This window comes from Actinacidiphila bryophytorum (genome assembly GCF_016916835.1).
In the GTDB taxonomy this organism is placed as follows: Bacteria; Actinomycetota; Actinomycetes; order Streptomycetales; family Streptomycetaceae; genus Actinacidiphila; species Actinacidiphila bryophytorum.
The window spans coordinates 115,343-299,167 of the sequence record NZ_JAFFIX010000010.1 but is presented as its reverse complement, the minus strand read 5'-3'; the positions used below and the strand labels follow the sequence as shown (position 1 = coordinate 299,167).

Genomic DNA, 183,825 nt, shown 5'->3' with positions numbered 1-183,825 from the left:
TCGGGGGCACCCCCACCCTGACTCCGTCGGGGGCACCCCCACCCTGACTCCGTCGGGGGCACCCTCCCCCTGACTCCGTCGGGGGCACCCCCACCCTGACTCCGTCGGGGGACCCTCCCTGACCTCGCCGGGGGGCCGCACGGACTCCCACTTGCGCCTCGGCGGAGGGCCGCGGCTTTGGGTGGGGCGGCCGGAGATGGGAAGCTTTGCTCATCCGCGGCTCACCCTTGCGTCATCACGAGGTACGGTCGCCTTCACCACCCTCCACCTGCAGGAAGGCCGCGACCGTGCGCCTGCGCCCCGAAGCCGCCCCCGAAGCGCCCCCGGCGGACCCCGGCGTGCCGGAGACGGCGGACGGAAAGCCGCCGGCCGAACCGGCCGGCGGACCCGACGGGCAGGCGCCGCCGCGGGCCTCGCGCCGCCGGCGGTTCGTCGCGCTCGCCCGCAGGTCGGCCCGCAGCAGCGCGGTCGCCGCGGCGAGCGGCCTGGCCCTGGCCGCCGCCTTCCCGCCCTACGACCTGTGGCCGCTGTCGCTCGTCGCGGTCGCCGCGCTGTCGCTGCTGACCCGCGGCAGGACGGTGCGGCAGGGCGCCTGGCTCGGCTTCGCCTTCGGCTTCCCCTTCTTCGTCTGGCTGCTGCAGTGGCTGCACACCGTCGGCTGGGACGCCGTGGTGGGCCTCGCGGCCATCGAGGCGGTCTTCCTGGCCGCGCTGGGCGCCTGCCTGGTGCTGGGCCAGCGGCTGCCCTGGTGGCCGCTGTGGGCGGCCTGCCTTTGGGTCACCGAGGAGCTGACCCGGGACCGGCTGCCTTTCGGCGGCTTCCCGTGGGGGCGGCTGGCCTTCGCCAACGCCGGCTCCCCGTTCACCCCGCTGGCCGCGCTCGGCGGCGCCCCGCTGGTGACCTTCGCGGTCGCGCTCAGCGGCACGCTGCTGGCCGCGGCGGCGCTCACCGGCCTGCGGCTGTACCGCAGCCGCGCCTGGAGCCCCGGCTCGGTGCTGCCCGCGGCCGGCGCCCTGGTGCTGTCCGCGGCGGTGCTGCTGGCGGGCCTGCTCGTACCGGTGCCGACGGACGCCGCCGACCACGTGAAGATCGCCGTCGTGCAGGGCAACGTCCAGCAGCCGGGCATGCACTTCCTCGGCCGCCCGATGATGATCCTGGACAACCACGTCAAGGCCACGCTCAAGCTCGCCGCCGACATCAAGGCGGGCCGGGTGCCCAAGCCCGACCTGGTGCTGTGGCCGGAGAACTCCTCCGACCTCGACCCGTTCTCCAACCCCGCCGCGTACGACAAGATCACCGAGGCGGTGCAGGCGGTCGGCGTCCCGGTGCTGGTGGGCGTCCTGGTGGACGGCCCGGACGCCGACCACGTGCAGAACGAGGGCATCGTCTGGGACCCGGTCAAGGGCCCGGGCGCGCACTACACCAAGCAGCACCCGGTGCCCTTCGGCGAGTACGTGCCCTTCCGCAAGGAGCTGACCAAGGTCATCAGCCGGCTGGACGAGATCCCGCGGGACTTCTACCCCGGCAAGACCACCGGTGTGCTGCAGATCGGCCCGGCCCGGCTGGGCGACGTGATCTGCTTCGAGGTCGCCTACGACGGCATCGTGCGCGACACCGTCAACGCCGGGGCGCGGGCCATCGTCGTACAGACCAACAACGCCACCTACGGCAGAACCGGGCAGCCCGAGCAGCAGCTCGCGATGTCCCGGCTGCGCGCGATCGAGCACGGGCGGGCCGTCGTCACCGCCGCGACCAGCGGGATCAGTGCGATCGTCGGTCCCGATGGCAAGATCGAACAGCGCAGCGAGGAGTTCACCCAGCAGGTGCTGAACGCCGACATCCCGCTGCGCGACGGCAAGACGGTCGCCGATCGCGTCGGTGCGGCACCCGAGTGGGCACTCGCTATGGTGGGGCTTCTGTCCTGTGCGGTCGCCATCGCGCTCGACAGGCGGGGCCGTACCCGCACCACGAAAGGACAGGAACAGCAGTGAACGACGGCGAGCAGCGGAGCTTCGGGCCGCTCGGCAGGGTCCTGGTCATCATCCCGACCTACAACGAGGCCGAGAACGTGGTGCCGATCGTGCGGCGGGTGCGGGCCGCGGTGGCGGACGCCCACGTCCTGATCGCCGATGACAACAGCCCTGACGGCACCGGCAAGCTGGCCGACGACCTGGCCGCCGACGACACCTGCGTGCACGTGCTGCACCGCAAGGGCAAGGAGGGGCTCGGCGCCGCCTACCTGGCGGGCTTCCGCTGGGGCATCGACAACGGCTACGACGTTCTGGTCGAGATGGACGCCGACGGCTCCCACCAGCCCGAGGAGCTGCCGCGGCTGCTGACCGCGCTCAAGAGCGCCGACCTGGTGCTCGGCTCGCGCTGGATCCCCGGCGGCCGGGTGGTGAACTGGCCCAGGAGCCGCGAGTTCATCTCCCGCGGCGGCAGCACGTACTCCCGGCTGATGCTCGGCGTGACCATCCGCGACGTCACCGGCGGCTACCGGGCCTTCCGCAAGGAGACCCTGCTCGGCCTCGGCATGGACGACGTCGCCTCCGCCGGCTACTGCTTCCAGGTGGACCTGGCCTGGCGTGCGGTCAAGGCCGGCTTCCACGTGGTCGAGGTGCCGATCACCTTCGTGGAGCGCGAGCGCGGCGACAGCAAGATGAGCCGCAACATCGTCGCCGAGGCCCTGCTGCGGGTCACCGCGTGGGGCATCAGCTCCCGGGTCGGCAAGATCACCGGCGGAAAGCCGTCCGCCGCTGCCGACGCCAGGAGCGCGGTCGACGGCACCGATGCCAATGCCAATGCCGACGCCGAGGCCGACCCGGAGGCGGACGTACGCCCGCACGTCGGCCCCCAGGCGGACGGCGGCGCCGACGACGCGATCACCGCCGAGGCGGGCCGCCCGACGCCCTCCTAGGCCGTCCCAGGCCCCGCACGGCGGCCCCGCGGCCCTAGGGCCTGTCGTTTGGATCTCCGCGGCGTCGCGGCGCCCGGCACGCACATCTGCCGCGTTGTCGTCGGTCGACGACGCTCCGCGTCGCCTCCCTCCTCCGCCTTGCAGCTGCACGCACCGAACACCGCTCCTTCTCCACGGAGATCCAAACGACAGGCCCTAGCCCAGGATGTTCACCGCACGCGCCACCACCAGCACCACGGTCAGCAGGGACACCGCGGACTGCGCGAGCATCAGGGCCTTCGCCCAGCGCGTCACCGGCATCACGTCGGTCGGGCTGAAAGCCGTGGAGTTAGTGAAGGACAGGTAGAAGTAGTCGAAGAAGGCCGGCTCCCAGTGCGGTGGGGCCAGCTCCGGCGACTGCATCTGGACGAAGAGGAAGTCCGGTACGTCCCGCTCGCCCTGGGAGCGGGCCGCCGGGCCGCCGCGGTCCAGCTCCCAGTACAGCAGCGCGAAGATCACCACGTTGGTCAGCCAGATCGCACCGCCGGTCAGCAGCAGCGTCCCCGCTGCCGCGGTCTCGGTACCGCGGATCAGCCCGGCCACCAGGCGGATCGCCGAATAGGCGTTGGCGCCGCCGATCACCAGGGCCAGGCCGATCTCCAGCGCCCGGACCGTACGCGAGCCGCGCTCGATGCGGTGCGGGTTGCTCGCGATCAGCGCGACCAGCAGCACCAGCTCCACGGTCGGCATCAGCCACCGCGGGTGCACCGCCAGCCGGGAGGGCAGCGCCAGCTGGATCACCACCACGGCCACCACCGCGGCGGTGGAGGCCCAGCGCGGCTCCCCGCGGGTGACCCGGCGCCAGGCCGGCAGCAGCACGTGTTCTGTTTCCCGCAGGTCGTCCGTCACGTCGCACATCGTGTCGGCAGGGCACCGCGGGAGTCCACCGCGGGCGGTCCCTGCCGACCCGGCCTTTACCCGCTCTTTGGCACACTTGAGCTATGACGACGAGTACCCCGCCCCCCGTCCGCCCGCGCTCCGCGCAGCAGCCGCGGCGGCGCTCCCGCGCCAGGACCGTGGTGCCGCTGGTGATCGCGGCCTGGGCGGTGCTGGAGATCTGGCTGCTGACGGTGGTGGCCTCCGCCACCAGCGGCCTGGTGGTGCTGCTCTGCATCGTCGCCGGCTTCGTCCTGGGCGCCGCCGCCGTCAAGCGGGCCGGGCGCAGCGCCTGGCGCAACCTGACCGCCGCGGTCCAGCAGCAGCAGGCCGGTGCCGCGGCACCGGCCGAGGTGCCGGCCGGCGGCGGGCGTACGGGACTGCACATGCTGGGCGGGATGCTGCTGATCATCCCCGGCTTCATCTCCGACGCCGTGGGCCTGGTGCTGCTCTTCCCGCCGACCCGCAAGCTGGTCGGCTCGCTGGCCGAGCGCGCCGCTGCCCGCTCGATGCGCCGCCACCCGGGTGCCGCCGACCCCGGTTCGCTGGGCGACCTCTTCCAGCAGGCCCAGCAGGCCGGTGAGCAGAGCCGTATCCACCGCCCCGACGGCAAGGTCATCCAGGGTGAGGTCGTCGACCGCGAGGGTCCGCGGCAGAACTGAGCAGCGCTGACGCAGCGCTGGCGGGGGTGTCCGGGCACGGGAAAGGTGTCCGGACACGACAAAGCCGCCCGGCGGAAAACGCAACGCTGCGTTCCGCGCCGGGCGGGATGGTCGGTGCCGCCCCCGGACGTCACCCGGGGAGCGGGTCTCAAGCGGTCTTGCGGTTGTCACGCGGATGCACCGCGATGTTCATCGCCCCGGAGCGCAGGACGGCCAGCCGTTCGGCCAGCACCTCCTCCAGCTCCTCCAGCGTGCGCCGCTCCATGAGCATGTCCCAGTGCGTGCGCGCGGGCTTGGTGGTCTTCTCCTCGGGACCTTCTCCGTCCACCAGAAGTGCGGTCTGGCCGCAGGCGCGGCACTCCCACTCCGGCGGAATCTCGGCCTCGACCGAGAACGGCATCTCAAAGCGATGTCCGTTCCGGCATGCGTACTCAACGGTCTGGCGCGGGGCCAGATCGATACCGCGGTCGGTCTCGTAGCTGGTGGCCCCGAGTCGCGTGCCGCGGAGAGCTCGCTCACTCATGAATCGTGCCTCCCGGGCTTGGTCGCCCACAGGACAGGTGTCGCTGTCGTCGTCATCCGGTCAACGTCCGGTCGGCGGTGAAGATTCCCGATGAGGGATATGCGTCGCCCGTCGTGTCGCCCCTGTTTGTACCCACCGGCGCCCGGTTTGTCACATCTGAGGGGGGATGTCACCCGGTGTTGTCATATCTTTTGCGTGCAGTAACGGTCAAGCTACCGGGCCAACCGCGTACACTACCGGTCCGCACCGCCCGAGGCTAAATCGTGTCCGCAACCGCCGCGTGCTCCCGCGGACCTGCCCCCGCCGGTGCCCCGGCCCGGATTCGGCTACCCGCCTGCGGGCCGCCGAAAACCCGGAGGAAGAACTGGGCGAGCGGGCCGATCGCCAGCGCGTACAGGACGGTGCCCGCGCCGACCCCGCCGCCGAGCAGGAAACCGGCCGCCAGCACGGTCAGCTCGATGCCCGTGCGGATCAGCCGCAGCGAGCGGCCCGTCCTGCGGTGCAGGCCCGTCATCAGCCCGTCCCGCGGTCCGGGGCCGAAGCGGGCCGCGATGTACAGGCCGGTCGCCACCCCGTTGAAGAGCACCCCGGCCAGCAGCAGCGGGATACGGGCGCCCAGCGCCTCCACGTGCGGGACCAGCGCGCAGGTCGCGTCGATCGAGGCGCCCACCAGGACGACGTTGGACACCGTGCCCAGGCCCGGACGCTGCCGGATCGGCCACCACAGCAGCAGTACCACCGCACCGACGAGAATGGAGACGGTGCCGATGCTGATCCCGGTGTGCTTCGACAGGCCCTGGTGGAAGACATCCCACGGGTCCAGGCCGAGGTCGGCGCGGATCACCAGCGCGTCGGTCACGCCGTAGAGGACCAGGCCGGCGTACAGCCGTACGAGACGGCCCACCGGCAGCGGGCCACGCAGGAGAAGAGGCGGACGGGACGGAAACGGACGAAACGGCGACAACGGAACCCCCCTGGCGGTCGTACGGACGCGCATGCCACTGTGTGGCCTGGAAGGGGAAGCAATCCATGGCCAATCCGCGGAAGGTGGACTGAATTCATGTCGCAGTGGACTGCGTCGGTCAGCGCGGCACATCTGGCCCGGCTGCTGCAGCCGGGACCCGCGCCCAGCACAGGCGGCCGCAAACTGCCCGCCTACCGCGGACTCGCCGACGGCGTCAGGCTGCTGGTGCTCGAAGGCCGCGTCCAGGTCGCCGCACGGCTGCCCGCCGAACGCGAACTCGCGCTCGCGCTCGGCGTCAGCAGGACCACCGTGGCCGCCGCCTACGAGGCGCTGCGGGCCGAGGGATTCGCCCGCTCCCGGCGCGGCGCCGGCAGCTGGACCGCGATCCCCGAAGGCCATGTGCTGCCCTCCCGCAGCCTCGAACCCCTGCCGCCCGACGCGGCCGGCACCGTCATCGACCTCGGCTGCGCCGCACTGCCCGCGCCCGAGCCGTGGCTGACCAACGCCATGCAGGGCGCCCTCGCGGAACTCCCCGCCTACGCCGCCACCCACGGCGACTTCCCCGCGGGCCTGCCCGTGCTGCGCGAGGCCATCGCCGACCGCTACACCGCGCGGGGCGTGCCCACCATGCCCGAGCAGATCATGGTGACCACCGGGGCGATGGGCGCCATCGGGGCCGCCGCCCGGCGGGTGGCGGGCTTCGGCGAACGCGTCGCCGTCGAGTCGCCCAGCTACGCCAACGTCCTCGAACTCTTCCGGGAGACCGGGGCGCGGCTGGTAGCCGTCGCGCTGCGCGAAGGCCTGGGCGGCTGGGACATGGGCGCATGGCGCCGCGTCCTGCGGGACGCGGCGCCCCGGATGGTGTACGTCATGCCCGACTACCACAACCCCACCGGCACGCTCGTCGGCGACGAGGAGCGGCGCGAGCTGGTGGAGGCGGCCAGGGCCGCGGGCACGGTCGTCGTGGCCGACGAGACCATGGCGGAACTCACCCTCGACGGTGACGAGTCGGGCGTGCGCCCGATGGCCGCGTTCGACCGCGGCGGGACCGTCATGACCGTCGGCTCCGCCAGCAAGGCCGTCTGGGCCGGGCTGCGCATCGGCTGGGTCAGGTCCACGCCCGACGTCGTGCGGCGCCTGGTCTCCGCGCGCGCCTACCTCGACCTGGGCTCGCCGGTCGTGGACCAGCTCGCCGTCGCCTGGCTGCTGCGGGGCGGCGGCTGGGACCAGGCGCTCGCCGCGCGGCGCGCACGAGCCCGCGAGTGCCGGGACGACCTCGCGGCGGCGCTGCGCGAGCACACTCCCGGGTGGGACTTCGCGGTGCCCCGCGGCGGCATGACCATGTGGGTACGCACCGGGGACGTCTCCGGCTCGCGGCTCGCCGTGGCCGGCGAACGCCTCGGGGTCCGCGTTCCTTCAGGCCCCCGCTTCGGCGTCGACGGCGCCTTCGAGTCCTACGTCCGGGTCCCCTTCACGGTCAGCGGCCCCACCGCCACCGAGGCGGCCACCCGCCTCGCGGCCGCCGCCGCCCTCATCCACTCCGGCGCCGCCCCCGACGCCGACCCCTCCAGCCTCTTCGTCGCCTAGCCCCGACGAGGGGGTCCTTTGCCCGGGAGGGCGCCCACCTAGGGGCGCGGGGAACTGCGCGCGCAACCACCCATCGGCGGGTGGTCCGTCTTCGAAAGGAATTGCCTCTTCGGGTCGGTGCCGACCCGCGCGTGGGTGGTGGGTTGGTCGCGCAGTTCCCCGCGCCCCTGGGGGGCGCCGCCGGCCGCTGCGGTGCCGCCTCACCCCGGCGGGGGTGCCCTTGCGGCTGGGCCGAGCTGCCAGGGGCGCGGGGAACTGCGCGACCAGCCCACCACCGGGGGGTGGTCCGGCGGGGACGGTGCAGCCCCCTTGGGGCGGCGGCCTCTGGGGGAGAGGGTGCCCACCCTCGAAGGGGAGGCCGGTTGGGCTCAGGTCAAGTCGGCCACCGTGCGGATGACCGCTTCCTTGCGCAAGGTGGACGGTTCCGGCTCGGGGGCCGGGTCCTGGGCCGGGGCGGGGGGCGGGGTGGCGCCCGGGAGGAGGGCGAGGACGGCCTCGCGCTGGGGGGAGGTCGCCTCGTCGTCGTAGGGGTCGGGGGTCGCCGGGACCTGGAGCCGCAGCACCGGCCCGGTGCCGAGCCGGGCGTACCCCCGGCCCGGGGGCACCTCCGCGGCCGGGGTGGTGCGCTGCGCCGCCCCCAGCACCGCCTCGACGTGCTCGGGCGCGAGCCGCCCGAGCACGACCCGCGCCCGGGTGTGGGCGATGACGACCGGCGCCAGCGCTTCCGTGGCGTCGAGCTGGTCGGCGACGGCCACGGCCACGTTCGCGGCCCGCCCGTGCCGCAGCGGCACGTCGAGCAGCAGCTGCGGGTCGGGCCGCCCTTCGGCCAGCGCCAGCTGGCTGAGCGCGGTGGGCCGGTCCACCAGGATCCACAGCGGGCGCCGCGCGTCCTCGTCGAGGGGCCGGCCTTCCTGCCGGGCGCGGTTGACGGCGACGAGCCGCCGCTCGGTCTCGTGCGCGGCCCATTCGAGCGTGGCGGCGGCGCCGAGCAGCCCGTCCTCGACGGCGAGCACCCCCGGCCGCCCGGTCAGGCACGCGTATTCGCCGGTGCCGCTGCCGTCCACGATGACGACGTCGCCGTGCACGAGCGACTGCAGTGCGATGGACCGCAGCAGGCTGGTCGTGCCGGTGCCCGGCTGGCCGAGTGCCAGCAGGTGCGGCTCGGTGGAGCGGGCGCCGGTGCGCCAGACGACGGGCGGCGCGTCGCGGGTCTCCGCACCGCTGCCGGCGACCGGCACCGTCCGCGGTACGGCGTCGGCGTCGGTGAAGCCGAGCACCGTCTCGCCGGGCGCGGTGACGAAGCGCTGGGCGACGATGTCGGTGGGCAGCGGTGGCAGCGCGGTGAGGGTGAGGTGGTTGTCCTCCTCGTTCCAGTCGAAGCGGTACTCCCGGCCCCGCCCGGCCTTGGCGTGCAGCAACTGCTCGACCCTGGCGCGGGACTCGGCCTCGCCGTCGGTGAAGTAGGCGGGGTAGCGCAGGTGCAGCCGGGCCAGCCGGCCGTCCTCGAAGTCGTAGGAGCTGAAGGCCTTGTCCCAGCTGCCGTCGTAGGCGTAGAGGGGCGCGGGGTCGGCCGGGTCCGACAGGTACGGGACCAGCGCCTCGTACAGTGACTGGAGCCGCCCGGTCTCCGCCTCGCCGGGTCCCGCGGGGGCGGCGGGGGTGCGGTCGCGGCCCATCCAGGCCGCGGAGGCCAGCAGCGCGGCGACGGCGAGCAGCGGCCCGTACGGCATCATCACCACGACGACAAGACCGGCGGCGGCCAGCAGGAGTGCGGGGCCGCGCCGGTCCTTGGGGGTGCGGCCCCACCAGCTGGTGGTCCAGGCGGCCTGCCGGCGCATGCCGCGGGCGATGGTGATGACGGGGTGGAGGACGTCGGAGGCGCCGTCGGCGGCGCTGCGCGCCAGGTCGCGACCGCGGACGAGCGCCGGTCGGCTGCTCAGGATGCTGGGAAGGGGACGCCTGGCCACGGTTGCTCCATGGGGTGGTTCGGGTGCGGGGGCCGCGGGGGACGCGCGGCGGTGCAGCGGGGGAGGGTGTGGGACCGAAAGCGACCCGGGAGCGGGGCGACCGCTCCCGGGTCTGCGGGTGGCATACGCATACGTCGTGCCGTCTGCCGTTACGCCGGCTAGATCTTGATCCCGCCCAGCAGGCTGGCCAGGCTCGCGCCGCCCGCGGTGATGCTGGGGGCGATGGCGGTGCTCGCGAGGTAGAAGCCGAACAGCGCGCTGACGATGCCGTGGGACACCTTCAGCCCGTCCTTGCGGAAGAACAGGAAGACGATGACGCCGAGCAGGACGACGCCGGAGATGGACAGGATCATGGGCTTTCTCCTGGGTGATGGGGACGGTCACCATGAGTTCTTCCAGGGTCACAAAAAGTCATGATTCCCGCGCGCTGGCAAACGGGTGATTTGTAGAGAATTTCCCCCATATGAGTGGACGCACGGCCGCCTCGTACCCGGCGGAGCGCCCGCCCGGCGGTCCGGCAGGATGGCCGTGTGCAGCTCACCCCGATCACCTGGCCCCGGCTCGCGGAGGCCCTCGCCGACCGGATCGCGGCGAAGGCGCCGCCCGCGGGGCCGTGGTGGCGGGTCGCGGTGGACGGCGCCCCCGCCGCCGGCACCGCGGACCTGGCGGACGCCGTGGCCGCGGCGCTGCCTGCGCTGGGCCACCCGGTGCTGCGGGTGCGGGCGCAGTCCTTCTGGCGGCCCGCCTCGCAGCGGCTGGAATACGGGCACGAGGACGTCGACGCGTACTACCAGCTGTGGCTGGACACCGGCGCCCTGCGCCGCGAGGTGCTCGACCCGCTCGGCCCCGGCGGCAGCGGGCGTGCCCTGCCCTCGCTGCGCGACCCGGGCACGGACCGCTCCACCCGTGCGGAGTACGTGGCGCTGCCGCCGGGCGGCGTCCTGGTGCTGGACGGCCCGCTGCTGCTCGGCCAGGGCCTGCCGCTGGACCTGACGGTGCATCTGCGGCTGTCGGAGGGCGCGCTGCGGCGGCGTACGGAGCCGGACCAGCAGTGGACGCTGCCCGCCTACCGGCGCTATGCGAGCGAGGCGCTGCCGGAAGAGAGCGCCGATGTCCTGGTACGCGCCGACGACCCGCGGCACCCGGCCTGGAGCGGCTGAGGCGGGCCGCGGCCGCCGGCGTACCACCCGCCTTGCCGTGGGGGTATGCGCCCCGCTAGCGTCCTCGAACACCATGACTGTCGCCACCGCGCCGCTGACGGCCGAGCACATACCCCTGGCCGTGCAGCGTTACGACCGCTGGTTCTCCCGTGCCCGGCGCCCCCCGTCCCAGCGCTCCTGGCTGGCCGACGGACCGGTGCGCGGCGACGAACTGGTGGGCAGGCTGCACGCCGTGCCCGGCCTGGAAGCATGCCGCGCCCTGGACGGCGACGGCAACCTGATCGGCTACCTCGCCGCCCAGCCGGTCACTCTGGCCGCCGACGACCCGGCGGCGCTGCGCACCCACCCGCGCTCCGCGCTCGTCCCCTACGGCGGCCACGCGCTGCCCGGCGGGCGGGAGACCGAGGTGCTGCGCTCGATGTACGCGAAGGTCGCCGAGCGGCTGGTCGCGGACCGCCGGCTGGTCCACTACGTGCAGGTGCCGGCCGGCGACGTCGCGACCGCCCCCTGGGCCGACCTCGGCTTCGGCCGCGAGGTGGTGCACGGCCTGATGGCGGTCAAGGCCAGGGGCCGCCAGCCGCGCGGCGTCGAGGGCCTGGGCATCCGCCGCGCGGGACCGGGCGACCTGCCGCAGATCGGCCGGATGGCCGCGGAGTCCTCCCGGCGGCAGCGCGAGTCGGCGATGTTCCAGCCGCAGCCCGAGGGTCCGCTGGCCGCCCTGCGGCTGCACTACGCCGACGCGCTCGCCGACCCGCGCTGCGGTGCCTGGATCGCGTCCCGCAGGGGCGAGGAGATCGCCATGGTGGTGGTCGTCCCCGCCACCCCCGACCCGGTGATACCCGAGTCGTGCGTGGAGTTGGCCGAGGCGTACGTGGAGCCCGCCGCGCGCGGCGAGGGCATCAGCCGGGTGCTGCTGGCCACCGCGCTGGCGTGGGCGTACGACAACGGGCACCGCTACATGTCGGCCCGCTGGCACTCGGCGTCCCCGCTGGCGGCCGGGCACTGGCCCGCGGTCGGTTTCCGGCCGGTCGGCTACCGGCTCAGCAGGACCCTGGACGCACGTATCGGCGGGGCACCCGGAAGCTACTGAAACGCGGCCTGACGGGCCGTCGGCCGCAAAACGTGACCGATCCGAAATTCCTGGGCAATTCCGGCATTTCGCAGTGACCGGGATCACCCGCGAACCGCCGCGTGACCGGCGTCACCGGGGGAACACGGTCCGGTTTCCCCGGAACACCCGCTGTTCCCGGCGCGGGCGGTTTGTCACCCTGCGCACCCCGCCCCTCGACCCGCGGCGACCGGCGCGCACACGCACCGGTATGCCCGGACGGCGGGGAGTAACCACCGGTACGGGCGGAATGGTGGGGCATGCCGCCTTTGGTTGCCCGCCGCTCCCGGCGTCGTCTAGCTTCGCCCTACCGCGGGCCGGACGCCCGCGAATCCGCCGGGCGGGACGCCGAATCCTGCCGCCGCCCGGTGATCGGAACAGCCGAGCATTCAGCGCAGGAGCGGGGGACCCAGGTAAGCCGCCGTCCGGGGACACCGGACGGCTCGGGGTGAAGTCGCGCCGCCGCACGCACACCGCACAGCGCGGGCACGGCAGGCGCGGCCGGGCATCTCCTGCCCGAACCCGACAGCTCACCTCGCAGGCGTAGGAGAGGAATTCCCCCATGCCCGCAAAGGGACAGCACCGCAAGCCCCGCTCGCTCAACCGCCTCACCCGGGTGTGCATCGCCGCCGGCACCGGGGGCGCCGCCCTCGCCCTGCCGCTGGTCTCCGTCGCCCACGCGTCGGCCGCCGAGCCCGCCAAGGCCCCCGCCGCCTCCGCCAAGGCCCACCAGTACACCGTGGTACGCGGCGACACCCTCGCGAAGATCGCCACCGCCCACCACGTCAAGGGCGGCTGGAAGGCCCTCTACAACGCCAACAAGAAGGTCATCGGCACCAACCCGAGCCTGATCCGCCCCGGCCAGCACCTCACGCTGAACACGGCCGTGGCCAAGGCCGCCCCGGCCCCCGCCAAGAAGGCCGCGCCCGCCGCCGCCAAGAAGACCGTCAGCGCCAGCGGGTACAGCAAGCCGGTCGGCGACGCCGCCATCGGCACGCCTTACCACGCCGAGGGCTCCAACTGGTCCTCCGGCTACCACACCGGCGTCGACTTCCTGGTCTGGAGCGGCACCCCGGTCCACTCCGTCGCCGCGGGCACCGTCGTCCACGCCGGCGCCGACGGCTCCTACGGCAACGACGTGATCATCCGGCACGCCGACGGCAAGTACACGCTGTACGGCCACCTGACCAACCCGGTCGTCTCGGCCGGCCAGACCGTCGCCTCCGGCCAGGAGATCGGCATATCCGGCGCCACCGGCAACGTCACCGGGCCGCACCTGCACTTCGAGGTCCGCACCACCCCGGACTACGGCTCCGACATCGACCCGGTCGCCTACCTCGCCGCGCACGGCGTCACCGTCTGACCCGACCCGACCCGACACGATGCGGCCCAGCCGCCGCGCCGTCCGTGCCCGCCCGGTCTTCACCACCGGGCGGGCACGGCCCAGGTCAGAACAGCCCCGCCAGCTCGCCGCGGGAGACCACACCGAGCTTCGGATACGCCTTGTAGAGGTGGTAGCCGACCGTCCGCGGGCTCAGGAACAGCCGGGCGGCGATGTCCTTGTTCGACAGGCCCTCCGCCGCCAGCCGCACGATCTGCGACTCCTGCGGTGTCAGCCCCGCCTCCGCGTCCACCGGGCCGCTCTCCCGGCCGGCCTCCGGCACCGCGCCGCCCGCCGCGCCCAGTTCGCCGCGCGCCCGTTCCGCCCAGGGACGCGCCCCCAGCCGCTCGAAGGCGTCAAGCGCCCCGCGCAGCACGGTCCTGGCCTCGTTCTTGCGCCGCGCCCGCCGCAGCCACTCGCCGTACAGCAGCCCCGTACGCGCCGACTCCATGGCCCGCCGGTGCGGGTCGTGCCCCGCGAGCGCCGCACGGAAGTACGCCTCCGCGCCGTCGTCCGGCGCCCGCAGCGCCCGGCAGCGGTCCACCAGCGCCGCCGCCCAGCCCTGCCCCGAGCGGGCCGCCCACGCCTCGAAGCGGGCGAAGGGCGCGTCCGCGCGCTCCGGCACCCCGAGCCGCACCGCGGCCTCCACCAGGTCGGGGACGCTGCGGGTCGCGCAGATGTGGTGGCGCACCGACTCCTCGCCGAGCAGCGCCAGGCGGTCGAGCGCGGCCTGCGCCCGGCCGAGACCCAGCTCCAGCAGCCCCTGCGACCAGTAGGCCCACGGTGCGCCCGGCGCCATGGCCGTACCAGAACCGCCCGCGAGGGCCGCGTCGACCAGGCCGCGGCACTCCTGCTCCTCGCCGCGCACCGCGGCGACGTGCGCGAGCGCGCTGCTCAACTGGCTCACCCACTGCCGCTGGCCGGTGTCCGCGGCGATCCGCAGCGCCTCGGCCGCGGTGGCCGCGGCGTCCTCGTAGCGGCTGTCGAAGATCTCCGCCTCCGCGCGGAAGAACATGATCGTGGTGAGCCGGCCCACCCCGCCGCTCTCCCGGCTCTCCGCGGCCAGCGCGGTCGTCAGCTCGTGCGACTGGGCGTCCTGGCCCAGCGTCAGCCCCACCCCGCACAGCATCACCAGGTCCCGCGGGTCGACCCGCCCGCCGTGCGCGGCCCGTGCCGCGTCCGCGGCGGCGCCCACCCCGGGCGGTGCCTGCCCAGCCGGGTGCCGGCCCAGCGCCCCGGTCAGGAAGCGGGCCACCGGGAGGATCGGGGCGTCCGCGGGCAGGTCGAGGGCCGCCAGCCTCTCCACGGTGTCGGCGACCTCGTCCGCGCCGAGATACCACGCGGTGTGCGTGGCCTGCACCAGCATCCGCGCCGCCCGCGCCGGATCGCTCACCGCGACCAGCCCGGCCCCCTCGACCAGCCCCCGGTGGGCACCGGAGAAGTCCCCCTCCCAGAAGTCGGCCAGCCCGCGTACGTACATCGCCCGCGCCCGCGCCTGCCCCGCGGCCTCCTCCCCAGCCCCGTAGACCGCGCCTGCCCCCGCCTGCCCGGCGACCTCCCCGCCACTGGCTGCGCTGGCCCCCTGGGGGGAGCCGGGCGGTCCTGCGGTGGGCGGTGCGGGTGTGCCTGGGGCTTGCGGGGGTGCGGGCGGGTGGGGGCGGAGGGAGCGGGTGGCCTGGTCGGCCAGGGTGCGGGCCTGGGGGAGTTCGCCGGCCTCGGAGGCGGACTCCGCGGCCAGCAGCAGGCGGCGCAGCCGGGACGCGGGGTCGGTGCTCAGCCGGGCGGCACGGGCGTAGGCGGCGGCAGCCGCGGTGTGCCCGCTGCGTTCCCTGGCGCGGCCCGCGGTCTGTTCGAGCGCCGTCGCCACCTCCTCGTCAGGGCCGGTCGCCGCCGCGGCCAGGTGCCAGGCCCGGTGGTCGGGCTCGCGCTCGGGGTCGGCGGCGCGGGCCAGGGCGCGGTGTGCGGCCAGCCGCTCCGGGAGCGCGGCCCGCTGGTGGATCGCGGCCCGCACCAGCGGGTGGCGGAAGCGCAGTGCGGTGCCGCCCACCGTGACCAGCCCGGCGTCCTGCGCGGGCGGCAGGTCCGCGACGCCCGCGTCCAGGTCGGCCGCGGCCCGCAGGATCGTGCCCAGCTCGCCCGTGTGGTCGGCGGCGGCCACCAGCAGCAGCGTCTGGGTGGCCCGCGGCAGATGGCTGACCCGGCCGTGGAAGGCCAGTTGCAGCCGGCTGGTCAGCGGCAGCGGATGGGCCACGTCGGCGGTGGCTTCCGGGCCGCGCAGGCCGACGGGCAGTTCGAGCAGTGCCAGCGGATTGCCCTGCGCCTCGGCGAGCACCTGCCGGCGTACCGGCTCGGCGAGCGGCCCGGCACGGTCGGCGAGCAGTGCTCCTGCCGCCGCCTCGTCCAGCGGCGCGGGCCGCAGCTCGGGCAGCCCCGGCGCCGGGAAGGCGCCCTCGCCGTCCCGTGCGGCGAAGACCAGGGCGATACCCTCCGCGTCCAGCCTGCGGGCCGCGAAGGCCAGCGCGTCGGCGGACGCCCGGTCCAGCCACTGGGCGTCGTCCACGACGCACAGCAGCGGGCCGTCCGCCGCGTGCTCGGACAGCAGCGACAGCACCGCGAGCCCGACGAACATCGGCTCGCCCGCGCCCTCGCCCGCACCCTCCGCCGCCAGGCCGAACGCCGCCCGCAGCGCCCGCCGTTGCGGCTCGGGCAGCGCGTCCAGCGACCCCAGTGCCGGACGCAGCAGCAACTGCAGCCCGGCGTAGGGCAGTTCCGCCTCGAACTCCACGCCCGAGCCGCGCACCACGCTCATGCCCTCGGCCGCGCCGACCGCGTACTCCAGCAGCGCTGTCTTGCCGATCCCGGCCTCGCCGCGCAGCACCAGCACACCGCTGCGCCCGGCCCGCGCGCCGTCCAGCAGTGCCCGCAGCTCCGCCGCTTCCCCGTCCCGTCCGTGCAGCATGCCCCGCACGCTAGCCGACCGGCCCGCCGCCGCCCGCGGCGCCGAGCCCCTGCCGTATCGCCGACTCCACCGGCGAGTACGCCCCGTCCGCCCGCTCCAACTCCAGCGGCACCGCGGGGTGCAGCGGCGGCTGCGCCATGAAGCGCGGCCGGCTGCCGTGGTGCGGCTGCGCCGCGTGCACCAGGAAGGGGTGGCACAGGAAGACATCGCCGGCCCGGCCCGTCGCCAGTGCGACGGGCCGGTGCTCGCTCGCCGAGACCAGCGCGGGGGCCAGCGCCAGGCCCGACACACCCGCCTCGCCGTACGGGGCGAGCAGCGGCGGGATGTCCAGGTGGGAGCCGACCCTGATACGGGTCGGCGCATTGTGCTCGTCGACGTCCGTGAAGAGGAACAGCATCAGCAGCGCCCGGTCGCGTGAGCGCAGGTTGGTGAAGTACCAGGTGGCGCCGTCGGGGAGATAGCTGCCCTCGATGTGCCAGCCGGCGTCGTCGGGCTCCTCCTCGTGGGGGAAGCGCAGCGGGAAGGAGCCCAGCGAGTCGCGCGGCACCCACCGGCCCGCGCCGACCAGCAGGTCGAACGCGGCATGCAGCACGGGGGTGTTGGCAGCGGCGGCGAAGGGTGGCTGCGCCATCCCGCCCACCCAGTGCACCGGCTGTGTCCACGTCGCCGGGTCGTCGGGGTCGCACCCGGTCTCCTGCCACAGCAGCGCCGCGCACTCCCGCGCGACCTCCGCGGAGAAGGCCCCCTCGATCTTCACGAAGCCGTCCCGCAGGAAGGCCTCGGCCATGCCCGTACCGTCCGCCTGACCGGCCTGCGCACCCGCCGTCGCGTCCATGCGCCCGATCATCACGCGGCCCGCTCCCCGCGGGCCACCGGATTTCCGCCCGGCCGTCCCCGCTCAGCCGGCTCCGGGGAGGGTGCCCTGCACCAGGCGCAGGAAGGACGCGTTGTCCGGGGTCCTGCGCAGCTTGTCCAGCAGCACGTCGAGGCCGGACTGCGCGTCCCTGCCGTGCAGCACCTGCCGCAGGCCCCGCACCACGGGCAGTTCCGCCGCCGTCAGCAGCATCTCCTCGCGCCGGGTGCCGGACGCGGTCACGTCGACGGCGGGGAAGACCCGCCGCTCGGCGAGCGCCCGGTCCAGGTGCAGCTCCATGTTGCCGGTGCTCTTCAGCTCCTCGTAGAAGAAGTTGTCCGCCCGGGAGCCGGTGTCGATCAGCGCGGTCGCCAGGATGGTGAGCGAACCGCCCTCCTCGGCCAGCCGCGCCGCCCCGAAGAAGCGCTTCGGGCCGAGCAGCGCGGCCGCGTCCACACCGCCGGACAGCGTACGGCCGCTGGCCGCGCCCGCGGTGTTGTGCGCCCGGCACAGCCGGGTCAGCGAGTCCAGCAGGATCACCACGTCCTGCCCCAGCTCCACCAGCCGCTTGGCCCGCTCGACGGCCAGCTCGGCGAGTGCGATGTGCTCGCGCGCGGGCCGGTCGAAGGTCGAGGCCAGCACCTCGCCGCGCACACTGCGCCGCATGTCGGTGACCTCCTCGGGGCGTTCGTCCAGCAGCACCACCATCAGGTGGCACTCGGGGTGGTTGGCGGCGACGGCCGCCGCGATGCTCTGCAGCAGCACCGTCTTGCCGGCCTTCGGCGGGGCCACGACCAGCCCGCGCTGGCCCTTGCCGACGGGGGTGAGCAGGTCCATCAGCCGCCCGGACAGCGCGCCCGAGCCCTTGAGCAGCCCGCTCTCCAGGCGCAGCCGCTCGCGCGGGTGAAGCGGTGTCAGGTCGGCGAAGTGCGGCCTGCGCTGCTGTACGGGCAGGCCGTTGACCAGCAGGACGTCGCCGAGGGTGCCGGGTTTGGCGGCGGTGCCCTCGACCAGGTCGCCCCTGCGCAGGCCCGCCTTGCGGATCTGCGCCGCGGGGACGTGGACGTCGCCGGGGGAGGCGTGCAGTCCTGCCGTACGAAGGCGGCCCTGGCCGCCGGAGCCCTGGATGTCGAGGACACCCGCCACCCGGCTCGTCGTCTGCGGCCGTACGTCCGGCCGTTCGAGAATGTCGGTCATCAGGTTGTCGTCCTTTCGCGGACGGAAAGAAGGGGTGTGCGGCGCGAGCGGACACAACACGCTCCGCGGACCGCGGACATCGCCAGGTGGCCCGGGCCGCGGCGAAGAACCGCGGCGCTGGGGGCGAACCGGCGCACATCGCTGAGCCTGGGGCCGTGGGAGACCTGCACGCTCACGACTGCGGAGAAGAACCACCGGGCCGTACGGGACTGCCGTCGGGCGGTGGGAACTCAGAACCAGCACCGGCGCCGCTGAGAAGAGGGCGCAGACATGTGCTGCCTGTACTGTAGCACGCCGCCTTGCCGCCGCCGGGTCACCGGTTGCGGCCGCCGCCCGTCCTGCGCCGCAGCAGCAGGACCGACGCGGCCGCCACCACGGCCAGGCCGCCGCCCACGTACCAGGCCCGCGCCGAGGTGTTCGAGGAGTGCGCCGCCGGTGCGGGCGCGGGCTTCTGCTCCTCCTTCAGCCGGGCCTGTGGCGGCTGGTGCTGCTCCTGCTTGGCCGACGCCGGGGCCTGCGCCGGGATGCCCTTGAGGTGGTAGGCGGTCGGCGCGGCGTTCAGGGTGCCCACCGAGGCGGTGTGGCCCGCGGCGGCGAAACCCCAGTCCAGCAGCTTGGCCGCCTCCGTGTAGACCGCCTGCGGCAGCCCCGACTGCGGGTTCATCACGGTGACGATGAGGGTCCTGCCCTGCCGGGTCGCGGCGGCGATCAGGGTGTTGCCCGCGTTGGTGGTGTAGCCGTTCTTCACCCCGACCAGCCCCGGGTAGGGGTGCACACCGCCCGCGCCGGTCAGCAGCCGGTTGGTGTTCTGGATGCCGAACGACTTCACGTACGTGCCGTGCGCGTCGAAGCCGCCCGGGAACTGCGCCGTCGCCGTCGAGGCGTAGCCGGCGAAGTCGCGGTTCGCCAGGCCCGCGCGGGCGAACAGCGCCAGGTCGTACGCGGACGAGACCTGGCCCGGGTAGTCGTAGCCGTCGGGCGAGACGACATGGGTGTCGTCGGCACCCAGCATCTCGGCCTTGGCCTGCATCTGGGACACCGTCAGCGGCACCGAGCCGTTCATGTGCGCCAGTACGTGCACGGCGTCGTTGCCCGACGCGAGGAAGACCCCGCGCCACAGGTCCGCCACGGTGTACGTCTGCCCGGCCTGCACGCCGACCAGGCTGCTGCCCGCGCCGATGCCGGCCAGGTCGTCGTCGACGACCTTGTGCGTCTCGTCCGCGGGGAAGCGCGGCAGGACGGTCACCGCGAAGAGCGTCTTGAGGGTGGACGCGGGCGGCAGCTCGCGGTGCGCGTTCTTCGCGGCCAGGACCTTCCCCGACCTGGCGTCGGAGACGGTCCACGACAGGGCGCTGATGCCCGAGGGCAGCCGGGGCGCGCCGTCCTCGCGCTGCACGTGCACACCGGGTTCGCCGAGCAGTTCGCCGCCGACCTGCGAGTCCCCGGCCGCGTGTGCCGGGGCGGCGATTACGGCCAGACAGCATCCCGCGCCGAACACGGCGGCGACGCGGCGGCGGACACGGGTGGCTGCGCGGCGGTTGCTCATACGTTCACCGTATGAACGCCAACGCCCTCCGGGCAGGTTGACGAGGCCCATCCGAGCCCCCCCGACCACCCCCTCGGGTGACCCCCTACTCCGACCAGCCCCCTCGACGGGGTCCCTTCGGCGGGGCCGAGCCATCCGCTGGCCGCGGGGGCTGAGGGGGCGCCTCTGCCTAGGGCGGTGCTTGTCAGGGGCGCGGGGAACTGCGCGCCCAGCCACCGACTGGCGGGTGGTCCGGCTCCGACAGGAATTGCCCCTTTGGGGCGGTGACGACCCGCGCGCGGTGGTGGGTTGGCCGCGCCGTTCCCCGCGCCCCTGAAGTGCGCCGCCGGCCGCAGCGGTACCGCCTCACCCCGGCGGGCTATGGGGTGCCGCTGCCGCAGAGGGCACCCCATAGGGGCGCGGGGAACTGCGCGCCAAGCCCACCACCGGCCGGTGGTCCGTCTCCGACAGGAATTGCCCCTTTGGGTCGGTGGCGACCCGCGCGCCCGGTGGGGCGGGGTCAGGTCAGGAGGAGGGCGAGGTGGCGGTAGGAGTCCAGGAGCCGACGGCGGTCGTATGTGCTGGTGGTCAGGAGGAATTCGTCGGCCCCGCTCCGCAGGAGCAAGGAGGAGAGAGCCGACGCCACCTGCGTCGGATCACCGTGGAGCTGGCCCTGGAGCGCCGCGTCGAAGCGGCTTCGCTCGGCCGAGGTCATCGCGACGGCCTCGACCTCCTCGGGCGGCAGCAGCGGCGGGAAGACCCCGTGCGTACGGGAGTACGCGGTCGCCCACGCCTCGGGCAGCAGCATGCGGTACGCCTCGCGGGCGGTGTCCGCGACGGCGACCGTGCCGGACAGGACGACGTAGGGCGCCGCGGCCCACGCGGAGGGCCGGAAGGCGGCACGGTAGCGGTCGACCGCCCGTAGCATCGCGTCCTCGCCGCGTATCCCGCCGATGACGAGCGGCAGCCCCAGCTCGGCCGCCAGGTCGGCACCGCTGCCGGTGGCGAGCAGGAAGGGCGCGGGCCGCAGGCCTTCCGCGGGCCGGGCGTGGACGCCGGGGTGGGCGGTCTGCTCGCCGGTGAACCAGCCGAGCAGTTCGGTGACCTGCGAGCCGAAGGTGCCGGCGGCCTCCTTGCCGTGGCCGAGCGCCCGGCGTACGGCGTCGGTGAAGCCGACGGAGCGCCCGAGGCCCATGTCGACGCGGCCGGGGAAGAGCGACTCCAGGACGCCGAACTGCTCGGCCACCACCAGCGGCCGGTGGTTGGGCAGCATCACCCCGCCGGTGCCGACCCGGATCGTGCCGGTGGCCGCGGCGACCGCCGCGGCCAGCACCGTGGGGGCGGAACCCGCGACGCCGGGCACGCTGTGGTGCTCGGAGACCCAGAAGCGGCGGTAGCCGAGTGCCTCGGCCTCCCGGGCGAGTGCCACCGTCTCGCGCACCGCCGCGGGTCCGTCCGTGCCCTCCCTGGTCCTGGAGCGGTCCAGGATCGAGAAGGGCGTGTCGCGCAGTACGGAGCTCACCTTCCTTGCAACGCTCACGCCCGCCGGTGATTCCCACCCGCCTGCGCAGTCCCGCCTGCACCGTGCGGCGTACGGGGGGCGTAACCGCACGGGTGCGCCCTTGTGGGCCGCCCGGGGCGGGCCTACTCTGTGGCCGCCCGGCAATTCGGGCGTATGGCTGCCCGGGTCGCGGAGCGCGGCGCCGGGCCGGTCCCGGGGAGGACTCGCGCTATGCCCTTACGCGGACGCCACCGCCGTTACCGCCCGAGCAGGGTCTCCCAGGCCTCGCTGACCGTCACGGCGGGCGGGGCGGGCCTCGCGCTCCCGCTGATCGGGCTGAGCAGCGCGCACGCCGAGTCGGCCGGGGTGTGGGACAAGGTCGCGAACTGCGAGTCCTCCGGCAACTGGCACATCAACACCGGCAACGGCTACTACGGCGGCCTGCAGTTCTCGGCCTCCACCTGGAAGTCCTTCGGCGGCGGCGCCTATGCGGGCCGCGCGGACCTGGCCTCGAAGAACCAGCAGATCGCGGTGGCCGAGCGGGTGCTGCGCAGCCAGGGGCCGGGCGCCTGGCCGGTCTGCTCGGTACGTGCCGGGCTCACCCGCGAGGCGGCCACCGCCTCGCACAACGTGCCGGTGCCCGAGGGCAAGATCAGGCCTGTGACGGCGAGCAAGGCCCCCGTGAAGACCACCCCGAGGACTGCGGCGAAGGCCGCCGCGCCCAAGGCGCACGCCCAGGCCCCGGCGGCGCAGGCGCACGACCGCTACACGGTGGTCCCGGGCGACACGCTGTCCGGGATCGCGGAGGACCAGCACGTCAGGGGCGGCTGGCCGCAGCTGTACGCCGACAACCGCTCGGTCGTCGGCGGCGACCCCGACCTGATCTTCCCCGGCCAGCGTCTCGCGCTGACCGCACCGCACGCGGCCCCGGCGAAGGCCTCGCCCACCACGGCCCTGCAGAAGGCGGCACCGCACCGCAAGCCCGCCGCCAAGCCGAAGCCCGCGGCCAAGCCGGCGGCCGAGCCGGCGCAGAAGAAGACCGCCACCGCGGTGTCGGCGCACACCAAGCCGGCCGCGGCCCCGCACACCGGCGGCTACACCCTCCCGGTGCACGCCCCGCTCGGTACGCCCTACCACGCCTCGGGCAGCCACTGGGCCAGCGGCTACCACACCGGCATGGACTTCCTGGTGCCGACCGGCACCGCCGTACACTCGGTCGCCGCGGGCAAGGTCGTCACGGCCGGCTGGGGCGGCTCGTACGGCTACCAGGTGGTGATCCGGCACGCGGACGGCCACTACAGCCAGTACGGCCACCTGTCGCAGATCTCCGTCAAGGTCGGGCAGCAGGTCAACGAGGGCCAGCGGATCGCCCGCTCCGGGTCCACCGGCAACGTCACCGGGCCGCATCTGCACTTCGAGATCAGGACCGGGCCGGTCTACGGCGACGACATCGACCCGCGGCGCTATCTGCGCGCCCACGGCGTGTCGGTCTGACGGGCACTTCCCCCGGCACTACGGCGTACGGCCGCGGTCCGCGTACGCGCTCAGCGGCGGCAGCAGCGCGGTGAGCCAGCAGCCGGCGAAGAGCCAGCCGCCGACCACGTCGGACGGCCAGTGCACCCCCAGGTAGACCCGGGTGCAGCCGACCGCGACCGCCGCCAGGCCGCACAGCGCTGCCAGGATCCGGCCCGCGGTGCCGGGCCAGGCGCGCAGCAGGCCCCAGGCGAGCAGCGTCGCGGCCATCGCGCTGGTCGCGGTGTGCCCCGAGGGGAAGGAGTGGCCCGAGGCGTGCGCCGCCCAGTCCGCGGCGGGCGGCCTGGCCCGGTCCAGCAGCGTCACCAGCAGGGTGCGCAGCCCCTGGCCCGCCAGCAGGACCAGCAGGGCGAGCAGCGCCACCCGCAGCCCGTGCCGTGCGGTGCGCCCGCCCGCCAGCCAGCCGCCGAGTGCGGCGGCCAGATAGGGATACGGGCCCGTGCCCGCGTCGGTGACGGCCCGGGCGGCGGTGGCCGCGGCGTGCGGCCGGTGCGCGACCGACCAGTGGTGCGGCCCGGTGTCGAAGCCGTAGGGCGTGCCGTGCCGGGCCAGCACCAGCCAGGCCAGCAGGGCGAAGGCCGCGGCGAGCAGGGCGGGCGGCAGCAGCCGGGAGGGGCGCAGGCGTACGGTCATCGCGCGGTGGGCCCCTTCCCGGCGGCGGGCGCGCGTCCTGCGGGCCGGCCGCGGCGGTGAATCTGACTACAGGTATGTAGTCAGATTACCGCCCAAGCCCCCGCCTGCCGCCTGCCCTTGCGTGTCTGTGCGCGCCGGGCGCGGATGCCCTGTCGTCGTACGGCTCACGGCAGGGGGTCCGCCTGTCCGCCACCCGCGCGCTCCGGCGGAGTAGGCGGCGTACCGGTCACGGCCGGGCGGTCGGGATGTTGTCGTGCACCTTGTGCGGGTCGGTCGTCGCGACGGGCGCGAGCACCCGCTCGATCTCCGCCATGACGTCGGCGCCCAGCCGGACACCGGACGCCTTGGCGTTCTCGGCCACCTGCTCGGGCCGGGACGCCCCGACGATCGCGGCGGAGACGTTGGGGTTCTGCAGCACCCAGGCGACCGCGAGCTGGGCCATCGACAGTCCGGCGTCGGCCGCCAGCGGCTTCAGCTCCTGGACCCGGGCCAGCAGGTCGTCCCGCATCCAGCGGCCGATCATGTTCGCGCCGCCCTTGTCGTCGGTGGCCCGCGAGCCGGCCGGCGGCTGCTCGCCCGGCAGGTACTTGCCGGTGAGCACGCCCTGGGCGACGGGCGAGAAGACGATCTGGCCCAGCCCCAGCTCCTCGGAGGCGGGGATGACCTCGCCCTCGATGACCCGCCACAGGGCCGAGTACTGCGGCTGGTTGGACACCAGCGGGATGCGCAGCTCGCGCGCCAGGGCGTGGCCGCGGCGGATCTGGTCGGCCGACCACTCCGAGACGCCGATGTAGTGCGCCTTGCCCGAGTGCACGACGTCGGCGAAGGCCTCCATCGTCTCCTCCAGCGGCGTGAACCGGTCGTAGCGGTGCGCCTGGTAGACGTCGACGTGGTCCGTCTGCAGCCGGCGCAGCGAGTTGTCGATCGACTCCATGATGTGCTTGCGGGACAGGCCGCGGTCGTTGCGGCCGGGCCCGGTGGGCCAGAAGACCTTGGTGAGGATCTCCAGGTTCTCCCGCCGCTCGCCCTTCAGCGCCCGGCCGAGCACCGACTCGGCGCGGGTCTGCGCGTAGACGTCGGCGGTGTCGAAGGTGGTGATGCCGACGTCCAGGGCGGCGCGGACGCAGGCGGTCGCGGCGTCCTCCTCGACCTGGGAGCCGTGGGTGAGCCAGTTTCCGTATGCGATCTCGCTGACGATCAGGCCGCTGCGGCCGAGGTGACGGTATTCCATGGTGTTCGACCATAGACGCCGCCCCGGCCTGCGGTGAAGGCGGCCGGGAGTCGGCGGCCCCCAGGTCGCAGAGCCGGGCCGCGACCCGGACCGGGTGGCGCCTGCCGCAACGGCGGAGCCGGGGGAGTGGAGGTCAGCGGGTCCTGCGGGGCGAGGCCAGCAGGAAGGGGGCGCCGTCGCGGGCGCGGTGCTCGGTGCACTGCCATCCGCAGCGGTCGAGCAGCTCGGCGCAGCGGGCCAGCGCCCGTACCGCGGTGTCCTGGTCGGGGGCGCCGCGCCAGCCGACCCGGGGCAACCCGTCCGCACCGTCCGCCGTCACCGCGTATCCGGCGCCCCCCGCGGGCGGGGCGGGCGGGCAGCCGCCCGCCTCAAGGGCCAGCGCGACCGCGTGCACGGGCCGGTCCCGCTCCCACGGCGCCGGAGCGTCCGTCGCGCCGTCCAGCAGCAGCGCCCTGATCCGCAGCAGGCCCTCCCACGCGGTGGCCACCTCGGCGGCCCGCCGCGGCCCGCGCGGCGGCCCCGTCCCGGTGCCGTCGTCCGCGGTGAAGGTGTCGGCGGCGGGCGCCGGGCGGCCGGGGGCCGGGACGTCCGGCCGAGCCGCCGTCAGGTCGGCGCGCAGCGCCAGCCCCTGCGGCGACAGGTAGTAGCTGTGGTGGCCCGCCCTGCCGTGCGGGACCGCGAGTCCGCGCGCGACGAGGGCGGCGCACACGTCGCCGCGCGCGGCCAGCCGCCCGGTCGCCGGGTCGGAGCCGGTGACCGCCCGCCGCTGGGCCGCGGTCAGCGCGCCGCTGATGGCCATGGGTGGTCCCTCCCGCTGCTGTGCCGCATGCCGGACAGGCCCCGGCGGCGTCGTCCCGTGCCGTCCCGTGCCGCCGCCCGGAACCGGCGCACGGATCCGCCGTCCGGAGCCGTGCCGTGCCTGCACCGTACCGCGGGGCGCCGACAAGGCCCCTTCCTGCGGCAACTGTGCGAATTCGCTACGGAATTCGTAAGGGCGCCGCCCGGTGAATACGTCCGGAAGTCCAGGGTGTAAGGTCCCGGACCCACAGCAATTCGGCGGGCGGGGCCGTACGGGCGAAGTCCGGTCTGCAAAGGGAGGGTTCATGAGACTGACGGTTCAGGGCCGCAGGAGATCCGCGGCCGTGGCGACAGCGGGAATGGCCGCGTTGATCGGTTCCGTGGTGATGGCGGGGCCGGCTTCCGCGCACACCCCGACCTGGTCGGTGACCTGCGATTCGGTGAAGGTCGACCTGACCGCGTACAACAGCCGTGCGCACAACACGGTGACGCTGACCGTCGTCGGCGGCGAAGGCGCGCTGGTCGACCAGGACTTCGGCGCCACCTTCCACTTCAAGGACAAGCTGCCGCCGCACGACAAGCCGCTCGACCTGCACCTGGTGGTCACGGCGAGCGACGGGGCGCAGTTCGGCAGGGACGAGACCAAGACCGCGCCGGTGTGCGACACCCCGACCACCCCGGCGACCACCCCGGCGACCACCCCGGCGACGACGCCTGCGACCACTCCGCCCACCACCGCGACCACGCCGCCCACCACATCGCCGGCGCCGGTCGCCGCGGTGACCACGCCCGCCCAGGGCGGCGGCGACCTGGCTGAGACCGGCAGCTCCAACGCCACGCCGATGATCGCGGGAATCGCCGTCGCCGTCGTCGTGGTGGGCGGCGGCCTGGTCTTCTGGACCCGCAGGCGCGGATCGGCGTCCCACCGCTGACCTGCCGCGAGGCAATGCCGGCTGGCAGCGCCCGGCAATTGCGATCACCGCGGCTCCGGGGAATGCGCCACCGTACCGTGGCGTATTCCCCGGAGAATTCGATCACGCCGCTCCCGGGCCTTCCGCTACCCCGCGGAATTTCTTGATCGCCATCGGGGAGTATGCCGTCGGGCAGCCGCCGGAGCGTCGGGGGAGATCAACTCGCCCGGCAATCAAGGGGCTTGGGGAATTCCACCGCGGCGCCCCCCTTCCGCCGGCCGAGATCACCGCGGCGCCGGCACCCCCGCAGGCGCCCGCTGTGAAAAGCCGGGGAAAACCCGCCCCTGTCCCGGAGCGCTGTCCGCGCCCGCCTAGGATCGGGGGATGGATCTTCGATGGCCGCGGCGCAGGCGGTGGTTGGCCGGGGCGGGCGCGCTGGCGCTTCTGGCGGCGGGCGGCGCGGCCGCCGGGACCGCCGCGGCGGGCGGCGGCGGGACCGCGGTGCACCGTACCGACGCGATGCTCAGCGGCGCCGGCGGTGTCCGCCTCGACACCTCCTACTTCACCGCGGGCGGCACGGGCCGCAGGCCCGCGGTGCTGCTCGGCCACGGCTTCGGTGGCAGCAAGGCCGACGTGCGCGGGCAGGCGGAGTCGCTGGCCAGGCACGGATACGCGGTGCTGACCTGGTCGGCCCGCGGCTTCGGGGCCTCGACCGGCACCATCGGGCTCAACGCGCCGGACGGCGAGGTCGCCGACGTCAGCCGGCTCGTCGACTGGCTCGCGGCCCGCCCCGAGGTGCGGCTGGATGCGCCCGGCGACCCGCGGGTCGGCGTCTCGGGCGTGTCCTACGGCGGTGCGATCTCGCTGCTGGCCGCCGGGTACGACCACCGGGTCGACGCCATCGCGCCGCGCGAGACGTACTGGAACCTGGCCGACGCGCTCTTCCCCAACGACGTCTACAAGAAGCTCTGGTCGGGCATCTTCTTCTCCTCGGGCTCCGCGGCGCTCCCGGGCGCGGCTGCCGGCACGTCTCCCGGCACGTCTCCCCGTGCGGCTTCCGGAGCCGCCCCCGACCCGCTGTGCGGCCGCTTCGCCCCCACCATCTGCGCCCTCTACCAGCGCGTCGCCACCTCGGGCAGCCCGGACGCCGCCGCCCGCGAGCAGCTCGAAGCGCTCAGCCCGTCCGCGGTCGCGTCCAGGATCAAGGTCCCGGCGCTGATCGTGCAGGGCCAGACCGACTCGCTGTTCACGCTGGCCCAGTCCGACGCCATGGCCAAGGCGATCAGGGCGAACGGCGCACCGGTCGCGGTCGACTGGATCGCCGGCGGCCACGACGGCGGCGACACCGAGGACGGCAGGATCGACCGCCGGGTCACCGCGTGGTTCGACCACTACCTCAAGGGCGCCACCGGCACCGGCACGGGACCCGCCTTCCGGGTCACCCGCACCGGCGGCCTGAACTCCACCGACGGCAGCGTGGTGCTGCGCGGCGCCGAGGGCGACAGCTACCCGGGGCTCGAAGGCACCACCGCCCGGCGGATCACCCTGACCGGCCGCGAGCAGCGGATCACCAACCCGGCGGGCGGCGCGCCCCCGGCGATCTCGGCGCTGCCGGGCGCGGGGTCGCTGTCCGCCCTGTCCTCGCTCGGCGCGAGCCTGTCGCTCGACGTCCCGGGGCAGTACGCGCAGTTCGACTCGGCGCCGCTGACCGCGGGCACCCATCTGACCGGTGCGCCGACGGTGACCCTGCGGGTCGCCACCGACGCGCCCGACGCGGTGCTCTTCGGCAAGCTCTACGACGTCTCGCCCGGCGGCAAGTCCACCCTGCCCGCGGCCCTGGCCGCGCCCGTCCGGGTCCAGGGCTCCCCGTCGGGCACCGCCGTGACGCTGCAACTGCCCGCCGTGGACCACGACTTCGCCGCGGGCCACCGGATGCGGCTGGTGCTGGCGACCACCGACCTGGGCTACGCGTCACCTGCCGCGCCCTCCGCCATGACCGTCTCGCTGCTGTCGCCGGAGCTGACCGTGCCGCTGGACAGCGCGCTCGGCGACGACGCCGCGGCGCTGCCGTGGTGGGCGTGGGCGCTGCCGCCGCTGGCGCTGCTGGCCGCGGCGGCGCTGCTGCTGACCGGCCGGCGGCGGGTGCGCCCGCGGCCCGCGGACCCGGCGCTGGCCGCGGTGCCTCTGCAGATCACCGGGCTGAGCAAGCGCTATGCGAAGTCGGCCGACCGGTACGCCGTACGCGACCTGTCCTTCCGGGTCGAGCCGGGCCAGGTGCTCGGGCTGCTCGGTCCGAACGGGGCGGGCAAGACCACGACGCTGCGGATGCTGATGGGTCTGATCCGCCCCGACGACGGCGAGATCCGGGTGTTCGGCGAGGCGGTGCGCCCCGGCGCGCCGGTGCTGTCCCGGCTCGGCGCCTTCGTGGAGGGCGCGGGCTTCCTGCCGCACCTGACGGGCCGGGCCAACCTGGAGCTGTACTGGCAGGCGACCGGCCGCCCCCCGCAGGACGCCCGGATGGCCGAGGCCCTGGAGATCGCGGGGCTCGGCGAGGCGCTGGAGCGCGCGGTGCGCACGTACTCGCAGGGCATGCGGCAGCGGCTGGCCATCGCCCAGGCCATGCTGGGCCTGCCCGACCTGCTGATCCTCGACGAGCCGACCAACGGCCTCGACCCGCCGCAGATCCGCGAGATGCGCGAGGTGCTGATCCGCTACGCCGCCGCCGGGCGCACGGTCATCGTCTCCAGCCATCTGCTGGCCGAGGTCGAGCAGAGCTGTACGCACCTGGTGGTGATGGACCGCGGGCGGCTGGTCACCGCGGGTCCCGTCGCCGACATCGTCGGCTCGGCGGACACCGTGCTGGTCGGCGTGGACGGCGAGGTGCCGCAGAGCGTGGTCGACAAGGTCGGCGAGCTGCCGGGGGTGTCCACCGCGGTCCGCGAGGAGGACGGCCTGCTCGCGGTGCTCGACGGGCTGACCTCGGCGCAGTTCGTGGCCGAACTCGTCCGGCTCGGGGTGCCGGTGGCCCGGGTCGGGCCGCACCGCCGCCTGGAGGACGCCTTCCTGACCCTGATCGGAGGCTCGGCATGAGCACCGCACCCCCCGCCGCCGTCCCGTCGCCGCCGTCGTCACCGGCCGCCGCGGCCGGCTACCGCCCGGGCCGTACGCTGCGGCTGCGGGTCGAGGCCCGCCGGCAGCTGCGCAGGCGCCGCACGATGATCGTGGCCGCGCTGCTCGCCGCGCTGCCCTTCATCCTGATCATCGCCTTCGCCATCGGCGGCACTCCGAAGGAGGGGCGCAACGGCCCCACCCTGATCGACACCGCCACCGCCTCGGGCGCCAACTTCGCCGCGACCTGCCTGTTCGTCTCTGCGGGCTTCGTGCTGGTGGTGCCGGTCGCGCTGTTCTGCGGTGACACGGTCGCCTCGGAGGCCGGCTGGTCGAGCCTGCGCTACCTGCTGGCCGCGCCGGTGCCCAGGACCCGGCTGCTGGGCGTGAAGCTCGCGGTGGCGCTGGGCTTCAGCGCGGTGGCGCTGGTGCTGCTGCCTGCGGTCGCGCTGGTCGCGGGGACGGTCGCGTACGGCTGGGGCGACCTGGAGCTGCCGACCGGTGGGGCGCTGGCGTCGGGGGACGCGCTGCCGCGGCTGGCCGTGGCGGTGGTGTACATCTTCGTCAGCCAACTGGTCACCGCGGCCCTGGCGTTCTGGCTGTCGACGAAGACGGACGCGCCGCTGGGCGCGGTAGGGGGCGCCGTCGGGCTGACCATCGTCGGCAATGTGCTGGACGCGGTGACCGCGCTCGGCTCGTGGCGCGACGTGCTGCCCGCGCACTGGCAGTTCTCCTGGGCCGACGCTCTGCAGCCCAGTCTGGAGTGGTCGGGGATGCTGCAGGGCGCGTCGGTGTCGGTGTCGTACGCGATCGTGCTGACGGCGCTGGCCTTCCGCGGCTTCCGCACCAAGGACGTGGTGTCCTGACGGACACCGATGACGCGGTGTCATGACGGGCCGTGAAACGACGGCCCGTCATGGCATGGTCATGGAACTTCCACGGGAGGGCCATCCGGGTAGAACGGCGGCCGGAGAACAGCGGATCCTCTTGTCCTGGGCATGATCTGTGGGTGTGATCACGTCAGCCGTCCCGTGCGGTCGTCCTCCATGCAAGGAGTGTCCATGCGCAGAGTCCGTCCGCGGTCCACCACCTCCGCAGTCGCAGCGGCCGCGGCCACCGCCCTCGTCGCCGCCGCGTTGACAGCTGCTCCGCTCGGCGGCGCCGCGGCCGCCGCGCCCCCCGCCGGCCACGCGCCGGCCGTCAAGCCGGTGCCCGCGGTCGCCGGCCACCGGCTCATCCACGGGGTGAGCAGCCCGCTCACCATCGCGCAGTGCCAGGCGACCTGGGGCGTCAACTGCTACAGCCCGCTGCAGTACCGGCAGGCCTACGACCTCAACCCGCTCTACCGCGCGGGCGTCACCGGCAAGGGCCGCACCATCGTGATCGTGGACTCGTTCGGCTCGCCGACGATCCAGCACGATCTGGACGTCTACAGCGCCCAGTGGGGCATCAAGAGCTCCACGGTGCAGGTGGTCAAGTGGGGCGACGTGCCGCCCTTCGACCCGGCGAACCCCGACCACACCGGGTGGGCGGGCGAGAGCACGCTCGACGTGGAGATGGCGCACGCGGTCGCGCCGGACGCGCACATCGTGCTGGTGGAGACCGGGGTCGCCGAGACCGAGGGCGTCACCGGGCTGCCGGAGATGATGGACGCGGAGAAGTACCTGATCGACCACGGTGTGGGCGATGTGATCACCCAGAGCTTCGGGGCGACGGAGAACACCTTCCCCGGCTTCGGCAAGGGCGACTTCTCCAGCATCCAGAAGCTGCGCTACGCCTTCCAGGACGCGGTCCGGCACGGCGTGACGGTACTGGCCTCCTCCGGCGACGGCGGCGCCACCGACGCGATGGCCGACGGCGAGACCGACTACCCGTACCCGGTGAACTCCTGGCCCTCCGCCGACCCGCTGGTCACCTCGATCGGCGGCACCCAGCTGCACCTGGACGACGCGGGGGACCGTACCGCGCCCGACAGCGTCTACAACGACTACGGGGCGGGCGGCGGCGGCCAGTCGCACGTCTTCCCCCGCCCCTCCTACCAGGCCGGGGTCAGGAACGTGGTCGGCGCCCGCCGCGGCACCCCGGACATCTCGATGGCCGCGGCGGTCGACGGCGGCGCGTGGGTGTACTCCAGCTACGACCCGACGGCCACCGGCTGGGACGTCTACGGCGGCACCAGCGAGGCCAGCCCGCTGTTCTCCGGCATCGTCGCGCTGGCCGACCAGCTCGGCGGGCACCGGGTGGGCGACATCCACCAGGCGCTGTACGCGCTGGCGAAGGGCAGTGCCAAGTTCAGCGGCATCGTGGACGTCAAGGACGGCACGAACAACACCTATGACGGCGTCACCGGTTACACCGCGGTGAAGGGCTACGACATGGCGACCGGCGTCGGCACGCTGGACGCCGCGCGGTTCGTTCCCGCGCTCGCGCTGACCGCGTGGGGGCGCTGACCGCGGAGCGCGCCATAGGAACTGGTCACTGCCGCACCCTCCCCGGTGCGGCGGTGGCCTTGGTGCGGGCGGGTGCCGGAAAGGCCGGAATCCGGGGGCGGATTGGTCCAAGTCCATTATCTGTTAGGACTCTTGACAGTTGGGTGGTCCAGACCAGCAATATTGGTCCAGACCAGCAGACCGCCGTCTGCCGATCCCCCCACCGGAAGGAGCGCGGTCCATGACCGGACCCGTTCGCAGACCTCTTTTCCGCGCACTGCTCACCGGCGTCGCCACCGCCGCCACCGCGGCAGGGCTCGCCCTGACCGGCGGCGCCGGCACCGCACACGCGGCCACCGCGCTGCCGAGCCACGTATCCGCCCCGTACTTCGAGACCTGGACAGGCGACAGCATGTCCGGGCTCGCCTCCGCGTCCGGCAACAAGTACCTGACGATGGCCTTCCTGCAGGCCGCGACCAAGGGCTCCTGCACGCCGTACTGGAGCGGCGACAGCAGCATGCCGGTCGCCGCCTCCAGCTTCGGCAGCGACATCAGCGCCATGCAGGCGGCCGGCGGCAACGCCATCCCGTCCTTCGGCGGCTACACCGCGGACAACACCGGCACCGAGATCGCCGACTCCTGCACCAACGTCGGCTCGATCGCCGCCGCCTTCGAGAAGGTCGTCACGACCTACGACGTCAGCCGCATCGACCTGGACATCGAGGACAACTCGCTGACCAACAGCGCCGGCATCGACCGCCGCAACAAGGCTGTCAAGCAGGTGCAGGACTGGGCGGCGAGCAACGGCCGCACGGTCCAGTTCTCCTACACCCTGCCGACCACCACCCACGGCCTGGCGAGCAGCGGGCTCAACGTCCTGCAGAACGCGGTGAGCAACGGCGTCAAGCTCGACGTCGTCAACCTCATGACGTTCGACTACTACGACAACGCCAGCCACGACATGGCAGCGGACACCCAGACCGCCGCCCAGGGCCTGCACGACCAGCTGGCCCAGCTCGTCCCCGGCAAGACCGACGCGCAGCTGTGGGGCATGGTGGGCGTCACCGAGATGCCCGGCATCGACGACTTCGGCGCCGCCGAGACCTTCACCACCGCCAACGCGACCTCGGTCTACAACTGGGCGGTCGCCAAGGGCATCAACACGCTGTCCTTCTGGGCGCTGCAGCGCGACAACGGCGGCTGCCCCGGCCAGGGCGGCTCCGACTCCTGCTCGGGCACCACGCAGAGCACCTGGCAGTTCAGCCACACCTTCGAGCCGTTCAACGGGGCGAGCACCCCGCCGCCGGCCAACGACTTCTCGGTGTCGCTGAGCCCGGCGTCCGCCACCGTCACCGCCGGCGGGTCTGCGACCTCCAGCGTGCACACCGCGGTCACCGCCGGCTCCGCCCAGGCGGTCACCCTGTCGGTCAGCGGCGCGCCGGCCGGCGTCACCGCGTCGGTCAGCCCCGGCTCGGTCACCGCGGGCGGCAACGCCACCTTGTCGGTGTCCACGACCGCCTCGGCCGTCTCTGGCACCTACGCGCTGACCGTCACCGGCTCCGCGGCCGGCACCAGCCACTCGGCGACCTACACCCTGACGGTCACCGGCGGCACCACGGCCTGCACCGCGGCCCCGTGGAGCAGCTCGGCGATCTACGTCGGCGGCAACACCGTCTCGTACGGCGGCCACACCTGGAAGGCCAAGTGGTGGACGACGGGCGAGACCCCCGGCACCACCGGTGAATGGGGAGTCTGGCAGGACCTCGGCGCCTGCTAGGACGCCCCGGGTCCCGTGGTACGGCGGCCGGACCGCCCCGGATTCGGGGTCCGGCCGCCGATCCTCTAAAGTCGCACCGACGTCTACGGGAATGTAGTCGCAGCTGTAGTCGGAGCGGGCCGGGCCAGTACCGGCAGACCAGGGGACAGGACCACCCATGAGTGCCATCGGCGTCGGCCAGGCCGTCATCCTCGGAGTCGTGGAAGGGGTCACCGAATTCCTCCCGGTGTCCTCCACCGGGCACCTGAAACTGGCCGAGGGCCTGATGAACATCAAGGTGGACGACGACGCGGTCGTCGGCTTCACCGCGGTGATCCAGGTCGGCGCCATCGCCGCGGTGTTCGTCTACTTCTTCAGGGACATCATGCGGTTCGTCAGCGCGTGGCTGCGCGGGCTGACGGACAAGCGGGAACGCGACAACCACGACTACAAGTTCACCTGGTGGGTGATCTACTCCACGATCCCGATCGTGATCGTCGGCCTCGCGGCCAAACCGCTGATCGACGGTCCGCTCGGCTCGCTGTGGGTGGTCGCCGTGTCGCTGATCGGCGGCAGCATAGTGATGTGGGCCGCTGAGCAGATGGCCAGGTTCAAGCGCAGCGAGCAGGAGGTGACGCTCAAGGACGCGATGTACGTCGGCTCCTCGCAGATCCTGGCGCTGCTCTTCCCCGGCTTCTCCCGCTCCGGCGCCACCATCTCCACCGCGCTGATCCGCGACCTCGACCGGATGGCGGCCACCCGGCTGTCGTTCTTCCTCGGCCTGCCCGCGCTCACCGGCGCGGGGCTGTACGAGCTCAAGGACGCCACCGGCGGCGGGGTGAGCACCACCGCGCTCGCCGTCGGCACCCTGGTGTCCTTCGTGGTCGCCTACGCGTCCATCGCATGGCTGCTGCGCTTCGTCGCGCGGCACTCCTTCAACGCCTTCGTGATCTACCGGATCGTGGTCGGCTTCATCCTGATCGGGCTGCTGGCGACCAACGTCCTGGACGCCTGACCAGCGGCTCAACGCCGTACCGAAGGCCGGGCCTTGAGGCCCGGCCTTTGCTGCGACCGCATAGTTCACGACTTATTTTTTGATGTGTATTGACTCCCCGACAGGCGGCCCCTAGCGTCCACAGCGCATCGCGACCCCACAACGCGACGAGGAGACTCGTGTGACCCAGGTACCCGCAGGGACCGGTTCGCCGTCCCGCACCCCCCGCCACCGCAGAAGGACCGCCGCCCTCGCGGCGGCTTTCCTGATACCGGTCGGCGCCGGCATCGCCCTGGTCTCCGCCCCCTCCGCCGGGGCCGCGACCATCCCGACCGCCCCGGCCACCGTGACCGGCCTCGGCAGCGGCAAGTGCGTGGACGCCCGCGCCGCTGCCACTGCCAACGGCACCGCCGTGCAGCAGTACACCTGCAACGGCAGCAGCGCCCAGCAGTGGCAGTTCACCGCGACCGACAGCGGCTACTACCGCATCGGCGTCGCCCCGGCGCCCGACCAGGTCTGGGACGTCACGGACGTGTCCACCGCCGACAGCGCCAAGACCCAGCTGTGGCTGTACGGCGGCGGCGCCAACCAGCAGTGGCTGCCGGTCGCCGAGTCCGGCGGCAGCTTCCACTTCGTCAACCGCAACAGCGGCAAGTGCCTGGACGTGCCCGGCGCTTCCACCGCCGACAGCGTCCAGCTGCAGCAGTACACCTGCAACGGCACCGCCGCGCAGTCCTTCACCGTCAGCGGCTCGGGCGGCAGCACCACCCCGCCGCCCGGCACGCCGGACTTCGGTCCCAACGTCACCGTGTTCGACCCGTCGATGTCGACTTCCGCCATCCAGTCGAAGATCAACTCGGTCTACAGCACGCAGGTCAACAACGAGTTCGGGACGCAGCGCAACGCCCTGCTCTTCACCCCAGGGACCTACAACGTCGATGTCCCGGTCGGCTACTACACCCAGGTCGCAGGCCTCGGCCTGTCGCCCGACCAGGTGTCGATCACCGGCGGCGGGGTGCACGTGGCCGGGCACACCAACGACGGAAACGCCACCCAGATCTTCTGGCGCGACGCCGAGAACATGTCGCTCAGCCCCAGTTCCGGCAGCACCATGTGGGCCGCCTCCCAGGCCGACCCCTTCCGCCGGATGGACGTGCACGGCGGCATGCTGCTGTACGACAACACGCACGGCACCTCGACCAACTGGTCCAGCGGCGGCTATGTCGGCAACTCCCGCATCTCCGGCACGATCAGCTCCGGCACCCAGCAGCAGTACCTGACCAAGAACACCTCTATGGGCGGCTGGTCCGGCAGCAACTGGAACATGGTCTTCGTCGGCGACACCGGTGCACCGGGCAACTCCTTCCCCAACCCGCCCGACACCACGGTCGCGCAGAGCCCCACCAGCAAGGAGAAGCCGTTCCTGTACGTGGACTCGGCAGGCAACTGGCAGGTGTTCAACCCGGCGCTGCGAACCAACGCCCAGGGCCCGGACTGGACCAACGGCACCCCGGCCGGCACCTCCATCCCGATCGGCGACTTCTACATCGTCAAGCCCGGTGACACCGCGACGACGATGAACAACGCGCTGGCCGCGGGCAAGAACCTGCTCGTCACCCCCGGCGTCTACCACCTGTCCGCGCCGCTGAACATCACCCGCCCCGACACCGTGGTGCTCGGTATGGGCATAGCCACGCTGGTACCGGACAACGGGGTCACCGCGGTCACCACCGCCGACGTCGGCGGCATCGACATCGCGGGCCTGCTGATCAGCGCCAACACCACCAACTCCGCGACGCTGATGCAGATCGGCCCGGCCGGCTCCTCGGCCGGCCACGCTGCGGACCCGACCGTGCTGCAGGACGTGTTCTTCCGCGTCGGCGGCGACATCGCGGGCAAGGCCACCACCACCCTGGTGATCAACAGCGCGAACGTCATCGGCGACGACCTGTGGCTGTGGCGTGGCGACCACTCCAACGGCGTCGGCTGGAACACCAACCCGGCCGCGCAGGGACTGGTCGTCAACGGCTCGGACGTGACGATGTACGGCCTGGCCGTCGAGCACTACGAGAAGTACCAGACGACCTGGAACGGCAACGGCGGGCGCACGTACTTCTACCAGAGCGAGACCCCCTACGACGTGCCCGACCAGGGCAGCTGGACCACCAGCGGCGGCGATCTCGGCTACGCCTCCTACAAGGTCGCCAACTCGGTGACCTCGCACGAGGCCTGGGGTGTCGGCGTCTACGCCTATCTGCGCGACAACCCGTCCCTGGTCCTCGGCCACGCCATCGAGGTGCCCACCGTGGCCGGGGTGAAATTCCACAACATGGTCACGACCGTCCTCGGCGGTGCCGGCACGATCAACCACATCATCGACACCACCGGCGCCCAGGTCACGGCCAGCCACAGTCACGAGACCTGGACGAACTACCCCTAGGAGCACCGCCGACGGCGGCCCCGCGGCGATAGGAACCCGGCCGACCCATCCCCCCACGGGTGGGCCGGCCGGGCGTCTGTGGCCGGCGGACCCCGCGGTCCGCCGGCGGCAGCAAGCCGGTCAGGTCAGCGTTGCTGCCGCCGGGTCCCAGCCGTCCGGCAGCACCGGCACCACGGGGGCGCCGGACTCCAGCGGCAGTACGGTGCCGCGCTCGGCGGCCTCGGTGATCGTGGACATCAACTCCAGGACGTGCTGCGCCAGTTCACCCGAAGCGCGGTGTCCGGTGCCGCCGCGTATCGCCCGCGCCATGTCCAGTACGCCCATGCCGCGGCCCGCCGTGGAACCGGTCACCGGCAGCTCCCGCCAGGTCTCCTCGCCGAACCCCTGGACCCGCAGCGGCCCGTCGAAGGTGTTCGGGTCGGGCAGCGACAGGGTGCCCTCGGTACCGGTGATCTCGATCGTCCGGCGCGACACGGAGGAGTCGAAGCTGAACGTCGCCGACGCGCTCGGGCCGCTGGTGAAGTCCAGCAGCGCCTGCACATGTGTCGGCACCTCCACCGCGAAGGACGTGCCCGCCTTCGGCCCGGAACCGATCACCCGCTCGGCGCGTGCCTGCCTGGCCGCCGCCGAGACCCGGCGGACCGGGCCGAACAGCGCCACCAGCGCCGTCAGGTAGTACGGGCCGATGTCGAACAGCGGCCCGGCGCCGTACTGGAAGAGGAACTCCGGGCTCGGGTGCCAGCTCTCGGGACCCGGCCCCTGCGTCACCGCGGTCACCGCGACCGGCTCGCCGATCGCCCCGGCGGCCACCGCCCGCGCGGCCGACTGGAGTCCCGCGCCCAGGAAGGTGTCGGGCGCGCTGCCCACCCGCAGGCCCGCGGCCTGCGCCTCGGCCAGGATCTTCGCCCCGTCGGCCGGTGCCAGCGCCAGCGGCTTCTCGCCGTAGACGTGCTTGCCGGCCTGCAGCGCGGCGCCGGCGACCTCGGCGTGGGCCGCCGGGATGGTCAGGTTGACGACGATCTCGACCTCGGGGATCGCCAGCACCGAGGCCACGTCGCCGGCCGCCGGCACCTCGTAGGTGTCGGCCGCGGCCCTGGCCCGCTCGACGTCCAGGTCGGCCACCGCGAGCACCCGCACGTCGGGGAAGGTCGACAGCGCCGTCAGGTACTGCGTACTGATCACCCCGGCGCCGACCAGGGCGACGCCGACAGGACCGCTGCTCATGAACGCCCCTCGAGGTCCGTCAGGTACATGTGGCTCTCGGCGACGGCCTCGAAGACGTCGCCCGCGCAGCTGTCCAGCTCCACGATCCGCACCGCGTCCGGCGCCGCCGCCAGGATCGGCGGCACGTCGATGGTGCCCTTGCCGACCGCGGTGTGCGGCTGCTCCTTGACACCGGGACCGTCCTTGACGTGCAGCGCGTAGACCCGCTCGCCCAGGGTGCGCAGCAGCGCCGGCACCTCGGCGCCGCCGACGGCCGCCCAGTAGGTGTCCACCTCGAGGAAGACCTCGGGCGCCAGCAGATCGGCCAGCACCTCAAGGGCGGTACGGCCCTCGAAGCGCGGCTCGATCTCCCACCAGTGGTTGTGGTAGCCGATCAGCACGTCGTGCTCCGCGGCCTTCGCGGCGAAGCCGTTGAGCTGGTCCGCGACCTGCTGCAGGCCCTCGCGGGTGGTGAACAGCTCGTGCTCGATCCCGCCGGGGATGATCGCCCGGTCGGTGCCGACGGTGCGCACCGCGTCGAAGACCTCGCCCGCGTCCTGGCTGAACAGCGCGTACGCATGGGTGCTGGGCACGGTCAGGCCCAGCTCGTCGGCGAGCTTGCGGAAGCCGGCCGGGTCGCCGGTCGGGTCGTAGGGCTCCACCGAGCGGTAGCCGATCTCGGCGAGCCGGGTCAGCGTGCCGTCGCGGTCGGCGGCGATCTGGTCCCGGAGGGTGTAGAGCTGGATGCTCAGGGGCTTGGCCATCGAAACGATGCCTCCTGGAATGCGGCAGGTGCGGTACGGGCGGTACGGGTGCGGCCCGGCGGAGCCGCGTGTCGGTCGGCGTGCGGTGGGAGCTTGCGGAGCTGTGCGGGCGGGCGGGGCGTCAGCCCACGATGAGCGGGCGCAGCGTGCGGTGTGCGATCTCGAGACCCTGGGTGATCCTGGTGGTGTCCCCGCTCCATACGGGGTCCTCGTGCTCCACGGACAGCACCCCGGTGAAGCCGCCCTCGTAGAGGGTGTCCACGATCCGGCGCCAGTCCACATCGCCGAGCCCCGGCACCCGGTAGCGCCACCAGCCGCTGTCCCACCCGTCGGCGCGCCCGACGGTGCGGCCGAAGACGCCGTAGCGGTCCCTGGCCCGCGGGTCCAGCTGGGCGTCCTTGGCCTGGGCGTGCGGGATGCGGTCGACGTAGGGGCGCAGCGCGGCCACCGGGTCGATGCCCAGCCACAGCAGGTGCGAGGGGTCGTAGTTGAGGTAGAGGCCCAGGCCGAACATCCACTCCCACAGCTCGGGGGAGTAGGCGAGGTTGCCCGGGTAGCCGTCCGGGTGCCAGCCCTCCATCACGCAGTTCTCGATGATGATCCGCACCCCGCGCTCGCCCGCGTACTCGACCAGGGCGGGCAGTTCGCGTTCGGCCTGCGCGATGTTCTCCCGGACCGACAGGCCCGGGTGGCGGCCGACGAAGGTGCCGACGTACGGGACGCCGAGCAGTGCGGCCGCGTCGACGTTCGCCCGGACGTGGGCGGCGATCTCCGCCCTGCGGGTGCGGTCGGGGTGCAGGTTGTTCTCGTAGTACGCCAGCGCCGACAGGGTCAGGCCGTGCCGCGCGAACAGCGCGTTCACCTCGTCGGCCTGCCGCTTGCCGAAGCCGGTGACGTCGATGTGGCTGGCCTCGAAGTCCCGTGACCCGGCGGACGGCCAGGTGGCCACCTCCAGCGCCTGGTAGTCGTGCGAGGCCGCCCACGCGGCGATCTCGTCCAGCGGCAGCTGCGGAAGGCAGGCGGTCAGGAAGCCCAGCTTCATCTCAGGAGACCTCTTTCCAGGACCGGTCGGCCGCCGACGCCAGTACGGCCTCGGTGAGGCGCACCATGCGGGCGGCGTCGTCGAAGGTGGGGAAGGCCCCACCGGTGCCGCCCTCGCGGACGGCGCTGTGCACATCGCGCACGAAGGCGGCGAAGCAGTCGAGATAGCCCATCGGGTGCCCGCCGGGCACCACCGACAGGCGCGCGGCGGCGGGCGAGAGGACCGCGGGGTCGCGCTGCACCGCCGCGTTCTCACCGCGGCTGCCGACGAAGAGCGTCTCGGGGCTCTCCTGGTCGAAGGCCAGCGACGTGGTGCTGCCGTCCACCTCGAACCACAGCCGGTTCTTCCGGCCTGGCGAGATCTGCGAGACCGTCACCGTACCGGTGGCACCGCGGTCGGTGCGGAAGAGCAGCTGCACCGCGTCCTCGGTGGCCGGCAGCCCGCCGGACCTGGCCAGCGTCTGGCTGGCCGCGGTCAGCTCGCTGATCCGGTGCCCGGTCACCCACTCGACCAGGTCGCACCAGTGCGAGCCGATGTCGGCGAAGGCCCTGGAGGGACCGCCGGCCACCGCGTCGACCCGCCAGTTGGTGTCCTCCGGCTGCGAGAGCCAGTCCTGCAGGTAGTGCCCGTGCAGCAGGCGTACGTCGCCGGCCCGGCCGTCCAGCACCCTGGCCCGAGCCTCGGCCGCCATCGGGTGGTAGCGGTAGACGAACGGCACCGCGGCCACCCGCCCGGACTCCGCGGCCAGCGCCGCCAGGGCGTCCGCGGTCGCCGCCGACGTGGTCAGCGGCTTCTCGCACACCACGTGCTTGCCGGCCCGCAGGGCCAGCTCCGCCAGGCCCGCGTGCGCGTCGTTGGGCGTGCAGATGTGCACCACGTCCACGTCGTCGCTGGTGACCAGCTCCTCGGAGGTGTCGAAGGCCCGCTCCACGCCCAGCGCGGCGGCGGCCTCCTTGGCGCGTGCCGGGGTCGAGGCGCTCACGCCGACCACCGGTGCCCCGGTGCGGCGCACCGCGTCCAGGTGCACGCGCCCGATCATCCCCACGCCGGCGACAGCCGTGCGCAGGGCCGGCAGGGACGGCGGTGACGGTGATGACACCGCCGTTGTCATACTGCCCACAAATGGCCTCCCATTCCGCTTGCTCGAAACGCTAGCCATCACTCTTTCGGTTGACAATGGCAAGATTTCCGCTAACTTCTGTCATAAATCCGCCGGACGACAGCCCGACGAAAGGCAGCCCCCACGGTGACCGCAGCAAGCGACCGGCAGTTGACCGCGCTCAGCGAACTGGCAGGACTCGTCGCGGGCGGCGTCACCCGGCGCAGCCAACTCGCCACCGCCACCGGCCTGTCACGCGCCGCGGTCGCCCAGCGCGTCGACCTGCTCATCGCCAAGGGCCTGCTGGTCGAGACCGGCACCGTCGCCACCGAGCGCGGCCGGCCCCCGCTCACCCTGCAACTCGCCTCCGCCACCGCCGTGGTGTGCGCGGTCGACCTCGGCGCCACCCACAGCGCCGTCGCCGTCGCCGGCCTCGGCGGCACGGTCCTGGCCGAGGCCACCGAGGACCTCGACATCAACGACGGACCCGAAGCCGTCCTCACCGGCCTGCACAAGCAGCTCGGCCGGCTCCTCGACACCGCGGGGCACCCCGCAGAGCACGTGCGGGCGATCAGCATCGGCCTGCCGGGACCCGTCGAAGCCAGCACCGGTACGGTCATCCGCCCGCCGATCATGCGCGGCTGGGACGGCTACCGCGTCCCGTCCTTCTTCGCCGACCGCTACCGCGCCCCCGTCCTGGTGGACAACGACGTCAACATGATGGCGCTCGGCGAATACGGTCACCGGCCCGCCACCGCGCACCTGCTCTACGTCAAGGTCGGCACCGGCATCGGCTGCGGCATCGTCTCCGGCGGCCTCGTCCACCGCGGCGCCACCGGCGCGGCAGGCGACATCGGGCACATCCGGGTCCCCGGGCACGACGAGGTCCTCTGCCACTGCGGCAACACCGGCTGCGTCGAAGCCGTCGCCTCCGGCGCCGCCATCGCCGCGACCCTGCGCGAAGCCGGCCTGCCCGCCGAACACGCCGCCGACGTCGTACGGCTGGTCGCCGCGGGCGACCCGCTGGCCCGCCGCCAGGTCAGGCTCGCCGCCCAGCGGCTCGGCGACGTCGTCGCCTCCCTGGTCAGCTTCTACAACCCCGACACCATCGTGCTCGGCGGCAGCATCGCCAGCCTCCACGACGACCTGCTCGCCGACATCCGCGCCGCCGTCTACCGCCGCGCCCTGCCGCTGGCCACCCGCACCGTCGCCATCGAGACCACCCTGCTCGGGCGCAGGGCCGGCATCGAGGGCGCCCGGCGGCTCGCCGTACAGCACCTGCTCTCCCCCGAGGGGATCGGACACATGCTCGGCTGACCCGCCGGCAGCGCAGGATACGACAAACAGACCCGCTGGTTGCGCCTTTCACAGAACCACCGCCGATCGCCGCGACGGATGGGCATGCTGGTGCCATGGAGTACTCCGGCGACGAAGCCACCGCCTACCAGACCATCCGGGTCACCGCCCCGGAGTCCCCGGTCGCGGCGCTCGCCGATGTGGAGGCGTGGAAGGCCCGCAAGACCTACCCTTCCATGCTCTTCGCCGGCGGCCCGGTCTTCGGAGTCGCCCGCGAAAGACCAGCCGGCGGCTGGGCGCTCCAGCCCTACTTCAGCGGGCTCGCACCGCAGGACGCCAGGGACAGCCTCGGCGCGTACTTCCGCCGCGTCGCCAAGGAGGCAGGACCCCCGCGGCAGGCCGCCGAATACCAGGCGGCAGGCGAACTGCTCGACTGGGAGGCGCTCAACGACCTCACGGTGTGCGGGCGCCGCTACCGCATCGTCCGCGCCGAGCGCTTCATCCGCATGGGACCCGACGGACCCGAACCGCCCCGGGTCACCGACCCCGACCCCAGCGAGCCCGGCGAGTCCCACGACGGCCACGACCCGGCCGCGGGCCTGGTCATCGACCCCTACGACGCCACCGGGGTCTCCGACGGGATCCTCAAGGCCGAACTCCTCGCGGCCCTGCGCAAACACGGCACGGTCCCGGGCGACGTCCGCGACGACGCGCGCGCCGCCGCGGCCGCGTACCCCGCCGGGGTGCTGCTGCCCGCCACCTTCCTGACCGCGGAACGCGACGGCGGCCAGTGGCGGCCCGCGTCCAGCGGCACCGCCACCACACCGCAGGCCGCACGGGACGGGCTGGCCATGCAGCTTCGGGTCATGGTGCCGTGGCAGCGCGACCTCACCGCCGAGCAGCGGTCCGTCCACAACGCGGCGGCGGACCGGCTCGACGCGGAGCGCTGCGACGAACTCGACGTCGCCGGGCGCCACTTCCGCATCGTGCGGGTCGAACGCCTCGTCCGCGTCGGCCCCGACGGCCCGGAGGGGCCGCGCCCCTCCGACCCCGACCCCGTGCCGCCCGTCATGGTCCAGGACCGCGAGCTGCGTGCGCAGGGCGTCATCCGGGAGGACGAGGACGGGTCCGAGGAGCCGGACGAAAGCACCCAGCGTTTCCTCCGTCTCTTCGACGAGGAACGCCGGCGGCGCGCTTCCTTGCGGCGCCCCCGCTAGGTGGGTGCCACTTGCTGTGAGCTTGCACCTTGCGGTGCGTGGGGGCTGGGCGCGCAGTTCCCCGCGCCCCTGATGGTTGCCCTCTCTCGCAGAGTCGGCGCTTTCGGGCGGCGCCCTCTGCGCAGGAGGGTGAGCGTTTTTCTGAGGGGTGCCGTCTGCCTGGGAGGGTGAGCGTTTTTCAGGGGCGCGGGGAACTGCGCGCCCAGCCTGGGCGGGCGGAAAGAAAGCAACGCCACAGCAAGGGGCAATCACCTGTGCACCACCCGCCGGGGGAAAGGCGGGAAGCCCACCGCAAGGGGCAGGGGTCGGGACCTGCCACCCCACCCGGGGAGAGGGTCAGTGCGGGTCATCGGGGGGCGCGGCCCACAGGTGGTGGGTGGCGTAGGTGCGCCAGGGGCGCCAGTGGGGGGAAGGGGGGGTGGCCGGGGGGAGGAGGACGTCGGGGTCGCCCAGGGCTCGCATGCGGATGGCCGAGGCCGTCCGCAAGGCCACCCCGGGCAGCGCGAGGAGCATCCGCTCGGCCTCGTCCCGGTCGGCCCCGGGATCGACCCGCAGCGCGCCGGAGGCGAGGGCCACGGCCACCCCGCGAAGCACCGGCCGAACCGAGGTGCCCACCTCGGTGAGAGCGGCCTCGGCGAGGTCCGCGGCCCGCGGGAAGAGCCGGGTGAGCCCACCGCTGGGCGCGTCCAGCGGCGTACCGTACGCGGCGGCCACCGCGCAGGAGACCGCAGCGTCGCCGATGACCGCTCGCAGCGCGTACTCCTCGGGGTCCGCGGTGCCCGGCGCCCGCAGCCCGGGGTGCAGGGCGACGGAGCCGGCCAGCAGGGGGTCGGCGCCGAGGCGTTCAGCCACGGCGTAGGGATCGGCGTCGAGGTCGAAGAGCCGCCGCACCCGCTGCGTGGCCGTCGTGAGGTCGCGCAGGTCGCCGAGGTGGAGCCGGCAGTCGAGCCAGCCGCCGCGGCCGGGGCGTTCGGCGACCTCGGCGACGCCTGAGCCGTGCGGGAGCCGCAGGGTGCGGCGGTAGGTGCGGGAGCCGCGGGCGCCGGTGACCTCCTCGACGCCGGCGACGGTGCGGGCGGCGAGGTGGTCGAAGACCTGCCGGGAGTCGTAGGGGCCGCGGTAGGCGAGCCGCAGCGGGACACCGGTCGCGGTGCCGTGGTCGCCGCGGGGTCCCGGGGTGCGGGAGGTCCTGCCGGGGCGGGCGGCGCGCAGCTCGGTGGGGGTGGCCGCGTAGATCTCCCTGATCGTCTCGTTGAACTGCCGCACGCTGGCGAACCCGGCGGCGAAGGCGATCTCGGCGGCCTGCATGGAGGTGGTCTGCAGCAGGACCCGGGCGGTGTGGCCGCGCTGGGCGCGGGCCAGCGCGATGGGTCCTGCGCCCAGTTCGGCGTTGAGCTGCCGCTGGACCTGCCGGGCGCTGTAGCCGAGCCGGGTGGCCAGGCCCGCGACGCCCTCGCGGTCGACGATGCCGTCGCCGATCAGCCGGACGGCCCGGCCGACGACGTCGGCCCGCGCGTTCCAGTCGGCGGAGCCGGGCACCGCGTCGGGCCGGCACCGCCGGCAGGCGCGGAAGCCGGCGCCCTGTGCGGCGGCGGCGGTGGCGTAGAAGGACACGTTCGCCCGCTTGGGGGTGATCGCCGGGCAGCTGGGCCGGCAGTAGATTCCGGTGCTGGACACGCCGAAGAAGAAGACCCCGTCGAAGCGCGCGTCACGGCTCCGCACCGCCTCGTACCTGCTGTCCTCGGTCGTCATGCGTCCAGTATGACCAGCCCCCACCCCGCGGGCTAGCGGATATCGGACGCCACGCTCCCGCGCGGCCCGACAGGGGCGGGGCGCTCAGCGCGGGCGGACCGTGCGGGGGCCGGCGCAGGTCGCGCCGGCCGCCTCGGCGCGGGCGCGCAGGCCGCGGTCGGCGGTCACCACCAGGCAGTGGCGGCCGGCCGCGGCGGCGGCCAGTTCCGCGATGAGGTCGTCGCCGCTGCCGGGCGCCTCCTCGATCCGCACCCCGGGGACGGGCGGCACACCGCGGGCCGCGCCCTCGGTCACCAGGACCACGTCGAGCGGGACGCCGACCGCCCAGGGCGGGGCGCCGCAGCCTGGGGGGAGGCCCGCGGCCGCCAGTGGGGCCAGCAGGTCGCGGAGCCGGGCGGCGGCGCCCCGCCGGTCCTTCCACCAGCCGTCGGGCACCGAGCCGACGACGTTCGCACCGTCGACGACGACCAGCGGTGCCGGGCCGCTCACGACCGGCCGCCTGTCAGGTGCGGGAAGCGGAATTCGGTGCGGCTGCGCAGCACCTCGCCGGGCCGCAGCACCGCCGAGGGGTATTCGCGGCGGTTCGGCGAGTCGGGCAGGTGCTGGGTCTCCAGGCACACCGCGTCGTGCGGCCCGTAGCGGTGCCCGCCGGGTGCTGCGAGGGTGCCGTCGAGCTGGTTGGCGGTGTAGACCTGGATGCCGGGCTCGGTGGTGCGCACCTCAAGCGTCCGCCCGCTGTCCGGGTCGTGGAGCACCGCGGCGGTGCGCGGCACGGCGGGGTCGGCCGCCTTGCGCAGCACCCAGCAGTGGTCGTAGCCGTCGGCGGACTTGACCTGCGGGTCGGGCGCCCGCAGGCCGTCGCCGAGCGCGCGCGGCCTGGTGAAGTCGAACGGGGTGCCCGCCACCCGCTGTTCGGGACCCCAGGGGATGGACTCGGTGGAGACCGGCAGGAAGCCGTCGGCGTCGATACGCAGCATGTGCCGCAGTATCGCGCCCGACGCGTCCGCCCCGCCGCCCGCGGCGGGAGTGCCCGCCAGGTTGAAGTACGCGTGGTTGGTGAGGTTGACGACCGTCGTGCGGTCGGTGCGCGCCTCGAAGTCCAGCGCCAGCGTCCCGTCCTCGCCGAGCGCGTAGGTGGCGCTGACGTCCAGCGCGCCGGGGAAGCCCATGTCGCCGTCCGGGCTGTGCAGGGTCAGCCGCAGCGCGCCCGGCAGCGGCTGCGCCTCCCACAGCCGGTGGTGGAAGCCGTCGGGGCCGCCGTGCAGGGTGTGCCCGCGGTCGTTGGCGGGCAGCCGGTGCAGGCTGCCGTCGAGCAGGAAGCGGGCGCCGCCGATGCGGTTGGCGTAGCGGCCGACGAGCGCACCGAAGTAGGGGCTGACGGCGTAGGAGAGCACGTCGGGCAGCGACAGGACGACCGAGTCGCTGCGCCCTGCGGTGTCGGGCACGTGCAGTGCGTGCAGGGTGCCGCCGTAGGTGAGGATCTCGGCGGCGACCCCAGTTGCGGACTCCAGCCGCCAGCACTCCACCGGCCGTCCGTCGGGTGCGTGGCCGAAGGGGGAGCTGTGCGGTGGTGACGCGGGCATCGGCGGTCCTCGGCGGTCGGCGGGCGTGGAGGGAAGGACGGGTCGGGAGGGGAGGGCGCTCACCCGGTGCGCGGGGCGGTGGACTCCCGCGCGACCAGCGTGTATCCGGGGCGTATCCGCTCGGGCTGCAGTTGCGGGGCGCCGGCGAGCCTGGCCACCACCCGTTCGACGGCGAGCCGGGCGATGGCCTGCTTGTCGGGGGAGACGGTGGTCAGCGCGACCGTCGAGAAGCGGCCCTCCTCGACGTCGTCGAAGCCGACCACCGACACGTCCTGCGGCACCCGCAGCCCCCGCTCGACCAGTGCACGCATCGCGCCGAGCGCCATCAGGTCGTTGTACGCGAAGACCGCGTCCGGCTGCGCGCCCCGGTCGAGCAGCGCGTTCATCGCGGCGGCGCCGTCCCACCGGCCGTAGCCGTCGGTCGCGGCCACCAGCGAGTCGTCGTGCGGCAGCCCGGCCGCGGTCAGCTCCTCGCGCCAGCCGCGCAGCCGCAGGTGGGCGGGCTGCCTGGCCATCTCCCTGCGCGCGCCGAGGAAGGCGATCCGCTGCCGGCCGAGCCCGGCCAGGTGGCGTACCGCGGTGCGGGCGGCGGCCACGTTGTCGATGGCGATGTGGTCGTAGGGCGCGTCGTACTCGCGCTCGCCGACCAGCACCAGCGGCGCGTCGCCGGGGCGGCCCAGCAGGTCCTCCGCCTCCAGCTCGATGGGGCTGAGGATCAGGCCGTCGATGACGTGGGCGCGGAATCCCTGCGAGACCAGCACCTCCTTCTCGCGCAGGCCCGCGGTGTGGTCGAGCAGCACCGTGTAGTCGTGCCGGGCGGCGGCGTCGATGACGGCGCCCGCCAGCTCCGCGAAGTACGGGTTGCCCAGCTCCGGCACCGCCAGCGCGATGATCCCGGTCCTGCCCTTGCGCAGATGGCGGGCTGTCAGGTTCGGGCGGTAGCCCAGCTCGTCGATGGCCCGCTGTACGCGCTCCCGCATCGCGGGGGTGACGTGGGGGTAGTTGTTCACCACGTTCGACACGGTCTTGACGGACACGCCTGCCAGCTGCGCGACGTCCTTGAGGCTGGCGCCCACGGAGTTCCTTCCCTCGGCCGTCCTGCGGAGGCACGGCGGTTCCGGCCTCAGTGTGCCGGTCCCGTCTGTGGTACGGGCCGGGCTTAATCCCTCAGGTGCCGCGTCTGGACGCCGACAGGTACCGCTGGGCGACGACGACCACGATCAGGAAGCCGCCGCTGACCACCGACTGGTAGGAGGAGTTGAGCGAGCCGATCTGGTTGATCAGGTTCTGGATGACGCCGAGCAGCAGGACGCCCCACAGCGTGCCGGACACCGACCCGGCGCCGCCGACCAGCAGGGTGCCGCCGATCACCACCGCGGAGATCGCGTCCAGCTCCATGCCGACGCCGATGATGGTGACCCCGGAGGACAGCCGGGCCGCGTTGAGCGCCCCGGCGAAACCGGCGAGCAGCCCGCTGAGCGTGTAGACCAGCACCTTCGTCCTGGCCACCGGCAGGCCCATCAGCAGTGCCGCGTCCCCGCTGCCGCCGACCGCGAACAGCCCCTGGCCGAAGGAGGTGCGCTGCAGCAGCAGGCCGCCGAGGCAGAACAGCGCCAGCGCGATCAGCACCGGGTAGCCGAACCCCCACACCGCACCGCCGCCGAGCTTCTGGAAGGCGGAGCCGCGCGGCACCAGGTAGGTCTTGGCGCCCTCGTGGGTCAGCGCGAGCAGCAGCCCGCGGGCGCCCAGCAGCGAGGCGAGCGTGACGATGAAGGGCGCCATCCCGGCCTTGGCGACCAGCAGCCCGTTGACGGCGCCGATCGCCCCGCACACCGCGAGCGGCACCAGCAGCGCCGGCAGGAAGCCGTACTGCGAGGCCCAGGCGGCGACGACACCGCCGAGCGCGAAGACCGAGCCGACCGACAGGTCGATGCCGCCGGTGACGATGACCAGGGTCATGCCGAGCGCGACGATCGACAGGAAGGACGCCTGGATGGTGATGCCCCGGGCGTTGTCCAGGGTGGCGAAGGAGTCGAAGACGAAGGAGGAGACGACGCAGAGCAGGGCCAGCACGGCCAGCACGCCCTGGCGCTGGAGGAGTTCGGCGGCGCGCTGCCGCCCGCCGGGGCGCGGCTGCTCGGTCACGGCGAGCGGGGGCGGCGGCCCTGCGAGGGCGGGCGGCGCGGTTTCGGCGAGGGACTTCATCGGGCTCTGCGCTCCCGGGCGACGTAGACGGCGACGAGGATGATGCCCGCCTGGACCATCTGGGCGGTGGAGTCGTGCAGGTCGTGGGTGACCAGGGTGGCGTGCAGCAGCTGCATCAGCAGCGCGCCGAAGACGGTGCCGAGCACCCGGACCGAGCCGCCGGTCAGCGGGGTGCCGCCGACGACGACCGCGGTGATCGCGGACAGCTCCATCAGGTTGCCGAGCGAGGACGGGTCGCTCGCGGTCAGCCGTGCGGTGGCGAGCACGCCGGCGAGCGCGGCCAGCACACCGCAGATGACGTAGACCCCGATGAGCACCCGTCTGACCGGCAGGCCGGCCAGTGCCGCGGCCTTGCGGTTGCCGCCGACGGCGACCAGCTGGCGGCCGAAGGTGGTGCGCTGGACGAGCCCGGCGACCATGGCGGCCAGCACACCGGCGATCAGGACGACGACGGGGATGCCGAGGACGCTGTCGGTGCCCAGGCTCAGCAGGTCGGTGTTCTCGATCTGCTTGAGCTGCCCGTCGGCGATGACAAGGGCCAGGCCGCGGCCGCCGACGAAGAGCGCGAGGGTGGCGACGATCGGCTGCAGGCCGACGAGCGACACCAGCGAGCCGTTGACCAGCCCGACGACCACCCCGGCGAGCAGCGCGACCAGCAGCGCGGGCAGCAGCCCGTAGCCGAGGTAGAGCGGCAGCAGCGCGCCGGACAGCGCCATGGTGGAGCCCACCGACAGGTCGACGCCCTCGGTGCCGATGACCAGCGCCATACCGAGCGCGACGATCACCACGGGGGCGACCTGGACGAGCTGGGTGCGCAGGTTGTCGGTGGTCAGGAAGTGGTCGGTGAAGACGCCGTTGAAGACCAGCAGCGCGAGCACCGCGGCGTAGACGCCGTAGCGCTGGAGGGCGTCGGCGATCCGCGGCCGGTCCAGGCCGCGGGGGAGCGCGAACGACGTCATCGGGGGTCCTCCTCCTTGCGCAGCTCCGGTGCCGCGGCGGCGTCCGGTGGCTCGGGTACGTCTCCGGCGCCGGGCGCGGCTGCCTCGTCGGGTACGTCTGCGGCGCCGGGTTCCGGCGCTGCGTCCGCTTCAGGCCCGCCCTGCGGCGGCACGGCGTCGGGTGCCGTCTCCGCCAGGACCGTCAGCAGCGCGCCCTCGGTGACGTCGCCGCCGGTCAGCTCGCCCGCGACGGTGCCGGCCCGCAGCACCACGATCCGGTCGGCGCCCTCCACCAGCTCCTCCAGCTCGGAGGAGATCAGCAGCACCGCGAGGCCTTCTGCGGCCAGCTCCTCGATCAGCGTCTGGACCTCCGCCTTGGCGCCGACGTCGATGCCCCGGGTCGGCTCGTCCAGCAGCAGCACCCGCGGTTCCAGGCACAGCCAGCGGGCCAGCAGCACCTTCTGCTGGTTCCCGCCGGACAGCTCGCCGACCTTCTGCTCGGGGCTCGCCGCCTTGATCCGCAGCCGCTTCACGAAGATGTCCACCACCCGGTCCTGCCTGCGCCGGGAGACGAATCCGAAGCGGGACAGCCGCGGCAGCGCGGCCAGCACGATGTTTTCTCGCACCGACAGGCCCGGGATGATGCCCTCGGCCTTGCGGTCCTCGGGCAGCAGGCTGATGCCGGCCCTGATCGCGGCGGCCGAGCTGATCCGGCGCAGCCGCCGCCCGCCGACCTCGATGTCGCCGCCGTCCAGCGGCAGCGCGCCGGCCAGCGCCTTCGCGGTCTCGGTGCGGCCCGACCCCAGCAGCCCGCCCAGGCCCAGCACCTCGCCGGGCCGCAGGTCGAGGGCGACACCGTCGAGCAGGTGCCGGCGGCTGAGCCCGGTCGCGGTCAGCACCGGTTCGGCCGCGGGTGTCCTGCCGTCGTCGTGGCCTTCCGCGGCCTCCTTGCGCACCCGGGCCAGCTCCCGGCCGAGCATCATCGAGACCAGCCGCACCCGGTCGGTGTCGCGCAGGTCGCCGGTGTGCACCAGGCGCCCGTCGCGCAGCACGGTGACGCGGTCGCAGATCCGGTACAGCTCGTCCATCCGGTGGCTGACGTAGACCAGCGAGATGCCGCGGCCGTGCAGTTCGCCGATCACCCGGAAGAGCGTCTCGACCTCGCGCGGTTCCAGTGAGGAGGTCGGCTCGTCCATCACCACGACCCTGGCCCTGACCGAGACCGCCCGGGCCAGTGCGACCATCTGCTGGGTGCCGATGCCCAGGGTGTGCAGCGGGCGGCGCGGGTCGGTGGTGATGCCGAAGCCGCCCAGCAGCTCGGCGGTCTCCCGGTGCATCCGGCGGAAGTCCACCAGGCCCAGCCGGGTCTTCGGCTCGCGCCCCAGGAAGATGTTGCGGGCCACGCTCATCAGCGGGACCAGGTTCACCTCCTGGTAGATGGTGGAGATGCCGGCCTGCTGCGCCTCGTGCGGGCGGTGGAAGGACACCGCTTCGCCGCCGAGGCGCAACTCGCCCTCGTCGGGCCGGTGGACGCCGGTGAGGATCTTGATCAGCGTCGACTTGCCCGCCCCGTTCTCCCCGACGAGGGCGTGGATCTCACCCGCACGCAGGGTGAACGAGACGTCGTCGAGCGCCACCACACCGGGGAAGCGTTTGCTGACGCCGACCGCCTCCAGGACGGGTGCCGGCGGGGCCGCGGGGTCCTGCGGGCCGTCGGGACCCGGCGGGGCGGACTGCGCCGCTGAGGCTTGCGGTGGTGCCATGTCGATGGCCTTGCCTTCCGGGTGTCGGGGTGCGGGCGGCTCAGAAGGCCCCGGCCACCGAGTCCTTGGCGTTGCTCTCGTCGTAGGCGCGGTCGGAGATGATCACGTTCTCGGGAATCGGCTCGCCCGCGTAGAACTTCTGGGCGGTGGCGAAGGCCAGCGGGCCGAACCGCGGGTTGGACTCGATGACCGCGTTGTACTGGCCGGCCACGATGGCCTGGACCGCGTTGCGGGTGCCGTCCACCGAGACGATCTTGACGTCCTTGCCGGGGTTCTTGCCCGCGCTCTTGAGTGCGGTGACCGCGCCGAGGCCCATCTCGTCGTTCTCCGCGTAGACCGCGGTGATGCCCGGCTTGGACTGGATGAGCTGCTCCATGACCTGCTGGCCCTTGTCGCGGGTGAAGTCGCCGGTCTGCTGGGCGACCACCTTCAGGCCGGGGGCCTTGGCGGCGACCTCGTCCAGGAAGCCCTTGGTGCGGTCGGTGGTCACGTTGTTGCCGGAGGAGCCGAGCAGGATCGCGACCTGGCCCTTGCCGCCGGTCGCCTTGATCATGGCGTCGGCCGCGCGCTGGCCCTGCTTGACGAAGTCCGAGCCGAGGAAGGTGACGTAGTCCTTGCAGGAGGTGGCGTTGATCTTGCGGTCGATGGTGATGACCGGCACGTGCTTGGCGGCGGCGGCCTGCAGCGCGGGCTCCAGGCCGTCGGAGTTGAGCGGCGCCACGATCAGCAGCTGCGCGCCCTGGTTGAGCATGTCCTGGATGTCGCTGATCTGCTTGGGCAGTTGGGACTGAGCGTCGGTGGTGAGCAGCTTCTTGACCCCGAGCTTGGCCGCCTCGTCCTTGATGGACCGGGTCTCGGCGATCCGGAAGGGGTTGTCCTCCTTCTCGGACTGCGAGAAGCCGACGACCGCGTTCTTCAGGTCCAGCTTCTGGGCGCCGTAGGAGGTCAGCGTGCAGCCGTCGGCCGCGGCCGTGGCGGACTCGGTGACCTGCTGCTGCGCGGCGTCCGACGAACTGCTGGGCGCGGCGGCCTTGTCGTCGCCTTCGGACTTGGAGCAGCCGGTGGCGGCGAGGCCCGCAGTGGCGAGCAGCAGGCAGGCGACGGCCAGCGTGCGGGTTCTGTGCTTGGTCATGCTCACGACACTCCTTGGTCTCGACGGGGGTGGTCCGTCGGTCGTACGAGTGGTCCTGGGGCGGCGCGGGGAGGCGGGATCCGGTCATCCCTGGGGCGCGGCTTTACAACGTTATATACGCGGCTCCCCGCGGCGACAAGAAGTCCGTCGGGAGTTTCGAAAACCGGCCGACGGCCGCTGCCCGCCGCGGTGTTCGGATACGGGTGGGACTTGTGACGACTTCTGTGTGAGCTATGGACATGACAGTCAGCGCGTGCTGTCATGCCGGGTGGCATCGGTCTTTCCAACGTTGAAAGAACGCGAACCGCAGGAGGCCACCCCCCATGCCCCTGAACCGCCGACAGTTCGTCACCACCGCACTCACCGCGGGCGCCGCTCTCCCACTGCTGCCGGCCGCGCCCGCCGGTGCCGCCGCCGGGGGCGGGCACCCGGGTCGTGCCTCGGCCCGGGTCGCCCCCGCCCCCGGCGGCCTCTACACCCCCAACGCCGCCCCGCTGGCCCCCACCGCCTTCCTGCGGCTGCCGCCCGGCGCGGTCACCGCCCGCGGCTGGCTCGACGGCCGGCTGCGGCAGCAACTCGCGGGCCTGTGCGGCCAGTACGCCTCGACCTCGCACTTCCTGGCCATGGGCAGCAGCGGCTGGGTCCACCCGGCCGACACCGGCTGGGAGGAGGTGCCGTACTGGCTGCGCGGCTACACCGACCTGGCGATCCTCACCGGCGACGGCACCGCGCTGGCCGCCGTACGCCGCTGGGTCGACGCGATCCTCGCCACCGCGCAGCCCGACGGCTTCTTCGGCCCGACCTCGCTGCGCACCTCGCTCGGCGGCGGCCCCGACTTCTGGCCGTACCTGCCGCTGACCTGGGCGCTGCGCAACTGGCAGGAGTACAGCGGAGACAGCAGGATCGTGCCGCTGCTGACCGCCTTCTTCCGCTACATGAACGCCCAGGGTCCCGGCGCCTTCAACCAGAGCTGGGTGTCGGTGCGCTGGGGCGACGGCCTGGACAGCGTCTTCTGGCTCTACAACCGCACCGGCGACGCCTTCCTGCTCGACCTCGCCGACAAGATCCACGCCGGCGGCGCCAACTGGGTGAACAACCTGCCGTCCCTGCACAACGTCAACATCGCCCAGGGCTTCCGCGAACCCGCGCAGTACGCGCTGCGCTCGCCGTCGGCCGCGCTGACCCAGGCCGCGTACCAGAACTACACCGCGGTGATGACCGCCTACGGGCAGTTCCCCGGCGGCGGGTTCGCCGGCGACGAGAACGCCAGGCCCGGCTTCGGCGACCCCCGGCAGGGCTTCGAGACCTGCGGCATCGTGGAGTTCATGGCCAGCCACCAGCTGCTGACCCGGATCACCGGCGACCCGGTGTGGGCCGACCGCTGCGAGGACCTGGCCTTCAACTCGCTGCCCGCCGCCCTCGACCCGTCCGGCAAGGCCGTGCACTACATCACCAGCGCCAACAGCGTCGACCTGGACGACAGCGCCAAGACGCAGGGGCAGTTCCAGAACAACTGGGCCATGCAGGCCTATCTGCCCGGCGTCGACCAGTACCGCTGCTGCCCGCACAACTACGGCATGGGCTGGCCCTACTTCACCGAGGAGCTGTGGCTCGCCACCCCCGACCACGGGCTGGCGGCGGCGATGTACGCGCCCAGTTCCGTCACCGCGAAGGTCGCCGGCGGCACCCAGGTGACCTTCACCGAGACCACCGACTACCCCTTCGCCGACACCGTCACGCTCACCCTGAGCGCCCCGGGACCGCTGGCCTTCCCGCTGTATCTGCGCATCCCCGGCTGGTGCTCCGCGCCCCGCCTCAGCGTCAACGGCGCCGCCGTCGGCGCCCCCGCGGGACCGGCCTTCACCGTCGTCGACCGCACCTGGAAGAACGGCGACACCGTCGTCCTCACCCTGCCGCAGACCACGACCACCAGGACCTGGCCGGGCAACCACGGCGCCACCGGCATCGACCACGGCCCGCTCAGCTACTCCCTCGACATCGCCGAGACCTACGTGCAGACCGGCGGCAGCACCCAGTTCCCCGAGTACGCCGTGCACACCGCCGCCGCCTGGAACTACGGGCTCGCCCTCGACGCGGGCGGCACCGCCTTCAGCCGCACCGGCGGCCCGCTGCCGGCCGACCCCTTCACCCACGCCGGCACCCCCGTGCGCATCACCGCGCCTGCCCGCCGCATCGCCGAGTGGCAGGCCGACAGCCAGCACGTGGTCAGCCCGCTCCAGGACTCACCCGCCCGCAGCACCGCACCCGTCGAGACCGTCACCCTCATCCCGATGGGCGCAGCCAGGCTGCGGATCTCCGCCTTCCCCACCACCTCGCCCACCGGCCACCAGTGGTCGGCGCCCGCGCCCTACCGCAGGATCAGGAACAAGAACTCCGGCAAGGTCATCGGTGTCGACCTGATGTCGACTGCCAACAGCGCGCATGTGGTGCAGTACGACGACAACGGGACCGCCGACCACCTGTGGCAGCTGGTCGACAACGGTGACGGCTGGTTCCGTATCCGCAACCAGAACTCCGGCAAGGTGATGGGTGTCGACCTGATGTCGACGGCCAACAGCGCGCATGTGGTGCAGTACGACGACAACGGGACCGCCGACCACCTGTGGCAGTTCGTGGACAACGGTGACGGCTGGTTCCGTATCCGCAACCAGAACTCCGGCAAGGTGATGGGTGTCGACCTGATGTCGACGGCCAACAGCGCGCATGTGGTGCAGTACGACGACAACGGCACCGCCGACCACCTGTGGCAGTTCCTCTGAGCCACCCCGTTCCGCAGTTCCCCAGGGCCGCCCGGCCCCCTCGCGCCCCCCACCCCTCCCCGAGGACGGAACCCCGTGACAACCGACGACACCCGCACGCCCAGGCCCGGGCGCCGCGACCTGCTTAAGTGGAGCGGCGCGCTCACCGCAGCGGCAGCCACCGGCGGCTTCTTCACCCTCACCGCCGCACCGGCCGGCGCGCAGCCCGCCGCCCCCGGCCCCGCTGCCGCCGCCGCGGGCACCTTCGCCCCGATCAGGCCGCCCGCCGTGCCGCTCGCGGTCCGCTCGATGTACCTGTCGACCTGGCTGGCCGCGGACGGCCTGGCCGGCACCTGGCCCACCTTCTGGAACGGCCACATCACCGCGCTGTGCGGCCTGGCCAGGATCGACGGGGCCTGCTACGTCTTCGCCGGCGCCCCCGCACTGCCCGCGGGACCCGCGCTGACCGCCATGCAGCAGGTCTCGCTGCAGCTGACCGCGACCCGCTCCGTCTACACCCTCACCGGCGGCGGCGTCACCTTGACCGTCACCTTCTTCTCACCGGTGGACCTCGGCAACCTGCAGCGCCAGTCGGTGCCGCTCAGCTACGTCACCGTGCAGGCCACGAGCGCCGACGGCCGCGCCCACAGCGTGGACGTCCACATCGACGTGTCGGGGGAGTGGGTGCACGGCGACAATGCCACGCCCATCACCTGGGACCTCCAGCAGACCGGCCGCATGACCGTGCTCAGCGCGCAACCCGCCAGCCCCGGCGTCCTGCAGGAGCACGGCGACCAGGCGTCCTGGGGCCGGGTGGTGCTGGCCGCGCCGAGCGGGGAAGGGGTCACCGCGCAGATCGGCCAGGACACCGTGGTGCGCGCCGCCTCCGCCGCCACCGGCCGCCTCGACGGGTCCGTGGACAGCGCCAAACCCCGTGCCATCAGCGACCGCTGGCCGGTGCTCGGCCTGAACCGCGACTTCGGCACCGTCAACCCCGGTACGCCGTCGGCGGAGTTCACCGTCACCGTCGGCCATGTCCGCACCCCCGCGGTCAGTTACCTCGGCGCCCAGCTGCAGCCCTGGTGGACGCACTACTGGGGCTCCTGGACCGGCATGGTCGACTGGTTCGACGCCGACCACGGTGCCGCGCTGGCCGCCGCCACCGCCCTGGACCAGCGCATTCGCAACGACGCCGCCGCCGCGGTGGGCGGCGGTGCGACCGGCGACCACTACGCCGCCGTGTGCGCGCTCGCGCTGCGCCAGGCGGTGGCCGGCACCGAACTGGCCGACCGGGGCGGCTCGCCGTGGGCGTTCCTGAAGGAGATCTCCTCCGACGGCAACATGTCCACCGTCGACGTCACCTACCCGGCCTTCCCCGCCTACCTCTACCTCTCGCCCGGCTACCTGCGGCTGCTGCTGGAACCGCTGCTGGACTACGCGGAACACGGCGGCTGGCCCAAGGAGTTCGCCGAGCACGACCTCGGCTCGGGCTACCCCAACGCGACCGGGCACAACGACGGCAACGAGGAGGACATGCCGGTCGAGGAGTCCGCGAACATGCTCATCATGGCCGCCGCCCTGCTCCAGCGGCTGCCCGCAGCCGACGCCGCCTCCTTCGCCGCCGCGCACTACCCGATCCTGCGCCAGTGGGCCGAGTACCTCGCCGCCAGCGCCCTCGACCCCGGATTCCAGAACCAGACCGACGACTTCACCGGCTTCATCGCGCACAGCGCCAACCTCGCGCTCAAGGGCATCGTCGGCATCGGCGCCATGAGCGTCGTCGCCGCCTTGCACGGCAGCACCGCGGACGCCGGCCGCTACCGCACCCTGGCCCGCTCCTACGTCAGCCGGTGGACCTCGCTCGCCGAGGACTCCTCGGGCGCCCACCTCAAACTCGCCTACGACCAGGACGGCACCTGGAGCCTGAAGTACAACGGCTTCCCCGACCGGCTGCTCGGCCTCGACCTGGTGCCCACCGGCACCGCGGCCCGCGAGGCCGGCTGGTACGCGGCCCAGTCCGGCGGCTACGGCGTCGTCCTCGACCCGCGCAACGACTACACCAAGGGCGACTGGGAGCTGTGGACCGCCGCCTGGCTCGCCGACCACCCCGCCACCCGCGACCAACTCGTCAACGGCGTCTACAACTTCGCGAACACCTCACCGCAGCGGGTGCCCTTCAGCGACTGGTACGTGGTGGCCGGCGGCGCCCAACGCGGCTTCCAGGACCGGCCGGTGGTCGGCGGGATGTTCGCGCTGCTGCTGCCGCCCGCCCCCTCCACCGTCAGCTGGCACCGCATCCAGAACCGCAACTCGGGCAAGGTGCTCGCCGTCTCCGGCATGTCGCTCGCCGACAGCGCCGAGGTCACGCAGTACGCGGACAACGGCACCGCCGACCACGTCTGGACGCTGCTGGACAACGGCGACGGGACCGTGCGGATCGTCAACCGCAACAGCGGCAAGGTCCTCGCCGTCCACGACCAGAGCACCGACGACGGCGCCCACGTCCAGCAGTACCAGGACAACGGCACACCCGACCACGTCTGGCGCATCACCGACAACGGCGACGGCTGGTCGAAGATCGTCAACGTCCGGTCGGGCAAGGTGCTCGCCGTCGACGGCATGTCGCAGGCCGACGGCGCCCAGGTCACCCAGTGGACGGACAACGGCACCGCCGACCACCTGTGGCGGCTGATCTGACCCGGCTACGGGACCGCGCGCTCAGCAGGGCTCCCGCCAGGCGTCCAGCGACAGGTGCTTGCGCATGGAGCTGAAGCCCAGCTTGCGCACCGCGGGGCAGAACTGCGCGGGCGCCAGCTCGTACTCGACGTGGAAGACCGGCTTGCCCGCGGCGACGAAGGGCGACAACTGCCCGCACTCGTCGTACTGGGCGCACTGCTCGTCCACCGAGAAGTCGAAGTCGCCCAGCAGCTGCGGCACCTGGTCCAGGTCGTTCTTCAACCCCACGGCCAGGCCCCGGTCGTGGGCGAGGCCGGCGATCATGCGGTTGTACGCCAACTGGTCGGCCGCCGTCAGCGGGAAGCCGGTGGAGTTGGCGTACCCGTCGAGCAGGTCCGGCTCGACGGCGTCGAAGCCCTTGGCTCTGCACATGTCGAACCGGGCCGCCATCAGCGGGCGCAGCCGGTCCAGGGCGCGGACGTCCAGCCAGCGTTCGCCGTCCCAGCCGTCGCCGCGGCCCAGCAGTGCGGCGGGAAAGTCCTTCGCGTCCGGCCGGAAGGACTCCCACGCACCGGCGTTGACGTAGCAGACCACCCGGCGGCCGTCGTCGTGCAGGCGCGCGACGACGGCCGCCGGGTTCTCGAAGCCGTCGATGTCGTACACCGGCACGTCCACGGAGGTGTCGACGGTGCCGCTGAGCTGCCACTGCCAGGCGACCCCCACCTGCGGCTGCCAGCGGCCCGCCACGGGCGGCCCGGCGGATCGCGGACGCCCGCCGTCGCCGCCCCCGCCGTCGCCGCCCGAAGAGGTGCAGCCCGCGAGTGCGAGCAGCAGCGCGGCGGCCGGCGCGAGCCGGCGGCCCGTGAAGCGGCCCCTCACGCGGCGCTCGCCGGGACGTGCTGCCAGGGGTTGGGCGGCCCGCCGGGGACCGCGCAGTGGACGCCCGCGCCGCGGACCGCGGCCGTACGGGCCACCGCCCGCGCGGCGGCCGGACCGGGCACCCCGTAGACCAGGTGGCAGAAGCGGCCCGGGGGATGGGCGGCCGTCCACCGGGGCACGGCCGCGGCGGCGTAGTCCGCCCACGTGCCCTCGTAGGTCACCAGCAGGTCGGCCGCCGCCGCATAGCCGGGGTCGGGGTGCACCCCCGGGTTGAGGACCGCGGTGCGGGCGCCGTCGAGCCGGCCGGCCGCCACCAGCCGCCGGTAGTACGGCAGTTGCTCGCGCCCTGCTGCGACCCGGTCGAAGAAGACCCCGCCCACCCCGTACCACTCCCGGTGCCTGCGCACATCGCGCTCCACGTCCCGGGCGGGCCTGGCCGCGTAGTCGGTGTCCACGTAGCCGAACAGCCGCACCCCCGCAGACCGCAGGCGCTCCGCCGCCGTCGCGACCGCACTGTCCGGCCGCCCGGCCCCCGGCCCGTCCGCCACGTTCACCACCACCCCGTAGAGCCGCCCTGCCATCTTCTCCAGCGCCCGCCAGGCCCCCGGGTCGACGGCGGGATGGACGTACATCGGCACCAGCAGTGCCCGCGCGCTCGCCGCCGGCACACCGGCCGGACCGCCGTACGGGTGCGCGGTCGCATCCTGTGCCCCGCGGCGCGGGACCCCGTACGCCGGGGTCGCGGGCGGGCGCCGGCCGGGCGTCATGCGGGGGCGCCCGCGGTCGGGGCGGTCGCATGGCAGAGCGCCGCCAGCGCGTCGTGCAGGGTGCGGAGCGGCTGCCAGCCGAGCGCGTCGGCGGCCAGCGCGATGTCCGCGCGCACCCATGACACGCCAGCGGAACGCTCGGAGCCCGCACCCGACTCCGTGATCCGCCCGCCGAAGCCGCACAGCCCCGCCAGCTCGACCGCCAGGTCGCGCACCAGGGTGGCCTGCCCCGAGCCCACGTTCACGACCGGCGGCAGCGGCCCCGTCGCGGTCGCGGCCAGCGCGACCGCCTCCGCCACGTCCCGCACGTCCACGAAGTCACGGTACGCGCCGAGGTCGCCGGTCATGACCGACCCGCCGGGCGGCGCGCCACGGAAGGCGGTGGCCAGCCGGCCCGGCAGCCCGGAGGCGGGGGCGCCCGCGCCGACCGGGTTGAAGACCCGCAGCACCACCGCGTCCAGCCCGGACCCCGCCACCGCCAGGGTGCCCGCCAGCTTGGTGGCGCCGTAGACCTCGGCAGGCCGGGCCGCCGCCGACTCGGCGAGCGCCGTCCCCGGCACCCCGGGGCCGTACTCGGCCGCCGAGCCCAGCTGCACCAGCCGCGCCGCGGGCACCGCCGCCGCCAGCGCCTCGCACAGGGCCGCAGCGCCCCGCGTGTTGACCGCCGCGAGCGCACTGGCGGGGCCGGCGGCGAGCCCGGCGCAGTTGACCACGACGTCGGGGGCCAGCGCGGTCAGCCCGCCGGCCAGCACGTCCACCGGCACCTTGCCGAGGTCGACCGCCAGGTCCGGCGCGCCCCGCCCGCCGGCCGCCGCCCGCCCGCCGTACAGCACCGTCGCGCCCGGCAGTTCGCGCAGCCGGGCGCTCACCGGTCCGCCGAGGAAGCCCGTGCCGCCGAGCACCAGAATCCTGCTCATCGCCCGCTCACGCCCCCTTGAGCAGCAGCCCGCGCAGGCTGCTGAACTCGGCGTTCGCCCGGTCGTAGTCGTCGGGCCTGCCGATGTCGAGCCAGTAGCCGTCGAAGTCGTGGGCGCGCGGCGGCCGGTCCGCGGCCAGCAGGTCGAGCACGACCTCGTCGAAGCCCAGCGGCAGCCCCGCGGTGTAGCCGTCCAGCGTCGCCCGGGAGACCCCGTAGACGCCCATCGACACCCGGTAGTCCATGCTCGGCTTCTCGGTGAAGGCCACCACCTGCCCCTCGTCGGTGGTGAGCACCCCGAAGTCGATGCTGACGGTGCGCCGGTAGGTGGCGATCGTCAGCGGCGCCCCGGAGCCGCGGTGCCCGCGCAGCAGGTCGCCGAAGTCCAGGTCGGTGAGCACGTCGCCGTTCATCACCAGGAAGTGCTCGGGCAGTTGCTTCCGCATGGTCAGCAACGGCCCCATGGTGCCGAGTGGGTTGTCCTCGGTGACGTAGTCGACGTCGAGCCCCCACTGCGAACCGTCGCCCACGTAGGCGCGGATGATGTTGCCGAGGTGCCCGATGGCGATGGTGCAGCGGCGGAAGCCCGCGGTGGCCAGCTGTCTGAGCACGATCTCCAGGATCGCGTGGCTGTCGCCGATCGGCACCAGCGGTTTGGGCAGTGCGGTGGTGTACGGCCGCAGCCGTACGCCTTTGCCGCCCGCGAGGATGACAGCGTGCATGGTGGGTCCCCCCAGAGGTCGTGCGGTCATGGTGATGGTGTGCCGTGGGTATGGATGTGACGGCTCGTCAGACGTTGTAGGCGGCCGTCTTGTAGCGCGCGAGGTGCGCGGGGTCGCGGAAGAAGTCGATGGTGCGGGCCAGGCCCTCCTCCAGCCGGTGGGCCGGCGCCCAGCCGGTCGCCTCGCGCAGCCGGCCCGCGTCGCACACCAGCCGCATCACCTCGGAGCCGGACGGGCGCAGCCGCTGCGGGTCCTCCAGCACGGCCAGTTCGGTGTCCATCAGGGTGCCGATCAGCCGCACCAGGTCGCCGACCGAGATCTCGCCGCCCGTACCGGCGTTGAAGGTCCGGCCCACGACCTGCTGGGCCGGGGCCGTCCCCACCGCGAGGAAGGCGGCGGCGGTGTCCTTGACGTAGGTGAAGTCCCTGGTCGGCCGCAGGTCGCCGAGCGTCACCTTGGTCTCGCCCGCCGCGACCTGCCCGATCACCGTCGGGATCACCGCCCGCATCGACTGCCGCGGCCCGAAGGTGTTGAAGGGCCGCAGCGTCACCACGGGGGTGCCGAAACTGGCGTGGTAGCTGTCGGCGAGCCGGTCCCCGCCCGCCTTGGACGCCGCATAGGGCGACTGCGTGACGATCGGGTGGTCCTCGCTGATCGGTACGGTCTGCGCGGTGCCGTACGTCTCGCTGGTCGAGGTGTGCACCAGGCGCGGGATGCCCGACTCGCGTACCGCTTCGAGGACGTTGAGGGTGCCGGTCACGTTGGTGTCGACGTACGAGCGCGGGGCGCGGTAGGAGTACGGGATCGCGATCAGCGCGGCCAGGTGGTAGACGGTGTCGCAGTCCGCGACCAGGTCGCGCACCGAGCCGGGGTCCCGGACGTCGCCCAGCACGACGTCCACGCAGTCCGCCACGTCCGGCGGCAGGACCTCCAGCCAGCCGTTCGACGAGAAGGAGTTGTACTGCACCATGGCGCGCACCCGGCGGCCCGAGGCCACCAGCGCCTCGACCAGGTGCGAGCCGATGAAGCCCTCGGCGCCCGTGACGGCGACCGGAGTTGGGGAGGACATGCGGGAATCTCCTTGCGGTGAGGGTGGGTTGGATGCGGTGCGGTGTCGAGGGGCCTTGGGCGGCCCTCAGCGGTGGGTGGTCACCCGGGCGGTGACGGTGGTGGCCGCCGCGAGCAGGACGGCGGCGGCGCAGCCGCCGGTCACGCCGATGACGGTGCCCGGCGTCGCGGTGTGCAGGGCCAGCAGCGGCACGGCGGTGGCCGTCGCCGCCGACAGGACGGCGGCGGCCGTCCACGGCCGACCGCAGGACTGGAGCAGCAGCGCGAGCCACAGGGTGCAGCCCAGCGCGAGCAGCACCCCCAGGTGCGGCGCGTCCCAGGCCGCCGCACCGGGCAGCACCGCGGACTCGACGCCGGCCAGCGTGACCAGCGCGGCGGCGTAGCCGCCGAGGCAGCGGGCCAGCACCCGCCACGACCTGCCGAGCAGCCGCTGCGCGACCCCCGTCCTGCGCACCGCCGTCAGGCAGCGGCTGCGCAGCCGGAAGAGCAGCCACTCGGCCACACCCATGCTCACCGTGAGCGCGCCGACGAACTCCCCGGCGAGCGCCGCCGCGACCACCAGCCCTCCGGCGGCCAGCCCGGCCAGTCCCAGCGGCACCGACTGCCGCAGGGCCGGGCGGGGGCCGTTGTCCGGGCTGCTTCCCGGCCGGGATGCGGCGGCGCGGGGGCGCCGGAGCCGTGCGGCGAGCCTGGCCAGGTTCAGTGGCACGGACTGGGGCGGGGCCGGGCGGGGGCCGTTCTCCGACTGGGACGCGCCGGCGCGGCGGCGCCGGAGCCGTGCCGCGAGGCCGCGGCGGGCGTCCTGCCCTGTCCCGCCCGGGAGTTCGCCGGCCGGCGCGCGCAGGGCCGTGGCAGCCGCCGCTGCCGTGGCCGCGGTGACCGTCGCTGCGAGGAGGGCGGCGGCCGCGGGGGAGGGGAGGGCTGCGGCGCCGCATGCCGCGGCCAGCGTCAGCGGGGCCAGCACGTACAGGAGGGTGCGTTCGCGGTGCAGGACCAGCAAGGCGGTGGCCGCGGCCATGTAGAGGGCCTGGCCTGCCGCGAAGGCCAGCGCCGGCAGGTGCGCCGGTCCTATGACGGCCGCGGCTGCCGCGGTGGCCAGTCCCGTGCCCGCGGCGCCGCCGGTGAGCAGGCAGCGGGCGGCGGCCCTGGGTCGGCTCGCGAGCAGCAGCAGCCCCGCCCGGTGCGCCAGGGCCTGGTTCCAGCCCCAGCTGCACAGCGCCGCCGCGGCCCAGCCCGCGACCGCCGCGCTCACCCCGAAGTGACCGTCGGGGCCGGCCGCCCAGCGTCCGCCGACGACGTAGGCCACGCCCGGCAGCGCGAAGGTGAGGCCGCGCAGGACGCACCGCCCGACGTCCGTCCGCCACGGGTCCGCGGCCGGCTCCGGCTCCGGGTACGTCCGCGGCACCAGGGCGAAGAGCGTCTCGGCCAGCGCGAACAGGTCCGGGTGCCGGTAGCGTTCGGTGATCTGCTCGTCGGTCAGGCCGTCAGACTCCAGCAGTGCCGCGATCTCGTCGGCGTGCACCGCGCTCCCGCACGCGTCCCCCAGCCGCTGCGCCAGCTCCGCCACCGGGTCCCCGTCGGCCCAGGCCGGCGCCCGCCGGAGCCGCGGCAGCCGCACCACGGACCCGCCGTCCGCACCGGCCGCAGACAACGCCCCGCTCATGCCGTCCCCTTCACTTGCAACAGTTCCGTTCGGCCGTACGGTCCGCCCGTGGCGGCCGGCCCGGGCACCGGGCGCGCACCGCGCGCTCCTGGCATGCGTCCGCTGGTGGCGGTGCAGGTGCGGGGTGTGGCGTATGCGTCTATCTGATGTGCGGCTGGCGCCGCGTGGGCGCGCTCAGCCCCCACCGGGGCGCGGGTCGTCTCCGTCGGAATGGGGCTGTTCCCGTCCGTACCCCACCACCGGCCGGTGGGGGGCTGGGCGCGCAGTTCCCCGCGCCCCTGGTGGGCACCCCCTGCCGCAGGGGAACTGCCCGAGCCACCGCGGCCGGCGGAAGCGCACCGCCCGCCGGGTGGGGCGTGTGTGGCTGCTCGTGGTGGCGGGACGCTCATGCCGTGCCCTCCGACGCCTGTGCGGCAAGGGCCGGGTCCTGCGCCTGCTCAGGGCGCCACACGCGGGACATCCACGTCACACCGGCGTACTGCTGCGCCGTACGCGGCTCGGACGGCGACAGGCCGGTGTAGATGCCGCGGAAGGCGTCGATGGTCTGGCGCAGGGTGAACTGGTCGATCACCCGCAGCCTGGCCGCCTCGCCGAGCGCGGCCCGCCGCGCCGGGTCGCGCAGCAGCGCGATCGCCGCCAGCGCCATGGCCGCCGGGTCCCGCGGCGGTACGACCAGGCCGGTGTCGCCGACCGCCTCGCGCACCCCGCCGACGTCAGTCGAGACGGTGCAGCGCCCGCAGGACATCGCCTCGATCAGGGTGAAGGGGAAGCCCTCGCTGATGCTGGAGAGCATCACGACCTGGCCCGCCGCGTAGGCGGTGCGGATGTCCTCGACCCGGCCCTCGAAGCGGACCGCGTCCGCTGCCCCGACCGCCGCGGCCAGCGCCTCGCACCGCGCCCGGTACTCCTCGCCGCCGCGCGGGGTGCCGCCGAAGATCCGCAGCCTGGCCGCCGGTATCTCCTCCCGGACCAGCGCGAAGGCCCGGATCAGCGTTTCCAGGTCCTTGATCGGGTCGATGCGTCCCGCCCAGGTCAGCGTCGGCACCTCGGGTTCAGGACCGGCGGGCGGGAAGGCGCCGGGGTCCACCCCGTTGTAGACGGTGCGGATACGGTCCGCGTCGGCGCCGCCGTGCTCCTCCCAGCGGCGGTTGTAGCGGTTGCCCGGGGTGATGAGCGCGCTGTGCCGGTAGGCCTCGCGGGCCAGCAGCCGGAAGAAGTGCAGCATCAGGGACTTGACCGGCCACCGGTAGGGTCCTGTGCGGTGTCCTAGGTAGCGCTCCCGCTGGTAGACGCCGTGCTCGGTGAGCAGCAGCGGCACGTCGTCGCGGTGGTGCGCGACCAGCCCCGGCAGGGTGGCGAGGCCGCCGCTGACCGCGTGCGCCACCCCGGTGGGCGGGGCCGCGGCCAGCGGGCGCAGCGCGTGCTCCAGCAGGTCGGTGCCGGTCAGCGCGTCGTGCTGGGTCGGCAGCGCGGCCGCCACGTCCGTACCCGGGCGCCGCCACAGCCCGGCCAGGGTGCGTACCGCCGCCTCAGAGCGCAGCCCCGCCGACAGCGTGCCGGACCCTGCCCACCCGGCGAGTTCGTAGAGCGCGGGGCCGAACAGCTCGTCGGCGCCGTCCTCCTGGGCCAGCAGCGCGGTCAGCAGCCGCTCCCAGGCGGCGAGCAGCGCACGCCGCTCCCGGCCGCGCGGCTCCCGGCCCCCGGGGGTGGGACCCCACATGGGTATCGACTCCAACGCCGTGACGTGCGGGGGCAGTTCCCACACCGGCTGCTCATGTCCCGTCGCGGTGACGGCCGTCACCCGGAAGTCGACGTCGGGCATCGCGCGGACCAGCTGGTCGCACCAGACGCTCACCCCGCCGGGGCTGTGCGGATACGTCCCCTCGGTCAGCAGCGTCACCTGCGCGATGCGCGACGGCTCGCCGAAGACTGCGTGCATGAAGCGGTGTCCCCCTGGACGGGTCGGGTGCGGTGGGTCGGTGCTGTGCGGTGCTTTGCCATGTCGGGCCGGTCCGTGCGGGCGGGGCGTCGGCGCCCCGCCCGCACCTGCGGTGTCGCTTCCCGCGCTAGGCCGTGTTGTGGAAGTCCCGCCTGCCCCGCGACGCCTGGCACGCACGCTCGCTGCGTTGTCGGAGTCGTCCGAGTAGGCCCACTACGAGGACGGCCCTCCGCCTTGCGATCGCACGCACCAGACGCCGCGGGGCCCGCCCTGTGGGCGGACGGCGCTACTTCCAAAACACGGCCTAGCCGCGCGCGCTGTCGCCGGGACCTGCGGGTACGGCGTCGGCGACGCCGCGGGGCACGGGCAGCCGGCCGACCGGCGCGGCGAGCGTCGCCGGGCTCTTCGCCTTGGCCGCAGTCGCCGCCGGGACGGCCGCGGGGACCGCGGAGGCGGGCAGCGTGAGGGTGACCGCGCCTTGGAGCAGGCCCGGCTGCGCCCAGCCGGACAGGCGTCCCGCGTAGGCGGTGCCGAAGGCCGTCGAGCCCAGCAGCTGGGCCTGCCGCGTACCGGCCGGCGCGGTGACGTCCACCGCCACACCGCTCGGCGCGCTGACGGTCACCGTGCTGCCGATGCGGTAGGCGGTCACCTTGCCGCCCTTCCATGCCGCGCTCCACGCGGCCCTGCGCTGCAGCTCGGTGGCGATGTCCGCGGTCCGCAGGTTCTCCGCCGGGGTGTTCGCGGCGAAGAGGGCCGCATAGTCGCCGAGCACCCGCTCCAGCACCGGGTAGGCGATCCGGCCCTCGGCCAGGTTCGACTGGTGGATGAAGTGCGGGCGCGGGTTGTTGCCGAGCACATGGCCGAGGTCGATCCTGGCCTCCAGCGGCACGATGTACGACGCGTAGCCGGTGGCCGGGTCCAACGGGGCGACCAGGCACGTGGAGTTGCCCGAGATCGCGCACGCGCCGCTGCCGCCCTGCGCGAGGTTGGTGTAGATCCAGTTGTACTCGTCGGTCTCCTCCTGCGCGGTGCCCGCGTTGTAGAAGACGTTCATCGGGAAGCGCGGCACGGTCAGCGCGGGGCCGACCTTGCGCTGGTCGGGCTCACGGGAGTTGTCGCTCGCCAGGTAGGCGACGCCGAGCCCGGTCAGCGCGGGCGCCAGGTTGGGGTTGTCGGCGGGCTGCTGCGGCAGCACCTTGAGCCCGGAGTGCTCGCCGGTCACCAACTCCTGGTTGTTCAGCGGGATCCCGTGCTGCGCCGCCCAGCTGCGGTTGTCCTTGACCGCCGCGGTGATGTCGGCCTTGCTGACCCACTGCGTGGCACCCGTCGAGGTCGTCTCGCACCGCCAGGGCACCACGCTGACGTCCTGCACACAGCCCAGGAAGGGGTGCAGATACGTGTGGTTGACCCAGCGGTAGCTGTTCTTGTCGGCCACCAGCTGGTTCGCCAGCGGGTCGGAGGAGGTGTCGTGGTCGGACTTCCAGTCCTCGCTGCCGCCGCCGTTGAAGACGAAGTCCAGGGTGAAGCCGTGCGCCTTCGACCACTGCGTGGCATAGGCCGCGTCCGCGGCGGTCATCCGGATCGGGTCGGTGTCCTCACCCGTGCCGATCGGGCAGTCCACGTCGCCCGGCGTGCAGTTGAGCGAGGAGTTCCACCGGTCGTCGGCCAGGAAGACGTCGTCGACCTGCACCTCGAAGTAGTTGCGGTCGGCGCCCAGGTGGACGCCCTGGGTCATCCACTCCACGATGCCGCGGGCCAGCAGCCGGAACTGCTGCTGGTACTGGTTGTAGACGAAGGGGATCACCAGCTCGGTGCGCCCGTCGTGCGCGTACTGCCCGACCAGCACACCGCGCTGCGCGCTGCCCGGGATGGGCGCGTCCACCAGCGGGGTGAAGACCGCCCCCGCCGCCTGGGCGGCCAGCGGTGTTGCGAGGTAGCCGTAACTCTCCGACTGGTAGGGGTCGTTGTCCTCGAAGGGAACGGCACCCTTCAGATAGCCGAAGTCACCGGCCGCGCCCTGAGCGGTCACCTGCCCCTGCACGCCGTCCAGCCGGCCGATGTAGCCGCCGGTCTGCGCGTAGTTCAGCCCCACCGCGGGCTGCGCATAGGTGTACGCGTCCACCTGCCGGATGCCGAAGGCCGTCTCGTACGCCGCCAGGGCCGCCATCTCCGCGGAGTCCGCGCCGAACGGGTTGTCGTTCGGCAGCACCACCGCCTGGAACTTGGCGCGCGGCCGGCCCGACACGGTGTCGCTCAGGAAGCCCGGCGTGATCACCGGCCGGCTCGCGGCGGCCAGGTCCACCGTCGTGTACGGGGTGCCGGCGCCGTCCAGCTCCGAGGTGATCGCGGCGGTCGCGGGACCGCCGTCGTCCACCACCAGCACCCTCAGGTCGACCCGCGGCGGCACGGCGGACCGCGCCGCCGTCGGCGCGATCGCCAGTGCCACCAGTGCCGCCGCGGACGCGACGGATGCGGCACGCAAAGCCCTGCCCATGAATTACCTCCCCCGGGAGCCGCCGATTCCCTTTCGGCGCACTCCCATGCGCAACGGCCGCTCCGGCCGTATTTCCGGGGACCATGGTGGGGCACCTCGCGGAGGACTTGTGACCATTCTGCGGAGGTGATCGAAAAGGCTGCGCCATACACCGGGGGGTGTTCGAAGGGAGGGGGCTCTCACCTGCGGTGTTGCGGGTGTCATGTTCGCGGCGCGTGTGGATTATCGACCTTGATGATGAATGCCCGGGCATATTTTCGATGGATACACCGACGGGTGAACAAATCGAAACCGCGTGCGGAATTCACCGGCTCCGGCCAGTTCTGTGCCTATGGTCAGGCCTGTCATGTCAGCGCTTCCGGTGACCTCGGTTGTCCCGGCGGGCCGCCTGGGGGGTGCCACTTCCTGTTGCGTTCACGGTGCACCGGAAGGTGCAAGCTCACCGCAAGGGGCAGGACCGGACTACGGCCGGCGGTCGATCGGGGGTGGGGACGGGGCCGGGGTGGGCTCGGGGGAAGGGGGGACGGGGGACGGCGGGGTCGGGACGGGGTCCGGGGCCGGCCCAGGAACAGGGTGCGGCTCCGGTGCGGGCACCGGATGAGGCCCCGGCACCGGCTCGTCCGGTGGCGGGACCGGCGGAAACGGGTCAGGGTACGGACTGGTCATCGCACACTCCGTAGGAGATTGCGTACCGTTCGCCCTCTCGGCTACCCCGCCGGCCCCGCCCCATGCCGCGCACGCCCCTTCGGGGTGAACCCCGCACGGTTCCGCAACTGCGTCCCCGCCCCCCGCGGTCCCTGCGGGCAACAGATCCGCAGCGGAAGGAGCCGGCCGTGCCGGACGACTGGGAACGCCTGCAGGAACCTGGCCTGGTGCACGTGGTGGTCACCGCACGTGACGCGACCAGCGCCTACCGTGTCTTCGACGCCCTGGTCGAGCGCTTCGCCGCCGTCGACCCGCCGGCGTGGCTGACCGCGCCGCCGGGCCTGGTGGCCTTCGCCGTGCTCACTCCGACCCGGGGCGCCGACCACCGGTGAGGGCGGCCCCACCCGAACGGTCCCACCGGCGCGGGTCCGTAGCGCCGCGGCCAACGCGGCCTGCCCGTGCGGCAGTTCAGCGCACCGGCGGTGGGGTGCGGCGGCCGGGCGGGCGGTCGCCGGCGCGCGGCGGGGGCGGCTCCGTCGGATACCGGAAGGGTGCCGGCCGCGACGTTGGAGCGGTCATGGGACCGCCCCCGGCACGGGGAGAGACGTATGCGCGCCGGGCTCATATCCGCAGCCGCCCTGGCCGTGGCCGCGCTCGCCGCCGCCGCACCCGCGGCGGCCGCCGCCGACGGCCCGCGTTTCACCGCGACCCCGGCCACGGCCGCCCCCGGCGACACCGTCACTCTGCGTGCCTTCGGGTGTGCGGGTCCCGCGACGGCCTCGGCCCCCGGCCTGTTCGGCACCGTGGCGCTCGGCCCGGGCGAAGGGCAGGGGCAGGAGCTGGAGCAGGTCGCCACGGTCACCGTCGGCCGGTACGCGGCGCCCGGCGTACGCCATGACGTCGCCTTCGGGTGCGACGGGGGGCAGGGGACGATACCCGTGGCCGTCGAGGAGCGGGGCGCCCCGGCGCCCGGCACCGTGCGGACCGGGCTGGGCGGGGGCGTGACCGGCCCCGGCTCGGTGAAGGCGGTGGCCGTGGCGGCGCTCGTCGGGGCGACGGGCCTGGTCGTGGTGCGCCGCCGGCGTACCGCCGTGCGCTGAGCGCGAAGACGCACCGGCGCGAACCCGCACCACCGCAGCCGGGACCGGACACCGCCGCCGGGGCATAATGGCTCTAATGGCCCCAAATCATGCCGAAGCCTTCCCGATGGTCCGCCTCGCGGAAGCGGCCCGATGACCGCAGGTCCGACCCCCCGGAGCCAGTGCATGACAGTGCGTAAGCGACCGGTCCGCAGTGGTTACGACCCCAGGATCGGCCCCGTCCTCGGATTGGACCGGCCTCCGGAGTCGGAGATCGGCCCGGGGGAGCGGCTTGCCCTGAACGGCATGGGCAGCTTCGACTGGAACCTCGACCGGGGCACCCTCGAGCTGGACGCCGCGGGTCTGAAGGTCTTCGACCTGCGGCCGGAGGAGTTCGACTCGCGTCCGGAGTCGCTGGTGCTGCGGGTCTCGCCCGAGGAGGGCGTGCGGCTGGACTACGCGCTCAGGGCCGCGATCCAGGCGGGTCACCGCAGCTACGGAGGGTACTTCCGGATCACCCGCAGGGACGGCGCCAAGCAGTGGACGCACACCCAGGGCACGATCCTGCGCGACCAGCGGGGCAACCCGTACCGCATCGTCGGCATCGTCAGGGACGCCACCGACGAGCTGACCCAGGCGCCCGAGGTGCAGCCCGCCCCGCCGGCGGAGGAGCGGCAGAGCCTCGCCCCGATCGTCCGGCTGACCACCGAGGCGCTGTCCCGTGCGGTGACCGTCGAGGACATCACCGCGGTGCTGACCGGCGCGGGCGGCATGGAGCGCTTCGGCGCCGACGGGCTGGCGCTGGCGCTGATCGAGGGCGGCAAGCTGCGCTACATCGGGGTCAGCGGTGTCGCGGCCCCCCTGGGCGGGCTGCCGCCCACCCGCTTCGACGGGACGCTGCCGCTGGGCGAGGCGGTCATGACCCAGCAGCCCAAGTTCGTGCACTCCCTGACCGAGCTGGCGGAGCAGTACCCGGCCTGTGTGGCCTTCGTGACGGGTCTGACGGGCCTCGGCCTTGAGGCGGCGGCCTTCCTGCCGCTGGTCGCCCAGGGCCGCTCCATCGGCGGCTTCTCGCTCTTCTACCGCTCGGGTGACGTCTTCACCCACGACCACCGCGAGCTGTGTGCGGCGCTCGCGGCGATCGTGGCGCAGTCCCTGCAGCGGGCCATGCTCTTCGACCGGGAGCGGGAGTTCGCCACCGGGCTGCAGTCGGCGATGCTGCCGCGGGACATACCGCGGGTCGAGGGCGCCGGTGTCGCGGTGCGCTACCACGCGGCCTCCAGCGGCCGTGAGGTCGGCGGCGACTGGTACGACGTGGTGGCGCTGCCGCAGAACCGGGTGGGCCTGGTCGTCGGCGACGTGCAGGGGCACGACACGCATGCGGCGGCCGTCATGGGGCAGCTGCGGATCGCGCTGCGCGCCTACGCGGCCGAGGGCCACCCGCCGTCGACGGTGCTGGCCAGGGCCTCCCGCTTCCTCGCCGAGCTGGACACCGAGCGCTTCGCGACCTGCGCCTACGCCGAGGTGGACCTGGCCGGCGGCTCGGTCAGGGCGGCCAGGGCCGGCCACCTCGGGCCGCTGGTGCGGCACACCGACGGGCGTACCGGCTGGCCCAACGTGCGCGGCGGGCTGCCGCTGGGCCTGGCCACCGCGGTCGACCTGCACGAATTCCCCGAGACCCGGCTTGACCTGGTGCCCGGTGAGACCCTGGTGTTCTGCACCGACGGGCTCGTCGAGGAGCGCGGTCTGGACATCACCGTCGGCATGGAGGCGCTGGCCGAGGCGGTGCGGGACGGCCCCGAGCACCACGAGGACCTGGCCGACCACCTCGCGGACAACCTGTGGGAGCGCTGGGGCTCGCAGGACGACGTGGCGCTGCTGATCCTGCGCCGCGACCCCGACCCGGGCACCTCGGGGGCGCCGCGCATGCACTCCTACGTCCACCAGGCCGACCCCGAGGGGCTGGCCGACGCGCGGCTCGCGCTGCGCCAGACGCTGGAGGCCTGGGAGCTGCCGGAGCTGGCCGACGACGTCGAGGTCGCCGCGGGCGAGCTGCTGGTCAACGTGCTGCTGCACACCGAGGGCGGTGCGGTGCTGACCCTCGAGGTGCTGCCGGAGCCGGTGCGCCGGGTGCGGCTGACCGTGCAGGACCGCTCCAGCGTGTGGCCGCGCCGGCGCTCGCCGGGCGAGGCCGCCACTTCGGGGCGCGGGCTGCTGATGATCGACGCGCTGGCCACCCACTGGGGTGTCGAGCCGCGCGGCGACGGCAAGGCGGTCTGGTGCGAGTTCGGCCCGGAGACCCAGCGCAGCCTGCTCGGCTGACCCGTCCCCGCCGCCGGCCCCGGGCGGGCCGGCGGCGGGGACGGGGCGGGGTCAGCTGACGTCCAGCGCCACGTCGTCGATGACGAAGGACGTCTGCAGCTTCGAGCCCTCGGTCCCGGTGAACTTCACCGTGACCGTCTGGCCCGCGTAGGCGCTCAGCGAGAAGGACCGCTGGGCGAAGCCGGACGCCGCGTTGACGTTGCTGTACGTCGCGAGCGTGCCCAGCACCGTGCCGGAGGAGTTCAGCACCTGCGCCTTGAGCGTGTCGTACACCGTCGAGCCGGTCTCCGCGGTGTCGATGTGCAGCCAGAAGCTCAACTGGGCCGCGCAGCCCGCCGGGATGGTGACCGACTGGGCGAGGGTGTCGGTGGTCGCGGTGCCGTAGCCGTCGAGCCACGCCTTGTACGAGCCGCTGTGCGCGGCCTCGCCGCTGTCGTTGTTGATGACGCCGCTGGTCGCCGACCAGGAGGAGGTGCCCGACTCGAAGCCGGGGTTGGCGATCAGCTGGCGGGCGGTGCAGGTGGTGCCGCCCGTGGTGCCGCCGGTGGTGGGCGGCGGGGTGGTGGTGCTGCCGGAACCCGCCAGCCAGGCTGTCGCGTTGAGCGCCAGCGCCGCGTCGGTGCCGGCCGGGTCGTTCCAGCCGTCGTAGAGTGTGTTGCCGGACTGGCCGGTGCCGTCGTCGACCGGTGAGCTGTCGCCCCAGATGGCGACCCGGCCGCTGCCGAAGGTGCTGGTGGCGAAGAAGGCGCCGCTGTTGCCTGACGAACCGGTGCGGTAGAGCAGGCCCTTGACGTTGGGGTTGTCGGTCGGCTTGAGGGTGAAGGTGGTGCCGTCCCGCAGGATGCTGCCGGTGACGGTGCCGAAGGGGCCGTGCAGCACCGGGTCGGAACTGCTGCTGATCGCCCGGGGGTTGTCGGTGCTGATGTCCAGCAGGTCGACGGAGAAGCCGAACGGGTCGGTGTTGTCGACGCCGTTGTTGGTGAGCAGGTCGTTGATCACGCAGGGCGAGTCGCAGCCGTCGTTGTTGCGGTCGCTGTTGTTGTGGTCGGAGATCAGGAACAGGCCGCCGCCGTTCTTGACGAAGGTCATCACCGCGGTCTTCTCCGCGGCGCTGAGCTTCACGTTGGGCTCGGTCAGGACGAAGGTGTCGAAGTTGCTCAGGTCCTGGGCGTTGGAGCTGTTGCCGTAGGTGATGGTCCGCCCGGACGGCAGGGTGTTCAGGCTGTAGCCGCCGGCCTTCTGCAGGGCGACGCCCCAGGAGGAAATGGCGCCGGTCCAGTCGGTCTCGGCGTTCGGTGTGGCGTCCTGGCCCAGCGGGTCGGGCTGGCTGGTGCTGATGATCCAGTCGGCGTTGCCGGCCGTCTCCGCCTTGGTGTTGTCGAACAGCACCCGGTGGGTGCCGGCCGCGGCGGGTACGGCGGCGGCCGACGGTGCGGCCTGTGCGCTGCCGGTGGCGACACCGGCCGCGGCCAGGGCGATCACGCCCAGTGCCGCGGTCGCGCCGAGCGCGATCCTGCTGCGGGACGTACGGGGACCAGGCATCCGTCAACCTCCATGTGGGGGGCGGTGAATTGGGGTGCGGGAAACGATTCTGCGCGCGTAGAACCTGCGGCTGATGTGGCCGGCGTTACCGGCGGGTGAACGCTGCAGGTCAGCTCCTTCCCGGCGGCGGAACACCGGGTACGGGACCACCCGGACGGCGGAACCCTTCCGGGGGCGGGTTGCGCCGGGCGGGTGCCGTGCGCACTCCGGCGGGCGCAGCGCCGGCGCCCGGCGCTGCCGTCCGGGGCAGGATGGCGGCGCAGCCGCATGGACACGGCACGCGCGGGTATCCGCGCCTCGTGGGCGCCCGGCCCGCGAGCCCGCCCGGCCGGCCCGCGGCACGAGGAGGAGCAGCATGCCGATCGCCACCGTGAACCCCGCGACAGGGGAGACGGTCCGTACCTTCGAACCGCTCGACGCAGCCGGCGTCGAGGCGCGGATCGCCGCCGCGCACAGCGCGTTCCGCAGCTGGCGGGAGACCGACTTCGGCACCAGGGCGCGGCTGATGGAGGCCGCGGCCGCCCTGCTCGACAAGGAGCAGGACGACATCGCCCGCACCATGACCACCGAGATGGGCAAGACGCTGGCCGCCGCCCGCGCGGAGGCCGCCAAGTGCGCCAAGGCGATGCGCTGGTACGCCGAGCGCGCCGAGGGCCTGCTCGCCGACGAGCAGCCGCAGGCCGCCGACGTCGAGGACAGCGGCGCCGCCCGGGCGTATGTGCGCTACCGCCCGCTGGGTGTGGTGCTCGCGGTGATGCCCTGGAACTTCCCGCTCTGGCAGGTCGTCAGGTTCGCCGCGCCCGCGCTGATGGCCGGCAACACCGGGCTGCTCAAGCACGCCTCCAACGTCCCGCAGACCGCGCTCTACCTCGGCGAGCTGTTCCACCGGGCGGGCTTCCCCGAGGGCTGTTTCCAGACGCTGCTGGTCGGCTCCGGCGCCATCGAGGGGGTGCTGCGCGACCCGCGGGTGGCCGCGGCGACCCTGACCGGCAGCGAGGGCGCGGGCCGCGCGGTCGCCTCGGTCGCGGGCGACGAGGTCAAGAAGACGGTGCTGGAACTCGGCGGCAGCGACCCCTTCGTGGTGATGCCGTCGGCGGCGGCCGACCTGGACCGGGCGGTCCAGGTCGCGGTCACCGCCCGGGTGCAGAACAACGGCCAGTCCTGCATCGCCGCCAAGCGCTTCATCGTCCACGCGGACGTCTACGACGACTTCGCCGAGCGATTCACCCGGGCGATGAGCGCCCTGCGGGTCGGCGATCCGACGACCCCGTCCACCGACGTCGGCCCGCTGGCCACCGAGCAGGGCAGGGCGGACCTGGAGGAGCTGGTCGAGGACGCGCTCTCCCAGGGGGCGGAGGCGCTGTGCGGCGCCCGCCGCCCCAAGGCGCTGCCGCCGGGCTGGTACTACGAGCCGACCGTGCTCGGCCAGGTCACCGAGGCGATGCGCATCCACCGCGAGGAGGCGTTCGGCCCGGTCGCGACCCTCTACCGGGTGCGGGACCTGGACGAGGCGGTGGCGCTGGCCAACGACACGCCGTTCGGGCTGAGTTCCAACGTGTGGACCACCGACGAGGAGGAGCAGCGGCGCTTCGCTGCCGAACTGCAGGCCGGCGGGGTGTTCTTCAACGGCATGACGGCCTCGCACCCGGCGCTGCCCTTCGGCGGCGTCAAGCGCTCCGGCTACGGCCGCGAGCTGTCCGGCCACGGCATCCGCGAGTTCTGCAACGTCACCACCGTCTGGTACGGACGCTGACCCGGGACGCCATCGCATTGTCATGTACATCTGCCTCCCCACGGGGAGTCGTCTTCACCCATGGGGAGGCAGAATCGGTGGGCGGGCCCGCGGCTCACCGAGCCGCGGGCCCGCGTCTCAGGTGACCGTCCAGACGAAGGTCGCGGTGTCGGCCGCGCCCTTGCCGTCCGAGGCCGTCACGCTGACCGTGCTGGTCCCCTTCGCCTTCGGGGTGCCCGAGACCACCCCGTCGCCGCTGATGGAAAGACCGGCCGGCAGCCCGGTCGCGGTGAAGACCGGGGCGGCGCCGCCCGTCGCCTCGGCCGCGACCGCGAGCCGCACCGCGGTGCCCGCGGGGCTGCTCATGCCGTGCGGGTTGTGCACGGTGACCGAGGCCGCCGCGGTGGCCGCGGCCCCGACGGTCTTCGCGGTCATCGCCGTCGGCACGGTCAGCGTCCCGCTCAGCGGCAGGTTCCGCGACGAGTCGCCGACCATGATCTGGTAACCGCCCGCCGCCGTGGTCCAGTTGTTCCCCGCGGTGTTCCAGTACGCCAGGTCGTGCGCGGTCACCGTGAAGGTCACCTTCGCACTGGCGCCCGGCTGCAGGTCCACCCGTTGGAAGCCCTTGAGCTGCTTGGCGGGCTCACCGGTGGACGCCGGGTCGCCGACGTACAGCTGGGCGATCTCTGCGCCGGCCCTGCTGCCGGTGTTGGTGACCGTCGCGCTCACCGTGGCATTGCCGCTGCCGTCGAGCGCGCCCACCTGCAGCCCGGAGAAGCCGAAGGTGGTGTACGACAGGCCGAACCCGAACGGGAACAGCGGCGCGATGTTCTGCGCGTCGTACCACCGGTAGCCGACCTTGAGGCCCTCGCTGTACTGCACGTTGCCGTTGCCCGGCCACTGTGCCGTGGTGTGCGCCGGCACGTCGCCCAGCGAGGCGGGGAAGGTCACCGGCAGCTTGCCCGACGGGTTGACGTCGCCGAACAGCAGCGCGGCAAGGGAGTTGCCGACCTCCTGGCCCGCGTACCACTCCTCGACGACGCCCTTGACCTGCCCGAGCCACGGCATGGTCACCGCGGAACCGGTGTTGAGCACCACGACGGTGTTCGGGTTGGCCGCCGCGACCTGCTGGACCAGCTGGTTCTGCGTACCCGGCAGGTCGATGCTGCTCAGGTCGGCGCCCTCGTTCTCGCCGTAGCCGACGCAGACCACCGCCACGCTCGCAGAACGCGCGGCGTTCACCGCCGCGTTGACGTCGGTGCCGTCGTTGTACGTCACCGTGGCCCCGGCGCCCGCCCTGGCCTTGATCGCGTCGATCGGCGCCTTCGTACCCGAACTCGTCGCGGTGGCGCTTCCGCCGCCGACGCTGCGCACCCCGGCGCCGCCGTCCGGGCCGATCACCGCGATCGAGGTCGCGTTCGCGCCCGACAGCGGCAGCACACCGCTGTTCTTGAGCAGCACCGAGCCCTGCTCGGCGACCTGGCGGGCCGTCGCCTGGTGCGCGACGCTGGTCACCACCGAGTCGCGGTTGCCGGTCTTGACCTTCTCGAAGATCCCGAACGCGAACATCTGCGTCAGCACCCGGCTGACCATCGTGTTCAGCGTCGCCTGGCTGACCGTGCCGTTGGCGAGCGCCTGCGCGAGGAAGTCGGCGTAGAAGTAGCCGCCCGGCATCTCCATGGTCATGCCGTTGTTGGCCGCGTCCACCGTGGAGTGCGCGCCGCCCCAGTCGCTGGTGACGAAGCCGCCGAAACCGGCCTGCTGGTAGAGGGCGTTGTTGAGCAGGTTCGCGTTCTGGCAGGCGTAGACGCCGTTGACGGTGGAGTAGGCGCACATCACCGAGGCCGAGGCGCCCTTGCTCACTGCCGCCTGGAAGGCCGGGAAGTAGATCTCCTGCAGGGTGCGCTGGTCGACGATGGCGTTGTCCTGCGGCCCGTTGCGGTTGGTCTCCTGGTTGTAGACCGCCACGTGCTTGGCCTGCGCCATCACGCCCTGGCTCTGGATGCCCTGGATGCTCGCGGTGGCCATCTGGGCGCTCAGGTACGGGTCCTCGCTGTAGGTCTCGAAGGCCCGGCCCCAGCGCGGGTCGCGGACGATGTTCATCGTCGGGCCGAGCGCCACGTCCGCGCCCTTGCCGGCGAACTCGGCGCCGGCGACCGTGCCGTAGCTCTTCTGCAGTGCGGTGTCCCACGTCGCGGCCGAGGAGACCGCCGAGGGCAGCTGGGTCACCCCGCCGAAGCCGTCGCCGACGCCGCTGGGGCCGTCGTGGAAGCCCATGGCCGGGATGCACAGCGACGGGATGGCCGCGGTGTCGCCGATGTAGGGCGAGCTGGCGCCGGTGCCGTGCAGCATCTGGATCTTCTGCGCCTGCGTCATCTGCGCCAGCAGCTGCGCGACCCGGGTGGCCACCGGGGCGGTCGAACCCACCCACGGGCAGTCGCCGTTGCCGCCGCCGGGCGGCGTCGTGGCGTCACCGGGAGTCAGCACGGTGAAGTCCCATAGCGAGTAGCCCCACTGCGTGGCCCTTGCGGTGCCGTACATCCGCACATAGCGGCCGTTGGCGGTGAAGGAGTGCTTCTCGGTGCCGCCGGTGCCCGCCGTCGTGGAGTACACGGTCGTCCAGCTGCTGCCGTTGTCCGACACCTGGATCTGGAAGGCGGTCGCGTAGGCCGCCTCCCACGTCAGGCTGACCCCGCAGATGTCCTGCGCGGAGCCCAGGTCGACCTGGACCCACTGCGGGTCGGACGCGGCGCTGGACCAGCGGGTGCCCGGGTCGCCGTCGAAGGCCGCGGACGCCGGGGTGCCCGCGTTCTCCGTCGAGGACGCGGTCGCCGGCTTGCCGACGGCCGCCGTGGTGTTGCCGCACGCGGCGGGCTGGGTGCCGGAGCCGCCCCAGACCTGGAACTCCCACAGCGAGTAGCCGTACTGCGTGGCGCGGGCGGTGCCGTACATCCGCACATAGCGCCCGGTGCCGCTGACGGTGAGGGTCTGGGTGCCGCCCGAGCCGGTCGTGGTGGTGTAGACGTCGGTCCAGGAACTGGCGTTGTCCGAGACCTGGATGCGGAAGCCGGACGCGTACGCCGTCTCCCAGTTCAGCACGACCTTGCTGATCGGCTGCGAGGAGCCGAGGTCGACCTGCAGCCACTGCGGGTCGCCGAAGGCGCTGGACCAGCGGGTGCCGGTGTTGCCGTCGACGGCGGCGGATGCGGGGGTGCCGGCGTTCTCGGTGGAGGAGGCGGTGGCCGTCTTGCCCTGCGAGAGCAGCACCGGGTCGGCGGCCCGGGCGATCCGCGGTGTGGCCACCAGGGCCAGCGCGACGACCAGGACGAAGCCGATGACGGCGGCCAGCCGGGACTGGGCGGCGGTCAGCCGCCGCCGCCTCAGGGGTGGGGGAGGTGGGGAGGTGCCGAACGAGGCTTGCAGCATGGGAGTTCGCCTCTCTCGCCCGGCGCCCGCGGGCGGCCCGGCGGTGTGGGGGGGCGGTGGAGGAGCGAGGGCGGATGCCCGGGTCCCGAGCTGCGGGGACCCGGGCATCCGGGAGGTGCTGCCTTACTGCGAGACGCGCACGTAGTCGACCAGCATGCGCTGCGGGAAGACCGTGCTGGCGTCCGGTGCGCCGGGCCAGTCACCGCCCACCGCGTTGTTGAGGATGATGTAGAACGGGTGGTCGTACACCCACGGACCCCGGGTGGACTCCACCGTCGCCTTGTCCGCGGTGAAGAAGGCGTGGCCGTCCACCGAGAAGGTCATGTGGCTGGAGTCCCAGTCCACGGCGTAGGTGTGGAAGTCGTTCGCGAAGTCCGAGCCCGCCAGGGTGTAGGGCGAGCCGTAGCCGTTGCCGCCGTTGTAGGCCGGCGCGTGCAGGGTGGAGTAGACCGAGTCCGGGACCTTGCCGACGTGCTCCATGATGTCGATCTCACCGGAGTTGGGCCACGGCGTGCCGGTCTTGAAGTTGGAGCCCAGCATCCAGAACGCGGGCCACAGGCCCTGGGTGCCGGACACCTTGATCCGCGCCTCGACGTGGCCGTAGGTGAAGTTGAAGTGGTCGGAGGTGTTGATCCGGCCCGAGGTGTACTGGTGGCCCTCGACGTTCTCCTTCCTGGCCTCGATCACCAGGTTGCCGTTGCCGTCCATCGTGGTGTTGTCGCCGTTGGTGTAGTACTCCAGCTCGCCGTTCTGGCCGCCGCCGATGTCCTGGGTCCACTTGCCGGTGTCCGGCTTGGTGCCCGCGGCCCCGTTGAACTCGTCGCTCCACACCAGGTGTTCGGGGTTGCCCGGGTTCGGCGGGGTGGCCGGCGGCGCGGTGGGGTTGCCGCCGGTGCCGTACACGTCGAAGGTCCACAGCGAGTAGCCGTAGCCGTTGCTGCGCGCGGTGCCGTACATCCGCACGTAGCGCCCGTTGCCGTCCACGGTCAGGGTCTCCTTGAAGCCCTTGCCCGTGGTGGTGGAGTAGATGCTGGTCCAGTTGGTGCCGTCCGCGGACGTCTGGATCTGGTACGCCGTCGCGTAGGCCGGGTCCCACTGCAGGACGACCTTGGTGATGTGGGCGGTCGCGCCGAGGTCGACCGCGATCCAGCCCGGGTCCACCCAGCCGTTGACGTCGCTGGTCGCCCAGCGGGTCGCCGGGTCCTCGTCGAAGGCCTTGGACGGGGTGCAGCCGACGCAGCTGTTGGCGTTCTGGTAGGTCGAGGAGGTGGCCGGTTTGTTGTACGACAGCAGGGTCTCGCCGCCGGTGGGGGGAGTGGTGGTCCCGCCGGTCGTCCCGCCGGTCGTGGTCCCGGTGGTGCTGCCGCTGCCGCCGGTGAAGACCTGGAACTCCCACAGCGAGTAGCCGTACTGGGTGGCGCGCTGGGTGCCGTACATCCGCACGTAGCGCCCGGTGCCGGTCAGCGTGATCAGCTCGGTGGCGCCGGGACCGGTGGTGGTGGAGTACGCGTTGGTCCAGCTGGTGCCGTTGTCCGAGACCTGGATCTGGTAGGCCTTGGCGTAGGCGGTTTCCCAACTGAGCTGCACACCGCAGATGTTCTGCGACGAGCCCAGGTCGACCTGCAGCCACTGCGGGTCGGCCGCGGCGCTCGACCAGCGGGTGCCGTTGTTGCCGTCCACCGCGGAGGAGGCCGGGGTGCCGGCGTTCTCGGTGGAGGAGGCGGTCGCGGTCTTGTTCAGTGCCGCGTTCGTGGTGCTGCAGGCGGCGTTGCCGGTGCCGGTGCTGCCGTAGACCTGGAACTCCCAGAGCGAGACTCCCCATTGGGTGGCCCGCTGGGTCGTGTAGATCCGGACATAGCGCCCGGAACCGTTTACGGAAAGTGTCTCGTTGCCACCGGTCGCGGTGGTGGTGGAGTACACGTTCGTCCAGCTGGTGCCGTTCGCCGAGACCTGGATCTGGTAGGCCTTGGCGTAGGCGGTCTCCCAGTTCAGCGTGACCTGGGTGACGTCGGAGGTCGCGCCGAGGTCGACCTGCAGCCACTGCGGGTCGGCGGCCGCGCTGGACCAGCGGGTGCCGGTGTTGCCGTCCACCGCGGAGGAGGCTGGGGTGCCGGCGTTCTCGGTGGAGGAGGCGGTCGCGGTCTTGCCCTGCGAGAGCAGGCTGCCCGCGGCCTTGGCCTGGCTCTGGGTGACCGCCAGCGCGAACGCCGCGAGCGCGGCCGCGACGAAGGCGAAGACGAGGGAACGCGGTATGCGTCTGGACAGAGGTGGGGGGTTGCCGGTCACGGCGTCTCCTGGGTGCGTGTGAGAGCGCTCTCTGGTTGCTGCGATGATTACGGCGCTGTTGCTGACACGTCAAGAAAGTGAACGAGATTGGTACTGCTGTTTCAGGGCGTTCCGGCATGCCGTCGATCTCCGAACGATCAGTGAACTCCTTGCCCGCAAAGGCGAGTTATGCCGCAATCGGCTGAGTGCAAGATCTTGACGCGCCGTCCGGTGGCGCCGGGCGGCCCGCCGCAGGGCCGCGGACGGCCCTTCACCCCGATGGCTCCGGGGGTGTGAAAGCGCCGTCCCGCGACGTGCCGCACGGCCCTGATCGGCGCTTTCGTGCCTAGGCTGTGCCGGGCAAGCGAGATCGCGCGGAGCGGGAAAGGTCATGGGATGCCCGACGTTCCAGAACCCGTGGTCAAGCTCGTCCGGTGGAGCGCGGAGCCGGTGTCCGCGCAGATCCTGCGGTCCACCGCGGCCTCCGTCATCTCCTATGTCGTGGCCGTGTGGCTGCTGCCCAACCCGGCGCCGCTGACCGCGCCGCTGACCGCCCTGCTGGTGGTCCAGGTGACGCTGTACTCCACCCTCAAGACCGGTATCAACCGGGTCAACGCGGTGGTCGCCGGTGTCCTGATCGCGATCGGCTTCAGCTCGCTGGTCGGGCTGAGCTGGTGGAGCCTGGGCCTGATCATCCTGACCTCGCTGCTGATCGGCCGGTTCGTGCGGGCCGGCGAGTTCGAGATCGAGGTGGCGATCAGCGCGATGCTGGTGCTCGGGGTGACCCGGGTGGCCAACACCGCGTGGGACCGGGTCTTCGAGACGCTCATCGGGGCGGTGGTCGGACTGCTGTTCAACCTGCTCGCGCCACCGGTGTGGGTGCAGCCCGCGGGGGAGTCCATCGAGTCGCTGGCCAACCGGATGGGCGGACTGTTCCGGGACATGGGCGGCGAGGTCGCCGGGCACCTGCCGGTCGCCCGCGCCGCCTCCCGGCTGCACGAGGCGCGCCGGGTCGACCACGACATCGTCGAGGTGGACGCCTCGCTGCGGCAGGCCGAGGACAGCCTGCGGTGGAATCCCCGGGTGCGTGAGGGAGCGCTCTCCCGGATCGTGCTGCGCACCGGCCTCGACACCCTGGAGATCTGTGCGGTGGTGCTCAGGGTGATGTCCCGCACCCTCACCGACCTGGCCAAGCACCGCACCGAGGAGGCGCTCTTCCCCGACGACGTGGCCGACGAGCTGGAGAAGCTGTTCGACCATGTCGCGTATGCGATCGAGAGCTTCGCGGTGCTGATCACCAGTCAGGTCTCGGCCAGTGCGGAGACCGCGGAGGACCGGCTCATCCAGGCGCTCGCCGACAGCGAGCGGAGCCGGGACCAGATCGCCGACCTGCTGCTGCACAACGTGCAGCGGCACCCCCGGCAGTGGCAGCTGCACGGCGCCCTGCTGGCCGAGGTGGACCGGATCCTGGACGAGCTTGCGGTGGAGAAGCGGTCCGAGCGGCTGGTCGAGGAGCTGGACAGGATCGGCAGCGAGCTGGGCGAGCGGCACCCGCGGCTGGCGATGATCAGGCGCCGGCTGAAGGGCAGCGAGGTCTACCGGCGTTCGTCCGCCGCGGTGCGCGAGGCCTTCAAGTAGCCCGCGGGCGGTCCGCCGCCACCCGCCCGGGAGAACGCTCTCCCGCAGCTGTGCGCCAACTTCCCTTCCCCGCACCTGAATCGTTGCTGTCCCAGGCGTAGACGCCGCCGTAGCGCGTCTGTAACACTCTGCCAACACGTGCGCAAATAATGAGCAGAACGACGATGGATCTGCATGGGATGAGCGCAACTTCACATGCTCATCCCGCACGTTTCGGATAGCCCGTCTCGCCCTTCCCCTGATCTTCCCCACACGACACAGAGGGACGTTATGAGAACGAAGCGCTCGATCCCACGGCTGACGGCGGGGGTGGTCGCCACCAGCCTGGTGCTGCTCGGCGGCTCCGCCCTGCCGGCCGTGGCCGCGGGAGTGCCGGACCTTGCCGCGGGCAAGGCCGCCTCGGCCAGCAGCACCAGCGGCGGCAACACCGCAGACCGGCTCAACGACGGCGACCAGAACACCTACTGGCAGAGTGCGGCCGGCGCCCAGCCCCAGTGGGCGCAGGTCAACCTGGGCAGCAGCACCCTGATCGACAAGGTGCAGCTGAAGGTGCCGGCCTCCTGGACCGCGCGCACCGAGACCCTGTCACTGCAGGCCAGCGACGACGGCGCGCTGTTCTCCACGGTGGTCGGCTCGAAGGCGTACACCTTCACACCGGCCAAGGACAACACGGTCACCATCAGCTTCCCCGCCACCAAGGCCCGCTACGTGCGCGCCGACGTGTCGGCGAACTCCGCGGGAACCTCCGCCCAGCTGTCCGAGATGACCGTGCAGGCCGCGGCGGCCTCGACGGACAACCTCGCCGCGGGCAAGCCCACCGCCGAGTCCGGCCACGCCGACGTCTACGGCTCGGGCAACGCCGTCGACGGCAATGCCAACTCCTACTGGGAGAGCACCAACAACGCCTTCCCGCAGTGGCTGCGGGTCGACCTGGGCTCTGCGGTGCCGGTCAACAAGGTGGTGCTCAAGCTGCCGCCCGCCACCGCGTGGGCGACCCGCACCCAGACGCTCGCCGTCCAGGGCAGCACCAACGGCTCGACCTTCAGCGACCTGGTCGCCTCGGCGGGCTACACGTTCAACCCGTCCACCGGCAACACGGTCACCATCACCTTCAACACCGCCACCACCCGCTACGTCCGGCTGAACATCACCGGCAACACGGGCTGGCCGGCCGGCCAGATATCCGAGTTCGAGGTGTACGGCCCGGCCACCGGTGACGTCACCGCCCCCTCGGCGCCTGCCAACCTGGCGTACACCCAGCCCGCCTCGGGCCAGATCAAGCTGACCTGGAGCGCGGCCAGCGACGACACCGGTGTCACCGGCTACGACGTCTACGCCAACGGCCAGCTGCGCACCTCGGTCGCCGGCAACGTGCTGACCTACACCGACAGCCAGCCGGACACCGCGACCGTGTCGTACTACGTACGGGCCAAGGACGCCGCGGGCAACCAGTCGGCGAACAGCAACACCGTGACCCGCACCGGCACATCCGGCGACACCCAGGCGCCCACCGCGCCTGCCAACCTCGCCTACACCCAGCCCGCCTCCGGCCAGATCCGGCTGACCTGGAGCGCGGCCAGCGACAACACCGCCGTCACCGGCTACGAGGTCTTCGCCAACGGCAGCAAGATCGCCACCACCGGCGGCAGCACGCTGACCTACACCGACAGCCAGCCGGACACCGCCACCGTCGCCTACTTCGTGCGGGCGATCGACGCGGCGGGCAACGAGTCGGGCAACAGCAACACGGTGACCCGCAACGGCACCACCCCGCCCACCGGCGGCACCAACCAGGCGGTCGGCAAGCCCATCACCGCCTCCTCCACGGTGCAGAACTTCGTCGCCGCGAACGCCAACGACGACGACGTCAACACCTACTGGGAGGGCACCGGCACCAGCTCGCTGACCGTCTCGCTGGGCGCCAACGTCGACACCGGCTCGGTCGTGGTCAAGCTCAACCCCAGCTCCGCGTGGGGCCCGCGCACCCAGACCATCGAGGTCCAGGGCCGCGAGCAGAGCGCGAGCGGCTTCACCCAGCTGGTCGCGCCCAAGAGCTACTCCTTCGACCCGGCCTCGGGCAACACCGTCACCATCCCGGTGACCGCCCGGGTCGCCGACGTCCGGCTGATCTTCAGCAGCAACTCCGGCGCAGGCGGCGGCCAGGCGGCCGAACTGCAGGTCATCGGGGTGCCGGGGCCGAACCCCGACCTCACGGTGACCGGTCTGACCGCCTCGCCCTCGGCTCCGGTGGAGACCGACCCGATCACGCTCAGTGCGACGGTGAAGAACATCGGCACCAACGCCTCGCCGGCCAGCAACGTCAACCTCTACCTGGGCACCGCCAAGGTCGGCACCGCGAGCGTCAGCGCCCTGGCCGCCGGCGCGAGCAGCGTGGTGACGGCGAACATCGGCGCCAAGGACGCGGGCAGTTACCAGCTGACCGCGAAGGTGGACGAGGCGAACACGGTCGTCGAGCAGAACGAGACCAACAACTCCTACACCAACCCCTCGGCCCTGGTGGTCAAGCCGGTCGACACCTCCGACCTGGTCGCCTCCCCGGTGGCCTGGTCGCCGGGCAACCCGTCGGCGGGCAACAACGTCAACTTCTCGGTGGCCATCAAGAACCAGGGCACCGTCGCCGCCGCGTCCGGGTCGCACAACGTCACCCTGACCGTGGCGGACGCCACCACCGGCAGCGTCGTCAAGACGCTCACCGGCTCCTACAGCGGCGCCATCGCGGCCGGGGCGACCACCAGCCCGGTCAGCCTGGGCGCCTGGACCGCGGCCAACGGCAAGTACACCGTCAAGACGGTCATCGCCGCCGACGCCAACGAGCTGGCCATCAAGCAGGCCAACAACACCAGCACCCAGTCGCTGTTCGTCGGCCGCGGCGCGAACATGCCGTACGACACCTACGAGGCCGAGTCCGGTGTGCTGGCCGGCGGCGCCACGGTGCTCGGGCCGAACCGCACCATCGGCGACCCGGCAGGTGAGGCCTCGGGCCGCAAGGCGGTGCACCTGGCCGCCAACGGAGCCTCGGTCGAGTTCACCACCCTGAACAGCACCAACACCCTGGTGACCCGCTTCAACATCCCGGACGGCACCGACTCGACGACCCTTGACATCTACGTCGACGGCACCTTCCTCAAGACGATCAGCCTCACCTCGAAGTACGAGTGGCTGTACGGCGACGAGGCCAGCCCCGGCAACTCGCCCGGCGCCGGCGCCCCGCGGCACATCTACGACGAGGCCAACGTGCTGCTCGGGACCACCGTCCCGGCCGGCCACAAGATCCGGCTGCAGAAGGACGCGGCCAACTCGGCGGCCTACTACAACATCGACTCGGTCGACCTGGAGCAGGCCACCGCGATCGCCAACCCGGACCCGTCCAAGTACGTCGTGCCGGCCGGCTTCACGCAGCAGGACGTGCAGAACGCGCTGGACACCGCACGGCAGGACACCAGCAAGCTCGGCGTCTACCTGCCCGCGGGCGACTACCAGACCTCCAGCAAGTTCAACGTCTACGGCCGCGCCATCAACGTGCTCGGCGCCGGTCCCTGGTTCACCCGCTTCTACACCCCGACCGGGCAGGAGAACACCGACGCCGGCTTCCTGGCCTCCGCCAGCGGCACGAAGTTCAGCGGCTTCGGGATCTTCGGCAACTACACCAGCCGGATCGACGGCCCCGGCAAGCCCTGGGACCTGACCGGCGTGTCCAACATGACCATCGACAACGTGTGGATCGAGCACACCATCGTCGGTGTCTGGGGCACCAACGTCGACAACTCGACCATCACCAACCTGCGCATCCGCGACACCTTCGCCGACGGTGTGAACCTGACCAACGGCAGCAGCGGCAACACGGTCAGCAACATCGAGGCCAGGTCCACCGGTGACGACAGCTTCGCGCTCTTCCCGGCGATCGACCACACCAACGAGCAGGAGACCGGCAACACCTTCCAGAACCTGACGGTGAGGAACGTCTGGCGTGCGGCGGGCCTCGCGGTCTACGGCGGCGGCGGCAACACCTTCAGCAACCTCTACATCGCCGACAGCCTGACCTACCCGGGCATCACCATCGGGTCGCTGCAGTTCGGCGGCATCCCGGCGCTCGGCTTCGAGTCCTCGCCGCAGACCACCTTCTCCAACATCTCGCTGGCCAGGGACGGCGGTCACTTCTGGGGACAGCAGGCCTTCCCGGCGCTGTGGATCTACTCGGCGGAGTTCAAGCTGCAGGGGCTGCGGATCAACGACGTCGACATCACCGACCCGACGTACTCGGGCGTGATGTTCCAGACCAAGTGGAACGGCAGCACCTCGCTGAACCCGATCGCCGACACGGTCTTCACCGACCTGTCGGTGACCGGCGCCCACAAGAGCGGTGACGCCTTCGACGCCAAGTCGGGCTTCGGACTGTGGGCCAACCCGCAGCCCGAGTCGGGACAGGGCCCGGCGGTCGGCTCCGTGACGATCAACGGGCTGCACGAGAGTGACAACGCGGTGGACATCCAGAACAGCACCTCCACCTTCACCATCAACGTCACCAACTAGGGCCGCAGGCCAGAGGCAGTGCCCGCGTTCGAAACCTGAACGCGGGCACTGCCCGCTCACCGTGACGGACCGTGAGGTCCGAAAATTTGTCTTCAGCTGATGAACGTGGGGGCTTGACGGGGCATTGGTCTAGTCCTACGGTCACCGATGCGTCGATATTCAGGTCGGCGTCCACCGTTCATTCACGTGAATGACGGACCGGTCTGTCCGCTACCGGAAGGCCTTCCCCCCATGCAAAGACCGCGCATCGAGCTGAAGAGGCTCGGCGCCCTCACCGCAGTCCCCGCACTGGCCGCCGGACTGCTGCTGGCGGCCGGCGCCCCCGCGCACGCCGCCGCCAACCCGGGACCCGGCTTCCCCGCGCAGTACGCGGCCCCCTACGCCGAGGTGTGGAACTCGCCCGCGGCGATGACCAACGCCAAGAACGCCACGGGCCTGAAGTACTTCACCCTCGCCTTCGTCATCGACGGGGGCGGCTGCAACGCCACCTTCAACGGCGACACCTCGATCACCGACGCGACCTGGACCTCGGCCATCAACAGCCTGCGGGCCGGCGGCGGCGACGTCATCGCGTCCTTCGGCGGCGCCTCGGGCACCGAGGAGGCGCTCGCCTGTACGTCGGTCTCCACGCTGGAGACGCAGTACCGGCGGGTGATCGACGGGCTCAACCTGACCCGGGTCGACTTCGACATCGAGGGCAGCGCGCTCAACAACACCGCGGCCAACGACCGCCGCAACGCCGCCCTGGCCGACCTCCAGCAGAGCTACGCGGCCCAGGGCAAGCGGCTGGACGTGCAGTACACCCTCCCGGTCAGCCCCAGCGGCCTGGAGTCCAACTCCATCAGCCTGCTGAACAACGCAAAGAGCCACAACCTGAACGTCAACCTCGTCAACATCATGACGATGGACTACGGCTCGGCCATGGACATGGGCAACGCCGCCATCAGCGCCGCCCAGGGCCTGCACAGCCAGCTCGGCCAGATCTGGACCGGCAAGTCCTCCGCCCAGCTGTGGGCGATGGAGGGCAACACCCCGATGATCGGGGTCAACGACACCCAGAGCGAGGTCTTCTCCACCTCCGACGCCCAGGACGTGGAGAACTTCGCCAAGGCCAACGGCATCCAGGAGCTGGCCTTCTGGTCCCTGGGCCGCGACAAGGCGTGCTCGAGCAACGGCCAGCTGTCGGACTCCTGCAGCGGCACCTCGCAGTCCGCCTGGCAGTTCTCCGGCATCTTCAACTCCGTCACCGGCGGCTCCACCACCCCGCCGCCGGCCGGCGGCAGCGGGCCGATCACCTCCGGATACGCCGGCAAGTGCGTCGACGTCGCCGGGGCCAACAGCGCCAACGGCACGGCGGTGCAGCTCTACGACTGCAACGGCACCAGCGCGCAGAACTGGACGGTCGGCTCCGGCGGCACCCTGCAGGCCCTCGGCAAGTGCATGGACGTCACCGCGGCCGGCACCGCCAACGGCACCCAGGTGCAGCTCTACGACTGCAACGGCACCGGCTCCCAGGTGTGGCAGCAGTCCGGCAAGACGCTGGTCAACCCGCAGTCCGGCAAGTGCCTGGACGCGACAGGCCCCAGCTCGGCCAACGGCACCCGGCTGCAGATCTGGACCTGCGCCGGCGGCACCAACCAGCAGTGGACGCTGCCGTCCTGACGGCACGGCAGCAGCAGGACGCCCGGCGCCGGGCGGGTCGGCGGACCCGCCCGGCGCCGCGGTATATCCGCACCCCGGCGGCGGTCATCGGCGAAGATCGGATCATCAGGCCGCCCGCTGGTGCTCCGCGCCCCGCGGGCGGCACCGCCCCGCCTGCCGCGAGGAGCCCCATGAACACCGCAGAACTGCTGGAGGACGGCTACGGCCGGATCAAGGAGGCCGTCCACGGCGCCGTCGCCGGTCTGACGCCCGCCGAGCTGGCCCACCGCATCGACCCGGCGGCGAACTCCGTCGGCTGGCTGGTCTGGCACCTCACCCGGGTCCAGGACGACCATGTCGCCGACGTCGCGGGCCGCCCGCAGACCTGGACGCAGGACGGCTGGCAGGAGCGCTTCGGCCTGCCGCTGGACCCCGCCGACATCGGCTACGGCCACACCCCCGACCAGGTCGCCGAGCTGTCCGCGGCCTCCGCGGACCTGCTCACCGGCTACTACGACGCGGTCCACGAGCAGACCCTGTCCTTCGTGCGCGGCCTGGGCGACGCGGACCTGGACGAGATCGTGGACCGCCGCTGGGACCCGCCGGTGACGCTGGGCGTGCGGCTGCTGAGCGTCGTCAACGACGACCTCCAGCACGCCGGGCAGGCCGCGCTGCTGCGCGGGCACCTGCTGCGCCGCCGCGGGTGACCGGGGGCCGCGGACACCGTCCGATGCTAGGATTACTTAACCTAAGTTAAGTAACTGATCCGGGCGGGGTGTGAACGGCCTGATGGCGACGGAAGACGCGACCAAGCGAATACAGCGGCGGCCACCGCGTATCGCAGCCGACCATCCGCACTACAAGTGGGTGGCGCTGTCCAACACCACCCTCGGCATGCTCATCGCCACGATCAACTCCTCGATCGTGCTGATCTCGCTGCCCGCGATCTTCAACGGCATCAGGCTGGACCCGCTCCAGCCCGGCAACGTCAGCTACCTGCTGTGGATGCTGATGGGCTACATGCTGGTCACCGCGGTCCTGGTGGTCACCCTCGGCCGGCTCGGGGACATCCTGGGCCGGGTCAAGATCTACAACGCCGGCTTCCTGATCTTCACCGTCACCTCGGTGATCCTGTCCGTCGACCCGCTGCACGGCGGCGGGGGAGCGCTGTGGCTGATCGGCTGGCGGGTCGCACAGGCCGTCGGCGGGTCGATGCTGATGGCCAACTCGGCGGCGATCATCACCGACGCCTTCCCGGCCCGCCAGCGCGGCATGGCCCTCGGCGTCAACATGGTCGCCGGCATCGCCGGCTCCTTCATCGGCCTGGTGCTCGGCGGCCTGCTCGCCGAGTGGAACTGGCGCTCCATCTTCTGGGTGAACGTGCCGATCGGCCTGGTCGGCACCGTGTGGGCCTACCGCTCGCTGCACGAGACCGGCATCCGCCGCCCCGCCAAGATGGACTGGTGGGGCAACATCACCTTCGCGGTCGGCCTGACCGCGCTGCTGGCCGGCATCACCTACGGCATCCAGCCCTACGGCGGCCACACCATGGGCTGGACCAACCCGTGGGTGCTCGCCGGCCTGCTCGGCGGCGTCGCGATGCTGGTCGCCTTCTGCCTGGTCGAGAACAAGGTCGCGGAGCCGATGTTCCCGCTCAGGCTCTTCCGCAACGCCGCCTTCGCCGGCGGCAACGCGGCCACACTGCTCGGCTCCATCGCCCGCGGCGGCCTGCAGTTCATGCTCATCATCTGGCTGCAGGGCATCTGGCTGCCGCTGCACGGCTACAACTACGCCGACACCCCGCTGTGGGCCGGCATCTACCTGCTGCCGCTGACCGTCGGCTTCCTGGCCGCGGGACCCGTCGCGGGCGCCCTGTCCGACCGCTACGGCGCCCGGCTCTTCGCCGCTTCCGGCTTCGTGGTGATGGCCGGGTCCTTCGCCGGGCTGCTGCTGATCCCCACCGACTTCAGCTACTGGGTCTTCGCGCTGGTGGTCTTCCTCAACGGCCTCGGCGGCGGGCTCTTCGCCGCGCCCAACACCTCGATCATCATGGCCAGCGTGCCCGCCGAGTCCCGCGGCGCCGCCTCCGGCATGCGCGCCACCTTCCAGAACGCGGGCATGGTGCTGTCCATCGGCGTCTTCTTCTCGCTGATGGTCGCGGGTCTCGCCCGCTCGCTGCCGCACACCCTCAGCTCCGGCCTGACGGCCCAGGGCGTGCCCGCATCCAACGCCCACGAGGTGGCGAACCTGCCCCCGGTCGGCACCCTCTTCGCCGCCTTCCTCGGCTACAACCCGATCCAGCAGCTGCTCGGCCCCGACCTGCTCGGCAAGCTGCCCGCGGCCAATGCGCACACCCTGACCGGCCGGGAGTTCTTCCCGCACCTGATCTCGGGACCCTTCCACGACGGCCTGGTCGTGGTGTTCGCACTGGCGATCGTGATGTCCTTGGTCGCAGCAGGCGCGTCGCTGGTCCGCAGCCGCCGCACCGGCACGGACAGCTGACCACGGCACACCCAGGAGGCGCCCCCGCCATGACCGACACCGACGGACGCGGGGCGCCCTCCGCCGCCGCCTCGGCCGCCGTGCCCCGGCTCCGGCTGGTCATCGCCCGGCTCTACCGGCAGCTCGCCCAGGCCTCGGGCGACGACCTCAACCTCACCTACGCGCAGCTGTCCGCACTGGCCAGGACACAGGAGCACGGCCCGCTGCGGATCGGCGAACTGGCCGCCCACGAGCAGGTCGCGGCGCCCTCGCTGACCCGTACGGTGGCGCCGCTGGCCGCCGCGGGACTGGTCAGCAAGGAGCCCGACCCCTCCGACCGGCGCTCCTGGCTGGTCACCATCACCCCCGAGGGCGCCGAGCTGCTCGGCCGTATCCGCCGCGAGCGCTCCGAGCTGCTGGCCCGCCGTATCGGCAGGCTCGACCCCGGCCAGGTCGACACGCTGCTCGCGGCGCTGCCCGTGCTGGAGCAGCTGCTGACCGAACCAGAACCAGAACCCGAATCCGAGCCGGACCCCCGGCCGCAGGCGCCGGGGGAGGGGGCCTGAGCCGTCAGCGCCGGGTCGCGCCACCGGTGCCGGGCTCCAGCGGCGGCGCGGAGAAGCCACAGTTCGCCCGGCACTCCGGCTGGACCGCAGGACCCTCGCCCTCCTCGGCCAGCGCGCCCGACGGCACCAGCGCCAGCGCCAGCAGCGCCGCCACCACGCACAGCCCCGCGCAGATCAGCATCGAGGAGCCGAAGGCCGCGTCCACCTTGTGCGGCGAGCGGTAGGCCTGGTCGGACAGCCCGACCAGCAGCGGCAGCGCGGCCACGATCAGCAGCTGCGCCACCCGGGCCGCCGCGTTGTTGACCCCACTGGCGATGCCTGCGTGGTCCACGTCCACCGACGCCAGCACCGTCGCCGTCAGCGGCGCCACGAACAGGCTCATGCCGAGTCCCTGCACCACCACGGCGGGCAGCACGTCCAGCCAGTACGACGACGAGTCAGGGCCGAGCCGTATCAGCAGCAGCAGGCCCGCCGCGGTCACCAGCGGCCCCACCGTCAGCGGCAGCCGCGGCCCGATCCGCTGGGCCATCGCCCCGGCCGGCGCCGACAGCAGCAGCATCAGCACCGTCACCGGCAGCGTCGCCAGGCCCGCCCGCAGCGCGCTGTAGCCGGCGGCGATCTGCAGCTGCACCGGCAGGACGAAGAACACCCCGCCGATCGCCCCGTACAGACACAGCGTCACCACGTTCATCGAGGTGAAAAGGCGCGAGGAGAACACCGAGAGCGGCAGCATCGGGTGCTCGCGGGTGCGCTCGGTCTGCACGAAGGCCGCCCCGCAGGCCACACCGGCCGCCGCGGGCAGCACCACCGACGTCCACGACGGGTGCCCGGACGCGGCGATCAGCGCGTAGGTGATGCCGGCCAGGCACAGCGCGGCCAGCGCGGCGCCCCGCACGTCGAAACTGCCCGACGCCGTACGGTCCCGGCTCTCCGGCACATGGCGCACGGCGATCGCCACCACCACGGCCGCGATCGGCAGGTTGACCAGGAAGATCCAGCGCCAGCCAGGGCCGTCCACCAGATAGCCGCCCAGGAAGGGGCCGACCGCCCCGGCCACCCCGCCGAGCCCCGACCAGGCGCCGACCGCCTTGGCCCGGTCCTCGGGGCGGAAGGACGACTGCACCAGGGCCAGCGAACCCGGTGTCAGCAGTGCACCGCCCACGCCCTGCAGCGCCCGCGCGGCGATCAGCACCCCGCTGCCCGGCGCGGCCCCGCACGCGGCCGAGGCCAGCGCGAACCACACCACGCCGACCACGAACACCTTGCGGCGCCCGTAGCGGTCGCCGAGCCCGCCGCCCAGCAGGATCAGGCCCGCCAGCGTCAGCAGATAGCCGTTCACCGTCCACTGGAGGTCGGCAAGTGTGGCGCCCAGGTCCTCGCCGATCCGCGGTAGTGCGATGTTCACGATGGTGCCGTCCAGCAGCGCCATCCCGGACCCCAGCACCGAACAGGCCAGGACCCAGCGGCCGGTTGCGGACGCCAGGGGGACACCGGCGGCGGGCTCGGAAGGCATAGCCGCACTCTATGGTGTCCGGCCCCGCGGCCGGGGGTAGGCCAATGCGCGCGGGAGCGTCGTGGCTCGCGCGAGCGGTGCGGTGCCGCACCGCGGGGACGGCAGGCACGACAATGGACCTGGCAGGACGAGGCAAGCCGCAGCGAAGGAGACGAGGATGCCGCACCAGCGTGCCGGGACACCGGCCCGGCCGGAGGACCTGGTCGACGTACCCCGCCTGATCACCGCCTACTACGCGCTGCACCCGGACCCGGCGGACCCGGGCCAGCAGGTGGCCTTCGGGACGTCGGGCCACCGCGGCTCGTCCCTCGACACGGCCTTCAACGAGGACCACATCGCCGCCACCAGCCAGGCGATCTGCGACTACCGCACCGCGCAGGGCACCACAGGCCCGCTCTTCCTCGGCGCCGACACCCACGCGCTGTCGGAACCGGCCCGGGTCACCGCCCTGGAGGTCTTCGCCGCCAACGGCGTCACGGTGCTGCTCGACGAGAACGACGGCTGGACCCCGACCCCGGCGGTCTCGCACGCCATCCTGACCTTCAACAACGGCCGCACCGGCAACCTGGCGGACGGCGTCGTCGTCACCCCGTCGCACAACCCGCCCGCCGACGGCGGCTTCAAGTACAACCCGCCCACCGGCGGCCCCGCAGGCTCCGACGCCACCGGCTGGATCCAGGACCGGGCCAACCGGCTGATCGCCGACGGCCTCAAGGGCGTCCACCGGATCGGCTACACGCGGGCACTGGCCGCGCCCACCACCTCCCGCTACGACTTCCTCGGCCGCTACGTGGACGACCTGCCCGCCGTGCTCGACCTGGTGGCGGTGCGCAGGGCCGGTGTGACGATCGGCGCGGACCCGCTCGGCGGCGCCTCCGTCGAGTACTGGGGCCGGATCGCCGAATGGCACGGCCTGGACCTGACGGTGGTCAACCCGCAGGCCGACCCGACCTGGCGTTTCATGACGCTGGACTGGGACGGCAAGATCCGGATGGACTGCTCGTCGCCGTACGCGATGGCCTCGCTGATCGCCCGCAAGGACGACTACGCCATCGCCACCGGCAACGACGCCGACGCCGACCGGCACGGCATCGTCACCCCGGACGGCGGGCTGATGAACCCCAACCACTATCTGGCGGTCGCGATCGGCTACCTGTCGGCGCACCGCGAGCAGTGGCGGCCGGAGTTGGCCATCGGCAAGACGCTGGTGTCGTCCTCGATGATCGACAAGGTCGTCGCGGACCTCGGCCGGCCGCTCACCGAAGTGCCCGTCGGCTTCAAGTGGTTCGTCGACGGGCTGCGCGGCGGCACCCTGGCCTTCGGCGGCGAGGAGTCGGCCGGTGCGTCCTTCCTGCGCCGCGACGGCAGCGCCTGGACCACCGACAAGGACGGCATCCTGCTGGCGCTGCTGGGCGCCGAGATCACCGCGGTCACCGGCCGCACACCCTCCGAGCACTACAAGGACCTGACCGAGCGCTTCGGCTCGCCGGCCTACGCCCGGATCGACGCCCCCGCCGACCGCCGGCAGAAGGCCGTACTGGCCAAGCTGTCGGCCGGTCAGGTCCCGGCCAAGGAGCTGGCGGGCGAGCCGGTCACCGCCGTCCTCACCGAGGCGCCCGGCAACGGGGCCGCGCTCGGCGGCATCAAGGTGTGCACCGACAACGCCTGGTTCGCCGCCCGCCCGTCGGGCACCGAGGACGTCTACAAGATCTACGCCGAGTCCTTCCTCGGCGCCGACCACCTCGCCGAGGTGCAGCAGGAGGCGCAGGCCATCGTCGGCGCGGCCCTCGCGGACTGACCGCTGCCGCCCGGGCTGTTCCGGGGTCCCGCGCGGGACCCCGGAACCGCGCTCAGGCCAGCTGGGCGGCCTGCAGACCGGCGTAGGCGCCGCCGCTGCGCAGCAGCTCCGCGTGCGAGCCGACCTCCGCGATCCGCCCCTCGTCCAGCACCACGATCCGGTCGGCGTTCTTGATGGTGGACAGCCGGTGCGCCACCACGAAGACCGTACGGCCGCGCACCAGCCGGGTCAGCGCCTGCTGCACCAGCGCCTCCGAGCGCGAGTCGAGCGCCGAGGTGGCCTCGTCCAGGACCAGCACCCGCGGATCGCGGATCAGCGCGCGGGCGATGGCCAGCCGCTGCTTCTGACCGCCCGACAGCCGGGCGCCGCGCTCACCGACGACGGTGTCGAGGCCGTGCGGCAGCCGGTCGATGAACTCCAGCGCGTTGGCGTCCCGCAGCGCGGCCCGCACCCGCTCCTCCGGCACCTCGTCCATGCCGTAGGTGACGTTCTCGCGGATGCTGCCCTCGAAGAGGATCGACTCCTGCGGCACCACGGAGAGCCAGCTGCGGTAGTCGCGCAGGTCCAGGGTCTCCATGTCGGCTCCGTCCAGCAGGATGCTGCCCCGGGTCGGCCGCAGGAAGCCGATCACCAGGTTCAGCACCGTGGACTTGCCCGCCCCCGAGCCGCCGACCAGCGCGATCGTCTCGCCGGGCCGCACATCGAGGTCGAAGCCGGTGACCGAGGGCCGGTCGGCCTCGGGGTAGGTGTGGCCGACACCGCGGAACTCGAACCGCCCCACCACCGCGGTGACCGGCGCCTTGCCGTCGTTCTGCTCCAGGTCGGGCGCCTGCAGCACCTCGCCGATCGAGCGGACCGACTCCAGGCCCTTGCCGATCTGCGGGGTCAGCGTCAGCAGCGTGGTCACGGAGGCGGTGAGGCTGGAGAAGTACGCGCTGAGCATCACCACGGTGCCCGGCGTCACGCTCAGCCAGCCGTAGTACGCCACCAGCGCCGAGCCCGCCAGGCACGCCACGCCGATCGCGTTGAGCAGGATCCAGGCCAGCGAGCCGAACCAGCCGTTGAGCCGGTCCAGCCGCAGGCCCGCGTGCAGCACCTCGCCGAGCGTGCGGTCCACCCGGGTCAGTGCGGTGTTCTCCAGGCCGTGCGCCCGGGTGATGGGAATCAGCGCGGTCATCTCGTTGACCCGCGACGACAGTTGCTCGACCTGCTGGCGGAAGGACTCGTTGCGGTCCCGCAGCCGGCGCCGCAGCTTGACCACCAGCACGGCGGAGGCGGGCACCACGACCAGGTAGACGGGCAGGAAGGCCGGTGCCCTGAGCCCGATCACGACCAGGCCGCCGGTCAGCGTCGCCGTCGCGGCAAGGCCGTTGTCCGCGGTCTGCTGCGCCGCGGTCTCGATCGCCTCGACATCCCTGATCACCTTCGCCTGCAGCACACCGGCGCTGACCCGGGAGTGGTAGCCGATCGACAGCTGCTGCATCCGGTGGCACAGCGCGGTCCGCAGCCGGGTACCTGTGCGGCGGATGGAGCCCTGCATGCAGCGCACGTACGTCAGGTGCAGCGGCAGGTTGAGCACCAGGATCACCAGCAGGACCGCCGAGTTCCACCACAGCACGGATATCGGCCGGTGCTGGACGACGACGTCCACGACGTTGGCGGTGATCAGCGGCAGCAGCCACACCGGGGTGTGCTTGCCGAAGAAGGCGGCGACGGCCAGGGCGACCCTTCGCCGGTCGGGGTGGAAGAGGTAGAGGAGGGTTCGTACGGGGTGCTCGCCACGGTAGCGGTGGCTGAGCGTGCCTTGCGGCAACGCCATTGCAGGCTCCTCGAATCACGTCTTCGCGGTGATGCGGTTCAGGGCACGCCTACCGGCACCTCGGCGTCGAGGTGCGGGAGGTGTTCATGCGCGCGCATCCACCTTATGGCCCCGGTGGTCTGCGGCGCCCTGACGTTTTCCGCGGATCCGCTGGTCGACCGCCCGCCCGGGGTCCCGGGGTCCCGGGGTCACATCACCACGACGGAGCGCAGCACGTCCCCGGCCTGCATGCGCGTGAAGGCGTCCTCGATCTCGTCCAGCGCGATGGTCTCGCTGACGAAGGCCCCCAGGTCCAGGCGCCCCTGCAGGTGCAGGTCGACCAGCATCGGGAAGTCGCGGGAGGGCAGGCAGTCGCCGTACCAGGACGACTTGAGGGCGCCGCCCCGGCCGAAGACGTCCAGCAGCGGGATCTCCAGCTGCATCTCCGGGGTGGGCACCCCCACCAGGACGACGGTGCCTGCCAGGTCCCTGGCGTAGAAGGCCTGCCGGTAGGTCTCCGGGCGGCCGACCGCCTCGATCACCACGTCGGCGCCGTGGCCGCCGGTCAGCTCGCGGATCGCCTCGACCGGGTCCTGGCTGCGGGAGTTGACGGTGTGGGTGGCGCCCAGCGCGGAGGCGGTGGCGAGCTTGCGGTCGTCCAGGTCCACCGCGATGATCCGGGCCGCCCCCGCCAGCCGCGCACCGGCGACCGCGGCATTGCCCACCCCGCCGCAGCCGATCACCGCGACCGAGTCGCCGCGGCCCACCGCACCGGTGTTGACCGCGGCGCCGATCCCGGCCATCACCCCGCAGCCGAGCAGCCCGGCCACCGACGGCGGCACCGAGGGGTCCACCTTGGTGCACTGGCCCGCCGCCACCAGGGTCTTCTCGGCGAAGGCGCCGATGCCCAGCGCCGGGGTCAGCACCGTGCCGCCCGCGGTGGTCATCTTCTGCCGCGCATTGTGGGTGTCGAAGCAGTACCAGGGCCTGCCGCGCCGGCAGGCCCGGCACCTGCCGCACACCGCACGCCAGTTGAGGATCACGAAGTCGCCCGGCGCCACATCGGTGACGCCCTCGCCGACCTCCTCGACCAGGCCGGCGGCCTCGTGCCCGAGCAGATACGGGAAGTCCTCGCCGATGCCGCCCTGCCGGTAGTGCAGGTCGGTGTGGCAGACCCCGCACGCCTGGACCCGCACCACCGCCTCGCCGGGACCGGGGTCCGGCACCGTGACGGTCTCGATCCGCACCCGCTCGCCCTTGCCGGGTGCGATCACCCCGCGGACTTCCTGTGCCATGGCTGAGCCCTCCTTCGCGACGTCCCACCGCCGACCATAGGCGCCGGGGAGAGGACTTCGGCAGTACGCGGCGGCGGCCGACCGGGTGGTGCCGCGCCGTCGCGTGACCGGTGCCGGACAGGTCAGCGGCGGGCGGCCGCCCTGGACCTGCGGTAGAGGACCGTGCCGCCCAGCAGCAGCGCGAGGCTGCCGGCCGCCGCGGTGCCGACGCCGTCGGCGCCGGTGTGGGCGAGCGCCGGGGCGGTCTCGGCGGGGGAGACCTGGTCGGGAAGGTTCGCGGGCGGCGCGGGGATGGGCAGGTGCGCGGGCGGGGCGGGCGGCGCGTCGTCGTTGACCGCGGTGTTGCCGAAGGACGGGTTGCCGACACCGACCACGTTCACACCGTTGCCCGACACGTTCAGCGGCAGGTCCACCGGCAGCTTCAGCCCGTTGCCGGACAGCACACCCGCCGAGCCGCGCGAGTCGCCCGCCGCGTGCGCGCCGCCGCCCGAGCGGCTGCCCGTCGCCGCCGACTCGTCCGCGGCCCTGCCCGCGTGGCGGCCGGTGCGGGCCGAGCCCGCGTCGGACCCGGCGGCGTCCCGCGTACCGGAGACCGAGGACGCCTGGGAGGAGGAGCGGTTGGCGCACGCGTTGCCCGACACCGAGTTCAGCAGACCGACCACGCTGATCGTGTTCCCGCACACGTTCACCGGCACATGCACCGGCACCTGGACCGAATTGCCGGACAGGACTCCCGGCGAACCCGCGGTGCCCCCTTCGGCTGCCGCATCGGCCTGCGCATATCCCGCGGATGCCAGCACGCCGCCGGCGACCATCGCGGAGACAAGTCCCTTTCGGGCGAGCCTGTTCATACGCTTCCTGCCTTCCGGACATCATCACGGGCCGTATGCCCGCACCGTGACAACGCCGCGGAGGGCCAATCGGGTCATGTTCCGGGGGAATTTCATCCCAACGGGTTTACTTCGCCGATCAGTTGTGACAGCCGGATATTCACACCGGAAAGGGTCAGGCGGCTGCCTCGTCCTCGTCCTCGATACGCGCCCGGGCCGCCGCGAGCGCCGCGCCGACCTCACGGGTGCCGGTCGACACGCACAACGTGTAGGCGGTGTCCTGCAGTTGCTGCTCGATGCGTGGGTCCGTGCCGTCGGGGCCTGCGGCGCCCGCGGACAGCGACTCGTAGCGTGCCACCAGTTTCCGCAGGACGGTCGGGTGGGCCTTCAGCATCGCGGTACTCCTCGAAGATCGGTGAAGTCGCCCCCCGTATGCCCGCTCCCCACGGTGCGCATGCGGATTGCCGCCGCAATGTCGCGCAGGTCTCATTTCCCGCCCGCGTCGCCGCAGGGCCGGCAACGGCCGCGGGCCGGGCGGGGGACCTGGGTGGATGTCCCCCGCCCGGCCCGCGGAAGAGCCTGGCGCCGTTCGCCGGTCCTACGCCGGTGAGGCGATCAGTCGACGAGTCGACTAATCGATACTTCGCAGGATGTGCGTCTCGGACAGGTCGTCCTCGTATCCCGCCAGACGGATCGGCGCGCACCTGGACCAGGTGTCCAGCGGGCCTTCCTCGTCCAGGAGCGTCACGGCCTCGCCGCTGTGCTCCGCCGTCGTCTCCTCGCGCTTGAGCTGATCTCGTGACACCGCGCACTCCTTAGCGTCGCGTCGACCGGTTGCGCCCTACGCGGCCATGGCCCTGCGTCGGACGCCCGGGCTGGATTCCAAACTTCGGGCGGTGCGGACGCGGTGGCGCCTGTTGCGGTAGCCGGAGTCGTGGCCGAGGTGGCGACTCGCTCCGGGACGGGGGCGCCCGAGGGGCCGGTACTTCCCCTGGGGCCTGCTCGTCCCGCACAGCGTATTCCCGGCCGCCCCGCCGCCACCAGCCGGTTTTGCCTCAGGTTCAACCGCAGGGCGCCCCGCGTACAGCAGCGCGCAAGCGACCCGGCCGCCGCGGCACCGGGCACGGTTGCTACCGTTTCCCGTGCTCAAGAGCGAGAAGGACCGCGAGAACCGGACTGGGCCATCCGGGTCTGCCGTACCCGCCCCCGCCGCCGCGCCCGCGGCCCGCAGCAACCGGCTGCTCGCCGACATCGGCCCGCTGCGCGAGCACCCCGACTTCCGGCGGCTGTGGTTCGGCAACACCGTGTCGTACATCGGCCAGCAGATGACCGCGATGGCCGTGGCACTCCAGGTCTACGCGATCACCGGCTCCAGCTTCTATGTCGGCCTCGTCGGCCTGTGCTCCCTGGTCCCGCTGATCGTCTTCGGGCTCTACGGCGGTGCCGTCGCCGACGCCGTGGACCGCCGCAGGCTCGGCCTGGTGACGGCCACCGGCGCCACCGTGCTGTCCGCCGCACTCGCCGCCGCCGCCATCGCCCACGTCCGCTCCGTCGGTGTGCTCTACGCGATCGTCGCCCTGCAGGCCGTCTGCTTCGCCATGAACTCCCCGGCCCGCTCCTCCATGATCCCCCGGCTGCTGTCGCCCGATCAGCTGCCCGCCGCCAACGCGCTGGCGTCGCTGGCCGGCGGCGTCGGGCAGATGGCAGGCCCCATGCTCGGCGGCGTCTTCGTCGGCTTGTGGGGCTACCAGGCCGCGTATCTCATCGACGCCGCCGCCTTCACCGCCTCCCTCTACGCGATGTGGCGGCTGCCGTCCATGCTGCCCGGCGAGGGCGAAGGGAGCGCCAAGAAGCGGCCCTCCGTCGTCGAGGGCCTGCGCTACCTGGCCGCCCGGCCCAACCTGCGCACCACCTTCGTCTCCGACCTCGCGGCCATGGTGCTGGCCCAGCCCCGGGTGCTCTTCCCCGCCGTCGCCGGCCTGTGGTTCGGCGGCGACACCCGCACCGTCGGCCTGCTCGCCGCCGCGCCCGCCGTGGGCGCCCTGCTCGGCAGCGTCTTCTCCGGCTGGTACGGGCGGGTACGCCGCCAGGGCCTCGCCGTGCTGGTCGCGGTCGCCTCCTGGGGCGCCGCGGTCGCCGTCTTCGGCCTGACCCGCAACCTCTGGCTCGGGCTGGTCTTCCTCGGCCTCGCGGGCTGCGCCGACACCGTCAGCATGGTCTTCCGCAACACCATGCTGCAGACTGCCGCACCCGATGACATGCGCGGCCGCCTCCAGGGTGTCTTCCTCGTGGTCGTCGTCGGCGGCCCCCGCCTCGGCGACTTCCTCGCCGGCTCCACCGCCGACCTCTTCTCACCGGCCACCGCCGTCGTCGGCGGCGGCCTCGCCTGCATCGGGGCGATCGCCCTGATCGCCCTCTTCCAGCGCAGCTTCGTCTCCTACGACTCCCGCCGCCCCGTGGCCTGATCCGCCTCCCCGACATAGACCCAGGCGCCGCCCTCGCGCACGAAGCTGCTGTCCTCGTGCTGCGTGCCCGCCGCCCGGCCGCTGCGGTAGTGCGCCCGGAACTCCACCGTGCCCTCGGTGTGGAAGGCGCTGCCGCCCGTGCCCCCCAGGACCTCAAGACCCGTCCAGCGCACGTCCCGGTCCAGGGACAGCCCGTCGGGCCTGGTCGAGGAGTGCCAGCTGCGCAGCAGATAGCCGGCGTCGCCCACGGCGAAGGCGCTGTAGCGCGAGCGCATCAGCTGCTCGGCGGTCACCGCCGCGGCCCGGCCGGAGTGCAGGGCGCCGCAGCAGTCGGCGTACGCGGCGGGCAGGCCGCAGGGGCAGGGGGCGGGCTTGCGTGCAGACATGCACCGATTGTCGCGGACGGTTGCTGCGCCATTCGCAGCAACCGGTGTTTCGTCCGCTGCTGAACGGAAATGCGCTGTGCGGGGCGGCGGTGTCGCGCTGTCCCGCACGACGGAAGGACACCCCGTGAGTACGGCACCCCAGCAGCCCGCAGAACCTGCGGCCCAGGTCACCGTCACCCTCGACAGCTGCGCCAAGGAGGACGCCGGGACCGTGCTCGACGCGCTGCACACCAGCTTCGCCGGCGACCGGGCCGATACCGGGGCGCCCTCGGACGCGCCAGGTGCCGGTCCGACGGTCTGGACCGCCACCTTCGACGTGTCCCGCACGCTCGCCCTGCCGGGCGGGCCGGCGCCCCTCGGGTCCCCGGTCACCCTCACCGCCCAGGGCGGCTACCACGCGGTCGACCGCATCCGTGAGGCGCTCTCCGAGTCCTTCAAGGTCACGGTCACCGGCACGGCGTCCGGCGACCAGGAGCAGGAAGCCACCTTCCGCCTCACCCCCCGCTGACCCCCGGCCCGTACCTCGGCCCCTGCGTCCGCCCCCGCCAACGGCAGGTGATTGCCCCTTGCGGTGCGTTGCCTGCCTGCGGCTGCGTGGGGGCTGGGCGCGCAGTTCCCCGCGCCCCTGAAAAACGCTCACGCTCGCAGGCAGGCGGTGCCGCCTGAAAGCGCCGCCTCTGCGGGCAGAGGGCACCCCTCAGGGGCGCGGGGAACTGCGCGCCCGATCACGATGCACCGGAAGGTGCGAGCCCACCGCAAGGGGCAATCAGCTAGGGGCGCGGGGAACTGCGCGACCGGCCACGACGGCGGGAACGTCGATCGCCCACAGCAAGTGGGAAATCACCCCCGAGGAGACCGGCCCGGGAGGGCCGGGGGGTTAAGGCAGGGCGTGGACTGAGCGCACGGACTGGATCGTGTCGGCCTCGGAGGCCGACTTGTCGGCCCGATACCGCACCACCCGTGCAAACCTCAGCGTGATCCCCGCGGGATACCGCGGCGACGTCTGGACCCCGTCGTAGGCGATCTCGACGACCAGCTCGGGCCTGACGGTCACCACATGACCGTCATCCCGCTCGGCCAGCTCGAGCAACCGCTCCGTCTGCCACGCGAGCACCGCGTCGGTGAGCCCCTTGAACGTCTTGCCGAGCATGACGAAGGACCCGTCCTCCCCGAGAGCCCCGAGGTGCAGGTTGGACAGCCTGCCCGTCCTGCGCCCGTGCCCCCACTCGGCGGCCAGGACCACGAGGTCCAGCGTGTGCACGGGCTTGACCTTGATCCACGAGGCCCCGCGGCGCCCCGCCGCATAGGGGCCGTCGGCACCCTTGACGACGACCCCTTCGTGGCCCCGCCGCAGCGTCTCGGCCATGAAGTCCTCCGCGGCCCGCAGCCCGGCGGGGTCATCCGGGCCGGCGACGACGGCCCGCCGCACCCGGGCCTCCTGCTCGGGTACGAGCGCCTCCAGCGCCGCGTGGCGCTCGGCGTACGGCAGGTCGAGCAGGTCCCGGTCCTCCGCGGAGAGCACGTCGAAGAAGACCGCCCGGACGGGCATGGTGCGGGCCGCGGCGGCGACGTCGACCCGGGAGCCGACGCGGCCCGCGGTCTCCTGGAAGGGCCGCGGGCGCCCGTCGGCGTCGAAGGCCAGCACCTCGCCGTCGAGGACGAAGCGCCGACCGGGGAAGGCGCGTACCGTCGCGACGATCTCCGGCAGCCGGTCGGTGACGTCGTCGAGCGTGCGGGTGAAGAGCCGTACGCCGTCGCCGTCGCGGTGCGCCTGGATGCGGATGCCGTCGAGTTTCTCCTCGACCGCGCACGGCCCGCCGACCTTGGCCACGGCTTCCTGCACGGACTTGGCGGAGGCCGCGAGCATGGGCAGCAGCGGGCGGCCCACGGCGAGCCGGAAGTCGCCGAGCGCGTCGGGTCCGCGGGCGAGCAGCGCCTCGGCGACCGGTTCGAGCGCCCCGGCGAGCATGACCGCCCGCCGCACCAGCGCGGGCTCGGCGCCGGTGGCCGCGGCCAGGCCCTCCGCTGCGGCCGCGTCGAGCGCGCCCTGCCGGACCTCGCCGGTGATCAGGCCGATCAGATACTCCTGCTCCTGCGCGGTGGCGGCGGCCAGCAGGTCCTGGAGCAGGCCGCGCCGCCCGGCCTGCGCACCCTGGCCGCTGACCGCGGCGACCGCGGTGAGCGCGGCGTCCACGTCGGCGACGGTCAGCGCCGGCGCGTCGGCGGGCGCCGCCCGGTCGCGCAGCGCGGCCCAGCCGACGCCGAGCCGGCCCTGCGGGAGGCGCCCGGCGAGGTAGGCGATGGCGATGGGGGCGTCCTGCGGCCCGACGTCGCGGAAGAAGCCGGCGAGCAGCGCGGTCTTGCGGGACCGCGACGACGTGTCCGCGACCTCCCGCGAGACCCGGGCGACCTCGGCGAAGAGCATGTGTCCATCCTGCGACGCCCCGGGGCGGGGCGCGAGGGTTCACTCGAACAGGTAATCGAAATGATGTGCGAACGGGGGTTATGGTGGTGCCATGGCCCATCAGCAGACTTCCCTCTTCGCCACCGGCGCCCCGGTCCTCGGCAGCCTGGACCGGGTGCGGCGCACCGTGCTCGGCAGCGGCGCGTGGATCGACGTGCTGCCCGGCTGGCTGAGCGGCGCGGACGACCTCTTCGCGGAGCTGGCCGCCGGGGTTCCGTGGCGCGAGGAGCGCCGCGCCATGTACGACAACGTGGTGGCCGTGCCGCGGCTGCTCGCCCACTACGGCGCGGGCGAGCCGCTGCCCGACCCGGTGCTCGCCGACGCCCGCGACCGGCTGAGCAGGCACTATGCGGACGAGCTCGGCGAGCCCTTCGTCAGTGCGGGCCTGTGCTTCTACCGCGACGGCCGGGACAGCGTCGCCTGGCACGGCGACCGCTTCGGGCGCGGCGCCACGCACGACACGATGGTCGCGATCCTCTCGCTCGGCGAGCCCCGCCCGCTGCTGCTGCGCCCGCGCGGCGGCGGCCGGCCCGCCTCCAGGGTGCCGCTGGGGCACGGCGACCTGATCGTGATGGGCGGCAGCTGCCAGCGGACGTGGGACCACGCCATACCCAAGACCCGGGCGGCGGTCGGCGGCCGGATCAGCGTCCAGTTCCGCCCCCGCGGGGTGGCCTGAGCGCCGGGGCCGCCCGCCCGGGGAGGCGCCCGCAGGCGCGCGGTGCGCTTTCGCGCGCATGATGGAGGGGGGCCGTCCGGAGGAATGGCCGGGCGGTGGCCCCGGCCGGTTTCCCCCGTGGACGGGCGGGCAGGCGGGCGGGTGGACGAAGCCGCCGCGGCGGCGCGCGGCCCGGTCACCCCGAGCAGGAAGGACGTGGTGTTCCGTGCGAACCGCATCCCCCGCAGCACACCCGGCCGTCGTCCTGTGGGCGGTGGCGGCCGGCGTACACCTTCGGCCGCCGGGTGAGGCAGGTGCGGCGACATGAGCGAGCGGATCGACGGCACCATGGGCGACGACGTGTACCAGCCGGACGGCAGCGAGATCCAGGAGGACACCGGGCCGCTGGAGCCCGAGGACACCCTGGACGACCGCGGGATCGCCGAAGTGCTCGACGAGGGCTACTCGCCCCCGGAGCGGCCCTTCGGCGTGGACGAGATCGGCACCACGGCGGCCGAGCAGCAGGCGGGGGAGACGCTGGACGAGCGGCTGCCGCGCGAGCGCCCCGACGTGGGGGCGAGCACCGGTGACGGCCTGGGTGACGCGAGCGACACCGACGGCGAGCTGGTGGACATCGAGGCGGGCGAGCTGCGCTCCGGCCGGCTGGTCGCCCCCGACGAGGGGGTGCGCGGCCGGCTGGACGGCATGGTCGGCGAGGACGTCGGCATAGACGGCGGAGCGGCGTCCGCCGAGGAGGCGGCGGTGCACGTCGTGCAGGACGCGGACTGGCCGGTGGAGGAGGACGAGGAGCCCGAGGACAGCGCAGAGGACGAGTGACCGCACGGCCCGTGAGCGGCCCGGCGCAGTCGGCCGGGGCAGGGCGGGGCATGCGGCACGGGGAGCCGCAGGAGAGGCAAGGAGTCGGTGCCATGAGCGAACTGATGAAGCCCCAGGACACGGCCGGTGTTCCCGCCGGTCACGAGCGGATCAGCGGGCCGGCGAACGTACGGGCGCAGGCGGAGTTCTTCGACGCGCGCGCCAGTGCGGACGCGCACGCCGTCGTGGCGGCCCGCACCCACCACGAGGGCCTGGCGGCCCGGGTGGTGGCCTCCGGCGAGCACGTGCACGAGATGCTGCAGGCGCTGCGGCACCGCGGCACCCCGTCCCGCAGCGAACTGCGGCCGCTGGCCGACGCGCTGGCCAGGCACTGCGAGGCCACCGAGGTCACCGCGCGCCAGGCGCTCGAAGGCAAGCCCGCGGCGGCCGGCCCCGTCCGCGACGACCGGGCCGAGGGCGAGCGGCTGCAGCGGGAGCTGGCCTATCTGATCGCCGGCCGGGCACCCGAGGGCACCTACCCACTCACGGTGGGCGGCACCCTGGGCGACATCGACCAGTTCGTGGGCCACGAGCAGCGGGAGCTGGTCCCGGCGATCGACCGGGAGCTGTCACCCCTGGAGAGCGCCCGCCTGGCCAGGGCCTTCCCCGGCTGACGGGCGGCCGGCAGGTGGGCCGCCGGTCACCTCGGCCACCTCACAGGCCGATGAACTGGTAGTCGGTGGCGATCCGCCCGTCGGGGGCGAGGGCCAGCACCTGCAGCCCGCCGCCCTGCGGCTCGTCGCCGGCCAGCGGCATCCACACCCAGCTGAACCTGACGATGTCGTGCAGCCGCTGCACGTCCCCGCGGACCCGGAAGTCGGCGGCGCCGGGGGCGACGAACTCCTCGTAGGCCGTGCGCACCCGGAATTCCAGTGCGTCATGGCCGCGTGCCTCCAGTACCACGTTGCGCATGCCCACCTTCTGCGCCGCCTCCCGCATCGCCTCGGGCGCCTGGAGCACCTGGAGCGCGTCCTCGGTCCACAGCTCCTCCACGGCCTTGCGGCGCGTGTCCGCGTCCGGTTCGTTCCACACCTCGATGTAGCGGTGCGCGAAAGCGTCGAGATCGATGTCGGCCATGGGTGCCACCTCGCGGGAAGTCGTCCTGCGCCGGACCTCGGCGCACTGACGACTGTGCTGCGACGGCACGCACCGGACAATTCCCGCCGGGGAATGACCCCGCGGAGTGCCCCGCGCACGCACGTCCGGCGCCGCGGCCCGCGCGGAAATCCGCTGGCCCCCGCCGCCGGGCCGCGACCATGATGTGATCATGACGCGCTCATTCGACGACCTGGTGGCCGAGGCCGACGCGGTGTCCGTGGACGGCTGGGACTTCTCCTGGCTCGACGGCCGGGCGGTCGAAGAGCGCCCCTCCTGGGGCTACCAGCGGGCGATGGGGGAGCGGCTGGCGTCCGCCACCGCGGCACTGGACATCCAGACCGGCGGCGGCGAGGTGCTCGCCGGTGTGCCGCGGCTGCCGCCGCTGATGGCCGCGACCGAGTCGTGGCCGCCGAACCTGGCCAAGGCCACCGCCTTGCTGCACCCGCGCGGCGCCGTCGTCGTCGCCGACGCGGACGAGCCGCCGCTGCCCTTCGCCGAGGCGGCCTTCGACCTGGTGGTCAGCCGGCACCCGGTGACGGTGTGGTGGGACGAGATCGCCCGGGTGCTGCGGCCCGGCGGCACGTACTTCTCCCAGCAGGTCGGCCCGGGGAGCGCGCTGGAGCTTGTCGAGTTCTTCCTCGGCCCGCAGCCCGGCGCCCTGGGCGGCGCGCGCCACCCGGACCGGGCCAGGGACGGGATGCGGGCGGCCGGGCTCGACATCGTCCAACTGCGCTCCGAGACCCTGCACATGGAATTCCGCGACATCGGCGCGGTCGTCTACTACCTGCGCAAGGTGATCTGGATGGTGCCCGGTTTCACCGTGGAGGCCTACCGGGACCGGCTGCGCGCGATGCACGAACGCATCACCGCCGAGGGGCCGTTCACCACCCGCTCGGCCCGCATGCTGGTCGAGGCCCGCAAGCCCGCGGCCTGAGCGCACACGGCCTGAGCGCACGCAAAGGGCCGCCGTCCTGTCGCAGGACGGCGGCCCCCCGGGTCACCGTGTCCCGTCGGCCGTCAGTGGCCCGGCCCGCCGGTTACGGGTACGACGTCACCGTCGAGGGCGTCGTGCCGGTGCCGGACGTCCCCGGACCGGTGTTGTTGATGACATGGGCGTATTGGCCCATGCCGCCGAGCGAGACCACCAGGAGGTCGTGGAACTTGACCCCCGCCGTGGTCGGCGCCTCGAACCCGTGGTCCTGGATGATCGACGGGTCCGCGGTGTAGTTGCAGTAGCTGCCCAGGCCCCAGCCCTCGTGGGTGGTGACGTTGTCGTCCACCTTGTACGCGGCGTAGCCCCGGATGCTGCCGTTCTGCACCGCCGCCTGGTTCGGGGCGTCGTAGGCCTTCTCGTTCTGGAAGAAGATCGTCCTGCCGCCCTGGCCGTGCCACTCCACGTCGTACTTCTTGAAGTGCTCCACGAACAGGCCGGTGGCCAGCACGTTGTTGCCGTTGACCTTCAGGCCGATGTCGGCCGGGTTGACCGTCCAGCCGGTCGGTGCGCTGCCGTGGTCGGCCCGCCAGATCCAGGTGTGGTCGATGATCACGTCGTTGCTGTTGATCTCGAACGCGGTCTGCGCCTGCGCGGCACGTGCACCGCCGACACGGGCGAAGACGTCCTGGACGGTGGTCGGGTTGGCCGCGTGGCTCGCGGTCGAACCCTGGGCGCCCACCTGCAGCAGCTGCGGGGAGTTGCCCGCACCCGCGTCGATCAGGAAGCCGGCCAGCCGGACGCCGTCGACGTCCGAGACCTTCATCGCGTCGACGCCGTTGTCCGGCACGATCGTGGCGTAACCCAGGCCCAGCACCACGGTGTTGGCGCGGGTCACGTTGATCGGCTCGTCCACGTGGTAGATGCCGGGGGTGAAGACCAGGTTGAGGCCCTGGGCCAGCGCCGCGTTGATGGTCGCCGCGCTCACGCCCGGCTTCGCCACGTAGAACTGGCTCAGCGGGATGGACGTGCCCGGGGTGTTGGGCCAGGACACACCACTGGCGTTGGTGCGCAGGTTCGGCACGAACACCGCGTAGTTGCCGCTGCTGTCCAGGTACATGTACGGCTTCTCGCGCGACTCCGGCGTGGTGTTCAGCGTCGTGTAGACCGGGTTCGGGAAGCCCTGCGCCGGAGCGCCCTGGACACCCGAGAACACCATGTTCCACACGCCGTTGGTCCAGCCCTGGATCGAGCTGTCCCGCGTGTACCACTGCTGCTGCGAGTACGGGCCGACGGTGCCGTCGATCTTGCTGTCGGCGATGTAGCCGCCGGAGGCCCAGCCGTAGCCGTTGGGCGCCAGGTTCAGGCCGCCCTCGACGTGGATGCGGCGGAAGGGGGCCGCCTGCGCGACCGCCCAGCGGTCGTCGCCGCTGACCGGCTTGATGGCCAGGTTCTCCACCGAGCGCCAGAAGTTCTGCGTGGCGTTGCCGTTGAACCAGCCGGCGTCCACGGTGATGTCACCGTTGATCTGGACGTCGTCGGGGTTCCTGCCCAGGCCCGAGACCGAGGTGTAGAAGCCGACCTGGTCGTTGAGCCCGTTGTAGGTGCCCGGCTTGAAGAACACCTGGTAGCGGGCGTCGCCGAACTGGTTGCTCTCCTGCTGCTGGAAGATCTGGTCCAGCTGCCCCTGGATGTCGGGGGTGGAGGGGTCGAACACCTTGACGTTGGGGCCGAGGTCGCCGCCGCCCTGGATCGGGCCGCCCGGGTCGGTGGTGGGCGGGGTGGTCGGGCCGCCGCCGTCGCCCGCGGTGCCGAACACCTGGAACTCCCACAGCGAGTAGCCGTAGCCGGTCGCGCGGGTGGTCCCGTACATCCGGACGTAGCGGCCGGAGCCGGAGACGGTCAGCGTCTGGTTGCCGCCGGTGCCGGTCGTGGTGGAGTAGATGTCGGTCCAGGTCGACCCGTCGGTCGAGGTCTGGATCTTGAAGGCCTTGCCGTACGCGGTCTCCCAGTTCAGCGCCACCGAGCTGATGGTGTCCGTGGCGCCGAGGTCGACCTGCAGCCACTGCGGGTCGGCGGCCGCGCTGGACCAGCGGGTGCCGGTGTTGCCGTCGACGGCCGCGGACGCCGGGGTGCCGGCGTTCTCGGTCGAGGAGGCGGTGGCGGTCTTGCCCTGCGACAGCAGGGTGCCCGCGGCCGGCGGGGTGCCGCCGCCCGTGGAGCCGTAGACCTGGAACTCCCACAGCGAGTAGCCGTACTGGGTGCCGCGGGCGGTCCCGTACATCCGGACAAAGCGCCCGGAACCGTTTACGGAAACCGTCTGCACGCCGCCGGTGCCGGTCGTGGTGGAGTAGACGTCGGTCCAGGTGGAGCCGTCCGCCGAGGTCTGGATCTTGAAGGCCTTGCCGTACGCCGTCTCCCAGTTGAGGGTGACGGACGAGATCGTGTCCGTGGCGCCGAGGTCGACCTGCAGCCACTGCGGGTCGGCCGCCGCGCTGGACCAGCGGGTGCCGGTGTTGCCGTCCACCGCCGCGGACGCCGGGGTGCCGGCGTTCTCGGTCGAGGAGGCGGTGACGGTCTTGCCCTGCGACAGCAGGGTGTCGGCGGCATGCGCGGAGCGCATGGGCACGAAGAGCAGCAGCGAGGCGATCAGCGCCGTGATGACCGCCGCGGCCGTCTTGCGCCGGTTCGACAACACCGAGGTTCTCAGTGCGGCCGTACCGGTGGGGGGAGCGAGCATGGGCAACTCTCCTGGTTCCACAGGTGGGGGAGCAGTGGGGTGCGTGTCCGGACCACGTGCGGCCGGACGGGGAAAACAGGGCAGTTCACGTCCCGGCGGGCGCTCTTCCGGTGGAAACCGGGTAGAAATGAGAGCGCTCTCCCGACGCACACGGCGATGTTTCTCCCTGTGTTTCATCCATGTCAAGAGTTGTGCACAAAGCCGAGGCGGCGAAAGGGGGAAGCATCCACAACTCCGGCAAATACCATGTAACTTGCGACAGAGCTTGAACTTGACGCGGTGACCAGCACGTATCGCGGAGGGTGTTCGGCGGACGCCCCGGCCGTCACTCTTGCCGCACCTCGGTCGGGCAAGTGGCCGCCGCGGGCCGGGTCGTGAGCTGCCTTCAGTTCGTGAACGTGGAAGCGGTGCCTCCCGTTCTGCCTGCCCGGCTCAGGCCACCAGCGGCCCGCGCAGTGCCGTGCGCGCCGCGTCCCGGTCGCCCTTCCACTCCAGGCCGCCGTCGCCGGCCGGCAGCCGGCCCCAGAGCATCAGCAGCAGGTCACCCGCGGTGCCGGTGACCGCGGCTGCCGGTGTGCCGGGGCCGTACGTCCACGAGCTGCCGGTGTCGGTCGCCTCGAAGCGCACCGCGCAGGCCGGCGCGCAGGCCCTGCCGACCGCGATCTGCCGGGGCGCGAAGGTGTCGAAGACCTCGGCGATGCCGTCGGCCGCCAGCTCCGGCTCCAGCGGCCCGGGAAGGACCCCCAGCGCGTGCTGGGCGTCCCAGCGGTGCACCAGGGTCTCCAGGCAGCGCCGCCGCTGCCAGAAGCCCACCGTGTGCGGCGGGTGGAAGGTCCAGGCGGGCGCGGCGGGATCGGTGTCCAGCACGTCCAGCAGCGCCGCGGTGCGCCGGTCGAACCAGCGCAGCAGCGCGGCCGCCTCGCGCGGCGCCGCGGGGGAGCGGTGCCCGGGGTGGCGGGCGGTGACCGCGGTGACCGCCCGGTGGTGGCCGGCGCCCAGATGGCCCGCCAGGTCGTACAGCGTCCAGCTGCCGCAGTGCTCGACCCGCGCTGTCAGGTCGCCGAGCAGCGCGCCGCGGAAGGCGTCGCTCTCGCGGCGCAGCGCGGGAAGATATCCGGCGGTTTCCATGCAGCCGACCATAAACCCGGCGTGTCGCGACGGGCGGCTGCGACGCGGCCGTATGGCGTACGGCGTACGGCCCGCGGGCGCCGGTCACGCAAGGGCACGGGCGCGAGGCACGCGGGCGGCAGCGCGGAGGCCGCCCCGGCGGGTGCCGGGGCGGCCTCGGTGACCGGCGTCAGGGTGCCGGTCGTGCGTCGTGCGGAGGTGCCGCGCCGCGCCGGGTGGCGTCAGACAGCGGGCGTCGCCGTCTGGCGGCGGTGCCTGCGGGCGTAGTAGAGCGCGCCGCCGCCGACCAGCAGGACGCCGGCCGTGATGCCCAGCGGCATGACCGGCGAGGAGCCGCCGGTCTCGGCCAGGGTCTGGGTGGAGGCGTTGTTGCCCGAACCGCCGTTGCCGTTGCCGCCGTCGGCCCCGCCGTTCCCGTTGCCGTTGCCGCCGCCGTTGGCGTTCGAGCCGCCGTTGCCGTTGCCGCCGCCGTTGCCGTGAGTGCTGATCGGCTTGACCGACTTCACCGAGCCGTCGGCGTTGAGCAGCACCTGCTTGTTGTTCGGGTGCTTGAAGTCGAAGGCGCCGTAGAGGGAGTTGGCGCGGCTGTCGAAGGCCGCGTCACCGATCCGGCCGGTGTTCCAGTTGTCCTCGATGAACTTGGTGATCGAGGTCTGCTCGGTGCGGGTGTGGTCCACCGAGTTGACCTTGCTGTAGGGCGAGATCACCAGCAGCGGCTGCCGGGTGCCCGGGCCGCAGCGGTCGGCGTAGCCGCCGGCCGACGCCGGACCGGCCTGGCAGGCCGGGCTGTCGACGGTCTTGCCGTTGGACGCGACCGTCGTGTTCTTCGAGCCGTTCTGCGGCTTGGCGTAGGCATGGTCGTACCAGCCGTCGGAGTCGTCGTAGGAGATGACGACCGCGGTGTCCTTCCACTCCGGCGACTGCTGGAGCTGGTTGATCTCCTTGATCAGGAAGTTCTGCTCGTCGATCGGGTCCGAGTAGGCGCCGTGGCCGTCCTGGAACTCGGCCGCCTTCAGGAAGCTGACGGCCGGCAGGTTGCCCGCCTTGAGCGCCGCGTCGAAGTCGGTCAGGTCGTAGTTGTGGTTCGCCTGGCCGTTGTGGCCGATCTCGGCGGTGTTCCTCGGCGCCAGGTGGTGCGGGTTCGACGTCGACTTGTAGTACTGGAACGGCGAGTGGTGCGGGCTGTAGTCCACCGAGGAGGCGCCGCCCACGTTGGCGTGGGTGCTGCCGGCGCAGCTGGCGTAGTCACCCGACTTGCCGTCCCAGGGGGTGGAGGGGCGGAAGCCGCCCTGGAACCAGCCCCACGTCACGCCCTGCTTGTTGAGCAGGTCGCCGATGTTCCTGCCCTGCATCGCGGCCAGCGCGTTGCTGCTGGCGCGGCTGTTGTTCGAGCAGTCGTCGTAGGCCGGGTCGGGGTCGTTGATGACCGTGCCGACACCCTTGGCGTCCGGGGAGAGGACCGTGTACGGGTCGGGCGTCGCGGTCTGCTTGGGGTTCTCGGTGCCCGACTTGGGGTCGACCGAGATCACACCGTGCGTCTGGCCGGAGACCAGGTTGAGCGCGCCGGGGGTGGAGGGGCCGTACGTGGTGCTGTACGAGTTGTCGCCGAGCGAGTAGTGCTGGGCGTAGTTCCACAGACCCGTGACGGTGTTGCCGTCGTAGTAGTCCATCACCAGGCCGGGCTCGCCGAACAGGCCGCCCGAGCAGGTGCTGGTCTCGGTGTTCTGCACGTACAGGTCGGCCTTGCCGCCGTTGGCGGCGTACTGCTCGGCGCCGTAGTTGTGGTTCTGGTCGCAGGTCACGGCCTTGTCCGGGCCGAGCCGCTTGGGCAGGTACTGGTTCGGGTTCTTGGTCAGCAGGCCCGCGTGGCTGAGGGTGTCGATGTCCTTCGGCGTGTTCTTGGCCGCCGTGAACTTCGTGCCGTCGGTGTTGGCCGCGACCGGGTAGCTGCCGAAGTAGTGGTCGAACGAGATGTTCTCGTCGAAGATCACGACCAGGTGCTTGATCGGCGTGGCGGTCTTGCCGCTGCCACCGCCGTGGTTGTTCGAGTCGGCGTAGGCGGGGGCCGCGCCGCCCGCCAGTACGAGTGCCGCAGCCCCGGCGAACGCCCCCAGGCGCGCCGCGCGCCTGCGCGAGCCCGCCCCTCTTCTCCTGCTCGTACCGCCTGTGGTGCTCATGCTCTCTCAGCCTCCGCTAAGTGGCGCTTTACGCGTGCCGCTGTGGATTCGTGCACGTTGTCGAACGCGATCGTCCGGGCGGTCCGCGACATGACAACGGCCCGGTGGTGGCGCCCGGGTGAACAGCGGGTCAGTAAATCCAGGACAAGTCTTGACCTGCTCTTTGCACTCAGGGTGACGGCCTCAGGCCAGCATCGTCCGCCCCAGCCAGTCGGAGCGGTCGCGCACCCCCGGCAGGGCGTAGAAGTAACCGCCACCGAACGGTGAGATGTAGTCCACCAGCGGTTCACCCGCCAGCCGCTGCTGCACCGCCGCGAACTGCCGCTCCAGGTCCTGCTGGTAGCAGACGAAGACCAGGCCCATGTCGAGGTTGCCGTTGCTGTCCATGCCCCGGTCGTAGTTGTAACCCCGGCGCAGCAGACGGGAGTCGTCGGTCTTGGCGGTCCGCGGGTTGGCCAGCCGTATGTGGCTGTCCAGCGGGATGATGTCGCCCGTCGGGTCCTCGGCGAACTTCGGCGCGTCGAACTCGTGCGAGCCGTCCAGCGGCGCGCCGGTGTCCCGGCTGCGGCCGAACATCCGCTCCTGCTCGGTGATCGAGACCCGGTCCCAGAACTCGACCAGCATCCTGATCAGCCGCACCACCTGGTAGGAGCCGCCCGCCGTCCAGGCCGGCTCCGCCCCCGCGCCCACCCACACCAGGCGGTCGGCGACCGCGGGGTCGGCGACGTCCGGGTTGGCGGTGCCGTCCTTGAAGCCCAGGTGGTTGCGCGGGGTGCCGCTCGGGCGCGGCGGACTGGTGAAGCCGTCCATCCGCCAGCGCACCTGCATACCGCCCCTGGTGTTGCGGGCGATGTCACGCAGCGCGTGCAGCACGGTGTCCGCGTGCGGTGCGCTCAGCTGCAGGCTCAGGTCTCCGTGGCACCAGGCCTCGTCGAGGTCGTCGTCCTCGAACGCCGGCATCTGCGACAGCCGCAGCGGCTTGCGGTCCGCGAGCCCGAACCGCCCGTCGAACAGCGACGCGCCCACCCCCGCGGTCACCGTCAGCCCGTCGCCGGGCACCTGCGGACCCAGAGTGCCGCTGTCCGACGGCGAGTCGGTGATGCCCAGCGCCGCCGGTGTACCGCCAGAGGTGAGGAAGCGCGCCCGCTCGGTGACGGTGTGCAGCAGGTCGGTGAGCTCCCGCCGGTCGGCCGCCGTGACGTCGAAGGACAGGAAGGCGGTGGACAGCTGGACGCCCTCCACGATGCCCGCCTGGTGCACCCCGTGGAAGCCCGCCCTGCGCCTGGCGGGGGCCGCGGTCGGGGCGGCGGCCGAGGCGGCCGAGCCGGCCAGTGCGGTGGCGCCGCCGGCGACCGCGCCGACCGCCCCCACGCCCAGCGCCGCACCCCGCAGGAAACCCCGCCGGTGCAGGTCGCCGCCGTTGCGGGTGTCGGTCATGCCGTCCTCCGTACTTCGAAGATCGCCGCCACCGGGGCGAGCTGTTCGAGCAGATCGCCGAAGTCGGCGTTGATCTGCTGCCGCTGGGCGTGGGTGAGCTTGTCCACCGGCGTCCAAGCGGCGCCGTGGTGCTGCGCGTCGAGCGCGGCCTGCGTACGGTCCAGCGCCGCGTCCAGCTTCGCCAGCCCGGTGTCGCGCGGCTCCAGCAGGCCGCGCAGCCGGCCGAGGATCGCCCGGGTCCCGTCCAGGTTGGCCCGCGCCGTCGCCAGGTTCGTCCCGCTGCCGTAGTCGGTGCGGGCCGTCAGCTCGAACTGCTCGGCGTTCTCGACGATCTCGTGCGCCCGCAGGCCCATCGCCGCCGGGTCCATCCGCGCTTGCGGCCACTCCTTCTGCAGGGTGCGCACCGCGCCGTCCAAGGCGGCGGCCGGCGCCCGCAGCGAGGCCGCGGACTCGCCGTGCCACAGCCCGTACTCGATCCGGTGGAAGCCGGCGAAGTCCTTGTCGGCGGTCGCGCCGGGAGTACGGGCCACCGTCCCGTTGATGGCCGCGTCCGCGTCGCCGAAGGTGTCGTAGGCCGCGCCCATCCGCTCGTAGACCAGATGTGCGGGCAGCCAGTCGCGGCGGGCCGCGGCCAGGTCGCCGCCGTCGATGTCCGCCTTCAGCTTCCCCGTGCCGGCCGCGAGTTCGTCGATCCGCTGCCCCACCCACTTCTGGTACGCCAGCGTCGGCGGGATCAGGTCGTGCTGGTTGACCGGCGCCGCGGCCGGCCCCTGCGGCTGCTTCCCCGCCACCACCACGGTCGGCCCGGTCACCGCGTCGGCGTCGTTCTCCAGGCACTTGAACGCGTAGCTGCCGCTGCCCAGGTCCACGGTCATCGCCCGGGTCGTCCCCGGCGCCAGACCCTCCACCTCGCCGTAGATCAGCCCGGTCCGCGGGTCGGTGAGATCGACCTCGGAAGCCGTGCTCGACGTGTTGTGCAGGTCGAAGACCTGCGTACCGGCCTGCGGCCGGATCCAGCCCCGGCCGCAGGTGCCGGTCGACACCTCGATCACGGTGTGCCGCAGGCCGTCGGCCGGCGCGGTCGCCTTCGCGTCGGGCGACGACGAGCCGCCACCGGCGCCGGCGGCCAGCACGGTCGCGGTCACCGCGGCGGCGACCACGACGACCGCGGCGGCGGCCTGCCACCGCCGGAAGCGGTTCGGCCGCGCGGGCTCGGGGGGGTGTGGCGGAACTATGCCGTCAGGTGCGGCGGACACGCCGGACCTCCAGTTCGGTGCGGTGGATCGGTGCGGCTCATGCTAAGCACCGCATGGCGCAGCCATGCGGTCGCCGATGCGCGGGAATCCACAATTCCGCGGCAGTTCACCGACCAGCCACCTAAGGGCACCCTTTCCGGGGTTTTCAACCCCGCGATCCCCACCGGCCCCAGGCCGCGCCCCTCCCCGTACATCCCGTGCCCGCGCCTGCGTGGTGGCTTGTCGCGCAGTTCCCCGCGCCCCTAAAAACGCTCACCCTTGCAGGCGAGGGCGCCGCCTCTGCGGGAGAGGGCAACCATCAGGGGCGCGGGGCGCGCCCAGCCCACCACTCACCGGAAGGTGTAGGCCCGCCGCAAGGGGCAATCACGCGAAAGGGGGCGCGGGGAACTGCGTGGGCGTACCCGGGGTGGGGTCAGCAGGTCAGGAGGCCTGCGTTCTGTTTGGCGGTCAGCACCCGCCGAACACTGTCGGACACCGCGCTCCGCAGCGCGGAGTCCGTAGGCATACGGCTGAGTACGGCTGACGTCATGGGGACGATGTCGCTCGGCTTGACCGTGAGGACGACATTGCCGCCGGCCTTGAGGAAGTCGACCGCCCGCTGGGCGGGCGTGTGGTCGCTGACCGCCACGGCCGCTCCGAGGTCGTCGGAGATGATCGCGCCCTTGAAGCCCAGCGACCCGCGCAGCAGGTTGCGCATGACCGCCGAGGAGAAGGCCGCCTGCGTGTTCGGGTCGATCTTGGAGTAGATCGCCGAGGACACCATCACGAAGGGCGTACCCGCCTTGACCGCGCTGCGGAAGGGCTGCAGGTAGGGGTCGTTGGCCGCGGTGGTCGCGTCGGTGACTCCGGCGCTGAAGTCGGTGTTGCCGGTCACCCGGCCGAGCCCGGGGAAGTGCTTGGCGCTGGTGATGACGCCGGCCTGGAGCATGCCCTTGAGGAAGGCGGTGCTGTGGGTGGCGACCGCGGCAGGGTCCGTGCCGTACTCGCGCTGGAGCTTGCCGATGGGCGCGTTGACGTTGACCAGGTTGGGCGGCACGGTGTCGGCGACGGGCGCCAGGTTCATCGTCACCCCGGCGGCCTTCAACTGCTGCCCCCAGGTCTTGGCGTCCTTCTGGAGCGTGCTCGGTGAGAGCTTGCCCTGCTGTACGGCGGTCGGGATGCTGCTGAAGCCCGGGCCGCTGAGCACCTGGACCTCGCCGCCCTCCTGGTCGGTGGAGATGATCATCTTGACGGTGACGCCCTTCACCGACGGCGCCAGCTTCTTGACCTGGTCGGTGACCCGTTTGACGGCCGCGGTGCCGGCACTCGAGTGGCCCATCAGGAAGACCGAGCCGACCCGGCCGCCGGTGATCGCTGCGGCCTGCGCGCCGGTCATGCCCGAGGTGCTCACCGCGCTCATGAACAGCTGGCCGACCTGCTGCGACTGGCTCATGCCGGAGATCGCCCGGCTGATGCAGCCGGCGGGTTTGGCGGTGCCGGTGTTGGGGGGCGGCGGTACGGCCGTGGTGTGCGTGGCCGTGGGGGAAGCCGACGTGGCGGTGGGGCTGGGGGTGCCGGTGGTGGTCGTGGGCGAGGAGCCGGGGGCGGTCGCCGAGGCGGTGTTCTCCGAGGAGTTCGAGCCGCCGTTGCCGCACGCGGTCAGGCCCGCGGTCGCGGTGGCCAGCAGGCCGAGGACGAGAGCTGCCCCGCGGACCCCGGCGGGCAGACCGCCGTGCGATGCCGCGCGGATCGGCGCGCGGCGCTGTCGCGGGTCAGCGGGGGAACGTGTCGGCTTGCGCACGGTGGGACCTCACACCTCATCGGTCGTCCGGCAAGGGCCGGAGACGGCGGTCGCGTCTCCCCTTCTTCCTGCCACTCGAGACGTCAGTCATCTCATGTGAAGAAAAGAAACCCTCGTGAGTGGATCAGGATGCCCCCTGACGGCCCTGTCGCGCATCTCCGCAGCTGCCGTACGCACGGTGCTTGACGGTGTGCAAGACCCGGGGCGAGCATGTGGGAGCGCTCCCACGGATGAGCGGGCGGACGGCGGCTGCCGGCCGCCCGCCCGCCCGCGGGTGTGCTCCCCCCACCACAACCATCGCGCTCCCAGGAGGACGCGTGCCCATATCAGGACAACCGCCCGTACGCGCCATGCGCCGCGTCCGGGCCGCAGCCGTGACCGCCGTCGCCGCCCTGCTGCCGCTGGCGATGGCGGCCACCGCGGGCGCCCCCGCGGCCCGCGCCGCCACCCCGGCCGCCGCCCCCGCCGCGGCCGGCAGCTACAACTACGCCGAGGCCCTGCAGGACTCGATGCTCTTCTACGAGTCCCAGCGCTCCGGCAAACTCCCCGCCGACAACCGGGTGACCTGGCGCGGCGACTCCGACCTCACCGACGGCGCCGACGCCGGCATCGACCTGACCGGCGGCTACCACGACGCCGGCGACGAGGTGAAGTTCGGCTTCCCGATGGCCTTCTCGATGACGATGCTCGGCTGGGGCGGCATCGACGAGGCGTCCGGCTACAGCAAGAGCGGGCAGAACACGTATCTGCTGCGCAACCTGCGCTGGGGCGACGACTGGCTGCTCAAGGCGCACCCGTCGGCCAACGTGCTCTACGGCCAGGTGGGTGACGGCGGCAGCGACCACTCGTTCTGGGGACCGCCCGAGGTCAACCCCTCACCGCGGCCGTCCTTCAAGATCGACGCCTCCTGCCCCGGCTCCGACCTCGCCGGCGAGGCCGCCGCGGCCCTCGCGTCCTCCTCCATGGTCTTCAAGTCGAGCGACCCGTCCTACGCGGCCACCCTGCTGACCAACGCCAAGCAGCTCTACACCTTCGCCGACACCTACCGCGGCACCTACGACAAGTGCATCACCGCGGCCCAGGGCTACTACAACTCCTGGAGCGGCTACTGGGACGAGCTGGTGTGGGGCGCCCTGTGGCTCTACCGCGCCACCGGCGACGGCACGTACCTGTCCAAGGCCGAGACGTACTACGCCCAGCTGCCCAAGATGAACCAGACCACCACGCCCGAGTACAACTGGACGCTGGCCTGGGACGACAAGTCCTACGGCGACTATGTGCTGCTCGCCGAACTCACCGGCAAGCAGACGTACGTCGACGACGCCGAGCGCTGGCTCGACTGGTGGACGACCGGGGTCAACGGGCAGAAGGTCACCTACTCGCCCGGCGGCGAGGCCTTCCTCGACACCTGGGGCTCGCTGCGCTACTCCTCCAACACCGCATACGCGGCACTGCAGTTCTCCGACTGGCTGACCGCGCAGGGCAAGGACGCCAGCAAGGCGCAGACCTACCACGACTTCGGTGTGCGGCAGATCGACTACGCCCTCGGCGACAACCCGGCCAAGGAGAGCTACGAGATCGGCTTCACCAACTCCGGCAAGAACACCAAGTGGCCGCAGAACCCGCACAGCAGGGCCGCGCACGGGTCCTGGTCGCAGTCGATGACCGAGCCCACCGCGACCCGGCACCTCGACTACGGCCTGCTGGTCGGCGGCCCCGGCTCCGCGGACGACGGCTTCTCCGACGAGCGGTCCAACTACGGTGAGACCGAAGGGGCGCTGGACTACAACGCCGGCTTCTCCAGCGCGCTCGCCGCACTCGCCGACGAATACGGCGGCACCCCGCTGGCGAACTTCCCGCCCAAGGAAACCCCCGACGGCCCCGAGGAGTTCCTGCAGGCCGCGGTCAACGCGGCGGGCACGAACTTCTACGAGATCAAGGCGCAGGTGGTCAACAAGTCCGGCTGGCCGGCCCGCCACCTCACGCACGGCAGCTTCCGCTACTACTTCACCCTCGACGCGGGCACCAGCCCCTCGCAGGTCACCGTGACCTCGGCGTACAACCAGTGCCTGGCGCCCAGCGGTCCCACGCAGTTCTCCGGCAGCATCTACTACGTCACCATCAGTTGCGAGGGCCAGGACATCGCGCCCGCCGGGCAGTCCGCCTTCCACCGCGAGGTGCAGTTCCGGCTCGCCTTCCCCGGGGCGCACAACCCCGCCGGCGACTGGTCCTACCAGGGCGTCTCCACGGTGCCCGGCTCCACGCCCGTCACCGTGAACGACATGGTGCTCTACGACGGCTCCACCGCCGTCTGGGGCAACGCGCCCAGCGGCTCCGGCACCACCGACCCGCCCGCCACCCCGCCGGGCGCTCCCGGCACGCCCACCGCGTCCGCCGTCACCGGCACCTCGGTCACCCTCACCTGGCCGGCCGCCACACCCGGCACCCTGCCGCTGGCCCGCTACCAGGTCTACGCCGGCTCCACGCTGGTCGGCACGACGACCACGACGAGTCTGACCGTCACCGGGCTGACGGCCGGAACGGCGTACACCTTCACGGTGAAGGCCGCCGACACCGCGGGGAACCTCTCCGCGGCGTCCCCCGCGGTCACCGTGACCACCACCGGTACGACGACACCGCCGCCGACCGGTGCGTCCTGCACCGCCGTCTACAAGGTGACCAACTCCTGGTCGGGCGGCTTCCAGGCGGACGTCCTGGTCACCAACACCGGGTCCACCGCCCTCAACGGCTGGACGCTGACCTTCACCTTCGGCGGCGACCAGAAGATCGGCAACGGCTGGAACGGCACGTTCGCCCAGTCCGGGCAGAAGGTCACGGTGACCAACCCCTCCTACTCGCCCTCCCTCCCCCCGTCCGGCACGATCGACCCGGCCTTCACGGCCACGTACTCGGCGAGCAACGCGGCGCCCACGGGCTTCGCGTTGAACGGCACGACCTGCACATAGCCCCTCCGGGTTCCCTTGGCGACTGCCCCTCGCGCTGGGGCGGTCGCCCTTCCCCGGGCGGTGGGCTTGTCGCACAGTTCCGCCCCCAGAGCTTCGCCTGGGGGCACCCCCAGCGCCTCCTGGGCGGTTGCCACTTGCTGTGAGCTTGCACCTTCCTGTGCGTGGGTGATTGAGCACGCAGTTCCCCGCCCCTGAGAGGTGCCCCCTGGCGCCGACTCGGCATCGGCAGACAACGGACGCAGCTCGGGCTTGTCCGCCTTGGCGTCGTGCACCTCGATGCGCAGATCCCCGCCCGGCGGGCGCTCGAATCGCGTCTCGACCAGGGCGTCCCCCGGTCCGTGGGCATGCTCACGGCATTGGTGACCAGCTCGGAGACCAGCACTTCGGCCACGTCCGCCAGCTCCCGCAGGTCCCACGCGGCCGGATACCACACCAGCAGCCGCCGCACCCCGCCCACGATGCACGGATCACGGCGCCACCGGCCACTGGGAACTGATCTTCCAGGACGCCTCCACCAACAAGGCCAGCATGGATGCCTACAACCACCCCCCCGAGCTGACCGTCCTCGATGCCGGGCGGGTCACCGTCAGGGCTGCGACCGTCAAGGCCGGGCGGGCTGGTTGCCCCAGTCGGAGGGCAGCGTGTAGGACCAGCCTGGCTGCCAGGTGAACGGGGAGGTGAGCAGGCCGTGGAGGGAGGTTCCGGTGAGCAGGCAGTCCAGTGCCCATTGGTTGGCCGTGTGGGCGATCACCACGATTCGCCTGCCGTTCCAGTGCCGGGCCAGGTCCTGGAGGAGGTCGTTGGTGGCGGCCAGAACCTGTCGGTAGCTCTGGCCGCCGGGAAAGGGCTCATCGATGTGTCGGGCGCGCCGGGCCGCGACGAGTTCGGATGGCAGGCCGTTGAGTTCGCCGTAGTTGCACTCCCGCAGCCGGGTGTCCTGGTGGATCGGCGGTCGGCCCTCGGGAAAGGCGATCAGGGCGGTCTCGACGGAGCGGTACAGGTCGGAGGTGAACACGGCTGCGATGTCCTGGCCGCGGCGGCGTTCGCCGAGTTCACGGGCTTCGCGGCGGCCCTGTTCCGAGAGGTGGCCCGGAAGCCAGCCGGTGGAGATGCCGGCCTCGTTGTCCGTGGTGGTGGCGTGGGTTTCGTAGACGATCTCCACTGCCATGCCAGAGCTCCCTGGGGTGCGGGGTTGCAGAAGGACGGGATCGGGCGTCACCGGACATCCAACCGCCACAACCACCGACTCGGCCAACTTTGCCGGTCACAGCACTTGCAGCGGGTGACCTGGCGGCAAGGCCGATGACCCCCCGCCCCCCGGACGGCACGCCGGGTTCCCTGTCCGGGGGAAGGCTGCGCAAGGGGCAGGGTCAGCCCTTGGGCAGGGAGGTGAGGCGGGTGGTGAGGTAGGTGCGTTCGGAGGTGGTGGGGGCCAGGGCGATGGCCTGGCGGTAGGCCGCCGCGGCCTCGCGGTGGCGGCCCAGGCGCCGCAGAAGGTCCGCGCGGGTCGCCGGAAGCAGGTGGTAGTGGGCCAGCTCACCGCCGGAGGCAATGGCGTCGACCAGGGCGAGCCCGGCCGCGGGGCCTTCCGACATGGCGACGGCGACGGCCCGGTTCAGCTCGACCACCGGCCCGGGGGCCATCCGGGCCAGCTCCCCGTAGAGGAGCGCGATCTGCGGCCAGTCCGTGTCCGCCGCGTCCTCCGCCTCCGCGTGGCACGCGGCGATGGCGGCCTGCACCTGGTAGGGGCCGGGCCGCCGGGCGGCGAGCGCGGCGTCGAGCACCGCCGTGCCCTCGGCGATACGGCGCCGGTCCCACCGGGACCGGTCCTGCTCGTCGAGCGGCACGAGCCCGCCGTCCGCATCCGTTCTGGCCGCCTGCCGCGCGTCGTGCAGCAGCATGAGGGCGAGCAGGCCCGCGGCCTCCGGCTCACCGGGCAGCAGCGCCGTGAGCAGCCGGGCGAGCCGGATAGCCTCCGCGGTGACGCGCCGCTGGTCGAGACCGGCGGCGCCTGGTGCGTAACCGGCGTTGAAGAGCAGGTAGAGCACCGCGAGCACCGCCGCGGTGCGCTCGGGCAGCAGTTCGGGGGGCGGCACCCGGAAGGGGATGCCGGCGTTCTTGATCTTGTTCTTGGCGCGGGTGAGCCGCTGCGCCATCGTGCCCTCGGGCACCAGGAAGGCGCGGGCGATCTCGGCGGTGCCGAGCCCGGTCAGGGTGCGCAGGGTCAGGGCGACCTGCGCGGGCAGCTGCAGCGCGGGGTGGCAGCAGGTGAAGATGAGCCGCAGCCGGTCGTCGGGGAGGGCGTCGTCGGGCAGTTCGTCGGGCGGGGCCGGGTGCGGCGCGTCCGGGGTGAGCCGGGCGGCCTCGCGCAGCTTGACGCTCTCGTTGGCCGCCCGGCGCAGCCGGTCGAGCGCACGGTTGCGCGCGGTGGTGGTCAGCCAGGCGCCGGGGCGGCGCGGCACCCCGTCGCGCGGCCAGCGTTCGAGCGCCCGCTCGAAGGCGTCCTGCGCGCACTCCTCCGCCAGGTCCCAGTCCCCGGTCTGCCGGATCACCGCCGCCACGACCCGGCCCCACTCCTGGGACCAGGCCGTGGCGACGGCCTCCTTCACCGCGTCACGCACGTCCGCTTCCGCCTCAGTCCGTCCAGAACGGCCGTACTTCGACCATGCCGAACTTCGCGACCGGATGCTTGGCCGCGATCTCGACGGCCTCGTCGAGGTCGGCGCAGTCGATGATGTCGAAGCCGCACATCTGCTCCTTGGTCTCGGCGTACGGCCCGTCGGTGAGCAGCTGGGCGCCGTTCCTGACCCGTACGGTCGTGGCGTCCTCGGCGGGTCGCGTCCTGTTGCCGTCGAGGCGCACCCGCCTGCGGGTCATCTCCTCGACCCACGGCTCGGCGTCCATGTCCTCGGCTGTGGCGCCGGGGAAACCCTCGGCGGTCTCACTGCAGATCAGCAGCAGGTACTTCATGGCACATCTCCTCGTGCGTTCCGTCACCGGGAGGATTCCCGGTCTCATCCCTACGACGATCGGGATCCGCCCGGATGTACACCCCGCCGGGGATCGCCCGGATTTTTCTGTCCGCGGCCTTGTCAGCCCGCCCACCGCCTGGTCGAGCGGCGCTGTGCGAACAGCGCGGCGGCGACCGCGGCCAGCACCGCGGCCGCCACGGGCAGCGGCAGCTCGCGGCCGGCGTGGCCGATCAGGGCGGCCCCGGCGAGGGCGCCGAGGAACATCGCGGCGGCCGACAGCAGCCTGCTGCCCACCTTGGCGCCGGAGCCGCCCGCGAGGCGGCCGTCGGAGGCCATCCCGGTGATGGTCATGGTCAGCACGGTGGTGGTCAGGTCGGGTACGGCCAGCCGCCGTACCACCGCGTTCTGCCCGCCCATGGCCAGGCCCAGCAGCACGATCAGCGCCGACCGCGTACCGCCGTGCGCGGGCAGGTCCGATGCCGCGGCCAGCGCCCAGGCGGCGGTGACCAGGGCGGTCTGCGCGGCGGTGACCGCCAGCAGCAGCCGCCCGCGGTGCCCTGGCATGGTGTGGGCGAGCCGCCCGCCGAGCAGGGCGCCGACGGCGAAGGCGGCCAGCGACACCACGGACGCGGTCACCGAGAAGCCGCTGGCTCCGGCCAGCGAGAAGCCCAGGAAGACGACGTTGCCGGTCATGTTCGCCACGAAGACGTGGCCCAGTACGAGGTAGCTGAAGGCGTCGACCAGGCCGGTGACCAGGGTGAGGGCGAGCAGCAGCGGCGGCAGCGGACCGTGCGGTCCCGCGGGGTCGGGGACCAGGGTGTCGCGGGCTTCGCGGAGTACGGGATGCACGGCGGTCGGCCTCCTCCAGGCGTGTTCGCGGGCGTACGGGCAAGACGTACCGGTCGGCGGGCGGGTCCGACGCACCATCGTGCCCCGTCGGCCGGGCCGGGCGTGGCAGCCGCGCGAAGGTGCAGCCCGGTGTGAGACTGCGACGACGGAGGTGATCTTGATGGACGGATCCGCCGCGGGTACTCCCGCGGGCGGCGGTGACACCGTCACCACGGACGTGCCCGCACGGCTGGACCGGCTGCCGTGGTCGCGGTGGCACTGGATGATCGTCGTCGGGCTCGGCACGGTGTGGATCCTCGACGGCCTGGAAGTGACGACCGTCGGCAACATCGCCGGGCGGATCGCCGAGGACGGCAGCGGCCTGTCGGTGACGGCCGCGCAGATCACCGGCATCGCCGCGGCGCTCTACGTGGCGGGCGCCTGCTCCGGCGCGCTGTTCTTCGGCTGGCTGACCGACCGGCACGGCCGCAAGAAGCTCTTCATGATCACGCTGGCGGTGTACCTGGGCGCCACCGCGATGACCGCGCTGTCCTTCCAGCCCTGGTGGTTCTTCACCTTCCGCTTCCTGACCGGCTTCGGCATCGGCGGCGAGTACGCGGCCATCAACTCCGCCATCGACGAACTGATCCCCTCCCGCTTCCGCGGCCGGGTCGACCTGATCATCAACGGCAGCTACTGGCTGGGCGCGATCGGCGGCTCGCTGCTGTCGATCGTGATGCTCAACACCAACATCTTCCCCAAAAACGTCGGTTGGCGGCTCACCTTCGCCCTCGGTGTGGTGCTCGGCCTGGTGATCATGCTGGTGCGCCGCCATGTGCCGGAGAGCCCGCGATGGCAGTTCATCCACGGCCACGGCGACGAGGCGGAGGAGCTGGTCGGCTCGGTGGAGGAGGAGATCGAGCGGGAGAAGCACCGCACGCTCCCGCCGCCGAAGACGAAGATCACCATCCACCAGCGGGCGGGCATCGGCTTCGGGATCATCGCGAGGACGGTCTTCACCCGCTACCCGCGGCGGGCGGTGCTCAGCCTGGCGCTCTTCGTCGGCCAGGCCTTCCTCTACAACGCCATCACCTTCGGCTTCGGCAACATCCTCACCACCTTCTTCGACGTGTCGACCGGCAAGACCGGCTACTACTTCGCGGTGATCGCGGCCGGCAACTTCCTCGGCCCGCTGCTGCTCGGCAAGCTCTTCGACACCGTGGGCCGGCGGATCATGATCTCCTCGACGTATCTGCTCTCCGGCCTGCTGCTGTTCGGCACCGCCTGGCTGTTCGACCGCGGTTCGCTGGACGCCACGACGATGACCGCGTGCTGGTGCGCGGTGCTCTTCTTCGCGTCGGCCGGCGCCAGCAGCGCGTACCTGACGGTCTCGGAGATCTTCCCGATGGAGACCAGGGCGATGGCCATCGCCTTCTTCTACGCGGTCGGCACCGCCGCGGGCGGCATCAGCGGCCCGCTGGTCTTCGCCGACCTGACCAAGTCCGGTGTCGTGGGCGACACCGTGACCGCCTTCGTGATCGGTGCCTCGCTGATGTGCGCGGGCGGGCTGGTCGCGGCCTTCCTCGCGGTCAGGGCCGAGGGCAGGTCGCTGGAAGACATCGCCACACCGCTGTCCCAGGCCGCGCCGCCCGACGAGCCCGTGTCGGCCACCACCCGCGCTTGACGGCTCCGGCTCCTGGACGCGCCCGTCCCCCGGCCCGTGCGGGCCGGGGGACGGCGTGTGTCTGCACTGTCAGTCCTGGGTCAGCAGCCCCGAGCGCAGCCGGGCCACGACCCGGCTCAGCAGCCGCGACACATGCATCTGCGAACACCCCAGCCGCTCGCCGATCTGCGCCTGCGTCAGCTCCTCGCCGAACCGCAGCCGCAGCAGCAGGCGGTCGCGCTCCGGCAGCTTCTCGATCAGCGGCGCCAGGGTGTGGAAGTCCTCGAAGAGGTCCAGGGCCGGGTCGCACTCGCCGAACGTCTCGCCCAGCGTGCGGCCCTCGCCGTCCGAGGTGCTGTCGGCGTCGGTGTACGGGGTGTCGATGGAACCCGCGGTGTAGCCGTTGGCGGCCACCAGGCCCTCGACGACCTCCTCCTCCGACAGGTCCATGTGCGCGGCCAGTTCGGCGACCGTCGGGTCGCGGTCCAGCTCCAGCGACAGCGTCTCCTTGGCCTTGCTCAGCTCCACCCGCAGCTCCTGCAGCCGCCGCGGCACATGCACCGCCCAGGTGGTGTCACGGAAGAAGCGCTTCATCTCCCCGACGATGTAGGGCACCGCGAAGGTGGTGAACTCCGTCTCGCGGGACAGGTCGAAGCGGTCGATCGCCTTGATCAGGCCGATGGTGCCCACCTGCACGATCTCCTCGTGGTCGGTGGCGGGCCGGTTGCGGTAGCGCCCGGCCGCGAAGTGCACCAGCGACAGGTTCATCTCGATCAGCGTGTTGCGTGCGTAACTGTAGGCTGCAGAGCCCTCCTCCAGTTCCTGCAGGCGGTCGAAGAACAGTTTCGACAGCGTCCTCGCGTCCCGCGGCGCCACGGCCGTCGCATCGTCGATCAACGGCAGTCCGCCGGTAGCCTGCTCAACCTTTGCGGTCACGTCATCGCCTCGCACTCGTACGACTGGTGGCGTACCGCCTTCCCCGCCGGCGCGGGTCTATGCCTTCCCGTTACCTTTCAATCGGCCGGGCAGCCACCGCAGCTGGGCCGCCTGCTGGTGCGGGCCGCCGCCCTCGTGGCCGTTGAAGTCGTAGACCTCGATCTGCTTGTCCTGTCCCGCATAGGCGTTGAAGGCGGAGAAGACCGTGGACGGCGGGCAGACGTCGTCCTCCAGGGCGGTGGAGAACAGCGCGGGCGCCCGGCCGCGGGCCGCGAAGTGCACGCCGTCGAAGTAGGCGAGGGTGTCCAGCACCCGCGCCTTGCGGTCGCGGTGGACCGACAGGTAGATGCCGACCTCGCGGTAGGGGTGCGAGTCGGTGAGGGTGACCGCCCGCGGGAAGTCGCACAGGAAGGGCACGTCGGGGGCGACCGCGGCCAGGTCGGGCACCAGGCCGCCGACCGCCAGCGTGATGCCGCCGCCCTGGCTTCCGCCGACCGCGACCGTGCGCGAGGCGTCGGCCAGCGGGTGCGAGCGGGCGGCCTCGACCGCGCGCACCGCGTCGGTGAAGACCCGGCGGTAGTAGAAGTCGTAGGGGTCCTCGATACCGCGGGTCAGGAAGCCGGGCACGGCGGGGCTGCTGCCGACCGGGTCGTCGGTGTCGCCCGCCGACCAGCCGCTGCCCTGGCCGCGGGTGTCCATCACGAAGTGCGCGTAGCCGGCCGACGCCCACAGCAGATGGGTGTGGGCCAGGCCCCGGCCGCCGCCGTAGCCGATGAACTCCACCACCAGCGGCAGCGGTTCCGTGGTGCCCGCGGGCACCGTGAACCAGCCCTTGACGGGGTGCCCGCCGAAGCCGGCGAAGGTCACGTCGTAGGTGTCCAGGGTCGTCAGGCCGGTCGTGACCCGCTCGAAGCGGGCGTCGAGGTCGTGCTGCCTGGCCTGGCCGAGGGTGTCGGTCCAGAACTGGTCGAAGTCCGCGGGCTCCACCGAGCTGCTGCGACGGTCGCGCAGCTCGTCGAGCGGCAGTTCGAAGAGGGCCATGCGGAGTCCTTCACAGCTGGGCGTCGGTCGTTCAGGGACACCGTACGTCCTGGTGGTGCCTGTGCAGAAGCCCCCGCTTAACCGGTTGAGGCCCCCGGTTCCGGCAACGGCCCGACCGGACGGTCCCGCGTGGTGCGCGCGGGAGCCGCCCGGCCGTCCGGGTCGTGCGGATTCGCGAAGAACGCGGGTCGGCGACCGGTGGTCAGCGTGAACGCTTGGTGTCGCCTTCGCCGGCGGGCCGGCCTCGGCCCGGGTCGGTCGTGCAGCCGCCCTTGCGGCAGTTCACGTCGGGGCAGGACATGGGTGGTCACCTCTTCTCTGCGAGGTCGTCGGGTACGCAGTCGAACAGCAGTTTGTCGACCCGCTCGCCGTGCCACAGGGCGGCACTGCGCAACCGCCCGGCAGGCCGCAGGCCGGCCTTGAGATAGGCGTTGACCGCGGGGGTGTGGGGTGCGGGCACCTCAAGCCACACCGAGTCCAGCGAGGCGATCGTGAACGCCCACTCCAGGGTGAGCGCGGTGGCTTCCGCCGCGTAGCCCCGGCCGCGCTGCTCCGGGGCGATCACCAGGGTGAACTCGGCGCTGTTGACGGACTGGTCGACACTGAGTGCGGTGGTCCCCACCGGGGTGCCGCCCGGTGCGGTGATCACCTCGAAGAGCTGGTAGTGGTCCGACGTATGACTGGAGCGGAAGCGCGCGCTGAAGACCTCCCAGGATACCGGCCAGCGGGCGCCGAAGCCGACGACGGTCGCCGGATCGGTCTCCCACCGGTGGTACTCCTGCATCATCTCTTCCCTCGCCAGTGCCAACGCCAACCGTGCTCCGGCGCGCAGCGGGACGGGTGCGGTCGGTGGGGTGGTGGTCATCACGGTCTGTCTTCTCCTACGTGTGCCCGGGCTCCGGCCCTCGCAGCCGTCCATAAATCGTCAATCCGCCGAACGCCCGAACGGGCCGGATCCGCGGTATTGCCGCTGTGCGCACCCGACTTGTGCTTGCGTCCGCGCCGCTCCCGGTTGCGGTGCGCGACCGCCCGTCGCCGCCGGTGCACGCCCGGGATCCCAGCCGTCGCATCCATGGGCTGACACCTCATCAGTTGTGCCGGGCGCGGACCTGCCGCGCCGTGGCGCCCGCAGGTCGCGGCGGCAGGCTCCCGGGGCGGATCTGGCCGGAATCCATGCCAACCGTTCCTGTCGTAGTACCTCCCGCCGTACGCCCTGTGCGGTAGGCCCGCGCCCGATCGGGGAAGGGAAGGGGCACACGATTGTCGAGGGCGGGAGAGTACCGGTGAAGGTCGGGCTGCTGACTCGGGAGTATCCGCCGGACGTCTACGGCGGCGCCGGAGTCCATGTGGAGTTCCTGGCACGGGAGTTGCGCGAGCTGATCGACGTCGAGGTGCACGCCTGGGGTGACGCGCCGCCCGAGGGCGGTGTCACGAGGCACCGGGCGCCCGCGTCGCTCGACGGCGCCAACGACGCGCTGCGCACCTTCGCCGTCGACCTGGGGATGGCCAACGCGGTCCAGGGCTGCGACCTGCTGCACTCCCACACCTGGTACGCCAACATGGCAGGTCACGTCGGCAAGCTGCTGCACGGCGTCCCGCACGTCCTCACCGCCCACTCCCTGGAGCCGCTGCGGCCCTGGAAGGCCGAACAGCTCGGCGGCGGCTACGCCCTGTCCAGCTGGGCCGAGCGCACCGCGATGGAGTCGGCCGACGCGGTCGTCGCGGTCTCCGAGGGGATGCGCCGCGACATCCTGTCCTGCTACCCGGCGCTCGACCCGGGCGACGTGCACGTCATACGCAACGGCATCGACACCGCCGCCTACCGCGCCGACGAGCGCACCGACGTGCTGCGCAGGATCGGCGTCGACCCCGACCGCCCCTATGTGCTCTTCGTCGGCCGCATCACCCGGCAGAAGGGCGTCCCGCACCTGCTGCGGGCGGCCAGGGACCTCGACCCGGCGGCCCAGCTGGTGCTGTGCGCGGGCGCGCCCGACACCCCCGCGCTCGACCGGGAGTTCCGGGCGCTGTTCGACGAGCTGAGCGCGGTCCGCGACGGGGTGCACTGGATCCCGGCGATGCTGCCGCGCCCCGCCGTCGTCCAACTGCTCACCCACGCCACCGCCTTCGCCTGCCCCTCGGTCTACGAGCCGCTGGGCATCGTCAACCTGGAGGCGATGGCCTGCGGCACCGCCGTGGTCGCCTCGGCGGTCGGCGGCATCCCCGAGGTCGTCGCCGACGGCAGTACGGGGCTGCTGGTGCGCTACGACGAGCAGCGCACCGCCGACTTCGAGGCCGGGATCGCCGAGGCGCTCAACCGGCTGGTCCGCGACCCCGCCCAGGCCGCCGCGTTGGGCGCCGCGGGCCGCGAGCGGGCGGTGCGGGAGTTCGGTTGGGACACCGTCGCCCGCCGTACCGTCGAGCTTTACGAGAAGGTGCTCGCCGCCGGGTAGGAAGCCGGGCGGTGAGTTGGGTAGGAAGAGGGCAGGCGGCACCGGCAACACGCAGGGCGGCAGGGCGGCAGGCGGGACCACGACCCAAGGGGGACGTCGATGCGCGGTGGACCATCGGTGCTCGGCATAGTGCTGGCGGGCGGCGCGGGCAAGCGGCTGATGCCGCTCACCGCCGACCGGGCGAAACCGGCGGTGACCTTCGGCGGCACCTACCGCCTGGTGGACTTCGTGCTGTCCAACCTGGTCAACGGCGGCATGATGCGGATCTGCGTGCTGACGCAGTACAAGTCGCACTCGCTGGACCGCCATGTGACCACGACCTGGCGGATGTCCAGCCTGCTGGGCAACTACGTCACACCGGTGCCCGCGCAGCAGCGGCTCGGCCCGCGCTGGTATCTGGGCAGCGCCGACGCGATCCTGCAGTCGCTCAACCTGGTGCACGACGAACAGCCCGACTACATCGCGGTGTTCGGCGCCGACCACGTCTACCGCATGGACCCGCGGCAGATGCTCGCCCAGCACGTCGAGCACGGCGCTGGGGTGACGGTGGCCGGCATCAAGGTGCCGCGGGCCGACGCGGCGGGCTTCGGGGTGATCTCGCCGGCCGCCGACGGCGTGTCGGTGGAGCGCTTCCTGGAGAAGCCCGCCGACCCGCCGGGGCTGCCCGGCGACCCCGGGCACGTCTTCGCCTCGATGGGCAACTACCTCTTCACCACCAAGACCCTCATCGACGCCCTCCAGGAGGACGCCGAGGACACCCAGTCGGTGCACGACATGGGCGGCAGCATCCTGCCGCGGCTCACCGCCGCCGGTGTCGCCCAGGTGTACGACTTCGACACCAACCACGTGCCCGGCGAGACCGCCCGCGACCACGGCTACTGGCGGGACGTGGGCACCCTGGACGCCTACTACGACGCGCACATGGACCTGATCTCCGACCAGCCCGCCTTCAGCCTGTACAACCGGCGCTGGCCGATCTACACCCACCCCGGCCAGCTGCCGCCCGCCAAGATCGCGGCCGGCGGTATCGTGGGGGAGTCCGTGGTCAGCCCCGGCTGCGTCATCCGCGGCCAGGTCACCCGCTCGGTCCTGTCGCCCGGCGTCGTCGTGGACGCCGGCGCCGTCGTGCAGGGTTCCGTGCTGCACGACGGCGTACGGGTCGGGCGCGGTGCGATCGTGCGCGGGGCGGTGCTGGACAAGAACGTGGACGTGCCGCCCGGTGCCACCATCGGCGTGAACCCCGACCGCGACCGTGAGCTGTACACGGTGTCCGAGGCCGGGGTCATCGCGCTGGGCAAGGCCCAGCAGGTCGGCTGACCCCCCGCCGCACCCGGCGGGGGGTCAGTACCCGGTGGGGGTCAGCTCACCGTCCACTGCTGGTTGGCGCCGCCGTTGCAGGTCCACACGTCCAGCTGGGTGCCGTTGGCGGTGTTGGAGCCGGGCACGTCGAGGCACTTGTTGGCCGCGGCGTTCACCAGCTGCTTGCCGCTGACCGTCCACTTCTGGGCGTTGGTGTTGTTGCACTCCCACAGCTGCACCACCGTGCCGTCAGCAGTACCGGAGTTTGCGTCGTCCAGGCACTTGCCCAGCGCCTGAACCGTACCGTCGCTGCCGACCGTCCACTGCTGGGCGCCGGTGCCGTTGCAGTCGTAGAGCTGCACATGGGTGCCGTCGGCGGTGCCGGAGTTGGCGACGTCCACGCACTTGCCGGCCAGTCCTGTGATGGCGTGCGGGCTCGCGCCGGTGGACTGCCCGTAGACCTCCAGTTCGTAGATGCGGGCCGCGGTGTCGCCGCCGGTGTTGCTGGGCGCCGAGATGGCCAGCCGCACATAGCGGGCCTGCCGCGGGGTGACGGTGTGGTAGGTGCGGCTCGACCGGTTGCCCGTGACGTTGACCGCGGTGGACCAGGTGCTGTTGTCGGTGCTGGTCTGGATCTGGAAGGCACCGGTGTTCCAGCTGGTGTTCTCACCGCCGAGCCCGGCGTGCTTGACCACGAAGGAGCCCACGGTCTGGGTGGAGCCGAGGTCGACCGTCAGCGTCGGGTTGGCGGCCTTGGAGCACCACTTGCTGTTGTTCTTCAGTGAGTTGTCCACCGCCTTGTCGGCGGACTCCGCCGTCGCGCACGCCGCCGACGCGGTGACCGGCTTGCCCTGCGCCAGGTTGGTGCCCAGCGCCGGCGCGGTCGGCACCGGGGTGGCACCGTCCTGGAAGGACGGCGGTACGTCGCCGGCGCCGGTGCCCCAGCTGCCGCTCGGGGAGCCGCCCATGGTGTAGTCCAGGGTGCCGCCGCCGGCGATGTCGGGGTAGCGCAGGTAGTTGTGGCTGGTGGCCGTGCCGTTGACCTTCAGGCCCTGCACATAGCCGCCGCTGCCTGAGGAGTTGACGGTGATGTTGCCGCCCGGGCGCTGGATCAGCACCGAGGGGAACTGCGGACCGTTGACGGCGAGGGTGTCGGCGCCGGGGGTCGCCGGGTACATCCCCAGCGCCGCCCACACGTACCACGCCGAGGTCGCCCCGAGGTCGTCGTTGCCGGGCAGGCCGCCCGCGCCGGTGGTGAAGGACTCGGTCATCACCTTGTGCACCGCGTCCGCGGTGCCCGCGGGGTGGCGGGCGAAGTTGTACGCCCACGGCACGCCGTGCTCGGGCTCGTTGCCGATGTAGTAGTAGGGCAGGCTCTGGCCCGCGTTGACCTGCGTGAAGTGGTGGTCGAGCCGCTGCTGCGCGGTGGCCGGGCCGCCCATGTCGTTGATCAGGTCGGCGAAGTCGTAGGGCACCATCCAGGTGTACTGCGCCGCGTTGCCCTCGGTGAAGTTGCTCTGGCTGGCCGGGTCCAGCGGCCACGACCAGCTGCCGTCGGAGTTGCGCGGCTGCACATAGCCCGACTCGGTGCTGAAGGTGTTGCGCCACCACTGGGCGCGGGTCATGTGGGTGGTGTAGCTGGCGGTGTCGCCCAGCGCCTTGGCGAACTGCGCCACCGCGAAGTCCGAGGCGCTGTACTCCAGGGAGTCGGACGGCGCGCTCAGGTAGTGCTGGCTGGTGTACGGACCCTGGTTGCCGCGGATCGGCGAGCCCTGCGCCGTACCGCCGTTGGAGGCCTTCTCCATCAGCGACAGCGCGGCCGCGGTGTCGAAGTCGCGCACCCCGAAGGCGTACATGCTGCTGACGATGATCGGCCCCGGGTCGCCGGTCATCACGAAGTCCTCGTTGGTCTGCTGCGACCACTTGGGCAGCAGCCCGCCCTGCTGGCCGTCCAGCACCATGGACTTGGCGATGTCGGCGGCCTCGGTCGGCGCGATCAGCGCGACCAGTGCCGCCCACGAGCGGTAGATGTCCCAGCCCGAGTAGTTCTGGTAGACCGGCCGGGAGGAGTTGTGCACCGCCCCGTCGAAGCCGCGGTAGTCGCCGTTGACGTCGCTGGAGATGTTGGGGCTCTGGAAGACGTGGTAGAGCGCCGTGTAGAACTTCTTCAGGTCGGCCGTCGCGCCGCCGGTGACCTGGGCGCGGTTGAGCATCGTGTTCCAGGCGGTGTCGGCCGCGGTGCGGGTGGCGTCGAAGTCCCAGCCGTTGTTCTCCGACGTCAGGTTGGCCTGCGCCCCCGCGACGCTGACGTAGGACAGGCCGACCTTGGTCTGCACGGTCTGGTTGCCGGTGGTGTCGAAGGTGACGTACGCGCCGGTGTTGGTGCCCGAGGTGCTGGTCGAACCCGCCGAGACCGTACCGCCGTTCCAGGTGCCGAAACCGGAGGGGGCGCGGTCGAAGCGGATGTCGAAGTAGATCTGGTAGGTCTTCGACGAGCCGCAGAAGCCGCCCGCGGTGACGCTGCCGGTGACCTCAGAGCCGCTGATCTTCACCGAGCCGCTGCGGTTGCCGGTCGCGCTGCGCCCGGTGTTGATCAGCAGGCCCGCGCTGGTGGTCGAGGGATAGGTCAGCCGGGCCATGCCGGTGCGGGTGGTGGCGGTCAGCTCGACGCCGGTGCCGTACTTGTCCAGCCGGTTCTTGTAGTAGCCGGGTGCGGCCGACTCGTTGGACTTGGTGTACGCCGACGCGTAGCTCGTCCAGTTGCTGCCGGGGGAGGTGCCGACGCCGCCGGTGATCGGCATCAGCGGCAGGTCCTCGTTGTTGGGGCAGCCCGCACCGTCGAAGTGCGTGAGGCTGAAGTCCTCGATCGAGCCGTCGGAGTAGCGGTAGCCGGACGGCGAGGCGGTCGGGGTGTCGGGGCTGAACTGCACGCCGCCGAATGGTGCCACCGCCCCCGGGTAGGTGCTGCCGCCGGCGCCGCCGCCGACCGGGTTGGGGGCGTTGCTGTCGTCGGAGCCGACGAAGGTGTCGACGTACTGCGTGAGGTTGGCGGTGGCGGCGTGCGCCGGTGCCGAGGTGAGGCCGCCGACGCCGAGGGCGGCCAGTAACAGGGCGCTGACGGCGCCCGCGGTTCTGCTGCGGAGCACGGGAGGGAGCACGGATGACCACCTTCTCGCGGAGGCGGCAGGCCATGAGATGACGCACGGCGAGCGGCCTCGGGGCACGGGGGGGATGCGCGACGTGGATGCGCACGGTGCACAGCGCATGTGAACGTTACCAAGCGAATCAGCAGTTTGATGTGTACACGCTGTGGTGTCAAGGGTCCCCGCGGCCACCGGAGTTCCGCTCAAGGCGCGCTCCGGGACGGCGTACGCCCCCCTGCTGCGCGACGTATTGACACGCCGTCAGCACGCCAGCACAATCCCCCAACGCTTGCGAACGTTACCAACGGACCAACGGGCACCACCAAGGCACCGCGTTCCCCGACGCTGGGAGACAGCCGATGGCACAACCACTCCTGGAAGCCCGCCGCCTGACCAAGCGCTTCGGTCACGTCAGGGCACTCCAGGACGCCGACTTCACCGCCTACCCGGGCGAGGTCGTCGCCCTCGTCGGCGACAACGGCGCCGGCAAGAGCAGCCTCGTCAAGACCCTGTCAGGCACCATCCGGCCCGACGGGGGCCAGATCCTCGTGGACGGCAGCCCCGTGGAGCTGCACAGCCCGCTCGACGCCAGGCGCCACGGCATCGAGACCGTCTACCAGGACCTCGCCCTCGCCCCCGACCTCGACGCCGCCGCCAACCTGCACCTGGGCCGCGAGCTCTACCGCGGCGGCCTGCTCGGCCGGCTCGGCGTCCTCGACCACGCGGCCATGCGCCGCTCGGCGGTCACCGCCTTCGCCGAACTCGGCGTCGACCTGCAGGACGTCGGCGCCCCGGTGGCCACCCTGTCCGGCGGCCAGCGGCAGTCCGTCGCCGTCGCCCGGGCGGTGGCCTTCGCCAACCGCATCATCTTCATGGACGAGCCCACCGCGGCCCTCGGCGTGGTCCAGCGCGGCCGGGTGCTCGACACCGTGCGCCGGGTCCGGGACCGCGGTATCTGCGTCGTCCTGATCAGCCACAACATGCCCGAGGTGCTGTCGGTCGCCGACCGCGTCGAAGTGCTGCGGCTCGGCCGCAGGGTCGCCCGCTTCACCGCCGCCGACACCACCGTCGAGGAACTCGTCGGCGCGATGACCGGCGCCCTGGACGCGGAGTCCGCCGGAGGAGCAGCCGGTTCCGCCGGGCAAGCAGCCGCCGACGCCCCACGAAAGGACGGCGCGCCATGACCGCCCAGGCCCCCGCCCCCGTCAAGGACCGGCAGGAGACCGCCCGCAGGCCCCCCGTACCGTCCTGGCTGCGGCGGGTCGCCGCCGCCAACGAGACCTGGACCTTCGGCGTGCTCGCGCTGCTCGTCGCCTTCTTCACCGCCGCCCGGCCCAGTACCTTCCTGACCCGCTACGACATCACCCAGATCGCCACCAACGCGGCCATCTACCTGGTGCTCGGCGTCGGCATGACCTACGTGATCATCGTCGCCGGCATCGACCTGTCCGTCGGCTCCGTGCTGGTGCTGTCCGCCGTGCTGTCCGCCGAGTACACCATCCACCACGGCGGGGCCGGGTCCGGCTGGGGCACCATCGCGGTGAGCACCCTGATCGCACTGGCAACGGGCCTGCTGTGGGGCGCCCTGCAGGGCTGGCTGGTCGCCAAGGCCAAGGTCCCCCCGCTGATCGTCACCCTCGGCGGCTTCGGTGCGGCACTCGGCGCCGCGCAGATCATCACCGGCGGCCAGGACCCCGCAGGCGCCGTCTCCGGCAAGCTGCAGAAGACCATCGGCTTCGGCAAGCTCTTCGGCCAGATCCCCTGGCTGGTCGTCATCGCCTTCGCGGCCACCCTGGTCTTCGGCCTGGTCCTGGCCTTCACCCGCTTCGGCCGCTACACCTACGCCATCGGCTCCAACCCGGAGGCCGCCCGCCGTGTCGGCATCAACGTCGACGCCCACCTGGTCAAGGTCTACGCGCTGGTGGGCCTGCTGTCCGGGCTCGGCAGCGTCATGTGGCTGGCCTACTTCGGCACCACCTCCATCGCCGGCCACTCCACCGACAACCTCAAGGTCATCACCGCCGTCGTGCTCGGCGGCGCCAGCCTCTTCGGCGGGCGCGGATCGGTACTCGGCACGGTCATCGGCGTCTTCATCCCCGCGGTGCTCAGCACCGGCCTGATCATCATGGGCGTCCAGCAGTACTGGCAGGACGTCGCCATCGGCGTCGTCCTGGTCGCCGCCGTCTACCTGGACCAGTTCCGCAGACGCGGCAGGGACCACGGCTGAGCCGTCGTCGCGCCCACCCACGTGCCCTCACCGAAAGGCTCCCGCCATGCGCCCGACCCACCCGACCAGAAGAACCCCGGCCCTCGCCGCGCTCTGCGCCGTCCTCGCGCTCACCGCGGCGACCACCGCAGGCTGCGGCGGCGACTCCGGCGGCTCGGGGTCGACGTCCCTGGACCTGATCACCGGCGTCAAGAGCGACCCCTTCTACATCACCATGACCTGCGCGGCCCAGCAGGAGGCCAAGAAGCGCGGCGTCAAGCTCACCGTCAACGGCTCCGCCCAGTGGGACGTCGCCGTGCAGCGCCCGATCATCGACTCGGTCGCCGCCACCCACCCCGGCGGCCTGCTGATCTCCCCGGTCGACACCGCGGCCCTGACCCCCTCGCTGCAGCAGATCCAGAACGCGGGCACCAAGGTCGTCCTGGTCGACACCGAGGTCAGCGACGCCTCGATCGGGGTGTCGCGGATATCGTCCGACAACGAGGCGGGCGGCAGGACCGCGGCCACCTCGCTCGCCCAGCTCATGGGCGACAAGGGCTCGGCGATCGTGATCAGCGTCAAGCCCGGCGTGTCCACCACCGACGCGCGTATCAAGGGCTTCACCGAGGAGATGAAGGCTCACCACCCCGGCATCACGCTGCTCCCGGTCCTCTACGACAACGACCTGCCCGCCACCGCCGCTTCGCAGATCCAGTCCACCCTGGCCGCCCACCCCGACCTCGGCGGGGTCTTCGCCGGCAACACCAACACCGCCCAGGGCATCGCCACCGGGCTGCAGGCCGCGGGCAAGCAGGGCAAGGTCAAGGTCGCCGCCTTCGACGCGGAGCCCGACGAGATCACCGCGCTCGGCAACGGCACCCTGGACGTGCTGGTCGCCCAGGACCCCGGCGCCATCGGCCGGCAGGGCGTCGACCAGGCGCTCGCCGCGATCGACAAGAAGCAGGTCACCGCGCACATCGGCACCGACATGGTGGCCATCACCAAGGCCAACATGGACCAACCCGACATCAAGAAGTATTTCTACCAGGCCGCCTGCTGATCGGGGGAGCCCGGTCACGCGTCCGCAGCCCGCCTGCCATCATCGACGCAGGCCCCCGGCCGGCCGCCGCTCACCGGTGGTCCGCCGGCGGCCGGCGCCGGCTGCCGGCACAGCGACGAGGAGGCCCGTGAAACGCCCGACGATGAAGGACGTGGCCCGCGCAGCCGGGGTCAGTCCCATGACGGTCTCCCGGGTCGTCGCGGGCGAAGCGGGCGTCGCCCCCGAGACCGCGGCCCGGGTCGGCCAGGCGGTGCGCAAACTGGGCTACCAGCGCAACGACAACGCCCGCAGCCTGCGGCAGAAGAACCTCGGCACCTCCACCATCGGCCTGGTCGTCGACGACCTGGCCAACCCCTTCTACGCCCTGATGGCCCGTTCGGTCGAGGACGAGGCCCACCGCCGCGGCCATGTCGTGCTGGTCGGCAGCACCAACGACGAACCGCAGCGCGAACGCGAGGTCATCGCCGCCTTCACCGCCCGCCAGGTGGACGGCCTGATCATCGTGCCCACCATCGGCAGCCACGCCTTCCTCAAACGCCCCATGGCCGGCGGCACCCAGGTGGTCTGTGTCGACCGCCCCGCCAAGGGCCTGGCCGTCGACACCGTCACCGTCGACAACCGGGCCGCCGCCATGCGGGCCGTCACCCATCTGCTCGGCCACGGCCACACCCGCATCGCCTACCTCGGCGACCGCTTCGACATCTGGACCCAGGCCGAGCGCTACGCCGGTTACCTCGACGCGCTCGCCGCCCACGGCATCCCCGAGGACCCGGCCCTGGTGCGGCACGAACTGCGCTCGCACCCGCAGGCCCGCGACGCCCTCGCGGTGCTGCGCACCCTGCACGACCCGCCCACCGCGCTGTTCACCAGCAACGACCTGATCACGCTGGGAGTGCTGGACGGCCTCGACCACCCGGCGCCGCTCGCGCTGGTCGGCTTCGACGACCTGCCGCTCGGGGAGCGGCTCACCCCGCCGCTGACGGTGGTCAGCCAGGACCCCGTCGCCCTCGGCGGCACCGCGGCCAACCTGCTCTTCTCCCGGATCGCCGGCGACCGCTCCGCGCCGCGTTCCGTGGTGCTGCTCACCCGTTTCGTGGTGCGCGGCTCCGGCGAGTTCCGCGGCCCGCGGGTCAGTCCGGGATCCAGTTGAAGGTGTCCGGGTCGGGTCCCGTGCGCTCGTCGCGGTTGAGCGCGGTGATCGCGGCCACGTCGTCGGCGGTCAGCTCGAAGTCGAAGAGCCGGAAGTTCTCCTCGACCCGCGCGGGCGTCACCGACTTGGGGAAGACGATGTCGCCGCGCTGCAGGTGCCAGCGCAGCGTGACCTGCGCGGGGGAGCGCCCCACCCGCTCGGCGATCGCGGTGATCACCGGGTCGTCCAGCACCTTGCCCTGCGCGATGGGCGACCACGCCTCGGTCGCGATGCCCCGGTCGGTGCCGAAGGCGCGTACGTCGTCCTGGGTCAGATACGGGTGGACCTCGATCTGGTTGACCGCCGGGACGGTCTCGGTCGCCGCCAGCAGCCGCTCCAGGTGCGCCGGCTGGAAGTTGGACACGCCGATCGCCCTGACCCGGCCGGAGCGCAGGATCTCCTCCATCGCCTTCCAGGTCTCGACGTAGTCGCCGACCGCGGGCAGCGGCCAGTGGACCAGGAAGAGGTCGACGTACTCCAGGTCCAGGTCCTCCAGGGTGCGGCCGAACGCGGCCAGCGCGTCCCCGTAGGCGTGGTGGCCGTTGTTGAGCTTGCTGGTCACGAAGACTTCGCCGCGCGGCAGCCCCGAGTCCCTGACGGCCTGGCCGACCTCCTTCTCGTTGCCGTACATCTGCGCGGTGTCGATGTGCCGGTAGCCGGTGTCCAGCGCGAAGCGGACCGCCTCGCGGGTGTCCTGCGGCTCGATCTGGAAGGTCCCGAAGCCCAGTTGGGGAATCGAGACGCCGTTGTTGAGGGTGAGATCGGGAATGCTGGTCATCGGTGTCTTCCCTCGCTCTCCGTCCGTGGTGCCCTTCACCCACCGTAACGGCGCACGGCGGAGCCGTCCTGCGGGCGGCGACCCGCCCCGGCCGCGGCGGGTCTCGGATGTCTCCAGAGAGCGCTCTCACGGCAGGCGGGAAACCGCTACGCTGTCGCCCGCCAGGCCGTCGGCCGCCTTCCGCCGCCCCGCGTCCCCCAGCCAAGGAGACATCCCGTTGCCCGTGCCGCCCTCCGCCCCACGCCCCACGCTGGAAGCCGTCGCGGCCCGCGCCGGGGTGTCGCGCGCCACCGTGTCGCGGGTGGTCAACGGGGGAGCGGGGGTGCGCGGGCCGCTCGTGGCCCGCGTGCGCGCGGCGGTCGAGGAACTCGGCTACGTCCCCAACCAGGCCGCCCGCACCCTGGTCACCCGGCGCAACGGCGCCATCGCGGTGGTCGTCGCGGAGCCGGAGTCCCGGTTCTTCACCGACCCCTTCTTCGCCCAGCAGGTGCGCGGCATCAGCCGGGAGCTGGCCGCCCACGACAACCAGCTGGTGCTGCTGCTCACCGGCGGCGGCGCCGACCACGAGCGGGTCGGCCGCTACCTGACCGGCGGGCACGTGGACGGCGCGCTGATCTTCTCGCTGCACGCCGACGACTCACTGCCGGTGATCGCCCGCAAGGCCGGCGTGCCGACCGTCATCGGCGGGCGCCCCACCTGGCCCGACCCGGACGCCCGCCGCCGCACCCTCTACGTCGACTGCGACAACCGGGGCGGCGCAAGGGACGCCGTGCGCCGGCTGCTGGCGCTCGGGCGGCAGCGGATCGTGCACATCGCGGGGCCGCTGGACCAGCCGGCCTCGGTGGACCGCCTCGACGGCTTCCGCGACGTCCTGCCCGGCGTGGGGGCGCCGATGATCGCCGAGGGCGACTTCACGCCCGAGGGCGGCGCCCGGGCGATGGAGCGGCTGCTGGAGCGCTCGCCCGACCTCGACGGGGTCTTCGCCGCCTCCGACGTCATGGCCTCGGGCGCGCTGCGGGTGCTGCGCAGCCGCGGCCGGCGGGTGCCCGACGATGTCGCGGTGGTCGGCTTCGACGACATGGTGTCGGTGGCCGAGTGGACCGACCCGCCGCTGACCACCGTCAGGCAGGACATCGAGGAGATGGGCCGGCTGATGGCGCAGCTGCTGCTGCACGCCCTCGAATCGGAGTCCGACCCGGACGGCCTGCCCGCGCTGTCCTCGATCATCACCCCCACCCGGCTGGTGGTCCGCGACTCCGCGTGAGCGGAGCAGGCCCTGCCGCGCCGGCCGCGGTGCGCCTCGTGCGGCGGGACCGGGCGCCGCGCGCGATGATCGGAGGATGAGGCGTAGCGGCCACGAGACGGGTGTGCCCGAACTCGAACCCGAGGTGTTCGACAGCGCCATCGTGCCCATCGCGATGACGGCGGGCAGTGACCACGTGCTCGTCTACTGCAACGAGGCCTTCCGCACCCTCTTCGGCCCCCGCCCGCTCGGCGTCCCGGCCCGGGAGGCCTTCGCCGAGCCGCGTGCGGCGCCCTTCCTGGCCATGCTCGACGAGGTCTACCAGGACCGCACCGCCCGCCAGGTCACGTCGCCGCGCACCACGGAGGGCGCCGCACGTGGCGACTCCGGGGTGCGGCACTTCGTCTACAGCTGCTCGCCCATGGTCTCCCGGCACGGCCCCGGCGTGCTGACGGTGGCCATCGACACCACCGCGCAGGTGGAGGCGGTGCAGCGCGCAGAGCTGCTGTCGGAGCAGCGGCACCAGGCGCTGCAGCGCTACGAGGCGCTGATGTCCGCGGTCAGCCAGATCGTCTGGCTGATGCAGCCCACCGGTGAGATCGAGGAGCTGGTCGGCGGCTTCCAGGAGTACACCGGGATCCCGTGGCGCCCGATGATCGACCAGCACTGGCTGTCCGCGGTGCACCCGCACGACCGCAGCCGGCTGGTGAGCAGCTGGCGGGAGGCGGCGGACGGCACTCCCTCGATGTTCGTGTGCACCTTCCGGATGCGCACCGCCTCGGGGGTCTACCGCCATGTGCAGTCCCGTGCGGTCCCCATCGTGCGCGACGGGGTCCCCGTCGAGTGGATCGGCACCACGGCCGACGTCGAGGACCAGTGGCGCAACCGGCTGCGCGAACGGCTCCGGGCCAAGGTCGCGCAGGTCATCTCGGCCAACGACGTGCCGCAGGCCTTCGCCGCCGTCACCGACGCGGTGGTGCCCGACCTGACCGACGTGTGCGCGGTCTTCCTGCTGCCGCCCGGCGGCCAGCACGGCACGGCCGGCACCCTGTCCGCCACCCGGATCGCCTCCACCGCCCGCGAGGGGCTCCCCTCGCTGCCGCCCATGAGCCACGAGCTGCGGCGGCTCGGCCCGGTCGCCCAGCAGGTCGTCGACAGCCGCAGACCGCGGCTCTTCACCTTCGCCGCGGGCGACCCGCCGGCCGGGGTGCTGCCCGATCTGTCCATGAGCTGGCTGCGGGAGGCCCGCGCCACCAGCATCACCATGGTGCCGATCGTGATCGACACCGCCGTCGTCGCCTTCGCGGTCGCCGCCGGCTGCGCCGACAGCCCGCCGCCGGGACCCGCCGACCTGCAGATGCTCGGCGAGGTGCTGCACGAGGTGCGCGACCCGCTGCGGCAGGCACTGGAGCTGCAGCGCACCCGGCACACCGCGCTCACCCTGCAGCGCGCCCTGCTCGCCCCCACTCCCCGGGTGCCGGGCGCCGAGCTCGCGGCGCAGTACCAGCCTGCCAGCAGGACCGCCGAGATCGGCGGCGACTGGTACGACTCGCTGCTGCTGCCCGACGGCTCGCTCACCCTGACCATCGGCGACATCGCGGGCCACGACCTGGAGGCGGCCACCTCGATGAGCCAGCTGCGCAGCATGCTGCGGGTCATCGCCTACGACCGCTCGCACCTGAACACCCCGGCGGAAAGCCTCACCCGGCTCGACACGGTCGCGGAAGGCCTGGACATCGCGCCGCTGGTCACCGCCGTGCACGCCCGACTGGAGCGGCGACCGGGCGGCGGCTGGCACGCGGCCTGGTCCAACGCGGGCCACCCGCCGCCGCTGCTGCTGCCCGCGTCGGGCCGGCCGCGCTTCCTGGAGGGCGACGGACCCGACCTGCCGCTGTGCGTGGCCCCGTGGATGAGCCGCACCACCTGGCACTACGAGCTGCGCCCCGGCGACACGCTGCTGCTCTACACCGACGGCCTGATCGAGGTGCCGGGCACCGACCTGACCGAGGGCATGGCGGCGCTGGCCGAGCACGCCGAGCAGGCCCGCCTGCGCGGACTGCCGCTGGAGACGCTGTGCGAGCGGCTGCTGGCCGCGGCGGCCGACCGCCGCGACGACGCGGCCGTGATCGGCTTCCGGCCGATCGCCCCCGGCCGGGTGCTGTCCGCCCGGCTGACCTGACCCCGGCGCCGGTGCGTGTCAGTACCGGGTACGTGCCCGGTGCCGGTCAGGCCCTGGCCGCCATCAGGACGCCGAGGGTGATCATCGTGCAGGCGATCACGACGTCCAGCGCCCGCCAGGAGCCCGGCCGGGAGAAGGGCCGCTGCAGCAGCCGGGCGCCGAAGCCGAGGCCGCTGAACCACAGGACGCTGCCGGTCGCGGCCCCGGCGCCGAAGGGCCAGCGGGAGGTGCCGTAGCCGTTGGCGACCGAGCCGAGCAGCAGCACCGTGTCCAGGTAGACGTGCGGGTTGAGCCAGGTCATCGCCAGGCAGGTGAGCACCGCGGCCTTCAGCGACCCGCCCGCGTCGCCCGCCGCGTCCAGCCGCTCGGGCCGCAGCGCGCGGCGGGCGGCCAGCACCCCGTACGTCACCAGGAAGGCGCCGCCGATCCAGCCGGTCGCGGTGACCGCTGACGGCCAGGCCCGCAGCACCGAGCCGACCCCGGAGATGCCCACCGAGATCAGCACCGCGTCGGACACCGCGCAGATCGCGACCACCGCCAGGACGTGCTCGCGGCGGATGCCCTGGCGCAGGACGAAGGCGTTCTGCGCGCCGATCGCGACGATCAGCGACATGCCGGTGCCGAGACCGGCCAGAGCCGCGAGGAGAGCGGTGTTCATGGGTCGAGGCTAGGAAGCGCCACCGTCATCAGTCCAGCTCATCTTTCTTAGCTAAGATTAGACATCGTGATGACGACCGCGGGGCTGCCGCTGGACCAGGTGCGTACGCTGCTCGCCGCCGTCGACGAGGGCACCTTCGAGGCGGCCGCCGCCCGGCTGCACGTGACGCCGTCCGCGGTCAGCCAGCGGATCAAGGCGCTGGAGCAGCGCACTGGGCGGGTGCTGCTGCTGCGGTCCAAGCCGGTGCGGCTGACCCCGTCCGGCGAGGTCGTGGTGCGCTTCGGGCGGCAGCTCGCCCGCCTGGAGCAGGACGCGGCCGCGGAGATCGGCATGAGCGGCGCCCCCGGGCCGACGACGCTGCCGGTCGCGGTCAACTCCGACTCGCTCGCCACCTGGTTCCTGCCCGCCCTCGCGGAGACCGCCCGCACCCTCGACGTGTGCTTCGACCTGCACCGCGACGACCAGGACCACACCGCGCTGCTGCTGCGGCAGGGCCGGGTGATGGCCGCGGTCACCTCCTCGCACGAGCCGGTGCAGGGCTGCTCGGTACGCCCGCTGGGCCGCATGACCTACCGGGCGTACGCCGCACCCGCCTTCGCCGAGCGGTACCTGGCCGGCGGGCCGCTCGCGGAGCTGCTGCCGGCCGCGCCCATGGTGGTCTTCGACCGCAAGGACGACATCCAGGACGGCTTCCTGCGCCGCCTCGCCCCCGGCCGCCCCACCGGCGGTCAGCCCAGGACGTACGTGCCCGCCTCCGAGTCCTTCGTGGCAGCCGTCGCCGCGGGCCTTGGCTGGGGCATGGTCCCCGAGGCGCAGGCCGAGCCGCACTGCTCGGCCGGCGCCCTGGCCGACCTGGCCGAGGACCGGGCCATGGACGTACCGCTCTACTGGCAGCAGTGGAAGCTCGACTCGCCGCCCCTGGCCGCGCTGGCCGCCGCCGTCACCCGCGCGGCGGCCGCATCCCTGGCCCCGCCGCTGGGCGGGCACGCGGGGCGCGCTCGCAGGTCATGACCAGACCATGGTGAGGGTGCGTTCGAAGTCCGCGTAGCCGGCGCGCGCGAAGGCGCGGGCCATGGGGATGTTGCCCACGTCGGTGGATGCGCGGATGCGCGGCACGTCCTGGGCGGCCAGGATGCGGGTGCCCTCGGCGAGCAGGTCGTCGATGTAGCCGTGCCCGCGGTGGGCGGGGAGCACCCCGATGTAGGCGATGATCGCGTTGTAGTCGTTGCGGGCCGGCAGCACGAAGCCCACCGGCTCACCGCCGGGCAGCGCCGCGACCTGCCACCACTGGCGCGGGCTGGTGTAGCGGGCCAGCTCGCCCTCGTAGTGCTCGGCCGCCGCCTCGCGGGGCGTCATCGTGGCGAGGTCGGCGAGGCTGTGGGCGTCCAGCGTGCCGTCGAGCACCTCGGCCATCAGCGAGGTGATCTCGTCGGCGTCCCGCACCGGCCGGAAGGCGAGCCGCCCGCTGCCCGCGGGGACCGGTGCGCCGGGCCGCCACTCCAGCCGCAGCCGCTCCACGAGCAGCCGCGCCCCGGTCCGCGCGAGCACCGCCATGCGGTCCTCCGCCGCCTGCCGGGCCGCCGGGTCCTCCTGCCAGGTGGGCGGCACGAAGCGGCTGTACTCGGCGGGCTCGGCCCCGGCGGGAAGGACCGCCGCCCGTGCGCTACGCAGCAGGTGCTCGGCGACGTCCAGCAGGTCGGGGTCGGTCGCGCCGTCGGCGATGTCGAAGACGTCCAGGTGGGCGGGGACCTGTGCGCCGGCCCGGCTCCACCAGGCGACCCTGGCCAGCAGACGGTCGCCGCGCAGCGCGACCCACATCCACTCGGGGCGCCGCCGCCCGCCCGCGAGATCGCCGGCCAGCTCGCCGTCCAGCACGTAGGGCAGCCGCGTGAAGAGGTCCAGCTCCTGCGCGCCGGTGATCGGGCGCACATCCAGGCCCGGCGGAGGTTCCCCCGCCGCGGCGGGTGCTTCGGTCTTCCGGCCGTTCATGTCATCAGGATTCGTCATCGGCGGCAGTCAACACCGCCGGTCACCGCCCCGCGACGGGTTTTCCGCAGGCGTGCCCCGCCCCCTCACCGGGGCACGCCGTCCACGGAGGTGCCCTACCGCGCCGGCCCGTCCTGCGCGGGCGGGCCGCTGTCCTCGGCGGCGGGCGGCGTCGCGGGCGTCGCGGGTGTCGCCGCGGGCGGCTGCGGGCCGGGACGGGCCGGGCGGCCGTGCCGCATCGAGCCCGGCGTCGTGAAGTGCGGGCTGGTGAAGTGCGGGTGGTACAGGTGGTGGCCCTCGGGAAGCGCCTCGTCCTGCACCGGCTCGTCGTCCACCTCGATCCCGAGGTCGATGCCCGGCTCGGAGTCGGGGCCGTGGAAGGGCGGCACGACGTAGTCGGGCGGGGTGTAGTCGTGGATCGTGGACTCCGGGCTGGTGAAGTGCGGGCTGGCGAAATGCGGGCTGGAGTAGCCGGGGTGGAATTCCGGCGCTTCCTCCTCCTCCGCCGCGGGCTGCACCTCGTCGCTCATGCCGTCTCCTCCGCGGGGGCCGCGCCCCGCGGAATGAATACCGGGGTGCTGCGGTTGTGGTCCGTGCGTGACGAGTATGACCAGATCACCAGGAGAAGGGCGCGACCTGTGAAAGTACGCAACTCACTGCGTTCAATGAAAAACCGCCCGGGCGCTCAGATCGTGCGCCGCCGCGGCAAGGTGTACGTGATCAACCGCAAGGACCCGCGGTACAAGGCCCGCCAGCGCTGAAGAGGGCCGTCCGCCGGCGGGGGGTGCCGGGACGCCGCGGCATCGCACCGGCATGTGGCGCCGGTGCGATGCCGGAAGGCCCCCTGACCGCCGCGGCCGCGCGCCGGGTGTTCGGCGCGCGACATCGCAGACGGGGGTCGGTGCGGGCCGCCGCGGTGCCCAGGGCTGCCGCGGACCGGCCCTGTGGTGCAGGCCGTTGATCTTGCACGGCCCACTATGCCGTGTCGGGGCGGTTGGGGTCTAGACCACCTGAAGTGAATATTGGGATGTGGGACGACCGTGCGTCGCCGCAGGTCGTCCCACGCCCAGACTCCCGTACCGGAAGCCGGACTTGCTTTCGCCGGAAGCGGAGTGAGCCGGCCGGTGTCACTGACCGGCCTCGGCCTCCCGGCGCCCCGTGCCGATCAGCCGCAGCTGCGCCCGCGTCACCGCCGGCGGGATGCCGTCCGGCACCGCGGCGGCCCGCAGCCCCGCCAGCTGGAGGTCCAACTGCCGCTTCCAGGCGTCGGGTACGACCGCCCCGCTGGTCTCCACGATGCCGCGCAGGCCCCAGACCAGCGCCATGATGTCGCCCAGCTCGACGCCGGCCGCGACCCGCCCTGACTCCTGCGCCTGGACCAGCAGTTCGGCGATCCGGTCGCGCAGCAGCTCGACGTCGGCCGCCTTGGAGTGGCCGACCAGCTTGTCGGCGTAACCGCGGTGCTCGGCCAGCGAGCGGCCGATGACGTACAGGAAGCGCTCAAGGCCGGTGCCGTCCGGGAGTGCGAGCGAACGGCGGGCCACCTCGGTGAGTTCGCGCAGCATCAGCCCGGCGATCTCGTCGACCAGCGCCTCCTTGTTGGGGAAGCGCCGGTAGACCGTGCCGACGCCGACGCCGGCCCGTGAGGCGATCAGTTCCATGCTGGCGTCGGTGCCGAACTCGGCGAACACCTCGCGGGCCGCCTCGACCACCAGCTGGTGGTTGCGCACCGCGTCCCGCCGCAAGGGCCTGGCGGGCGGGTCCTGTTCTGACGCCACCGCCGGGCCTGACGGGGTGGCCGGCGCCTTCGGGCGCGCGTGTCCTGTCATCGTCGCTCGCTCACTCCCGGCAGGCCCGGTGCCCGCCGCTCCCGCGCCTCATTCCGGCTTGTCACCCACGACGGTACCTCCGGGGACCATGGCCAGCTCACCGTGCTGCGGTTCGTCGGCGAAGTCGACCCGGGTGGTACGCCGGGCGACCGGGATGAGGACCGCCGCGAAGGCCGCGACGACCATGGCGGCGCCCAGCATCGCGAAGCCGTGGGTGTAGCCGGCCTCCCGCGGCAGGCCGTCGGCCGCCGGGCTCGCGGTGACGACACTGGCCATCAGGGCGGCGCCGATGGAGCCGCCGATGGTGCGGATGTTGGCGTTCATACCGCTGGCCACACCGGTCTGCGCGGGCGGGACCGCGCTGACGATCAGGCTGGACATCGCGGCGAAGGTCAGTCCGAAGCCGGCGCCCATGACGGCGGTGGCCACGTACAGCTCCCACTTGGAGGTGTGCGCGAAGGCCAGCAGCGCCATGGACAGCGCACCGATCAGCGAGCCCATCACGACGACCTTCTTGCCGCCGATGCGGTTGGCCAGGCCGTTGGCGCCCAGACCGACCAGGAACATCATCACCGACATCGGCAGCAGGATCAGCCCGGACTGGGTGATGCTCGCGCCGAAGCCGTAGCCGGTGGACTTCGGGGTCTGCACGAACTCCGGCAGGAAGGCGAAGACCGCGTACATCCCGACGCCGACCAGCAGCGCCACCAGGTTGTTGGTCCACACCGCGGGGCGGGCCATCATCTTCATGTCGATCAGCGGTGTGGCGGCGCGCAGTTCGACCAGCACCCAGGCCACGGCGAGCACGACGGCCGCCGCGATCAGGCCGAGCACCTTGCCCGAGCCCCAGCCCCACACCGGCGCCTGGCTGAGCGCGACCAGCAGCGCCACCAGCCACGCGGACAGCAGCACCGCGGGCGCCCAGCTGATCCGGCCCGCCGTGCGCACCGGCGACTCGGGGACGAAGAAGTGGGCGGCGACCGCGGAGACCAGGGTCAGGATCATCGGCAGCCAGAACAGCCAGTGGTAGTCGAGGGCGTTGACGATCGGACCGGCCAGCACGATGCCCAGCCCGCCGCCGACCGCGAGGATCGAGGCGATCAGGCCGACCGCGCCGCTGAGCTTCTCGCGCGGGAACTCGTCGCGGATGATGCCGAAGGCCAGCGGCAGCACACCGCCGCCGATGCCCTGGATCGCCCGGGCGACGATCATCGTCGACACGTTGGTCGCCAGCGCCGCGAGCAGCGAGCCGGCCGCGAGCGCGCCCAGCGTCGCGACGAAGACCCTTTCCTTGCCGATCATGTCGCCTATCCGGCCCATGATCGGCGTGAATATCGAGGCCGACAGCAGATAGGCGGTCAGTACCCAGGTGACGGTGTTCTGGTTGGTGTGCAGGTCTTCCTGGATCGTCGGCAGCACCGGGGTGACCAGGGACTGGAGCAGCGCATAGGCGGTCACACCCGCCGCAAGGACCGCGAACGTGACCTGGTGGTGCGTGCGCCGGGTCTCGGACGCCATGGAACTCCTTAGAAGATGAAACGGAACGATCATTCCGGAACTACAGGATAAGGGATCAGGAATGATCGTTCCGTTTCGCGGCGATGAGGGAAAGCGCACACCCGGCCGGGGAATTTTCCGGCCGCCCCGCGCACACCGGCGGTGACCTGAGCCTTTGTGCCGACCCGTGCCGAGCGGTGGCGTCAGGAGCTGTGGAAGCGCTTCCACACTGTCGCACACCCCGCGACTCGTCCCCATGTCCCGCCCGGCGGGCGGGCCGTGGTGTCCTACGCTCGGCGGACGGGAAAGGACACCACCATGCGGATCGTCTCTCCGGCCTACACGCTGTACGCCCGCCGGCTGCGCCGGCAGCTGCGGGGCGGTGCGCTGCCCCGGCACGTCGGGCTGATCATGGACGGCAACCGCCGCTGGGCGAAGCAGGCGGGCCTGGTCAGCCCCAGTCTGGGCCACAAGGCGGGCGCCGAGCACGTGGACGACGTGCTGGCCTGGTGCGAGGCGCTCGGCATCCGGCATGTCACCGTCTTCGTCTGCTCCACCGAGAACCTCAGCCGCCGCAGCGACAGCGAGGTCGCCTTCCTGATGGGCCTGATCGAGCAGGTCGTCACCGACAAGCTCGCCAGGCCCGGCGCCCGCTGGCAACTGCACATCGCCGGCAGCCTCGACGCGCTGCCCGACCGCACCGCCCGCGCCCTCAAGGAGGCGGTCGCCGCCACCGAGGACTGCACCACCGGCGCCCACGTCACCCTCGCCATCGGCTACGGCGGCCGGCAGGAGGTCGTCGAGGCGCTGCGCGAACTGCTCACCGAACGCGCCGAGTCGGGCCAGTCACTGGCCGAACTCGCCGCCGAGGTCGCCCCCGAGGACATCGCCAGGCACCTGTGGACGGCCGGCCGCCCCGACCCCGACCTGGTGATCAGGACCAGCGGCGAGCAGCGGATGTCCAACTTCCTTCTGTGGCAGAGCGCCTACTCCGAGCTGTACTTCTGCGACGCGCACTGGCCGGCCTTCCGCGAGGTCGACTTCCTGCGGGCGCTGCGCAGTTACGCCGCCCGGCAGCGCCGCCAGAGCGCCTGACCTGCCGGGCAGGCCGCACCCGCCTATCCTGGCGGGGTGTTCTCACCCGAAGGTCCCACGGTGCGCGAACTGGCCGTCCAGGCAATGTCGTCGGTCGACCGCGGCTACGACCTGCTCGCCCCGGCCTTCGACCACACGCCCTTCCGCACCCCCGACCGCTTCCTCGACGCCACCGCCGCGGCCCTCGCCCCGCTCGGCCCCTTCGACGCCGGGCTCGACCTGTGCTGCGGCACCGGAGCGGGCCTGCGGGTCCTGGCCCCGCTGTGCCGCAAGCGCGTGACCGGTGTGGACTTCAGCGCCGGGATGCTGGCACAGGCCGCCGCGGCGCCGCCGCACGCGGAAGGCCCGCGGCCGGAGTTCGTACGGGCCGACGCCCGTGCGCTGCCCTTCGGGCAGGCCTTCGACCTCGTGGTCAGCTTCGGCGCCTTCGGGCACTTCCTGCCCGCGGAACGCCCCGGCCTGTTCCGCCAGGTGTACCGGGCGCTGCGCCCCCGCGGCCTGTTCGCCTTCCCCGTGGGGGCGCCGCCGCCGGTCACCTCGCCCTGGTACTGGGCGATGGCCGGCTTCGACGGCGCCATGCGGGTGCGCAACGCCCTGTGGCGCCCGCCGTTCGTGATGTACTACCGCACCTTCCCCTACTCCGGGGTGCGCGCCGACCTCGCGGCGGCCGGTTTCGACGTGGCGCTGGACGCGCTCGACGAGGTCGGCCGCCGCTCGGACGGCAGCCCGCGGGCGGGGCTGGTGCTGGCCCGCAGGATCTGAGTCGCCGCAGGACCTGCGGTCATCGCGGGGTCCGAGTCACCGCCGGGCGGTCAGCAGGTGCCGTCCGCGATGACGTAGTAGTCCGCGCCGGTCTCCTTCAGGGTGTGGGTGGTGAACAGATTCCACAGGCCCATGTTCTGGTCGGAGCCGTCCGCGTACGTGTAGCCGCCGCTCTGGTGGGCGCGGCCCGCCGCGACCTGGTTGTAGTTGTTGTCGGTGAAGCACTGGCCCGAGCCTGATCCGCCACCGCCGGTGGTGGTCGCGGCCACCGCGGACGAGGCCGCGCCGACCGCGCCGGAGGAGTCCACCGCCGCGACCGTGTAGCTGTACGCCGTGCCCGCCGTCAGCCCGGTGTCGGTGAAGGAGGTCCCGGTCGGCGAACCGGCCAGGGTGCCGCCGCGGTAGACCCGGTAGGAGGCCGCGCCGGTGACCGCGCCCCAGCTCAGCGAGACGGTGCTGTCGGTGGTGCCGGCGACGGTCACGGCGGTGGGCGCCGGGAGCGTACCGCCACCGCCGCCGGGCGGGGTCGAGCCGTCGAGGCCCCAGAAGCGGGCGGTGTAGTAGCTGGAGCAGATGGTGTCCAGGTAGTACGAGCCGGTCGTGCCGCACTGCTCGGTGCCGGACCCCGGGTCGACGGCCAGGCCGTGGCCCATGCCGGAGATCTGGTAGAGCTGCACCGCCGGCCTGCCCGACGGGTCGTCGTAGACGCTGAGCGTGGTGCCGCCCGGCAGCGTCTGGGTGGACGACGCGGTCTGCCCGATGCCCCACACGTTCGTCCACTGGTCGCGCAGCTCGGTGCCGTTGACCGGGTAGACGGTGTAGTCGGAGGCGCCCTGCCAGATCGCCACCCGCGGCCACGGCCCCGAGTAGCCCGGGTCGGAGGCCCGTACTTTGTCGCCCAGCTGGGCGGGCGTCAGGTTGACGCTGCCGTACTGGCAGGTGGACGCGGCGGTCTGCGAGGTCGCGCACTGCGCGGGCAGGCCCGAGTCGACCGCGCCGCCCGCGAAGACGTCCGGATAGTCGGCCAGCAGGTCGGCGGTCATGCCGCCGCCCGCGGAAAGACCCGTGACGAAGACCCGGCCGCTGTCCGAGCCGTACTGCGTGACCGCGTGCGACACCATCGAGACGACCGAGGCCGCCTCGCCCTTGCCGCGGGTGTCCTTGGCCGGGTCGAACCAGCTGAAGCAGGACAGCGAGTTGTTCGACGCGCTGGTCTGCGGCAGCACCAGGGCGAAGCCCCACAGGTCGGCGTACTTCTGCCAGCCGGAGTGGGCGAAGTAGTCGCTCGCCGACTGCGTGCAGCCGTGCAGCGCGACCACCACGGGGGCGCCGGCCGGCAGCCCGGCGGGCGCGTACTCGTACATCGCGAGGTTGCCCGGGTTCGAGCCGAAGGACGTCACCTGGGTCAGGCCCGCAGCCGCGGCGGGCTCCGCGCCCGCGACGGCGCCCAGACAGGCCGCGACCAGCGCGAGCACCCCGGTCACCGCGCCGGCGACGCGGCGGCGGAGAGGGGTGGGGCGGTGCGCTTTTCCTCGGGGGCGGGGGAGTGGTGTGCTGTTCATGGCGCACTCCTATGGGGGGATCCGTTGGCGTTGGACGCTAGGACCGCGCTGTGGCCGCAGACACGTGAAGGACCGCCATGCCCCCGCCCCGGAAGTGGCGGACACGGCCATTGCGGTACGCGGCCCCCGCGGGTGGCCGCCGGCCGGGGGCCGCGGGCCCGCTCACCGTGCCGCCGCGGCGGCCCCCGCGACATGGGTGCGGACGCCACCACAGGCGGGGGAAGTATGGGCGCAGGACACGTGTGCGCCCTGCCGCAACCTTCCTAGCGTGGCCGCCATGGAGAGCACTCAGCGCCCCGGCCGGGACCAGGTCCCCGCCGCGCCACCGGACGACGCCACCGCCGCGGTACCGGCCGGCGGGCCGTTCCTCGCCGGCCGCACCGCCCTGGTCACCGGCGCCGCCGCAGGCATCGGGCGGGCCTGCGCGGTGGCCTTCGCCGCGGCCGGCGCGCACGTCTACGTCGTCGACCGGGACGCGGCGGGCGCCAAGGACGCCGCCGCCGAGACCGGCGGCACCTGCGTGGTCGCCGACCTCTCGGAGCCCGGCGCGGTCGACACGCTGCCCGCCGACGCCGACATCGTCGTCAACAACGCGGGCCTGCAGCACATCGCCCCCGTCCACGAGTTCCCGCCGGAGCGCTTCACGCTGATCCAGCGCGTCATGGTCGAGGCGCCCTTCCGCATCCTGCGCAGGAACCTGCCGCACATGTACGCCCGCGGCTGGGGACGGGTCGTCAACATCTCCTCGGTGCACGGCCTGCGCGCCAGCCCCTACAAGTCCGCGTACGTCGTCGCCAAGCACGGCCTCGAAGGGCTCAGCAAGACCGTCGCCCTGGAAGGCGCCGAGTTCGGCGTCACCAGCAACTGCATCAGCCCCGGCTACGTCCGCACCCGGCTCGTCGAGGACCAGATCGCCACGCAGGCGCTCGCCCACGGCATCCCCGAGGCCGATGTCGTCGCCCAGGTGATGCTGGACCGCACCGCGATCAAGCGGCTCATCGAACCCGTCGAGGTCGCCGCCGCCGCCCTGTGGCTGTGCTCCCCGCACACCGGCTACATCACCGGCACCTCGCTCCCGCTCGACGGCGGCTGGACGGCGCACTGACCCCCTGCGGGGCCGGGACGTGCGGTTTTTCGTGCGGTACGAGGTCTGGGACGCCGCACCGCAAGGTGATTGGATGACGCCCCATGGCAGACAGCCCCGCCCCCGCCCCCGCCCCGGTCGCCCGCCCGCTGCGGCGGCTGCTCGAACTCATCGCCGAGGACGCACCGGCCGAGGCGTACGGAGCGCTGGCCGCACAGGCGCGGGCGGGCGGGGCCGGTCCCGCCGACCTCGCGGAGCTGGAACAGGCCACCGCCACCGCCCTGCGGGTCCGCGGCACCCTGCGCCAGCACCGCCGCCGGGAGTCGGAACTGGCCGCGCTCTTCGACACCGCGGGCGACCTCGCGGCGCTCCGCGACCTGGACGCGGTGCTCCAGTCCATCGTCCGCCGGGTACGGATGCTGCTCGGCACCGACACCGCCTACCTCACCCTGCGCGACGACGAGGCGGGCGACACCTACATGCGGGTCACCGACGGGTCGGTCTCACCGCTCTTCCAGAACCTGCGGCTCAGCTACGGCGACGGGCTCGGCGGCCTCGTCGCCCAGACCGCCCGCCCCTACGCCACCCCCGACTACCGCACCGACGAGCGCTTCCGGCACACCGGCTCCATCGACGAAGGCGTCCTGGACGAAGGCCTGGTCGGCATCCTCGGGGTGCCGCTGCTGCTCGGCGCCAGGGGCGGCGCCGGGGGCGCCGGGGGCGCCGCCTCCGGCGGCGACGTCATCGGGGTGCTCTTCGCCGCCGACCGCACCCCGCGCCCCTTCTCGCCCGACGAGGTCGCGCTGCTGTGCTCGCTGGCCGCACACGCCGCCATCGCCATCGACACCGCCCGGGCCATCACCGACCTCGCACAGGCCGGCGCCGTCATCCGCGAGCACGCCGCCGCCATGCAGCGCGCCGAGGAGGCCCACGACCGGCTCACCGACCTGGTGCTGCGCGGCGGCGACCTGTCGGAGGTCGCCGCCGCCGTCGCCGAACTCCTCGACGGCGCCATCACCATCCACGACCCCGAGGGCCGCACACTGGCCGCCGTCGGCCGCGCCGGCGCCCCCTTCGACGCCGAGCCGCGCGCCCACGCCCCCGCCCCCGCAGGCAGGGCCGCACCCACCGCCAGGGCAGAACACCGCGACGGGCGCTGGACCTGCGCGGTCCTCGCCGGCCAGGAACTGCTCGGCAGCATGGTGCTGCACGGCCGCGACCGGCTCGACGACTCCGACCGGCGGCTCTTCGAACGCGCCGGCGTCGTCACCGCACTCCTGCTGCTGCTCAGCCGCTCCGTCGCCGAGACCGAGAACCGGGTACGCGGCGAACTCGTCACCGACCTGCTCACCGCGCCGGGGCGCGACCCCGTCGGCCTCGTCGTCCGCGGCCGGCGGCTCGGCGTCGACCTCAGCCGCCCCTGCCTGGTGCTCGTCGCCCAGGCCGCGGCCGGCTCCCAGGACCGGCTGCCCGCCGCCGCGGGCCGCTACCTCTTCGGCAGCGACGGCATCAGCGCGGAACGTACCGGCACGGTGGTGCTGCTGCTGCCCCACGACGGCGCCGCACCCGGTGCCGTCGCCCGCGCCGCCGCCGGCCAGCTCACCCAGCTGGTCGGCGCCCCCGTCACCGTCGCCGCCGCAGGCCCCGCGTCCGGGCCGCAGGCCCTCGCCGACGGGCACGCGGAAGCCGTGCGGTGTCTGCGCGCCCTGTGCGCGCTCGGCCGCGTCGGGGACGGGGCCGGGGCCGCGGAACTCGGCTTCCTCGGGGTGCTGCTCGGCAACGAGCGGGACGTCGGGTCCTTCGTCACCGCGACGCTCGGGCCGCTCCTCGAATACGACGCCAGGCGCGGGACGGAGCTGGTCCGTACGCTCGGGGCGTATTTCGCGTGCGGGGGCACGCTGACCCGTACGAAGGATGAGCTGCACCTTCATGTCAATACGGTGGTTCAGCGGTTGGACCGCATCCAGGCGCTGCTCGGCTCGGGCTGGAATGAGCCCGAGCGAGCGCTCGAACTCCAGCTGGCGCTGCGCCTCCACATGCTGGCGCCCCCTCCTTGAGGGTGCCCCTCCCCCTGCCCGCTGCCGCCTCCCCCGGGATCTTCCCCCGGGTGGGGGCGGAACTGCGCGACAAGCCGCGACGGCGCCGCAGGCAAGCAGCGCACCGCAAGGGGGAGTCAGCCCGGGGGCGGGGCGAAGGTCGTGGTCAGGTGGGTGGTCAGGGGGGAAGGGGCGGGGTGGGGGAAGCGGGCGGAGATGTGGGCGTCGGGGCGGACGAGGACAGCCTCGGGAGCCCGCGCAGCGTACGTGCGGGAGAAGGAACCGTCGCGGTCGTGGACGCGCGGCACCCCGATCCCGTCCCCGGGAGCCCCTGGCGCGAGGACCGCGAAAACGTTGAGGCGGCCGTGGGCGGCAGCCCGCGCCGCCGTGGCACAGGCCCGCAGCTCCTCCGGCGCCGCCGCCGCGTCGGCGTACAGCAGCATCGTGTGGTGCGAGCTGCGCAGCAGGTCGAAGAGCCGCACGGGGTACGCGGCGATGTCCCCGGTGAGCCCGCGGCAGTCCGGCGCCCGGTCACCCGGCCGGGGTTCCGGCGAACCGGGTCCCGGGTCGGCGGTGACGACGGGGCTGTCCCGGTAGCGGACCAGGAGCTGCGCTTCGCGCATCACCTGGAGGTCGAGGCCCTCGCGGGCGTGCCGCACGGTCCGTGCGACGACCTCCTCGCCGACGGGGTGCCGTTCGGCGTGGTAGCTGTCGAGGAGGCCGTCGGCGGCGACGCCCTGTGTCGCGAGCGCCAGTTTCCAGGCGAGGTTGTACGCGTCCTGGATGCCGGTGTTCATGCCCTGCGCGCCGGTGGGCGGGTGGATGTGTGCGGCGTCGCCGGCGAGGAAGACGCGGCCGGCGGCGTAGCGTTCGACGAGCCGGTGGCTGATGCGGAAGACGGAGGACCAGCGCAGGTCGCGGGCGGTGGTGGGGCGGGGCGCGAGGCGGTCGAGGACGGCCTGGACGTGCCGCAGTTCTGGTGCGCGTCCGGCCTCCAGGCCGTGCGCGGCCTCGGCGTCCGGCGCCGTCACGGACAGTTCGGGCGGGACGAGCATGGACATGCGGTAGCGCCCGCGCCCGGGCAGCGGGACGCACACCAGCAGGTCGTCGGTGGCGCCGCCGGCGTCCTGGTGGGCCGAGCGGACGGTGTAGCCGGACGGCAGGTCCCAGTCCACCTCGACGTCGGCGAGCATGTACTCCTCGGGGAAGGCGTCGCCTTCGAAGGCCAGACCGAGCACCTTGCGGGTACGGCTGTGCGCGCCGTCGCAGCCGACCAGGTAACGGGCCTGGACCGTCTCGGTGCCGTCGGGTGTGCGGAGCCTGGCGCGTACCCCGTCGGAGTCCTGCTCCAGATCGACCAGTTCCGTGCCGCGCTCGACATGTCCGCCGTACGCCTCCAGGTGCGCGGTCAGCAGCGCCTCGGTCGTGTACTGGGGCAGCGCGGCGAATCCGTACGGCACCTCGGGCGGCAGCCGCAGGTCCACACGCGGCTGCGGCTCGCCGTTGACGTAGCCGAGCTGGCCGTAGAGCGGCACCGCCGCGTCGAGAGCGTCGCGGACCAGGCCCATCGCGTCCCACACCTCAAGGGTGCGCGGCTGGATGCCGACGGCCTTGGCGTACGGCTGCGGCTCGCCGAGCCGGTCCACGATGCGGCAGCCGACGCCCCGGCGGCGCAGCTCCACCGCCGCGGTCAGCCCCACGGGACCCGCCCCCACCACCAGTACCTCGGTGTCGCCCATGATCACTCCCCGGCGTCGGGAGGGTGCGGCCCCGCACCACTCGTTCTCCCCCTCACCCAGCTTGCTCCCGGCCCCGCGGCCCCGCATCTCCGTCCCCGGCGGACGCAACCGGCACGCCCTGTCGTGCATCAGATATAAATGGGCCTTCGCGCGCGGACGGCAGGGCCGGTTCGTGCGCTCAACCGTGGGTGGGGACCGAATTCTCGGGGGGTTTGCCATGAGCTGGGACCAGCAGGGCGGGAACAGCGGACACGCAGGCGGCGGCGGTTTCGGACCGCCGCCACCGCCCGCGGGGGGCGCATACCCGCCGCCGCCGGGCGGCTTCCCGCCCCCGCCGCCCTTCGGACCGCCCCCGATGCCCGCCGCACCGCCGGCCCCGCGCGAGCCGGCCGACCCGCTGCGCGCGGTCGCGGTGGGCCTGCTCAACCTCAGCGGCCTGGGCCTGGGCTACCTGCTGACCCGGCGCTGGATCGGACTCGCGGTGGCGCTGATCGGCACCGGCGCCTTCCTGGTCAGCGCGCTGCCCGCCGACCCCGACGGCGTCTCCGGCGGGGTGCTGGTCACCTACCTGGTGTTCCTGGTGCTGACCGCCCTGCACGGCGGGCTGCGCGGCCTGCGCACCCGGCTGTCCTTCCCGCCGCAGGCGCCGCTGGCGCTGCTGCTCGGCCTGGTGATGCTCGCGGTTCCGGCCGGCGCGGTCGTCTACTACGACGGCGCCAAGGACGACGCCACGCAGGCGATGCTGCTCGACCGGCTCGACAAGGCCGACCAGCTGGTGCAGGCCGCCAAGGCCAAGCCCTTCGAGAGCGCCAAGTCCGACTACAGCTCCGCGCTCGGCTCCTACCAGGACCTGGACAGCAAGCACTCGGGCTCCAAGGCCGCCAAGCAGGTGCCCGCCAGGATGCAGACCTTCTACACGGCCGTCGGAACCCCCTACGACCAGAAGAAGTACTGCGACGCGATAGAGCCGCTCAAATACCTGCGGACGGTGCCGCAGCACATCGACGGCAAGACGCTCGGCTCGCTCGCCGGCTGGCCCGACGACCGGCTCGCGACCTCGCTGTACGAGTGCGGCATGACCGAGATGACCGCGCCCGCCGCGGACGCCGCCACCGACACGAGCAAGCTCGGCGAGCTGCTCACCACCTTCCCCAAGTCGCCGCAGGCCGCCAAGGTCGAACCGGCGATCAGGGCGGACATCGACAGCACCGCCAAGGGTCTGGGCGGCAAGGACCCGTGCGGGACCACCCTGAAGCTGCGCACCCTCGGCTCGAACGCCGCCGACCTGCCCGGCGACAAGGCGGGCGTCGCCGACGCGCTCAAGGCCGACTCCAAGCGGGTCGACGGGTACGTCGAGACCGGCACGTACAACTGCGGCCTGTCGCAGTACAAGAGCGGCAGCTTCGACGAGGCGCTCACCACCATGAACGACTTCACCTCGAAGTACCCGCACAACAAGAACCGGCCCTTCGCCCTCAAGGTCGCCATCGCCGCCGAGATCGCCACCAAGGTGCCGGCGGCCGGCAAGAAGCTGCCCACGAACAGCTCCGGCGGCTCCATCAGCATCACCTTCACCAACGACAGCCCCGACGCCGTCCAGATCCTCTACACAGGCCCGGTCACCGGCAGCTTCACCCTCAAGGGCTGCAGCGCCTGCTCGCGCTACTCCAGCGACTCGCTCGCCCAGAGCCTGGCGTGCAAGGACACCGGCAAGCACTACGCCAAGCGGACCCTGCACCTGCCGACCGGGACGTCGTACATCATGCAGAAGCCGCTCGACGACGACGACTCCGCGACGCCCATCGCCGACACCCACCAGTTCAGGAGCGGGTACATCTACACCGAATGCGCGTACGTACTGGAGTCGCCGTTCAGCTTCTGACCCGACTGTCCGACACCCCTCGCGGAGCGCGCGCCGCCCGCCGAAGCGCAGCCGTTGGCGTGAAAACGTCCCCCGGCCGGACGCTGCGGCGGGCGGCGCGCGCATGCCGGGCGGAAAGTGGCGGTGAGGCGGCCACCGGGCGGCCACGACCGGTGAGGTGGCCATGGCGGGTAGCGCGATGCGGGGCCTGGCCCCGCGGACGCTGGGCGTGCTGGGTGCGGTGAGCCTGCTGCTGGCGCTGAGCGGCTGCTCCGACTCCGGCTCGGGCGGCTCCGGCTCGACCGCGACCGCGTCCCCGTCCTCGCCCGCCGCGGGCGGCGGCGACACGATCGACATCAAGAACTTCGCCTTCAACCCGGCCTCGCTCACCGTCAAGGCGGGAGCCGTCGTCACCGTCACCAACAGCGACTCGACGACCCACACCGTCACCGCGACCGGCGCCAAGGCCTTCGACACCGGCGACATCGCCCCGGGTAAGACGGCGACCTTCACCGCGCCCCCCGAGGCCGGGTCGTACCCGTTCATCTGCACGATCCACCCGTTCATGAAGGGCACCCTGACGGTCGTCTGACACCCTGCCGGATGCGAGGACGACGGGAAGGAGCCGGGATGCAGATGCGTACGGCGGTGTGGGCGGCCAGGGTGCTCGCCGCTGCGGGGCTCGCGGTCGACGCGTATGTGCACGCCGACCTCGCCCCGCAGTACGACGCGGTCAAGGCCACCTTCAGCCAGGGCGACCTGTTCCGCATCGAGGCGGCGATCTCCGCGCTCGCCGCCCTGCTGGTGCTGGCCTGGCGGCGGCTGCCCGGCGACGCCTTCGGCTGGCTCGTGGCCGCCGGCGGCTTCGCGCTGCTGGTCGTCTACCGCTACGTCGACGTCGGCAAGCTGGGGCCGCTGCCCAACATGTACGAACCGGTGTGGTTCACCGAGAAGCGGGTCGTCGCCGTGGCCCAGCTCGTCACGGTCGTCACCGCCGCCTTCCTGGTCGCGGTGGACGTACGCGACCGGCGCCATCAGCGCCATCTGCGCTGACCCGGTCACCCGCCCGTCAGGGAACCGCCGTGCAGCACCAGCAGGGCGACGGCGGTCAGCGCCATCGCCAGCGTGGCCAGGAAGGGCAGCCGGCTCGCGGGGTTCGCGCCGGGGCCGGCGCCCGGCGACGCGGCCGCCGTGGTCGCCGCCGCCAGGGCCGCGGTCACCACCAGCGCCGCCCAGCCCGCCCCGCCCACCGGCCCCGGCGGACCCAGCACCAGCACCGCGGACGCCGCCAGCAGCGGCAGCGGCGCCAGCACCCTCGTACGCCGGCGCCCCAGCCGCTGCGGCAGGCCCCGCACACCCGCGGCCAGATCCGCGTCGATGTCCGGCAGCACGTTCGTGAAGTGGGCGCCCACGCCGAGCAGGGCGCCCGCCGCCATCGCCCACGCCGGCGGCCACGGCCGCCCCGGCAGACCCAGCGTCACGAACGCCGGCAGCAGCCCGAAGGCCAGGGCGTACGGCGCCCACGAGACCGCCGTGCGCTTCACCCCGAGGTTGTACGCCCAGGCCGCCGCCACGCCCGTCAGGTGCGCCGCCCCCGCCAGGCGGCCTGCGGCCAGCGACAGCACGACGCACGCGGCCAGTGCCGTGGCCGCGGCAGCGGCCACCGCCCCCGGGGACGCCGTGCCCGCGGCCAGCGGCTTGTCCGTGCGGCCCGCCGCGGTGTCGCGGGCCGCGTCCACGAAGTCGTTGCTCCAGCCCACCGACAACTGCCCGCACAACACGGCTGCGCCGAGCAGAGCGCACGCGCCAGGCGTGCGGCCGGAGGCCGCGGCCAGCACGGTCACCACGGCGGTCACCGCCGCGGTGGCCTCCACATGCGCCGCCCTGACCACACCCACCACCCCCCTTACGCTAGGCCCCCTTCCCCCCGGCCGGCCGTCGCCACGCCCGGGTGCCCCCTGCGGTGGGCGGTCGCCTTTCCCCCGGCCGGGCGTGCAAGGTGATTGCCACTTGCTGTGGCCACGCACCTTCCGGCGAGTGGGTGAATTGGGCGCGCAGTTCCCCGCGCCCCTAAAAACGCTCGCCCTCCCAGCCAGACGGCACCCCCTGAAAAACGCCCACCCTGCGGGAAGGAGGCAACAACCGGGGGCGCGGGGAACGGCGCGCGCAACCCACCACCGGGGGAATGGCGACATGGCACCGCAAGGGGCAGGACCTCAGGGGCGCGGGGAACTGCGCGCCCAGCCCGAACGGGCGAAAAGAATGCAACGCCACAGTAAGTGGCACCCACCCAGGGGCTCGGGGAACTGCGAGACCAGCCCACCGTCGGGGGAAAGGCGACCGCCCACAGCAAGTGGCACTCACCCAGGGGCGCGGGGAACTGCGCGCCCAGCCACTGCCGGGGGAAGGGCGGGGGACTGCTCGGAGGGGCAGAGGGGGGCGGGGCGACACACCGGGCGTTACCTGGGGGGAAACGGACGGACCGTGCGTAAGGTGGGTCAATGACCCGAATCGCCGGCGTGCAGACGGCGCTTCCGCCGTACCGGTACGAGCAGTACGAGATCACGGAAGCCCTGGCCGGCCTGGCCGCCGCCCCGCCGGCGGCAAGGGCCGTGCTGGACCGGGTGCACGCCGCCTCGGCGGTGCGGTCGCGCCGCCTCGCGCTCCCCCTGGAGCGCTACGCGTCACTGCACGGCTTCAAGGAAGCCAACGACGTCTTCATCGAAACCGCCCAGGAACTGGGCGAGGAAGCGGTCACCGGCGCTCTGCAGGCCGCCGGCATCCGCCCCGACGAGGTGGACCTCGTCATCTCCACCTCCGTCACCGGCATCGCCGCCCCCTCCGTCGAGGCGAGGATCGCCGGCCGGATCGGGTTGCGGCCGGACGTGAAGCGGCTGCCGGTGTTCGGGCTGGGATGCGTGGCCGGGGCCGCGGGCCTGGCGCGGCTGCACGACTACCTGGAAGCCCGCCCGCAGGGCGTCGCGGTGCTGCTGTCGGTGGAGCTGTGCTCGCTGACGCTGCAGCGCGACGACGCCTCGGCGGCGAACGTCGTGGCCGGCTCGCTGTTCGGCGACGGCGCCGCGGCGGTCGTGGCGGTGGGCCGGGACCGGGACGCGTCCGGCCCGGAGGTGGTGGCGACCCGTTCGCGGCTGTACCCGGACACGGAGCACCTGCTCGGCTGGGACGTCGGCGACGGCGGCTTCCGCATCGTGCTGGGCAGCGACCTGCCCGACCTGGTGGGGCGCCATCTCGGCCCGGAGGTCAGGGACTTCCTCGCCGACCACGACCTCAAGCCGCGGGACGTGGCGGGCTGGGTGTGCCACCCGGGCGGCCCGAAGGTGCTGGAGGCGGTCAGGCAGACGCTGGACCTGCCGGCCAGGGCGCTGGAGGCGACGTGGCGTTCGCTGGCCGAGGTCGGCAACCTCTCGTCGGCGTCGGTACTGCACATCCTGCGGGACGTCCTGGCCGGCGACCGGCCGCTGCCGGGCAGTCCGGGGGTGCTGCTGGCGATGGGCCCCGGCTTCTGCTCGGAAATCGTCCTCCTTCGCTGGTAGGTGCCGTTGATGCCGCCTTACACCTTGCTGGTCCTGCTGGTCGCCGCCGAGCGGCTGGTCGAGCTGAACGTCGCACGCCGCAACGCGGCCTGGAGCTTCGCGCGGGGCGGGCGGGAGCACGGTGGCGGGCACTACCCGGTGATGGTGCTGCTGCACACCGGGCTGCTGGCCGGCTGCCTGGCCGAAGTGCACTTCGGGGAACGGCCGTTCGCCGCGGCCCTGGGCTGGCCGATGCTGGCGCTGGTGCTGGCCGCGCAGGTGCTGCGCTGGTGGTGCGTGGCCGCGCTGGGGCCGCGTTGGAACACCCGGGTGATCGTGGTGCCCGGGCTGCCGCTGGTGGACCGCGGCCCTTACCGGCTGCTGCGGCACCCCAACTACGTGGCGGTGGTGGTGGAAGGCGCCGCGCTGCCGCTGGTGCACGGGGGGTGGATCACCGCGCTGTGCTTCACGGCGGCGAACGCGCGGCTGCTGGCGGTCCGGCTGCGCTGCGAGAACGCGGCGCTCGGCCTGGCGCCGGCGTGATCGACCTGCTGGTCGCGGGCGGCGGTCCCGCGGGGCTCGCCACCGCGATCCACGCGGCCAGGGCGGGACTCGATGTGGTGGTGGCCGAGCCGCGCCAGGGTCCTGTCGACAAGGCGTGCGGCGAGGGCCTGATGCCTTCCGCGGTGCGCTCGCTCGCCGACCTCGGGGTGGGCGTGGCCGGCCGGCCGCTGCACGGCATCGCTTACGTCGACGAGCGGCACCGCGCCGAGGCCCGCTTCCGCGCGGGACCGGGCCGGGGGGTGCGGCGCACCGAGCTGCACGCGGCGCTCGCGGCGACCGCGGCGGAACTGGGCGTGCCCGTCGTGCCGTTGCGCGTCGACGGGGTGCGGCAGGACGCGGGCAGCGTGACCGCGGCCGGTATCACCGCCCGCTACCTGGCCGCCGCCGACGGTCTGCACTCGCCGATCAGGCGCGGGCTGCGGCTGGGTGCGGGTCCCGACCCGCGCCCCGCCCGCTACGGGCTGCGCCGGCACTTCGCGGTCCGCCCGTGGTCGGACTGCGTCGAGGTGCACTGGTCGGCCCGCGCGGAGGCGTATGTCACCCCGCTGGGGCCGCAGTTGGTCGGGGTCGCGGTGCTGACCTGGGACCGTGCGCCCTTCGCCGGGCACCTGGCTGCCTTCCCGCGGCTGCTGGAGCGGCTGCCCGCGCAGGCGGTGACGCCCGCCAGGGGTGCGGGCCCGCTGCGGCAGCGGGTGCGCACGCCTGTGGCGGGGCGGGTGCTGCTGGTCGGCGACGCGGCCGGCTATGTGGACGCGCTGACCGGCGAGGGCATCGCGGTCGCGCTGGCGTCCGCCCGGCAGTTGGTTGACTGCGTGCTGGCCGGCCGGCCGCAGGACTACGACCGGGCATGGCGGCGGGCCTCGCGGGACTACCGGCTGCTCACCTCGTCGCTGCTGTGGCTGCGCGGCCGCCCGTGGTCCGCGCGCCGTATCGTCCCGGCCGCGGCCCGCTGCCCCGCGCTGTTCTCGGCCGCGGTCAACGTGCTGTCGTGACCGGCCGGTTCAGTGCGCGGCAGGGCCGTAGCGGAACCAGTCGTAGTCGGCGTGCCCCGTGCCGCCCGCCGGGCCTGTGGCGTACGGGCCGAGGTAGACGCCGGTGAAGCCGCCGGCGACCTGGCTGCTGAGGAAGCGGCCGTCGACCGTGCCGACGTCGCGCGAGCCGTCGGGGGACTGGGTGCAGGAGAAGGTGTAGTCCTGGCCCCTGGCCCGTACCCCGAGCCGCAACGGACCCGGGCGGACCGGGAGTTCGCCGCGTACGGTGTCGGTGCCCGCATTCCGCTCGGTCAGCCGGACGACGGTGCCGCCGTCCGCGCGGGCCGTCACCGTCAAGGTCACGTGGTGGCCGGGCGACTGCACCACCGCAAGGCCCGCGCACTCGCCGGGGCCGGCCGGGCGGAAGTCGAGGGCGGTCTCGGCGGCGAAGTCGATGTGCTGCTGGCGGCGCCCGGCGAAGGCCGGGGTGCTCTGCTCGGCCAGGGTCTGCGGGAGCAGCCGCAGCCGCAGGTGCCCGGGACGCTCGGTCAGGCTGTACGCGTCGGCCGCGGCACCCCGCAGCAGGTTCCAGCCGGCGCCGAGCACCGGGGCGTCGAAGTCGTCCACTGCTTCCGCCGCCGGCCACGGGTGCGCGGGCAGTGCGACCCCGGTGTGCTCGGTGAGCAGCCCCACGCCGGGGTTGAACACCGGCCAGCCCTGCTCCCACACCACCCGGGCCAGATGTGTCTCGCGCCCCAGGTTGGCGTACCTGCCGCCGTACATCCGGGAGGCCAGCACGGTCGCGTACCAGTCGCCGCCGGGCGTCCGGACCAGGTCGGCGTGGCCGACCCCGGACAGCGGGTAGGACAGGCCCAGGTGGCGGTGGGTGAGCACGGGGTTGCCCGGGTGGTTCTCGTACGGCCCCTCGACCTGCCGGCTGCGGGCCACGGTGACCGCGTGCTCGTACTCGGTGCCGCCCTCGGCGAGCAGCAGCACGTACCAGCCGTCGTGCCGGTACAGGTGCGGCCCCTCGGCCCAGCGGGCGTCGACCAGGGCGCCGCGGAAGAGCACCCGGTCGGGGCCGCTGAGCGCGCCGGTGGCCACGTCGAAGCCGCGCATCCACACCTCGGTGCGGCCGTCGGTGCCCGGCAGCAGCCGGGTGCCGAGCAGGTAGGCCGAGCCGTCGTCGTCGAAGAAGAGCGACGGGTCGAAGCCGGGGGCGTCGGGCAGCCACACCGGGTCCGACCAGTCGCCTGCCGGGTCGTCGGCGGAGACCAGGAAGTTGCCCGCGGCGCCGGGACCGCCGATCAGGGTGCACACCAGGTGGAAGCGGCCCGCGGCATGGCGCAGCGTCGGCGCGTACAGGCCGCCGCTCGCCCGCACCCCGCGCAGGTCCAACTGGCCCTCGCGGTCGATGGCGTGGCCGATCGGCCGCCAGTGGGCCAGGTCCCTGCTGTGGTGCAGCGGGATGCCGGGGAAGTAGGCGAAGGAGGAGCTGGCGAGGTAGTAGTCCTGTCCGACCCGGCACACCGAGGGGTCGGGGAAGCAGCCGGGCAGGACGGGGTTGTGGGCGGTGACGGTCATCAGCGGCGCGGGTCCCCGGGTGAGCCGGCGCGGTGGCTCTCGGGCGGCCCGAGGTAGCTGGGCCGCAGCCCGCCGGTGTCCACCACGAGTTTCTGCAGGACGACGGTGGGGTCGACGGCCCAGAACTTCAGGACGTGCCGGCCGGGCCTGCCGATGCGGTGGGTGGTCGTGGTGAGGTTGACGTTGTTCGAGGTGTTGCGCTCCCACTGCCGGTTCATGGTGCCGTCGTTGGCGCCGCTGGCCGCGGTGATGTTGACGGTCTGCGGTGCGTCGCCGTCGAAGGAGACCGCGTAGGCCAGGCCGCCGCGTGCGAAGACGTCGTTGCGCGGCGAGACGTACGCCGACACGGTCACCTCGCCCGCGGAGAACAGCGTCAGCTCGTACTCCAGGCGCGCGCTGCCGCCGCCGGGGGTCTGCCGGGGCGCGGTGACGGGGGAGGGGCGCATGCCGGAGCCGGTGCGGCCGATGTCGGTCAGGCAGACCCAGGACACCCCGCCGGCGGCGACCGCCCGCGAGGCGTGCGCCGCCTCGATCGAGACGCAGCCGCCCGCCTCGACGAAGCCGACGGGCCGGGCCGCGACCGGGTTGTCGATCACCGCCTGCACCTGGACGGCCACCCCGCCGGGGCCTGCCACCTCGACGGGCACCGTGGTCCTGCCCTTGGGCGCCCGCGACCAGTCGACCCGCAGGGTGACCCGCACCTGCTCCCGCACCCGGCCGCGGGGGCGGTCCGCCGTCAGCCAGTGCTCCGCGGGGGTGACCCGGTAGTCGAAGGGGGCCGCACCGCGGTTGAACACCTCGATGTACTGCGCCGGCTGGGTCTGGTAAGGGCTGAACGGCGGCAGTACCGCCGGTCCCGGCTCCCGCGGCCACCAGCGGTCCGAGCCGTCGATCGCGACGCCCATGGACGCCTGCGCCGGCAGGTCGACCCGCTGCAGGGCGGGGAAGATCACGTCGGGCAGCGCCTGGTTGTTCAACTCGGGCTGCTGCCAGGGAGCGTTGGGGCCGTAGCGGGCGACGTCGCCGTAGTCGATGTGCGGCTGGGTCTGGAAGCCCTTCCACTTGCCGCCCGCGACCTCGTCGTTGAAGCGGGCGGCCAGCGCCAGGTCGTCGGCGAAGCGCGCCTGCGCCACGTCCGCCAGCGAGTTGGCGGCAGCCCTGCCCTGCCCCGCGTAGTGCAGGCTGGTGAACTGCGCCTCGCGCAGGGCGTAGAGGTTCGCGGTGGCCTGCACCTCGTACTGCACCAGCTCGAAGTAGGCGTCCCGGGCGGACGCCGGCAGGGCGCGGGCGATCTGCCCGGCCGCGGCGCCCAGCGCCGCCCAGTCGGCGGTGACCGACTCCAGTTCGCGGTAGGAGGTCAGCGAGAAGGGCGTCGCCTGGTCGTCGTAGACCACCGCCGACGCGTCGTGCGCGACGTCCTTGGCCGGGTCCAGGGTGATGGCGCGGTTGAGCAGTTCGGGCTTGCGGCGGCTCTGCAGGTGGGCGTAGGTGTGCAGCACCTGCGCGATCGCCGCCGCGTGGGCGGGGCCGAAGTTCTCCGTGGCGTAGCGCCGCTCCCACTCCGGGATGTCGGCAAGCTGCCAGCGGTCGGGGTTCCAGGCGTAGTCCAGGAAGAACTGTGTCGGCAGCTCGTTGCCCTTGAGGTCGCCGGCGTTGGCGACCCACAGGGTGCGGACCCCGTAGGCGTACGTCTGGTGCAGCTGGTCCCACATGTTCGGCAGCGACGTGGTGTCGACCCACTTGTAGTCGCGCCCGCCGCCGACGTAGTCGAAGTGGTAGTAGAGCCCGTAGCCGGCGCTGCGCGGCGGCAGCGCGGGATCGGGGACCTTGCGGATGTTGCCCCAGTTGTCGTCGGTGAAGACCACGGTGACGTCGTCGGGGGCGCGCAGCCCGCTGTCCCAGTAGCGCTGCACCTCCTTGTACATCGTCCACACCTGCGGGACCTCGCCCGGACCAGCACCGGTGACGTCGGCGAGGATGGCGCGCTGGGCGGTGATGATCTGGTCCATCAGCTCGATGCCGTCGCCGTCGGCGAGGCTGGTGTCGCCGTTGCCGCGCATCCCGAGGGTGACCACGCCCTCGTAGCCCTCGTCGGCCATCCGCCGGATGCCGTCGGTCCAGTACGCCTTCAGCGCCTCCGCGTTGTGCCGGAAGCTCCACTCGCCGGTGCCGCCGTAGGGGTCGTGGCCCGGGGTGGTGATGGTGCCCGCGGCGTCGCGGACCGCGGCGACCGCGTGCCGGTTCCACTCCTCAATGCCGCGCATCATCGGCGCCTCGTGCGAGGTGCCCATGACGACGCCGTAGGCCGCGGCTGTGGCGTGGTTGAGCGGGTCGTCCTCGGCGAAGGCCCGCCCCCACACCGCGGGCCACAGGTAGTTGGCCTTCAGGCGCAGCATGACCTCGAAGACCTTCTCGTAAAAGGCGTGGTTGAAGCCGCCCGGGTAGCCGGGCGCAAGGCCGGGGCCGAAGACGGCCGGCGCCCAGGTGCCAAGCGACGGGTTCTCGTCGTTGATGAAGAAGCCGCGGTATTTCACCGCCGGTGTGCCCTGGGTGTGTGCGCCGGGCAGGGCGTACAGCGCGTGCCGCCGCTCGGGCTGCACGTCGTCCCAGTAGACCCACGGCGAGACGCCGATGCCGCGGGAGACGTCGTAGGCCCCGTAGATGGTGCCGCGCTGGTCGCTGCCGGCGATCACGAAAGCCCGGTCCACCCCGGGCATCGGGTGCTCGACGACCTGTTCGAGCGAGGTCTCCCAGCGGCCCGCGACACCGGCGACGTCCAGCCGGCCGGCGGCGACCAGGGCGTCGACCAGCGGGCTGCGGCCGATGGTGCCGACCAGCACGATCTGCCGGTGGGCGGGCTGCTCGCCGGCCGCGAGCACCGAGACCTGCGGGCGCACCCCGGTGACGCGTTCGAGGTCGGCGGCTAGGTCGCCGGTCACCCTGACGACGCCCTGGTGGTCATCGGCGCTGACCACCAGGGGCGTCGCCGCACCCGCCGCGACGAGCGGAAAGCTCCCCGGGCGGGGGTCCGTGGCGATGTACGCACCCGGGTCGGTGGGCTGCGGCCCGGAAGGCCGGCCGGCGGCGGGGGCGTCGGCGGCACTGGCCTGGCCGGCCAGGCCGAGGGTGCCCGCGACCGCGGGGAGTGCCGCGAGGGCCAGGCCCGCTCCGACGACCGACCTGCGCCGCGGGCCGCCGCCCTCCGCCCGCCCGGCGCCGCTGTCCTGCGCCGCGTGCCGGCTGTCCCCGCCGTCGCCCACTGCCGCCCCCACTGGTTCGCCGCACCGCGGTCCCGGCCAGGGGTCCGGCGTCCCGCGGCTCGGGTTTCGAAACTTGCGTGATCCTTCCGGAAGTTCCGAGTGACGTTAGAAGCGCCGGCCTGCCGCGTCAACCCTTCCGGTGCCGAGCCGGGGCGTGCGAGGGCGCGCGGCGGGCGCGGGACGGCCCGAAAGGTGCGCCGCCTTCTCAGCGGGGCGGGGGCGCTGCATATCCTGGGAGCCCACTGCGACAGGAGGCACCGGTGGCGTCAGACAGCGCGGGCCGGGTCACGATCGCCGACATCGCCCGCGAAGCGGGGGTGTCGCTGCCCACCGTCTCCCGGGTGCTCAACGGGCGAAGCGACGTGGCCGCGGCGACCCGCCGCCGGATCGAGGACCTGCTGGCCGAGCACGGCTACCGGCGCAGGGCCTCCGGCGCCGCGAACCGGGCCAACCTCATCGACCTGGTCTTCAACGACCTCGACAGCCCCTGGGCGGTGGAGATCCTGCGCGGCGTGGAGAAGGTCGCGCACGCCGCAGGGGTCGGCGCGGTGGTCTCCGCGGTGCACCACCAGGCCGCGTCCGCCCAGCAGTGGCTGGTCGGGGTGCGGTCGCGCAACTCCGACGGCGCGATCCTGGTCACCTCGGAACCCGCACCGCAGCTGAACGCCGAGCTGCGCAGGCTCGGCATGCCGCTGGTGGTCATCGACCCGGCGGGGGTGCCCACCTTCGACATACCCACGATCGGCGCGACCAACTGGGCCGGCGGCCGCAGCGCGGTGCTGCACCTGCTCGGGCTCGGGCACCGCAGGATCGGCATGATCGCCGGGCCGCCCGAGCTGCTGTGCAGCAGGGCGCGGCTGGACGGCTACCGCTCGGCCCTGGAGTCGGCCGGCGTCGAGGTGGACGACGACCTGGTCCGGGTGGGCGACTTCTCGCACGAGTCCGGCTTCACCCTGGGCTCCGCGCTGCTGGCCGGCCCCCGCCCGCCCACCGCGGTCTTCGCCTCCAGCGACCAGATGGCGCTGGGCGTCTACGAGGCCGCCCGGCAGGCGGGCCTGCGGGTGCCCGACGACCTGAGCGTCGTCGGCTTCGACGACCTGCCGCAGGCCCGCTGGTCGCCGCCGCCGCTGACCACCGTGCGCCAGCCGCTGGCCGAGATGGGCGCAGCCGCCGCCGACATGCTGCTCCAGCTCGTCCAGGGCCAGACCCCCGACGTGCTGCGGGTGGAGCTGTCCACCAGCCTGGTCGTGCGCGACAGTTCCGCCGCGCCGCCCCAGCCCTCCGCGGCGGGCGCTCGATAACACATCGGGGGCCGGTTTCCACCGACCGGCCGACAAGACCACTCCGATGGATCTCCTTATGCCGACATCTCCCGGGACGGGCGATATGCCTGTGCTATGCCGACAAGGGAGAGTTCCGATGGCGATGGCTGAACGCACCGCGCGCCGACGCGGCTATCGAGAAGGTATCGGCGGCGAGATGCTTGCCGAGTTCCTGGGAACGTTCGTGCTGATTCTGCTGGGCGTGGGGTCGGTGGCTGTCGCAGTCGTCGGCCTGCCCGGCTCGGGCCGACAGGCCGTGCCCTTCGGTGCCGCCAACTGGCTCATCATCTCGTGGGGCTGGGGCCTCGCGGTGGTGTTCGGTGTGTACGTGGCCGGCGGGATCAGCGGCGCCCACCTCAACCCCGCGGTGACCCTCGGCTTCGCGGTCAGGAAGGACTTCCCCTGGCGGAAGGTCCTGCCGTACTGGCTCGCCCAGGTCTTCGGCGCCTTCGTGGCCGCCGCCCTGGTCTACGCCTGCTACCGGTGGGCGATCGAGGCCTTCGACGGGAAGGCGGGGCTGGCCAGGGACAAGTCGCTGTCCACCTACTCGATCTTCGCCACCTTCCCCGCCGAGTACTTCGGCAACTCCTGGTGGGGTCCGCTGCTGGACCAGATCGTGGGTACGGGCATCCTGCTGCTGCTGATCTGCGCGCTGATCGACCTGCGCAACACGGCACCGCTGGCCAACCTGCACCCGTTCATCATCGGCCTGGTGGTCGTCGCGATCGGCCTGACCTTCGGCACCAACGCCGGGTACGCGATCAACCCCGCCCGCGACTTCGGCCCCCGGCTGTTCACGTACTTCGAAGGCTGGGGCTCCATCGCCCTGCCGGGGAAGTTCCAGTGGTTCGACCACTACTGGTGGATCCCCATCGTCGGCCCGCTCATCGGCGGTGTCGTCGGCGTGGCCGTCTACGACCTGATCATCAAGCCGGTGATCAGGGCGCGCAAGGGCGAGGAGGCCGAGGAGGGTCCCGCCGTCGAGGAGCTGTAGCCCCGACCGCACCCGGCGCCCGCACAGGCCCGGCCCCGGCGCACGACCGCGCCGGGGCCGGCCGGTGCGGGCGCCCCCTCGTCGAGGTCGCGACGGCGACGGGATATCTTGATATCAAGCAATGTCTGTCGTGGTGGAAAACGAAGCGGAGTAACCGGTGGCTGACTCGACCATCATCTATACGCACACCGACGAGGCGCCGGCGCTGGCGACGTATTCGTTCCTGCCGGTGATCGAGGCCTACGCCTCGACGGCCGGCGTCGCGGTCGAGAGCCGCGACATCTCGCTGGCCGGCCGGATCATCGCGGCCTTCCCCGAGTACCTGCAGCAGGAGCAGCGCATCGACGACGCGCTGGCCGAGCTGGGCCGGCTGGCCGGCACGCCGGAGGCGAACATCATCAAGCTGCCCAACGTCTCGGCGTCGATCCCGCAGCTCAAGGCCGCCGTCGCGGAGCTGCAGCAGCAGGGCTACGCGCTGCCCGACTACCCGGACGACCCGAAGACCGACCAGGAGCGCGACGTCCGCGTCCGCTACGACAAGATCAAGGGCAGCGCCGTCAACCCGGTGCTCCGCGAGGGCAACTCCGACCGCCGCGCCCCCGCCTCGGTGAAGAACTACGCCAAGGCCCACCCGCACCGCATGGGCGCCTGGACCCCCGAGTCGAAGACCAACGTCGCCACCATGGGCGCCGACGACTTCGCCACCACCGAGAAGTCCGCGGTCATCGCCGCGGACGGCTCCCTGCGCATCGAGCTGACCGGCGACGACGGCAGCACCACGGTGCTGCGCGAGTCGGTGCCGGTGCTGGCCGGCGAGGTCGTGGACGCCTCGGTCATGCGGGTCGCCGCGCTGCGCGAGTTCCTCACCGCCCAGGTCGCCAGGGCCAAGGCCGAGGGCGTGCTGTTCTCGGTGCACCTGAAGGCCACCATGATGAAGGTCTCCGACCCGATCATCTTCGGCCATGTCGTGCGGGCGTTCTTCCCCGAGACCTTCGCCGCCTACGGCGCCGTCCTCGCGGCGGCCGGCCTGACCCCCAACGACGGCCTCGGCGGCATCCTCAAGGGCCTGGAGTCGCTGCCCGACGGCGAGGCGATCAAGGCGTCCTTCGAGGCCGAGCTGGCCGCGGGCCCCGAGCTCGCGATGGTCGACTCCGACCGCGGCATCACCAACCTGCACGTGCCAAGCGACGTCATCGTGGACGCCTCGATGCCGGCCATGATCCGCACCTCGGGCCACATGTGGGGACCCGACGGCCAGGAGGCCGACACCCTCGCGGTGATCCCGGACAGCAGCTACGCCGGCGTCTACCAGGTCGTCATCGACGACTGCCGCGCGCACGGCGCCTTCGACCCGGCCACCATGGGCTCGGTGCCCAACGTCGGCCTGATGGCGCAGGCGGCAGAGGAGTACGGCAGCCACGACAAGACCTTCGAGATCCCGGTCACCGGCACCGTCCGGGTCGTCGACGGCACCGGCCGGGCGGTCCTGGAGCAGGTCGTCAGCGCGGGCGACGTCTTCCGCATGTGCCAGACCAAGGACATCCCGATCCGCGACTGGGTCAAGCTCGCCGTCACCCGCGCCCGCGCCACCGGCAGCCCCGCGGTCTTCTGGCTGGACGAGGCCCGCGCGCACGACGCCAACCTGATCGCCAAGGTCACGCAGTACCTGCCCGAGCACGACACCGAGGGCCTGCAGATCGAGATCATGGACCCGCAGTCCGCGACCGCGTTCTCGCTGGAGCGGATCCGCCGCGGCGAGGACACCGTCTCGGTGACCGGCAACGTGCTGCGCGACTACCTGACCGACCTCTTCCCGATCCTGGAGCTGGGCACCAGCGCCAAGATGCTCTCGGTGGTCCCGCTGATCAGCGGTGGCGGCCTGTTCGAGACCGGGGCCGGCGGCTCGGCGCCCAAGCACGTGCAGCAGCTGGTCAAGGAGAACTACCTGCGCTGGGACAGCCTGGGCGAGTTCTTCGCGCTGGCCGCCAGCTTCGAGCACCTGGCCGCCTCCACGGGCAACGCGCGGGCGCAGATCCTCGCCGACACCCTGGACCGCGCCACCGGCACCTTCCTCAACGAGGACCGCTCGCCCAGCCGCCGCCTCGGCGGCATCGACAACCGCGGCAGCCACTTCTACCTCGCGATGTACTGGGCGCAGGAGCTGGCCGCGCAGACCGCGGACGCGGCGCTCGCGGCGGCGTTCGAGGGGCTCGCGAAGACCCTCACCGAGCAGCAGGACGCCATCGTTACCGAATTGATCGCTGTCCAGGGATCGCCCGTCGACATCGGCGGTTACTACCAGCCCGACCCCGCCAAGGCGGCCGCCGTGATGCGCCCCTCGGCGACGTTCAACCAGGCCATCGCCTCGCTGGCCTGATCGACGCCCGCGGCGCGGGCGCCGCAAAACCCCCGCCGCCCCGGCCGGTTCGTCACCGTGCCGGGGCGGCGGCGTCTCAGCCAGTGACCGGTCCGACGATTTACTTCTTGACGTGCGGGCCAGGTGCCGAGTTGACTCACCCGCACTTGGGCCGCGTCGTGGCGGCCCTCTCAGGGGAGGCACCGCCGCAATGAACGCGATAGCGCGCCGTCTCGTCGTGGGAAGCGCAGTGATCACTCTTGCGCTCACCATGGCCGCGTGTGGCAAGGCCGGCGACGACAAGTCGTCCGACTCCAAGGACAAGACCATCGGGCTCCTGCTGCCCGACACGGTGACGGCACGGTACGAGCGGGCAGACAGGCCGCTGATCACCAACAAGATCAAGGAACTGTGCCCGGACTGCACCGTCGAGTACGACAACGCCGCCGGTGACGCCGCCAAGCAGGCGCAGCAGGTCAGCAGCATGATCGCCAAGGGCGTCAAGGTGCTGATCCTCGACGCGCAGGACGCGGTCGGCATCAAGTCCTCGGTCCAGGCCGCGGTCGACAAGGGTATCAAGGTCGTCGCCTACGACCGGCTGGCGCAGGGCCCGGTCTCGGCCTACGTCAGCTACGACAACGAGAAGGTCGGCGAGCTGCAGGGCCAGGCCCTGCTGGACGCCATGGGCCCGGCTGCCACCCCGCAGAGCAAGATCGTCATGATCAACGGCGACGACGCCGACCCCAACGCGGCGGAGTTCAAGGCCGGCGCGCACAAGATCCTCGACGGCAAGGTCAGCGTCGCCTACGAGGCGTCCGGCCTGTGGAAGGACACCGTCGCCAACCAGAAGGTCCAGGCGGCCATCACCTCGGTCGGCAAGGCCAACATCAAGGGCGTCTACTCCGCCAACGACACGATGGCCGGCGGTATCGCCACCGCCCTGAAGTCCAACAACATCAGCGTCCCGCTGACCGGGCAGGACGCCGACCTCGCCGCGATCCAGCGGATCCTGCTGGGCACCCAGACCTCGACGGTCTACAAGGCGCCCAAGCCCGAGGCCGAGAACACCGCGCAGATCGCGGTCGACCTGCTGGAGGGCAAGGACTTCAAGTCCATCGCCGACGCCACCAAGAAGAGCGGCTCGGGCAACGACGTGCCGTCCAAGCTGCTCGAGGCGGTCTCGGTGACCAAGGCCAACATCATGGACACGGTGGTCGCCGACGGCACCTACACCGTGGCCCAGATCTGCACCGCGGACTTCGCCGCGGCCTGCACCGCGGCCGGCGTCAAGTAGCACACAGCACCACAGGGGTCGCACCGACCCGAGGACCGGGCCGGCCGCTGCGAGCGGCCGGCCCGGTCCCTGCTGTTCCGGGGCTCCGCGAGAGTGCCGTGGCGGGCCGATCCCGCCCATCTTCTTGACGGTTCGCCAGGTCCCCCTGACACTGCCTTACGGATCGGGGGATTCCCCTATCCGCGGATTGAGAGCGCTTTCAATCGGCTGAATCCAAGGGCCATGGCCCAGCCGTGACCCGACATGTGCAGTGCTGAGCGCGATTCCACCCCCACATCCGCGCTGACCTGGCGTTCACTGCGTGAACCCAGGGAAAGGACTCCACTCATGCGCAGGACCTTCCCCCCACGCCGGTCGGTGCACCGGCCGGGCAACCGCCGGCGGCCGGTCGCCCTCCTCGCCGCCTTCGTCCTGGCACTCGCCGGGATGCTGGGCCTGATCGGCACCATCGGCAGCGCGTCGGCGGCCACCGACTACACCCAGAGCGTCAGTGAGCCGAGCAGCACGCAGGCGAAGCTGACCTTCACCCCGACGACGCCCGCGAGCTATGTGATCGTCCACTACACGGTGGGCAGCGGCGGCCAGTTGAACGTCCAGATGGCCGCGTCCGGCAGCAGCTGGACCTACACCGTCTCGCCGATCTCCGCCGGGACCGTGCTGACGTACTCCTTCACCTACACCAAGAACGGCCCGCAGTACGACACGCCGCAGTTCACGTACATCCAGGGCAGCGGCGGCACCTCAAGTGCCGGTACGAGCACGGGCACCAGCACCGGGACCAGCACCGGCACGTCGAGCGGCAGCACCGGCGGCTCCACCACCCCGCCGGCCGGCAACTGCACGGGGCAGTCCGACACCCCGGACTTCGGCTCCAACGTCCACATCTTCGACCCGTCCATGGGCAACGCGGCCATCCAGGCGCAGCTCGACGCCCAGTTCAACCAGATGAAGGACACCAACTCCGCCCAGTTCAGCGAGAACCGGGTCGCCGACCTGTACAAGCCCGGCACCTACAACGTCGAGGACAACGTCGGCTTCTACACCTCGGTCGCAGGGCTCGGCCAGAACCCCGACGACGTCACCATCAACGGCGACGTCACGGTGGACGCCTTCAACGCCTCCGACGCGGGCAACGCCACCCAGAACTTCTGGCGCAGCGCGGAGAACCTGGCGATCAACCCCTCCAGCGGGACCGACCGCTGGGCCGTCGCCCAGGCCGCGCCCTTCCGCAGGATCGACGTGCACGGCGGTCTCGCGCTCTACCCGGCCAGCTACGGCTGGGCCAGCGGCGGCTACGTCGCCGACACCAAGGTCAGCGGCCAGGCCGCCTCGGTCTCCCAGCAGCAGTGGTACACCAGGGACAGCCAGCTGGGCAGCTGGGCCGGCGGCGTGTGGAACATGGTCTTCTCCGGCGTCAACGGCGCCCCCGGGACCACCTTCCCCAACCCGCCGGAGACCACGCTGTCCACCACCCCGGTCTCCCGTGACGTGCCCTACCTCTACATCGACGGCAGCGGCAAATACCGGGTCTTCCTGCCGAGCCTGCGCACCAACGCCTCCGGCCCGAGCTGGGCGAGCGGCAGCACCCCCGGCAGCTCGCTGCCGATGAGCCAGTTCTACGTCGTCAAGGCGGGCGACACCGCCGCGACCATCAACAGCGCGCTGGCCGCCGGCTGCAACCTGTTCGTCACCCCCGGGGTCTACCACCTCAGCCAGACGCTGAACGTCAGCAGGGCCGACACCGTGGTGCTCGGCATCGGCTACCCGACCTTCGTACCCGACAACGGCGTCACCGCGATGCAGGTCGCCGACGTCGACGGAGTGCGGCTCAAGGGCCTGCTGTTCGACGCGGGCACCACCAACTCGCCGTCCCTGCTGACCGTCGGCGCCACCGGCTCGTCGGCGAACCACGCGGCCGACCCGACGACCATCCAGGACGTCTTCTTCCGCATCGGCGGCGAATGCGCGGGCAAGGCCACCAACAGCCTGATCGTCAACAGCAACAACACCATCATCGACCACATCTGGGCCTGGCGGGCCGACCACGGCACCGCGGGCACCGTCGGCTGGAACACCAACACCGCCGACACCGGCCTGACCGTCAACGGCAACAACGTGCTGGCCACCGGGCTGTTCGTCGAGCACTACCAGAAGTACGAGGTGGTCTGGAACGGCCAGGGCGGCCGGACGATCTTCTTCCAGAACGAGAACCCCTACGACCCGCCGGACCAGGCGTCCTGGAAGAACCCCGCGGGCCAGAACGGCTACGCGGCCTACAAGGTCGGCACGGGCGTGACCACCCACGAGGCCTGGGGACTCGGCAGCTACTGCTACTTCAACGCCAACCCCTCGGTGAACAACTACCACGCCTTCGAGGTGCCCAACACCTCCGGAGTGCGCTTCCACTCCGTCCTGACCGTCTCGCTCGGCGGCGTGGGAACCATCACCCACGTCATCAACGACACCGGCGCGGTCACCGCCTCCAACACCACACCCACCAACGTCGTCAGCTACCCCTGACGGCGTGCTGACGGCACACGGGTTGCCCGCCCGGCCGTACGGCCGGGCGGGCAACCCGTGCACGACCCGCGCCAGTTGTGCGCGGCCGGGCCATAATGCCGACCATGACGTCCGTGATCACCGTGGTGTCCGTCACGCTGGTGATCGCGGGCGCCGCGGCCGCCCTGTTCTGGCTGGTCCGCGGGCGCCGCGGCTTCGGCACCCCGGTGGAGCGGGCCGCCTTCGCGGCGCTCCACGAGGCGTCGCTCGCCGCCCCGCTGCTGCGCGACGGGCTCAACCCCGACTCGGCGCGCAAGGCCGCCCGCCACCTGCGGGCGCTGCTCGCCGCCCCGGCGCTCGCCGTCGTCGGCGACGGCGAACTGCTCGCCTGGGACGGCGTAGGACGGCACCACACCGCGCAGGCCGTCGCCCACACCCGGGACGCCATCGACGCGGGACGCCCCTGGCTGGTGCCGGGCGACACCATCGACTGCGGCGACCTGGAGTGCCCGGTGCGCACCGCCGTCGTGGTGCCGCTGGTGGTCGACGGCTTGGTCGTCGGCGCGCTGACGGTCTACGCCCGGCAGGTGTCCGCGGGGCTGGTGCGGGCCGCGGGCGAGGTCGCCCACTGGGTGATCGCACAGCTCGAACTCGCCGAACTCGACCGCTCCCGCACCCGGATGATGGAGGCGGAGCTGCGCGCCCTGCGCGCCCAGATCTCCCCGCACTTCGTCTACAACTCCCTCACCGCCATCGCCTCGTTCGTGCGCACCGACCCGGCGCAGGCCCGCGAACTGCTGCTGGAGTTCGCCGAGCTGACCCGCTACAGCCTGCGCAAGCACGGCGAGTTCAGTACCCTCGCGGAGGAGCTGCGGTCGGTGGACCGGTACTTGCGGCTGGAACGCGCCCGTTTCGGCGCCCGGCTGCAGGTCGACCTGCTGATCGCCCCCGAGGTCCTGCCGGTCGCGGTGCCCTTCCTGTGCCTGCAGCCGCTGGTGGAGAACGCGGTGCGGCACGGCCTGGGACCCAAGGCGGCACCCGGCCTGATCACCATCAGGGCCGAGGACGCCGGCGCCGAGTGCCGGATCAGTGTGGAGGACGACGGGGTGGGCATGGACCCTGAGGAGGTACGGCTGCAGCTGGCAGGGGAGGCGAAGGGCGACTCGCTGGGCCTGGGCAACGTCGACGAGCGGCTGCGGGCGGTGTTCGGCGACGAGTACGGCCTGGTCGTGGAGACCGCACCGGGCGCCGGGACCAGGATCAGCGTCCGGGTGCCGAAGTACCGGAACGGAGTGCACGCTTCATGAGACCGCTGCGGATCCTGGCCGTGGACGACGAGCCGCCCGCACTGGACGACCTGGCCTACCTGCTCCGCGGCGACCACCGGGTCGGCCGGGTGGTGACCGCCGACAGCAGCGACGCGGCCCTGCGGCTGCTGGAGTCCGAGCAGATCGACGCGGTCTTCCTCGACATCAGGATGCCGGGCCTGGACGGTCTCGACCTGGTCCGGGTGCTCCGCCGCTTCGCCCACCCACCCGCCGTCGTCTTCGTCACCGCCTACGAGGACTTCGCCGTCGACGCCTTCGCCCTCAAGGCCAGCGACTACCTGCTCAAACCGCTCGGCGCCGAACGCCTGGCCGAGGCGGTGCGCCGGGTCGCGGCTCTGCTGGACGGCGGGGCGCAGCAGCAGCCGGCCGCCGCCGACCCCGCCCCCGAGCGCATCCCGGTGGACCTCGGCGGCATCACCCGCTTCGTCTCCCGCGACGAGGTCGCCTACGCCGAGGCCCAGGGCGACTACGTGCGGCTGCACACCGCAGGACACGCCCCGCTGGTGCGGGTGCCGCTCGCGGTGCTCGCAGAACGCTGGGAGCCGCACGGCTTCCTGCGCATCCACCGCAGCTACCTGGTCTCGCTGCGGCACGTCGAGGAGCTGCGCTCCGAGGCCGGGCACTGGACGGTCAAGGTCGCGGGCAGCGAACTGCCGGTCAGCCGCCGCCACACCCGCGAGCTGCGCGACGTCCTGGTGCGCTGGGCGCCGGAGCCGGGGGCGGGGCCGGCATGACCGGCCAGAGCGGGCCGCGCCGCCCCGGCAGACCGCAGCCCAGGTCGCAGCAGCGCCCCAAGCAGCCGCCCAAACCGCCCAAGCCCCCGCGGCTGCCGCACCCGGCGGAACCGCAGCCGGCGCCGCCCGCGCCCCGCAGGGTCGCCGTCACGGCGCCGCGCCGCCACCGCGCCGGCGGCTACTCCGCCCGGGCCGGAGCCGCCGACCTGCACGCGCAGCCGCGGCTCGGCCAGCTCTACGTGCGCTCCCTGGTCCGCAACCAGCTGCGGCTCTCCCTGGGGGTGCTGGCGGTGCTCGCGGCGGTGCTCGGCGGGCTGCCCGCCGCCTTCGCGCTGCTGCCGGGGCTGCGCACCTCCGAGGTGGCCGGGATACGGCTGCCCTGGGTGCTGCTCGGCGTCGTCGCCTACCCGCTGCTGGTGGGCGCCGCCTACTTCCACGTCAGGCACGCGGAACGCGTGGAGCGCGACTTCACCGACCTGCTCGGCGGCCCCGACGCCGCACCGCCCGCACCCCCGCGCGACGCCCGGTGAACCCGGGCCTGGGCCTGGCCGCGCTGGCCGTGGTGCTGGTCGCCACCGTGGCCTTCGGCATATACGGCCTGCGGCTGTCCCGCGCCACCTCCGACTTCTACGTCGCCTCCCGCGAGGTCTCACCGCTGTGGAACGCCTCCGCGATCGGCGGCGAGTACCTGTCGGCGGCCTCCTTCCTCGGCGTCGCGGGCCTGGTCATGGCCTACGGCGTGGACATGCTGGCCTACCCGGTCGGCTACACCGCCGGCTACCTGGTGCTGCTCCTGCTGGTCGCCGCCCCGCTGCGGCGCTCCGGCGCCTACACGCTGCCCGACTTCGCCGAGGAGCGGCTGGGCTCGCTCGCGGTGCGCCGGGTGGCGGGCGTCCTGGTCGCCGTCATCGCCTGGCTGTACCTGGTGCCGCAGCTGCAGGGCGCGGGCCTGACCCTGCAGACGGTGACCGGCGCCCCGCGCTGGGCCGGTGCGGTCGTGGTCGCCGTCGTGGTCGTCGGGGTGGCCGCGGCCGGCGGCATGCGCAGCGTCACCCTGGTGCAGGGCTTCCAGTTCTGGCTGAAACTGACCGCCATCGCGGTGCCCGCGCTTTTCCTGGTGATGGCCTGGCACTCCGCCGGTGCGCCCGCGCTGACCGGCCCCGACATCCCGCGCTTCCAGCGCACCACCGCGGTGTCCCTCCAGGACCCGGTGCGCTTCGAGGTGACGCAGCCGGTCACCGTGACGGTCAGCGGACAGCTCGACGGGAGGGCGTACACCGGCGGCCGGGTGCTGCTGGGCGACGGCGGGCACACCGCGGCGGCCGGCAGCGAACTGACCTTCCCGCGCGGCGCGGCCGTACCGCACAAGCACGGCCTGACGCCCTCCTCCGGCGCCCGCTGGGCCTCCCCGCTGTCCGGCGCGGGCGGCAGGTCCCACCCGCTCTACGCCCTCTACTCGATCCTGCTCGCCACGCTGCTGGGCACCATGGGGCTGCCGCACGTCCTGGTCCGCTTCTACACCAACCCCGACGGCATGGCCGCCCGCCGCACCACCTTGCTGGTGCTGGTGCTGCTCAGCGGTTTCTACCTGCTGCCCACCGTCTACGGGGCGCTGGGCCGGGTCATGGCGCCGCAGCTGCTGCTCACCGGGCAGACCGACACGGCCGTCCTGGTGCTGCCGCAGCTGACCCAGGCGGGCGAGGCAGGGCGGCTGCTGGCCGCACTGGCCACCGCGGGCGCCTTCGCAGCGTTCGTGTCCACCGCATCGGGCCTGACCGTGTCGGTGGCCGGCGTGGTCTCGCAGGACCTGCTGCGCGGCTCGACCCGGGGATTCCGCTGGGCGTCGCTGGTCGCCGGCATTCCGCCGCTGGCGATGGCCA

137 protein-coding genes and 1 riboswitch (1 of these 138 running past the window's edge) are annotated in these 183,825 nt (G+C 72.9%); of the genes, 67 read left to right on the top strand and 70 right to left on the bottom strand.

What is annotated here, in order from left to right; translation table 11 throughout:
* Positions 1–287: 287 nt before the first annotated feature.
* Positions 288–1,991, top strand: coding sequence for an apolipoprotein N-acyltransferase (gene lnt, locus JT723_RS17705; protein WP_205045608.1), 1,704 nt, complete (start codon positions 288–290; stop codon positions 1,989–1,991).
* Positions 1,988–2,917 (top strand): polyprenol monophosphomannose synthase, encoded by a 930-nt coding sequence (locus JT723_RS17700; protein WP_205045607.1) that lies wholly within the window; start codon positions 1,988–1,990, stop codon positions 2,915–2,917. The genes lnt and JT723_RS17700 overlap by 4 nt, the downstream gene beginning before the upstream one ends.
* 195 nt (positions 2,918–3,112) lie before the next feature.
* Here JT723_RS17700 and JT723_RS17695 read toward each other — a convergent pair whose 3' ends face one another.
* The gene (locus JT723_RS17695; RefSeq protein WP_205045606.1) at positions 3,113–3,814 is read right to left on the bottom strand and encodes a DUF1345 domain-containing protein; all 702 of its coding nucleotides are present in this window, start codon (positions 3,812–3,814) and stop codon (positions 3,113–3,115) included.
* Positions 3,815–3,897: 83 nt separating this feature from the next.
* On the opposite strand from JT723_RS17695, the gene fxsA reads away from it, so the two are divergent.
* Entirely contained in the window at positions 3,898–4,494 is a 597-nt protein-coding gene (fxsA, locus tag JT723_RS17690) for an FxsA family membrane protein (protein WP_205045605.1), read from the top strand.
* Between the two features lie 148 nt (positions 4,495–4,642).
* On the opposite strand, the gene JT723_RS17685 is transcribed toward fxsA, so the two are convergent.
* Positions 4,643–5,017, bottom strand: coding sequence for an RNA polymerase-binding protein RbpA (locus JT723_RS17685; RefSeq protein WP_031517570.1), 375 nt, complete (start codon positions 5,015–5,017; stop codon positions 4,643–4,645).
* A 256-nt stretch (positions 5,018–5,273) separates the two neighbouring features.
* Positions 5,274–5,921, bottom strand: coding sequence for a membrane protein YczE (gene yczE, locus JT723_RS17680; protein ID WP_251513626.1), 648 nt, complete (start codon positions 5,919–5,921; stop codon positions 5,274–5,276).
* 156 nt (positions 5,922–6,077) lie between these two features.
* Here yczE and yczR point away from each other — a divergent pair, with 156 nt between their 5' ends.
* Positions 6,078–7,568 carry a MocR-like transcription factor YczR gene (yczR, locus tag JT723_RS17675; RefSeq protein WP_205045604.1) on the top strand — a complete coding sequence of 497 codons (1,491 nt, stop codon included), beginning with the start codon at positions 6,078–6,080 and terminating at the stop codon, positions 7,566–7,568.
* A gap of 368 nt (positions 7,569–7,936) precedes the next feature.
* Here the strand turns inward: yczR and JT723_RS17670 are convergent, their stop codons facing one another.
* Together JT723_RS17670 and JT723_RS17665 are read right to left on the bottom strand one after the other, a co-directional pair.
* Positions 7,937–9,535 carry a hypothetical protein gene (locus tag JT723_RS17670; protein WP_205045603.1) on the bottom strand — a complete coding sequence of 533 codons (1,599 nt, stop codon included), beginning with the start codon at positions 9,533–9,535 and terminating at the stop codon, positions 7,937–7,939.
* Positions 9,536–9,693: 158 nt separating this feature from the next.
* A complete protein-coding gene (locus JT723_RS17665) occupies positions 9,694–9,888 on the bottom strand; it encodes a hypothetical protein (RefSeq protein WP_033172702.1) in 195 nt (64 codons plus the stop codon).
* 177 nt (positions 9,889–10,065) lie between these two features.
* Here JT723_RS17665 and JT723_RS17660 point away from each other — a divergent pair, with 177 nt between their 5' ends.
* The 3 genes from JT723_RS17660 to JT723_RS17650 all read left to right on the top strand — a co-directional run bounded on the left by JT723_RS17660 (position 10,066) and on the right by JT723_RS17650 (position 13,166).
* A complete protein-coding gene (locus JT723_RS17660) occupies positions 10,066–10,695 on the top strand; it encodes a nucleoside/nucleotide kinase family protein (RefSeq protein WP_205045602.1) in 630 nt (209 codons plus the stop codon).
* Positions 10,696–10,768: 73 nt separating this feature from the next.
* Entirely contained in the window at positions 10,769–11,785 is a 1,017-nt protein-coding gene (locus tag JT723_RS17655) for a GNAT family N-acetyltransferase (RefSeq protein WP_205045601.1), read from the top strand.
* Positions 11,786–12,172: 387 nt separating this feature from the next.
* Positions 12,173–12,360: riboswitch (cyclic di-AMP (ydaO/yuaA leader) on the top strand.
* Between the two features lie 5 nt (positions 12,361–12,365).
* Positions 12,366–13,166 carry a M23 family metallopeptidase gene (locus tag JT723_RS17650; protein ID WP_205045600.1) on the top strand — a complete coding sequence of 267 codons (801 nt, stop codon included), beginning with the start codon at positions 12,366–12,368 and terminating at the stop codon, positions 13,164–13,166.
* An 85-nt stretch (positions 13,167–13,251) separates the two neighbouring features.
* Here the strand turns inward: JT723_RS17650 and JT723_RS17645 are convergent, their stop codons facing one another.
* From JT723_RS17645 to JT723_RS17625, 5 genes are all read right to left on the bottom strand, one after another.
* A complete protein-coding gene (locus JT723_RS17645; RefSeq protein ID WP_205045599.1) occupies positions 13,252–16,143 on the bottom strand; it encodes a helix-turn-helix transcriptional regulator in 2,892 nt (963 codons plus the stop codon).
* A gap of 10 nt (positions 16,144–16,153) precedes the next feature.
* Complete coding sequence (locus tag JT723_RS17640) at positions 16,154–16,978, bottom strand: phytanoyl-CoA dioxygenase family protein (protein ID WP_240165748.1); 825 nt, start codon at positions 16,976–16,978, stop codon at positions 16,154–16,156.
* A 63-nt stretch (positions 16,979–17,041) separates the two neighbouring features.
* On the bottom strand, positions 17,042–18,253 hold the full coding sequence (gene rho, locus JT723_RS17635) for a transcription termination factor Rho (protein WP_372441332.1): 1,212 nt from the start codon (positions 18,251–18,253) through the stop codon (positions 17,042–17,044).
* 253 nt (positions 18,254–18,506) lie between these two features.
* On the bottom strand, positions 18,507–19,739 hold the full coding sequence (locus JT723_RS17630; RefSeq protein ID WP_205045597.1) for a D-alanyl-D-alanine carboxypeptidase family protein: 1,233 nt from the start codon (positions 19,737–19,739) through the stop codon (positions 18,507–18,509).
* Positions 19,740–20,238: 499 nt separating this feature from the next.
* A complete protein-coding gene (locus JT723_RS17625) occupies positions 20,239–21,240 on the bottom strand; it encodes an MsnO8 family LLM class oxidoreductase (RefSeq protein WP_205045596.1) in 1,002 nt (333 codons plus the stop codon).
* Positions 21,241–21,450: 210 nt separating this feature from the next.
* Here JT723_RS17625 and JT723_RS17620 point away from each other — a divergent pair, with 210 nt between their 5' ends.
* Positions 21,451–22,713 carry a transglycosylase family protein gene (locus JT723_RS17620; protein WP_205045595.1) on the top strand — a complete coding sequence of 421 codons (1,263 nt, stop codon included), beginning with the start codon at positions 21,451–21,453 and terminating at the stop codon, positions 22,711–22,713.
* Positions 22,714–22,731: 18 nt separating this feature from the next.
* Here JT723_RS17620 and JT723_RS17615 read toward each other — a convergent pair whose 3' ends face one another.
* The 3 genes from JT723_RS17615 to JT723_RS17605 form a co-directional block, all read right to left on the bottom strand.
* The gene (locus JT723_RS17615; RefSeq protein ID WP_205045594.1) at positions 22,732–23,385 is read right to left on the bottom strand and encodes a phosphatase PAP2 family protein; all 654 of its coding nucleotides are present in this window, start codon (positions 23,383–23,385) and stop codon (positions 22,732–22,734) included.
* A gap of 226 nt (positions 23,386–23,611) precedes the next feature.
* A complete protein-coding gene (locus JT723_RS17610) occupies positions 23,612–24,616 on the bottom strand; it encodes an aldo/keto reductase family protein (RefSeq protein WP_205045593.1) in 1,005 nt (334 codons plus the stop codon).
* A 133-nt stretch (positions 24,617–24,749) separates the two neighbouring features.
* Entirely contained in the window at positions 24,750–25,415 is a 666-nt protein-coding gene (locus JT723_RS17605) for a hypothetical protein (protein ID WP_205045592.1), read from the bottom strand.
* A 304-nt stretch (positions 25,416–25,719) separates the two neighbouring features.
* Here JT723_RS17605 and JT723_RS17600 point away from each other — a divergent pair, with 304 nt between their 5' ends.
* The 7 genes from JT723_RS17600 to JT723_RS17570 all read left to right on the top strand — a co-directional run bounded on the left by JT723_RS17600 (position 25,720) and on the right by JT723_RS17570 (position 37,052).
* Complete coding sequence (locus JT723_RS17600) at positions 25,720–26,346, top strand: LAETG motif-containing sortase-dependent surface protein (RefSeq protein ID WP_205045591.1); 627 nt, start codon at positions 25,720–25,722, stop codon at positions 26,344–26,346.
* Between the two features lie 363 nt (positions 26,347–26,709).
* Positions 26,710–29,415 carry an alpha/beta fold hydrolase gene (locus JT723_RS17595; protein ID WP_205045590.1) on the top strand — a complete coding sequence of 902 codons (2,706 nt, stop codon included), beginning with the start codon at positions 26,710–26,712 and terminating at the stop codon, positions 29,413–29,415.
* Positions 29,412–30,299 carry an ABC transporter permease gene (locus tag JT723_RS17590; protein ID WP_205045589.1) on the top strand — a complete coding sequence of 296 codons (888 nt, stop codon included), beginning with the start codon at positions 29,412–29,414 and terminating at the stop codon, positions 30,297–30,299. The genes JT723_RS17595 and JT723_RS17590 overlap by 4 nt, the downstream gene beginning before the upstream one ends.
* Before the next feature lie 195 nt (positions 30,300–30,494).
* Entirely contained in the window at positions 30,495–31,883 is a 1,389-nt protein-coding gene (locus JT723_RS17585) for a S53 family peptidase (protein ID WP_205045588.1), read from the top strand.
* Positions 31,884–32,103: 220 nt separating this feature from the next.
* The gene (locus JT723_RS17580) at positions 32,104–33,639 is read left to right on the top strand and encodes a glycosyl hydrolase family 18 protein (RefSeq protein WP_205045587.1); all 1,536 of its coding nucleotides are present in this window, start codon (positions 32,104–32,106) and stop codon (positions 33,637–33,639) included.
* 157 nt (positions 33,640–33,796) lie between these two features.
* Entirely contained in the window at positions 33,797–34,633 is an 837-nt protein-coding gene (locus tag JT723_RS17575) for an undecaprenyl-diphosphate phosphatase (RefSeq protein ID WP_205045586.1), read from the top strand.
* A 160-nt stretch (positions 34,634–34,793) separates the two neighbouring features.
* Positions 34,794–37,052 (top strand): pectate lyase-like domain-containing protein, encoded by a 2,259-nt coding sequence (locus tag JT723_RS17570; protein WP_251513628.1) that lies wholly within the window; start codon positions 34,794–34,796, stop codon positions 37,050–37,052.
* 120 nt (positions 37,053–37,172) lie between these two features.
* On the opposite strand, the gene JT723_RS17565 is transcribed toward JT723_RS17570, so the two are convergent.
* From JT723_RS17565 to JT723_RS17550, 4 genes are all read right to left on the bottom strand, one after another.
* A complete protein-coding gene (locus JT723_RS17565) occupies positions 37,173–38,276 on the bottom strand; it encodes a Gfo/Idh/MocA family protein (RefSeq protein ID WP_205045585.1) in 1,104 nt (367 codons plus the stop codon).
* Positions 38,273–39,019, bottom strand: a complete 747-nt coding sequence (locus tag JT723_RS17560; RefSeq protein WP_205045584.1) for a sugar phosphate isomerase/epimerase family protein — start codon at positions 39,017–39,019, stop codon at positions 38,273–38,275. The genes JT723_RS17565 and JT723_RS17560 overlap by 4 nt, the downstream gene beginning before the upstream one ends.
* A 121-nt stretch (positions 39,020–39,140) precedes the next feature.
* Positions 39,141–40,061, bottom strand: a complete 921-nt coding sequence (locus JT723_RS17555; RefSeq protein ID WP_205045583.1) for a sugar phosphate isomerase/epimerase family protein — start codon at positions 40,059–40,061, stop codon at positions 39,141–39,143.
* A gap of 1 nt (position 40,062) precedes the next feature.
* Positions 40,063–41,160: a Gfo/Idh/MocA family protein gene (locus JT723_RS17550; protein WP_251513631.1), complete on the bottom strand. Its 1,098-nt coding sequence runs from the start codon at positions 41,158–41,160 to the stop codon at positions 40,063–40,065.
* Between the two features lie 147 nt (positions 41,161–41,307).
* Here JT723_RS17550 and JT723_RS17545 point away from each other — a divergent pair, with 147 nt between their 5' ends.
* Both JT723_RS17545 and JT723_RS17540 read left to right on the top strand, forming a co-directional pair.
* Positions 41,308–42,477 carry an ROK family transcriptional regulator gene (locus JT723_RS17545; protein WP_205045582.1) on the top strand — a complete coding sequence of 390 codons (1,170 nt, stop codon included), beginning with the start codon at positions 41,308–41,310 and terminating at the stop codon, positions 42,475–42,477.
* Positions 42,478–42,572: 95 nt separating this feature from the next.
* Positions 42,573–43,673 (top strand): DUF5954 family protein, encoded by a 1,101-nt coding sequence (locus JT723_RS17540; protein WP_205045581.1) that lies wholly within the window; start codon positions 42,573–42,575, stop codon positions 43,671–43,673.
* 336 nt (positions 43,674–44,009) lie between these two features.
* On the opposite strand, the gene JT723_RS17535 is transcribed toward JT723_RS17540, so the two are convergent.
* From JT723_RS17535 to JT723_RS17500, 8 genes are all read right to left on the bottom strand, one after another.
* Positions 44,010–45,425, bottom strand: coding sequence for a DNA-3-methyladenine glycosylase 2 family protein (locus JT723_RS17535; protein WP_205045580.1), 1,416 nt, complete (start codon positions 45,423–45,425; stop codon positions 44,010–44,012).
* Between the two features lie 84 nt (positions 45,426–45,509).
* Positions 45,510–45,914: an NTP pyrophosphohydrolase gene (locus JT723_RS17530; protein WP_205045579.1), complete on the bottom strand. Its 405-nt coding sequence runs from the start codon at positions 45,912–45,914 to the stop codon at positions 45,510–45,512.
* Positions 45,911–47,008 carry an aldose epimerase family protein gene (locus tag JT723_RS17525; protein WP_205045578.1) on the bottom strand — a complete coding sequence of 366 codons (1,098 nt, stop codon included), beginning with the start codon at positions 47,006–47,008 and terminating at the stop codon, positions 45,911–45,913. The genes JT723_RS17530 and JT723_RS17525 overlap by 4 nt, the downstream gene beginning before the upstream one ends.
* A 59-nt stretch (positions 47,009–47,067) precedes the next feature.
* Positions 47,068–48,084 (bottom strand): LacI family DNA-binding transcriptional regulator, encoded by a 1,017-nt coding sequence (locus JT723_RS17520; RefSeq protein WP_205045577.1) that lies wholly within the window; start codon positions 48,082–48,084, stop codon positions 47,068–47,070.
* A 91-nt stretch (positions 48,085–48,175) separates the two neighbouring features.
* Positions 48,176–49,213 carry an ABC transporter permease gene (locus JT723_RS17515; RefSeq protein ID WP_205045576.1) on the bottom strand — a complete coding sequence of 346 codons (1,038 nt, stop codon included), beginning with the start codon at positions 49,211–49,213 and terminating at the stop codon, positions 48,176–48,178.
* The gene (locus JT723_RS17510) at positions 49,210–50,172 is read right to left on the bottom strand and encodes an ABC transporter permease (protein WP_205045575.1); all 963 of its coding nucleotides are present in this window, start codon (positions 50,170–50,172) and stop codon (positions 49,210–49,212) included. The genes JT723_RS17515 and JT723_RS17510 overlap by 4 nt, the downstream gene beginning before the upstream one ends.
* On the bottom strand, positions 50,169–51,914 hold the full coding sequence (locus tag JT723_RS17505; protein ID WP_205045574.1) for a sugar ABC transporter ATP-binding protein: 1,746 nt from the start codon (positions 51,912–51,914) through the stop codon (positions 50,169–50,171). The genes JT723_RS17510 and JT723_RS17505 overlap by 4 nt, the downstream gene beginning before the upstream one ends.
* Before the next feature lie 40 nt (positions 51,915–51,954).
* Positions 51,955–53,046: an ABC transporter substrate-binding protein gene (locus JT723_RS17500; protein ID WP_205045573.1), complete on the bottom strand. Its 1,092-nt coding sequence runs from the start codon at positions 53,044–53,046 to the stop codon at positions 51,955–51,957.
* 323 nt (positions 53,047–53,369) lie between these two features.
* Between JT723_RS17500 and JT723_RS17495 the strand changes: the two genes are divergently transcribed.
* Together JT723_RS17495 and JT723_RS17490 are read left to right on the top strand one after the other, a co-directional pair.
* Positions 53,370–55,826 (top strand): RICIN domain-containing protein, encoded by a 2,457-nt coding sequence (locus JT723_RS17495; RefSeq protein WP_205045572.1) that lies wholly within the window; start codon positions 53,370–53,372, stop codon positions 55,824–55,826.
* Positions 55,827–55,901: 75 nt separating this feature from the next.
* Positions 55,902–58,502 carry a glutaminase domain-containing protein gene (locus JT723_RS17490; RefSeq protein WP_251513633.1) on the top strand — a complete coding sequence of 867 codons (2,601 nt, stop codon included), beginning with the start codon at positions 55,902–55,904 and terminating at the stop codon, positions 58,500–58,502.
* A 21-nt stretch (positions 58,503–58,523) separates the two neighbouring features.
* Here the strand turns inward: JT723_RS17490 and JT723_RS35175 are convergent, their stop codons facing one another.
* The 8 genes from JT723_RS35175 to JT723_RS17450 form a co-directional block, all read right to left on the bottom strand.
* Positions 58,524–59,360, bottom strand: coding sequence for an endo alpha-1,4 polygalactosaminidase (locus JT723_RS35175; protein ID WP_251513636.1), 837 nt, complete (start codon positions 59,358–59,360; stop codon positions 58,524–58,526).
* The gene (locus tag JT723_RS35170) at positions 59,357–60,127 is read right to left on the bottom strand and encodes a spherulation-specific family 4 protein (protein ID WP_206248439.1); all 771 of its coding nucleotides are present in this window, start codon (positions 60,125–60,127) and stop codon (positions 59,357–59,359) included. The genes JT723_RS35175 and JT723_RS35170 overlap by 4 nt, the downstream gene beginning before the upstream one ends.
* Positions 60,124–61,044 (bottom strand): NAD-dependent epimerase/dehydratase family protein, encoded by a 921-nt coding sequence (locus JT723_RS17475; RefSeq protein WP_205045570.1) that lies wholly within the window; start codon positions 61,042–61,044, stop codon positions 60,124–60,126. Before JT723_RS17475 ends, JT723_RS35170 begins: the two co-directional genes overlap by 4 nt.
* Positions 61,045–61,051: 7 nt before the next feature.
* Positions 61,052–61,765, bottom strand: coding sequence for a nucleotidyltransferase family protein (locus tag JT723_RS17470; protein ID WP_205045569.1), 714 nt, complete (start codon positions 61,763–61,765; stop codon positions 61,052–61,054).
* Between the two features lie 67 nt (positions 61,766–61,832).
* Positions 61,833–62,834 (bottom strand): SDR family NAD(P)-dependent oxidoreductase, encoded by a 1,002-nt coding sequence (locus tag JT723_RS17465; RefSeq protein WP_205045568.1) that lies wholly within the window; start codon positions 62,832–62,834, stop codon positions 61,833–61,835.
* 66 nt (positions 62,835–62,900) lie between these two features.
* Positions 62,901–64,496 carry a hypothetical protein gene (locus tag JT723_RS17460; protein WP_205045567.1) on the bottom strand — a complete coding sequence of 532 codons (1,596 nt, stop codon included), beginning with the start codon at positions 64,494–64,496 and terminating at the stop codon, positions 62,901–62,903.
* A gap of 385 nt (positions 64,497–64,881) precedes the next feature.
* On the bottom strand, positions 64,882–66,435 hold the full coding sequence (gene pelF / locus JT723_RS17455) for a GT4 family glycosyltransferase PelF (RefSeq protein WP_205045566.1): 1,554 nt from the start codon (positions 66,433–66,435) through the stop codon (positions 64,882–64,884).
* 304 nt (positions 66,436–66,739) lie between these two features.
* The gene (locus JT723_RS17450; protein WP_205045565.1) at positions 66,740–68,929 is read right to left on the bottom strand and encodes a hypothetical protein; all 2,190 of its coding nucleotides are present in this window, start codon (positions 68,927–68,929) and stop codon (positions 66,740–66,742) included.
* An 833-nt stretch (positions 68,930–69,762) separates the two neighbouring features.
* Here JT723_RS17450 and JT723_RS17445 point away from each other — a divergent pair.
* From JT723_RS17445 to JT723_RS17435, 3 genes are all read left to right on the top strand, one after another.
* A complete protein-coding gene (locus tag JT723_RS17445; protein ID WP_205045564.1) occupies positions 69,763–69,966 on the top strand; it encodes a hypothetical protein in 204 nt (67 codons plus the stop codon).
* A gap of 216 nt (positions 69,967–70,182) precedes the next feature.
* Positions 70,183–70,674: a hypothetical protein gene (locus tag JT723_RS17440; RefSeq protein WP_205045563.1), complete on the top strand. Its 492-nt coding sequence runs from the start codon at positions 70,183–70,185 to the stop codon at positions 70,672–70,674.
* A gap of 165 nt (positions 70,675–70,839) precedes the next feature.
* Entirely contained in the window at positions 70,840–72,975 is a 2,136-nt protein-coding gene (locus tag JT723_RS17435) for a SpoIIE family protein phosphatase (RefSeq protein WP_205045562.1), read from the top strand.
* A gap of 51 nt (positions 72,976–73,026) precedes the next feature.
* Here the strand turns inward: JT723_RS17435 and JT723_RS17430 are convergent, their stop codons facing one another.
* Positions 73,027–74,517: a M6 family metallopeptidase gene (locus tag JT723_RS17430; RefSeq protein WP_205045561.1), complete on the bottom strand. Its 1,491-nt coding sequence runs from the start codon at positions 74,515–74,517 to the stop codon at positions 73,027–73,029.
* 355 nt (positions 74,518–74,872) lie between these two features.
* Here JT723_RS17430 and JT723_RS17425 point away from each other — a divergent pair, with 355 nt between their 5' ends.
* Complete coding sequence (locus tag JT723_RS17425) at positions 74,873–76,270, top strand: NADP-dependent succinic semialdehyde dehydrogenase (protein ID WP_205045560.1); 1,398 nt, start codon at positions 74,873–74,875, stop codon at positions 76,268–76,270.
* 117 nt (positions 76,271–76,387) lie between these two features.
* On the opposite strand, the gene JT723_RS17420 is transcribed toward JT723_RS17425, so the two are convergent.
* A complete protein-coding gene (locus JT723_RS17420) occupies positions 76,388–79,675 on the bottom strand; it encodes a discoidin domain-containing protein (RefSeq protein ID WP_205045559.1) in 3,288 nt (1,095 codons plus the stop codon).
* A 123-nt stretch (positions 79,676–79,798) separates the two neighbouring features.
* Positions 79,799–81,940, bottom strand: coding sequence for a discoidin domain-containing protein (locus tag JT723_RS17415; RefSeq protein WP_205045636.1), 2,142 nt, complete (start codon positions 81,938–81,940; stop codon positions 79,799–79,801).
* Positions 81,941–82,336: 396 nt separating this feature from the next.
* On the opposite strand from JT723_RS17415, the gene JT723_RS17410 reads away from it, so the two are divergent.
* The 6 genes from JT723_RS17410 (at position 82,337) to JT723_RS17385 (ending at position 92,817) form a co-directional block, all read left to right on the top strand.
* Positions 82,337–83,578, top strand: a complete 1,242-nt coding sequence (locus JT723_RS17410; RefSeq protein WP_205045558.1) for an FUSC family protein — start codon at positions 82,337–82,339, stop codon at positions 83,576–83,578.
* 270 nt (positions 83,579–83,848) lie between these two features.
* Positions 83,849–88,129 (top strand): discoidin domain-containing protein, encoded by a 4,281-nt coding sequence (locus JT723_RS17405; protein WP_205045557.1) that lies wholly within the window; start codon positions 83,849–83,851, stop codon positions 88,127–88,129.
* A 231-nt stretch (positions 88,130–88,360) separates the two neighbouring features.
* A complete protein-coding gene (locus JT723_RS17400; RefSeq protein WP_205045556.1) occupies positions 88,361–89,791 on the top strand; it encodes a chitinase in 1,431 nt (476 codons plus the stop codon).
* A gap of 170 nt (positions 89,792–89,961) precedes the next feature.
* Positions 89,962–90,477, top strand: coding sequence for a mycothiol transferase (locus JT723_RS17395; RefSeq protein WP_205045555.1), 516 nt, complete (start codon positions 89,962–89,964; stop codon positions 90,475–90,477).
* An 82-nt stretch (positions 90,478–90,559) separates the two neighbouring features.
* Positions 90,560–92,272 carry an MFS transporter gene (locus JT723_RS17390; protein ID WP_205045554.1) on the top strand — a complete coding sequence of 571 codons (1,713 nt, stop codon included), beginning with the start codon at positions 90,560–90,562 and terminating at the stop codon, positions 92,270–92,272.
* A 29-nt stretch (positions 92,273–92,301) separates the two neighbouring features.
* On the top strand, positions 92,302–92,817 hold the full coding sequence (locus tag JT723_RS17385) for a MarR family winged helix-turn-helix transcriptional regulator (RefSeq protein ID WP_205045553.1): 516 nt from the start codon (positions 92,302–92,304) through the stop codon (positions 92,815–92,817).
* Positions 92,818–92,821: 4 nt separating this feature from the next.
* On the opposite strand, the gene JT723_RS17380 is transcribed toward JT723_RS17385, so the two are convergent.
* Complete coding sequence (locus JT723_RS17380) at positions 92,822–94,330, bottom strand: MFS transporter (protein ID WP_205045552.1); 1,509 nt, start codon at positions 94,328–94,330, stop codon at positions 92,822–92,824.
* Positions 94,331–94,487: 157 nt separating this feature from the next.
* Here JT723_RS17380 and pgm point away from each other — a divergent pair, with 157 nt between their 5' ends.
* Positions 94,488–96,128 carry a phosphoglucomutase (alpha-D-glucose-1,6-bisphosphate-dependent) gene (pgm, locus tag JT723_RS17375; protein WP_205045551.1) on the top strand — a complete coding sequence of 547 codons (1,641 nt, stop codon included), beginning with the start codon at positions 94,488–94,490 and terminating at the stop codon, positions 96,126–96,128.
* A 52-nt stretch (positions 96,129–96,180) separates the two neighbouring features.
* Here the strand turns inward: pgm and JT723_RS17370 are convergent, their stop codons facing one another.
* The 5 genes from JT723_RS17370 to JT723_RS17350 form a co-directional block, all read right to left on the bottom strand.
* Positions 96,181–97,947, bottom strand: coding sequence for an ABC transporter ATP-binding protein (locus JT723_RS17370; RefSeq protein ID WP_205045550.1), 1,767 nt, complete (start codon positions 97,945–97,947; stop codon positions 96,181–96,183).
* A gap of 188 nt (positions 97,948–98,135) precedes the next feature.
* Positions 98,136–99,221, bottom strand: coding sequence for an S-(hydroxymethyl)mycothiol dehydrogenase (locus tag JT723_RS17365; RefSeq protein ID WP_205045549.1), 1,086 nt, complete (start codon positions 99,219–99,221; stop codon positions 98,136–98,138).
* Between the two features lie 122 nt (positions 99,222–99,343).
* Positions 99,344–100,072, bottom strand: a complete 729-nt coding sequence (locus JT723_RS36150; RefSeq protein ID WP_205045548.1) for a chaplin family protein — start codon at positions 100,070–100,072, stop codon at positions 99,344–99,346.
* A 154-nt stretch (positions 100,073–100,226) separates the two neighbouring features.
* Positions 100,227–100,445: a DUF5133 domain-containing protein gene (locus JT723_RS17355; RefSeq protein ID WP_205045547.1), complete on the bottom strand. Its 219-nt coding sequence runs from the start codon at positions 100,443–100,445 to the stop codon at positions 100,227–100,229.
* Between the two features lie 237 nt (positions 100,446–100,682).
* Positions 100,683–100,856 carry a hypothetical protein gene (locus tag JT723_RS17350; RefSeq protein WP_205045546.1) on the bottom strand — a complete coding sequence of 58 codons (174 nt, stop codon included), beginning with the start codon at positions 100,854–100,856 and terminating at the stop codon, positions 100,683–100,685.
* Between the two features lie 433 nt (positions 100,857–101,289).
* On the opposite strand from JT723_RS17350, the gene JT723_RS17345 reads away from it, so the two are divergent.
* Positions 101,290–102,516 (top strand): MFS transporter, encoded by a 1,227-nt coding sequence (locus tag JT723_RS17345; RefSeq protein WP_240165773.1) that lies wholly within the window; start codon positions 101,290–101,292, stop codon positions 102,514–102,516.
* On the opposite strand, the gene JT723_RS17340 is transcribed toward JT723_RS17345, so the two are convergent.
* Positions 102,489–102,902: a YchJ family protein gene (locus tag JT723_RS17340; RefSeq protein ID WP_205045544.1), complete on the bottom strand. Its 414-nt coding sequence runs from the start codon at positions 102,900–102,902 to the stop codon at positions 102,489–102,491. The genes JT723_RS17345 and JT723_RS17340 overlap by 28 nt on opposite strands.
* A gap of 124 nt (positions 102,903–103,026) precedes the next feature.
* Between JT723_RS17340 and JT723_RS17335 the strand changes: the two genes are divergently transcribed.
* Positions 103,027–103,410, top strand: a complete 384-nt coding sequence (locus tag JT723_RS17335) for a hypothetical protein (protein ID WP_205045543.1) — start codon at positions 103,027–103,029, stop codon at positions 103,408–103,410.
* A gap of 369 nt (positions 103,411–103,779) precedes the next feature.
* Here JT723_RS17335 and JT723_RS17330 read toward each other — a convergent pair whose 3' ends face one another.
* Positions 103,780–105,327: an ATP-dependent DNA ligase gene (locus JT723_RS17330; protein WP_205045542.1), complete on the bottom strand. Its 1,548-nt coding sequence runs from the start codon at positions 105,325–105,327 to the stop codon at positions 103,780–103,782.
* Positions 105,328–105,418: 91 nt separating this feature from the next.
* Between JT723_RS17330 and JT723_RS17325 the strand changes: the two genes are divergently transcribed.
* The 3 genes from JT723_RS17325 (at position 105,419) to JT723_RS17315 (ending at position 107,511) form a co-directional block, all read left to right on the top strand.
* Positions 105,419–106,042 (top strand): alpha-ketoglutarate-dependent dioxygenase AlkB, encoded by a 624-nt coding sequence (locus tag JT723_RS17325; RefSeq protein ID WP_205045541.1) that lies wholly within the window; start codon positions 105,419–105,421, stop codon positions 106,040–106,042.
* A 303-nt stretch (positions 106,043–106,345) separates the two neighbouring features.
* Positions 106,346–106,858, top strand: coding sequence for a DUF5709 domain-containing protein (locus JT723_RS17320; RefSeq protein ID WP_205045540.1), 513 nt, complete (start codon positions 106,346–106,348; stop codon positions 106,856–106,858).
* 92 nt (positions 106,859–106,950) lie between these two features.
* Positions 106,951–107,511, top strand: coding sequence for a hypothetical protein (locus tag JT723_RS17315; RefSeq protein WP_205045539.1), 561 nt, complete (start codon positions 106,951–106,953; stop codon positions 107,509–107,511).
* A 40-nt stretch (positions 107,512–107,551) separates the two neighbouring features.
* Here the strand turns inward: JT723_RS17315 and JT723_RS17310 are convergent, their stop codons facing one another.
* Positions 107,552–107,974, bottom strand: coding sequence for a hypothetical protein (locus JT723_RS17310; protein ID WP_205045538.1), 423 nt, complete (start codon positions 107,972–107,974; stop codon positions 107,552–107,554).
* A gap of 190 nt (positions 107,975–108,164) precedes the next feature.
* Here JT723_RS17310 and JT723_RS17305 point away from each other — a divergent pair, with 190 nt between their 5' ends.
* Positions 108,165–108,929 (top strand): class I SAM-dependent methyltransferase, encoded by a 765-nt coding sequence (locus tag JT723_RS17305; protein WP_205045537.1) that lies wholly within the window; start codon positions 108,165–108,167, stop codon positions 108,927–108,929.
* A 103-nt stretch (positions 108,930–109,032) separates the two neighbouring features.
* On the opposite strand, the gene JT723_RS17300 is transcribed toward JT723_RS17305, so the two are convergent.
* The 6 genes from JT723_RS17300 to JT723_RS17275 all read right to left on the bottom strand — a co-directional run bounded on the left by JT723_RS17300 (position 109,033) and on the right by JT723_RS17275 (position 119,444).
* On the bottom strand, positions 109,033–111,666 hold the full coding sequence (locus JT723_RS17300; RefSeq protein ID WP_372441329.1) for a discoidin domain-containing protein: 2,634 nt from the start codon (positions 111,664–111,666) through the stop codon (positions 109,033–109,035).
* A 432-nt stretch (positions 111,667–112,098) separates the two neighbouring features.
* Positions 112,099–112,794, bottom strand: a complete 696-nt coding sequence (locus tag JT723_RS17295) for a maleylpyruvate isomerase family mycothiol-dependent enzyme (protein ID WP_205045536.1) — start codon at positions 112,792–112,794, stop codon at positions 112,099–112,101.
* 221 nt (positions 112,795–113,015) lie between these two features.
* Complete coding sequence (locus JT723_RS17290; RefSeq protein WP_205045535.1) at positions 113,016–114,971, bottom strand: alkaline phosphatase family protein; 1,956 nt, start codon at positions 114,969–114,971, stop codon at positions 113,016–113,018.
* A 183-nt stretch (positions 114,972–115,154) separates the two neighbouring features.
* A complete protein-coding gene (gene efeB / locus JT723_RS17285; protein WP_205045534.1) occupies positions 115,155–116,408 on the bottom strand; it encodes an iron uptake transporter deferrochelatase/peroxidase subunit in 1,254 nt (417 codons plus the stop codon).
* The gene (locus tag JT723_RS17280; protein WP_205045634.1) at positions 116,405–117,643 is read right to left on the bottom strand and encodes an EfeM/EfeO family lipoprotein; all 1,239 of its coding nucleotides are present in this window, start codon (positions 117,641–117,643) and stop codon (positions 116,405–116,407) included. Before JT723_RS17280 ends, efeB begins: the two co-directional genes overlap by 4 nt.
* 433 nt (positions 117,644–118,076) lie before the next feature.
* A complete protein-coding gene (locus tag JT723_RS17275) occupies positions 118,077–119,444 on the bottom strand; it encodes a glycoside hydrolase family 3 N-terminal domain-containing protein (protein ID WP_251513642.1) in 1,368 nt (455 codons plus the stop codon).
* A 317-nt stretch (positions 119,445–119,761) separates the two neighbouring features.
* On the opposite strand from JT723_RS17275, the gene JT723_RS17270 reads away from it, so the two are divergent.
* A complete protein-coding gene (locus JT723_RS17270; protein WP_251513645.1) occupies positions 119,762–122,410 on the top strand; it encodes a glycoside hydrolase family 9 protein in 2,649 nt (882 codons plus the stop codon).
* A 601-nt stretch (positions 122,411–123,011) separates the two neighbouring features.
* Here the strand turns inward: JT723_RS17270 and JT723_RS17265 are convergent.
* The 4 genes from JT723_RS17265 to JT723_RS17250 form a co-directional block, all read right to left on the bottom strand.
* Positions 123,012–123,578: a histidine phosphatase family protein gene (locus JT723_RS17265; protein ID WP_205045533.1), complete on the bottom strand. Its 567-nt coding sequence runs from the start codon at positions 123,576–123,578 to the stop codon at positions 123,012–123,014.
* Between the two features lie 202 nt (positions 123,579–123,780).
* Positions 123,781–125,031, bottom strand: a complete 1,251-nt coding sequence (locus tag JT723_RS17260) for an RNA polymerase sigma factor (protein ID WP_205045532.1) — start codon at positions 125,029–125,031, stop codon at positions 123,781–123,783.
* A gap of 13 nt (positions 125,032–125,044) precedes the next feature.
* The gene (locus tag JT723_RS17255; RefSeq protein WP_205045531.1) at positions 125,045–125,380 is read right to left on the bottom strand and encodes a YciI family protein; all 336 of its coding nucleotides are present in this window, start codon (positions 125,378–125,380) and stop codon (positions 125,045–125,047) included.
* Between the two features lie 122 nt (positions 125,381–125,502).
* The gene (locus tag JT723_RS17250) at positions 125,503–126,231 is read right to left on the bottom strand and encodes a YoaK family protein (protein WP_251513648.1); all 729 of its coding nucleotides are present in this window, start codon (positions 126,229–126,231) and stop codon (positions 125,503–125,505) included.
* A gap of 160 nt (positions 126,232–126,391) precedes the next feature.
* On the opposite strand from JT723_RS17250, the gene JT723_RS17245 reads away from it, so the two are divergent.
* Positions 126,392–127,894 (top strand): MFS transporter, encoded by a 1,503-nt coding sequence (locus JT723_RS17245; RefSeq protein ID WP_205045529.1) that lies wholly within the window; start codon positions 126,392–126,394, stop codon positions 127,892–127,894.
* Positions 127,895–127,963: 69 nt separating this feature from the next.
* On the opposite strand, the gene JT723_RS17240 is transcribed toward JT723_RS17245, so the two are convergent.
* The 3 genes from JT723_RS17240 to JT723_RS17230 form a co-directional block, all read right to left on the bottom strand.
* The gene (locus JT723_RS17240; RefSeq protein ID WP_251513650.1) at positions 127,964–128,809 is read right to left on the bottom strand and encodes a SigB/SigF/SigG family RNA polymerase sigma factor; all 846 of its coding nucleotides are present in this window, start codon (positions 128,807–128,809) and stop codon (positions 127,964–127,966) included.
* Positions 128,810–128,866: 57 nt separating this feature from the next.
* Positions 128,867–129,850, bottom strand: a complete 984-nt coding sequence (locus tag JT723_RS17235) for an acetylxylan esterase (RefSeq protein WP_205045527.1) — start codon at positions 129,848–129,850, stop codon at positions 128,867–128,869.
* Positions 129,851–130,157: 307 nt separating this feature from the next.
* The gene (locus JT723_RS17230) at positions 130,158–130,715 is read right to left on the bottom strand and encodes a GNAT family N-acetyltransferase (RefSeq protein ID WP_205045526.1); all 558 of its coding nucleotides are present in this window, start codon (positions 130,713–130,715) and stop codon (positions 130,158–130,160) included.
* A gap of 418 nt (positions 130,716–131,133) precedes the next feature.
* On the opposite strand from JT723_RS17230, the gene glgA reads away from it, so the two are divergent.
* Complete coding sequence (gene glgA / locus JT723_RS17225) at positions 131,134–132,300, top strand: glycogen synthase (protein ID WP_205045525.1); 1,167 nt, start codon at positions 131,134–131,136, stop codon at positions 132,298–132,300.
* Between the two features lie 99 nt (positions 132,301–132,399).
* Positions 132,400–133,617 (top strand): glucose-1-phosphate adenylyltransferase, encoded by a 1,218-nt coding sequence (gene glgC, locus JT723_RS17220; RefSeq protein WP_205045524.1) that lies wholly within the window; start codon positions 132,400–132,402, stop codon positions 133,615–133,617.
* A 41-nt stretch (positions 133,618–133,658) separates the two neighbouring features.
* Here the strand turns inward: glgC and JT723_RS17215 are convergent, their stop codons facing one another.
* Entirely contained in the window at positions 133,659–136,757 is a 3,099-nt protein-coding gene (locus JT723_RS17215; protein ID WP_205045523.1) for a GH92 family glycosyl hydrolase, read from the bottom strand.
* A gap of 344 nt (positions 136,758–137,101) precedes the next feature.
* Between JT723_RS17215 and JT723_RS17210 the strand changes: the two genes are divergently transcribed.
* From JT723_RS17210 to JT723_RS17195, 4 genes are all read left to right on the top strand, one after another.
* Positions 137,102–137,926, top strand: coding sequence for an ATP-binding cassette domain-containing protein (locus JT723_RS17210; RefSeq protein ID WP_205045522.1), 825 nt, complete (start codon positions 137,102–137,104; stop codon positions 137,924–137,926).
* Entirely contained in the window at positions 137,923–138,969 is a 1,047-nt protein-coding gene (locus JT723_RS17205; RefSeq protein ID WP_205045521.1) for an ABC transporter permease, read from the top strand. Before JT723_RS17210 ends, JT723_RS17205 begins: the two co-directional genes overlap by 4 nt.
* Positions 138,970–139,015: 46 nt before the next feature.
* Complete coding sequence (locus tag JT723_RS17200; RefSeq protein WP_205045520.1) at positions 139,016–140,008, top strand: ABC transporter substrate-binding protein; 993 nt, start codon at positions 139,016–139,018, stop codon at positions 140,006–140,008.
* A gap of 127 nt (positions 140,009–140,135) precedes the next feature.
* Positions 140,136–141,158: a LacI family DNA-binding transcriptional regulator gene (locus tag JT723_RS17195; RefSeq protein WP_251513653.1), complete on the top strand. Its 1,023-nt coding sequence runs from the start codon at positions 140,136–140,138 to the stop codon at positions 141,156–141,158.
* Here the strand turns inward: JT723_RS17195 and JT723_RS17190 are convergent.
* The gene (locus JT723_RS17190) at positions 141,139–141,975 is read right to left on the bottom strand and encodes an aldo/keto reductase (protein WP_205045519.1); all 837 of its coding nucleotides are present in this window, start codon (positions 141,973–141,975) and stop codon (positions 141,139–141,141) included. The genes JT723_RS17195 and JT723_RS17190 overlap by 20 nt on opposite strands.
* A gap of 223 nt (positions 141,976–142,198) precedes the next feature.
* Between JT723_RS17190 and JT723_RS17185 the strand changes: the two genes are divergently transcribed.
* Together JT723_RS17185 and JT723_RS17180 are read left to right on the top strand one after the other, a co-directional pair.
* Positions 142,199–143,239: a LacI family DNA-binding transcriptional regulator gene (locus JT723_RS17185; RefSeq protein WP_205045630.1), complete on the top strand. Its 1,041-nt coding sequence runs from the start codon at positions 142,199–142,201 to the stop codon at positions 143,237–143,239.
* 76 nt (positions 143,240–143,315) lie between these two features.
* A complete protein-coding gene (locus tag JT723_RS17180; RefSeq protein ID WP_205045518.1) occupies positions 143,316–145,397 on the top strand; it encodes a SpoIIE family protein phosphatase in 2,082 nt (693 codons plus the stop codon).
* A 46-nt stretch (positions 145,398–145,443) separates the two neighbouring features.
* Here JT723_RS17180 and JT723_RS17175 read toward each other — a convergent pair whose 3' ends face one another.
* On the bottom strand, positions 145,444–146,055 hold the full coding sequence (locus JT723_RS17175) for a LysE/ArgO family amino acid transporter (RefSeq protein ID WP_205045517.1): 612 nt from the start codon (positions 146,053–146,055) through the stop codon (positions 145,444–145,446).
* A 69-nt stretch (positions 146,056–146,124) separates the two neighbouring features.
* On the opposite strand from JT723_RS17175, the gene JT723_RS17170 reads away from it, so the two are divergent.
* The gene (locus JT723_RS17170) at positions 146,125–147,066 is read left to right on the top strand and encodes a LysR family transcriptional regulator ArgP (RefSeq protein ID WP_205045629.1); all 942 of its coding nucleotides are present in this window, start codon (positions 146,125–146,127) and stop codon (positions 147,064–147,066) included.
* On the opposite strand, the gene JT723_RS17165 is transcribed toward JT723_RS17170, so the two are convergent.
* Both JT723_RS17165 and JT723_RS17160 read right to left on the bottom strand, forming a co-directional pair.
* Positions 147,061–148,044 carry a GNAT family N-acetyltransferase gene (locus JT723_RS17165; RefSeq protein WP_205045628.1) on the bottom strand — a complete coding sequence of 328 codons (984 nt, stop codon included), beginning with the start codon at positions 148,042–148,044 and terminating at the stop codon, positions 147,061–147,063. The two genes, JT723_RS17170 and JT723_RS17165, sit on opposite strands and share 6 nt — an antisense overlap.
* Before the next feature lie 113 nt (positions 148,045–148,157).
* Positions 148,158–148,571: a hypothetical protein gene (locus tag JT723_RS17160; protein ID WP_205045516.1), complete on the bottom strand. Its 414-nt coding sequence runs from the start codon at positions 148,569–148,571 to the stop codon at positions 148,158–148,160.
* A 108-nt stretch (positions 148,572–148,679) separates the two neighbouring features.
* Here JT723_RS17160 and ykgO point away from each other — a divergent pair, with 108 nt between their 5' ends.
* The gene (gene ykgO, locus JT723_RS17155; RefSeq protein ID WP_205045515.1) at positions 148,680–148,802 is read left to right on the top strand and encodes a type B 50S ribosomal protein L36; all 123 of its coding nucleotides are present in this window, start codon (positions 148,680–148,682) and stop codon (positions 148,800–148,802) included.
* A 366-nt stretch (positions 148,803–149,168) separates the two neighbouring features.
* Here ykgO and JT723_RS17150 read toward each other — a convergent pair whose 3' ends face one another.
* Positions 149,169–149,870 carry a TetR/AcrR family transcriptional regulator gene (locus tag JT723_RS17150; protein WP_205045514.1) on the bottom strand — a complete coding sequence of 234 codons (702 nt, stop codon included), beginning with the start codon at positions 149,868–149,870 and terminating at the stop codon, positions 149,169–149,171.
* Between the two features lie 48 nt (positions 149,871–149,918).
* Positions 149,919–151,388, bottom strand: coding sequence for an MFS transporter (locus tag JT723_RS17145; protein WP_205045513.1), 1,470 nt, complete (start codon positions 151,386–151,388; stop codon positions 149,919–149,921).
* A gap of 297 nt (positions 151,389–151,685) precedes the next feature.
* Here JT723_RS17145 and uppS point away from each other — a divergent pair, with 297 nt between their 5' ends.
* The gene (gene uppS / locus JT723_RS17140; RefSeq protein WP_205045512.1) at positions 151,686–152,462 is read left to right on the top strand and encodes a polyprenyl diphosphate synthase; all 777 of its coding nucleotides are present in this window, start codon (positions 151,686–151,688) and stop codon (positions 152,460–152,462) included.
* Between the two features lie 36 nt (positions 152,463–152,498).
* Positions 152,499–153,224, top strand: coding sequence for a class I SAM-dependent methyltransferase (locus JT723_RS17135; protein ID WP_205045511.1), 726 nt, complete (start codon positions 152,499–152,501; stop codon positions 153,222–153,224).
* A 50-nt stretch (positions 153,225–153,274) separates the two neighbouring features.
* Here JT723_RS17135 and JT723_RS17130 read toward each other — a convergent pair whose 3' ends face one another.
* Positions 153,275–154,786, bottom strand: a complete 1,512-nt coding sequence (locus JT723_RS17130) for an extracellular catalytic domain type 1 short-chain-length polyhydroxyalkanoate depolymerase (RefSeq protein ID WP_205045510.1) — start codon at positions 154,784–154,786, stop codon at positions 153,275–153,277.
* Between the two features lie 277 nt (positions 154,787–155,063).
* Here JT723_RS17130 and JT723_RS17125 point away from each other — a divergent pair, with 277 nt between their 5' ends.
* Both JT723_RS17125 and JT723_RS17120 read left to right on the top strand, forming a co-directional pair.
* Positions 155,064–155,891 (top strand): 3-hydroxybutyrate dehydrogenase, encoded by an 828-nt coding sequence (locus JT723_RS17125; protein ID WP_205045509.1) that lies wholly within the window; start codon positions 155,064–155,066, stop codon positions 155,889–155,891.
* A gap of 83 nt (positions 155,892–155,974) precedes the next feature.
* Positions 155,975–157,927: a helix-turn-helix domain-containing protein gene (locus JT723_RS17120; RefSeq protein ID WP_205045508.1), complete on the top strand. Its 1,953-nt coding sequence runs from the start codon at positions 155,975–155,977 to the stop codon at positions 157,925–157,927.
* A 116-nt stretch (positions 157,928–158,043) separates the two neighbouring features.
* On the opposite strand, the gene JT723_RS17115 is transcribed toward JT723_RS17120, so the two are convergent.
* Positions 158,044–159,645, bottom strand: a complete 1,602-nt coding sequence (locus JT723_RS17115) for an FAD-dependent monooxygenase (RefSeq protein WP_205045507.1) — start codon at positions 159,643–159,645, stop codon at positions 158,044–158,046.
* Positions 159,646–160,000: 355 nt separating this feature from the next.
* On the opposite strand from JT723_RS17115, the gene JT723_RS17110 reads away from it, so the two are divergent.
* The 3 genes from JT723_RS17110 (at position 160,001) to JT723_RS17100 (ending at position 162,559) form a co-directional block, all read left to right on the top strand.
* Positions 160,001–161,527 carry a hypothetical protein gene (locus JT723_RS17110; RefSeq protein WP_205045506.1) on the top strand — a complete coding sequence of 509 codons (1,527 nt, stop codon included), beginning with the start codon at positions 160,001–160,003 and terminating at the stop codon, positions 161,525–161,527.
* A gap of 163 nt (positions 161,528–161,690) precedes the next feature.
* Positions 161,691–162,098 carry a cupredoxin domain-containing protein gene (locus JT723_RS17105; protein ID WP_240165745.1) on the top strand — a complete coding sequence of 136 codons (408 nt, stop codon included), beginning with the start codon at positions 161,691–161,693 and terminating at the stop codon, positions 162,096–162,098.
* Positions 162,099–162,136: 38 nt separating this feature from the next.
* Positions 162,137–162,559 carry a hypothetical protein gene (locus JT723_RS17100; RefSeq protein WP_240165744.1) on the top strand — a complete coding sequence of 141 codons (423 nt, stop codon included), beginning with the start codon at positions 162,137–162,139 and terminating at the stop codon, positions 162,557–162,559.
* Between the two features lie 5 nt (positions 162,560–162,564).
* Here the strand turns inward: JT723_RS17100 and JT723_RS17095 are convergent, their stop codons facing one another.
* Positions 162,565–163,407, bottom strand: a complete 843-nt coding sequence (locus JT723_RS17095) for a UbiA family prenyltransferase (RefSeq protein WP_251513656.1) — start codon at positions 163,405–163,407, stop codon at positions 162,565–162,567.
* Between the two features lie 600 nt (positions 163,408–164,007).
* Between JT723_RS17095 and JT723_RS17090 the strand changes: the two genes are divergently transcribed.
* Genes JT723_RS17090 through JT723_RS17080 form a run of 3 tightly spaced genes read left to right on the top strand, consistent with a single transcriptional unit; the run spans position 164,008 to position 166,595 of the window.
* Positions 164,008–165,060: a type III polyketide synthase gene (locus JT723_RS17090; RefSeq protein ID WP_205045503.1), complete on the top strand. Its 1,053-nt coding sequence runs from the start codon at positions 164,008–164,010 to the stop codon at positions 165,058–165,060.
* Positions 165,061–165,069: 9 nt separating this feature from the next.
* Positions 165,070–165,582 (top strand): isoprenylcysteine carboxyl methyltransferase family protein, encoded by a 513-nt coding sequence (locus JT723_RS17085; RefSeq protein WP_205045502.1) that lies wholly within the window; start codon positions 165,070–165,072, stop codon positions 165,580–165,582.
* The gene (locus JT723_RS17080) at positions 165,579–166,595 is read left to right on the top strand and encodes an NAD(P)/FAD-dependent oxidoreductase (protein WP_205045501.1); all 1,017 of its coding nucleotides are present in this window, start codon (positions 165,579–165,581) and stop codon (positions 166,593–166,595) included. Before JT723_RS17085 ends, JT723_RS17080 begins: the two co-directional genes overlap by 4 nt.
* A gap of 9 nt (positions 166,596–166,604) precedes the next feature.
* Here JT723_RS17080 and JT723_RS17075 read toward each other — a convergent pair whose 3' ends face one another.
* Both JT723_RS17075 and JT723_RS17070 read right to left on the bottom strand, forming a co-directional pair.
* Positions 166,605–168,158, bottom strand: coding sequence for a glycoside hydrolase family 43 protein (locus JT723_RS17075; RefSeq protein WP_205045500.1), 1,554 nt, complete (start codon positions 168,156–168,158; stop codon positions 166,605–166,607).
* Positions 168,158–171,319 carry a glycosyl hydrolase 115 family protein gene (locus JT723_RS17070; RefSeq protein ID WP_240165763.1) on the bottom strand — a complete coding sequence of 1,054 codons (3,162 nt, stop codon included), beginning with the start codon at positions 171,317–171,319 and terminating at the stop codon, positions 168,158–168,160. Before JT723_RS17070 ends, JT723_RS17075 begins: the two co-directional genes overlap by 1 nt.
* A 359-nt stretch (positions 171,320–171,678) precedes the next feature.
* On the opposite strand from JT723_RS17070, the gene JT723_RS17065 reads away from it, so the two are divergent.
* The 9 genes from JT723_RS17065 to JT723_RS17025 all read left to right on the top strand — a co-directional run.
* Positions 171,679–172,719 carry a LacI family DNA-binding transcriptional regulator gene (locus tag JT723_RS17065; protein ID WP_205045498.1) on the top strand — a complete coding sequence of 347 codons (1,041 nt, stop codon included), beginning with the start codon at positions 171,679–171,681 and terminating at the stop codon, positions 172,717–172,719.
* A 124-nt stretch (positions 172,720–172,843) separates the two neighbouring features.
* Positions 172,844–173,734 (top strand): MIP/aquaporin family protein, encoded by an 891-nt coding sequence (locus JT723_RS17060; protein WP_205045626.1) that lies wholly within the window; start codon positions 172,844–172,846, stop codon positions 173,732–173,734.
* Between the two features lie 157 nt (positions 173,735–173,891).
* Positions 173,892–176,111: an NADP-dependent isocitrate dehydrogenase gene (locus tag JT723_RS17055; protein ID WP_205045497.1), complete on the top strand. Its 2,220-nt coding sequence runs from the start codon at positions 173,892–173,894 to the stop codon at positions 176,109–176,111.
* Positions 176,112–176,301: 190 nt separating this feature from the next.
* Positions 176,302–177,384, top strand: coding sequence for a sugar ABC transporter substrate-binding protein (locus JT723_RS17050; protein ID WP_205045496.1), 1,083 nt, complete (start codon positions 176,302–176,304; stop codon positions 177,382–177,384).
* Between the two features lie 327 nt (positions 177,385–177,711).
* On the top strand, positions 177,712–179,904 hold the full coding sequence (locus JT723_RS17045) for a pectate lyase-like domain-containing protein (RefSeq protein WP_205045495.1): 2,193 nt from the start codon (positions 177,712–177,714) through the stop codon (positions 179,902–179,904).
* Between the two features lie 95 nt (positions 179,905–179,999).
* Positions 180,000–181,190, top strand: a complete 1,191-nt coding sequence (locus JT723_RS17040; protein WP_372441327.1) for a sensor histidine kinase — start codon at positions 180,000–180,002, stop codon at positions 181,188–181,190.
* Positions 181,187–181,945 (top strand): LytR/AlgR family response regulator transcription factor, encoded by a 759-nt coding sequence (locus JT723_RS17035; RefSeq protein WP_205045493.1) that lies wholly within the window; start codon positions 181,187–181,189, stop codon positions 181,943–181,945. Before JT723_RS17040 ends, JT723_RS17035 begins: the two co-directional genes overlap by 4 nt.
* Positions 181,942–182,475 (top strand): hypothetical protein, encoded by a 534-nt coding sequence (locus JT723_RS17030; RefSeq protein ID WP_240165743.1) that lies wholly within the window; start codon positions 181,942–181,944, stop codon positions 182,473–182,475. The genes JT723_RS17035 and JT723_RS17030 overlap by 4 nt, the downstream gene beginning before the upstream one ends.
* A protein-coding gene (locus tag JT723_RS17025) for a sodium/solute symporter (RefSeq protein ID WP_205045492.1) crosses the window boundary here: on the top strand, positions 182,472–183,825 show its 5' portion. The gene runs 407 nt beyond the window's last position; the window shows 1,354 of its 1,761 coding nt (coding positions 1–1,354); the start codon lies at positions 182,472–182,474; its stop codon lies off the right edge, out of view. The genes JT723_RS17030 and JT723_RS17025 overlap by 4 nt, the downstream gene beginning before the upstream one ends.

Bases quoted from the DNA above. Each gene is read 5' to 3' on its own strand.
- JT723_RS17255 (WP_205045531.1), bottom strand. From the start codon at position 125,380: ATGAAGTACCTGCTGCTGATCTGCAGTGAGACCGCCGAGGGTTTCCCC.
- JT723_RS17630 (WP_205045597.1), bottom strand. From the start codon at position 19,739: ATGAGCAACCGCCGCGCAGCCACCCGTGTCCGCCGCCGCGTCGCCGCC.
- JT723_RS17290 (WP_205045535.1), bottom strand. From the start codon at position 114,971: ATGAGCACCACAGGCGGTACGAGCAGGAGAAGAGGGGCGGGCTCGCGC.
- JT723_RS17640 (WP_240165748.1), bottom strand. From the start codon at position 16,978: ATGGACGCGACGGCGGGTGCGCAGGCCGGTCAGGCGGACGGTACGGGC.
- JT723_RS17035 (WP_205045493.1), top strand. From the start codon at position 181,187: ATGAGACCGCTGCGGATCCTGGCCGTGGACGACGAGCCGCCCGCACTG.
- JT723_RS17470 (WP_205045569.1), bottom strand. From the start codon at position 61,765: ATGCACGCTGTCATCCTCGCGGGCGGCAAAGGCGTACGGCTGCGGCCG.
- JT723_RS17695 (WP_205045606.1), bottom strand. From the start codon at position 3,814: ATGTGCGACGTGACGGACGACCTGCGGGAAACAGAACACGTGCTGCTG.
- JT723_RS17595 (WP_205045590.1), top strand. From the start codon at position 26,710: ATGGATCTTCGATGGCCGCGGCGCAGGCGGTGGTTGGCCGGGGCGGGC.
- JT723_RS17610 (WP_205045593.1), bottom strand. From the start codon at position 24,616: ATGGAATACCGTCACCTCGGCCGCAGCGGCCTGATCGTCAGCGAGATC.
- JT723_RS17390 (WP_205045554.1), top strand. From the start codon at position 90,560: ATGGCGACGGAAGACGCGACCAAGCGAATACAGCGGCGGCCACCGCGT.
- JT723_RS17575 (WP_205045586.1), top strand. From the start codon at position 33,797: ATGAGTGCCATCGGCGTCGGCCAGGCCGTCATCCTCGGAGTCGTGGAA.
- JT723_RS17075 (WP_205045500.1), bottom strand. From the start codon at position 168,158: ATGACCGTCACCGCCCACAACCCCGTCCTGCCCGGCTGCTTCCCCGAC.
- JT723_RS17655 (WP_205045601.1), top strand. From the start codon at position 10,769: ATGACTGTCGCCACCGCGCCGCTGACGGCCGAGCACATACCCCTGGCC.
- JT723_RS17650 (WP_205045600.1), top strand. From the start codon at position 12,366: ATGCCCGCAAAGGGACAGCACCGCAAGCCCCGCTCGCTCAACCGCCTC.
- JT723_RS17300 (WP_372441329.1), bottom strand. From the start codon at position 111,666: ATGCTCGCTCCCCCCACCGGTACGGCCGCACTGAGAACCTCGGTGTTG.
- JT723_RS17425 (WP_205045560.1), top strand. From the start codon at position 74,873: ATGCCGATCGCCACCGTGAACCCCGCGACAGGGGAGACGGTCCGTACC.
- JT723_RS17370 (WP_205045550.1), bottom strand. From the start codon at position 97,947: ATGGCGTTGCCGCAAGGCACGCTCAGCCACCGCTACCGTGGCGAGCAC.
- JT723_RS17600 (WP_205045591.1), top strand. From the start codon at position 25,720: ATGAGACTGACGGTTCAGGGCCGCAGGAGATCCGCGGCCGTGGCGACA.
- JT723_RS17430 (WP_205045561.1), bottom strand. From the start codon at position 74,517: ATGCCTGGTCCCCGTACGTCCCGCAGCAGGATCGCGCTCGGCGCGACC.
- pelF (WP_205045566.1), bottom strand. From the start codon at position 66,435: ATGCACGCAGTCTTCGGCGAGCCGTCGCGCATCGCGCAGGTGACGCTG.
- JT723_RS17090 (WP_205045503.1), top strand. From the start codon at position 164,008: ATGACCCGAATCGCCGGCGTGCAGACGGCGCTTCCGCCGTACCGGTAC.
- JT723_RS17475 (WP_205045570.1), bottom strand. From the start codon at position 61,044: ATGAGCAGGATTCTGGTGCTCGGCGGCACGGGCTTCCTCGGCGGACCG.
- JT723_RS17315 (WP_205045539.1), top strand. From the start codon at position 106,951: ATGAGCGAACTGATGAAGCCCCAGGACACGGCCGGTGTTCCCGCCGGT.
- JT723_RS17125 (WP_205045509.1), top strand. From the start codon at position 155,064: ATGGAGAGCACTCAGCGCCCCGGCCGGGACCAGGTCCCCGCCGCGCCA.
- JT723_RS17355 (WP_205045547.1), bottom strand. From the start codon at position 100,445: ATGCTGAAGGCCCACCCGACCGTCCTGCGGAAACTGGTGGCACGCTAC.
- JT723_RS17580 (WP_205045587.1), top strand. From the start codon at position 32,104: ATGACCGGACCCGTTCGCAGACCTCTTTTCCGCGCACTGCTCACCGGC.
- JT723_RS17265 (WP_205045533.1), bottom strand. From the start codon at position 123,578: ATGGCAGTGGAGATCGTCTACGAAACCCACGCCACCACCACGGACAAC.
- JT723_RS17410 (WP_205045558.1), top strand. From the start codon at position 82,337: ATGCCCGACGTTCCAGAACCCGTGGTCAAGCTCGTCCGGTGGAGCGCG.
- JT723_RS35170 (WP_206248439.1), bottom strand. From the start codon at position 60,127: ATGACGCCCGGCCGGCGCCCGCCCGCGACCCCGGCGTACGGGGTCCCG.
- JT723_RS17085 (WP_205045502.1), top strand. From the start codon at position 165,070: ATGCCGCCTTACACCTTGCTGGTCCTGCTGGTCGCCGCCGAGCGGCTG.
- JT723_RS17170 (WP_205045629.1), top strand. From the start codon at position 146,125: ATGACGACCGCGGGGCTGCCGCTGGACCAGGTGCGTACGCTGCTCGCC.
- fxsA (WP_205045605.1), top strand. From the start codon at position 3,898: ATGACGACGAGTACCCCGCCCCCCGTCCGCCCGCGCTCCGCGCAGCAG.
- JT723_RS17560 (WP_205045584.1), bottom strand. From the start codon at position 39,019: ATGGCCAAGCCCCTGAGCATCCAGCTCTACACCCTCCGGGACCAGATC.
- JT723_RS17555 (WP_205045583.1), bottom strand. From the start codon at position 40,061: ATGAAGCTGGGCTTCCTGACCGCCTGCCTTCCGCAGCTGCCGCTGGAC.
- JT723_RS17435 (WP_205045562.1), top strand. From the start codon at position 70,840: ATGACAGTGCGTAAGCGACCGGTCCGCAGTGGTTACGACCCCAGGATC.
- JT723_RS17210 (WP_205045522.1), top strand. From the start codon at position 137,102: ATGGCACAACCACTCCTGGAAGCCCGCCGCCTGACCAAGCGCTTCGGT.
- JT723_RS17245 (WP_205045529.1), top strand. From the start codon at position 126,392: ATGGACGGATCCGCCGCGGGTACTCCCGCGGGCGGCGGTGACACCGTC.
- JT723_RS17540 (WP_205045581.1), top strand. From the start codon at position 42,573: ATGGAGTACTCCGGCGACGAAGCCACCGCCTACCAGACCATCCGGGTC.
- efeB (WP_205045534.1), bottom strand. From the start codon at position 116,408: ATGACCGACACCCGCAACGGCGGCGACCTGCACCGGCGGGGTTTCCTG.
- JT723_RS17385 (WP_205045553.1), top strand. From the start codon at position 92,302: ATGACCGACACCGACGGACGCGGGGCGCCCTCCGCCGCCGCCTCGGCC.
- JT723_RS17120 (WP_205045508.1), top strand. From the start codon at position 155,975: ATGGCAGACAGCCCCGCCCCCGCCCCCGCCCCGGTCGCCCGCCCGCTG.
- yczR (WP_205045604.1), top strand. From the start codon at position 6,078: ATGTCGCAGTGGACTGCGTCGGTCAGCGCGGCACATCTGGCCCGGCTG.
- JT723_RS17495 (WP_205045572.1), top strand. From the start codon at position 53,370: ATGCCCCTGAACCGCCGACAGTTCGTCACCACCGCACTCACCGCGGGC.
- JT723_RS17525 (WP_205045578.1), bottom strand. From the start codon at position 47,008: ATGCCCGCGTCACCACCGCACAGCTCCCCCTTCGGCCACGCACCCGAC.
- JT723_RS17405 (WP_205045557.1), top strand. From the start codon at position 83,849: ATGAGAACGAAGCGCTCGATCCCACGGCTGACGGCGGGGGTGGTCGCC.
- JT723_RS36150 (WP_205045548.1), bottom strand. From the start codon at position 100,072: ATGAACAGGCTCGCCCGAAAGGGACTTGTCTCCGCGATGGTCGCCGGC.
- JT723_RS17190 (WP_205045519.1), bottom strand. From the start codon at position 141,975: ATGACCAGCATTCCCGATCTCACCCTCAACAACGGCGTCTCGATTCCC.
- JT723_RS17030 (WP_240165743.1), top strand. From the start codon at position 181,942: ATGACCGGCCAGAGCGGGCCGCGCCGCCCCGGCAGACCGCAGCCCAGG.
- JT723_RS17160 (WP_205045516.1), bottom strand. From the start codon at position 148,571: ATGAGCGACGAGGTGCAGCCCGCGGCGGAGGAGGAGGAAGCGCCGGAA.
- JT723_RS17380 (WP_205045552.1), bottom strand. From the start codon at position 94,330: ATGCCTTCCGAGCCCGCCGCCGGTGTCCCCCTGGCGTCCGCAACCGGC.
- JT723_RS17665 (WP_033172702.1), bottom strand. From the start codon at position 9,888: ATGATCCTGTCCATCTCCGGCGTCGTCCTGCTCGGCGTCATCGTCTTC.
- JT723_RS17150 (WP_205045514.1), bottom strand. From the start codon at position 149,870: ATGACAGGACACGCGCGCCCGAAGGCGCCGGCCACCCCGTCAGGCCCG.
- JT723_RS17510 (WP_205045575.1), bottom strand. From the start codon at position 50,172: ATGACGTCGTTCGCGCTCCCCCGCGGCCTGGACCGGCCGCGGATCGCC.
- JT723_RS17145 (WP_205045513.1), bottom strand. From the start codon at position 151,388: ATGGCGTCCGAGACCCGGCGCACGCACCACCAGGTCACGTTCGCGGTC.
- JT723_RS17420 (WP_205045559.1), bottom strand. From the start codon at position 79,675: ATGCTGCAAGCCTCGTTCGGCACCTCCCCACCTCCCCCACCCCTGAGG.
- JT723_RS17440 (WP_205045563.1), top strand. From the start codon at position 70,183: ATGCGCGCCGGGCTCATATCCGCAGCCGCCCTGGCCGTGGCCGCGCTC.
- JT723_RS17340 (WP_205045544.1), bottom strand. From the start codon at position 102,902: ATGTCTGCACGCAAGCCCGCCCCCTGCCCCTGCGGCCTGCCCGCCGCG.
- JT723_RS17330 (WP_205045542.1), bottom strand. From the start codon at position 105,327: ATGCTCTTCGCCGAGGTCGCCCGGGTCTCGCGGGAGGTCGCGGACACG.
- JT723_RS17200 (WP_205045520.1), top strand. From the start codon at position 139,016: ATGCGCCCGACCCACCCGACCAGAAGAACCCCGGCCCTCGCCGCGCTC.
- JT723_RS17205 (WP_205045521.1), top strand. From the start codon at position 137,923: ATGACCGCCCAGGCCCCCGCCCCCGTCAAGGACCGGCAGGAGACCGCC.
- JT723_RS17310 (WP_205045538.1), bottom strand. From the start codon at position 107,974: ATGGCCGACATCGATCTCGACGCTTTCGCGCACCGCTACATCGAGGTG.
- JT723_RS17685 (WP_031517570.1), bottom strand. From the start codon at position 5,017: ATGAGTGAGCGAGCTCTCCGCGGCACGCGACTCGGGGCCACCAGCTAC.
- glgC (WP_205045524.1), top strand. From the start codon at position 132,400: ATGCGCGGTGGACCATCGGTGCTCGGCATAGTGCTGGCGGGCGGCGCG.
- JT723_RS17400 (WP_205045556.1), top strand. From the start codon at position 88,361: ATGCAAAGACCGCGCATCGAGCTGAAGAGGCTCGGCGCCCTCACCGCA.
- JT723_RS17565 (WP_205045585.1), bottom strand. From the start codon at position 38,276: ATGAGCAGCGGTCCTGTCGGCGTCGCCCTGGTCGGCGCCGGGGTGATC.
- JT723_RS17180 (WP_205045518.1), top strand. From the start codon at position 143,316: ATGAGGCGTAGCGGCCACGAGACGGGTGTGCCCGAACTCGAACCCGAG.
- JT723_RS17050 (WP_205045496.1), top strand. From the start codon at position 176,302: ATGAACGCGATAGCGCGCCGTCTCGTCGTGGGAAGCGCAGTGATCACT.
- JT723_RS17535 (WP_205045580.1), bottom strand. From the start codon at position 45,425: ATGACGACCGAGGACAGCAGGTACGAGGCGGTGCGGAGCCGTGACGCG.
- JT723_RS17615 (WP_205045594.1), bottom strand. From the start codon at position 23,385: ATGACCGTACGCCTGCGCCCCTCCCGGCTGCTGCCGCCCGCCCTGCTC.
- JT723_RS17515 (WP_205045576.1), bottom strand. From the start codon at position 49,213: ATGAAGTCCCTCGCCGAAACCGCGCCGCCCGCCCTCGCAGGGCCGCCG.
- JT723_RS17585 (WP_205045588.1), top strand. From the start codon at position 30,495: ATGCGCAGAGTCCGTCCGCGGTCCACCACCTCCGCAGTCGCAGCGGCC.
- JT723_RS17325 (WP_205045541.1), top strand. From the start codon at position 105,419: ATGGCCCATCAGCAGACTTCCCTCTTCGCCACCGGCGCCCCGGTCCTC.
- JT723_RS17165 (WP_205045628.1), bottom strand. From the start codon at position 148,044: ATGAACGGCCGGAAGACCGAAGCACCCGCCGCGGCGGGGGAACCTCCG.
- JT723_RS17450 (WP_205045565.1), bottom strand. From the start codon at position 68,929: ATGGGCAGGGCTTTGCGTGCCGCATCCGTCGCGTCCGCGGCGGCACTG.
- JT723_RS17500 (WP_205045573.1), bottom strand. From the start codon at position 53,046: ATGACCAAGCACAGAACCCGCACGCTGGCCGTCGCCTGCCTGCTGCTC.
- pgm (WP_205045551.1), top strand. From the start codon at position 94,488: ATGCCGCACCAGCGTGCCGGGACACCGGCCCGGCCGGAGGACCTGGTC.
- JT723_RS17460 (WP_205045567.1), bottom strand. From the start codon at position 64,496: ATGAGCGGGGCGTTGTCTGCGGCCGGTGCGGACGGCGGGTCCGTGGTG.
- JT723_RS17465 (WP_205045568.1), bottom strand. From the start codon at position 62,834: ATGTCCTCCCCAACTCCGGTCGCCGTCACGGGCGCCGAGGGCTTCATC.
- JT723_RS17230 (WP_205045526.1), bottom strand. From the start codon at position 130,715: ATGACCACCACCCCACCGACCGCACCCGTCCCGCTGCGCGCCGGAGCA.
- JT723_RS17100 (WP_240165744.1), top strand. From the start codon at position 162,137: ATGCAGATGCGTACGGCGGTGTGGGCGGCCAGGGTGCTCGCCGCTGCG.
- uppS (WP_205045512.1), top strand. From the start codon at position 151,686: ATGCGGATCGTCTCTCCGGCCTACACGCTGTACGCCCGCCGGCTGCGC.
- JT723_RS17060 (WP_205045626.1), top strand. From the start codon at position 172,844: ATGGCTGAACGCACCGCGCGCCGACGCGGCTATCGAGAAGGTATCGGC.
- JT723_RS17130 (WP_205045510.1), bottom strand. From the start codon at position 154,786: ATGAACAGCACACCACTCCCCCGCCCCCGAGGAAAAGCGCACCGCCCC.
- JT723_RS17175 (WP_205045517.1), bottom strand. From the start codon at position 146,055: ATGAACACCGCTCTCCTCGCGGCTCTGGCCGGTCTCGGCACCGGCATG.
- JT723_RS17505 (WP_205045574.1), bottom strand. From the start codon at position 51,914: ATGGCACCACCGCAAGCCTCAGCGGCGCAGTCCGCCCCGCCGGGTCCC.
- JT723_RS17105 (WP_240165745.1), top strand. From the start codon at position 161,691: ATGGCGGGTAGCGCGATGCGGGGCCTGGCCCCGCGGACGCTGGGCGTG.
- JT723_RS17295 (WP_205045536.1), bottom strand. From the start codon at position 112,794: ATGGAAACCGCCGGATATCTTCCCGCGCTGCGCCGCGAGAGCGACGCC.
- JT723_RS17115 (WP_205045507.1), bottom strand. From the start codon at position 159,645: ATGGGCGACACCGAGGTACTGGTGGTGGGGGCGGGTCCCGTGGGGCTG.
- JT723_RS17045 (WP_205045495.1), top strand. From the start codon at position 177,712: ATGCGCAGGACCTTCCCCCCACGCCGGTCGGTGCACCGGCCGGGCAAC.
- JT723_RS17605 (WP_205045592.1), bottom strand. From the start codon at position 25,415: ATGGCCATCAGCGGCGCGCTGACCGCGGCCCAGCGGCGGGCGGTCACC.
- JT723_RS17110 (WP_205045506.1), top strand. From the start codon at position 160,001: ATGCCCGCCGCACCGCCGGCCCCGCGCGAGCCGGCCGACCCGCTGCGC.
- JT723_RS17620 (WP_205045595.1), top strand. From the start codon at position 21,451: ATGCCCTTACGCGGACGCCACCGCCGTTACCGCCCGAGCAGGGTCTCC.
- JT723_RS17320 (WP_205045540.1), top strand. From the start codon at position 106,346: ATGAGCGAGCGGATCGACGGCACCATGGGCGACGACGTGTACCAGCCG.
- JT723_RS17365 (WP_205045549.1), bottom strand. From the start codon at position 99,221: ATGGCACAGGAAGTCCGCGGGGTGATCGCACCCGGCAAGGGCGAGCGG.
- JT723_RS17395 (WP_205045555.1), top strand. From the start codon at position 89,962: ATGAACACCGCAGAACTGCTGGAGGACGGCTACGGCCGGATCAAGGAG.
- JT723_RS17590 (WP_205045589.1), top strand. From the start codon at position 29,412: ATGAGCACCGCACCCCCCGCCGCCGTCCCGTCGCCGCCGTCGTCACCG.
- JT723_RS17235 (WP_205045527.1), bottom strand. From the start codon at position 129,850: ATGGCCCTCTTCGAACTGCCGCTCGACGAGCTGCGCGACCGTCGCAGC.
- JT723_RS17645 (WP_205045599.1), bottom strand. From the start codon at position 16,143: ATGCTGCACGGACGGGACGGGGAAGCGGCGGAGCTGCGGGCACTGCTG.
- JT723_RS17305 (WP_205045537.1), top strand. From the start codon at position 108,165: ATGACGCGCTCATTCGACGACCTGGTGGCCGAGGCCGACGCGGTGTCC.
- JT723_RS17040 (WP_372441327.1), top strand. From the start codon at position 180,000: ATGCCGACCATGACGTCCGTGATCACCGTGGTGTCCGTCACGCTGGTG.